The 226,489-nt window shown below is 65.1% G+C and carries 219 protein-coding genes and 3 tRNA genes (1 of these 222 cut by a window edge); 82 read left to right on the top strand and 140 right to left on the bottom strand.

Annotation, left to right across the window (positions count from 1 at the left end):
• Window positions 1-5 precede the first annotated feature (5 nt).
• From gltX to Q0897_RS01680, 3 genes are read left to right on the top strand one after another with little or no spacing between them, the layout of a single operon-like run.
• Complete coding sequence (gltX, locus tag Q0897_RS01690; protein ID WP_299307178.1) at window positions 6-1,511, top strand: glutamate--tRNA ligase; 1,506 nt, start codon at window positions 6-8, stop codon at window positions 1,509-1,511.
• A 19-nt stretch (window positions 1,512-1,530) separates the two neighbouring features.
• Entirely contained in the window at window positions 1,531-2,817 is a 1,287-nt protein-coding gene (locus Q0897_RS01685) for a citrate synthase (protein ID WP_299307176.1), read from the top strand.
• 12 nt (window positions 2,818-2,829) lie between these two features.
• Window positions 2,830-3,033 (top strand): hypothetical protein, encoded by a 204-nt coding sequence (locus Q0897_RS01680; RefSeq protein WP_366519887.1) that lies wholly within the window; start codon window positions 2,830-2,832, stop codon window positions 3,031-3,033.
• Between the two features lie 59 nt (window positions 3,034-3,092).
• Here Q0897_RS01680 and Q0897_RS01675 read toward each other — a convergent pair whose 3' ends face one another.
• Entirely contained in the window at window positions 3,093-4,319 is a 1,227-nt protein-coding gene (locus Q0897_RS01675; RefSeq protein WP_299307175.1) for a hypothetical protein, read from the bottom strand.
• 220 nt (window positions 4,320-4,539) lie between these two features.
• On the opposite strand from Q0897_RS01675, the gene Q0897_RS01670 reads away from it, so the two are divergent.
• Window positions 4,540-7,110 (top strand): hypothetical protein, encoded by a 2,571-nt coding sequence (locus tag Q0897_RS01670; RefSeq protein ID WP_299307174.1) that lies wholly within the window; start codon window positions 4,540-4,542, stop codon window positions 7,108-7,110.
• On the opposite strand, the gene Q0897_RS01665 is transcribed toward Q0897_RS01670, so the two are convergent.
• From Q0897_RS01665 to Q0897_RS01565, 21 genes are all read right to left on the bottom strand, one after another.
• Complete coding sequence (locus Q0897_RS01665) at window positions 7,111-7,410, bottom strand: DUF1467 family protein (RefSeq protein ID WP_299307173.1); 300 nt, start codon at window positions 7,408-7,410, stop codon at window positions 7,111-7,113.
• A gap of 3 nt (window positions 7,411-7,413) precedes the next feature.
• Complete coding sequence (locus Q0897_RS01660; RefSeq protein ID WP_299307172.1) at window positions 7,414-9,054, bottom strand: ribonuclease J; 1,641 nt, start codon at window positions 9,052-9,054, stop codon at window positions 7,414-7,416.
• On the bottom strand, window positions 9,051-9,836 hold the full coding sequence (locus Q0897_RS01655; protein ID WP_299307563.1) for a type III pantothenate kinase: 786 nt from the start codon (window positions 9,834-9,836) through the stop codon (window positions 9,051-9,053). The genes Q0897_RS01660 and Q0897_RS01655 overlap by 4 nt, the downstream gene beginning before the upstream one ends.
• A gap of 4 nt (window positions 9,837-9,840) precedes the next feature.
• Window positions 9,841-10,593 (bottom strand): biotin--[acetyl-CoA-carboxylase] ligase, encoded by a 753-nt coding sequence (locus tag Q0897_RS01650; RefSeq protein WP_299307171.1) that lies wholly within the window; start codon window positions 10,591-10,593, stop codon window positions 9,841-9,843.
• Complete coding sequence (nuoN, locus tag Q0897_RS01645; protein WP_299307170.1) at window positions 10,586-12,052, bottom strand: NADH-quinone oxidoreductase subunit NuoN; 1,467 nt, start codon at window positions 12,050-12,052, stop codon at window positions 10,586-10,588. The genes Q0897_RS01650 and nuoN overlap by 8 nt, the downstream gene beginning before the upstream one ends.
• On the bottom strand, window positions 12,052-13,593 hold the full coding sequence (locus tag Q0897_RS01640) for an NADH-quinone oxidoreductase subunit M (protein WP_299307169.1): 1,542 nt from the start codon (window positions 13,591-13,593) through the stop codon (window positions 12,052-12,054). Before Q0897_RS01640 ends, nuoN begins: the two co-directional genes overlap by 1 nt.
• Before the next feature lie 21 nt (window positions 13,594-13,614).
• Window positions 13,615-15,681 (bottom strand): NADH-quinone oxidoreductase subunit L, encoded by a 2,067-nt coding sequence (gene nuoL / locus Q0897_RS01635; RefSeq protein WP_299307168.1) that lies wholly within the window; start codon window positions 15,679-15,681, stop codon window positions 13,615-13,617.
• Between the two features lie 7 nt (window positions 15,682-15,688).
• Window positions 15,689-15,994 (bottom strand): NADH-quinone oxidoreductase subunit NuoK, encoded by a 306-nt coding sequence (gene nuoK / locus Q0897_RS01630; RefSeq protein ID WP_202083826.1) that lies wholly within the window; start codon window positions 15,992-15,994, stop codon window positions 15,689-15,691.
• On the bottom strand, window positions 15,991-16,608 hold the full coding sequence (locus tag Q0897_RS01625) for an NADH-quinone oxidoreductase subunit J (RefSeq protein ID WP_299307167.1): 618 nt from the start codon (window positions 16,606-16,608) through the stop codon (window positions 15,991-15,993). Before Q0897_RS01625 ends, nuoK begins: the two co-directional genes overlap by 4 nt.
• A 27-nt stretch (window positions 16,609-16,635) precedes the next feature.
• The gene (gene nuoI / locus Q0897_RS01620) at window positions 16,636-17,121 is read right to left on the bottom strand and encodes an NADH-quinone oxidoreductase subunit NuoI (protein WP_299307166.1); all 486 of its coding nucleotides are present in this window, start codon (window positions 17,119-17,121) and stop codon (window positions 16,636-16,638) included.
• Entirely contained in the window at window positions 17,118-18,257 is a 1,140-nt protein-coding gene (gene nuoH / locus Q0897_RS01615; RefSeq protein ID WP_299307165.1) for an NADH-quinone oxidoreductase subunit NuoH, read from the bottom strand. The genes nuoI and nuoH overlap by 4 nt, the downstream gene beginning before the upstream one ends.
• Entirely contained in the window at window positions 18,254-20,260 is a 2,007-nt protein-coding gene (nuoG, locus tag Q0897_RS01610) for an NADH-quinone oxidoreductase subunit NuoG (RefSeq protein WP_299307164.1), read from the bottom strand. The genes nuoH and nuoG overlap by 4 nt, the downstream gene beginning before the upstream one ends.
• Before the next feature lie 108 nt (window positions 20,261-20,368).
• Entirely contained in the window at window positions 20,369-21,652 is a 1,284-nt protein-coding gene (gene nuoF, locus Q0897_RS01605) for an NADH-quinone oxidoreductase subunit NuoF (RefSeq protein ID WP_299307163.1), read from the bottom strand.
• Window positions 21,652-21,789 (bottom strand): hypothetical protein, encoded by a 138-nt coding sequence (locus Q0897_RS01600; protein ID WP_202083813.1) that lies wholly within the window; start codon window positions 21,787-21,789, stop codon window positions 21,652-21,654. The genes nuoF and Q0897_RS01600 overlap by 1 nt, the downstream gene beginning before the upstream one ends.
• Entirely contained in the window at window positions 21,789-21,965 is a 177-nt protein-coding gene (locus tag Q0897_RS01595) for a hypothetical protein (RefSeq protein ID WP_299307162.1), read from the bottom strand. Before Q0897_RS01595 ends, Q0897_RS01600 begins: the two co-directional genes overlap by 1 nt.
• Window positions 21,965-22,633: an NAD(P)H-dependent oxidoreductase subunit E gene (locus Q0897_RS01590; RefSeq protein WP_299307161.1), complete on the bottom strand. Its 669-nt coding sequence runs from the start codon at window positions 22,631-22,633 to the stop codon at window positions 21,965-21,967. Before Q0897_RS01590 ends, Q0897_RS01595 begins: the two co-directional genes overlap by 1 nt.
• A complete protein-coding gene (locus Q0897_RS01585) occupies window positions 22,633-23,844 on the bottom strand; it encodes an NADH-quinone oxidoreductase subunit D (protein WP_299307160.1) in 1,212 nt (403 codons plus the stop codon). The genes Q0897_RS01590 and Q0897_RS01585 overlap by 1 nt, the downstream gene beginning before the upstream one ends.
• A complete protein-coding gene (locus tag Q0897_RS01580) occupies window positions 23,841-24,749 on the bottom strand; it encodes an NADH-quinone oxidoreductase subunit C (protein WP_299307159.1) in 909 nt (302 codons plus the stop codon). The genes Q0897_RS01585 and Q0897_RS01580 overlap by 4 nt, the downstream gene beginning before the upstream one ends.
• Window positions 24,749-25,354 carry an NADH-quinone oxidoreductase subunit B gene (locus tag Q0897_RS01575; protein ID WP_299307158.1) on the bottom strand — a complete coding sequence of 202 codons (606 nt, stop codon included), beginning with the start codon at window positions 25,352-25,354 and terminating at the stop codon, window positions 24,749-24,751. Before Q0897_RS01575 ends, Q0897_RS01580 begins: the two co-directional genes overlap by 1 nt.
• Window positions 25,345-25,719, bottom strand: a complete 375-nt coding sequence (locus Q0897_RS01570; RefSeq protein WP_299307157.1) for an NADH-quinone oxidoreductase subunit A — start codon at window positions 25,717-25,719, stop codon at window positions 25,345-25,347. Before Q0897_RS01570 ends, Q0897_RS01575 begins: the two co-directional genes overlap by 10 nt.
• Window positions 25,720-25,826: 107 nt before the next feature.
• Window positions 25,827-26,294, bottom strand: coding sequence for an SH3 domain-containing protein (locus tag Q0897_RS01565; RefSeq protein WP_299307155.1), 468 nt, complete (start codon window positions 26,292-26,294; stop codon window positions 25,827-25,829).
• 162 nt (window positions 26,295-26,456) lie between these two features.
• Between Q0897_RS01565 and Q0897_RS01560 the strand changes: the two genes are divergently transcribed.
• Window positions 26,457-27,467, top strand: a complete 1,011-nt coding sequence (locus Q0897_RS01560) for a D-glycerate dehydrogenase (protein ID WP_299307154.1) — start codon at window positions 26,457-26,459, stop codon at window positions 27,465-27,467.
• Between the two features lie 10 nt (window positions 27,468-27,477).
• Here Q0897_RS01560 and Q0897_RS01555 read toward each other — a convergent pair whose 3' ends face one another.
• From Q0897_RS01555 to Q0897_RS01535, 5 genes are all read right to left on the bottom strand, one after another.
• On the bottom strand, window positions 27,478-28,884 hold the full coding sequence (locus Q0897_RS01555) for a nitronate monooxygenase (protein ID WP_299307153.1): 1,407 nt from the start codon (window positions 28,882-28,884) through the stop codon (window positions 27,478-27,480).
• On the bottom strand, window positions 28,881-29,699 hold the full coding sequence (locus Q0897_RS01550; protein ID WP_299307152.1) for a class I SAM-dependent methyltransferase: 819 nt from the start codon (window positions 29,697-29,699) through the stop codon (window positions 28,881-28,883). The genes Q0897_RS01555 and Q0897_RS01550 overlap by 4 nt, the downstream gene beginning before the upstream one ends.
• The gene (gene prfB / locus Q0897_RS01545; RefSeq protein ID WP_299307151.1) at window positions 29,699-30,826 is read right to left on the bottom strand and encodes a peptide chain release factor 2; all 1,128 of its coding nucleotides are present in this window, start codon (window positions 30,824-30,826) and stop codon (window positions 29,699-29,701) included. The genes Q0897_RS01550 and prfB overlap by 1 nt, the downstream gene beginning before the upstream one ends.
• A 176-nt stretch (window positions 30,827-31,002) precedes the next feature.
• A complete protein-coding gene (locus tag Q0897_RS01540) occupies window positions 31,003-33,540 on the bottom strand; it encodes a transglycosylase domain-containing protein (protein ID WP_299307150.1) in 2,538 nt (845 codons plus the stop codon).
• Between the two features lie 115 nt (window positions 33,541-33,655).
• On the bottom strand, window positions 33,656-34,522 hold the full coding sequence (locus Q0897_RS01535; protein ID WP_299307149.1) for an N-acetylmuramoyl-L-alanine amidase: 867 nt from the start codon (window positions 34,520-34,522) through the stop codon (window positions 33,656-33,658).
• Window positions 34,523-35,197: 675 nt separating this feature from the next.
• On the opposite strand from Q0897_RS01535, the gene Q0897_RS01530 reads away from it, so the two are divergent.
• Window positions 35,198-37,969 (top strand): ribonuclease E/G, encoded by a 2,772-nt coding sequence (locus tag Q0897_RS01530; protein ID WP_299307148.1) that lies wholly within the window; start codon window positions 35,198-35,200, stop codon window positions 37,967-37,969.
• 84 nt (window positions 37,970-38,053) lie between these two features.
• Here Q0897_RS01530 and Q0897_RS01525 read toward each other — a convergent pair whose 3' ends face one another.
• The gene (locus Q0897_RS01525; protein ID WP_299307147.1) at window positions 38,054-38,818 is read right to left on the bottom strand and encodes an SDR family NAD(P)-dependent oxidoreductase; all 765 of its coding nucleotides are present in this window, start codon (window positions 38,816-38,818) and stop codon (window positions 38,054-38,056) included.
• 10 nt (window positions 38,819-38,828) lie between these two features.
• Complete coding sequence (locus Q0897_RS01520) at window positions 38,829-40,340, bottom strand: hypothetical protein (protein ID WP_299307146.1); 1,512 nt, start codon at window positions 40,338-40,340, stop codon at window positions 38,829-38,831.
• Between the two features lie 60 nt (window positions 40,341-40,400).
• On the opposite strand from Q0897_RS01520, the gene Q0897_RS01515 reads away from it, so the two are divergent.
• The 5 genes from Q0897_RS01515 to zapE all read left to right on the top strand — a co-directional run bounded on the left by Q0897_RS01515 (window position 40,401) and on the right by zapE (window position 44,679).
• The gene (locus Q0897_RS01515) at window positions 40,401-41,417 is read left to right on the top strand and encodes a phosphoribosylglycinamide synthetase (protein ID WP_299307144.1); all 1,017 of its coding nucleotides are present in this window, start codon (window positions 40,401-40,403) and stop codon (window positions 41,415-41,417) included.
• A gap of 3 nt (window positions 41,418-41,420) precedes the next feature.
• Window positions 41,421-42,239 (top strand): NTP transferase domain-containing protein, encoded by an 819-nt coding sequence (locus Q0897_RS01510; protein ID WP_299307143.1) that lies wholly within the window; start codon window positions 41,421-41,423, stop codon window positions 42,237-42,239.
• 63 nt (window positions 42,240-42,302) lie between these two features.
• Window positions 42,303-43,088 carry a succinate dehydrogenase iron-sulfur subunit gene (locus Q0897_RS01505; RefSeq protein ID WP_299307142.1) on the top strand — a complete coding sequence of 262 codons (786 nt, stop codon included), beginning with the start codon at window positions 42,303-42,305 and terminating at the stop codon, window positions 43,086-43,088.
• A gap of 13 nt (window positions 43,089-43,101) precedes the next feature.
• Complete coding sequence (locus Q0897_RS01500) at window positions 43,102-43,557, top strand: PaaI family thioesterase (RefSeq protein ID WP_299307141.1); 456 nt, start codon at window positions 43,102-43,104, stop codon at window positions 43,555-43,557.
• Between the two features lie 3 nt (window positions 43,558-43,560).
• Entirely contained in the window at window positions 43,561-44,679 is a 1,119-nt protein-coding gene (gene zapE, locus Q0897_RS01495) for a cell division protein ZapE (RefSeq protein ID WP_299307140.1), read from the top strand.
• A gap of 70 nt (window positions 44,680-44,749) precedes the next feature.
• On the opposite strand, the gene Q0897_RS01490 is transcribed toward zapE, so the two are convergent.
• From Q0897_RS01490 to Q0897_RS01480, 3 genes are all read right to left on the bottom strand, one after another.
• Window positions 44,750-45,394, bottom strand: coding sequence for a hypothetical protein (locus Q0897_RS01490; RefSeq protein ID WP_299307139.1), 645 nt, complete (start codon window positions 45,392-45,394; stop codon window positions 44,750-44,752).
• A 173-nt stretch (window positions 45,395-45,567) separates the two neighbouring features.
• Window positions 45,568-46,788 (bottom strand): pyridoxal-dependent decarboxylase, exosortase A system-associated, encoded by a 1,221-nt coding sequence (locus tag Q0897_RS01485; protein ID WP_299307138.1) that lies wholly within the window; start codon window positions 46,786-46,788, stop codon window positions 45,568-45,570.
• Entirely contained in the window at window positions 46,785-48,326 is a 1,542-nt protein-coding gene (locus Q0897_RS01480) for an acyl-CoA ligase (AMP-forming), exosortase A system-associated (RefSeq protein ID WP_299307137.1), read from the bottom strand. Before Q0897_RS01480 ends, Q0897_RS01485 begins: the two co-directional genes overlap by 4 nt.
• Window positions 48,327-48,403: 77 nt before the next feature.
• On the opposite strand from Q0897_RS01480, the gene Q0897_RS01475 reads away from it, so the two are divergent.
• Complete coding sequence (locus Q0897_RS01475; protein ID WP_299307136.1) at window positions 48,404-48,688, top strand: phosphopantetheine-binding protein; 285 nt, start codon at window positions 48,404-48,406, stop codon at window positions 48,686-48,688.
• Window positions 48,689-48,715: 27 nt separating this feature from the next.
• On the opposite strand, the gene trxB is transcribed toward Q0897_RS01475, so the two are convergent.
• From trxB to thiE, 4 genes are all read right to left on the bottom strand, one after another.
• Window positions 48,716-49,690, bottom strand: a complete 975-nt coding sequence (trxB, locus tag Q0897_RS01470) for a thioredoxin-disulfide reductase (protein ID WP_299307135.1) — start codon at window positions 49,688-49,690, stop codon at window positions 48,716-48,718.
• A gap of 102 nt (window positions 49,691-49,792) precedes the next feature.
• Window positions 49,793-50,500, bottom strand: coding sequence for a M23 family metallopeptidase (locus tag Q0897_RS01465; protein ID WP_299307134.1), 708 nt, complete (start codon window positions 50,498-50,500; stop codon window positions 49,793-49,795).
• Between the two features lie 9 nt (window positions 50,501-50,509).
• Window positions 50,510-51,757, bottom strand: a complete 1,248-nt coding sequence (locus Q0897_RS01460) for a L,D-transpeptidase family protein (RefSeq protein ID WP_299307133.1) — start codon at window positions 51,755-51,757, stop codon at window positions 50,510-50,512.
• 97 nt (window positions 51,758-51,854) lie between these two features.
• On the bottom strand, window positions 51,855-52,508 hold the full coding sequence (gene thiE / locus Q0897_RS01455; RefSeq protein ID WP_299307132.1) for a thiamine phosphate synthase: 654 nt from the start codon (window positions 52,506-52,508) through the stop codon (window positions 51,855-51,857).
• Between the two features lie 74 nt (window positions 52,509-52,582).
• On the opposite strand from thiE, the gene Q0897_RS01450 reads away from it, so the two are divergent.
• Window positions 52,583-52,954: a hypothetical protein gene (locus Q0897_RS01450; RefSeq protein WP_299307131.1), complete on the top strand. Its 372-nt coding sequence runs from the start codon at window positions 52,583-52,585 to the stop codon at window positions 52,952-52,954.
• 9 nt (window positions 52,955-52,963) lie between these two features.
• Here Q0897_RS01450 and Q0897_RS01445 read toward each other — a convergent pair whose 3' ends face one another.
• From Q0897_RS01445 to tkt, 5 genes are read right to left on the bottom strand one after another with little or no spacing between them, the layout of a single operon-like run.
• On the bottom strand, window positions 52,964-53,863 hold the full coding sequence (locus Q0897_RS01445; RefSeq protein ID WP_299307130.1) for a fructose bisphosphate aldolase: 900 nt from the start codon (window positions 53,861-53,863) through the stop codon (window positions 52,964-52,966).
• A 46-nt stretch (window positions 53,864-53,909) separates the two neighbouring features.
• Window positions 53,910-55,109, bottom strand: coding sequence for a phosphoglycerate kinase (locus tag Q0897_RS01440; RefSeq protein ID WP_299307129.1), 1,200 nt, complete (start codon window positions 55,107-55,109; stop codon window positions 53,910-53,912).
• Window positions 55,106-55,576, bottom strand: coding sequence for an MOSC domain-containing protein (locus Q0897_RS01435; protein WP_299307128.1), 471 nt, complete (start codon window positions 55,574-55,576; stop codon window positions 55,106-55,108). The genes Q0897_RS01440 and Q0897_RS01435 overlap by 4 nt, the downstream gene beginning before the upstream one ends.
• Before the next feature lie 16 nt (window positions 55,577-55,592).
• On the bottom strand, window positions 55,593-56,600 hold the full coding sequence (gene gap, locus Q0897_RS01430) for a type I glyceraldehyde-3-phosphate dehydrogenase (protein ID WP_202083754.1): 1,008 nt from the start codon (window positions 56,598-56,600) through the stop codon (window positions 55,593-55,595).
• 15 nt (window positions 56,601-56,615) lie between these two features.
• Window positions 56,616-58,604, bottom strand: coding sequence for a transketolase (tkt, locus tag Q0897_RS01425; RefSeq protein ID WP_299307127.1), 1,989 nt, complete (start codon window positions 58,602-58,604; stop codon window positions 56,616-56,618).
• Window positions 58,605-58,968: 364 nt separating this feature from the next.
• On the opposite strand from tkt, the gene Q0897_RS01420 reads away from it, so the two are divergent.
• The 4 genes from Q0897_RS01420 (at window position 58,969) to Q0897_RS01405 (ending at window position 60,577) form a co-directional block, all read left to right on the top strand.
• A complete protein-coding gene (locus tag Q0897_RS01420) occupies window positions 58,969-59,217 on the top strand; it encodes a hypothetical protein (RefSeq protein WP_299307126.1) in 249 nt (82 codons plus the stop codon).
• Window positions 59,214-59,552, top strand: coding sequence for a cell division protein ZapA (locus Q0897_RS01415; protein WP_299307125.1), 339 nt, complete (start codon window positions 59,214-59,216; stop codon window positions 59,550-59,552). Before Q0897_RS01420 ends, Q0897_RS01415 begins: the two co-directional genes overlap by 4 nt.
• 204 nt (window positions 59,553-59,756) lie before the next feature.
• A complete protein-coding gene (locus Q0897_RS01410) occupies window positions 59,757-60,359 on the top strand; it encodes a 5-formyltetrahydrofolate cyclo-ligase (RefSeq protein WP_299307124.1) in 603 nt (200 codons plus the stop codon).
• The gene (locus tag Q0897_RS01405) at window positions 60,356-60,577 is read left to right on the top strand and encodes a DUF2842 domain-containing protein (RefSeq protein ID WP_299307123.1); all 222 of its coding nucleotides are present in this window, start codon (window positions 60,356-60,358) and stop codon (window positions 60,575-60,577) included. Before Q0897_RS01410 ends, Q0897_RS01405 begins: the two co-directional genes overlap by 4 nt.
• A gap of 114 nt (window positions 60,578-60,691) precedes the next feature.
• Here Q0897_RS01405 and Q0897_RS01400 read toward each other — a convergent pair.
• A tRNA-Asp gene (locus Q0897_RS01400) sits at window positions 60,692-60,768 on the bottom strand.
• A gap of 93 nt (window positions 60,769-60,861) precedes the next feature.
• A complete protein-coding gene (thyA, locus tag Q0897_RS01395; RefSeq protein WP_299307561.1) occupies window positions 60,862-61,812 on the bottom strand; it encodes a thymidylate synthase in 951 nt (316 codons plus the stop codon).
• Between the two features lie 280 nt (window positions 61,813-62,092).
• On the opposite strand from thyA, the gene Q0897_RS01390 reads away from it, so the two are divergent.
• A tRNA-Pro gene (locus Q0897_RS01390) sits at window positions 62,093-62,169 on the top strand.
• Window positions 62,170-63,166: 997 nt separating this feature from the next.
• Here Q0897_RS01390 and Q0897_RS01385 read toward each other — a convergent pair.
• Window positions 63,167-63,946: an SDR family oxidoreductase gene (locus Q0897_RS01385; RefSeq protein WP_299307122.1), complete on the bottom strand. Its 780-nt coding sequence runs from the start codon at window positions 63,944-63,946 to the stop codon at window positions 63,167-63,169.
• A 516-nt stretch (window positions 63,947-64,462) separates the two neighbouring features.
• On the opposite strand from Q0897_RS01385, the gene Q0897_RS01380 reads away from it, so the two are divergent.
• Together Q0897_RS01380 and Q0897_RS01375 are read left to right on the top strand one after the other, a co-directional pair.
• Window positions 64,463-65,785 carry an Hsp70 family protein gene (locus Q0897_RS01380; RefSeq protein WP_299307121.1) on the top strand — a complete coding sequence of 441 codons (1,323 nt, stop codon included), beginning with the start codon at window positions 64,463-64,465 and terminating at the stop codon, window positions 65,783-65,785.
• A gap of 140 nt (window positions 65,786-65,925) precedes the next feature.
• Entirely contained in the window at window positions 65,926-67,761 is a 1,836-nt protein-coding gene (locus tag Q0897_RS01375; protein WP_299307120.1) for a DUF885 family protein, read from the top strand.
• An 828-nt stretch (window positions 67,762-68,589) separates the two neighbouring features.
• Here Q0897_RS01375 and Q0897_RS01370 read toward each other — a convergent pair.
• The 4 genes from Q0897_RS01370 to Q0897_RS01355 all read right to left on the bottom strand — a co-directional run bounded on the left by Q0897_RS01370 (window position 68,590) and on the right by Q0897_RS01355 (window position 74,666).
• Window positions 68,590-71,859: a CusA/CzcA family heavy metal efflux RND transporter gene (locus Q0897_RS01370; protein WP_299307119.1), complete on the bottom strand. Its 3,270-nt coding sequence runs from the start codon at window positions 71,857-71,859 to the stop codon at window positions 68,590-68,592.
• Window positions 71,849-73,000, bottom strand: a complete 1,152-nt coding sequence (locus tag Q0897_RS01365; RefSeq protein WP_299307118.1) for an efflux RND transporter periplasmic adaptor subunit — start codon at window positions 72,998-73,000, stop codon at window positions 71,849-71,851. The genes Q0897_RS01370 and Q0897_RS01365 overlap by 11 nt, the downstream gene beginning before the upstream one ends.
• Window positions 73,001-73,011: 11 nt before the next feature.
• Complete coding sequence (locus Q0897_RS01360) at window positions 73,012-74,250, bottom strand: TolC family protein (RefSeq protein ID WP_299307117.1); 1,239 nt, start codon at window positions 74,248-74,250, stop codon at window positions 73,012-73,014.
• A 77-nt stretch (window positions 74,251-74,327) separates the two neighbouring features.
• Window positions 74,328-74,666, bottom strand: coding sequence for a hypothetical protein (locus Q0897_RS01355; RefSeq protein ID WP_299307116.1), 339 nt, complete (start codon window positions 74,664-74,666; stop codon window positions 74,328-74,330).
• A 50-nt stretch (window positions 74,667-74,716) separates the two neighbouring features.
• Here Q0897_RS01355 and Q0897_RS01350 point away from each other — a divergent pair, with 50 nt between their 5' ends.
• From Q0897_RS01350 to Q0897_RS01340, 3 genes are all read left to right on the top strand, one after another.
• The gene (locus Q0897_RS01350) at window positions 74,717-74,875 is read left to right on the top strand and encodes a hypothetical protein (RefSeq protein ID WP_299307115.1); all 159 of its coding nucleotides are present in this window, start codon (window positions 74,717-74,719) and stop codon (window positions 74,873-74,875) included.
• Window positions 74,876-75,192: 317 nt separating this feature from the next.
• Window positions 75,193-76,497 (top strand): MFS transporter, encoded by a 1,305-nt coding sequence (locus Q0897_RS01345; RefSeq protein ID WP_299307114.1) that lies wholly within the window; start codon window positions 75,193-75,195, stop codon window positions 76,495-76,497.
• Window positions 76,498-76,633: 136 nt separating this feature from the next.
• Window positions 76,634-77,659, top strand: coding sequence for an aromatic ring-hydroxylating dioxygenase subunit alpha (locus Q0897_RS01340; RefSeq protein WP_299307560.1), 1,026 nt, complete (start codon window positions 76,634-76,636; stop codon window positions 77,657-77,659).
• A 42-nt stretch (window positions 77,660-77,701) separates the two neighbouring features.
• Here Q0897_RS01340 and pcaD read toward each other — a convergent pair whose 3' ends face one another.
• Genes pcaD through pobA form a run of 7 tightly spaced genes read right to left on the bottom strand, consistent with a single transcriptional unit; the run spans window position 77,702 to window position 84,004 of the window.
• Complete coding sequence (gene pcaD / locus Q0897_RS01335; protein ID WP_299307113.1) at window positions 77,702-78,898, bottom strand: 3-oxoadipate enol-lactonase; 1,197 nt, start codon at window positions 78,896-78,898, stop codon at window positions 77,702-77,704.
• Window positions 78,899-78,900: 2 nt separating this feature from the next.
• Entirely contained in the window at window positions 78,901-79,998 is a 1,098-nt protein-coding gene (locus Q0897_RS01330) for a lyase family protein (RefSeq protein WP_299307112.1), read from the bottom strand.
• A gap of 38 nt (window positions 79,999-80,036) precedes the next feature.
• On the bottom strand, window positions 80,037-80,741 hold the full coding sequence (gene pcaG / locus Q0897_RS01325; RefSeq protein ID WP_299307111.1) for a protocatechuate 3,4-dioxygenase subunit alpha: 705 nt from the start codon (window positions 80,739-80,741) through the stop codon (window positions 80,037-80,039).
• Window positions 80,734-81,447, bottom strand: a complete 714-nt coding sequence (gene pcaH / locus Q0897_RS01320; protein WP_299307110.1) for a protocatechuate 3,4-dioxygenase subunit beta — start codon at window positions 81,445-81,447, stop codon at window positions 80,734-80,736. The genes pcaG and pcaH overlap by 8 nt, the downstream gene beginning before the upstream one ends.
• Window positions 81,444-82,115: a 3-oxoacid CoA-transferase subunit B gene (locus tag Q0897_RS01315; RefSeq protein WP_299307109.1), complete on the bottom strand. Its 672-nt coding sequence runs from the start codon at window positions 82,113-82,115 to the stop codon at window positions 81,444-81,446. Before Q0897_RS01315 ends, pcaH begins: the two co-directional genes overlap by 4 nt.
• 2 nt (window positions 82,116-82,117) lie before the next feature.
• Window positions 82,118-82,825 (bottom strand): CoA transferase subunit A, encoded by a 708-nt coding sequence (locus tag Q0897_RS01310; protein WP_299307108.1) that lies wholly within the window; start codon window positions 82,823-82,825, stop codon window positions 82,118-82,120.
• A 3-nt stretch (window positions 82,826-82,828) separates the two neighbouring features.
• Window positions 82,829-84,004: a 4-hydroxybenzoate 3-monooxygenase gene (gene pobA / locus Q0897_RS01305; protein WP_299307107.1), complete on the bottom strand. Its 1,176-nt coding sequence runs from the start codon at window positions 84,002-84,004 to the stop codon at window positions 82,829-82,831.
• 131 nt (window positions 84,005-84,135) lie between these two features.
• On the opposite strand from pobA, the gene Q0897_RS01300 reads away from it, so the two are divergent.
• From Q0897_RS01300 to Q0897_RS01280, 5 genes are all read left to right on the top strand, one after another.
• Complete coding sequence (locus Q0897_RS01300) at window positions 84,136-85,020, top strand: helix-turn-helix domain-containing protein (RefSeq protein ID WP_299307106.1); 885 nt, start codon at window positions 84,136-84,138, stop codon at window positions 85,018-85,020.
• A 784-nt stretch (window positions 85,021-85,804) separates the two neighbouring features.
• Window positions 85,805-86,446, top strand: coding sequence for a TetR/AcrR family transcriptional regulator (locus Q0897_RS01295; protein ID WP_299307105.1), 642 nt, complete (start codon window positions 85,805-85,807; stop codon window positions 86,444-86,446).
• The gene (locus Q0897_RS01290) at window positions 86,443-88,128 is read left to right on the top strand and encodes an MFS transporter (protein ID WP_299307104.1); all 1,686 of its coding nucleotides are present in this window, start codon (window positions 86,443-86,445) and stop codon (window positions 88,126-88,128) included. The genes Q0897_RS01295 and Q0897_RS01290 overlap by 4 nt, the downstream gene beginning before the upstream one ends.
• The gene (locus Q0897_RS01285; RefSeq protein WP_299307103.1) at window positions 88,125-89,246 is read left to right on the top strand and encodes an HlyD family secretion protein; all 1,122 of its coding nucleotides are present in this window, start codon (window positions 88,125-88,127) and stop codon (window positions 89,244-89,246) included. Before Q0897_RS01290 ends, Q0897_RS01285 begins: the two co-directional genes overlap by 4 nt.
• Entirely contained in the window at window positions 89,243-90,610 is a 1,368-nt protein-coding gene (locus Q0897_RS01280) for an efflux transporter outer membrane subunit (RefSeq protein ID WP_299307102.1), read from the top strand. The genes Q0897_RS01285 and Q0897_RS01280 overlap by 4 nt, the downstream gene beginning before the upstream one ends.
• 757 nt (window positions 90,611-91,367) lie before the next feature.
• Here the strand turns inward: Q0897_RS01280 and Q0897_RS01275 are convergent.
• Window positions 91,368-91,441: transfer RNA gene (locus Q0897_RS01275), tRNA-Gly, on the bottom strand.
• A 184-nt stretch (window positions 91,442-91,625) separates the two neighbouring features.
• Between Q0897_RS01275 and Q0897_RS01270 the strand changes: the two genes are divergently transcribed.
• Entirely contained in the window at window positions 91,626-92,417 is a 792-nt protein-coding gene (locus tag Q0897_RS01270; protein ID WP_299307101.1) for an SDR family oxidoreductase, read from the top strand.
• A 16-nt stretch (window positions 92,418-92,433) separates the two neighbouring features.
• On the opposite strand, the gene Q0897_RS01265 is transcribed toward Q0897_RS01270, so the two are convergent.
• Window positions 92,434-94,482: a S46 family peptidase gene (locus Q0897_RS01265; protein ID WP_299307100.1), complete on the bottom strand. Its 2,049-nt coding sequence runs from the start codon at window positions 94,480-94,482 to the stop codon at window positions 92,434-92,436.
• Window positions 94,483-94,761: 279 nt separating this feature from the next.
• On the opposite strand from Q0897_RS01265, the gene Q0897_RS01260 reads away from it, so the two are divergent.
• Window positions 94,762-95,985 carry an argininosuccinate synthase gene (locus tag Q0897_RS01260; protein WP_299307099.1) on the top strand — a complete coding sequence of 408 codons (1,224 nt, stop codon included), beginning with the start codon at window positions 94,762-94,764 and terminating at the stop codon, window positions 95,983-95,985.
• A 101-nt stretch (window positions 95,986-96,086) separates the two neighbouring features.
• Entirely contained in the window at window positions 96,087-96,674 is a 588-nt protein-coding gene (locus Q0897_RS01255; RefSeq protein WP_299307098.1) for a septal ring lytic transglycosylase RlpA family protein, read from the top strand.
• Here Q0897_RS01255 and Q0897_RS01250 read toward each other — a convergent pair.
• The 5 genes from Q0897_RS01250 to uvrA form a co-directional block, all read right to left on the bottom strand.
• Window positions 96,671-97,030, bottom strand: coding sequence for a hypothetical protein (locus Q0897_RS01250; protein WP_299307097.1), 360 nt, complete (start codon window positions 97,028-97,030; stop codon window positions 96,671-96,673). The two genes, Q0897_RS01255 and Q0897_RS01250, sit on opposite strands and share 4 nt — an antisense overlap.
• A gap of 168 nt (window positions 97,031-97,198) precedes the next feature.
• Window positions 97,199-97,849 carry a hypothetical protein gene (locus tag Q0897_RS01245; RefSeq protein ID WP_299307096.1) on the bottom strand — a complete coding sequence of 217 codons (651 nt, stop codon included), beginning with the start codon at window positions 97,847-97,849 and terminating at the stop codon, window positions 97,199-97,201.
• Window positions 97,849-98,058, bottom strand: coding sequence for a hypothetical protein (locus Q0897_RS01240; RefSeq protein ID WP_239807171.1), 210 nt, complete (start codon window positions 98,056-98,058; stop codon window positions 97,849-97,851). Before Q0897_RS01240 ends, Q0897_RS01245 begins: the two co-directional genes overlap by 1 nt.
• A gap of 271 nt (window positions 98,059-98,329) precedes the next feature.
• On the bottom strand, window positions 98,330-99,076 hold the full coding sequence (locus Q0897_RS01235; RefSeq protein WP_299307095.1) for a hypothetical protein: 747 nt from the start codon (window positions 99,074-99,076) through the stop codon (window positions 98,330-98,332).
• Window positions 99,077-101,983 carry an excinuclease ABC subunit UvrA gene (uvrA, locus tag Q0897_RS01230; protein ID WP_299307094.1) on the bottom strand — a complete coding sequence of 969 codons (2,907 nt, stop codon included), beginning with the start codon at window positions 101,981-101,983 and terminating at the stop codon, window positions 99,077-99,079.
• A 193-nt stretch (window positions 101,984-102,176) separates the two neighbouring features.
• Here uvrA and Q0897_RS01225 point away from each other — a divergent pair, with 193 nt between their 5' ends.
• From Q0897_RS01225 to Q0897_RS01205, 5 genes are all read left to right on the top strand, one after another.
• On the top strand, window positions 102,177-102,659 hold the full coding sequence (locus tag Q0897_RS01225) for a hypothetical protein (RefSeq protein ID WP_299307093.1): 483 nt from the start codon (window positions 102,177-102,179) through the stop codon (window positions 102,657-102,659).
• A gap of 60 nt (window positions 102,660-102,719) precedes the next feature.
• Window positions 102,720-104,534 carry a von Willebrand factor type A domain-containing protein gene (locus tag Q0897_RS01220; RefSeq protein ID WP_299307092.1) on the top strand — a complete coding sequence of 605 codons (1,815 nt, stop codon included), beginning with the start codon at window positions 102,720-102,722 and terminating at the stop codon, window positions 104,532-104,534.
• 8 nt (window positions 104,535-104,542) lie between these two features.
• Window positions 104,543-105,076 (top strand): RNA 2',3'-cyclic phosphodiesterase, encoded by a 534-nt coding sequence (thpR, locus tag Q0897_RS01215; RefSeq protein WP_299307091.1) that lies wholly within the window; start codon window positions 104,543-104,545, stop codon window positions 105,074-105,076.
• Window positions 105,073-105,240: a YadA-like family protein gene (locus Q0897_RS01210; protein WP_299307090.1), complete on the top strand. Its 168-nt coding sequence runs from the start codon at window positions 105,073-105,075 to the stop codon at window positions 105,238-105,240. Before thpR ends, Q0897_RS01210 begins: the two co-directional genes overlap by 4 nt.
• Before the next feature lie 198 nt (window positions 105,241-105,438).
• On the top strand, window positions 105,439-107,604 hold the full coding sequence (locus tag Q0897_RS01205) for a M3 family metallopeptidase (protein WP_299307089.1): 2,166 nt from the start codon (window positions 105,439-105,441) through the stop codon (window positions 107,602-107,604).
• 138 nt (window positions 107,605-107,742) lie between these two features.
• Here Q0897_RS01205 and Q0897_RS01200 read toward each other — a convergent pair whose 3' ends face one another.
• Complete coding sequence (locus tag Q0897_RS01200) at window positions 107,743-108,042, bottom strand: GCN5-related N-acetyltransferase (protein WP_299307088.1); 300 nt, start codon at window positions 108,040-108,042, stop codon at window positions 107,743-107,745.
• Window positions 108,043-108,284: 242 nt separating this feature from the next.
• On the opposite strand from Q0897_RS01200, the gene mdh reads away from it, so the two are divergent.
• The 6 genes from mdh (at window position 108,285) to Q0897_RS01170 (ending at window position 116,543) form a co-directional block, all read left to right on the top strand.
• On the top strand, window positions 108,285-109,247 hold the full coding sequence (gene mdh, locus Q0897_RS01195; protein ID WP_299307086.1) for a malate dehydrogenase: 963 nt from the start codon (window positions 108,285-108,287) through the stop codon (window positions 109,245-109,247).
• A 34-nt stretch (window positions 109,248-109,281) separates the two neighbouring features.
• Entirely contained in the window at window positions 109,282-110,172 is an 891-nt protein-coding gene (gene sucD, locus Q0897_RS01190; protein WP_299307085.1) for a succinate--CoA ligase subunit alpha, read from the top strand.
• Window positions 110,173-110,283: 111 nt separating this feature from the next.
• Window positions 110,284-113,130, top strand: coding sequence for a 2-oxoglutarate dehydrogenase E1 component (locus Q0897_RS01185; protein ID WP_299307084.1), 2,847 nt, complete (start codon window positions 110,284-110,286; stop codon window positions 113,128-113,130).
• Between the two features lie 65 nt (window positions 113,131-113,195).
• Complete coding sequence (gene odhB / locus Q0897_RS01180; RefSeq protein ID WP_299307083.1) at window positions 113,196-114,440, top strand: 2-oxoglutarate dehydrogenase complex dihydrolipoyllysine-residue succinyltransferase; 1,245 nt, start codon at window positions 113,196-113,198, stop codon at window positions 114,438-114,440.
• A 71-nt stretch (window positions 114,441-114,511) separates the two neighbouring features.
• On the top strand, window positions 114,512-115,915 hold the full coding sequence (lpdA, locus tag Q0897_RS01175; protein ID WP_299307082.1) for a dihydrolipoyl dehydrogenase: 1,404 nt from the start codon (window positions 114,512-114,514) through the stop codon (window positions 115,913-115,915).
• Between the two features lie 13 nt (window positions 115,916-115,928).
• Window positions 115,929-116,543 (top strand): TRIC cation channel family protein, encoded by a 615-nt coding sequence (locus Q0897_RS01170; protein ID WP_299307081.1) that lies wholly within the window; start codon window positions 115,929-115,931, stop codon window positions 116,541-116,543.
• 48 nt (window positions 116,544-116,591) lie between these two features.
• Here Q0897_RS01170 and Q0897_RS01165 read toward each other — a convergent pair whose 3' ends face one another.
• From Q0897_RS01165 to rpsL, 34 genes are all read right to left on the bottom strand, one after another.
• Window positions 116,592-117,164, bottom strand: coding sequence for a hypothetical protein (locus Q0897_RS01165; protein ID WP_299307080.1), 573 nt, complete (start codon window positions 117,162-117,164; stop codon window positions 116,592-116,594).
• Window positions 117,165-117,307: 143 nt separating this feature from the next.
• Window positions 117,308-119,500: a prolyl oligopeptidase family serine peptidase gene (locus Q0897_RS01160; protein WP_299307079.1), complete on the bottom strand. Its 2,193-nt coding sequence runs from the start codon at window positions 119,498-119,500 to the stop codon at window positions 117,308-117,310.
• Window positions 119,497-119,637, bottom strand: coding sequence for a hypothetical protein (locus tag Q0897_RS01155; RefSeq protein WP_299307078.1), 141 nt, complete (start codon window positions 119,635-119,637; stop codon window positions 119,497-119,499). The genes Q0897_RS01160 and Q0897_RS01155 overlap by 4 nt, the downstream gene beginning before the upstream one ends.
• Before the next feature lie 16 nt (window positions 119,638-119,653).
• Window positions 119,654-120,073, bottom strand: a complete 420-nt coding sequence (gene rplQ / locus Q0897_RS01150; RefSeq protein WP_299307077.1) for a 50S ribosomal protein L17 — start codon at window positions 120,071-120,073, stop codon at window positions 119,654-119,656.
• Window positions 120,074-120,184: 111 nt separating this feature from the next.
• The gene (locus Q0897_RS01145; RefSeq protein ID WP_299307076.1) at window positions 120,185-121,240 is read right to left on the bottom strand and encodes a DNA-directed RNA polymerase subunit alpha; all 1,056 of its coding nucleotides are present in this window, start codon (window positions 121,238-121,240) and stop codon (window positions 120,185-120,187) included.
• Between the two features lie 114 nt (window positions 121,241-121,354).
• Window positions 121,355-121,744, bottom strand: a complete 390-nt coding sequence (gene rpsK, locus Q0897_RS01140; RefSeq protein WP_057884041.1) for a 30S ribosomal protein S11 — start codon at window positions 121,742-121,744, stop codon at window positions 121,355-121,357.
• A 52-nt stretch (window positions 121,745-121,796) separates the two neighbouring features.
• Window positions 121,797-122,165 carry a 30S ribosomal protein S13 gene (rpsM, locus tag Q0897_RS01135; protein WP_202087632.1) on the bottom strand — a complete coding sequence of 123 codons (369 nt, stop codon included), beginning with the start codon at window positions 122,163-122,165 and terminating at the stop codon, window positions 121,797-121,799.
• A 249-nt stretch (window positions 122,166-122,414) separates the two neighbouring features.
• Window positions 122,415-123,059, bottom strand: a complete 645-nt coding sequence (locus Q0897_RS01130; RefSeq protein ID WP_299307075.1) for an adenylate kinase — start codon at window positions 123,057-123,059, stop codon at window positions 122,415-122,417.
• 34 nt (window positions 123,060-123,093) lie between these two features.
• On the bottom strand, window positions 123,094-124,458 hold the full coding sequence (gene secY, locus Q0897_RS01125; protein ID WP_299307074.1) for a preprotein translocase subunit SecY: 1,365 nt from the start codon (window positions 124,456-124,458) through the stop codon (window positions 123,094-123,096).
• A 118-nt stretch (window positions 124,459-124,576) separates the two neighbouring features.
• A complete protein-coding gene (gene rplO / locus Q0897_RS01120) occupies window positions 124,577-125,044 on the bottom strand; it encodes a 50S ribosomal protein L15 (protein ID WP_299307073.1) in 468 nt (155 codons plus the stop codon).
• Between the two features lie 190 nt (window positions 125,045-125,234).
• Window positions 125,235-125,414 carry a 50S ribosomal protein L30 gene (gene rpmD / locus Q0897_RS01115; protein ID WP_299307072.1) on the bottom strand — a complete coding sequence of 60 codons (180 nt, stop codon included), beginning with the start codon at window positions 125,412-125,414 and terminating at the stop codon, window positions 125,235-125,237.
• Between the two features lie 6 nt (window positions 125,415-125,420).
• The gene (gene rpsE / locus Q0897_RS01110; protein WP_299307071.1) at window positions 125,421-126,206 is read right to left on the bottom strand and encodes a 30S ribosomal protein S5; all 786 of its coding nucleotides are present in this window, start codon (window positions 126,204-126,206) and stop codon (window positions 125,421-125,423) included.
• Window positions 126,206-126,550, bottom strand: coding sequence for a 50S ribosomal protein L18 (gene rplR, locus Q0897_RS01105; protein WP_202083665.1), 345 nt, complete (start codon window positions 126,548-126,550; stop codon window positions 126,206-126,208). Before rplR ends, rpsE begins: the two co-directional genes overlap by 1 nt.
• Window position 126,551: 1 nt before the next feature.
• Window positions 126,552-127,085: a 50S ribosomal protein L6 gene (rplF, locus tag Q0897_RS01100; protein ID WP_299307070.1), complete on the bottom strand. Its 534-nt coding sequence runs from the start codon at window positions 127,083-127,085 to the stop codon at window positions 126,552-126,554.
• Window positions 127,085-127,480, bottom strand: a complete 396-nt coding sequence (gene rpsH, locus Q0897_RS01095) for a 30S ribosomal protein S8 (RefSeq protein ID WP_202083661.1) — start codon at window positions 127,478-127,480, stop codon at window positions 127,085-127,087. The genes rplF and rpsH overlap by 1 nt, the downstream gene beginning before the upstream one ends.
• Before the next feature lie 11 nt (window positions 127,481-127,491).
• A complete protein-coding gene (rpsN, locus tag Q0897_RS01090; RefSeq protein WP_202083659.1) occupies window positions 127,492-127,797 on the bottom strand; it encodes a 30S ribosomal protein S14 in 306 nt (101 codons plus the stop codon).
• A gap of 27 nt (window positions 127,798-127,824) precedes the next feature.
• Complete coding sequence (gene rplE, locus Q0897_RS01085; RefSeq protein ID WP_299307069.1) at window positions 127,825-128,403, bottom strand: 50S ribosomal protein L5; 579 nt, start codon at window positions 128,401-128,403, stop codon at window positions 127,825-127,827.
• Window positions 128,396-128,716, bottom strand: coding sequence for a 50S ribosomal protein L24 (gene rplX / locus Q0897_RS01080; RefSeq protein WP_299307068.1), 321 nt, complete (start codon window positions 128,714-128,716; stop codon window positions 128,396-128,398). Before rplX ends, rplE begins: the two co-directional genes overlap by 8 nt.
• Complete coding sequence (gene rplN / locus Q0897_RS01075; protein ID WP_202083652.1) at window positions 128,716-129,084, bottom strand: 50S ribosomal protein L14; 369 nt, start codon at window positions 129,082-129,084, stop codon at window positions 128,716-128,718. The genes rplX and rplN overlap by 1 nt, the downstream gene beginning before the upstream one ends.
• Before the next feature lie 70 nt (window positions 129,085-129,154).
• Window positions 129,155-129,436, bottom strand: a complete 282-nt coding sequence (gene rpsQ, locus Q0897_RS01070; RefSeq protein WP_202083650.1) for a 30S ribosomal protein S17 — start codon at window positions 129,434-129,436, stop codon at window positions 129,155-129,157.
• 10 nt (window positions 129,437-129,446) lie between these two features.
• Window positions 129,447-129,656 (bottom strand): 50S ribosomal protein L29, encoded by a 210-nt coding sequence (gene rpmC / locus Q0897_RS01065; protein ID WP_202083647.1) that lies wholly within the window; start codon window positions 129,654-129,656, stop codon window positions 129,447-129,449.
• Between the two features lie 17 nt (window positions 129,657-129,673).
• Window positions 129,674-130,108, bottom strand: a complete 435-nt coding sequence (gene rplP, locus Q0897_RS01060) for a 50S ribosomal protein L16 (RefSeq protein WP_202083645.1) — start codon at window positions 130,106-130,108, stop codon at window positions 129,674-129,676.
• Between the two features lie 24 nt (window positions 130,109-130,132).
• The gene (gene rpsC, locus Q0897_RS01055; protein WP_202083643.1) at window positions 130,133-130,828 is read right to left on the bottom strand and encodes a 30S ribosomal protein S3; all 696 of its coding nucleotides are present in this window, start codon (window positions 130,826-130,828) and stop codon (window positions 130,133-130,135) included.
• 1 nt (window position 130,829) lies between these two features.
• Complete coding sequence (gene rplV / locus Q0897_RS01050) at window positions 130,830-131,210, bottom strand: 50S ribosomal protein L22 (protein ID WP_202083641.1); 381 nt, start codon at window positions 131,208-131,210, stop codon at window positions 130,830-130,832.
• The gene (gene rpsS, locus Q0897_RS01045) at window positions 131,210-131,485 is read right to left on the bottom strand and encodes a 30S ribosomal protein S19 (RefSeq protein WP_299307067.1); all 276 of its coding nucleotides are present in this window, start codon (window positions 131,483-131,485) and stop codon (window positions 131,210-131,212) included. Before rpsS ends, rplV begins: the two co-directional genes overlap by 1 nt.
• 3 nt (window positions 131,486-131,488) lie before the next feature.
• Window positions 131,489-132,325, bottom strand: a complete 837-nt coding sequence (gene rplB / locus Q0897_RS01040) for a 50S ribosomal protein L2 (RefSeq protein ID WP_202083629.1) — start codon at window positions 132,323-132,325, stop codon at window positions 131,489-131,491.
• Window positions 132,326-132,335: 10 nt separating this feature from the next.
• Complete coding sequence (locus tag Q0897_RS01035; RefSeq protein ID WP_202083627.1) at window positions 132,336-132,644, bottom strand: 50S ribosomal protein L23; 309 nt, start codon at window positions 132,642-132,644, stop codon at window positions 132,336-132,338.
• Window positions 132,637-133,263 (bottom strand): 50S ribosomal protein L4, encoded by a 627-nt coding sequence (gene rplD / locus Q0897_RS01030; protein ID WP_299307066.1) that lies wholly within the window; start codon window positions 133,261-133,263, stop codon window positions 132,637-132,639. The genes Q0897_RS01035 and rplD overlap by 8 nt, the downstream gene beginning before the upstream one ends.
• A 2-nt stretch (window positions 133,264-133,265) precedes the next feature.
• Complete coding sequence (rplC, locus tag Q0897_RS01025; protein ID WP_299307065.1) at window positions 133,266-134,132, bottom strand: 50S ribosomal protein L3; 867 nt, start codon at window positions 134,130-134,132, stop codon at window positions 133,266-133,268.
• 183 nt (window positions 134,133-134,315) lie between these two features.
• On the bottom strand, window positions 134,316-134,627 hold the full coding sequence (rpsJ, locus tag Q0897_RS01020) for a 30S ribosomal protein S10 (protein ID WP_202083623.1): 312 nt from the start codon (window positions 134,625-134,627) through the stop codon (window positions 134,316-134,318).
• A 175-nt stretch (window positions 134,628-134,802) separates the two neighbouring features.
• A complete protein-coding gene (tuf, locus tag Q0897_RS01015) occupies window positions 134,803-135,993 on the bottom strand; it encodes an elongation factor Tu (protein WP_299307064.1) in 1,191 nt (396 codons plus the stop codon).
• Between the two features lie 91 nt (window positions 135,994-136,084).
• Window positions 136,085-138,178, bottom strand: coding sequence for an elongation factor G (gene fusA, locus Q0897_RS01010; protein ID WP_299307063.1), 2,094 nt, complete (start codon window positions 138,176-138,178; stop codon window positions 136,085-136,087).
• A 137-nt stretch (window positions 138,179-138,315) separates the two neighbouring features.
• Window positions 138,316-138,786, bottom strand: a complete 471-nt coding sequence (gene rpsG / locus Q0897_RS01005) for a 30S ribosomal protein S7 (RefSeq protein WP_202083619.1) — start codon at window positions 138,784-138,786, stop codon at window positions 138,316-138,318.
• A gap of 63 nt (window positions 138,787-138,849) precedes the next feature.
• On the bottom strand, window positions 138,850-139,221 hold the full coding sequence (gene rpsL, locus Q0897_RS01000; RefSeq protein WP_127611038.1) for a 30S ribosomal protein S12: 372 nt from the start codon (window positions 139,219-139,221) through the stop codon (window positions 138,850-138,852).
• Between the two features lie 516 nt (window positions 139,222-139,737).
• On the opposite strand from rpsL, the gene Q0897_RS00995 reads away from it, so the two are divergent.
• Window positions 139,738-140,610, top strand: coding sequence for a hypothetical protein (locus Q0897_RS00995; RefSeq protein ID WP_299307062.1), 873 nt, complete (start codon window positions 139,738-139,740; stop codon window positions 140,608-140,610).
• Window positions 140,611-140,699: 89 nt separating this feature from the next.
• Window positions 140,700-141,668 (top strand): hypothetical protein, encoded by a 969-nt coding sequence (locus Q0897_RS00990; RefSeq protein WP_299307061.1) that lies wholly within the window; start codon window positions 140,700-140,702, stop codon window positions 141,666-141,668.
• 12 nt (window positions 141,669-141,680) lie between these two features.
• On the opposite strand, the gene Q0897_RS00985 is transcribed toward Q0897_RS00990, so the two are convergent.
• From Q0897_RS00985 to Q0897_RS00960, 6 genes are all read right to left on the bottom strand, one after another.
• The gene (locus tag Q0897_RS00985; RefSeq protein WP_299307060.1) at window positions 141,681-142,229 is read right to left on the bottom strand and encodes an isoprenylcysteine carboxylmethyltransferase family protein; all 549 of its coding nucleotides are present in this window, start codon (window positions 142,227-142,229) and stop codon (window positions 141,681-141,683) included.
• Window positions 142,229-143,257 (bottom strand): 3-oxoacyl-[acyl-carrier-protein] synthase III C-terminal domain-containing protein, encoded by a 1,029-nt coding sequence (locus tag Q0897_RS00980; protein ID WP_299307059.1) that lies wholly within the window; start codon window positions 143,255-143,257, stop codon window positions 142,229-142,231. Before Q0897_RS00980 ends, Q0897_RS00985 begins: the two co-directional genes overlap by 1 nt.
• 79 nt (window positions 143,258-143,336) lie before the next feature.
• The gene (locus Q0897_RS00975) at window positions 143,337-144,134 is read right to left on the bottom strand and encodes a LysR family transcriptional regulator (RefSeq protein WP_299307058.1); all 798 of its coding nucleotides are present in this window, start codon (window positions 144,132-144,134) and stop codon (window positions 143,337-143,339) included.
• A gap of 100 nt (window positions 144,135-144,234) precedes the next feature.
• Entirely contained in the window at window positions 144,235-144,633 is a 399-nt protein-coding gene (gene apaG, locus Q0897_RS00970; protein WP_299307556.1) for a Co2+/Mg2+ efflux protein ApaG, read from the bottom strand.
• A gap of 106 nt (window positions 144,634-144,739) precedes the next feature.
• A complete protein-coding gene (locus tag Q0897_RS00965) occupies window positions 144,740-146,119 on the bottom strand; it encodes a PAS domain S-box protein (RefSeq protein WP_299307057.1) in 1,380 nt (459 codons plus the stop codon).
• On the bottom strand, window positions 146,116-147,324 hold the full coding sequence (locus Q0897_RS00960; protein ID WP_299307056.1) for an aminotransferase class I/II-fold pyridoxal phosphate-dependent enzyme: 1,209 nt from the start codon (window positions 147,322-147,324) through the stop codon (window positions 146,116-146,118). Before Q0897_RS00960 ends, Q0897_RS00965 begins: the two co-directional genes overlap by 4 nt.
• An 83-nt stretch (window positions 147,325-147,407) precedes the next feature.
• Here Q0897_RS00960 and Q0897_RS00955 point away from each other — a divergent pair, with 83 nt between their 5' ends.
• The gene (locus tag Q0897_RS00955; RefSeq protein WP_299307055.1) at window positions 147,408-148,715 is read left to right on the top strand and encodes a phospholipid carrier-dependent glycosyltransferase; all 1,308 of its coding nucleotides are present in this window, start codon (window positions 147,408-147,410) and stop codon (window positions 148,713-148,715) included.
• Window position 148,716: 1 nt separating this feature from the next.
• On the opposite strand, the gene Q0897_RS00950 is transcribed toward Q0897_RS00955, so the two are convergent.
• The 5 genes from Q0897_RS00950 to Q0897_RS00930 form a co-directional block, all read right to left on the bottom strand.
• On the bottom strand, window positions 148,717-149,790 hold the full coding sequence (locus Q0897_RS00950) for a PAS domain-containing protein (protein WP_299307054.1): 1,074 nt from the start codon (window positions 149,788-149,790) through the stop codon (window positions 148,717-148,719).
• A gap of 78 nt (window positions 149,791-149,868) precedes the next feature.
• Window positions 149,869-150,957, bottom strand: coding sequence for a glycosyltransferase family 2 protein (locus Q0897_RS00945; RefSeq protein WP_299307053.1), 1,089 nt, complete (start codon window positions 150,955-150,957; stop codon window positions 149,869-149,871).
• A 72-nt stretch (window positions 150,958-151,029) separates the two neighbouring features.
• Window positions 151,030-151,467, bottom strand: coding sequence for a hypothetical protein (locus Q0897_RS00940; protein WP_299307052.1), 438 nt, complete (start codon window positions 151,465-151,467; stop codon window positions 151,030-151,032).
• A gap of 173 nt (window positions 151,468-151,640) precedes the next feature.
• Window positions 151,641-152,696 (bottom strand): 3-isopropylmalate dehydrogenase, encoded by a 1,056-nt coding sequence (gene leuB / locus Q0897_RS00935; RefSeq protein WP_299307051.1) that lies wholly within the window; start codon window positions 152,694-152,696, stop codon window positions 151,641-151,643.
• Window positions 152,693-153,301: a recombination protein O N-terminal domain-containing protein gene (locus Q0897_RS00930; RefSeq protein ID WP_299307050.1), complete on the bottom strand. Its 609-nt coding sequence runs from the start codon at window positions 153,299-153,301 to the stop codon at window positions 152,693-152,695. The genes leuB and Q0897_RS00930 overlap by 4 nt, the downstream gene beginning before the upstream one ends.
• A 173-nt stretch (window positions 153,302-153,474) precedes the next feature.
• Here Q0897_RS00930 and Q0897_RS00925 point away from each other — a divergent pair, with 173 nt between their 5' ends.
• Window positions 153,475-155,559, top strand: coding sequence for a catalase (locus Q0897_RS00925; protein ID WP_299307049.1), 2,085 nt, complete (start codon window positions 153,475-153,477; stop codon window positions 155,557-155,559).
• 81 nt (window positions 155,560-155,640) lie between these two features.
• On the opposite strand, the gene Q0897_RS00920 is transcribed toward Q0897_RS00925, so the two are convergent.
• The 4 genes from Q0897_RS00920 to Q0897_RS00905 all read right to left on the bottom strand — a co-directional run bounded on the left by Q0897_RS00920 (window position 155,641) and on the right by Q0897_RS00905 (window position 157,840).
• The gene (locus tag Q0897_RS00920) at window positions 155,641-155,880 is read right to left on the bottom strand and encodes a hypothetical protein (RefSeq protein WP_299307048.1); all 240 of its coding nucleotides are present in this window, start codon (window positions 155,878-155,880) and stop codon (window positions 155,641-155,643) included.
• Between the two features lie 162 nt (window positions 155,881-156,042).
• Entirely contained in the window at window positions 156,043-156,354 is a 312-nt protein-coding gene (locus Q0897_RS00915) for an accessory factor UbiK family protein (protein WP_299307047.1), read from the bottom strand.
• Between the two features lie 26 nt (window positions 156,355-156,380).
• Entirely contained in the window at window positions 156,381-157,055 is a 675-nt protein-coding gene (locus Q0897_RS00910) for a TspO/MBR family protein (RefSeq protein WP_299307046.1), read from the bottom strand.
• A 35-nt stretch (window positions 157,056-157,090) separates the two neighbouring features.
• Window positions 157,091-157,840, bottom strand: a complete 750-nt coding sequence (locus tag Q0897_RS00905; protein ID WP_299307045.1) for a TlyA family RNA methyltransferase — start codon at window positions 157,838-157,840, stop codon at window positions 157,091-157,093.
• 102 nt (window positions 157,841-157,942) lie between these two features.
• On the opposite strand from Q0897_RS00905, the gene Q0897_RS00900 reads away from it, so the two are divergent.
• On the top strand, window positions 157,943-158,539 hold the full coding sequence (locus Q0897_RS00900) for a hypothetical protein (protein ID WP_299307044.1): 597 nt from the start codon (window positions 157,943-157,945) through the stop codon (window positions 158,537-158,539).
• A 508-nt stretch (window positions 158,540-159,047) separates the two neighbouring features.
• Here Q0897_RS00900 and sdhA read toward each other — a convergent pair.
• Genes sdhA through sdhC form a run of 3 tightly spaced genes read right to left on the bottom strand, consistent with a single transcriptional unit; the run spans window position 159,048 to window position 161,679 of the window.
• Window positions 159,048-160,868, bottom strand: a complete 1,821-nt coding sequence (gene sdhA / locus Q0897_RS00895) for a succinate dehydrogenase flavoprotein subunit (RefSeq protein ID WP_299307043.1) — start codon at window positions 160,866-160,868, stop codon at window positions 159,048-159,050.
• A 1-nt stretch (window position 160,869) separates the two neighbouring features.
• Window positions 160,870-161,250 (bottom strand): succinate dehydrogenase, hydrophobic membrane anchor protein, encoded by a 381-nt coding sequence (sdhD, locus tag Q0897_RS00890; RefSeq protein WP_239806269.1) that lies wholly within the window; start codon window positions 161,248-161,250, stop codon window positions 160,870-160,872.
• Between the two features lie 18 nt (window positions 161,251-161,268).
• Window positions 161,269-161,679 (bottom strand): succinate dehydrogenase, cytochrome b556 subunit, encoded by a 411-nt coding sequence (gene sdhC, locus Q0897_RS00885; RefSeq protein WP_202083574.1) that lies wholly within the window; start codon window positions 161,677-161,679, stop codon window positions 161,269-161,271.
• Between the two features lie 211 nt (window positions 161,680-161,890).
• On the opposite strand from sdhC, the gene Q0897_RS00880 reads away from it, so the two are divergent.
• The 3 genes from Q0897_RS00880 to Q0897_RS00870 are packed head-to-tail and all read left to right on the top strand — an operon-like array spanning window position 161,891 to window position 164,267.
• Complete coding sequence (locus tag Q0897_RS00880) at window positions 161,891-162,658, top strand: SDR family oxidoreductase (protein ID WP_299307042.1); 768 nt, start codon at window positions 161,891-161,893, stop codon at window positions 162,656-162,658.
• Window positions 162,655-163,560, top strand: coding sequence for a 50S ribosomal protein L11 methyltransferase (locus Q0897_RS00875; RefSeq protein ID WP_299307041.1), 906 nt, complete (start codon window positions 162,655-162,657; stop codon window positions 163,558-163,560). The genes Q0897_RS00880 and Q0897_RS00875 overlap by 4 nt, the downstream gene beginning before the upstream one ends.
• Window positions 163,533-164,267 carry a DUF2459 domain-containing protein gene (locus Q0897_RS00870; protein ID WP_299307040.1) on the top strand — a complete coding sequence of 245 codons (735 nt, stop codon included), beginning with the start codon at window positions 163,533-163,535 and terminating at the stop codon, window positions 164,265-164,267. Before Q0897_RS00875 ends, Q0897_RS00870 begins: the two co-directional genes overlap by 28 nt.
• Window positions 164,268-164,291: 24 nt before the next feature.
• Here the strand turns inward: Q0897_RS00870 and Q0897_RS00865 are convergent, their stop codons facing one another.
• From Q0897_RS00865 to Q0897_RS00840, 6 genes are all read right to left on the bottom strand, one after another.
• Entirely contained in the window at window positions 164,292-165,500 is a 1,209-nt protein-coding gene (locus Q0897_RS00865; protein WP_299307039.1) for an ion channel, read from the bottom strand.
• A 64-nt stretch (window positions 165,501-165,564) separates the two neighbouring features.
• Complete coding sequence (gene ligA / locus Q0897_RS00860; protein WP_299307038.1) at window positions 165,565-167,655, bottom strand: NAD-dependent DNA ligase LigA; 2,091 nt, start codon at window positions 167,653-167,655, stop codon at window positions 165,565-165,567.
• A gap of 128 nt (window positions 167,656-167,783) precedes the next feature.
• Entirely contained in the window at window positions 167,784-168,545 is a 762-nt protein-coding gene (locus Q0897_RS00855) for an SDR family oxidoreductase (RefSeq protein ID WP_299307037.1), read from the bottom strand.
• A gap of 122 nt (window positions 168,546-168,667) precedes the next feature.
• On the bottom strand, window positions 168,668-170,332 hold the full coding sequence (gene recN / locus Q0897_RS00850) for a DNA repair protein RecN (RefSeq protein ID WP_299307036.1): 1,665 nt from the start codon (window positions 170,330-170,332) through the stop codon (window positions 168,668-168,670).
• A 129-nt stretch (window positions 170,333-170,461) separates the two neighbouring features.
• Window positions 170,462-171,265, bottom strand: a complete 804-nt coding sequence (locus tag Q0897_RS00845) for an outer membrane protein assembly factor BamD (protein ID WP_299307035.1) — start codon at window positions 171,263-171,265, stop codon at window positions 170,462-170,464.
• 74 nt (window positions 171,266-171,339) lie between these two features.
• Window positions 171,340-172,545 (bottom strand): cytochrome P450, encoded by a 1,206-nt coding sequence (locus tag Q0897_RS00840; protein WP_299307034.1) that lies wholly within the window; start codon window positions 172,543-172,545, stop codon window positions 171,340-171,342.
• A 136-nt stretch (window positions 172,546-172,681) separates the two neighbouring features.
• On the opposite strand from Q0897_RS00840, the gene Q0897_RS00835 reads away from it, so the two are divergent.
• The gene (locus Q0897_RS00835; protein ID WP_299307033.1) at window positions 172,682-174,454 is read left to right on the top strand and encodes a DUF885 family protein; all 1,773 of its coding nucleotides are present in this window, start codon (window positions 172,682-172,684) and stop codon (window positions 174,452-174,454) included.
• Between the two features lie 25 nt (window positions 174,455-174,479).
• Here Q0897_RS00835 and lepA read toward each other — a convergent pair whose 3' ends face one another.
• On the bottom strand, window positions 174,480-176,297 hold the full coding sequence (gene lepA / locus Q0897_RS00830; RefSeq protein WP_299307032.1) for a translation elongation factor 4: 1,818 nt from the start codon (window positions 176,295-176,297) through the stop codon (window positions 174,480-174,482).
• Between the two features lie 80 nt (window positions 176,298-176,377).
• On the opposite strand from lepA, the gene Q0897_RS00825 reads away from it, so the two are divergent.
• On the top strand, window positions 176,378-177,241 hold the full coding sequence (locus Q0897_RS00825) for an alpha/beta hydrolase (protein WP_299307031.1): 864 nt from the start codon (window positions 176,378-176,380) through the stop codon (window positions 177,239-177,241).
• Between the two features lie 96 nt (window positions 177,242-177,337).
• Complete coding sequence (locus Q0897_RS00820; RefSeq protein ID WP_299307030.1) at window positions 177,338-178,633, top strand: FAD-dependent oxidoreductase; 1,296 nt, start codon at window positions 177,338-177,340, stop codon at window positions 178,631-178,633.
• Between the two features lie 48 nt (window positions 178,634-178,681).
• Here the strand turns inward: Q0897_RS00820 and Q0897_RS00815 are convergent, their stop codons facing one another.
• Window positions 178,682-180,535 carry a ribonucleoside-diphosphate reductase subunit alpha gene (locus Q0897_RS00815; protein ID WP_299307554.1) on the bottom strand — a complete coding sequence of 618 codons (1,854 nt, stop codon included), beginning with the start codon at window positions 180,533-180,535 and terminating at the stop codon, window positions 178,682-178,684.
• Between the two features lie 577 nt (window positions 180,536-181,112).
• Here Q0897_RS00815 and Q0897_RS00810 point away from each other — a divergent pair.
• Window positions 181,113-181,349: a GlsB/YeaQ/YmgE family stress response membrane protein gene (locus Q0897_RS00810; protein WP_299307029.1), complete on the top strand. Its 237-nt coding sequence runs from the start codon at window positions 181,113-181,115 to the stop codon at window positions 181,347-181,349.
• 15 nt (window positions 181,350-181,364) lie between these two features.
• Here Q0897_RS00810 and nadB read toward each other — a convergent pair whose 3' ends face one another.
• The gene (nadB, locus tag Q0897_RS00805; RefSeq protein WP_299307028.1) at window positions 181,365-182,972 is read right to left on the bottom strand and encodes an L-aspartate oxidase; all 1,608 of its coding nucleotides are present in this window, start codon (window positions 182,970-182,972) and stop codon (window positions 181,365-181,367) included.
• Window positions 182,973-183,202: 230 nt separating this feature from the next.
• Here nadB and bktB point away from each other — a divergent pair, with 230 nt between their 5' ends.
• Complete coding sequence (gene bktB / locus Q0897_RS00800; RefSeq protein WP_299307026.1) at window positions 183,203-184,387, top strand: beta-ketothiolase BktB; 1,185 nt, start codon at window positions 183,203-183,205, stop codon at window positions 184,385-184,387.
• Between the two features lie 86 nt (window positions 184,388-184,473).
• On the opposite strand, the gene Q0897_RS00795 is transcribed toward bktB, so the two are convergent.
• From Q0897_RS00795 to Q0897_RS00780, 4 genes are all read right to left on the bottom strand, one after another.
• Complete coding sequence (locus tag Q0897_RS00795) at window positions 184,474-184,713, bottom strand: hypothetical protein (protein ID WP_299307023.1); 240 nt, start codon at window positions 184,711-184,713, stop codon at window positions 184,474-184,476.
• 87 nt (window positions 184,714-184,800) lie between these two features.
• Window positions 184,801-185,460, bottom strand: a complete 660-nt coding sequence (nth, locus tag Q0897_RS00790) for an endonuclease III (protein WP_299307022.1) — start codon at window positions 185,458-185,460, stop codon at window positions 184,801-184,803.
• Window positions 185,461-185,628: 168 nt separating this feature from the next.
• Entirely contained in the window at window positions 185,629-187,203 is a 1,575-nt protein-coding gene (gene guaA, locus Q0897_RS00785; protein ID WP_299307019.1) for a glutamine-hydrolyzing GMP synthase, read from the bottom strand.
• Window positions 187,204-187,654: 451 nt separating this feature from the next.
• Complete coding sequence (locus Q0897_RS00780; RefSeq protein WP_299307018.1) at window positions 187,655-188,359, bottom strand: zinc transporter; 705 nt, start codon at window positions 188,357-188,359, stop codon at window positions 187,655-187,657.
• Between the two features lie 93 nt (window positions 188,360-188,452).
• Here Q0897_RS00780 and gyrB point away from each other — a divergent pair, with 93 nt between their 5' ends.
• The 7 genes from gyrB (at window position 188,453) to Q0897_RS00745 (ending at window position 195,542) form a co-directional block, all read left to right on the top strand.
• Complete coding sequence (gene gyrB / locus Q0897_RS00775) at window positions 188,453-191,026, top strand: DNA topoisomerase (ATP-hydrolyzing) subunit B (protein WP_299307017.1); 2,574 nt, start codon at window positions 188,453-188,455, stop codon at window positions 191,024-191,026.
• Between the two features lie 98 nt (window positions 191,027-191,124).
• Entirely contained in the window at window positions 191,125-191,550 is a 426-nt protein-coding gene (locus Q0897_RS00770; protein WP_299307015.1) for an OsmC family protein, read from the top strand.
• Window positions 191,547-192,014 carry a low molecular weight protein-tyrosine-phosphatase gene (locus tag Q0897_RS00765; RefSeq protein ID WP_299307013.1) on the top strand — a complete coding sequence of 156 codons (468 nt, stop codon included), beginning with the start codon at window positions 191,547-191,549 and terminating at the stop codon, window positions 192,012-192,014. The genes Q0897_RS00770 and Q0897_RS00765 overlap by 4 nt, the downstream gene beginning before the upstream one ends.
• A complete protein-coding gene (locus Q0897_RS00760) occupies window positions 192,011-192,817 on the top strand; it encodes a fructosamine kinase family protein (protein WP_299307011.1) in 807 nt (268 codons plus the stop codon). Before Q0897_RS00765 ends, Q0897_RS00760 begins: the two co-directional genes overlap by 4 nt.
• Window positions 192,818-192,858: 41 nt before the next feature.
• Window positions 192,859-194,577, top strand: coding sequence for a bifunctional metallophosphatase/5'-nucleotidase (locus tag Q0897_RS00755; RefSeq protein WP_299307009.1), 1,719 nt, complete (start codon window positions 192,859-192,861; stop codon window positions 194,575-194,577).
• 114 nt (window positions 194,578-194,691) lie between these two features.
• Window positions 194,692-195,216 carry a hypothetical protein gene (locus Q0897_RS00750; RefSeq protein ID WP_299307007.1) on the top strand — a complete coding sequence of 175 codons (525 nt, stop codon included), beginning with the start codon at window positions 194,692-194,694 and terminating at the stop codon, window positions 195,214-195,216.
• A gap of 35 nt (window positions 195,217-195,251) precedes the next feature.
• Window positions 195,252-195,542, top strand: coding sequence for a PRC-barrel domain-containing protein (locus Q0897_RS00745; RefSeq protein ID WP_299307006.1), 291 nt, complete (start codon window positions 195,252-195,254; stop codon window positions 195,540-195,542).
• A gap of 93 nt (window positions 195,543-195,635) precedes the next feature.
• Here the strand turns inward: Q0897_RS00745 and Q0897_RS00740 are convergent, their stop codons facing one another.
• Both Q0897_RS00740 and Q0897_RS00735 read right to left on the bottom strand, forming a co-directional pair.
• Window positions 195,636-196,508, bottom strand: coding sequence for a mechanosensitive ion channel (locus tag Q0897_RS00740; protein WP_299307004.1), 873 nt, complete (start codon window positions 196,506-196,508; stop codon window positions 195,636-195,638).
• Window positions 196,509-196,679: 171 nt separating this feature from the next.
• Window positions 196,680-198,185 carry a hypothetical protein gene (locus tag Q0897_RS00735; protein WP_299307001.1) on the bottom strand — a complete coding sequence of 502 codons (1,506 nt, stop codon included), beginning with the start codon at window positions 198,183-198,185 and terminating at the stop codon, window positions 196,680-196,682.
• Here Q0897_RS00735 and Q0897_RS00730 point away from each other — a divergent pair.
• Both Q0897_RS00730 and Q0897_RS00725 read left to right on the top strand, forming a co-directional pair.
• A complete protein-coding gene (locus Q0897_RS00730; RefSeq protein WP_299307000.1) occupies window positions 198,184-198,330 on the top strand; it encodes a hypothetical protein in 147 nt (48 codons plus the stop codon). The two genes, Q0897_RS00735 and Q0897_RS00730, sit on opposite strands and share 2 nt — an antisense overlap.
• A 294-nt stretch (window positions 198,331-198,624) precedes the next feature.
• A complete protein-coding gene (locus Q0897_RS00725; protein ID WP_299306998.1) occupies window positions 198,625-199,164 on the top strand; it encodes a superoxide dismutase family protein in 540 nt (179 codons plus the stop codon).
• Between the two features lie 44 nt (window positions 199,165-199,208).
• Here Q0897_RS00725 and Q0897_RS00720 read toward each other — a convergent pair whose 3' ends face one another.
• Entirely contained in the window at window positions 199,209-200,627 is a 1,419-nt protein-coding gene (locus Q0897_RS00720) for a M28 family peptidase (protein WP_299306996.1), read from the bottom strand.
• 144 nt (window positions 200,628-200,771) lie between these two features.
• Here Q0897_RS00720 and ettA point away from each other — a divergent pair, with 144 nt between their 5' ends.
• The gene (gene ettA, locus Q0897_RS00715; RefSeq protein WP_299306994.1) at window positions 200,772-202,454 is read left to right on the top strand and encodes an energy-dependent translational throttle protein EttA; all 1,683 of its coding nucleotides are present in this window, start codon (window positions 200,772-200,774) and stop codon (window positions 202,452-202,454) included.
• Window positions 202,455-202,546: 92 nt separating this feature from the next.
• Here ettA and Q0897_RS00710 read toward each other — a convergent pair whose 3' ends face one another.
• Both Q0897_RS00710 and Q0897_RS00705 read right to left on the bottom strand, forming a co-directional pair.
• Window positions 202,547-203,860 carry a chloride channel protein gene (locus Q0897_RS00710; RefSeq protein ID WP_299306992.1) on the bottom strand — a complete coding sequence of 438 codons (1,314 nt, stop codon included), beginning with the start codon at window positions 203,858-203,860 and terminating at the stop codon, window positions 202,547-202,549.
• Window positions 203,861-203,940: 80 nt separating this feature from the next.
• Window positions 203,941-204,867: a phosphotransferase family protein gene (locus Q0897_RS00705; RefSeq protein ID WP_299306989.1), complete on the bottom strand. Its 927-nt coding sequence runs from the start codon at window positions 204,865-204,867 to the stop codon at window positions 203,941-203,943.
• A 19-nt stretch (window positions 204,868-204,886) separates the two neighbouring features.
• Between Q0897_RS00705 and Q0897_RS00700 the strand changes: the two genes are divergently transcribed.
• Both Q0897_RS00700 and Q0897_RS00695 read left to right on the top strand, forming a co-directional pair.
• Complete coding sequence (locus tag Q0897_RS00700) at window positions 204,887-205,369, top strand: SDR family oxidoreductase (RefSeq protein WP_299306987.1); 483 nt, start codon at window positions 204,887-204,889, stop codon at window positions 205,367-205,369.
• Between the two features lie 161 nt (window positions 205,370-205,530).
• Window positions 205,531-206,637, top strand: coding sequence for an RcnB family protein (locus tag Q0897_RS00695; protein ID WP_299306986.1), 1,107 nt, complete (start codon window positions 205,531-205,533; stop codon window positions 206,635-206,637).
• Between the two features lie 40 nt (window positions 206,638-206,677).
• Here the strand turns inward: Q0897_RS00695 and Q0897_RS00690 are convergent, their stop codons facing one another.
• Entirely contained in the window at window positions 206,678-207,232 is a 555-nt protein-coding gene (locus Q0897_RS00690) for a cytochrome b (protein WP_299306984.1), read from the bottom strand.
• Window positions 207,233-207,306: 74 nt separating this feature from the next.
• Here Q0897_RS00690 and Q0897_RS00685 point away from each other — a divergent pair, with 74 nt between their 5' ends.
• Complete coding sequence (locus Q0897_RS00685; protein ID WP_299306982.1) at window positions 207,307-207,981, top strand: 2OG-Fe(II) oxygenase; 675 nt, start codon at window positions 207,307-207,309, stop codon at window positions 207,979-207,981.
• A 10-nt stretch (window positions 207,982-207,991) separates the two neighbouring features.
• Here Q0897_RS00685 and Q0897_RS00680 read toward each other — a convergent pair whose 3' ends face one another.
• Window positions 207,992-209,638: a lysine--tRNA ligase gene (locus Q0897_RS00680; RefSeq protein ID WP_299306980.1), complete on the bottom strand. Its 1,647-nt coding sequence runs from the start codon at window positions 209,636-209,638 to the stop codon at window positions 207,992-207,994.
• Window positions 209,639-209,726: 88 nt separating this feature from the next.
• Here Q0897_RS00680 and Q0897_RS00675 point away from each other — a divergent pair, with 88 nt between their 5' ends.
• Window positions 209,727-210,152: a hypothetical protein gene (locus Q0897_RS00675; RefSeq protein ID WP_299306978.1), complete on the top strand. Its 426-nt coding sequence runs from the start codon at window positions 209,727-209,729 to the stop codon at window positions 210,150-210,152.
• A 73-nt stretch (window positions 210,153-210,225) separates the two neighbouring features.
• Here Q0897_RS00675 and Q0897_RS00670 read toward each other — a convergent pair whose 3' ends face one another.
• Together Q0897_RS00670 and Q0897_RS00665 are read right to left on the bottom strand one after the other, a co-directional pair.
• Entirely contained in the window at window positions 210,226-210,825 is a 600-nt protein-coding gene (locus Q0897_RS00670) for a hypothetical protein (RefSeq protein ID WP_299306977.1), read from the bottom strand.
• Between the two features lie 78 nt (window positions 210,826-210,903).
• Window positions 210,904-211,950: a ribonucleotide-diphosphate reductase subunit beta gene (locus Q0897_RS00665; protein WP_299306975.1), complete on the bottom strand. Its 1,047-nt coding sequence runs from the start codon at window positions 211,948-211,950 to the stop codon at window positions 210,904-210,906.
• 557 nt (window positions 211,951-212,507) lie between these two features.
• Between Q0897_RS00665 and Q0897_RS00660 the strand changes: the two genes are divergently transcribed.
• Window positions 212,508-212,738 carry a DUF2171 domain-containing protein gene (locus tag Q0897_RS00660; protein WP_299307553.1) on the top strand — a complete coding sequence of 77 codons (231 nt, stop codon included), beginning with the start codon at window positions 212,508-212,510 and terminating at the stop codon, window positions 212,736-212,738.
• Between the two features lie 195 nt (window positions 212,739-212,933).
• Here Q0897_RS00660 and Q0897_RS00655 read toward each other — a convergent pair whose 3' ends face one another.
• Complete coding sequence (locus Q0897_RS00655) at window positions 212,934-213,302, bottom strand: DUF4440 domain-containing protein (RefSeq protein WP_299306973.1); 369 nt, start codon at window positions 213,300-213,302, stop codon at window positions 212,934-212,936.
• Window positions 213,303-213,523: 221 nt separating this feature from the next.
• Between Q0897_RS00655 and Q0897_RS00650 the strand changes: the two genes are divergently transcribed.
• The 9 genes from Q0897_RS00650 (at window position 213,524) to Q0897_RS00610 (ending at window position 221,452) form a co-directional block, all read left to right on the top strand.
• The gene (locus tag Q0897_RS00650; RefSeq protein ID WP_299306971.1) at window positions 213,524-213,748 is read left to right on the top strand and encodes a DUF2171 domain-containing protein; all 225 of its coding nucleotides are present in this window, start codon (window positions 213,524-213,526) and stop codon (window positions 213,746-213,748) included.
• 186 nt (window positions 213,749-213,934) lie between these two features.
• Complete coding sequence (locus Q0897_RS00645; RefSeq protein WP_299306970.1) at window positions 213,935-214,669, top strand: PepSY-associated TM helix domain-containing protein; 735 nt, start codon at window positions 213,935-213,937, stop codon at window positions 214,667-214,669.
• A 13-nt stretch (window positions 214,670-214,682) separates the two neighbouring features.
• Window positions 214,683-215,225 carry a DUF2271 domain-containing protein gene (locus Q0897_RS00640; RefSeq protein WP_299306968.1) on the top strand — a complete coding sequence of 181 codons (543 nt, stop codon included), beginning with the start codon at window positions 214,683-214,685 and terminating at the stop codon, window positions 215,223-215,225.
• A 20-nt stretch (window positions 215,226-215,245) separates the two neighbouring features.
• Entirely contained in the window at window positions 215,246-216,076 is an 831-nt protein-coding gene (locus Q0897_RS00635; protein ID WP_299306966.1) for a DUF4198 domain-containing protein, read from the top strand.
• On the top strand, window positions 216,073-217,065 hold the full coding sequence (locus Q0897_RS00630) for an FAD:protein FMN transferase (RefSeq protein WP_299306964.1): 993 nt from the start codon (window positions 216,073-216,075) through the stop codon (window positions 217,063-217,065). Before Q0897_RS00635 ends, Q0897_RS00630 begins: the two co-directional genes overlap by 4 nt.
• Window positions 217,066-217,075: 10 nt before the next feature.
• Window positions 217,076-217,759 (top strand): Fe2+-dependent dioxygenase, encoded by a 684-nt coding sequence (locus Q0897_RS00625; protein WP_299306963.1) that lies wholly within the window; start codon window positions 217,076-217,078, stop codon window positions 217,757-217,759.
• Between the two features lie 122 nt (window positions 217,760-217,881).
• Complete coding sequence (locus Q0897_RS00620; RefSeq protein WP_299306961.1) at window positions 217,882-220,092, top strand: TonB-dependent siderophore receptor; 2,211 nt, start codon at window positions 217,882-217,884, stop codon at window positions 220,090-220,092.
• A gap of 56 nt (window positions 220,093-220,148) precedes the next feature.
• Window positions 220,149-220,964: an energy transducer TonB gene (locus Q0897_RS00615; protein ID WP_299306959.1), complete on the top strand. Its 816-nt coding sequence runs from the start codon at window positions 220,149-220,151 to the stop codon at window positions 220,962-220,964.
• Between the two features lie 47 nt (window positions 220,965-221,011).
• A complete protein-coding gene (locus tag Q0897_RS00610) occupies window positions 221,012-221,452 on the top strand; it encodes a cytidine deaminase (protein WP_299306957.1) in 441 nt (146 codons plus the stop codon).
• A 3-nt stretch (window positions 221,453-221,455) separates the two neighbouring features.
• On the opposite strand, the gene Q0897_RS00605 is transcribed toward Q0897_RS00610, so the two are convergent.
• Both Q0897_RS00605 and Q0897_RS00600 read right to left on the bottom strand, forming a co-directional pair.
• Window positions 221,456-222,025 (bottom strand): TIGR00730 family Rossman fold protein, encoded by a 570-nt coding sequence (locus Q0897_RS00605; protein ID WP_299307551.1) that lies wholly within the window; start codon window positions 222,023-222,025, stop codon window positions 221,456-221,458.
• An 8-nt stretch (window positions 222,026-222,033) separates the two neighbouring features.
• On the bottom strand, window positions 222,034-223,020 hold the full coding sequence (locus tag Q0897_RS00600; RefSeq protein WP_299306956.1) for an adenosine kinase: 987 nt from the start codon (window positions 223,018-223,020) through the stop codon (window positions 222,034-222,036).
• A 150-nt stretch (window positions 223,021-223,170) separates the two neighbouring features.
• Between Q0897_RS00600 and Q0897_RS00595 the strand changes: the two genes are divergently transcribed.
• The 3 genes from Q0897_RS00595 to Q0897_RS00585 all read left to right on the top strand — a co-directional run.
• Complete coding sequence (locus Q0897_RS00595; protein ID WP_299306954.1) at window positions 223,171-223,845, top strand: queuosine precursor transporter; 675 nt, start codon at window positions 223,171-223,173, stop codon at window positions 223,843-223,845.
• 59 nt (window positions 223,846-223,904) lie between these two features.
• Complete coding sequence (locus Q0897_RS00590; protein ID WP_299307550.1) at window positions 223,905-225,059, top strand: glycosyltransferase family 1 protein; 1,155 nt, start codon at window positions 223,905-223,907, stop codon at window positions 225,057-225,059.
• Between the two features lie 211 nt (window positions 225,060-225,270).
• Window positions 225,271-226,489 carry the 5' portion of a replication-associated recombination protein A gene (locus tag Q0897_RS00585; protein ID WP_299306953.1) on the top strand. It continues 119 nt past the right edge of the window, so only the first 1,219 of its 1,338 coding nucleotides appear in the window; it begins with the start codon at window positions 225,271-225,273; its stop codon lies beyond the right edge, outside the window.

Here is a 226,489-nt window from a genome sequence, read left to right as displayed (position 1 = left end):
ACCAGATGGCAAGCGGCAGCGTTACAGGGTCCACCGACAGTCCGGCGGACACGCCCGACACCAAGCGCCCGGTGGTCACCCGATTTGCGCCCTCGCCCACCGGTTTCCTGCATATCGGCGGCGCACGGACCGCGCTGTTCAACTGGCTTTTCGCGCGCCATCACGGCGGCCGCGCGCTGCTCCGGATCGAGGATACCGACCGCGCCCGTTCGACCGAGGAGGCGATCGACGCGATTCTGGATGGGCTGGACTGGCTCGGCCTCGATTACGACGACCCGCCCGTGTTTCAGTCGCAGCGGGCCGAACGCCATGTCGCCGTCGCCAACCGGCTGCTCGATGCGGGGCACGCGTATAAATGCTATGCCACGGCCGAAGAGCTCGAACAGATGCGTGCCGAGCAGCGCGCGGCGAAGAAGCCGCTGCGTTACGATGGCCGGTGGCGCGACCGGGATCCCGCCGATGCGCCGGCGGATGCGCCCTATGTCGTGCGGCTGAAAACGCCGGAACAGGGCGAAAGCATCATCGACGACGCGGTGCAGGGCCGCGTGAAGGTCCGCAATTCCGAGATTGACGATTACGTGCTGCTGCGCTCCGATGGCACGCCGACCTACATGCTGGCCGTGGTGGTCGACGACCATGACATGGGCGTCACCCACGTGATCCGCGGCGACGATCATTTGAACAACGCCTTTCGCCAATTGCCGATCATCCACGCGATGAACGCGATCACCGGCGAATGGGCGGAACCGATCTATGCACATATCCCGCTCATCCACGGGGCCGATGGCGCTAAGCTGTCGAAACGGCACGGGGCGATGGGTGTCGATGCCTATCGCGACGAGATGGGCCTTCTTCCCGAAGCGGTGTCGAATTACCTGCTGCGTCTCGGCTGGGGTTATGGCGACCGCGAGATTATCGACCGGGACGAGGCGATCGCCTTGTTCGACCTGTCGGGCGTCGGCAAAAGCGCGTCGCGCTTCGACACGAAGAAGCTCGCCAATCTGAACGGCCATTACATGCGCGAGGCGGATGACGGCAGGCTTGCCGATCTCGCCGCCCCCCGCATCGCCGCGCTGGAGGCGGGTTTCGACGCGGGGCGCGACCGCGACCTGCTCATCCAGGCGATGCCGTCGCTCAAGGCGCGGGCCAAGAACCTCGATGAGCTGGCCCAAGGCGCGCTGTTCCTGTTCCGCAACCGTCCGCTTCCCATGGACGAGAAGGCCGCCAACCTGCTTACCGACGATGCGCGGCAGCTTCTTGTCGACGCGCATGAAAGGCTGCTTGCGGCAGATGTCTGGACAAGTGAAAGCCTTGAAGCCAATCTGAAGCAGATGGCGGAGGAGCGCGAGCTTGGTCTGGGCAAGATCGCGCAACCTTTGCGTGCGGCGTTGACCGGTCAGGCGGTCTCGCCGGGAATTTTCGATGTTCTGGTCCTGCTCGGCCGCGAGGAGAGCCTGGCGCGCATTGCCGCGCAGGCCCCCGCCGCAGGGCAGACCGATACCAACCGTTGATTGATGAAGGAGAACACAAGTGGGCGACACTAACGCGACACTGAACGCCAAGGGCGATACGCACGATTTCGAGATCAAGAGCGGCACGCTCGGTCCCGATGTCGTCGACATCCGCAAGCTTTACGCCAATACCGGCATGTTCACGTACGATCCGGGCTTCACCTCGACGGCGAGCTGCGATTCCGCGCTCACCTATATCGATGGCGAGGAAGGCGTGCTCCTGCACCGCGGCTACCCCATCGGTCAGCTTGCCGAACATTCCAGCTTCATGGAAGTCGCGCACCTGCTGCTCAACGGCGATTTGCCGAGCGCGGAAGAGCTCGACGATTTCACCTATACCATCACGCGCCACACCATGCTGCATGATCAGCTGCGCCAGTTCTATCAGGGGTTCCGCCGCGACGCGCACCCGATGGCGATCATGTGCGGCGCGGTCGGCGCATTGTCCGCGTTCTATCACGACAGCACCGACATCTCGGATCCGGAACATCGCAAGATCAGCTCGCACCGCCTGATCGCGAAGATGCCGACGATCGCGGCGATGGCCTATAAATACGCCATCGGTCAGCCTTTCATGCAGCCCGACAACTCGCTGTCCTACACCGGCAATTTCCTGCGCATGACCTTTGGCGTTCCGGCCGAGGAATACGAGGTGAACCCGGTCGTGGAACGCGCGCTCGACCGTATCTTCATCCTGCACGCCGACCATGAACAGAATGCCTCGACCTCGACCGTGCGTCTGGCCGGGTCGTCGGGCGCGAACCCGTTCGCCTGCATCGCGGCGGGCATCGCGTGTCTGTGGGGTCCGGCACACGGCGGCGCGAACGAAGCCGCGCTCAACATGCTCCACGAGATCGGCACGCCGGACAAGATTCCCGAATATATCGCCCGTGCCAAGAACAAGGACGATCCGTTCCGCCTGATGGGTTTCGGCCACCGCGTGTATAAAAACTACGATCCGCGCGCGACCGTCATGCAGAAGACCGTACGCGAGGTGTTCGAATCGCTGAACGTCTCCGACCCGGTGTTCGAAGTCGCCTTGCAGCTTGAGGAAATGGCATTGAACGACGATTATTTCGTCGAGAAGAAGCTCTTCCCCAATGTCGATTTCTATTCCGGCGTGATCCTGTCGGCGATCGGGTTCCCGACGACCATGTTCACCGCGCTGTTCGCGCTCGCCCGCACGGTGGGCTGGGTCGCGCAATGGAACGAGATGATTTCCGATCCCGCACAGCGTATCGGTCGCCCGCGTCAGCTCTATACCGGCCCGGCGCAGCGCGACTACGTCCCCGTCGACAAGCGTTAAGGAGAACGGGCGGTGTTGCGCATCATCATGCAGGTGTTCGGCACCGCCCTCGTTCTCGTCGGCGGGCTGTGGACGCTTCAGGGGCTCGGCCTCGTGATGTGGCCGGCGGAAAGCTTCATGCTGGGGCAGGAAAGCTGGGCGGCTTATGGCGCGATCGCCATCGCGGTCGGGCTTGTGCTGCTCTGGCTGACGCGCCGGCGCACACCGCGCCGTTGACTGCGATTTGAACGAACCGAAAAGGGTGAAGGCCGCGCCTTCGCCCTTTTTTTGGTTCATCAGCCGCGCCGGGCGTTTCCGCCGCCGCGCGCAACCACCGCCCATACGGCGAGCACCAGCGCCGAAAGCACCATGGCAAACGGCGCCAGCATCCCTGTATAGGCGAACAGGGCAAGCGCCACGCACAGCACGAAACGGTCGGCAAGCCACACCCGCACCCGTTCCGGTTCCGCCTGAAACTCTCCGATCGCGACCGTCGCGACGAGCACGAAGGCAAGGTACCAGCCCCCGAACCGCGCCCAGTCGCCATCGGTCAGGGCCAAGCCGAGCGCGACGACCAGCACGACATCGAACAGCGACGCCGCGCCGCGCCACATGCGGCTTCGCGCGGTCATGCCGATCCGGCCCTGCCGCACCGCCTCTTCGAGAACGAGTGCACCGCGCCCGGCGAGCCATGCGAAGGCAAACAGAAGCAGGCCGCTCCACACAGAGAGAAAAGCCGTCACCCCGCCCGCCACGAGCAGGACGCCCAGCGCCGCATACCAGAGGAAGACCGGCGAGCGGTCGGTTTCGAGGAAACTGGCGCTGAACCGCCGTACCGCCATGGCCGCGAGGCGTGGCCCCGGCGTCCTGCCGCGTGTCTCCTCAAGGCTGCGCGAAAGCTGCGCTGCCTCGACGTCATGCGCGATGCGATTGTTCGCCACGATCGCCCAGCGATGATCGTCAAGGCAGGCCTCGTCGACCGGCTTCGTCGCGACCCCCGCCATCAGCGCGATGCGCAGAAGGGAGGAGGCAACGTCGCAATCGCGCGGCAATTGGCGCAGCCGCTCGCAAAGCGATCCCGGCATCAGCAACAGCCCGGCCCACGCGCGTTCGGCATCCAGCCTCTCGAAACCCAGCGCCAGCCCCGGTTCGATCGGCAGGGTCGCGACCATCGACCCCTTGTCGAGCATCGGGAGCGCCGTCGCCGGATCCGACAGCAGACCATCGGTCAGCAGCAGTATCTCGTCCGCCGTGCTCACCATCGCGCACAGGCCGGGAGAATCCGAAATCCTGCGCGCATCGACCCCCTGATCGCGGGCCGCGCGCAGAACGCCGTCGACCCCCTCCTCCCCCGCATCGGCGAGCAGCAGGATGCGCTGCGCCCCGGCCGCCAGCGCGAGGTCGAGTTGGTGGCGGATCACGGCCTGCCCGCCCACGCGAAGGCGGGCCCGCGGACGCGACATGCCCGGACGCAAGCCATCGCCGTCGAAAGGCTCCAGCATGGAAAGAACAGCGACGCGCAACGAAATTCCCCAATTCGATACGATTGCAAGAGCTGGAATGGCATGAATGCGCCCCGCGCCACGCTTCCTCTCAGCGCCGGGCGTCGTCATTCATGGATCGCACTTCGCCCCGATGCAAGCCGGTGCAGCCCCGCTTTACCCAGAGCCGGTTGCAAAAGCTGCGCAAAAGCGGACCGAGGGAGGGTTCCGCGAGACGCGAACCATGCTATTTGCAACAACTATGAAGGAACAGCGCAATATCGTGTCCATCGGCACGGACGAGCAGACCGATCACGCCGTCACCGCCCCGATTGCGGAGGAGCGGACCGAGGGCGAAACGGACTGGAACACAGAGCCCGAGGTCGCGGCGCCCGGCGCGCGCCGGTGGCTCGCGCCGGGCGTCGTGGCGGTCGCGATTGCCGTGTGGACGGCGTTCTATGTCTATGCGCAACGCGATGCCGCGGCGGGCAGCGATGCGGCGCGATGGGCCGAGATGATCGTCGCATGGTCGATGCCGGTGCTCCTGATCCTCGCCGGCTGGGCGGTTGCCATGCGGTTCAGCAGGGCGGAAGCGAGCCGCTTTGCCGAAAACGCGGCGTTGCTCCGCGATGAGGCCCGTTCGCTCGAGGACCGGCTGGTGCGCGTCAATGGCGAACTCAGCATCGCGCGCGAATTCTTGACCTACCAGGCGCGCGATCTTGAATCGCTGGGCCGCGTGGCGACCGATCGCATCGGGGAAAGCGCGCACCGGCTCGAAACGCTGATCGGGGAAAACGGCGCGCGGGTCGAAACGCTGCACGAAACCGCTCGCAAGGCGCTGACCAACATGGAAAACCTGCGCGGGCAGATTCCGGTCCTCACCAATGCGACGCGCGATCTTACGAATTCCATCGGGCAGGCCGGCTCCACCGCCGACGATCAGGTTGCGCGGCTCACATCCGGGTTCGAACGGCTGGGCGAGGCTGGCGAGGCCAGCGCCATCAGGATCGACGCGATGCACGACCGGGCGGGCGCTGTCCTCACCGAATTCGAACGGCGGCTTGCGCAACTGGGCGAGGAAACGGCGGCCCGGTTCGCCGCGCTCGACCGCGAAAGCACCGCGCTGCGCGAGCGTATTGGGGCACAGCAGGGCGAAGGGATCGACGCCCTTCGCAGCCAGTGTGGCGCGCTGGAGGATACGCTGGACGCCGCGCGCGCACGTATCGAGGAAAGCCGTCAGCGCGGGCTCGATGCCTTGCGCGAACAGCTCGGCGCGATCGATACAGGGGCGCAGGACGTGGGCCGGCAATGGCATGCCCGCCTCGACGAAATCGGCGCCGGCGCCGATGCCCTGTTCGCGAAGATCGACGGGACGGGTCAGGAAGCGCTCGACGCGACGGGCGCGCGGGTTCGCGCCCTGTCCGCGGAAATCAGCCGCCTCCACGACGACCTTGCCCGGCGCGGCGAAACGATGGATGCACAGCTTGCCGAACGCATCGTGCAGGCCGAGGACGCCAGCCACGCCATGACCGAACGGCTGGGCGAACGGCTCGGCGATCTCGATGCGGAGATCGAGACGCGCCGCCAGCGCTACGAAGCGGCCAGCGGCGATCTGGCCCGCCATGCCGAACATATCTCGACGCAGCTGTCCGAATATGGCGAACGGATGGACGACGCCGCCGCGCGCGGTCGCGTCGCGGAAGCGACGATCGCCGCAGGCCTGGCGGCGCTGTCGCAGCAGCTGGGCGACAGCCGCGAGGCGCTGAACGGGACGGATACGGCGGTTGGCGCGCTTCGTGAACAGAGCGCGCGCCTGCTCGAACTGATCGAGGCCAGCGCCCGCCATTCGCGCGATACGTTGCCGCAGGCGCTGACGCAGGCGGAAGAACGGCTTGAAACGATGGACCGCACCGTGACCGCGGTGCGCGACATGGTGAGCGGGGCTGGCGAAGAGGGCCAGCGTCTGAGCCAGGCTGTCGCCGCCACGCGGGAGCAGACGCGCGCCGCGATGGCCGAAATCGATGCCTTGCACGACACGATGCAGGCGCGCGGTGCGGACCACGCGGAACAGCTCATCGAACTGCGCGACATGGTCGAACGCACCCGCGCCGATGCAGAGGCCATGACCGCATCGGCGGAGGCGGCGCTGAACGGTGCGGTGCGCGCACTGGCCGAGGCGAACCGGTCCGCCATTGCCGAGATCGAGGGCAATTCGGCCACGGCGGTCGCGGCGCTGGCCGCAGATGTCGGGACACGGACCGGCGCGGCGGTGCAGGACGCGCTGAACCGGACGGGCGGGAAAACTGTCGCCGCGCTCGATGCGACGCTCGCGCAGGCGACGGAAGCAGCACAGACCGCCGCCCGGCAATTGGAGGAGCGGCTTCGCGGCATTGACGAGCTGACGGCCCATCTCGAACATCGCATTGCGGAGGCACGCGCCCGCGCCGAAGAGGACAGCGACGAGGGCTTCGCTCGCCGCGTCGCGCAGATCACCGATGCGCTCCATTCGACGGCGATCGACATCGACAAGGTACTCTCCGCCGAGGTCAGCGAAACCGCGTGGCAGGCGTATCTGCGCGGCGAGCGCGGCATTTTCACGCGCCGCGCGGTTCGCCTGCTCGACAATGGGGAGGCGCGTTCGGTGCACGACCATTACGAGGCCGACGCCGAATTTCGCGAGAACGTCAATCGCTACATTCGCGACTTCGAAACGATGCTGCGCAACCTGTTGTCGACGCGGGACGGCAATGCGCTGTCGATCACGCTGCTGTCGTCCGACATGGGCAAGCTTTACGTCGCGCTCGCGCAAGCGATCGAGCGGATCCGCAAATAGCTATTCGGACTCGTATTGCCGGGCGGCGATGTCCTCGGGCGGCTGAACGAAATTGAGATCGTCGACTGTGATCCAGCCCGCCCGGTAATTGGCATAGAACAGCGCGAACACCGCCGCCGAGAGCAGCGTTGCGCGCACGATGACCTGAAATGGGCGGAAATTGACGGGCGCGCTGTCTGCCTGGCCCGAAATTCCGCCCTCACCCGTTTCGTTATGCGTGCGAATGCCGAAGGGCATGACGACGAACGCCGCCATGACCCAGAACAGCAGATAGATCGCAAGGCCGGATGTCAGCTGCATCGATCACCCCATGGTCAGCACGACGACCTGCGGGTTCTTGCCCGACCACCGGCGTGCGGCGCGGCGGGCGGCAAGGCGCGCGGCCTCGTGAACGGCGGAGCGATCCTTGGCGCGACCACCCTTCAACCGGCCAAGCGCCTTGCCGATGTCGGCCTGCGCCTCGGCGACGAAATCGTCCATGTCCTCGTCGAGCGGGAGGCCCACCGCGCTGATCGCGGGGGCGGTCTTTGCGCCCTTGCCCGGCAATACCACGGTCACCAGCCCATTGGCCGCGAGCCTGCGCCGCGCGGCTATGGATTCGCCATCCGCCGGCACGATGATGTCCCCGTCGAGCAGCAGGCGCCCGGCCTGCGTTTCGCCGATCTTGTGCGGCTTTCCGGGCGCGAGGCGGACGATGTCGCCGTTGCGCTGATCGATGGCGTGGGGGATCCCCTGCTCCAGCCCGAGCCGCGCCTGCTCCATCATGTGGCGCGTTTCGCCGTGCACGGGAACGAGGATTTCCGGTTTGAGCCAGCCATACAGCTCGATCAGTTCGGGACGGCCGGGATGACCCGACACGTGGATGAGCTCCTGCCGGTCGGTGACCATCTCGATCCCGCGCCGGGCGAGCTGATTCATGATATAGCCGATGGCCAGTTCGTTGCCGGGGATCTGCCGGCTGGAGAACAGCACGACGTCGCCCTTGCTCAGTTCGAGCGGGTGATTTTCCGCCGCGATCCGCCCGAGAGCGGCGCGCGGTTCGCCCTGACCACCGGTGGCCACGATGAGCAGCTCGCCGCGCGGAATGTCCATCGCCTCGTCGAAACTGACCGTGTCGGGGAAATCGAGCAGGTAACCGCTTTTCTGCGCCGCGCCGATGATACGGTCGAGCGAACGACCCGCCACGCATAGCGTCCGCCCGCTTTCCTTCGCCACCCGGCCCAAGGTCTGGAGCCGCGCGACATTGGATGCAAACGTCGTCACCAGGATGCGCTTACCCGCATGGCGCGCGATCTCCGCCTCGAGCGCCTTGCGCACCTCGCCCTCGGACCCGGAGGCCGACGGGTTGAACACATTGGTGGAATCGCACACGAGCGCGAGCACGCCATCGTCCCCGATTTCGCGCAGCTCCTCCGCCGTGGCCGGTTCGCCGACCTGCGGATCGCTGTCGAGCTTCCAGTCGCCGGTATGGAACACGCGGCCATAAGGCGTGTCGATCAGCAGGGCGTTGCCCTCCGCAATCGAATGGGCGAGCGGGACGTAACGGATCCCGAACGGCCCGACCTGAAATTCGTCGAGATGGTCGATGATGCGCAGTTCGACCTCGTCCTGAATGCCCGCTTCCTCCAGCTTCAGCCGGACAAGTTCGGCCGTGAACGGGGTCGCGTAGATCGGCACGCCGAGATCGGCCGCGAAATAGGGCACCGCCCCGATGTGATCCTCGTGGGCATGGGTGACGACGATCGCCTCGAGATCGTCGAGGCGTTCCTCGATAAAATCGAGATCGGCAAAGACGAGGTCGACGCCGGGATAGCCCGGATCGGAAAAGGTCATTCCCAGATCGACCATCAGCCATTTGCCGTCGCAGCCGTAGAGATTGACGTTCATGCCGATCTCCCCCGATCCGCCAAGCGCGAGGAAGAGAAGTTCGTTTTTCGGTTTCATAAGTTCTTTCCGGCCCGTTCTGCCAGTATGGCAAGGCCTGTGAGCGTAAGGTCGACGTCGACGACGTCGAAAATATCGGTGTGCGTATCGAAGAGCAGGGCAAGACCGCCGGTGGCGACCACCTTGACCGGGCGGCCGATTTCCGACCTAAGCCGGGCAACCAGCCCTTCCATCATGGCGACATAGCCCCAGAAAACGCCGATGTGCATTTGCGTTTCGGTATTGCGGCCGATGACGGACGTGCTCTGGCTCGGTCCCTCTATCGCGATGCGCGGGAGTTTTGCCGCCGCATTGACGAGCGCATCGAGCGACAGGTTGATCCCCGGCGCGATGATGCCCCCTTTGTAGGCGCCATTGAAATCGACGACATCAAATGTGGTGGCCGTGCCGAAATCGATCACGATCAGGTCGCCGGGAATGGCATCGTGCGCGGCAATGGCATTGACCGCCCTGTCCGCGCCGAGCGAGCGCGGCTCCTCCACATCGATTTCGATGCCCCAGCCATCCGCGCTTTCCCCGGCGAAGATCGGTACGGTGCCGAAATATTTTTCGCCCAGCACGGTCATGTTATGCCGTGAGCGCGGAACCACCGACGATACGATGATCCGGTCGATATCCGCAAAGCTCAGCCCGCCGATGGCGAACAGTTGCATCAGCCATACCGCATATTCATCCGCCGTGCGCCGCGCATCGGTCGCGATCCGCCAGCGGGCGCGCACGTCGCGCCCCGCGATCACGGCAAAGACAATATTGGTGTTTCCGACATCGACGGCCAGCAACATGGCTTCAGTCATCTCCTTCGCCGGCGATCATCGCCACCTCTCCCGCATAGATGGCGCGTTCCCGCCCATCCGCAAGGCTTAGCCGCAGCGATCCGTCCGGCCCGAGCCCTGCATAACGCCCGGTCACCGCCCCTTCTCCGGGAACGGAGGCGGACAGAAGCGTGCCGCGCGCCGGGCCGCGCGCGATCCAGCGCGACACGATCTCGACCAGCCCGGACCCACGCCAGAGCGCGAGACATACCGCGAACTGGTGCGCAAGCTCCTGTGCGAGCGCGTCGCGTGCGACATGCACGCCCATATCGGCAAGCGATGCCGTTGCCATTCCGTCAATCTGCGGCGCGCGAGCGAGATTGACCCCGATGCCCGCCACGACCGTGTCGCCCTGTCTCTCCAGCAGGATGCCGGCGATTTTCGCCCCCTCCCACAGTACGTCATTCGGCCATTTCAACATCAGCCGCCTTGTATCGGCAAGCGCCGCGGCGATCGTTTCATACACGGCCAGCGCCGCCACGAGCGCCAGCGTATGGGCCGCCGGATCCCCGCCGTTCAAAGCGACAACGGTCGACCCCATGAAATTGCCGGCGCCATCGTACCATTCGCGCCCAAGCCGGCCGCGGCCCGCGGTTTGCCGGTCCGCGACGAGCCAGGAACCCTCGCGAACCGCCTCCCCGCGCCCGCACCGGGCCAGCAATTCGGTATTCGTCGACCCGATCGAGGATACCACCTCGATCGGTGAACGCACGACCCGATCAGACAATCAGGAACAGCGCGAGCGCCGCCTTGTCGGCAAGCGAGCCCAGCCACGGCGTGAGCAGATAACCCAGCGGCGAGATGACGATGCATGCCACGGCAAGGATGACCTTGTGCGATGTTTGCGTTACGGGCGCGACCCGGTCCACCGGCTCGTCGAAAAACGCGATCTTCACGATCTTGATATAATAGAACGCGCCGATGACGCTCGCCGCGATGCCGATCGCGGCCAGCATGATGAGATCGGCACTCACCGCCGCCTGAAACACGACGAACTTGCCCCAGAAACCGAACAGCGGCGGAATGCCCGCAAGGCTGAACATCACGGCGAGCAACGCCCACGCAAGCCCAGGACGCGTCCGCGACAACCCGGCAAAATCCTCGATGGACTCGATCGCCTGTCCATCCGCGTCGCGCATCATCAGCACGATGACGAAACCCGCGACCGACATGAAGACATAGATGAAGAGATAGACGAGCATCGCCGATGCGCCCTGCGGCGTCGCGGCGGCAAGACCGATGAGCAGGAACCCGATATTGTTGATCGACGAATAGGCCAGCAGACGCTTGATATTGGCCTGCCCGATGGCACCCAGCGCGCCGACCACGATCGATGCGAGCGCGACGAAGATCACGATCTGCTGCCAGGCGTCGACCTGCGCGCCGAACGGCCCGAACGCCACCCGCATGGTCAGCGCCAATGCGGCGACCTTGGGCGCGGTGGCGAAGAACGTCGTCACCGGCGTCGGCGCACCTTCGTAAACGTCGGGCGTCCACATGTGGAACGGCACGGCGCTGATCTTGAAGGCGAGGCCTGCGAGCACGAAAATCAGCCCGAACAGTGCACCTGTCGACAACGGCCCGCTCAGCACAAAGCGCACGGCGGCGAAATCGGTGCTGCCGGCAAAGCCATAGACGAGGCTCATCCCGAACAGGATGATCCCGCTCGCCAGCGCGCCGAGGATGAAATATTTCAGGCCCGCCTCGGCCGAACGCTCATCGGTGCGCAGGAACGCCGCCAGCACATAGGCTGCGAGGCTGTTGAGTTCGAGCCCGATATACAGCGTCAGGAAATCGGTCGCCGCCACCATCATGTTCATGCCGAGCACGGCGAACAGGATCAGCACGGGATATTCCGCACGCATCGCCCCATGGCGATCGAAGAACCCCGGCGCCACCATGAGCGCAACCGCCGCCGACAGATAGATGAGCAGCTTCGCGAAGGCAGCAAAGGCATCGGCCGTGTACTGCCCGCCAAACGCGACGGTTTCCGGCCCCATCAGCCCTTCGCCCAACGTCGGCGCGGCGATGAAGGCACAGATCGCGAGCACGGCCACCGCGGCGATCGAAATCGCCTTCGATGACCGGTCGCCGAGCCATGCGGCGGCGAGCAACAGGATGAGCCCGCCAACCGTGAGGACTTCCTCGGCGGCGATCAGTTGCAGGGATTGGGAGAAATCGTTCATCAGTGCGCTCCCCCCTCATGCGCGGCTTCGATGGCGGCGGCACGCGCCTCCGCGCTCGGCAACGCGAGATGCGCGTCCCCTGCGGGCGCAGAAGCGCCAATGCGCTGATCCAGCCATTCGATATCGGCGCGCATCGGGGCCAGAAAACTTTCGGGATAGATGCCCATCCACATGGTCGCGGCGGCCAGCGGAATCAGCATGGCCCATTCGCGCTTGTCGAGGTCGGGCATGGCGGCGGCATCGGCATTGACCTGTTCGCCAAACGCCACGCGGCGGTAGAGATACAGCATGTAGCCGGCGCCGAGGATAATGCCCGTCGTGCACACTAGCGCCAGCCAGCTCGAAATCTCGTACATGCCGGCAAGGCTCAGGAATTCGCCGACGAAACCGCTCGTCCCCGGAAGGCCGATGCTCGCCATGGTGAAAAGCAGGAAGAACAGTGCATAGCGCGGCATGTTGATCGCCAGCCCGCCATAACGCGAGATTTCCCGCGTATGCAGCCGGTCGTAGATGATGCCGACGCACAGGAACAGCGCGCCCGACACGAGCCCGTGGCTCAGCATCAGGATCATCGCCCCCTCGAGCCCCTGCACATTGAAGGCAAACAGCGCGCCGGTCACGATCGCCATATGCGCGACCGAGGAATAGGCGATGAGCTTCTTCATGTCCTGCTGCACCAGCGCAACAAGGCTGGTGTAGACCACCGCCACCATCGAGAGGCCGAAGATCAGCCACGCGAATTGTGCCGAAGCATCGGGGAACATCGGCAGCGAAAACCGGATGAAGCCATAGCCGCCCATCTTGAGCAGCACGCCGGCGAGGATGATGGACCCCGCCGTCGGCGCCTGAACGTGGGCGTCGGGAAGCCAGGTGTGCACCGGCCACATCGGCATCTTCACCGCAAAGCTCGCAAAGAACGCGAGCCAGAGCCACGTCTGCGCACCGGCCGGGAAATCATAGGACATCAGCGTCGGAATATCGGTCGTACCCGCCGCATTCGCCATCCAGAACATCGCAATCAGCATGAGAACGGAGCCGAGCAGCGTGTAGAGGAAGAATTTGTACGACGCATAGATACGGTTGTCGCCGCCCCACACCCCGATGATGAGGTACATCGGGATCAGACCGGCCTCGAAGAAGATGTAGAACAGGAAGAGATCCTGCGCCGCGAAAACGCCGATCATCAGCATTTCCATCAACAGGAACGCCGCCATGTATTCGCCAACGCGGGCTTTCACCGACAGCCAGCTTGCCGCGATGCAGATCGGCATCAGGAACACCGACAACACGATGAGCATCAGCGCGATGCCATCAATGCCGAGCGCATAGCCGAACCCTGCGAAAAGCTCGGCCCGCTCCACGAACTGCCACTGCGCCCCGCCAATGTCGAAGCTCGCCCATAGCGCGATGCCGAGCAGCAGATCGGCCAGCGTCGCGGCGAGCGCAATGGCGCGCGCCGTCCCCGCATTGACGAAGAAACAGGCGATGGCCCCGGCAAGCGGAACCAGAAGCATGAGGGAAAGGATGGGAAAACCGTCCATTATTCGTGTCGCGCCCCGTCCTTAGCGTGCAATGGCCCAGCTGATCGCGGCGACCAGCCCAAGCAACATGATCAGCGCATAGCTGTAGAGATAACCAGACTGCACCTTGGCGGCGAGCCGGGACCCGCCGGCCACGACGCGCGCGGCGCCATTAGGTCCGAACCGGTCGATGAAGCCGACATCGCCCCATTTCCAGAACTTGCGACCAAGCCAGAACGCCGGGCGCACGAACAGGAAATTATAGAGCTCGTCGAAATACCACTTGTTCTTGAGGAAGGTATACACACCCCCGAACTTCTCGACGAAACCGGCAGGCGCCGCCGGATTGCGGATGTAATTGTTCCACGCGATGGCAAGCCCGATCAGCATCACGACGAAAGGTGCGTATTTCACCCACATCGGCGTTTCATGCAGCGCATGGATCAGCCCTTCATTATAGAAGATGCTGCCGTTCCAGAACGCTTCGCTGTCGATGAAGGCGTGATTGAACACGCCCCCCGCGAACACCGCACCAAGCGACAGCACGATCAGCGGGATCAGCATCACGATCGGGCTTTCATGCGGATGATAGCCCGCCGTCCCGTCGGCCGCCGCGTCGTCGGCGACAACCAGAGCGTGCGGATCGTGCCCGGCATCCTCCTGACGCGCGGGATTGTGATCGTCGGGATCATGCTCGCCATGGTGCACGGCATGCTGAATATGCTCCGACTGCGACCAGCGCGGCTTGCCCCAGAACGTCAGGAACATCAGGCGCCAGCTATAGAAGCTCGTCAGCAGAGCCGCGAAGATACCGAGCGCAAAGGCCAGGTAAGACGCCTCGGTGCCACGGGCAAAAGCCGCTTCGAGAATGGCATCCTTGGAATAGAAGCCTGCAAAACCGAGGTGCAGCGCGTAGAGACCGACGCCCGTGATCGCCAGCGTGCCCGCCATCATGGCCCAGAACGTCACCGGGATGCGTTTGCGCAGCGCGCCGTAATACCGCATGTCCTGCTCATGATGCATTGCGTGGATGACCGAACCCGCGCCGAGGAACAGCAGCGCCTTGAAGAAGGCATGGGTGAACAGGTGGAACATCGCCGCACCATAGGCGCCGACGCCCGCGGCAAAGAACATGTAGCCAAGCTGCGAACAGGTCGAATAGGCGATGACGCGCTTGATATCGGTCTGCGTCGTGCCGACCGTCGCGGCAAAGATGCAGGTCAGCGCACCCACCACGGTCACGACGGCGAGCGCGATCGGCGCGGCCTCGAACATCGGCGACAGGCGGCACACCATGAACACGCCCGCGGTGACCATCGTCGCCGCGTGGATGAGCGCGGAGACGGGCGTCGGCCCTTCCATCGCATCAGGCAGCCAGGTGTGCAGGCCGAGCTGCGCCGACTTGCCCATCGCGCCGATGAACAGCAGCAGGCACAGGATCGTCATCGTGTCGAGCCGCATGCCGAGGAACGTGATGCTGGACCCGGCCATGCCCGGCGCGGCCGCGAGAATCTCCGGAATCGAAACCGTGCCGAAGACCAGGAACGTCCCGAAAATCCCGAGCATGAAGCCGAGATCGCCCACGCGGTTGACGACGAACGCCTTGATGGCGGCGGCACTCGCCGACGGTTTGCGGAACCAGAACCCGATCAGGAGGTAGGACGCCAGCCCAACCCCTTCCCAGCCGAAGAACATCTGCACCAGATTGTTCGCCGTCACCAGCATCAGCATGGCAAACGTGAAAAGCGACAGATAGGCGAAGAAGCGCGGCTGATCCGGATCCTCGTCCATGTAGCCCCAGCTGTAGAGGTGCACGAGTGCCGACACGGTCGTGATCACGACCAGCATCACCGCAGTCAGCGTGTCGACGCGCAGCGCCCAGTCGAACACCATGCCGCCGGACCGGACCCAGTTCAGCACCGGTACGACCGTTCCGTCGACGTCACCGCCAAGATAGGTCAGGAGAATCGGCCAGGACAGCGCGCACGACACGAACAACGCGCCGGTCGTCACGATCTTTGCCGCGAAACTGCCGATGGCGCGATTGCCCAGCCCCGCGACGATCGCGGCCAGCAAGGGCAGGAAAACGATGATCGAAATCGACGACACGACCGGCTTACCCCTTCATCCGATTGACGTCGTCCACCGCAATGGTGCCACGGCTGCGGAAATAGATGACCAGAATGGCGAGCCCGATGGCCGCCTCGCCCGCCGCGACGGTCAGCACGAACATCGCGAAGACCTGCCCGACCATGTCGTTGAGGAACACGCTGAACGCGACGAGATTGATGTTCACGGCGAGCAGGATGAGCTCGATCGACATGAGGATGACGATGATGTTCTTCCGGTTGAGGAAGATGCCGAGCACGCCCAGCACGAACAGGATCGAGCTGATCACGATATAATGTTCGATCCCGATCACAGCCGCACTCCCTTCCCCGTTTCCGGGCTCGCGTTGTAAGTCGCATCCTCGGGCCGGCGCGCGATCTGATGCGCGATGTTCTGCCCGCGCACCTCGCTGCGCTGACGCAGGGTCAGCACGATCGCACCGACCATCGCCACGAGCAGAACGACGCCCGCTGCCTCGAACAGGAAGAGGTAACGACCGTAAAGCAGCGCACCCAGCGATTCGATGTTCGATTCGCCGATGATGGGCGCCGCGGTTCCGTCCGCCATGCCGATATCCAGCCCGCCGGCGCGATAGGCACCGAAGCCCAGCACGAGTTCGGCCAGCAGCACGATGGCGAGAATGATGCCGAACGGAAAGTTCTTTACGAAACCGGCCCGCAATTCGGCGAAATCGATGTCGAGCATCATCACCACGAACAGGAACAATACCGCGACCGCCCCGACATAGACGATGACGAGCAGCATCGCGATGAATTCCGCCCCGATGAGGATCATGAGCGCCGCCGCGTTGAAGAAGCAGACGATCAGCCAGAGCACCGAATGCACCGGGTTGCGCGCCATGATGACGAACACCGCCGACAGGATCAGCAGCGCCGCGAACAGGTAGAAGGTTATGGTCTGAATCATGGTTTCATCATGTCCCGCGCCGCGCCCCTAGCGGTAGGGGGCGTCCGCTTCAAGGTTCGCGGCGATGGCGCGTTCCCACTTGTCCCCGTTTGCGAGCAGCTTGGCCTTGTCATAGAGCAGTTCCTCGCGCGTTTCGGTCGAATATTCGAAATTCGGCCCCTCGACCACGGCATCCACCGGACAGGCTTCCTGGCAGAAGCCGCAATAGATGCACTTCGTCATGTCGATGTCGTAGCGCGTCGTGCGGCGGCTGCCGTCCTTGCGCGGTTCCGATTCGATCGTGATCGCCTGTGCCGGGCACACCGCCTCGCACAGCTTGCACGCGATGCAGCGTTCCTCGCCATTGGGGTAGCGGCGCAGCGCGTGTTCGCCGCGGAAACGGGGCGACAGCGGGTTCTTCTCGAAGGGGTAGTTGATCGTCGCTTTCGGCTTGAAGAAATACTTCAGCGTCAGCGCATGCGCCTTCACGAATTCCCAGAGGGTGAAGCTCTTGACGAGCTGTGCGACACTCATTGAACGTCCTCGATCCTGCAAAGCGGGGAAACGGGCGCGCCATCGATGGCGCCGCGCGCAACCATGCAATTCGATTGATAGGCATTGCCGTCATAGCGCGTCAGCATGAGCCAGCCCGAAACCAAAACCACGAACACCAGGCTCAACGGCAGGAACACCTTCCAGCCAAGCCGCATCAGCTGATCGTAGCGGAAACGCGGCACGGTCGCCTTCACCCAGCTGAAGATGAAGAAGAAGAACAGGATCTTCAAAAGCAGCCAGATGATGCCCGGAATGTCGAACCACGGGATGAGATCGATATTGAGCGGCGGCAACCACCCGCCAAAGAACAGGATGGCATTCAACGCACACATCAGCAGCACGTTGGCATATTCGCCGAGCCAGAACAGCGCGAAGCTCATCGACGAATATTCGGTCTGATACCCCGCGACGAGTTCTGATTCCGCCTCGGTCAGGTCGAACGGCGCACGTGCGGTTTCCGCCAGCGAGGAAATCAGGAACATCACCCACATCGGGAACAGCAGAATGTTGAAGACGAACCCGTTCACAAGCCCGAACCCGTGCCCGACCTGCGCCAGGATGATGCCGTTCAGATTGCTCGTGCCGGCATAGAGGATGACGCAGATCAGGATGAACCCGATCGACACCTCATACGAAATCATCTGAGCCGCGGCGCGCATCGCACTGAAAAACGGGTATTTCGAGTTCGACGCCCAGCCCGAAATCACGACCCCGTACACGCCCAGCGAACTGATCGCCAGGACATAGAGCAGGCCGACATTGATATTGGCGAGCACCATTCCCGGCCCGAACGGAATGACCGCCCATGCGAGCAGTGCCACGGTAAAGGTGATGATCGGCGCGATCAGGAACAGGCCCTTGTTCGCCGCCGACGGAATGATCGTTTCCTGAAGAAACACTTTCAACCCGTCGGCAAAGCTTTGCAGCAGGCCGAACGGGCCGACCACGTTGGGCCCGCGCCGCAACGCAATCGCCGCCCAGATTTTCCGGTCGGCGTAGATGATCATCGCCACACCAAGCATCAACGGCAACGCGATCAGCATTACGCCGATAACCGTCGCCAGAAACCACGCCCAGCCATAGGCCATGCCCAGATCTACGAAGAAAGCAGTCATTCCGCGGCCTCCGCCACTTCTTCCCCGTGGAGCAATTCGGCCGAGCAGCGCTGCATCGTCGGGCTGGCGCGGCAGATCGCGTTGCTGAGGTAGTAATCCTTCACCGGGTAGGCGTCGATGACGCCCGAAGCCTCGCCGCCACCTGCGGGCAATGTCGTGCCGAATTCTGCCAGCCCGTCAATCGCGAGCGAGGGCACTTCCCGGTGCATCGCGCTGCGCAATTCGTCGAAGCTGTCGAAGCCGACGCTCACGCCCAGCGCATCGGCGAGCGCGCGTAGAATGGTCCAGTCCTCCCGCGCGTCGCCGGGCGCGAAGACCGATTTTTCCGAACGCTGCACGCGCCCTTCGATATTGACATAGGTGCCGTGCTTTTCGGTGTAGGCCGCGGCCGGCAGAATAATATCCGCCGCATGCGCGCCCTTGTCGCCATGATGGCCGATATAGACCTTCAGGCTCTTCTCGAACGGCGCATAGTCCATCTCGTCGGCCCCCAGCGACAGCAGCACCTTGGGCGCTGCATCCGCGATGGCCTTCATCCCGCCAGCCTGCGCATAGCCGAGCATCAGCCCGCCCATCCGCGCCGCAGGGGCGTGGAGCGCGTTGAACCCGTTCCAGCCATCACGGAGCAGCTTCCACTCGCCCGCCAGCGCCAGCAAGCGGCCCAGCGCGCCGCGCGCCAATGCCGCACCGCCGGCGATGATCGCGGGGCGTTCCGCCGCCGCCATCGCCTCGGCCAGATCGCCGGACAGATCGTTCAGCCCGCCAAGATCATTGCCGAGGAACGTCACAGGGTACGTCGTTTCCCATTCGGGGCCCATGATGAACACCTTCGCCCCGCGCTTCACCGCCTTGCGGATGCGCGTGTTGACGAGCGGTGCCTCGTACCGGATCTGGCTCCCGACGATGAGGATGCAATCGGCCTCCTCGATGCCCGAAAGCCCGGAATTGAAATTGAGCGCCGCCATGCTGGAGGTGTCGTAGACCATGCCGTTCTGGCGCCCCTCGATCAGTGAGGAGCCCATGGCCTTGAGCAAGGCTTTCGCCGCGAACAATGTCTCGCAATCGACGAGATCGCCGTGCACCGCGGCGATGCTGTCGCCCGGTGCGGCATCGCGGATCATGCCGAACGCCTCGTTCCAGTCGGCCGGTTGCAGCTTTCCGTCGCGGCGGATCCACACCCGGTCGAGCCGGCGGCGGGTCAGCCCGTCGAGCGCGTGGCGCCCCTTGTCCGTCAGCCATTCCTCGTTCACGTCGTCGTTGACGCGCGGCAGGATGCGCAACACTTCGCGCCCGCGGCTGTCGATGCGGATATTGCTGCCGACGCCGTCCATCACGTCGATGCCCGGCACCTTCTTCAATTCCCAGGGCCGCGCTTCATAGGCATAGGGCCGGCTGGTCAGCGCGCCGACCGGGCACAGATCGACGACATTCGCCGACAATTCATGCTTCGCCGCATGCTCCAGATAGGTCGTGATCTGCATGTTCTCGCCGCGATAGAGCGCGCCGATCTCGTCCACGCCGGCGATCTCCTCGCTGAACCGGACACAGCGCGTGCAATGGATGCAGCGGGTCATGATCGTCTTGATCAACGGGCCCATGTATTTCTCGGTCACGGCGCGCTTGTTCTCGTGATAGCGCGTCGCACCGCGGCCATAGGCCATCGACTGGTCCTGAAGGTCGCACTCGCCGCCCTGATCGCAGATCGGGCAATCGAGCGGGTGATTGATGAGCAGGAACTCCATCACCCCTTCCCGCGCCTTCTTCACCATTTCGGTATCGGTGCGGATTTCCTGCCCCTCGGTCGCGGGAAGCGCACAGCTCGCCTGCGGCTTGGGCGGCCCGGGCTTCACCTCGACCAGGCACATGCGGCAATTGCCCGCGATGGACAGCCGTTCATGATAGCAGAAACGCGGGATTTCCTTGCCGGCAAGCTCGCATGCCTGCAGCACGGTGGCCCCTGCGGGCACCTCGAGTTCCTGTCCGTCGACGGTAACCTTAGGCATAGTGGGAATACTTCTCTGCTTGGGTCGGCGCCATCGCGCCCGTGTTCGCCATGCGGCGTTGCGCGCGTGCTAGCGACATTGACGCGCCTGTCAAACCGTATGCCGCCATCATTCCGCCGCTTCCGGCAGGTTCGCGCCGATCCGCCGCTCCAGCTCGGGGCGGAAATGACGGATCAGCCCCTGGATCGGCCAAGCCGCCGCATCGCCCAGCGCGCAGATGGTGTGGCCCTCGACCTGCTTCGTCACTTCGAACAGCATGTCGATCTCTTCGGGCGCGGCGTCCCCTTCGCGAAGACGTTCCATCACGCGCCACATCCAGCCGGTGCCCTCGCGGCAGGGGGTGCACTGGCCGCAGCTCTCGTGCTTGTAGAAATAGCTGATCCGCGAAATCGCGCGGACGATGTCGGTGGACTTGTCCATAACGATGACCGCCGCGGTGCCGAGGCCGGAGCCCAGCTCCTTGAGCCCGTCGAAATCCATCGGCGCGTCTTTGATCTGCGCCGCGGGTACGAGGGGAACCGACGATCCGCCCGGAATCACGGCCAGCAGATTGTCCCAGCCGCCGCGAATGCCGCCGCAATGCTTCTCGATCAGCTCGCTGAACGGGATGCTCATCGATTCCTCGACGACGCAGGGCTTTTCGACATGGCCCGAAATCTGGAACAGCTTCGTGCCCTTGTTGTTCTCGCGGCCGAAGCTGTTGAACCAGTTCGCGCCGCGCCGCATGATCGTCGGTGCGACCGCGATGGATTCCACGTTGTTCACCGTCGTCGGGCACCCGTACAGGCCCGCACCGGCCGGGAATGGCGGTTTCAGGCGCGGTTGCCCCTTCTTGCCTTCCAGGCTTTCGATCATCGCGGTTTCTTCGCCGCAGATATACGCGCCCGCACCGCGGTGGACGAACACGTCGAAATCATAGCCCGAACCGCAGGCGTTCTTGCCCACCAGCCCGGCATCATAGGCCTGCTGCACGGCGGCGAAGAGCGTTTCGGCCTCACGGATATATTCGCCGCGGATATAGATATAGGCCGCCCGCGCGCGCATCGCGAAACCGGCGACCAGCGCCCCTTCGATTAGCTTGTGCGGATCGTGGCGGATGATCTCGCGGTCCTTGCACGAACCGGGTTCGGATTCGTCGGCATTGATGACGAGAAAACTCGGCCGGCCATCCTTCGATTCCTTGGGCATGAAGGACCATTTCATGCCAGTGGGAAAGCCCGCCCCGCCCCGGCCGCGCAGACCGCTGGCCTTGATCTCGTCGATGATCGCGTCCTGACCCTTGGCCAGGATCGCCTTCGTATCGTCCCAGTCGCCGCGCGCCTGCGCCGCCTTCAGGCCCCAGTCCTGAAAGCCGTAGACATTGGTGAAGATACGGTCCTTGTCGGCGAGCATCACAGCCCTCCCAGCACGAAAAGCGCGGCGACAAGAAGAATCGCCAGCAATGCCAGCGTCTTGAGCGCGCCTTTGAGAAATTTCCAGGCAATCGCGATCGCAATGACCGCGACGATCAGTGTCGGCACCAGTTCCATCACTCGTGCCCCTCACCGCTCACGCCGCGTCCCTGCACGACGAACACCGCACCCAGCGCGAGGAAAACCGCGCCAAGCGCAACGTTACCGACCGCGAAAAACGCGATCGAGGCGATGAAGAACATGACCGCTGCGACGCGGTAATTGCGAATATCGGACGGGGTCGCGCGGGCCATCACCATTCGCTCCGGTAATCGTGGTTCGCATCGACCATTTCGCACAGGGTCGTCGGCCCGCCGGACGGTTCGCTGGTGTGGCGCCCCGGTTCCTGCGTGCCTTCCTTCGGCGTTTCCCCGGCCGCCAGCGCGTCGAGCACCGCATTCAGCCGGTCGGGCGTCAGATCCTCGTAATTGCCGTCGTTGATCTGCACCATCGGGGCGGTCGCGCAATTGCCCATGCACTCCACCTCGGTCAGCGTCCACAGACCATCCTCGGTCGTGTGCCCCTTGGCCATGCCGCGCGCCTTGCAGGCGGCGATGATATCGTCCGACCCGCGCAGCATGCACGGCGTCGTGCCGCAAACCTGCACGTGGAACCGACCCACCGGCGCCAGGTTGTACATGGTGTAGAACGTCGCGACCTCGACCACGCGAATGATCGGCATGTCGAGATAGGCGGCGACATATTCCATCACCGGAATGGGCAGCCAGCCCTGCGTCTGCGTTTCCGCGCCAACCTGCCTCTGCGCGAGATCGAGCAGCGGCATCACCGCGGATTTCTGACGCCCGTCGGGATAGCGCGCGACGATGTCCTTCGCTTTCGCGGCGTTGTCGTCGGTCCACGCAAACGTGCCCCACCGCGCGCGCAGTTCCGGCGTGTCGGCTTCGAGATAACGGTCGGCCATTAGCGGTCACACTCCCCGAACACCACGTCGATCGCGCCCAGAATGGCGGTCGCGTCGGGCAGCATATGGCCCTTGCACATGAAATCCATCGCCTGAAGATGGGAGAACGCCGTCGGCCTGATCTTGCAGCGATAAGGCTTGTTGCTGCCATCGCTCACCAGATAGACGCCAAATTCGCCCTTGGGGCTTTCGGTCGCGACATAAACCTCGCCCGCAGGCACGTGAAAGCCTTCGGTGTAAAGCTTGAAATGGTGGATGAGCGCTTCCATCGACTGCTTCATCTCGCCGCGCTTGGGCGGTGCCACCTTGCGGTCGAGCGTCGCGATCGGCCCCTCCGGCATTTCGGCGATGCACTGTTTTATGATCTTCGCCGACTGGTACACTTCCTCGACGCGGACCATGAAACGGTCGTAGCAATCGGAATTGGTGCCCACCGGAATCTCGAAATCCATGCGGTCGTACACGTCATAGGGCTGCGACTTGCGCAGGTCCCATTCGATGCCCGCCGCGCGGATCAACGGCCCGGAAAAGCCCCACGCGATCGCGTCTTCCTTGCTGACCTTGGCGATATCGACATTGCGCTGCTTGAAGATGCGATTGTCGATGACGAGGCTCATCGCGTCGCCGAACAGTTCGGGCAGGCGCGTATCGACCCAGTCGCCAATGTCGGTGAGCAGCTTGAGCGGCACGTCCTGATGCACGCCGCCAGGCCGGAAATAGGCGCTGTGCATGCGGGCGCCCGACGCGCGTTCGAAGAAATTGAGGCAATCCTCGCGCAATTCGAACACCCACAGGTTCGGCGTCATCGCGCCGACATCCATGACGTGCGAGCCGATATTGAGAAGATGGTTCGAAATCCGCGTCAGCTCGGCAAACAGCACGCGCAGATATTGCGCCCGCTCCGGCACCTCGACATTGAGCAGCTTCTCGATCGCCAGCACGTAGCTATGCTCCATGCACAGCGGCGAACAATAATCGAGCCGGTCGAAATAGGGCAGCGCCTGAAGATAGGTCTTGTGCTCGATCAGCTTCTCGGTGCCCCGGTGGAGCAGGCCGACATGCGGATCGACGCGCTCGATGATCTCGCCATCAAGCTCCATGACCATGCGGAGCACGCCGTGCGCGGCCGGGTGCTGCGGCCCGAAGTTGATCGTGTAGTTCGTGATCGTCTCATCGCCGGTGGTCGGCGATTGTTCGAGCGTCATGCTCATGACTTGTCTCCGTCCTGCGCATCCTCGTCGGCGCGCGGATCGTCTTCGTTCACCTCTGTCCCGGCCGCGGTGTCGGTCGTCCTGCCCTCGCGCGCGGGCTGCCCCGGCTGATTCTCGGTCGGTTCGGGGGCGGGCGCGTCCTTGCCGCCGTCCTTGCTCGCGCCTTCGCCGGCGGCGACGGGCTTCGCGGCCTTGGCATCGGCTTTTGCGCCGGCACCGGTCTGCTTCGCGCTCTCGGTCGTTTTCGGCTCGTCGGCCTTGGGCGCACCGCGGGTCTGCGCCTCGGTCGGCTCGGCCTTTTCATCGCCGGGAAGGACGTAATCCGCCCCTTCCCACGGGCTCATGAAATCGAACTGCCGCAGATCCTGCGCGAGTTCCACCGGTTCGTAGACGACGCGTTTCTCATCCTCGGAATAGCGCAGCTCGACATGGCCGGTGAGCGGGAAATCCTTGCGGAACGGATGCCCCTCGAACCCATAATCGGTGAGGATACGGCGCAGGTCCGGGTTGCCGGCGAAAAGCACGCCGAACATGTCGAACACCTCCCGCTCCAGCCATCCGGCGACGGGCCACAGATGGGTCACGGTCGGCACCGGCGTCGCCTCGTCCGTGTTGACCTTCACCACGATGCGGTGGTTCTTCGTCAGGGACAGCAGGCAGTAGCACACCTCGAACCGTTCGGGACGCTGCGGATAATCGACGCCGGCGATTTCCATGAGCTGCTGATACTCGTGGGAATCGCGCAGGAGCCGCAGCGCATCGGGCAATTGCTCACGCTTCACGCGAAGCAGGATCTCGCCATGCTCCTCATGTGCGTCGACGAGCATCGCGCCCAGCGCCGCGCTCAGCGTGTCCCTCACCCCTTCGTTCGAGGTGATCCTGGGTGCGGAATGCCGGACAGCCATCAGCGTTCCACCGTTCCGACGCGGCGGATCTTGCGCTGCAGCTGCATCACGCCATAGAGCAGCGCCTCCGCCGTGGGCGGGCAGCCGGGCACGTAGATGTCGACCGGCACGATCCGGTCACAGCCGCGCACCACCGAATAGCTGTAATGGTAATAGCCGCCGCCATTGGCGCAGCTGCCCATGCTGATCACATATTTGGGATCGGACATCTGGTCGTAAACCTTGCGCAGCGCAGGCGCCATCTTGTTGCACAGCGTACCGGCGACGATCATCACGTCCGACTGCCGCGGCGAGGCGCGCGGCGCGACGCCGAACCGTTCCATGTCATAGCGCGGCATGTTGACGTGGATCATCTCCACCGCGCAGCATGCAAGGCCGAAGGTCATCCACCACAGCGAGCCGGTCCGCGCCCACTGGAACAATTCCTCGGTGCTGGTGACGAGGAAGCCCTTGTCGCTAACCTCGGCATTGACCGAGTTGAAGAAATCGGGATCGGGCGCGCGCTCGCCATGAAGGGCGGGATTATGCGCCGCGCCGGACACGGTGGTGCCCGGCGGGTTCGGTGTTTTGGGGCTGGCGGCCAGAGGCGTGTCGTTCACTCCCATTCCAGCGCTCCTTTCTTCCATGCGTAGGCAAAGCCGATGATCAGCTCGCCCAGAAATATCATCATCGTGATCCAGCCCGGCCATCCGGTCAGGTCAAGGCTGACGGCCCAGGGAAACAGGAACGCAGCCTCCAGATCGAAGATGATGAACAGGATCGCGACGAGATAGAATCGCACGTCGAACTGGCTGCGCGGATCCTCGAACGCGGGGAAACCGCATTCATATTCCGAGTTTTTCTCGGCATCGGGATTATGCGCACCCGTGAGGCGCGACACGCCCATGGGCAGGAACACGAAGAGGGCCGATAGCCCCAGCGCGATCCCCAGGAATATCAGGATCGGCAGATATTGCGAAAGGTCGACCAAAATCAGACTCGCCGGCTAAGAGACTCGTGCCATGCCAGATACATCGCACTTGCGAAAACGCCCTAGGCAATGCCCCGCCACAGCGCAAGGGGGCGCCGCTCTCACGCTCAGGGTTCGCCCTCGCCCCAGATGCGGTTCGCCGCGACATAGCCTGCCCTGTCGCCTATGGACATGGCGCACCATCCGCCCTCGCATTCGCCGAGATTGCCGACCACGCCCGGCTCCAGCCGCCAGAGCAGCGGCGCCGTCTCGCTGCCCTTGGCGCGCATCGGGGCGAGCGCCTCGCCCGTGACGATGAACGTGCGTTCGAGCGAGAGAAAACGCGACACGATCCATCCGCGCGCGCCGTCCGGATCCTCCACCAGCCGCCAACCGCTCAACCGCCGGACGACTTTCACCGGCAATCCGTCGCGCTGATAAATCCATTCGATCGCGTAATTCTCGCCTGGCCCCGTCCGCATGTTGGCACGCGATACCTGGATCGAGGCCCAGTACGGCACGTCCTCCTCGGCATGCGCGGGTGCGCCCGATGCGATAACGACGACGACAAGGGCGGACAGAAACCTGGCGAGCATGACGAATCGCAATAGCCCCGCCGATGCATCCGGGGCAATATCGCAATCCATCCCCATGACTATCCCCGACGCGGCCCGGAACGCCATCGCGGTGCGCGCTCCGCCATCATGCGGCGGGCCGCCCCCTTGACCCGCGCGGCAAAGGGGTCGTAGCGCCGCAATATGGCCGACGAATTTCCCCAGCGCCGCATCGACGGCAAGCCCCGCATCGCCGTCACGCGCAAGCTCCTCCCCGCGACCGAGGCGCGCATGCGCGAATTGTTCGATACGCGGCTGAACGAGGATGACGGCGCGCTATCGCAGGACGCGCTCGTGGCGGCGGCACGGGCATGCGACGTGCTGGTGCCCACCGTGACCGACCGGATCGACGCGGACCTGATCGAACAGGCGGGCGACCGTTTAAAGCTCATCGCGAATTTCGGCGCCGGCACCGACCATATCGACCTGTCCGCCGCGCGCGCACGGCGGATCATCGTGACCAATACGCCGGGCGTCTTTACCGACGATACTGCCGACATGACGATGGCGCTGCTCATCGGGGTGATGCGCCGGATGCGCGAAGGCACCATGCTGGTCCGGCGCGGCCAATGGGGCGGCTGGGCACCGTCGGCGATGCTGGGGCGCAGGCTCGGCGACAAGGTGCTGGGCATCGTGGGCATGGGCCGCATCGGGCAGGCGGTCGCCCATCGCGCCCGCGCCTTCGGCATGAAGATCGTCTATCACAATCGCCACCGCCTGCCGCAAGCGGTGGAGCGCATGTTCGCCGCCGATTATTGCGACACGCTCGACGATCTTCTCGCCATGTCCGACATCGTCACCCTGCATTGCCCGGCGAGCGCATCCACGCATCAGCTCATCGATGCCGGCCGCATCGCCGCGATGAAGGAGGGCGCCGCGCTCATCAACACGGCGCGCGGCGACATCGTCGATCAGGAGGCCTTGATCGCCGCGCTGGAAAGCGGGCATCTGTGGGGTGCGGGGCTCGACGTGTATCCCGACGAACCGCATGTCGATGCGCGCCTGCTCGCCCATCGCAACACGGTGACGCAGCCCCACATCGGCAGCGCGACCGAGGAAGGCCGCGCCGCATCGGGCGACCGCGTCATCGCCAACATCCGCGTATGGGCCGACGGACACCGCCCGCCGGACCAGGTTCTCGAAGGCTGGCTCTGACGCGGGGCGGTTATTCGCCGGTCAGGATACGCTCGACCAGTTCTTTCACCGTCGGCGTGAAACCGTTGGAATAGAACGGATCCTGCTTGAAGCGATAGGCCGCGTGCCCTGCAAACATCAGGTTGTTCTCCACCGGGTCGCCATGGGCGATGTCCTGCAGGGTTTTCTGAATACAGAAGCTGCGCGGGTCGGCCAGCCGGCCCGTGGTGTAATCGTCATGATCCTTCCATGACGAGAACGAACAATGCGACAGGCACCCCATGCAGGCGGCCTGATCCTCGCGGATGGTGGCGCGTTCTTCCGGCTCGACGAAGACGACGGTATCGTCGGGCGTTTTCAGCGCCTCGGTAAAACCGGCGGCGTGCCAGGCGCGGGCGCGTTCGCGATCCTTCGGCGCGACCCAGAAATTCTTGCCCTTCACCCCGACATCGAGCTGCACCGTGTGCTCGCCCGCCTCGACGCGGGAATAGGGGATCTGGCGCTGCGAGCGCGCCTCCAGCGATTTGAGGAAACGCGTCCGCACCGCCGAGGAGTAGAATCCCGTCGGCGAAAACTTGTGCAGCAGGACGTCGCCCGGCTCCAGATCGCGCAATGCGTCCTTCCACCCCTGCGGGATGGGGCTTTCCTCGGTCAGCAGCGGGCGCGTGCCGAACTGAAACGCGATGGTGCCAAGCTCGGGATTGTCGATCCAGTCGTTCCAGTCCTTGAGCGCCCAGACACCGCCGGCCATCACGATCGGCACGGTGTCGGCAATGCCTTCCTTGCGCATCATCTCGCGCAGCGTCTTCACGCGCGGGTAGGGATCCTCGGGCTTCAGCGGATCCTCGGCGTTGGAGAGGCCATTGTGCCCGCCCGCGAGCCAGGGATCTTCGTACACCACCGCTGCCATCAGGTCCGGCACCTTGGAATAGGAGCGTTTCCACAAGGCGCGGAACGCCCGGCCCGAGCTTACGATGGGGAGGTAGTGGACGTTGTGCTTCTGCGCGATGTCGGCGAGCTTGTACGGCATGCCCGCGCCGCAGGTCACGCCGGTCACGAGATCGCTGGTTTCGGACAGGATACCCTCGAGCACCTCCTGCGCGCCGCCCATTTCCCACAGCACGTTGATATTGATCGCGCCCTTGCCACCGGCGATTTCATGCGCGCGGCGCACCTGTTCGATGCCGCCGTCGATGGCATAGCTTACGAGCTGCTCGTGCCGCTCCTTGCGCGTCATCTGCTCGTAAATCTGCGGGACGATCTTGCCTTCCGCATCATAGCTGTCGGCGTTTACCGCGCTGACCGTGCCGATGCCGCCGGCTGCCGCCCACGCGCCGGAGCTCGCATGGTTGGTGGCGGAGACGCCCTTGCCGCCCTCGATCACCGGCCAGACTTCGCGTCCGCCATAAACGATAGGGGTCAACCCTTTGAAACTCATGATAATGCGTCCCTGTTCGCATGACCGCGCCGGGCGGTTTCCTGCATTTCGGTGGCCGGCATTCCGGGCGCCGCGCGGGCGACGTCCTGCTGGCACGGTTCAATGTCCGAAGGGTCCGGCCTTGGACCCTTGCTCTCAAAACGGGCGTAATAGCCGGCCAGTTCTGGCCTGCGGATGAATTCGGCGAGCGAATAGCCCACCGCCTCGAATTCGCAGAACAGAAGCTTCGGCGGAATCCCGTGGGCGTCGGTCGCACGGTCGAGATCGACGACGATCACCTGCCCGCCTGGTTTCAACGCCGACCGCAGCCGCCACAGGAACGGGTAGGGTTCGGTCACCTCGTGATACATGTGCACGAGGAAGATGCGGTCGAAACTGTCCGCAGGAAGCCGCGGATCGTCCTCGCTGCCGAGCTTGATCGACACGTTGTTAAGCCGCTCGCGCTCCACCCGCTGTCCCAGCCGGTCGAGTGCGCCCCGGTCGATATCCTGCGCCAGCACGCGGCCGCCCTCGCCCACCCGCTCGGCAAGGCGCGTGGTGTAATACCCCTCGCCCGCGCCGATGTCGGCGACCGTCATGCCCGGCGCGATGTCGGCAAGGTCCATGACCGTGGCCGCCTCGCGCCGGTCGTCGCGGTCCTGCTCATTCGAAAACTGGTTGCTGGTGACGCGTGACACGGGACGGTCGGGCTTGGGAAAGCTGCGCGCGGTCTCGGGGCGGCCGTCGTCGCCCTGGCTGCCGCCGCACGCCGCCAGCGCGAGCAGAACGCCCGCACCCGCCGCGCGCCAGCATGTCGGGAGGGCGGCCCCGCTCATCAATCGTCGTCCTCGACCTCGACCTGTTCGCCCGTCACCTTCTGTGCGAGCGCGGCGGAGATGAACGCATCCAGCCCGCCATCGAGCACGTCGGTCGGATTGGTCGACACATGCCCGGTGCGAAGATCCTTCACCTGCTGATACGGCTGCAGGACATAGGACCGGATCTGGTGCCCCCAGCCGATTTCGGTCTTCGCCTGATACTCGCCGCTCGCCGCCGCCTCGCGCTCGGCGAGTTCCTTTTCATAGAGCCGTGCCTTCAGCATGTTCATCGCGGTCGCGCGGTTCTTGTGCTGCGAACGGTCGTTCTGGCTGGCGACGACGATGCCGGTGGGCGTGTGGGTGATGCGCACGGCGGAATCGGTGGTGTTGACGTGCTGCCCGCCCGCGCCCGACGCGCGATAGGTGTCGATTTTCAGATCGGCGGGATTGATGTCGATTTCGATATCGTCGTCGATCACCGGGTATACCCACACGCTGGAAAAGCTGGTGTGGCGCCGCGCCGACGAATCATACGGGCTGATGCGGACGAGCCGGTGCACGCCGCTCTCGGTCTTGGCGTAGCCATAGGCGTTCTCGCCCTTGACCAGCAGCGTCGCGGACTTGATGCCCGCCTGTTCGCCCGCGTGGTAGTCGACGATCTCGACCTTGAAACCGCGACGCTCGGCCCAGCGGGCATACATGCGTTGCAACATTTCGGCCCAGTCCTGGCTCTCGGTCCCGCCGGCGCCGGCGTGCACCTCGATATAGGTGTCGGAACCGTCCGCCTCGCCGGATAGCAGCGCCTGAACCTTGTCGGTGTCGGCCCGTTCGGCCAGCCGCGCGAGACTGGCCAGACCTTCATCGACCACGGAATCGTCGCCCTCGGCCTCGCCCAGTTCGACGAACTCGACTGCGTCCGCCATTTCCGCGGAGATGGTCTTTACCGCGCCGATCGACGACTCCAGCCGTCCGCGTTCGCGCATCACCTCTTCCGCGCCCTTGGGATCGTCCCAGAGCGTCGGATCCTCGACCCGCGCGTTCAGCTCGTCCAGTCGCCGCAGCGCCCGATCCCAGTCCAGCGAACGGCGGATGAGCGCGAGCGCGGCATCGATACGGTCAATATGGGCCTGCCCTTCGGCACGCATGGCAATCTTCTCCTGAGCGGGGCATCGCGGTGGATCGCCCGCCTTTCCGCCGGCAATATGGCGGCGCCTGTTTCGAAACGCCGGTCACCCCGGCCTGTCGTCTGCCGCTCTAGGGATGGCGCGGCGCGGTGGCAATAGGCGCCCGCCCCGCGCGTTCCCGCCGCGAAGAGCGTGGATCAGTAGATGCCGCCCTGATCCTCCAGGAAGGTATCGTCGATCTGCTGCTGCTCACCCGGATTGCGGCGGGCCGGACCGGCGGCGCCGACGGTGGTGCGTTCCTGCATCGCGGCGCGCAGGGCCGAGATCGCCGCCATGCGCCGTTCCTCCAGCGTCTGCCGATTGGCCGAACGTTTCGGCTCGGTATCGGGCTTGAACGCTTCCCAGATGATGGCCGGCTTCGGATCGTCCGTCGGCCAGCCTTCGAAGACACGCTTGCCCGAACGGCGGTCGATGCGGACCATGCGAATGCCGTCCGGTGCGCGCACCGGCGTATCGGGCCAGCGGTCCTTCGCTTCCAGAATGAGATCCTTCACGATCGGCGCGGCGAGCGAGCCGCCCTGCGCATAGCCACCCATCGAGCGCGGCTGGTCGAAGCCGAGATAGACGCCCGCGACCAGATCGGCCGAACCGCCCATGAACCACACATTCGTCGGCCCGTTGGTCGTGCCCGTCTTGCCAAACAGCGGCAGGTCGAGATCGCGCAGACGCGTCGCGGTGCCGCGCTGCACCACGCCTTCGAGCATGTGGACGACCTGATAGGCGGTGGCCGGGTCCATCACCTGCTTGCCCGCACGGGGCAGGCGCGGCATCGGGCCGCCGTCATATTCGGCCATGTTGCACCCTTCGCAGCGGCGCTCGTCCGACCGCCAGATGACCTTCCCGTTGCGGTCCTGCACGTAATCGATGAGCGTCGCGTCATATTGCCGGCCGAGATTGGCCAACATGGCATAGGCATTGACCATGCGCGTCACGGTCGTTTCGCCCGCACCCAATGCAAAGGAGAGATAGGGTTCGTAATCGCCGATGCCGACGCGGCGGAACGTGTCGGTGACATTGTCCATGCCGGTGTCGTTCGCGATCTGGATCGTCATGAGGTTGCGCGACTGTTCGAGGCCCCATCGCATCGTCTGCATCCCGGCGCCGCGCTGATTGGCGAAATTGCGGAAACATTTTTCGCCCAGATCCGCGCCCTGCCATACGCAGAACGGCGCGTCGTTGACCTGCGTCGCCGGGGTCATGCCGGCGTCCAGCCCGCTGGCATAGACGAACGGCTTGATCGTGGAGCCGGGCTGGCGTTTCGCCTGCACCGCGCGGTTGAAGGAACCGAGGCGCGAATCGAAGCCGCCCTGCATCGCCATGATCCGCCCGGTATGCGGGTCCTCCACCACCAGCCCGCCCGAAATTTCCGGCACGGTCTGCGTGCGCCATCCATTGCCCTGCGGCGAGGCGACGATGACATCACCGGCCTTCAGCGCGTCGGGCAGGACGGAAAGCGGATAGGTCTCCCCATCCGAAAAGCCGATGCGGGCGGTTTCGCCATTGCGTTCGGTGACGACGCCGACGCGCCAATCCTTGTAATCGATGGCGAGGTTCGAAACGATAAGCTGCGTCTGCCAGCTTTCGTCCATGTTGATCGTCGCGATCGGCCCGTGCCAGCCGCGGCTGCCGCCATAGCGCATGATCCCCTTGCGCAGCGCGGTGCGTGCCGCGCGCTGCAACTCGGTATCCATCGAGGTGCGCACCCACAGCCCGCCAGCATAGACGGAGTTCGGCCCGTCCTCGGCATTCTCGCCATATTTGTCGATCAGCCGGCGGCGCACTTCCTCCACGAAATAGCCCGACGCCGTGTCGTAATCGGTGCTGCGCCGGGGTTTCAGGCCAAGCGGCTGCGCCCGCGCGCGATCCACCTCGGCCTGCGTCGCCCAGCCATTGTCGGCCATCTGCTGCAGCACGTAATTGCGGCGGGCCAGCGCCAGATCGGCGTATTTCGCGCGGCTATACCGTTCGGGCGCCTTGGGCAGGATCGCGAGGAACGCCGCCTCGTGCAGGTCGAGATCGCCGACATCCTTGTCGAAATACGCGCGCGATGCCGCCTGCACGCCGAAACTCTGCCGGCCCAGCGGAATCTCGTTGAGATAGAGCTCGAGGATCTCCTCCTTCGTCAGCACGCCCTCGATCCGGCGGGCGAGGATCATTTCCTTCAGCTTGCGCGTGACCGAATATTCGTCCCCGACGAGGATGTTCTTGGCCACCTGCTGCGTGATGGTGGAGCCGCCCTTGGCGCGCTGCCCCGATCCCATCTTGCTGACATAATCGACGACCGCGCCGGCAAGCCCGGTGTAATCGACGCCGCCATGGCTCCAGAACGTCTTGTCCTCCGCCGAGAGGAACGCGTTGATGAGCGGCTCGGGAAAATCGACGAAGCGCAGCTGCACCCGCCGCTCGCGCGCGTAACTGTTGATGATTTCGCCGTCCGCGCCGCGCACCATCGTGGGCAGCGGCGGCTGATACGTCAGCAGGCGATCCGCCGACGGCAACCCCGCGCCGAGCAGGGCATAGGCGCCGATTGCCACCGCGACCCCCAGGACGAACAGGATCGACAGCCAGCGAAACAGCCGGCTGCCCCGCCAGCGTTCGCCGATCCGGGTGCCCAGAACGGAAAGATCGCCGCGCGCACGGGCGAGAAAGTTTTCGGATTTCGTAGATGCAGTCATTTCGCCGGGGGGATTAGCACGGGATTTCGCGAAGGTGAAAGCCGATTTGCACTGACCCTGACCTGAACGCTGCCGATCGTGCCGGTCGACGGCGACCGCGCGGTGGATCAAGCGCCTATTCGCCCCAACGCTCCCGTTCGGCGAAGAAGCCGAGCGCCGCGCGGGCCAGCACGTCGGCAATTTCGCCGCGGCCCTCGGGCGAAAGCAGGCGGTCCGCGTCCTCCGCATTGCCGAGATAGCCGGCCTCGAACAGGATGGCGGGAAATTCGGGCGAGGACAGCACCGCAAACCGTGCCGACCGCGCAAACGGCGTGCGCAGCGCGAGCCGGCCGCGTGCCTCCTCCTCGACCGCCTGCGCGAGCATCGCGGATTCGAACGCGGTCTGACGCCACGCCAGATCATCGAGGATCATCGCGATTTCCGTGCCTGCGGCGACCTGCCCCTGCGCGCCGCGGTTCTGTCCGCTGCGCCTTTTCGCCGAGGGGCCGAACCCTCGCCGCGACGGGGACAGGGTGTAGACGGTGGCACCCCGCGCGCCGGACGCGGGGCCGGGCGCGCTGTCGACATGGATGGAGATCAGCGCCGCCGCGCCGAGCTGCTCCGCCATGCGCGGGCGATACTCCACAGGCAGGAAGCTGTCATCCTCGCGGATAAGCGCCACCCGCACCCCGCCAAGCGCAACGAGCCGGTCGCGAAGTGCGATCGCGAGCGACAGCGCGACGTTCTTTTCCATCACCATCGCGCCATTCGCGCCATGCGTCGCGGTTGCGCCGTAATCGAACGCCCCATGCCCCGGGTCGATCACCAGCAGGGGCTGCCCCGCCGCCGCGTCGCCCGCCATCGCGACGGAGGGCGTCGCCACGGGCACCGCGGCGGGCAAATCGCGCCGGTAGACCGCCATCGCGCGCCCCGGCGGAAACATGGTGAGCAACACCGCCGCCACACCCCCGCCGCAAAGCGCAAGCGCGGCGATCCACGCCATCACAACAGGAAAAGAAGCGGCCCTTCGCATCATCGGTGCCCGATATTGCCGGGAAACATGCCGCCCGCAACACTCTTGCGCGACAGGCCGCGATGACGCGCGAAACGGACATCGCATCGCGCCATCGTTGCGAGACGTGTTGCCGTAAGCGATCCGCGATGCTAGCGTCGATCCCGACCGGTGGCAGATGCGCCTCTCGTCACGCGAAACGCCCGCCCGATACGGCGCGGGCCGCCGCCCTTTTCGGGACGGCGCGGCACACCCCGAAGGGGGCCGGGCGCGGGGCGAAGATCCTTTCTGCACGCAGACCGGCGGCCACTTTCCCATTTCCGGGCGCATGGAAGATCATGCGCATGGCAAGGGCGGGGCAATTCAAGGTGATGGTATCTATGGTTCTGGCAATGACGACAGTAGCGCAGCCCTTGCGGGTTTTCGCCGTCGCCAATGCCGCCAGGCGGGCCGCGCGCCCGCACGTCGGACCGCATATGCCATCGGTTACAGTTTCGCCGCCGGGGGCACGGGGCAACCCGCGCCGGTCCGGCAATTCATACCAAGACGCCACGGCCTTCGGACATGCGTTCCGCATCCGGCCGGGCGTTTCCCCAAACGAACGCACCTATGCCGGGCAGCCGCCACGCGGCCTGCTCCCCATATCGTGCGCACGGAGAATAATTGATGACAACGCGCATGCTGATCGATGCGCGCCACCAGGAAGAAACCCGGGTGGCGGTGCTGAAGGGCAACAGGATTGAAGAGTTCGATTTCGAATCGAGCGACCACAAGCAGATAAAAGGCAATATCTACCTCGCGAAGGTAACGCGGGTCGAACCCTCTCTTCAGGCGGCCTTCGTCGATTTCGGCGGCAATCGCCACGGGTTCCTCGCCTTTAGCGAAATCCACCCCGATTATTACCAGATTCCGAAGCAGGACCGCGATGCCCTGCTCGCCGAGGAGCAGGAACACGCCGAGGAAGAGGCGCGCCTGCGTTCCGACGATGACGACGATTCGGGCGACGACGGCCACGATCACGACGATCGCGACGACGACGAAAGCAGTGACGCGCTTGCCGACGAAATGGCCGGCGACGGGCTGACCGAGGTCGACACCAGCGAAAAGGACGACGTCGCCACGATCGAGGACGGCGCCGTCGAGGGCGGTTCCGACGACGATGGCGATGACGAGGGCGACAATCGCCGCCCCCGCCGTGCCCGCGGCAAGGGCCGCCGCCAGGGTGGCGGCAAGGCACGCGCCGCCGACGAAGCCCGCGCGAAACGGCTCGCCCTGCGCCGCCGTTACAAGATCCAGGACGTCATTCAGCGGCGCCAGGTCCTGCTTGTGCAGGTCGTGAAGGAAGAGCGCGGCAACAAGGGTGCGGCGCTCACCACCTATCTCTCGCTCGCCGGGCGTTACTGCGTGCTCATGCCCAACAGCAGCCACGGCGGCGGCATCTCCCGCAAGATCAGCAGCGCCGCCGATCGCAAGCGGCTGAAGCAGATCGTGTCGGAAATGAACCTGCCGCGGTCGATGGGATGCATCGTGCGCACCGCCGGCCTGTCGCGCACCAAGACCGAGATCAAGCGCGATTTCGACTATCTCGCCCGCCTCTGGGACGAGATCCGCGAACGCACCATGCAGGCCAGCGCCCCTGCGCCGATCCATTCGGACAGCGACCTTGTGAAGCGCGCGATCCGCGACATCTACAATCGCGAGATCGAGGAAGTCGTCGTCGAAGGGCCCGAAGGCTACAAGGCGGCGAAGCAGTTCATGAAGCTGCTCATGCCCAGCCATGCGCGCCGGGTGAAGCAATATGCGGACCCCGTCCCCCTGTTTCAGCGCTATGGCGCGGAGGATCAGCTGACCGCGATGTACGATCCGGTCGTACAGCTGAAATCGGGCGGCTATCTCGTGATCAACCCGACCGAGGCGCTGGTGTCGATCGACATCAACTCGGGCCGCTCGACCAAGGAGCACGGGATTGAGCAGACCGCGCTCGCCACCAATCTGGAGGCGGCGAAGGAAATCGCGCGGCAATTGCGCCTGCGTGACATGGCCGGGCTGGTCGTGATCGACTTCATCGACATGGAAAACAACTCCTCGATCCGCAAGGTCGAGAAGTGCATGAAGGATTCGCTGAAAAACGACCGCGCGCGCATCCAGGTCGGCCGCATTTCCGGCTTTGGCCTGATGGAGATGAGCCGTCAGCGCCTGCGCACCGGCGTGCTGGAGGCGACGACCCGCGAATGCCCGCATTGCGACGGCACCGGCCTCGTGCGCACGGCGTCGAGTGCGGGCCTCTCCGCCCTGCGCATGATCGAGGACGAGGCGGCCAAGGGCAAGGGCAGCACCATCAGCCTCTATGCCAGCACGGAAGCGGCGGTCTATCTCCTCAATTCCAAGCGCGCCGACCTCGCCGAGATCGAGGAGCGTTACGGCGTCATGGTCGAGGTCCTTCCCGAAGGCGAGAACGAGGGCGCGAAGATGCGCGCCAGCTCCTCGGGTCCGAAGCCGACCTTTGCGCCGAAGTTCGAACCGATTCAGGACGATATTCTCGACGCCGACGATGTCGAGGATGACGAGGACGAAGAAGAGGAAGAAACCGGCGCCGAGACGGAAACGCAGCGCGACGACGACCGCAGCGACGATGACAAGGGCGACGACGAAAGGGGCGAGGACGACAACGGCAGTCGCCGCAAGCGCCGCCGCCGCCGCCGTGGCGGTCGCCGCAACCGGGGCAACCGGAACGGCGACGAATCGCGTGATGCGCAGGACGATGGCGACAGCGACGACGCATCCGATCGCGATGGCGATACCGACGGCGATACGGATCATGGCGCCGCAACGCAGCACGGCGGAGCGGATGAGGACAAGCCGCGCAAGCGCCGTCGCCGTCGCCGCAAATCGGACGATCAGTCCGAGGGCGGCAACGCGGAGGCAGCGGATGCGGTGAACGGGCAGGACGAAACGCGTGCACCCCGGACGCCCGCGCCCGAAGCGCCTGCATCCGAAACGTCAACCGATGACGCGCCGGCATCCGATGGCCTTGCCGAGGACAGCACGCCCGATGCCGAGCAGGAGAAGCCGAAAGCGAAGTCGCGGCGCTCCCCCCGTCGCAAGAAGACCGAGGTGAGCGCAAGCGGGACCGCAGACGAGTCCGCGGCCGAAACAGCCGCGGACGATGCGCCCAAGCCCAAGAAGCCGCGCCGCCCTCGCAAGAAGAAGGCCGACGCCGCGCCCGACGCTGGCGAGCCCGATCAGGCGTCGTCTTCGACAGCCGACGATGCGGCAACCAAGGCGCAGCCTGCAGAGCGCGAAGAAGCCCCTGCACCCGCACCCGCGGCGAGCGAGGCCGCCCCCGCGGAGCCGAAGGCCGAGGAAGGCAAGGACGAAACCGAGTCCACGTCGCAGGAGCCGCCCCGGCGCGGCTGGTGGCAGCGCACGTTCGGATAAGAGTGTCCGGCGGGGTCGATCCGACCTCGCCGCCATTCACGAAAGGCCCGCTCCTCTATCGGGGGGCGGGCCTTTTGCCGTCCGCTACCACGCGATGCGCGAACCGTCCCAGGCGAAAAACCCGCCATTGTCCGCCGCGGTCAGCCCGTCGATCACCGACAGCAGGCAGCGCGCGGAATGCTCCGGCGTGAAAAGCTGCCGATCGGGCACGTTGCCGCGAAACGGTTCGGACAGCGCGGTTTCCACCGTGCCGGGGTGAAGCGCGACCACGATCCCCTCGCGGTTGCGGCGGTGAAGCTCGATCCCGAAATTGCGCAGCACCATGTTCAGCGCCGCTTTGGACGCGCGATAGCTGTGCCAACCGCCCAGCCCGTTGTCCGCGATCGATCCCACCCGGGCCGAAAGCGCGGCAAACACCGGCCGCTCCGCATGGCGAAGGAGGGGGAGGAAATGCTTCCCGATGATCGCCGGGCCGATCGTGTTGACCGCAAACATCTCCGCCATCGCCGCAGGGTCGATCGTGCGCCAGCTGCGTTCGGGGCGGATGTCCGGCTCCCGCTGCAACAGGCCGGTCGCGACGATCACCATTTCGGGCGCGGATTCGCGTGCGACGCGCTCCGCGATGGCGGCAATGCCCGCCTCTTCGGTCAAATCGAATACAAAGGGGGTGATCGACGCTTTGCCGGGGGCGGACACGGAACTATCGGGCACCGTGCCGCTTCGCGCTCCTGCATAGATGCGGGCGAATGGCCCGCTCGCGGCGAGCTGGCGGCACATCGCATCGCCGACGCCGCCCGACGCGCCGAAAATGACGCAGCTGCGTTCGCGCGCTGGCTCTGCGTTCGTCATCCGTCCCCTGCTATTCCGGCGTCATCGCATGGCTGCGAATGGCGTCTGCGATACGCTCCATATCGGCGCGCAGCATGCGGCCGGCCTCGTCCTGTTCGCACTGCGCAAGCCGGGTGATCTGCGGCATGGACAGCCCGATCCGCAACGTCCCGCCCCAGCCGCCATCGGCCATGCGCACCGATTTCACCGGCTGACCCAGCCTGATCCCGGCGTCGGCCATGCGGCGATGCAGCGTTTGCGCATCCGCGAAACTCCGGATGGCGGGCAGGCTGCTGATGTCGAGAGTGACCAGCGTGCGCATCGCGACCGGATGGTTTTCCGCTGTTTCCGCGTGCCCCGGCGGATAGGCGACGACCTTCGACAGCCCAAGCGGCGTGACGATCCGTTCGGTCACGGCATCGCGAAAGGCGGCGATGACCCCCTCGATTCGCGCCATGGGCGTCGCCTGCCATCGTTCCAGTTCGAAGATCGACACTTCGAGCCGGAGCCAAAGCCCGAAATTGTCCTCCCGCATCAGTACGTCCCGGCCCGCCCATTCGCGCGGCCATTCGTCCCGGCGGAATATGTCGGCAAAGCCTGTCGGGACCGACGCCGCGTTTTGGGCGACGCCGGCCGGCAGGATGGCAAATCCGCTGAACGGGGGGCCGCCCATGAATTTCGACCCGGTCAGGAATATCATCGCATCGAGCGCGAGATAGGCCGCAATGGAGGACGACGTGATCCGGGCCTGGCAGGCGTCGATGACGAAGCTGACATCCGTCCCGAACCGTGCCTTCAACGCGCGGATCTCGGACATTTCGGGCAGGATCAGCCCGGTCTTCGACCCATGCACCACATGCACCAGCACATGCCGCCCGGCTGCGATGGCCGGCTCCGCCTCCGCCGCGATCGCATCGGCGATCTCGGCGCTCGACCGGGCCAGCCCGTCGCCGCATCGCACCGCCACATCGGCGAGCGCGACGGGACCGATGCCGTCGACCTCGTCCCCCGGAACGACGGCGATGCCGCGCGCCGTTTCGCGCGCGAAATAGCGGCCATGCGCGGAATGGATGCACCCGCTGCCCACCTCATCCGCGCCGAGCAGGATGTTGTGAATACCCCCCGGCCCGCGCCCGCGCACGGCGGCCAGCGCCACATATTCAAGGTCCGTGCCCGACGGAGCAAAGGCGATCGCATGGTCCGCCGCGACGCCATATGCCGCGCGAATCCGGTCGCGCAGCGTATCGAGCCGCGCGGCGTAGGAACCGGCATCCGCGCGCAGCGCCGCCAGCGCTTGCGCAAAACCCGCGGGCGAAACGTCATTCGCCGTGGAGGACGCATAGGCGAGACAGTCGCGCGGATAGGGCGCGGACATATAGGCATTAAGCCCCGTCACCGGGTCGAGCACGATCCGCGCGTCGCCGCCCGATGCCATCAGCCTTATGGCCTCCATCGCGTCGTCGCGGTCTGCATCGCCGCCGGGCAGCGCCTGCCACGCCATGGACGGAAGGGAGGGGCGGCCAAGGTCATTTTTCGAAATCATCTTGGAAGCGGGCTATAGCCTATTTAAGAGGCCAGGCCAGACGTAAAGAAAGGACTCCACTTGCCAGCGATCGAACCGTTGAAAATCGACGATATCACGAAGGAGCGCGTGCGCATCCTGTTCATCGCGAAGCATGCCCTGTGGGGTGGCGGCCTGCATCCCGAGGATGGCAACCACGCCGTCTATCACCACGAGGTGCGCTCGATCCTCGAAGGGCTGGGCCTCAATCTCAAGCTGGCGGACCGGTTCGAAGTGCTGTTCGACGATCCGGAGGTGGATTTCGTGTTCCCGCTGCTCAACCGCGCGGGGTTCTTCAATTCCGAGATGCTGGGCCCGCTGCTGTGCGCCCGGCTTGGCATTCCGCATCTTGGGGCGAGCCCGATCCTGCGCGGATTGTCCGACGACAAGCATCTGGCGAAGCGCGCCGCGCTCGTCGCCGGCGTGCCGACCGCGCCCTGGGCGATCTACCGCCGGGGTGCGCCGGTTGTCGAAGACGGCTGCCCCGAGGCGGAACGCTACGTGATCAAGCCGAATGCGTCGTCTGCGTCGTGGGGCGTGCGCGATGCGTTCGACTGGAACGGCATTCGCAATGCGATCGCGGCCATCCACGACGAAGGGCACGACGCGCTCGTCGAACCTTTCCTCGACGGGAGCGATGTCGAGGTGCCGGTGATGACGCGCCGCGATCCGCATATCCTGCCGATGCAGATCTTCCGGCAGCAGGACCCCTCGCACCTGCGCACCTATTATGAAAAGCGCGACCTCGTCGACCGCAGCGGCAAATATTCGCTCGACCCGTTCGAGAACGAGGAGATGGCCGGGCGCATCGCCGACATGACCCGGCGGCTGTGGGCGGAATATCGCCCGTTCGATTATGGCCGCTTCGAATTCCGGGTGAACGAGAGCACGGGCGAAATCACGTTCCTCGAGGTGAATCTCAACTGCAACCTGTGGTCGGAAAAGGTGTTCGGCCGCGCCGCCACCCTCGCCGGTTTCAGCCAGGCGGAGCTTATCGAGACCATTCTTGCCGACAGCCTCATCCGCAATGGCGTCATGGCTGCGCCCGAGGGTTACTGAACCATGAGCCGGATGCCCGTCACCGTCTTGATGCTCGCCGCGCAGCGGACGGGCGTGGTGAACCCGCTCGCCCGCGAATTCGGCGTTTCGCACAAATGCCTGGTGCCGATCTGCGGCGCGCCGCTCATCACCCACGTCCTCGACACGCTGGCGAACATTCCGGACATTGCCGAGGTGCGCATTTCCGTCGAGGCGGACGCCCATGACGCGGTCGGCGCCGTCGTCGCGCCCTATGACCGGCCCGACCGTCCGGTCCGGCTCGTCCCGTCGCAGCCGGGGATCGTCGATTCGGTCATCGCAGCGTCGGAAGGCGACGACGGCCCGTTCATCATCACCACCGCCGACAATGTCCTGCTCACCCCCGAAGGGTTCGATGCCATGCGCGATGCGATGCACGATGCGGATGCCGCGGCGGGGCTCGCCACGCGCGAACGCGTGCTCGCCGCCCATCCGCAAGGGCAGCGGCGGTTTTACGAGCTGAAGGACGCAGGCTACGCCAATTGCAACATCTACGCGCTCGCCAATCGCAAGGCATTCGCCGCGGCGGAGGTGTTTCGCGAAGGGGGGCAGTTCATGAACAACCCGTCGCGCATGGTGCGGGCGTTCGGGCTGGTGAACATCCTGCTCATGCGGGCAAAGCTCATCACCATGGACGCCGCGATGAAACGGCTCGGCCGCAAGTTCGGCATCCGCATGAAGGGGGTCAGCTTTACCGACGGGGCGCTCGCCATCGATGTCGACAACCGCCGGACCTATGACATTGCACAGCCTATCCTTACCCAAAGGCTGAATCGCGCCGGCGAAACGCAGCCCCACCCTTGACTAACGCGCGCATGTGCTGTTGGTGAAACAACGCATTTGCAGCACGGATCACGGATCGAACCCATGGCAACCTTTACCCTCCCCGCAAACAGCAAGATCACCGGCAAGGGCCAGACCCACGCCGCCGAAACCGCGGGCCGGGTGAAGAAATTCAAGGTCTATCGCTACGACCCCGACAGCGGGGAAAATCCGCGCTACGACAAGTTCGAGATCGACCTCGACGCGTGCGGGCCGATGGTGCTCGACGCGCTGATCAAGATGAAGAGCGAGCAGGACCCCTCGCTGACCTTCCGCCGCTCCTGCCGCGAGGGGATCTGCGGGTCGTGTTCGATGAACATTAACGGGCGCAACACGCTCGCCTGCACCACCGCGATCGAGGATTGCGGCGCGGGCGAGGTGCGGATCACCCCCCTTCCCCACATGGACGTGGTGAAGGATCTGGTGCCCGATTTCACGCATTTCTACGCGCAATATGCCTCGATCCGCCCGTGGCTGCAGACGGTCACGCCGACCCCTGCGGGCAAGGAGCGGCTGCAATCGCCGGAACAGCGTAACAAGCTCGACGGGCTCTACGAATGCATCCTGTGCGCGTGCTGCTCCACCGCGTGCCCGAGCTACTGGTGGAATTCGGACAAGTTCCTTGGCCCGGCGATCCTGCTGCAGGCCTATCGCTGGCTCGCCGACAGCCGCGACGAAATGACCGGGGAGCGGCTGGACGAGCTGGAGGACCCCTTCCGCCTGTATCGCTGCCACACCATCATGAACTGCGCGAATGTGTGCCCCAAGGGGCTCAACCCCGCCAAGGCGATCGCCGAGATCAAGAAGATGGAAGCCGAGCGGCTCGTCTGAGGTGAGCAGCGGCATGGCTGATCCTGTTCCTGCCCCCGCCGGCGGGCGCGACGCCGTTCGCGATGCGGATGGCTGGAAAGAATGGCTGGTCGGGCAGCCGGACGAATTCAATCAGGCCGTGCTGGGCCCGATGCATGCCCGCCGCGAAGGGGAGCGCGCGCGGGTCCGGCTCCATCCGCAAACCCGGCATCTCAATGTCAATCGCGTCATTCATGGCGGGATCATCCTCGGTTTCGCGGACGTGGCGATATTCGCGGGCGCATCGACCGTGCTGGACAAAAACTTCATCGGCGGCGCGACGGTGGAACTCAATACGCAGTTCGTCGGACCGGGTGACGGTAACGAGCCGCTCGATGCCGTGGTCGAGGTCGTGCGCGAAACCGGGCGGATGGTTTTCGCCCGCGGGCTGATGGTGCAGGATGACGCCACCATCGCCAGCTTTTCCGGTATTTTCCGGAAGCCGAGCTAATCCGTGACAGGCATGATCGAACGATACGAGGCGCTGGTCGCCGCGGGCGAACTCCGACCCGATGCCGAGCAGCAGCAAGCCGCCGTCACGCTCGACGCGTTGCAGCAGGAGATCGAGAAAGCCGCCCCGTCGCAGGGCGGCGTGCTGCAAAAGCTGTTCGGCAAGGCGCCGCCGCCCGCGCCCGGCGGAATCTACATGTGGGGCGGCGTGGGGCGCGGCAAATCCATGCTGATGGATCTGTTCCACGACACGCTTGCCATCCCGGCGAAGCGGCGCATTCACTTTCACGAATTCATGCTCGACGTGCACGACCGGCTTCGGGCCGAGCGGGCGAAGGAGACGGGCGACCCCATCCTGCCCGTGGCGACGGCGATCGCGGGCGAGGTTCGCTGCCTCGCGTTCGACGAGATGGTCGTCAACAACAGCGCCGATGCCATGATCATGAGCCGGCTGTTCACCGCGATGATGGAACAGGATGTCACCATCATCACCACGTCGAACCGCCCGCCCTCCGACCTGTACAAGGACGGCCTCAACCGCGAGCATTTCCTGCCGTTCATCGCGCTGATCGAGCGGCGCTTGCAGGTCGTCCCGCTTAACGGGCCCAACGATTATCGCATGGAACGGCTGTCGGGTATCGAAACCTGGCACACGCCTTTGGGTGAGGCGGCGACCGACAAGGTGCGCGAGGCGTTTTTTCGCCTGACCGATTATCCGCCCGAGGATGCCGACCATGTGAGCGGAACCGATCTCCCGGTAAGCGGCGGACGGAGCATCTGGGTGCCGAAGAGCCTCAAGGGGGTCGCGGTCTTTTCATTCAAGCGGCTGTGCGGCGAACCGCGCGGCGCCGCCGATTATCTCGCCATTGCGCGCAATTACCATTCGGTCATCATCGTCGGTATCCCCCGCCTCACGCCGAGCGAGCGAAACGAGGCGGCGCGTTTCGTCACGCTGATCGACGCGCTCTATGAAAACGGCGTCAAGCTGATCGCGAGCGCGGATGCGGAACCGGCCGATCTCTACGAGGCGGGCGACGGGCGCTTCGAATTTGAAAGAACGGTGAGCCGGCTGATGGAAATGCAATCGGCCGATTACCTCGCCCGCGGGCACGGCGAACAATAAGCGACCCTGCCGTTGCGGCCGCCGGGCCTTCCGTCAGGAAACTGGCGCCCTCATTTTCATTCGCGCTGCATCAGATCAGCGAGTTGGTGCCATCGCTACCGCACCCTTCGAAAATGGCGAGCATGCGCTTTTGCGTGGCGAGCTTTGCTTCTGTTCTGGCGATTTCGCGGCGCAGCCGGTCCGCGCTGCCGATCTGGGTGCGCATCTCCGGCTCGCTTCCGTCGAGCGTGAGTGCCAGTTTCGTCGCGGACCACAACTGGCTGCTGCTCGGCTCGAACATCCGGGAAATCAGCAATTCTCCTCCCGCCAGCACGATTTGAAGGGGGCAACCGCCGGGCAGGTTTTCCATGTCGCCAAGCGCCCGCAGTGTGGTGGCATCCATCATCTCGGCATTGTCGATTATCACGAGATAGCGCGATGTCTCGGTGCGGGCATCGTCGCATTCGAGATCGAGCCGGTCGAGAATATGACCACACTCCAACGCGGCATCGAAGCGCAGCACACGCCGATATTTCGGCCCGACCAGCCGGCCGATTTCGGTGAGGATCGTCCGGCGTTCGGTTCGCAGCGCACTGGTCAGCACGATATTGCGGTCACCGCGTTGAACCGCGGCGACGCATTGGCGCATCGCCTGTGCCGGGCCGACGCGCACCTGCCGAAAAAGCACCTGCGTCCGGTCTTCGAAAGTCGCATTGTCGTTTTGAAACATGAGCATGCCCTCTGCGCTGGGGTACGAGGGAATTATGCCCAATAAGGTTTGGACGCATAAGCGTAGCTGCATCCATATCCAACTAAATCAAATGTTAACTAAAAATCTGCCGGGGAATCCGCGAAAAATTACCTCCGTAATGGTGCTAACGGCCCGATTGCACGCATCAATTGCACGCATCAAAAGATAATTTCGGTGGCCTTTCCATGGCCGAGAAACTCCGCGGGACTCGCGCTTGCCCCATACGCACCGGCGCAGAAGACGGCTACCGTATCGCCCGTTTCGATGCGCGGAAGGGCGGCATTTTCCGCAATGCGGTCGATCGGCGTACACAGCCGTCCGACGATGGTCTGTCCACGTTCCATCGCCGGCGTGTCCATCCGGTTGGCGATGGCAACGGGATAGTTGCGCCGGACCACGGTGCCGAAGTTTCCGGATGCCGCAAGCTGGTGATGCAGGCCCCCGTCGATCACCGCGAAGATTTCTCCGTGGCTCTCCTTCACATCGAGCACGCGGGAGAGATAGACCCCGGCCTCCCCGACGAGCCACCGGCCAAGTTCGATTGCGAACGCCGTATCGCGCAGGATGGCGGGGCGCTTCGACAATTGCCCGTCCAACGCCCGACCGACCGCGCCGATGTCGAGCGGCGTGTCCCCCGCAAAATAAGGGATGCCGAAACCGCCGCCCAGGTTGCAATGCGGCACCGGCACGCCGCTTTCCTCACCAAGCCGGGCGGCCAAGGCGATCGTGGCGGCCTGCGTTTCGATGACCGCCGCCGCGTCGAGCGCCTGGCTCCCGGCGTAGATGTGGAAGCCGCGCCATTCCGCCCCGCTCGCCACGATTTCGCGGACGAGCGCGGGAACGCGGATCGCATCGATGCCGAACTGGCGCGGTCCGCCGCCCATCTTCATTCCCGAACCGCGCAGATCGAAATCGGGATTGACCCGGATGGCGAGCCGCGGCGCGATGCCGAGCCGCTCGCCAATCGCGAAAGCCCGCCGCGCCTCCCCTTCGGATTCGAGGTTCAGCGTGATGCCGGCCATGATCGCATCGGAAAGCTCGCCATCGTCCTTGCCCGGCCCGGCGAAGCTGATGCGGGCGGGCTCCACGCCCGCCTCTCGCGCGAGGCGCAATTCACCCCCCGAGGCGACGTCGAACCCATCGATAAGCCCGGCCATGTGCGACAGCAAGGGCGGAAACGGGTTCGCTTTCATCGCGTAATGGATGGCGAGTTCGTCCGGCATCGCCGACCACAACATCGCGGCCCGGCGTTCGAGCATGGCGGCGGAATAGACGAAGGCAGGCGTCTGCCCCGCCCAATGCGATACGGGCGTGCCGTCGATGACAAGCTCGCCATCGGTCGTGGTGAATCCGTCCGGAATGGGGCCAAGCTTCTTCATGATGCAGCACTCTCGATTGCGCGGATGAGGCCGGTGCGGTCCAGCTTTCCGGTTGCGCCGCGCGGCAATTCGTCGCGCCAGTGAATATGAGCCGGTTGCATGAAGGACGGCAATGCACGGGCCATCGCCCTCGGCAATTCGGCCTGCGCACGATCGGAACCGACCGCCGGCGCCGCGCGCGCAACCATGTGGATCGCCTGCCCCGCCCGCGCATCGGGCAGGCCGAATGCAACCGCCTCCGCGACAAGGCCGGTGCCCAGCGCCGCATCCTCGATCTCCTGCGGGCTGATCCTCTGACCGAAGGATTTGATCAGCGCGTCACGCCGCCCCACGAAATAGAGGAGGCCGTCCGCGCCCATGCGCACCCTGTCGCCGGACCAGACCGCCGTCCCGCCATATTGCGAGCCCTCCGGCGCAGGCCGGAAACGCTCGGCGGTGCGCGCCGGATCGTGCCAGTAGCCCTGCGCGACGAGCGGGCCTGCATGGACCAGCTCCCCCTCGTCCCCCGGCCCGCCCGGCGTTCCGTCGTCGCGCATCACGATGATCTCGGCATGGGGAATGGCGCGCCCGATGCTCGTCGGTTTCGTATCCACCTCGTCGGGGTCGAGAAAGGTGGAGCGAAACGCCTCGGTCAGGCCGTACATCGGGTAGAGGCGCGCATCGGGAAAGCGCGCCCGCAACGCCCGGACCAGCGGTTCGCCCAGCGCGCCGCCGCTATTGGTGAGCAGCCGCAGCGTCGCGATGGCCTCCGCCGTCCATTCCTGTTCCAGCAATTGCACCCAGAGCGGCGGAACCCCGGCAAGCGTCGTGATGCGCCGGTCGGCGACGGCCTTCACCACGGCGCGGGGGAGAAGATAGTCGATCGGCACCGCCGCACCGCCTGCGAACCATGTCGAGAGCAGCTGATTCTGGCCGTAATCGAACGCCAGCGGGAGGACGCACAAGGTTCGGTCGTCGCCTCCCAATCGGAGATAGGACGCGACCGCCTCCGCGCCGAGCCAGAGATTCGCATGGCTGAGCATGACGCCCTTGGGCCGCCCGGTCGAACCGCTGGTATAAAGGATCGCGGCCAGATCGTTGGGCACGGCACCGGACGGCGCCATCGCATCGCCGGCCATCGCCGCATGTTCGCACGCCGTCTCCTCGACCGCAGCGCAGCCGGCAGGCATGTCCGCATCGTTCAGCGTGTCGAGCCGGCCGGAATTTCCGACGATGAGCCGCGCCCCGCTATCGCCGAGGATATGCGCCACCTGCGCAGGCTTCAGCACCGGGTTCACCGGCACGTGCACCATCCCCGCCCGCGGCGCGGCGAGCGGCATGATGCAGGTAAGCCAGCCCTTCCCCGCCCAGCTCGCCACCCGTGCACCGGCGTCCCATCCCTCCTGCGCTCCGCGATGCGCGAGCCATGCAGCGAGATGCCCCACCGCATCCTCCAGCTCTCCAAAGGACAGCGTCCGATCCTTCAGCACGAGGGCATCGGCGCCCCGCTCGCCGCAGAGGGCGAGATGATCGACAGGGCGGGATGGCGGCGGTGTCATGATCCTATCCATAGCATTGCCGGCGCGCGCCGCCATGCTTGCGTCCGCGCCCTGTAAAAGCTAAGCCGCCGGGCGCCATGAACGAAGCCATTCCCCCCGTCATCCAGTCGCCCGACACGAAATTGCGGGCCGTGCTTGCCGACATACTGGCGCTTTCGGAACAAAGGGTCGCCGGTTTCGACCAAGATACCGAGCTTTTCGGCGCGCTGCCCGAACTGGATTCGCAGGCGGTCGCCGGGCTTCTCACCGAGATCGAGGACAGTTTCGATATCGTGATCGAAGATGACGAGGTCGATGGCGACATGCTCGAAACCTATGGCGCGCTGCTGCGCTTCGTCATGGACAAACGCGCCGGGCGCTAAGGCCCGGCACGATCGGTCCACGGGGGCTCAGGCGTCCGCGCCGGCCATTTCGTCGCGCGCAACCTCCAGCGTGCCGAGAAACCGTTCCGCATCGAGTGCGGCCATGCACCCGGTGCCTGCCGCCGTGACCGCCTGGCGATAGGTGTGGTCCATCACGTCGCCGCATGCGAACACGCCCGGAATCTCGGTCTTGGGCGTGCCGGGCGCCACCTCGATATAGCCTGAGGGGTCGAGCGGGAGCTGTCCTGCGAACAATTCGGTCGCGGGGGCATGGCCGATCGCGACGAACGCGCCCTCTGTGTCAAAGCGGCTTTCCTCGCCCGTTTCGGTATCCTTTAACCGGAGATGGGTGAGCCCCTTGCCATCCTCGCCGCAGAATTCCTCCACCGTCTTGTTCCACAGCACGCTGATCTTGTCGCTCTTGTGGAGACGGTCCTGAAGGATCTTTTCCGCGCGCAGGCTGTCGCGCCGATGGATCAGCGTCACATCGTCGGAATGGTTGGTCAGGTAGAGCGCCTCCTCGACCGCGGTATTGCCGCCGCCGATGACCACGACCTTCTTGCCGCGATAGAAGAACCCGTCGCAGGTCGCGCAGGCCGACACGCCCTTGCCGGAAAAGGCCTGCTCGCCCTCCACGCCCAGCCATTTCGCCTGCGCCCCGGTCGCGATGCACAGCGTATCGCCGTGATATTCATCGCCGCTGTCGCCCTTCGCAACGAACGGCGGCCCGCTCTTCAGGTCGACAGAGGTGATCGTGTCCCACATCATGCGCGTGCCGACATGCTCGGCCTGCGCCTGCATCTCCTGCATCAGCCAGGGGCCCTGGATCACGTCGCGAAAGCCGGGGTAATTCTCGACATCGGTGGTGATGGTGAGCTGCCCGCCCGGCTGAAGCCCCTGCACCACGATTGGCTCCATCCCTGCGCGCGCGGCGTAGATCGCGGCGGAAAGCCCGGCGGGGCCGGAACCGATGATGAGCATGCGGGTCTTGTGAATGGTCATGATGCGTATGTCCATCTGGCGTCTTCGAATGGGCTTGCCTGCCAGATAGGGATCTATCGGGCGAAAGCCAATCCACCCGTGCGCATACGGCGTATCCGCGGTTCAGCGCCGCCCGGTGAGCAGTGGATACGGATTGATGGCGGACCCTTCGAACCATTCCTCGCCCGGCTCCATCCGCATCACCGCGAAATGAAGATGCGGCGCGGACGGATCGGCGTTTCCGGTGCTGCCGACCGTGCCGAGCCTGTCGCCGCGGCGGATCCGCGCCCCCTCGCGCAATTGCGGAGCATAGCGGCGAAGATGGGCGTAATAGTGGATTTCGCCCCCGTCCGGCGTGCGGATATAGATGGTTTCGCCGCCCTCGTCCGAACGGAACAGCTTTTCCACCACGCCAGCTTCTGCCGCGAGCACCGGCGTGCCGGCAGGCGCCATGATGTCGATGGCATCGTGAACCCGTTTGCCGCCCGCCCGCGCATCGCGAAACGTGTCGGTCAGCATATCGGCCCGAACCCCGGCGACCGGAATCGCAAGCCGGACGCGTGCCGGCGAATTGCCCCGGGCATCGGCAGCGCGCGGGACCGCCTGTTCGCCGCCACCGGCACGATCCTGCACTCTCGCCGCATCGCTGGCGTCTCCGAATGTCGGCAAAGGCGCATCGCCGACGCTCGGGTCATAGTTCGGTTCGGGCGGACGATAGGGGTCTAGCAGGGCGTAGGCTAGCAGCCAGGCGATCGAGGTCAGCGCGATGCTGATCACCGCGATCTTCACGTCGCGGGCGAAACGCCCGGCATTATCGCGCACCGTGTTCATCCGCCGTGCCTATTTCTTGAACACCACCTTGGTCGATCCCGATACCATTTCGGCCAGCCGCGCCGCGTCCCAGTTGGTCAGGCGAACGCAGCCATGGCTTTGCGCGCGACCGATGGTTTCGGGGGCCGACGTGCCGTGAATGCCGTAATGCTCCTTCGACAGGTCGATCCAGACCACGCCGACCGGGCCGTTCGGACCGGGGGGCAATTGCCGGTCCTGCTCGCTGTCGGGCACATCCCAGAACAGGTCGGGATCGTAGGCGAAGGGCGGATTATGCGCGACGCCATTGATCTTCCAGTCGCCGATCGGGAGCGGATCGTTGCTCGACCCCGAGGTGACGGTGAACATCGCGATCACCTCGTCGCTGTCGTCGTAGGCGACGAGCGTCTTTTCCGATTCGTCCACCACGATGCGGGCGGCATCGGGCTGCTCCGTCCCGACGCCCAGCATGCGCAGCGTGGAGCGCCAGTCGTCATCGAGCTCGGCACGGCGGTCCATGAAATCGGCGCCGATATTCGGGACGCGGATTTTCTGCCCGGCGGCGAAGGTGGGCGTGTCCGAATTTTCGGCGTCGCCTTCCTCACGCGGCGACGCGGAGGGTGAAGGTGTCGGCCGCGGGGCCGCGCCGCTCTGCGCGTCATCGCCATCGTCGAACCGCTGCGTCGCGCTCGCGCCCAGCATGTCCGCGCCGGCGGGCCGCCCACCGGGGTTGAGCATGCGGAGCGTCTCGACCGTGGTGTGGAACCGCTCGGCCAGCTTTTCTTCCAGCGATTCGTAGCCCAGACGCTGCATCTCAGCCTGCTCGGCCGGGTCGTCGGGGATCGGCTCGAACCGGCCGACGGCGAATTCCTCGGGAATGGTGACGACGCGCGTTGCGGCGATATTGTCATATTCGACGAGCGCGGCGCGGGTCTCGTCATTCATCTCGCCAGTCGGTTCCAGGTCGTTGGCCATCTGAAACCCCTCGATCGCGTTGCGCGTCGAGAGGCCCATCTTGCCGTCGATCACCCCCGGCGAAAAGGCGAGCCGATCCAGCACGACCTGCAATTGCATCGTGGGCCGTTCCTCGCTGTCGGGGTATTGCTCGGGGCGGGTTTCCCCCGGCGCGGGATCGTTGCTGGCCATGGCGTCGGCGTCGTTGTCGTCGTTCGCCGCTTCGCTCTGCGTCGGCTGCGGCTCCGGCGTTTCGGCATCGCTCCCGCACGCGACCAGCGCCAGCGCGAGGGGAAACGCCAGGGTTGCATGGAAAAGCCGCATAATCGTCATATCCTCGTCATGTCCGGCCCACGATCGGTGCGGACCAGTTCATTCGTTTCCGCATCAAACGTCGCAGATACGAAATCGTGCCGGGATCCTAGCGTCGAAATTCGCCCTCTGGCCGGGGCGGCGCATTGGCGATGGCGCGGGCGAATGCGCGGACGGACGCGGCCTCGTCCCCGTTCCATATGGCGCCCGATACCGCGAGGAAATCCGCACCCGCGGTCACCAGCGGGGCGCAATTGTCCGGCGTGATGCCGCCGATCGCCACACAGGGAATCTCGAAAAGATGCTGCCAGAATTCGAGCAGTTCGAGCTCGGCCCGATGCTCGGTTTGCTTGGTCGTGCTGGGAAAGAACGCGCCGAACGCGACATAGTCGGCGCCGGCCTCGCCCGCATCCATCGCGAGATGGCGGCTCCCATGGCACGTCACGCCGATCTGCGCATCCTTGCCAAGCTTTTCGCGGGCATCGGCGACCGTGCCGTCACCCTGCCCCAGGTGCACGCCATCGGCGTCGAGCCGGTTGGCGAGGCTGATGGAATCGTTGACGATAAAGCCGACGCCGCGATCGGCGCAAAGCGTGCGGAGCGGCTGGGCAAGGCGTGCGGCCTCATGCTGATCCATGTCCTTCACGCGAAACTGAAAGGCGGTGACGAGGCCGTCGCCGGCATCGATGGCGCGGGCAAGCCGGTCGGGAAAATCGCCGGTCACGTCGAGCGGCGAAATGAGATAGAGATCGGTGCGGTTCATGCGAGATGCCCTAACCGCGTCGCGAAGGAGTGTGAAGTCTTATGCTTGGTCGAACGATATTGCCGGGCTGCCTCATGGCCGTCGCCGCGTTGTCGGGCTGTACGGCAATCGGCCCGGATGGCGCCGAACGCGCGGTGCCCCTGCCTTCGACGCGGCCGCCCGTCGCGATTGGCGAAACGGTTCCTGCGGGCGAATGGGCGCTCACCACGCAGGCCGTGGTCGAGGACAGCCGCTGCCCGGTTGGCACGCAATGCGTATGGGCAGGCCGGGTCGTCGTCGACGTACGGATCGAGGGCGACGGACAGGCCGAGACGCGCACGCTTACCGCCGGGGAGGAAGCGACGGTGCGCGGCACACGCGTTCTTCTGATGCAGGTGACACCCGAAAAAGGCGAAGCGGCAATCCCGACGGGGGAGTACCGCTTCGTTTACGCGATCACGCCATAGGCGCGTGTCTCAGGCGGCGTTCTTTTCCGCCGATGCGCAGTAGATTTCGTCGATCGCGGTGGAAAGCGCGTCGTCGAACTGCTTGTCATCCATTTGGTGGCGCAGCTCTTCGAGCAAGGCGCGGCTGAAGCTTGCGATCATGCCCTTGTTCTTCGCCAGCTCGGCGCAGGCGTCGGTGCGCGAATACCCACCCGAAAGCGCGACGACGCGCGCCACCGCCGGATGGTCGACCAGCGCATCATAGGTGCCGGGCACCGCCGGGATCGACAGCTTCAGCATGACCTGACGCCCGCCGGACAGCTCGTCGAGCGCCTTGAGGATCTCGTCACGCAGGATCTCCTCACCCTCGGCGCGGTCCTCGGCGCTGATGGTGTATTCCGGCTCCAGGATCGGCATGAGCCCGGCATCGACGATCTGGTTGCCGACATCGAACTGCTGCTTCACGATGGCGGCGATACCCTGCGCATCGGCGGAATTGATGACCGAACGCATCTTCGTGCCGAACACGCCCTTGTCCTTCGCGCGCTTCAACAGCTCGGTGAGGCCGGGCATCGGCTTCATCAGTTGCACGCCCTTGTCCTCGTCCTCCAGCCCCTTGTCGACCTTGAGGAACGGGACCACGCCGCGCTCCTGCAACACGGTGGGGACCGGCTTGCCGTCGGCGTCGCCGTCCATGGTCTTCTCGAACAGGATCGCGCCGAGCACCCTGTCCCCGTTGAAGCACGGCGAGGTCACGATACGGCTGCGCATGGTGTGGATCATGGCGAACATTTCCTCGTCGCCCGACCATGCATCATCCTCGACACCATATCCGCGCAGCGCCTTAGGCGTCGATCCGCCGCTCTGGTCCAAAGCCGCGATAAAGCCATCGCCATTGCGGATCTGTTCAAGCATCTCGTCGTAAGTCATCGTCGCAATCCCCTGTTCAATCGTGTGTTCGAGAAAGGTTCGGCACTCAGCGTGTCAACGCCGCGACCCCCGGCAATTCGCGCCCTTCCATCCATTCGAGAAAGGCCCCGCCCGCGGTCGAGACATAGGTGAAATCGTCCCCGGCGCCCGCGTGATTGAGCGCGGCAACCGTGTCGCCCCCGCCTGCCACGGACACGAGCGAGCCTTCGCGGGTGAGCGCGGCCGCGGTCTTTGCAAGGGATACGGTGGCCGCATCGAACGGCTCGGTCTCGAACGCGCCGAGCGGCCCGTTCCACACCAGCGTGCGGCAGGTCTTGAGCACATCGGCCAGCGCCTCGGTCGCCTGCGGCCCAATGTCGAGGATCATCTCCTCTGCCGCGACCTCGTGCACGTTGCAGGTGCGCAGCGATGCGGGATGGGCGGCGAATTCGGTCGCCACCACCACATCATAGGGCAGATGCACGGTGCAGCCCGAACGATCGGCGGCCTCCATGATCTTTTCCACCGTGGGCTTCAACTCGTGCTCGCACAAGGATTTGCCGACATCGACCCCGCGCGCGGCGAGGAAGGTGTTGGCCATGCCGCCACCGATGATGAGGTGATCGACGATCCCGACAAGATGCTCCAGCACGGCGAGCTTGCTCGACACCTTGGCCCCGCCCACGACGGCCGCGACCGGCTTTTCCGGATTGCCGAGCGCCTTGTCGAGCGCTTCGAGTTCCTTCTGCATCGCGCGCCCGGCATAGCTTGGCAGGCAATGGGTGACCGCCTCGGTGCTGGCATGGGCGCGGTGGGCGGCGGAAAACGCATCATTGACGTAGAAATCGCCATTGGCGGCGATGGCGGCGGCGAATTCGGCGTCGTTTGCCTCCTCGCCCGGCCAGAAGCGCGTGTTTTCGAGGATGGCGACGTCGCCATTGCGCAAAATGCCGACCGATTGCGCGACGACATCGCCGGCGACTTCGGGCACGAACATGATTTCGCGGCCAAGGACGTCCTGCACCGCATCGACCACCATGCTGAGCGACTGGGTCGAGCTGCGCTCGCCCTTCGGCCTGCCGAAATGCGCGAGGAGCAGCACCTTTGCCCCCGCATCGGCAAGTTCGAGAATGGTCGGCGCCGAGGCGTTGATCCGCGTGCGGTCCGTGACCTGCCCGCCGTTCATCGGGAGGTTCAGATCGACGCGGACGAGCGCCACCCTGCCTGCAACCTGTTCAATATCGTCGAGAGTGCGAAAGCTGCTCATGCATCGATCCTTATGATGTCGCCTGTGGCGATGTGCCCGCCGTTCAGCACCCGGCCCAGCACGCCGCCGCGCCAATCGGGCGTCAGCGCCGCCTTCAATCCGGCGTGAATGTCTTCCATCCGGCTGCAGGGGTCGCATTCCTGCACCGCCTCGATGACGAGGGTTTCGCCGATATGGATTCGCGCACCCGCCTCGCGCGGCAATGCAATACCGTCGACGAGCAGGTTGGCACGCCGCTCGGACCAGGCGATGGCGTCGGGCGCGAGGTCGAGATCGGCCATCGCGGCGGCCCATCCCGATGCGGTGATGAGCGAAACCTGGCGCTTGCGCGGGCCGTCCGGCTTCATCGCACCGCGATAATCGCCGGCAAGGCCCGCCTCCACCGTCACCTCAACGGCGTCTATTTCCTCGATCGGACCGCGCGGGCGGTCATGCCGCGCAATGCCGACCAACCGCCCCACGCTCATCGTCCGTCCCTCCGGCTCAGATCAGGCCCGCGATCACGCCGGCGGTGTCGATCATCCGGTTGGAGAAGCCCCATTCGTTGTCATACCACGACACGACGCGGGCAAGCTTGTTTTCCAGCACTGCGGTTTCGAGGCTGTCGACGGTCGAGCTGGCCGGATAATGGTTGAAGTCGGAGGACACCAGCGGCTCCTCCGTATAATCGAGCACACCCTTCAAGGCACCATTGGCGGCGGATTTGAGCGCCTCGTTCAGTTCCTCAGCGCTGGTGTCGCGCGACGGGGTGAACACGAGGTCGATCAGGCTGACGTTCGGCGTCGGTACGCGGACCGAGCTGCCATCGAGCTTGCCATTAAGTTCGGGCAGGACGAGGCCGACCGCGCGGGCCGCGCCCGTCGTCGTCGGGATCATGTTCTGCGCGCCGGCGCGGGCACGACGCATGTCCGAATGCATCTGGTCGAGCATGCGCTGATCATTGGTGTAGCTGTGGATCGTGGTCATGAAACCGCGCTCGATCCCGACCGCCTCGTGCAGCACCTTTGCGACGGGCGCGAGGCAGTTGGTGGTGCAGCTTGCGTTCGACACGACGATGTCGTCGGCGGTCAGCGTGTCCTGGTTGACGCCGAACACGATGGTCTTGTCGACGTTCTTGGCCGGCGCGGAGATGAGCACGCGCTTGGCCCCGGCGTCGAGATGCGGGCTGGCCGCTTCCTTCGACTGGAAGAAACCGGTGCATTCGAGCACGATGTCGACGCCCATCGCCTTGTGCGGAAGCTTGCCGGGATCGCGCTCCTTGGTGACGGCGATCTTCTTGCCGTTGACGGTGATGCTGTCGGCGTCGGACGTTACCTCGCCCGGGAAACGCCCATGCGTGGAATCGTAGGAGAACAGGAGCGCATTGTCCTTCGCATCGGCGAGATCGTTGATCGCCACGAGTTCCAGATCGTGATCGTCGCGTTCGAGCAGAGCGCGCGCCACCAGCCGTCCGATACGACCGAAACCATTAATCGCAACCTTCGTCGCCATATGCTGAAACTCCTCTTAGATGCCTAGACGTGCTTTGATTTGGGGAACGATGGCATCGGTCGTGAAACCGAATTTCTCGAACAGATCGTCCGCGGGTGCAGACGCGCCGAACCGGTCGATCCCGATTTGGAGACCGTCCAGCATGGTGTAGCGTTCCCACCCGTACGAGCTGCCCGCCTCGATCGAGACGCGCAGGATATCGCTCGGCTTGACGTGCGGCAGGATATCGTCGCGGTAGATCTTGTCCTGCTCGTCGAAAAGCTGCGTGCAGACCATGGATACGACATCCGCGCCCACGCCTTCGGCCTCCAGCACCTCCGCGACGTCGAGCGCGAGCTGCACTTCGGAACCGCTGGCGATGAGGACGACCTTGCGCGGGGCATCGGCGGCACGGACGCGATAGGCGCCGCGCGCGCTCCGGTTCTGATCCGCGTCGGTGCGCAGCGCGGGCAGGTTCTGCCGGCTGAGCGCGAGAAGCGACGGACCCGTCGTATGACGCAGCGCCAGTTCCCAGCATTCCGCCGTTTCGAGCGCATCGGCCGGGCGGAACACGCGCAGGTTCGGGATCATGCGCAGCGATTGAAGGTGTTCGACCGGCTGATGCGTCGGGCCATCTTCGCCAAGCCCGATGGAATCGTGCGTCATGACGTAGATCGCCTGCGCCTCCTGCAATGCGGAGAGGCGGATCGCCGGACGGCAATAGTCCGAAAACACCATGAAGGTGCCGCCATAGGGGATGATCCCGCCATGGAGCGCCATGCCGTTCATCGCCGCGGCCATGCCGAATTCGCGAATGCCGTAATAGACGTAGCGGCCCGCGTAATCCTCCGCCGTGAAGGGCGTGGTCGCGGGGGTCTTGGTATTGTTAGACCCGGTAAGATCGGCGGACCCGCCAACCAACGCCGGAACCGACGCGGTGAGGACGCCCAATGCAGCCTCGCTCGCCTTGCGCGTGGCCATTTTCGGCATGTCGCGCGTAAGCTGTTCCTTGTATTCCTGCCAGTCGGCAAGCTTGGGCAGTTCGCCCGACATACGGGCGCGGAACGCCTCCCCATCGGGGGATTTGGCGAGGCGGTCGGTCCATTCCTGCCGCGCCTTGCGGCCGCGCACGGCGGTGCCCTGCCAGTCGGACGCGACGTCCGAAGGAATCTCGAACGGAGCGGCGCTCCAGCCCAGCGTTTCGCGGACGGCGGCGATTTCCGCGTCGCCAAGCGCCGCGCCGTGCGTGGCGGAGGTGCCCTGCTTGTTCGGGGCACCCTTGCCGATCACGGTCTTGCACGCGACGAGCGACGGGCGCGGATCGGCGACCGCCTCGTCGAGCGCGCGGCGGATGTCGTCGAAATCATGCCCGTCACAGCTGGTCACGTGCCAGCCGGTCGCGGCATAGCGCGCCTTGATGTCCTCGCTCGTGGAAAGCGAGGTCGCCCCGTCGATGGTGATGTCGTTATCGTCCCAAAGCACGTTCAGCCGGCCAAGCTTCAGATGCCCGGCAAGGCCGATCGCCTCGTGATTGACGCCTTCCATGAGACAGCCGTCGCCCGCGATCGTCCACGTGCGGTGGTCGACAAGATCGTCGCCGAACTGCGCATTGAGATGCCGTTCCGCCATCGCCATGCCGACCGCCATGGCCAGCCCCTGGCCCAGCGGGCCGGTCGTGCATTCGACGCCGGGGATGAGGAAATTTTCCGGATGCCCGGCGCACACGCTGCCCAGCTGGCGGAAATTGCGAATGTCCTCCATCGTCGGCCGGTCGTAGCCCGACAGATGCAGCAATGCGTAGATCAGCATCGAGCCGTGCCCGGCGGACAGGACGAAACGGTCGCGGTCGTGCCAATCGGGCGCCTTGGGATCGAATTTCAGATAATCGGACCACAGCACGGTCGCGACATCGGCCATGCCCATCGGCATGCCGGGGTGCCCGGAATTGGCGGCCTGCACCGCGTCCATCGACAGGGCGCGAATGGCGTTGGCCATGGGGGTGAGCTGGCTGCGATCCAATGTCATTCTCTTGTATTCCGGCCTTTCGGGGCGGCGTTGCGAGGCCCCTTGTTCGATTGCACAATTCGATTCGTCGGCGGGCGTGCTTTGCGGGTGCGGTGCCGCCTCGTCAAGTTTGCACCCCGGCTGTCCCGCCACGGGGCAACGGCAGCCTCGACGCGATAGGGTGTAAAACCGTTTTTGACCATTGCTTTACCAATCGCCCCTGTGCGCTTAGACAAACCGCGTTCGCGAACTGCTCCTGCCGACAGGCGGGCGCGGTTGCGGTCGTTCGGGCGGTTCGGCGCCTTGTAGAAGAGCGGCTGCGGGCTCGTATGACGATCCCGTTCGGCGAATCGAAAATTTCGCGAGGGGCGAGGAACGACTTGAGATGACCGGCCAAGACACTCCATCCGGCGTAGACACGCCCGAAGCCGCGCTCGCGCGCTTGCAGATCGCCCTCGCCCGGCTGGAGCAGGCCGCGACCCGCCCGCAGGCGCACACCGCCGAAATCGACGATCTGCGCCGGCAGCGCGACGCGATACAGGACAGGATCGGGGCGGCGGTCCGCGAAATCGACACGCTCATTGCCGGGCTGGACCCCGCGATGCAGGACGAATCGCGCGGGGCTTCGGCATGAGCAACATCAAGCTTCCGATCGGCGGACGCAGTTTCGCGGTAAGCTGTGCGCCGGGCGAGGAAGAGCATATTCGCGCGCTGGGCGAGCGGATCGACGAATCGATTCGCAAGGCTGGCGCGATGGGGCAAAGCGAGCCGCGCATGCTGCTGTTCGCCGCGCTGATGCTCGCCGACGAGCTGCACGAATCGCAGAGCGCGGCCGCCGCGCCGCCCCAATCCGCCCCGCCCGCACGCGATCCCGAAGCCGACGCGCAGCTGTCCCGGACGATCGACGCCATCACGCAGCGCATCGAAAATATCGCCCGCCACCTTGAGGGTGGCGACCATCATCCCTAGATTGCATGGCGACGGGTTCTGCGTGGCACGAGCCGACAGAACATCCCTGAGGCTATAAGCAATCCTAGGGGGCTGTCCCTGTCCCGGGCCGTGGCCTGGGATATATGGCTCCCACCTGACGTTACAGGCGTCAGAGGATTTCACACGGCAAACGACCAAATGGTGGGCCCGTCACCCTTTCCCGGCTTTCAAAAGGCATCCCGGATGAACGAAACGCAGGCCGCGCGCAAAAAAGCCCTGCGCGCCGAATTGCGCCAGATGCGCCGCGACCATGTCGCCGCCCTGCCCGATGCGACCCGCGCGCTCATCATGCGGCGCCCGCCGGCCCCGATGCTGACGATGATCGGCGATGATGCGGTGATCGGCCTGTATCACGCGGCACAGCACGAAGCGCCGACCCGGCATTACGCCCGCTTTTTTCAGGAAGCCGGCCACCGGATCGCCCTCCCCGCCTTTACCGGCCGGGATGCGCCGATGGATTTCCGCGAATGGACCGACCCGTGGGACGATGGCGACCTCGGCGACGGTCCTTTCGGCATGGCGCAACCGATGGCAGATGCCGCGCCGCTGGTGCCAGATGTGCTGATCGTGCCGCTTGTCGGATTTACCGCGACGGGCGACCGGCTGGGACAGGGCGGCGGCCATTACGATCGCTGGCTCGCCGCGCATCGCGATACATTGGCCATCGGCATGGCCTGGGACGTGCAGGAAGTCGAAATCTTGCCCACCGAACCGCATGACCGGCCGCTGGACGCGGTGATCACGCCGACGCGATTCTTCGGCCCGTTTGCAAAGGTGCGGCCATGAGCGATCCCGACTGGAAACCGACATGGCGCAAGCCTGTGGGCGTGCTGGCGTTGCTCATCGGGATGCTGATCTATTCGGGGATCGTCGTCACGCTGGTGGAGCCGATTTCGCGTTGGCCGGTGCTGGCGCAGGTGCCGGTCTATCTCGTGCTTGGCATCGTCTGGCTTTTGCCGCTGCGCCGTTTTCTCATCTGGATGGAGACGGGGCGCTGGGGCTGATTCCCGCGTTGCGCTGCGCGGCTGTGAATGCCTGAATCGAGAGCCAAACGCAGCGCGGCGGCATCCTTTCGGATACCGCCGCCATGCTGTTCGATCTGGATCGAAATCCCCAAGTGGCGCGAGTGACGGGACTTGAACCCGCGACCTCCGGCGTGACAGGCCGGCGCTCTAACCAACTGAGCTACACCCGCTCTCCCCTTGGGGTGACGGGCAATTAGGCGAGCTGTTCCACGCTGTCAACGATGATCGAAACACAGACGTAATATTTTTTCAAACCCCGGCAATCAGACCGCGACAGGCGCGGAAATATGCGCTTGTGGCGTGTAGCCGGACACGGTGAAATCCTCGATCCCGTAATCGAAAATGCTCCCCACCCCGTCGCGGATCGACAGAATCGGATGACCCGACGGCGTGCGGGCCAATTGCTGCGTCACCAGCGGTTCGTGATTGAGATAGAGATGCGTGTCCCCGCCCATCCAGGTGAAATGTCCCGGCAGCAGCCCCGCCTGCGCCGCGAGCATGCGTTGCAGGAGCGCCGCCGACCACAAGTTGAACGGCAAACCCAGCGCCACGTCGCAGCTGCGTTGGTAGAGCAGGCCGTTCAGCCGCCCGTCGGCCACGTGATACTGATAGGTCTTGTGACACGGCGGGAGCGCCATCGCATCCAGCTCCGCGACGTTCCACCCCTCGAGGATATGGCGCCGGCTGCCCGGATTGTCGCGCAGGCTTTCAATCAGCTGCGCCACCTGATTCACCCCCTCCCCCTTCCGGTAGAGGCCATCGCCTGCCGGCACATAGGTCGGCCAGTCCACCCATTGCTTGCCATAGACCGGGCCGAGATCGCCCCAGCGCGCGGCAAAATCCGCATCCTCCGCAATGCGCGCGGAAAAGGTTTCGGCATCGATCCGCTCGCCCGTCTCGCGCCGATAGCGCGCCAGCGGCCAGTCGGTCCAGATCCCCACACGCTGCTGCACCAGCGGCCTGATATTGGTCTCGCCGGTAAGAAACCACAGCAGTTCGCGCGTCGCCGTCTTCCAGAAGACGCGCTTCGTCGTCACCAGCGGCATCGCGCCGTCCGAGAGGTCGAACCGCATCGTCACGCCGAACACGGACCGCGTGCCGACGCCGGTGCGGTCCCGCCGTTCGTCGCCCTCCGTCCAGATGCGGCGCATCAGGTCGAGATATTGCCATTCGTAATGATCGGCATCCGGGCGCGCCGGAATGGTGCCGGGCATGTCGGATTCGTCGGCGGCTTTGGCTGTGTCGGGATTCGTTCTCATGGCGGTCAGCTTAGACGTCGCCCGGCCGCGGTGTGCAAGAAGAGTATGGCAGGGGGCAGAAGCCGGGGTAAAAGCACGTCAAAGCCTGTGCAGAGCCTGTGGGTACGGGGTGGACAGCCCTGTGGACAAAAGAAAGACGCCCGAATGTGCGAACTATGCTTGCCACGCCGCCGTGTCCTGCCTATAGGCGCCCTCCTGCCTCGCCGTTCGGTTCATACCGGCGGCAGACATCGGTCGGGGAGTAGCTCAGCCTGGTAGAGCACTGTCTTCGGGAGGCAGGGGCCGGAGGTTCGAATCCTCTCTCCCCGACCATTTTAGCGCGCCAAGCCGCATATTTTCGCTAGATCAGCCGATTACAAAGGAAGGGCAGCGCAAGCGAACCCGCATCGAAATCGGCGTGAATTTGCCCCGGCAATCCGAATAGCGAAACACGCTCGTGACTACAGGCTGATAACAAAGCCACCCTCGTTGTCACCTACAGGCAGGGGCAGCAGCGCGTCGCGGGGAATGCCTGACGACAACTCTGCCCGGCCTGACCTGCCCGCTTCGGAATGGCTAGTTCCTGCGGCCCTGCCCCTGTCCATCTGACCGTTCACGGCGTTCGTACCCGGTGTTCGCGGGGCCACGGGGCCGGACCATGCAGCGCGTGATTTTCGCAAGGCAAGCCCGCCCACCGGCCTTCGATCGCGGAAGGACCCCATCTGTATCGCTCTATTCGGGATGAGCGATGCATCCGGCTGGCCCAAACACATCGAAAGTTTTCGGCAAGCTGCGCTGCCGCGGTGGGTCCTGCGCCCGCCGGTTTGTGACGTGCTTCGGGGACTGAATGCGCAGCGCAGGTGGGCTAAAAACTCCATGTCACCCCAGAAATCGGATTTTCGCCAAAAAGAAGCGTCGGCGCAAATGCCGGCTCCCTTTTCGATTCCGGCAATTCCCGAACCCGCGACAGCCACGTCGGCGGCGTCAGGGCATAGCAAAGCGGTCGTTATCGCGTGGCCTTGCCGCGCCGGTCCTCGCTCCACACCGAAACGCTCGCGATGCGCTTCGGCGCCTGCCGCCTGGCTGCTCCGGCGCGTAAACCGCCGATTGAACATCATAATCCCCATCGGCAAGCCACCATCACGCCATCGACAGATCGGCAAACACCGCCGCTGCGCAGGCGCAATGGCCGGCCTTCCCCGCCGCAAGGAAGCAGTCCGACCGGAGATCACGATGTCCCTAGCTTTCGGTCCATCCGATCAGGCGGCCCCTTCTTCCTCCCCACGGCCGTAAGCCGGAGGAGGCCGATATTCCTGCCCCCGGAATACCATCAACCCGGCGACGCGGCAGACCCTGCCAGCAAGCCTCCGTCGATATTCACCTCAGTGCCGGTGACATAGGTCGCCTCATCCGAGGCCAGCGTCACGGCAATGGCCGCCACTTCATCGGGCATGCCGAACCGCCGGAGCGGCGTGTCCGCGACAAGTGCCGTCATCCGCGCTTCCCGATCGGGCCCCTCGCCCAGCATCGGCTCCCATATCGGCGTCAGAATGGCTGCCGGATGGATCGAATTGCAACGTATCTGCCAACCTTGTTGCGCACAGTAGAGCGCGACGGTCTTGCTATGGTTGCGGATGGCCGCCTTGGACGAGGCATAGGCCGCTGCGCCCGGTATGCCGACCAGCCCCGAACGCGACGATATGTTGATGATCGAGCCTGCGCCCGATGTTTTCATCGCGCAGATCGCGTAGCGGCAGCCAAGAAACGTGCCGTCGAGATTGACCCGATGCACCTCGCGCCAATCGGCAAGGCTGGCGTGCTCCGGATCATGGGCGGCCATGCCGGTCTCGAACCCCGTCACGCCGGCATTGTTCACGACGACGTCGGCCACGGGAACAACCTCGGCCAATCGCGACCAGTCACCTTCCTCGCGCACGTCGAGTGGTTCGAACCGGCACCCGATCTTCGCGGCAGTGTCCGCGCCATTGGCCTCGTCGATATCGGTGACGACGACCAACGCGCCTTCGTCGTGGAAGCGGGCCGCGATGGCACGGCCAATGCCGCGCGCCGCACCCGTGATGACGCATGTCTTATCTTTCAATCTTTGCATGATATTCCCGAAAGCGGAGCCAGGCCCGCGGATAACACCGCAAGCATGGGATGTGCCAGTCCAGCGGTGACGCGCAACGCACGGCGCGGCCACTGCGAAAGCAGGCGGCTTGGCACGCCATTTCGAAGAGGCGCTCTGGCCAATGTCGGACGCCTCCTCCTCGATAGAGACGCTGATACGGCCGCGTCATGGCACGAACCGAACCCCTGCCGCCATAGCCGCATCGCGCACGTCCGTCCCCGATTCCCCGCGGCGAAGACAGGTGGCGGGCCTCTCGCATAACGAACGGGACACGGGAGCTTGTCAACGTCGCGGGCCAGATCGCCGGGCGGTGACGACGAGGAGCGGGACCGTTCCTCGCACGGCGCCTCTGGCATGTGCCACGCATTTTGCTATGCGGCACGGCATCATCGACATCATGGCGGCACCTCACCGTCCCTCCCGGGGGTCGCCGTTCCGGATGCCGGCATCGGCCATGGTGTTTCAAGACTTTTGGATACGAACGGAAAATCCCCCATGCTGAAAGATGCATCATGCCCGCGCGCGATCGGAATCGATTTCGGCACCACCAATTCGGTCGTCGCCGGAATCGCGCAGGACGGCGCGCCATCGCTGGTCGATTTCGCCGCGCCCGGCGGTTCGGCGTCCGTTTTCCGCACCGCCCTGTGCTTCTGGCAGGACGAGGTCGTGCCAGGGGCGGTCGCGCATGAGGCCGGTCCCTGGGCGATCTCGGAATTTCTCGATTTTCCGCAGGGCAGCCGCTTTCTCCAATCGTTCAAATCGCTCGCCGCGAGCAGGCTGTTCGATTTCACCAATATCTTCGGCAAACGGCTTGAGTTCGAGGATCTGGGCCATGTGTTTCTCGACCATTTGCTGCATCATGGCGGCGATGCCCTGGCCGCGCTGCCCGATCGTATCGTCATCGGCCGCCCCGTCCGCTATGCCGGCGCGCGGCCGGACCCGGAACTGGCGCGGGCACGGTATGACGCCATGTTCGCGCGGCTCGGCCGGGCGGTCCATTACGTTTACGAACCGCTGGGCGCCGCCTATGGCTTTGCATCCCGGTTGAATGCGCCCGCCAATGTCATGGTCGCCGATTTCGGCGGCGGCACGAGCGATTTTTCCATCGTCCGCCTGCAACCGGCCGGTTCGCGGCAGCCAAGCGTCCCGCTCGGCTCGGCAGGCATCGGGATTGCCGGCGACCGCTTCGACTATCGCATCATGAACCATCTCGTGCTTCCCCTGCTCGGGAAAGGGGGGACCTATCGTTCCTTCGACAAGACGGTCGATATTCCCGCGACCTATTTTCATGATTTCAGCGACTGGTCACGCCTTTCGCTGATGCGCAATCGCCGCACGCTGGACGAACTGAACAAATTGCAGCGCGGCGCGACGGACCCGGCCGCAATCGACCGCATGATCGCCGTCGTCGAAAACGAACTGGGATACGGGCTGTACGAGACGGTGGGCAGTGTGAAGCGCATGCTGTCGACGCAGACGCATGGCCGGTTCCAGTTCGAGGGGCCGGGCCTGTCGATCGACGCCGACATCGCACGCAGCGATTTCGAGAACTGGATCGCGCCCGATCTCGCCGAGATCGAGGCCACGGTCGACCGCGCCCTGGCCAAGACGAAGCTCTCTGCACGCGACATTGATCAGCTGTTCCTGACCGGCGGATCGTCGCTGATCCCGGCGGTTCGCTGCCTGTTCGAACGGCGCTTTGGCGAAGAGCGCATCGCTGCGGGTAACGAGCTGACGTCGATCGCCCATGGTCTTGCGCTGATCGCGCAGGCGGACGATCTCGACCAGTGGACGGTGAAGGATGACGACGAGGGATAGGCATTGGGGGACGCGTCCCCGCGCTTGATACGATCCGGGTTTCCTCTTGCGCTGCTCCGTCCTACACCTGCTCATCCTGCGCTCGCGCGGCCTGCAGATGCTCGGCCTGTGCGCCGCATTTTGAAAAGGACTTCCCCCGCATGATCCATCGCCTGCTTCCCGCCCTTCTCCTCGCCGGTTGCAGCGCGCAGATGGGGCAAGTGCCTGCGGCTCCCCCCGCTCCTCCGGCAAATCCGGCGATGTCCTCCACCGCGCAGGAGGATGCGCGCCTGCTCGCCTTTCTCGACGCGGCCTTCGATGCGCAGGCGGCGCTGAGCCCCGAAACATTGACGAGCCTGGGTTCGCGGGAGGGTTACGACCGGCTGGACGACTATACGCTGGAGGGGAGACGGGCCGAACTCGCGCTCGCCGAGCGGCAGCTTGCCCGGATGCGGGCGGAGTTCGACCCGGCGCGCCTGGGTCCCTCGGCGCGGATCAGCTATGCCCTGTTCGAACGCGATGTGGAACGCAGCCTGCAGAGCGCCCGCTTTATCGCCTATGGCTTCCCGGTTTCGACCAATGGCACGCCCGCCGGCGATATTCCGGTCTTCCTCATCAATCAGCACAAGATCGAAAACATTGCCGACGCCGAGGCCTATATCGCGCGGCTGCGCGACAGCGCGCGTGTCATGCGCGAAACCGTCGCGGTGATGAAGGAGCAGGCGGCGATGGGCATCGTCCCGCCCGAAATGGTCTTTGCCCCTGCCACCGCCGACGCGCGCAGCATCATGAAAGGCGCACCGTTTACGGACGGGGAGGACAATCCGATCTGGGCCGATTTCCGGGAAAAGGTCGACGCGCTGAATATCGCCCCTTCGGAAAAGGACAGGCTCATGACCGCGGCGCGTTCGGCGCTGACCGGGCCGTTCCGCGATGGGATCGAAACCTTGATTGCGGGCATCGCCGCCATCGAACCGCGCGCCGATGGCAATAATGGCGCGTGGAGCCTGCCCCAGGGCGATGCCTATTATGCCGACCGGCTGAAGATCTCGACGACCACCGATCTCACGGCCGACGAAATCCATGCCATCGGCCTGCGACAGGTGGCCGCCATACGCGCGGAGATGGAGGCGGTGAAGAACGAGATCGGCTTTACCGGCACGCTTGAGGAATTCTTTACCGCGCTGCGCACCGATCCCGCCTTTAAATATCCGAACAGCGAACGGGGCCGGGAACTCTATCTGGACGAAGCGCGCACATTGATCGCCAATGTCATGGCGAAGGCGCCGCAATATTTCGAACGTTTGCCGGAAGCTTCGCTCGAGGTGCGCGCGGTCGAACCCTTTCGCGAAGATACGGCGGCGGTCGCGTTCTACAACAGCCCCGCGCCCGATGGGTCGCGGCCCGGCATATTCTACGTGAACCTTGCCGACATGAACCAGGTGAACCGCGTGCAGACCGACGGGATCGCCGCGCACGAAGGCGCGCCCGGCCATCATTTTCAGATCGCCCGCGCGCAGGAGCTCGAAAGCTTGCCGAAATTCCGGCGGTTCGGCGGCTATGGCGCCTATACCGAGGGATGGGCCCTCTATTCCGAACGACTGGCCGACGAGATGGGCGTCTACACCACGCCGGAGCAGCGGTTCGGCATGCTGTCATTGCAGATGTGGCGCGCGATCCGGCTCGTCCTCGACACCGGAATCCATTCCAGACGCTGGTCGCGGGAACGGGCGATCGACTATTTCCGCGCCAACTCGCCCAATTCGGAGCGCGATATCGCGAAGGAAGTCGACCGCTACATCAACAATCCCGGTCAGGCGACCAGCTACATGATCGGGCAGCGCAAGATCACCGAATTGCGCGCGCGCGCCGAACGCGAACTGGGGCAGGATTTCGATATTCGCGCATTCCACGAAGCCATTCTGGGGCAGGGTTCGCTGCCGCTAGACGTACTGGAACAGCAGGTCGAACGCTATATTGACAACGCGAAACGCTGACTTGGCGGCGCGCGACGCGGCACCGGGAATGATGGCCCGGTGCCGCGCTGGGTCGGCGGCTGGCAGGATGCGCCCTTCCCCGAACCTTCCTCGACATTGCCGGCGAACCGCGGACTTTTTCGGGACCGGCGATATTGTTGCGAAGGGCGGAGGCATCCCTGTGCCTGCTCAGATGCGCGGCGGCGGATCATTCTGCATGTGTCATTTCATCCATGCCCTGATCGGCGGATCGCACGCCGGTCGGGCTGTTCCTTGGCGTCTTAAAATCAGCCAGCATGGCAACACTTGTGTTATGGCCGTCGTTCGTTGGCAAAGGCTGCGTTTTTCGGTGCCTATACCGCCCGCTTTGCGATTTTTTCGGTCGGCTTGTTCGGCCCGATGGGATGGTGGAATCGACACGGGCGGTGCGTGCATCAGTTTTGGTTCACGGCTTCGCGGCCATTTGGTGGGGCTGGCTGCAGTCCTCGATGACCGATTTGCATTTGATGACTGAAGCGACAAAGATCAGGTTTCGCGAATTCGGTCTGCCAAATGTTTCCGGCAGGGTGCTGGCTCCGAAAAGATTGAACTTTCTGCGTGGCGGAGGGTGCTCTCCCTGCTGATGGCAGTTTCCACACCGCTTCGATCATTCCTGCCCGCGCCCCCCTTCGGCAACACGCGATGATCGCGCTCGTGCGGTCCTTCCCCGGAAGGGGGTCGCGCGAAGCTCTCGTGCGCCGGGGGGCTTCCGGCTGAGGGGCTTGCGAACATAGCGCGCCCCGGTCATCAGGCATGGTCCGGCATCTCCTGCTACGCCTCGCCGGTCGTGTTGCGGCGCAGGCGGTTCCGTCATGTCGTCCGGTCGCCAGCGCTGTCCCCGGCGGGGTTGAGCACGAGCCGCGCAATCGCGGGCAGGACGAACAGCGTGAGCGCGGTCGCGCTGATCAGGCCGGCGATCACCACCGTTGCCAGCGGACGCTGAACCTCCGCGCCGGTGCCGCTCGCTATGGCCATCGGCACGAAACCGAGCGACGCGACCAGCGCCGTCATCAGCACCGGCCGCAGCCGCGCCAGCGCACCGTCCGCGATGGCCTCGTCAAGGAGCATGCCGCTGTCCAGACGCTGACGGATCGCGGTCATCATCACCAGTCCGTTCAGAACCGCCACGCCGGACAGCGCGATGAAGCCCACCGCCGCCGAAACCGAAAACGGCATTCCCCGCAGCGCAAGAGCGAACACACCGCCCGCCAGCGCCATCGGGATCGCACTGAACACGGCGAGCGCCGGAACCCAGCCGCCAAGCGCCACGAACAGCAACAGCAGCACGAGCGCGAAACAGATCGGCACGACGAGCGCGAGCCTCGCCTGCGCAGCACGGAGATTCTGATATTGTCCGCCCCATTCGATGAAGGATGCAGGCGGCAGATCCACCGCTTGCGCCACGCCTGCGCGCGCCTCCTCGACAAAGGAGCCGAGGTCGCGTTCGCGCACATTGGCCGACACGATGACCAGTCGCCGTCCCTGCTCTCGCCGCACCTCGGCAAGGCCGTCCACTACCCGGAATTCGGCCAGCGTGCGCAGCGGAACGGTCGCACCATTGGCGAGCACGATGGGCAGCGCGCCGAGCTGGTCGAAATCGTCGCGGGCCGCATCCTCCAGCCGGACGACCACGTCAAACCGGCGGTCCCCTTCGAAGACCAGTCCGGCCGGGCGGCCGCCCAGCGCGACGGCCACCGATTGTGCGACATCCTCCATCGTAAGGCCATAGCGCGCGATCGTCGGACGATCGAAAGCGATGTCGAGCGTGGGAAATCCCGTGACCTGCTGAACCTTGACGTCCGCCGCGCCCTCGACCCCGCGAAGCACCTCTGCGACCTCGCCGGCGGAGCGGGTCAGCGCGGTCAGGTCGTCACCGTACAGTTTCACCGCCACATCGCCGCGGACACCCGCGATCAGTTCGTTGAAGCGCAACTGGATCGGCTGGCTGAACTCGTAAAGATTGCCGACGAGCCCGCCCAGCGCATCCTCCATCTGTTCGACCAGCGCGTCCTTGGACAGGTCGGGATCGGGCCATTCCTCCCGCGGTTTCAACATGACATAGGCGTCGGACGCATTGGGCGGCATCGGATCGCTCGCGACCTCCGCCGTGCCCGTGCGCGAAAAGACCAGAGCGACCTGCGGAAACGCTTCGAGCACATCCTCCACCCCTCTTTGCATGGCGAGCGATCGTTCGAGCGAGGTTGACGGTATCCGGAGCGACTGTACCGCAAGGTCCCGCTCGTCCAGCTGCGGCGTGAACTCGCTTCCCAGAAACGTGAACACGACAGCGGCGAGTGCAAAGACCCCCGCCCCCGCCCCGATCACGGGCCAGGGCCGCGCAATGGCCCGGCGCACGGTTACGCCATAGCGTTCCTTCACCATCCGGACCGGCTTCACCTCCGTCTCGGTCAGCCTACGATTGAGGAACACCGCGACCATCGCCGGCACGAAGGTCAGCGACAGCACGAAGGCCGAGGCCAGCGCGAGCATGACCGTGATCGCCATGGGCGAGAACGTCTTGCCCTCGACCCCTGTAAAGGTGAGCAGCGGGGCATAGACAAGCAGGATGATCGCCTGCCCATAGACCGTGGGCTTGATCATCTCCTGCGCGGCGAGCCGGGTCTCGGTCAGCCGCTCGCCGAGGTTCAGCAGCCTGCCCTCGCGATGCTGCCGTGCGGCGAGCCGGGCGACGCTGTTTTCGACGATGATGACCGCGCCATCGACGATCAACCCGAAATCGAGCGCGCCGAGGCTCATCAGATTACCCGACACACCCAGCCTGTTCATCCCTACCGCCGCCATCAGCATGGACAGCGGAATGACCAGCGCGGCAATGATCGCCGCCCGCATGTTGCCCAGCATCAGGAACAGCACGGCAATGACCAGCAGTGCGCCTTCGACGAGGTTTTTCTCCACTGTCGCGATGGTCGCATCGACGAGCGAGGATCGGTTGTAGACGATCTCGGCAACTACGCCAGCGGGCAGCGACGCCCGGACCGCGTCCAGCCGTTCCGCCGAAGCGGCGGCAACGGTGCGGCTGTTTTCGCCGCTGCGCATGAGGACGGTGCCGACGACGGCCTCCTCGCCATTGAGCGAGGCGGCGCCGGTCCGCAGATCGCCTCCGATCCGAACCGTCGCCACGTCGGCGATCCGGATCGGGACGCCTTCACGCGTCGCGACGACCGCCTGCTCGATGTCCTGCGTTCCGCCGAGGCGCGCATCGACGCGGACAAGCAGAGCCTCGCCCGCGCGGTCGACGAAATTGGCACCCTCGGCAAGGTTCGCCGCCTCCAGCGCCGTGATCAGCGCGTCGAAAGACAGGCCGTAGCCGGTGAGCCGGGCGGGATTGGGCTGTACGAGGAACTGCTTTTCATAACCCCCGATGGAATCCACCCCGGCGACCCCGTCGATGGAGCGCATCAAGGGCGCAACGACCCAGTCCTGCACCGTGCGCAGATAGGCGGCCTTCGCAATGGCGGTGTCGAGGCGCTCGCCGCGCTCGGTGACGAAGCTTCCGTCGCTCTGCCAGCCGGTCCGGCGGTTCAGCGGCGCGCCGCGACCGGCGGGATGCTCGTATTCGATGGTATACATCAGCACTTCGCCAAGGCCCGTCGAAATCGGCCCCATCGTCGGTTCCGCGCCTTGGGGCAGCGCGGCGCCGATGGGCGCAAGCCGTTCGTTCACCTGCTGCCGGGCGAAGTAGATGTCGGTGCCTTCCTCGAAAATCGCGGTGACCTGGCTGAACCCGTTGCGCGAGATCGAGCGGGTCGTTTCCAGCCCTTCGATCCCGGCGAGGCCCGTTTCGATGGGAAAGGTCACCTGCGTCTCGACCTGCGCGGGCGAGAGCGCCGGGGCGCTCGTGTTGATCTGCACCTGCGTGTTGGTGATGTCCGGAACCGCGTCGATCGGCAGGCGCAGCAAATTCATCGCACCGTAGATCGCGGCAAACGCGGTCAGGACGATCACCGCCCAGCGGAACCGGACGGCGAAATCGAGGATCGAACCGATCGGACCGGGGCGATCACGCACCGTGGCGTAATCGGTATCCCCGGCCGGGGCCTGCGCGTGTTCAGTGCCCATGGGTCGCGCCCTCCTTTCCAAGTTCCGCCTTGAGGAGGAAGGCGTTGCCGGCGGCGATGCGCCACCCCTCCTTGAGCCCCGACAGGATCGTCACCATGCCTGCGGATCGGCTGCCGATGGCGACATCGCGCGCCTGAAAGCCGCTTTTCGTCCGGACGAACACGACGTCTCGGCCTTCGATCACCTGCACCGCGTCCTCGGGTATCGCGATACGGGTGCGGTCCACCTCGCCCGAAGGCCGGATGCGGGCCTGGAGAAATGCGCCGGGCTGGAGACCCGGAACACCGCGCGGGAGGGAGAGAACAGCCGTGGCGCTCCTGCTCTCCGGATCGAGCGACGGCGTCACGGACTTCACCCTTGCGCCGATTTCGCGGTCGTCCCCGGTGATGAGCGTGGCCTCGTCGCCGGGTTGAACGCGGGAGGCTTCCGCCGACGGTAGCGCCACCTCGATCTGAAGGGCGCGCGGATCGATCACGCTATAGAGTTCTTCGCCCGCAGCGACGAAGGCACCGAGCATGATCGGCGCGGCGGCGATCCTGCCGGAAAGGGGAGAGGTAACCGCGAGCGAACGCCCGTCGCCGCTGACGCCGGCGGCCGCAAGCGCGGCTTGCGCGCGGTTGAGGTCCGAACGCGCGACGCTGAGATTGGCCTGCGCCGCTTCCAGATCCTGCCGCGCGGTCACGTTCTCTTCGAACAGGCGCCTTTCGCGGTCGTAAATGGCGGACAGTTCGGTCATGCGGGCGCGGGCGGCGCTGGCCTGCGATGCGAGGGCGGACGCATCCGCACTTTCGATCCGGGCGACGGTTTCGCCGCGCGACACATATTCGCCCAGCGTCTTGCCCACCGAACGCACGACGCCCGATGCACGGGCATCGATGCGGGCCGAGGCCGCCGGGCTCGCCGCGACGGTGGCGGGAAAGACCAGCTCGACCGCGGCTCCTGACCGCACCGCGGCGATTTCTATCCCGGCGTGCCGGATCTGCTCATCGCTGAGGATGAGCGTTCCTTCGGGCGCTTCGCCTTCGGCTTCCTCGTGACCGTGGGCATGATCGTCGGGTTCGGCATGCGGCCGGAATATCAGCGTCAGAGCGCCGATCGCGAACACGATAGCGGCGATGATCGCCAGCTTGCTGCGGGTCATTGCTATATCCTTCATTGTGCGGCCAGGGCGATGAGTTCGGCGGCGGCGAGGCCCCGTTGTTCGCGCGCGGCGATGAGCGTCTCGCGGATCGTGTCGCGTGCCTGCGCGGCGGAGAGAACCTCGATCAGGGCAAAGCGCCCGTTGCGATATCCGATGCGGACGAGGCGTAGCGCCTCCTCGGCCTGCGGGAGCGAGGACTGCGAGAGCGTTTCGACGCGCGCATCGGCGCCGCGATATCGCGCGCGGGCCGCGGCGACGGATTGTTCGTAATCGGCCTGCGCGACGGCCTGGCGGGCGGTCGCGGCGCGCAGGCGGGCCCCGGCCGCCGCGATATTGCCTTGGTTCCGGTCCCGGAAGGGCAGCGGAACCGACACGCCAACGACGAACGCGTTGTCGCTTGTCTGTTCGAGACGCCGCACACCTGCGGAAACGGTCGGGTCCGGGATCCGCAGGCTTCGCTGTCGCGCGATCTCGGCGGCGGCGGCCGTGCTTTCGGCCCGCGCGACGCGATAGCGCAGGCTTTGCGGCACCTCGGACATCAGCGAGGCGGGCGGCACGAGCTCAGGGAATTGCGCCGGAACGAGCGGCGCTTCGGGCCCGGCCCAGAGCGATGCCAGCGCGGTGCGCGCCGACAGGCTTTCGGCCTCGGCTTCCAGAAGACGCGCGCGCGCCTCGGCGAGGGCCGCGTCCGCACGCAGCGCACGCAGAGGCGGCTCCCGCCCGACCTCGACAAGGACGCGCGCTATACGGGCCAGCTCCTCGTTGCGCGCGGTCACGTCCCGGGCAAGGTCGTACCGCGCTGCGGCGGCGGCCGCCGCGATGTAGCGCTCACGAACCAGCTGCCCCAGTTCCACCGTGGTCAACTGCGCCTTTAGCGACATCAGCGCTGCCTGCGCCTCGGCGGCATCAATCCGGGCGGAACGCTTGCCGCCAAGCTCGACACGCTGGCCGAGCAAGAGGGTGTATTCCGTCGACTGAAGTCCGGAAAACGCGCCGCTTCCGGCGATGTTCTCGACTTCGAAGGACATCTCGGGGTTGGGCCTGAGGCGCGCTTGATCGACAAGTGCCGCCGCCGCGTCCGTCTCGGCGCGGGGGCCGACCAGACGCGGGTTGGTGACAGGGGCATCGCCCTGTTCGGCCACCCCGCTCAGCGCAAGAGCATCGTCGAGCGTGACGACACGCGAATCCTGCGCATTGGCAGGCCCCGTGGACAGGCGAGCATCAGCCCCCAGAAGGGAGCCGCTCGCCATGATATGGCGGACATGAAGGGAATTCCTCTGCTGACGTTCGGTTCGGCGTCGGAGACAGGTCCGACGCGCGGCAAACGTCAGGCGCGAGGAGGGGGTAGGGTCAGTTCAACCAGGATGGACGCGAAGCGGGGCTGCTCCCCCGCATGGAGCGAGGCCGCAGCCGAATCCGGCGCGAACGATCCGGCAGGACTGCGAACCGCATGCGATGCATGATGACAGTGGCCATGCGCACAGGTACCGTGCTTTTCCGGCCCCGCGTCATCGCTGCCCGGTTCGCCGTGCTGCTCCAGTTGCGAGGCCACCGGAGCCTCGCCTGCGCATTCGGACGCCTCGGCCACCGGCGCCCAGAGGACACCGAGTGCAGTGCACAGCGCGACAAGCTGCAGCATGAAGGAGCGGGCGAAAAGCCGGGACATCGGCGTGGCCCTAGCATCAAATTCGACGCGGGGAAAGCTTCCTTCCCGACATGAACGAACAGGCGCGGTTCCCACGGCGTACCGATCGTTGCCAGTTTTGCGATACGCAGGACAGGATCGTGCTAAAACGCGGCGAACAAGCGCGGATCGTTGGCAGGCCATTGCGGATGCTGTTTGCGGGCATTCCGGCAAGGCGCCTGAAGCGATGATCTTTGCCGCGCGGCCACGGGCGAACCTTGCAAAATGCCCGTGCAATCCGGCCCAATAAGGGCACCTCCAACATTGCCATCGTGATAATGGATGCGGTGCCTGCCCGAATATCCGACATCGCGGCGACGCATACGCAGCAGGATCCTGCGCGAATTTACAACGGAGAATTTCGGTCGGAATCGCCCCTTCACCTGCTATCGCTCGCCCGTTTCACAACTATGGTGCGTGAAAAATACCGTGGGCGGACGGCTCCGGAACAGAGGCGACGCCGCAATCGGCGGACAGATAGGCCGCGGTTCGAGAAGGATACACAAGAATGACCGAAACGGACCCGAGGCAGACCATCGAAACGGACAATATGTCGCGTTTCCAATGGTCGGTCGTTGCGATCATGGTCGGACTGCTGGCGCTCGACGGGTTCGACGTGCTCTCGATCAGCTTCGCCTCGCCCGGCATCGCCGCGGACTGGGGCATCGACCGGGCCGCGCTTGGCATCGTCCTGTCCATGGAGCTTGTCGGGATGTCGTTCGGGGCGATCATCTTCGGCCGGTTGGCGGATGGGCTGGGCCGGCGCGCCGTAATCCTGGCGTGCCTTTGCATCGTGTCGTTCGGCATGTTCGGCGCCTCGTCCGCGAACGGCATATACCCGCTTTGCGCGTGGCGGGTGCTCACCGGACTGGGGCTCGGCGGGGTGCTGGCCGCGACGAATGCCGCGACGGCGGAGGTTGCCAACGGACGGTTTCGCGCGCTGTGCATCGTGCTGATGGCCGCAGGCTATCCGCTCGGAAACGTGATCGGCGGGAGCGTCGCTGCGCAATTGCTCGCGATTTATGACTGGCGCGCGATCTTTCAGTTTGGCGCGGTGGTGTCGCTGCTCTTCATCCCGGTCGTGTGGTTCGGCGCACCGGAATCGATCAATTTCCTCATGCACAAACGCCCCGCCGATGCGCTGGTGAAGATCAACGCCATCCTTGCGCGGATGAAGAAGCCGGCCATCGGCGCACTGCCCCCGCCCGACGCGGAGCGCGAACGGCCCGGTTTCAAATCGCTCGTCAGCGGGAGCCATCTGCTTCCCACCGCGGCGCTGACCTTTGTCTATTTCGCGCATATCATGACGTTCTATTTCATTCTGAAATGGATACCGAAGATCGTTGCCGACATGGGCTTCGCGCCCTCGTCCGCGGCCACGGTGCTCGTCTGGGCGAGCGTCGGCGGTCTGTTGGGGAGTGTGACACTGGGGCTTCTTACGCTTCGGGTAAGGGTGTTCTGGCTCACCGTGCTGGCCATGCTGCTGTCATCGGCGGCGGTCGTCTGGTTTGGCCAGGCCCGGTCCGACCTAGCGGACCTTTCCATGGCGGCAGCAATTGCCGGTTTCGTGACCAATGCCGGCGTCGTCGGGATTTACGCGGTCGTCGCAAATGCGTTTCCCACCGAATTCCGGGCGTCGGGAACCGGCGTGGTCATCGGGTTTGGGCGGGGTGGCTCCGCGCTGGCCCCGGCGCTCGCGGGATTTCTCTTTTCCGCCGGATACGGGCTTGGCTCCGTCGCCTTGCTGATGGCGCTGGGCTCATTGATGGGGGCGGCTGTTCTCACGCTTGTGGTGAGAAGGATCGCTATGTAACGCGCCTTCCAGCAAACAGAAATCGGCGTTTTATTATGGCTTCGGCGATCGGGCAGGAGCATGAATAGCGCAAACACGCGCCGCCCGGTTCGCCCAGGCAGCCAGCGGTGAAGACGATGTTCGAAGAGAGGTGATGATGAGTTGGTTGAACAACGCCTGGTATGTCGCGGGCTGGGATTACGAAATCGGGTCGGAACCGCTTGCCCGCACGATCTGCAATGTTCCCGTCATGCTGTATCGCAAGCTCGATCGCAGCGTCGTGGCCATGCGCGATGCCTGTCCGCATCGCATGCTTCCGCTTTCCATGGGTCTGCGCGAAGGGGATTCCATTCGCTGTCGCTATCACGGGCTAAAGCTTGGCCCGGACGGCGTTGCCGAGGAAATGCCGCTGCGCTCCGAACCGGTCAATACCCGCGTTTGCACCGAGACGTTCATCGTCCATGAGAAATATCGCTTCGTCTGGATCTGGATTGGCGAGAAGGAGAAGGCCGACCCAAGCCTCATCCCCGAACTCTGGCCGTGCGAAGCCGATGGATGGACCCACGATGGCGGGTATTACCACGTCGCGTGCGATTACCGCCTGATGATCGACAATCTCATGGACCTCACGCATGAAACCTACGTGCATTCCGGCTCGATCGGGCAGCAGGAATTGATGGAAAGCCCGATGGAAAGCCGCACCGAAGGTCAGACCGCCTATCTCAGCCGGTGGATACCCGATATTGACGCGCCGCCGTTCTGGCGCGGCGCGCTCAAGAAAGACGGGAATGTCGATCGTTGGCAGATCTGCCGCTTCGACCTGCCCGCATCGGTCATGATCGACGTCGGTGTCGCACCTGTCGGATCGGGCGCGACGCTGGAATCCCATGATCAGGGCGTGCGCGGCATGGTGATCGATTTCATGACGCCGGAGACGGAAACGACCCATCATTATTTCTGGGGCATGGCGCGCAATTTCGACATCGACGATGCCGGTTTCACCGCGCGTTTTCGCGAACAGCAGGCCGCCGTCTTTGCCGAGGACCGCGAAATCCTCGAGGCGCAGCAGCGGGCGGTCGAGACGAACCCGGACATGAAGCTCAACGCCTATTCCATCGATCAGGGGGGTGTGCGCGCCCGCCGCATCATTGCAAAGGCGATCGCGGCCGAAACGTCCGGCTGATCATCGGATCCGCGGGACCGGCGCCGGATGGCGCCGGCCCGCTCATTCCGGCGCGGCCGCATCCCTCGCGTCGAGCGCGTCGATGATCTTGACCGCTTCGGAAAAGCCGGTGTTCGCCGCAGGGACGCCGGCGTAGATCGCGGTCTGCATCAACACCTCCTTCAATTCGTCGCGGGTAAAGCCGCCCTGCTCCAGCCCGGAACGGACATGAAGCGCGAATTCCTCCCATCGCGACAGGCTGGCGGTAATGGCGAGCACGAGCAGGCGGCGCGTGCGATCGTCGAGACCGGGGCGGCCCCAGATTTCCTGCCACGCGATGCGGGTGATCATCGCCTGAAAATCGGCGGTGAACGGCGTGCGTCCGGCAAGGCTGCGATCGACCCACGCATCGCCCAGGACGCGGCGGCGATTGCGCAGACCGGCCTCGAACAATGTCTCTCCAGCCGCATCGACCTGGTCGTCGCGAAGGAAGAACCTTCGCAGCGCGCCGGCCAGTGCACGCGGTGCCTCCACCGGCGCCAGATGCGCGCATTTGAGTTCGGCCCCGGTCGCATCCGGAATATCGGCAAGCAATCTCTCGCCATGCGGATCGCGCGGGGTGGAAAGGTCCTGCATGCCGGTCACGACAAGCGTAGGCACGGCGATCTCGTTCAGCCTGCCCGCAAGTTCCATATCGCGGATCGCGCATCCCGCGCCGGCATAGCCCGCCGGATCCATGGTGAGCAGGCCGCCGCGAATACTCTCGGCAATTTCCGGATGGCTGGCGACAAACGCCGGGTCGAGAAAGCGCCCCATGGCGAGGTCGGCAATCGCCTCCATGCCCTCGCTTCGCACCGTATCCACACGGGTCTGCCAGGCATCGCGATCCATCGTGGCGGAGGTGCAGATGAGCGAGAGGCCCGTCACGCGGTCCGGATGATCGAGCGCCAGTTGCATCGCGATCATACCGCCCAGCGACACCCCCGCGATGCGCGCCTGTGCGATACCGGCGGCGTCCATCACCGCCACGACATCGCGTGCCAATGTCGACAGCGTATAGTCGCCGGCCGGCGCATCGGACGCGCCATGACCGCGCGTGTCGATCCGCAGCACGCGAAAATCGGGCAGCAGAAGCGGCAGGCATGCTTCCCACAGGCCCATATCGGTGCCGATCGAATGGAGCAGGACGAGCGGGGCGCGATCCGCCGCCCCCTCGATCTTCCAGTAAATGCGGGCATCGTCATTACGCGCGAACGGCATCGTCAGTCTTCCTTGCCTGGTGTGAGCAGCGCCTCGATCAGCTTTGCGCATTCGCCGAGGTCCTTCGGACCTTCGGGCACGAAGCCGGCGAGCGCCGAACAATCGATTTCGAGTCCCTCCGCCACGTCCGCCATCGCGGAAAGCGCCCCCGCGGCGAGCAGGAACAGCTCTGCAATGACCGGTGCCTCGGCCTGCCATCCGCCAAGCCCGCGTTCCAGTTCCGCGCTCAGCCCGCCCAGCATGGTCGCGGCCAGCCCCGGTGCCCGTCCGGCCGCCGAAAGCGCGGTCTGGCACCCGGTAGGGTTGCGTTTGTGCGCCATCGCAGAGGAACCGCCGCGCCCTTCGACCGCGGGTTCGCGGGCCTCGCCGATGGCGTTCTGCGACATCAGCGCGACGTCGCGCGCCATCTTGCCGACCGCCCCGATCAGCATGGCAAGAGACACGGCGATCGATGCGGGGCCATTGCGCCGCGCATGCCACGGCGGCGCCGCACGCAATCCCAGACGTGCCGCCATGTCCTCTGCAATGGCCGCGCCATTTCCGCCCTGCCCCGCACGGGTTCCGACCGGTCCGCCCAATTGAAGCGCGGCATGGGTTTCGACCGCATCCGCGAACATGTCGCGCGCCTGCGCGATTCCCGCATGCCACTGCGCAATGCGAAGGCCGAGCGCAATCGGCAGCGCATCCTGCAACAAGGTGCGCCCCATCGCCGGCGTGGCGGCGTGTTCACGCGCTTTCGACGCCAGCGCGGTCAGCACGCGCGATGCGTCGCGGGTGATGAGCTGGGCCCCTTCGCGAACCTGCATCATCATCACGCTGTCGGCGACGTCCTGGCTCGTCGCGCCGCGATGCACCGAAGGCTTCGCCGCGTCAGGAACGGCGTTCCTGATGGAGCGAACGAGCGGGATCGCGAGCGTTCCGGCGAGCGCGGCTTCGTCCGCCCATGCGGCGGGATCGATGCGCAATGTTGCGCAGCAATCGGTTATGCTGCGGGCGATTTCGCGATCGATCACGCCGTGCTTTGCCTGCGCTTCGGCAAGGGCGCTTTCGAACGCCAGCGCGTGGGCGACGATCCGGTCATCGCTCCACGTGTCGAGCATGGCTGCCGTCGTTGCCGGCCTGCGGAGGAGCCGGTCGCTCACAGGTCGAAGAAGACCGTTTCGTCCGGCCCGCCGAGCGCGATGTCGAGCGTCCAGACGCCCTCCTTCTCCGATCGTGCGAGGAGCGTGCCGCGCCGTTCCTCCGGCACCTGCGCAAGGACCGCATCTGTATCCAGCCCCTCGCTCCCTGCAAAATACACCCGCGTCGCCAGCCGGTTCAGCACGCCGCGCGCGAAAACGGAAACCGCGATATGCGGCGCCTGAAGCGTGCCGTCCGGACCCGGTACACGGCCCGGCATGATGGTCCGAAACCGATAGGCGCCCTCATCCGAAGTGGAGGAGCGGCCGAAGCCGACGAAATGCGGGTCGATCGCGGCATCGTCGCGGGCATCGTCCTCGCTTCGATAGCGGCCCTCGGCGTTCGCCTGCCAGATTTCGATCATTGCATCGGCCACCGGCGCACCCTCGGCATCGCGGACGGTTCCGACGAGTTCGATCGCCTCACCGCGCGGCGTCCCGGTCGGCGCGGAGAGATTGAGCACGTAGTGCGCCTCCCCGAACAGCTCCGGTCGCGCACCGAGGTCGGATTTCCCGACCAGATCGGCCCCGCCCTTCCACGGCAGCCCATAGTGGAAGAACGGCCCGACGGTCTGCGACGGGGTCTGCCCGAACAGATCGGGGTCCTGATTGTCCTGCCGCGGCGCTGCGTTGCGGCCTTCCAGCGTTGCGGTCACGTCAGTCATGGCCATCCTCTTCAAACGGGGTCTGCTCTCGGCCTTTGAGGACCACGTCGAACAAATAGCCCAGCGCCCGGTTCGGCTGCGTCGTTGCGATGTCGAACCGGCTCACCATGCGCTGCCTGTAGGGCATCGGTATCGCATTGGCGATGGGGTCGATCTCGATCAGCGGATCGTCCGGAAAATACATCTGTGTCACCAGCCGCGTCGCGAATGCGGGGCCGAGCAGCGAGAGATGGATATGCGCGGGCCGCCATGCGTTCTTGTGATTGCCCCAAGGATAGGCACCGGGCCGGATCGTCGTGAAACGATAACGCCCGTCTGCATCGGTGACGATCCGCCCTGCCCCGGTGAAATTGGGGTCGAGCGGCGCATCCCAGCTATCCTTGGCGTGGATATACCGCCCGGCGGCGTTCGCCTGCCAGATTTCCATGACCGTATCGGGCACGGGGCGACCGTCTTCATCCAGAACGCGCCCCGACACCACGATCCGCTGCCCGATGGGTTCGCCGCGATGCTGCGCCGTGAGATCCGCAGCCGCCTTGCCCATGAGCCGGTCCCAGCATCCCGAAGGCCCGGTCGTTTCGGTGAGGGTGTGCGGAATTTCGATGCGTGGCTGTTGTGGCGCGCGCAGCACGGTCGAGCGATATTCCGGGACCAGATCCCGCGGCATTCCCGCGTCGCCCCGGCGATAGGACACAGGCGCGCTCATGCCGCGGTCCCGCCAAGCTCGGCAGGAATGGCGAGCGGCGCATCGGTTGCCGCGCGCACCTCGTCGACCGTCACCCCGGGCGCCAGCTCGACAAGCCGCAGCCCCGGCTTGTCACACGCGATCACGGCGAGATTGGTCACGATGAGATCCACGCACCCTTTCCCGGTCAGCGGCAGGGCACATTCCGACAACAGCTTGGGTTCGCCGTGCTTGCTCACATGGTCCATCACGACCACGACGCGCTTCACCCCCGCGACGAGATCCATCGCGCCGCCCATGCCCTTCACCATCTTGCCCGGAATGGTCCAGTTGGCGATGTCGCCCTGCGCCGACACTTCCATCGCGCCCAGAATGGTGAGGTCGATGTGGCCGCCGCGGATCATCGCGAAACTCTCGGCAGACGAAAAGAAACTCGACGTGGGCAGAGCGGTGATCGTCTGCTTGCCCGCGTTGATGAGGTCGGGATCGGCCTCACCCTCATAAGGGAACGGCCCCATGCCCAGCATCCCGTTTTCGGACTGCAGCGTGACATCGATCCCGTCCGGAATGTAATTGGCCACCAGCGTCGGAATGCCGATCCCGAGATTGACGTAATACCCGTCCTCGAGCTCGCGTGCGGCGCGCGCCGCCATCTGCTCCCGCGTCCAGCCTTTCGTGTCTTCGGCCATCGTCATGCCTCCCGCGCCCGTGTTGTCAGCTTCTCGATCCGCTTTTCATTGATGGTCGATTGCACGATGCGATCGACATAGATGCCGGGCGTATGGATGCAATCGGGATCGAAGGTTCCTTCGGGCACGATCTCCTCGACCTCGACCACAGTGACCTTGCCCGCCGCCGCCATGTTCGGATTGAAATTGCGCGCCGTGCGACGGAACATCAGATTGCCGGCGGGGTCCGCGCGCCAGGCCTTCACGATCGAAAGGTCCGATTTCAACCAGGTTTCGCGCACATACATCTCGCCATCGAATTCCTCGACCGGCTTTCCTTCGGCCACCACGGTCCCGTAACCGGTCTTTGTAAAGAAGGCGGGAATACCGGCGCCACCGGCGCGGATCCGCTCGGCAAGCGTGCCCTGCGGATTGAGTTCGAGTTCCAGTTCGCCCGACAGATATTGCTGCTCGAACAGCTTGTTCTCGCCGACATAGCTGGAGATCATCTTCGCGATCTGCCGGCTTTCGAGCAGCATCCACAGCCCGAACCCGTCCGCCCCCGCATTATTGGAAATCACGGTCAGATCCCGGACCCCCGCCGCGCGAATTTCCGGGATGAGGCTTTCCGGATTGCCGGACAGTCCGAACCCGCCGGACATGATCGTCATGCCATCGAAGAGCAACCCGTCCAGCGCGGCTGCCGGGCTATCGTATATTTTTTGCGCCATGTTCTACTCCAGGGGCAGGCCGACATAGTTTTCCGCGAGCGTGCGCTGCGCGGGGATCGAACCGCGAATGTAGTCGAGTTCCGCCATCTGTATACGGCGGTCAAACCCGTCCATATCGGGATAGCGATGCGTGACGGAAGTGAACCACCACGAAAACCGGACCGCTTTCCACACCCGCGACAAGGCGCGCGCGGAATAGCCGTCGATCCCCGCGGCCGATTTCTCGCCGTAATATTCCACCAGCGCATCGGCGAGGATTTTCACGTCGCTGATGGCGAGGTTCATGCCCTTGGCGCCGGTGGGGGGCACGATATGCGCGGCGTCCCCGGCCAGGAACAGCCGGTTCCAGCGCATCGGCTCTGCGACATAGGACCGCAGCGGCGCGATGGATTTTTCAAAGCTTGGCCCGCGCGTGACCCGCCCGCCGACATCCGGGCCGAGCCGCAGGCACAATTCGTCCCAGAAACGATCGTCGCCCCAATCCTCGATCCGCTCGTCGATCTCGCATTGAATATAGTAGCGGCTGCGCGTGGGAGACCGCATCGAGGCCAGCGCGAAACCACGTTCGTGATTGGCGTAGATCAGTTCGTCCTCGACCGGCGGAACCTCGGCGAGGATGCCGAGCCAGCCGAAGGGATAGACCCGCTCGAACTCCTTGAGCACGCCGGTGGGGATGGTCTTGCGGCTGACGCCGTGCTGACCGTCGCAGCCGACGACGAAATCGCATTGCAGTTCGTGCACCTCGCTATCCTTGCGCCAGCGCAGCATCGGCTTGTCCGTGGCGGCGTCCTCGATCGCGACATCCTCCGCGTTCCAGACAATCTTGACCCCGCGCGCATCGGCGGCGGAGAACAGGTCGCTCATCACCTCCTGCTGCCCATAGACCGTGACGGTGCGCCCGCCCGTAAGACCGGCCATGTCGATATGAATGAGCTCGCCATCGAGGCTGAGATTGGTGCCGCCATGGACCAGCCCCTCGGCGTCGAGCCGCTCCGCCAGACCGAGCGAATGCATGACATCGACCGTCACCTGTTCGAGCACGCCGGCCCGGACGCGCCCTTCGACATATTCGCGGTCGCGGCGTTCGAGGACGACAGCATCGATACCCTGCCGCGCCAGAATATGCGCGAGGACCATCCCCGCCGGCCCGGCGCCGATAATGCCGATCTGGGTACGCATGCGATTTCCTCTCCTTGACGTTGCGCCACTTTCGCGGCGAGCCCGCAATCTGCCACGCGGGGCTCCGCCGTGACCATGCTTGCGCCGCGCGAACACTTGGACAATCCGCCAGACCGGTGGTAGGCCGAGATATGGCAAGCGGCGCGGTCCCGAGTTTCTATCTTTATGGCGAACCGCCACGAAAGGCGGATGCGAACTTCGTTCATATCGAAGCGCTCGTCGATCGGTCACGGCCGAGCGAATGGACGATCCAACCGCATTCGCACCGCGACCTGCACCAGATCTTCATCCTCGAAACCGGGTTCAGCGCCATTTCGATCGAGGATGAAACCCATCGCATCGCCGCCCCTGCCCTGCTCCTCGTTCCCGCAACCGTCGTGCATGGTTTCGCGTGGGAGGAGGATTCGCGCGGATGGGTCGCCAGCGTCGCGCGCTCCTATTTCGACCGGCTGGTGCAGCCCCATGGCGAGCTCCGGGCCCTTTTCGCGCGCAGCAGGATCGTGCCTCTCGACAGTGAGCTTCGCGCGGTGGTCATCGCACTGGCGGGCGAACTGCGCCGCGAACTGGGCTGGTCTGCCATCGGGGACCGCGCGGCGACAGAGGCGCTCACCCTGCAACTGCTGGTGCAATGCACGCGCAGCGTCGCGGCGGATCGCACCGGGATCAGCGTCGCGCCATCGCGGGCGGCCGAGCTGGTCGCACGATATCGGGAGCTTGTCGAAAGGCGGTTTGCCTTTCGTGAACCGGTCGCCGCCCATGCCGCGGCGCTTCATGTCAGCGAAAGCGCGTTGCGGGACGCCTGCGCACGGGTGGCCGGCAAATCGCCCGCACGCATTCAGGACGATCGCAGCCTGCTCGAGGCGAAGCGTCTGCTGATCTACTCCCACCTCTCCATCGCCGAGGTGGGCTACGCGCTGGGGTTCGCGGACCCTGCCTATTTCTCGCGCTTTTTCCGCCGGAACGAAGGGGATACGCCATCCGGATTTCGCACGCGATCGCACGAACGGCAGGCTTGAGGTCGAGGGCTGGCACGACGAGCTCGTCTGATTGCGAGTAACCCCCTGCAATCGGTCTGATAGCAGGGCGGATCACCTGATCAATTTCGGGATTTTCGCGAGGGCGGGAAACGGGAGCACGGCCCATCTGTCCCGGGCGCCCTCACCGCCGCGGACTATCGCGAGATCCGGATGATCGGCAGGCAGGTGCCTTCGCATGTCGCCACAGGGGGCGGCGCCGAACAGGGCAACCAAAATGGATACGGTCGTTCCCGAGCCGAAGTCGTGACAATGATCCGTACGATCGTTGGTGGTTTTCCTCGAATTTTCCGACGCAAGAAACGACGATGCCGACCGCATCCTGGCGCGTCTTCGACATACGGCCTTCGGCAAGCATCCAACCTTTCGGTCCAAGGCAACCCGTTTTTCGCGCGACATGCCCACCATCGCTCACATGACAGGCCGGATGGGGACGAGCGAGAGGGGCCTTTGCGCTGCTCTCTGCTTGTCCGCCTGTCGGATCCGGCATGAACATCACGCTCCCCGCGATACCGGGGGACGAAAGGGGGGCATCATCGCGCGGGCAGGTTGTGCCGATGAGCGACACCGATACGCCGATGGTGCACCCGCGCGGGGCGGCTGTTTCGCGGCGAATTTTTGTTTATTGAGAGAGGTGGGAGGCGGGTGAATATCCCGGAATGGCGGGTCGCAATGGTCGGCATCGCATGTGCCGGAGCCAATTTATTCAACGGTCATTGAATATTTATTCGCCGTGCCTTATGTCGCACTGCACAAGGAGTGGCCAATGACTGAACGACGCGGGCGTGGACGTCCGACGGGACCAGATGCGGATACCGGTGCGGCAATTTCGATGGCCGCGCTGCATCGCTTTGCCGCGCAGGGTTTCGAGGCGACGTCCCTGCGCGAGATCGCGAAGGATGCCGGCGTCGATGTCGCGCTGATTTCCTATCGCTTCGGCGGGAAGACCGGTCTGTGGAAGGAGATCGTCTCACAGGCATCGGGTGACCTTCGCGAGGCGCTCGACCATGCTCTCGGCGAGATGGACAGTGCGGATGCGCAGGCTCGGCTGGATCATTCGGCACGTGTCTTTCTCGCCTATCTGCTCGATCGCCCGGAGGTGCCCCGGCTTTTGCTGCGTGACATCACCGTCGACACCGACCGGTCGCTATGGCTGCTCGAAACGCTTTCGCTACCGCTGCACCGCCATTTCATCGCCCTCGCGCAAGCCGCGGCGGACGAACGGCCCGCGAAGACGGAGCATCTGCAGTTCCGGGTCGCCAATTTCATCTATTCCGCCGCCAGCACGGTCGCGCGGCGCGAACGGCTGAGCAGGCTCATCGCCGACATGGGGGCGGACATGGAGGATGACGCGCAATTCGCTGCGGCGCTGGAAGCGACATTGGTGAAAGGAGTGCTGGCGCTGTGACCGACCACGACACGCTCATCGACCATGTCGGCGGCTATCGCTTCAAACCGCACGAAATGCCGATCCTTCCCGGATCCCCGGCCAATCCCGACAACCCACCGGGGCGCCGTGCGGCCTATCTGCTGATCGGCATGTTCATGGGACTGCTCGCCGGCGCGCAGAACGGTTTCCTCCTCGCCAATTCGCCGGCGTTGCAGGCCGAATTCGCGTTGACGCCCGTCGAAACGGGCTGGTTCACGGTCGCGTTCTATTCGACCTATGCGACGATGAGCATGCTCCTGTTCAGGGTGCGGCAGGAATTCGGCATTCAGCCTTTCGTACGCTGGGCGATGGCAGGGCTGGTCACGGCCAATTTCGTGCAGATGATCGAGCCTGGATACTACCCCGAACTCGCCGCGCGCGCGGTTGCGGGCATCACGGCAAGCGGGCTGTCGGCGCTTGCCATTTATTATCTGATGCAGGGGTTGCCCGCCGCGATGCGCGTGGGCGGACTGGTGATTTCGCTGGGCATGACGCAGGTTGCATTCCCGCTTACCCGGGCGCTGTCTCCGGCCTTGCTCGTGGATGGCGACATCACCCATGTCTTCCAGTTTCAGTTCGCGCTGTCGCTCTTGGGTTTCGGTATGGTCTACCTGCTCCGCCTGCCACCGGGCATTCGCAAGAAGACCTTCGAAACACTCGACATTCCCAGCATCGCGCTATTCATCATCGGCGTTGCGGCGCTGTGTGCGTTTATCATTCAGGGCCGTATACAGTGGTGGGACACGCCTTGGCTGGGCTATGCCATGGTCGTCGCGATCATCGGGCTGGGCGGGTGTTTTCTGATCGAGGCGAACCGCAGAAGCCCGATGCTCGACCTGAGCTGGCTGTCGAGCCGCGCCATCCTGGCGCTTGCGCTGACCGGTGCGACGGTGCGCATCCTTGTCGCGGAACAGGGCTTCGGAGCGAGCGGTCTGTTTGCCACGTTGGGGTATGGCAACGAACAATTGACGACCTATTTCTGGATCCTGACCGGGGCGACATTCGGCGGCATGGCGCTGTCGATGGCGCGGCTCGACCCCAAGGATCTTACCCGGCCCGTGCTTTTCGCGATCCTCGTCATCGGCGTGGCCGCCTTCGTCGATACGCGCACGGGCATCATGACGCGTCCGCAGGATCTCTACCTCACGCAGGCCGCAATTGCGTTCGGGGCGGTGTTCGCCATGGGGCCGATCATGATGGAGGGCCTCTTGCGCGCGCTGGCCGCGGGGCAGAGCTATGTCATCGGTTTCATTGCGATCTTCTCGCTTTCGCAATCGGTCGGCGGGCTTGCCGGGAGCGCACTTCTCTCCGCATTCCACACGGTGCGGTTGAAGATGCACCTGATCGATGCCGGTGGCACGCTCACGCTTGCGAACCCGCAATTGGGACAGGCGATAGGCAATGCCGCGAGGAATGCCGCACCGCTTCAGGGCGATCCCGCGCTGCAACAGATGGCGGCGGCATCCAGCGTGTCGCAGGAGGTAGGGCGGGAAGCCGCGGTGCTCGCCTTCAACGACGTATTTTTCCTTATCGGCACGCTTTCGGCGGTGACTTTCGTCGTCGTCTTCGTGCCCTGGCTCATCAACCGGAAACGCGGGCGTAACCCGCTCGCCAACGAATTGGCCTTTCTGGAGGCCATGCTCGCAGGGACCAAACAATGACGAATTCGACCCCGTCTGACATCGAAGAAGAGACCAACACTGTCGAAACGCCCGCGCCGGAGCAGGAGACGGGATGGTCGCCCAACCCCTCGCGACGCCGCATCGTGGTTGCGGTCGCGGTCATCCTCGTCGGCGTGTTCGCCGCGCTTTTCGCCTGGGGCCTTCCGCCCTTCGACGGCGGCGACGAAACGACCAACAATGCCTATGTCCGCGGAAGGACCACGGTGTCCAGCCCGCAGGTCGCGGGCTACCTCGTCGAGGTGCCGGTCGTGGATTTTCAGCGCGTGCAGGAGGGCGATCTGCTCGCCCGGATCGACGATGCCCCGTTCCAGGAAAAGGTCCTGCAAGGCGCTGCCAACACGGCGGCGCAACAGGCCACCCTCGCCAATAGCGCGCAGAGCCTGCGTTCGGCACAAGCGCAGCTCGAACTCCAGGATGCAGCGGTGGCGTCCGCGCGTGCGGGTTTGCAGAAGGCGCAGGCCGACATGAACCGCGTTGCCGAACTGGTCGACGAAGGATCGGTCTCCCTGCGCGAACGCGATCAGGCGCGCGCGGCCCTGCAACAGGCGCAGGCCGGAGTGAGGCAGGCGCAGGCGCAGCGCGCCATCGCGGCGGAGAGCGTACGGTCGGTCACCGTCGGTCGAGGCGCGCTCGAAGCGCAGGTTGCCGGGGCAAAAGCCTCGAAAGGGCTGGCCGAATTCGAACTCTCGCGCACGGAGATCCGCGCGCCCCGTGCCGGTCGGTTGAGCGAGGTTACCGCGCGCGTCGGCCAGCTTGTGAGCGCCGGCACGCAGCTCATGTATATCGTGCCCGATGATCTTTGGGTGGTGGCCAATTTCAAGGAAACACAAACCGCGAACATGGCAGTGGGCCAGCGTGCAACACTCGAGATCGACGCCCTCGGCGGTGTCGCACTTACCGGCCGCGTGCAGAGTATCGCGCCTGCCGCCAGCAGCGAATTCAGCCTGGTGAAGCCGGACACGGGCGCAGGCAATTTCGTGAAGGTGCCCCAGCGCATCGCCGTACGCATCGTGCTCGACAAGGGGCAGGAAGCCGCCCGGCGGCTCGGGCCGGGCATGTCGGTCATCGCCACCGTCCATACGGAGGACAGGTCGTGACGCTCCGACCGCTCATCCTGCTGGCCGCATCGGCCGTCGCCCTCGGCGCCTGCGCTCCCACTTTGCAGGATGCCCCGCCCGGCGCGGCGGTTGCGCCGCCGGCGGCGTGGCGCACGAGCCTGCGGGTCACCGCCCCGGTCGAGCAGGACTGGTGGAACGCGTTCGGCGATCCGGCGCTGTCGCGTCTCGTCGAGCAGGCGCGGCGTAACAATCCCGACGTGCGGATCGCCGCCGCCCGTGTCGAGGAAGCGCGCGCGACCGAGCTGGGTTCGCGTAGCTACCTCCTCCCCTCGCTTGGCGCAGGGGTCGAGGGCGGGGTCCGGCGGGAGGTTTCCCCCTTCGGTCAGGGTCAGACGATCGTCGCCGCGCAGCCCGCCTTTCGTGCGTCCTACGAACTCGACCTGTTCGGCAAGAATGCTGCGCGCGTGGACGCCGCCGAGGCTGGTGTCGCCGCGAGCGCCGCGAGCGAAGAGGCCGCGCGACTTTCGGTGAGCGCGGCGACGGCCACTGGCTACATCACGCTCCTGGCGCTCGACAAGCGGCTGGCGGTCCTGGAGGAAACGCTGGCGGCGCGGCAGGAGGCGGTGAAATTCGCCCGCGACCGGGCCGAAGTCGGCTATACCTCGCAGCTGCCGCTCCGACAGGCCGAGGCCGAGTATCAGGCGACCGCACAACTCGTCCCGCAACTCAAGGCCCAGATCGTTCGGCAAGAAAATGCCTTGTCGGTACTGACAGGGGAAGTGCCGGGCGCGATCGACCGTGGCGGTACGCTGAGGGATTTGCGCCAGCCCGCTCCACCCGCGACCCTGCCGTCCGAACTGCTGCGCCGCCGTCCCGATGTCGCGGCCGCGGAATATCGCATCGCGGCGGCCGACGCCAGAATGCGCATGGCCCGAGCCGATTTCATGCCCTCGATCGATCTGGGCGCGGCGGCCGGTGTGGTGCTCTCCGACCTGCTTGCCGATCCCATCGGCGTATGGTCGCTCGGCGGCAGTATCCTCGCGCCGATCTTTCAGGGCGGGAGATTGCAGGCACAGCTTGACGGCGCGACGGCGCAGCGCGATCAGGCCGCCTTTGCCTATCGCTCGACCGTTTTGAACGCCTTTCGCGAGGTCGAGGACCGCATGGCCCTCCTTGCGAATCTGAAAGACCAGGAAAGCGCGCTCACGGCACAGCAGACGGCCGTGGCCGATGCGCTGCGCCACGCGCGCAATCGCTACCGCGCGGGTTACACGCCCTATATCGAGCAGGTCGATGCACAGCGCGCCCTGCTCGGGGTCGAGCTGTCGCTGGTGCAGGTGAAGGCCGATGAACTCACCGCGCTGGTGGGGCTTTACGAGGCCGTGGGCGGGGCCCCGGAATAAGACGACGTTTCGCGGCGCCGGCCGATCCTTGCCATTCACTGGTCTGACGGATGCGTTGTCCGTGATAGCCAGGCAAGCTTCGACCTCACGTGTGAATGGGCCGTTCGACGGGTGCCCTCGCTCTCGATCCGGCGAAGGGAGGCCAGCGTATCGGCTGCTCGATGTCGGCGGTCGACAGAATGCCGGTGAGGCTAAAGATCGGGGATAGAAGGTGCTTCGCCTTCGCCGCTGCCCTAGCCCTTGCGCCATCATTCCTGCGCTTCTCACAGAACGCGGCAGCCAAGGATGTAAAGGTGTTTTCGGTGCACGCGCCTTCTCACGCTGTTTATGGCGTAGAGGGTTTTTCGCTCTCGCGCAGCGTCAAGCCTTCTGCGAGCATCGGAGCCTAATTTTTGGGTAGCGCCCGCTTGCAAGTTCCATCTCTCGCCCTTCGACCGCGCACTTCATTCGTCACAATTTTACACCGGTACGCTCCAGCAGCCCAAAAAAGCCGATTCGCTCATTCTCCAAGCTTTCGTCCCAGCCTTAGCCCTGCGAATTCCAGAGTGTGCTAGCGCCATAGTTTCAATCTTACGCAGAAGAGGCTCCAGATTGGGGGCCTTTCGAATAGGCAGAGACCTGAATGCCCTAAACGCAGCGCCCCAAAATAAGCGGATTTGGCCGAAAATTCCTCTAAAAGAAGGAAAATGAAACGCCAGAAACCCTCGGATGTCCAAGAGCCTTATAGCGTTTCCGAGATGTTTTGGGAAAGCGGCGCTGGAGCGGGTGAAGGGAATCGAACCCTCGTCGTCAGCTTGGGAAGCTGCTGCTCTACCATTGAGCTACACCCGCAGCTGTAAGGCGCTGCCGTGATGCGGAGCACGTTTGAGCGCGATCCGAGCCTACGCCCGCTCCCATGCACCCGATGGATTGCCCGGTCAATACAGCTTCGACACGAAGACCGCCGCGCCGCATAAGATCGCGGCAATTCCACACCATGGCTTGGCATCGTGACCAGCTGGTATAGATAGGGCGAATGTCTCGCGAGGAGCAGAAGCAGAACGGCTGTCCCACGGTCCTGGTCACCGGCGGAGCCCGGCGATTGGGTGCCACGATCGTGCGCCATTTTTCGAAGGCGGGGTTCCACGTCCTGATTCACTGCAACCGATCGACCGAGGCGGCGCATGCGCTGGCGAGCTCGTTGCCGAGCGCCGACGTCGTGTCAGCAGATCTTTCCAGGCTCGAAACGATCGACCGTTTTGTCGCCGATCTTGCCGTACGCGCCCCGGGCTGGAACGTCCTCGTCAATAGTGCGGCAATTTTTGAGCCCGATCTTGCGGACGCACTCGATCCCGACATTTTCTGGCGAAGCAATGCCATCAATGCGGCGTCGCCTTCCCTCCTGTCTCAGGCTTTTCTGCGCCATACGACCACGGGATCGCAAAGGTGCGTCATCAACCTCATCGATCAGAAGATCGCCAATACAAATCCCGACTTCTTTTCCTATACCATGTCGAAACACGCGCTTTTTGCCGCAACGCGCATGATGGCGATGCATTTTGCACGCAGTTCCGACCGTATCTACGGCCTTTGTCCGGGCGCGATGTTGCCGAGCCACGATCAGCACGACGCCGAACACGAACGAAGCGGCCGGATGAACTTGCTCCAACGGCTGACCTCGCTCGACGAACTCGCGCAGGCGGCGGTTTTCCTGGCCAAGGGTCACGCTGCCAGCGGCACGACATTGTTTGTCGACTCCGGGCAGCATCTGCTTACTCAGGATCGCGACGTGCTGTATCTCGCCCGCGAGGGTGGCGGAGGGCGCTGAACGCCCCCCGCCCTCGTCATTTTTGGTTCAGTTCGCGAACAAGACGCGGCGACGGATAGATGGTTTCCAAGGCTTCCTGCACCGCGGCGGCGGACACCGACACGGTTCGGTTCAACTCGGGATCGTAGCCGTAATTGCCGCCGATGGAATGGATATTGCCATCGAATGCCGCGCCGATGACCGATCCATCCCGCGCGATCGTGGGTGAGCCGGAGTTGCCGCCGATGATGTCATTGGTCGACACGAAGTCATAGGCCGTCGCCTTGTCGATCTGCGCTTCCTTAGCCAGATATTGCGACGCGAGATTATAGGGCACATTCCCGGTCGCACGCTCGAACGCACCGCCGAGCGTCGTCACCGGGTCGATTTCACGACCACGTTCGGTCCAGCCCTTCACCTGTCCGTAGCTGATGCGAAGCGTGAATGTCGCATCGGGATAGATCGTGTCGCCATAGGCTGCAAAGCGGGCATCGGACAGATCGGCCTGCGCGACCGAGATGGGCCCGGTCACACGCTCGTTCACAGCCTGCCGCAATTCACGTTCCCGTTCGTCGAGACGCAGCGCGTATTGGATCATCGGATCGTCCGAAGCCTCGATCGCAGCCATGCCATTGTCCCAGAGATAACGACGATATTCCGGCTCATCCACGCGCGTTCCCGTCACCAGCCGGCTGGCCAGCCCTTCGGGGGATTCGTTTCCGAGCAGAAGCTTCGTGTCCGGATCGTCGGCACCCAGATATTCGCGCGCCTTCGACAGGCTCCAGCCCAGCGTTTCTTCCTCGAGCCAGGGATAGATCGGGCGTTCGTCGAAGAGATTCTTGCTCAGCAGCGGGAGCGCGCTTTCAGTGAAGCCGGGCAGACGTTCCGAATTCGGTTTTTGCCGTTCCTGCGCCGCGCGCACGAGCGTCTGCGCGAAGCTGAAAAGCGAGCTCTGCGGATCGATGAAACGGTAGGAAAGATAGAGATCGCGATAATCGCCCATCGCACTGTCGATCGCGGTCCACGGATCGCCGATCTCCGCATTGCCGGCGCTGCGTTCGCGCAGGTCGGCTTCCCTGCTTTCCAGCGTTTCGACGAATTCGGCATCGTTCAACGCACGCTGCCGCGCGAGATAGACCTTGAGCGAGTTCTCGATGCCGAACAGGGTATCCTTCGCCTGCCGCGCCTTTTCCGGATCGCTTTCGCCGATGGCAATCAGCCGTCCGCGCAGTTCCGACATCGTCGCGATGGTGACCGGAATACGCAGGTCGCGATCAAAGTCGACCTGCGCCTGGGTGTAGAGGCGCGAGGTCGAGCCGGGATTGCCGACCACGAATGTGATTTCGCCCGGCTCAGGCCGGCGCGGGTTCCAGCGCAGGTGATTGGCCGGGGCGACCGGCTTGCCATCTTCATAGGCGCGCAAAAACGCGGCATCGAGCGCATAGCGCGGATAGTTGAAATTGTCGGGATCGCCGCCGAAGAAAGCGGCCTGAAATTCCGGTGCCCATGCGATGCGCACGTCGGAATATTTGCGATAGCGATAAAGCTTGTACTGACCCCCGCCGAACAGGCTCACGACCTGGCAACGGATCGTGTCGTCCTCGCAGCCTTCGGATTCCAGTTCGGCGATCCGGGCGTTACGCGCATTGACGAGCGCCTCGCCGGTCAGCCCCGCGATTCTGCCCTGAATATCATCGGTCACGTCGGTAATCTGCGTCACGACCTCGGCCTGCTGTCCGGGGCACATCCGCTCTTCGGCGAGGCTGCCGGGATTAAAGCCGTTTTCGATGAGGTCGTTGTCGGCGGTGGAGAGATCCTGAAGGCAGCTGACCACGCAATGGTGGTTGGTCAGGATGAGCCCCGCATCCGACACGAAGCTGGCCGAGCATCCGCCGGTAAGGCGCACGGCCGCCGCGCGGGTACGATCCAGCCATTGTTGATCCGGCGCCCAACCATATTCCCCTTCCATCCGTTCGGTCGGGAAATTGTCGAAGGTCCACATCCCCTCCTCCGCCGCGGCGGGCGCGGAAAGAACAGCGGGCGCAGCGAGCATGGCGCTCGACAGGATCAGGCTACGGATACGCATGGATGGCATACTCTTGGCTGGTAAGGCCTCTTTTGAAAACGGGGCCTCTTGATAGACGGACGTTTGCCGCGCCGGAAACGGTATGAAACGTTTCCTTCGCAACAATCTCGATGGTTGATTGCACGGACCAAGGCGTTTGAAAAGCCCGCAGGTGAAGCATCGCTTGTTGGCCGCATGTAAAAAGCACGGAGGCGCACCGACGTTGCATATTGCCGCCCCGGTTCGTGGCTGATAGGCGCAGCGCAAATCCGCCGTAGCCGTAATCGAAAGAAGTGCCGCATGTCGCATTCCGATATCAACAAGGTCGTCCTCGCCTATTCGGGCGGCTTGGACACCAGCGTCATCCTCAAATGGCTGCAGGTGACCTACGATTGCGAGGTGGTGACCTTCACCGCCGATCTCGGTCAGGGCGAAGAACTCGAACCGGCGCGCAAGAAGGCGCAGATGATGGGCGTGCCCGACAAGCATATCTTCATCGACGATCTGCGTGAGGAATTCGTCCGCGATTTCGTCTTTCCCATGATGCGCGCCAATGCACGGTACGAAGGCGACTATCTGCTCGGCACCTCGATCGCGCGCCCGCTCATTTCCAAGCGCCTGATCGAGATCGCCCGCGAAACCGGCGCCGATGCCATCGCCCATGGCGCGACCGGCAAGGGCAACGATCAGGTTCGCTTCGAACTTTCCGCCTACGCGCTGGCGCCCGATATCAAGGTCATTGCCCCCTGGCGCGAATGGGATCTCAACAGCCGGACCGCGCTCATCGCCTGGGCCGAGCAGCACCAGATCCCCGTGCCGAAGGACAAGCGCGGCGAAAGCCCGTTTTCGACCGACGCCAACCTTCTTCACACCTCGTCCGAGGGCAAGGTGCTCGAAGATCCGTGGGAGGAGACGCCGGATTACGTCTATTCCCGCACGGTCAATCCCGAGGATGCGCCCGATACGCCCGAGTATATCACCATCGACTTCGAAAAGGGCGATGGCGTGGCGCTCAACGGGACTTCGATGAGCCCGGCCGAATTGCTGGCCGCATTGAACGAGCTGGGTCGCACGCATGGGATCGGGCGGCTGGATCTCGTCGAAAACCGGTTCGTGGGCATGAAATCGCGGGGCATGTACGAAACGCCCGGCGGGGAAATCTATGCCCGTGCGCATCGCGGGATGGAGCAGATCACGCTGGACCGCGGTGCCGCGCATCTCAAGGACGAGCTGATGCCGCGCTATGCCGAGCTTATCTATAACGGTTTCTGGTTCTCCCCCGAACGTGAAATGTTGCAGGCGGCCATCGATCACAGCCAGGCGAATGTCAGCGGCACCGTGCGGCTGAAGCTTTACAAGGGCAATGCCGATGTGGTTGGCCGCAAGAGCCCGGTGAGCCTCTATTCCGAACGCCACGTGACGTTCGAAGACGACGCCGGTGCCTATGATCAGGCCGATGCGGCGGGCTTTATCAAGCTCAATGCGCTGCGCCTGCGACTCCTTGCCGGGCAGGGGAAGCGTTAAGCGGCATTAACCATGTTGCACCTGCGAAAGCAGGGTAAGCTGTTCACGAGGTCGGACGGACCGACCCCAAATGGCCATCTCACCATGCTATATTGCGAAGCATGGATGACACACAAACGCTTCCAACCCGCCGCAAACGGCTTGCCACGCTGATCCGCCTTCGCAGGCAGCGCGCCATGCTCGTGTTCGGCGTCGCCGCCATCGTTCCCGCCTCCGCCGCGCTCGCCGTGTCGGAGAACGAGGCTCCGCAAACCGTTGCCATCGGCAATGGCGTGGCCGGGGTAGATTCCGAACTCCCCGCCGCATCCCCGGTTCCCGCCGAAGAGGCGGCGCCTGCAAAAAACCGTCTTGCCGCCCTCGCCCATCAGGTTGAGGCCGATGTGTCCGACATCCGCCGCGAGCTTGGCACGGGCGAGGCCAGCTATTACGGGCCGGGCCTTTCCGGGCGCCCCACGGCGAGCGGCGAGCGTTTCGACCCCACCGAGCTGACCGCCGCGCACCGCACGCTTCCCTTTGGCAGCAAGGTCCGCGTGACCAGCGAACGCACCGGCAAATCGGTCACCGTGCGGATCAACGACCGCGGCCCGTTCCACGGCAATCGCGTCATCGACCTGTCCGAAGCCGCCGCCCGCACCATCGGGCTTGCCGCGCGCGGACGGGGTCAGGTGCGGATGGCGTTGCTCAACTAACTCCATTTGCGATTTTCGCGCGAAACGGGCGTTGCCGCACCGGCGGTGACGCCCGTTTGCGTTGCGCACCATTGGCGCACCCCCTGCACCCGGTCGGCCCGGACCGGGTCCGCCGGGTTCAACCGTTCGGCCCGCAGCCGCGCCACCGTGCAATGGCACAGGCGGCTGGCGCGGGCCGTGGCGAGGCCGCGCGCTGTGTAGCGGGTGGTGCAGCGTTCCACCGCGGCGGCGTGGGCGGGCGTCATCACCCCGTTCCCCGTTTCGCTGCCACAGGCGGCAAGCGCATAGAGCGCAAGCGGCGCGGCCAGCGCGGGGCGGATCATTGCCGGGATCGTCATGCAGGTCAGGCGGGCCATGCGCGATGCTTTGCACATCGTGGTTAAGGCCGGGTTAGCGCACGCGACGAAGCGGACATAAGTGACACGTCCAACATGTGCCGTCCGCGTGTTCACCCCGCCGCCGCGCACGGCAATCTGCGGCTTTGCGGGGGCGAGGGTTACGGATCGGCGCATGGAGCGAAAAAATTACCGGCGGTGGCCGCGGGGCGGATAGCCCGGCGCGGTGGCTGGCGGTCCCGCCTGCGCCGGGTCGGCGTACCAGCTGCGCAGGAGGAATTGCGTTTCCGCGCGCTCGGCGGTTTCGGGTTCGACCGGATCGCGGCCCGGCACGGGTTCGCCATCCTCCCATTCCAGCGGGCCGTGTTCGATGCGGTCGAGCAGACGGTCCCAGCCTTCCGCGCTATATTCACGGGCGATCTGATGCCGGCCGATGCGCCAGGGATTTTCGGCGATCCAGATGGCGAGCCGTTCGTCATAGACGCGGTGCGAGCCGATGCGTTGCCCGTGATAGTAATGCGGCACCTCGACGCCGTTGATCGCGCGGTCGAGCATGGCATGGGCGAGCTGCGACAGCCCGGCCTCCAGCGCGGTTTCCCAGCCAAGATCGAAGGGCGTGTTCTTCAACCGGGCACGCAGGCGATAGGCGGATTGCCGGCTTTTGCCCACGCTGCGCGCGGCCTGCGCCACGGATTGCGAGGCGGTGAGTTCGCGCAGGAATGCCGCCATCAAGGATTTCGTCCACGCATCGCGGCGCGCAGGTCGCATGACGCGGCGCGGGGCTTCGTCCTCCGCGTGCGGGTCGGCGGGCGGCGTATCGTGCGTGTAGGATGCGGCCATCACCAGCGCCCCCGGATCGCGGAATCGTCACGCGTGCGGACGGTGCGCGCGGTGCCGAGCAGCACCTCCTCATTGCGCATGTGCTGAATGAGCAAGGCCGGCGTGGTGCGCGGCCCCTCCCCTATCCGCCCGTGCGCGACATGATCGGCCCAGCGGCGGGCATGGTCGAGATGGTCGATGTCGCCGGGCGGCGGGATGTAGAGGGGCATGGCTCACCTGTGATTTTGTGGCAGGGAACCGGGGGATTTAGGGGTGTGCGGGGTTGTAGGAAAATAAAATTTAAAACTCAGCCTTCTTCGCAAGATTGCTTTTCGGTGCCCTATCAGATTCACAAAAAGCGGCTAAAATGAGGTCATACTCATCTCGCAATGCTTCATCTGAAGCCACCACTCGATCGGCAACAAAAATCGTAATTTCTGTATAATTAGACCTTTTCTTAATTTCTAAATTTTCAACTGTAGGATGTGAACGGAGAGTATTCTAAAATTTGGCTTGATTGATAGAACTTATTCCCTCCAAACGCATTTCCAATTTTCGCGCTTGTTGATAATTTTCTTTAAATGGAGAATGTTGTAAAGAAAGACGTTTCATGCCCATTTTTATAAATTGCAGTTCTTCAAGTATAAGCTCCTGACTTGGCACTTGGCGTTCATCAAGCTTCGCGACCTTAAACTCTCCAAAATTTTTCAAAAAGGTGGTGTAAGAAGTGTCCTTTTGGCTTGCCTCGAAAGTTTTCCTAACTTTTCCTGAAAGGGCCTTTTTGAACTCCACAATTTTCGAAAAACGCAGATCTCGTGGATATTCAAGATGTTCGATTAGAGATGTGTCGAACGAATAGTCAGTCCGATCATCTTTGACGATAATAGTAGGCTTATCAAAAGCTAAACGCATGCCCAATTCAAACATTACGTTTGGATTTTTCCCGCTAACATCGCAAACTATAATTGGGTTATCATAGAGATTTTGAATAATTCGTTTTTGAATAATTCCGACTTCATCAGCGTCACTGACAAGATTAGGCAGAAATCCAGCGTCTTCGACGGCTTCCCTAAGAATTTTCATTACCTCCAGCCAATGCGATTCAGAGCAACCGTCTATCCCCGAAATCGGCATTACCAAACCGCACGTTTTAAGGTCATCGACCTCTCGTTCTGGTCCAACCGCCTTTGCCATAGCCATTCCCATAAATCCTATATCTAAGAAGCGATAATCAAGAGCGGAACTCAATCAAACCATCCCCCGCAAATAGTGCCCCGTAAAGCTGCGCTCTTCCTTCACGACATCCTCCGGCGTGCCTTCGGCGACGATTTCGCCGCCGCGCACGCCGCCGTCGGGGCCGAGGTCGATCAGCCAGTCGGCGGTCTTGATCACGTCCAGATTGTGTTCGATCACCACCACCGAATTGCCCTGATCGACAAGGCGGTGCAGCACCTCCAGCAATTTGCGCACATCCTCGAAATGAAGCCCGGTCGTCGGCTCGTCGAGAATATAGAGCGTCTGCCCGGTTGAGCGGCGCGCCAGTTCCTTGGCCAGTTTCACGCGCTGCGCCTCGCCGCCGGACAGGGTCGTCGCCTGCTGCCCGACCTTGACATAGCCCAGCCCCACCTCGTTCAGCATGCGCATCTTGTCCCGGATGGGCGGCACGTTTTCAAAGAAGGTTTCCGCATCCTCGATCGTCATGTCGAGCACGTCGGCGATCGAGTGCCCCTTGTGCCGCACCTCCAGCGTTTCGCGGTTGTAGCGCTTGCCGCCGCATTCCTCGCACGTGACATAGACGTCGGGGAGGAAGTGCATCTCGATCTTGATCAGCCCGTCGCCCTGGCATGCCTCGCACCGGCCGCCCTTTACGTTGAAGCTGAAGCGACCGGGTTTGTAGCCGCGCGCCTTCGCCTCCGGCAGGCCGGCGAACCAGTCGCGGATATTGGTGAAGGCGCCGGTGTATGTCGCCGGGTTCGAACGCGGTGTGCGGCCGATGGGGGACTGGTCAATCTGAATGACCTTGTCGCAGTTTTCGAGGCCGGTGATCTTGTCATGGGCGCCCGCGATGATGCGCGCGCCGTTCAATGCCCGCGCCGCGCCGGCGTGCAGCGTGTCGATGGTGAAGCTGGACTTGCCTGAACCCGACACGCCGGTGATGCAGGTGAACGTGCCGAGCGGGATCGACGCGGTGACGTTGCGCAGATTGTTGGCGCGGGCGCCGTGGACGGTGATCTTCTTCTTGTTGCCCTTGCGCCGCTCTGTCGGTACGGCGATTTCGCGCGTGCCGTTGAGATATTGGGCGGTGAGCGATTTTTTGGATTTCAGGACCTGTTTCAACGTGCCTTCGGCGACGATCTCGCCCCCGTGGACGCCCGCACCGGGGCCGAGGTCGACGACGTAATCGGCGGCGCGGATCGCATCCTCGTCATGTTCGACGACGATCACCGTATTGCCGAGATCGCGCAGGCGTTTGAGCGTTTCGAGCAGGCGGTCATTGTCGCGTTGGTGCAGGCCGATGCTGGGTTCGTCGAGGACGTAGAGCACGCCGGACAGCCCGCTGCCGATCTGGCTGGCGAGGCGGATGCGCTGGCTCTCGCCGCCCGACAGCGTGCCGCTGGTGCGGTCGAGGTTGAGGTAGTCGAGGCCGACATTGTCGAGGAAGCCGACGCGTTCGTCGATTTCCTTGAGGATGGCGGCGGCGATCTGGTTCTGCTGATCCGTCAATTTGGAGGGCAGGTCCTTGAACCAGGCGAGCGCGTCGGAAACGGACAGGCGCACGGGGCCGGAGATGCTCTCGCCCGCGACCTTCACGGAAAGCGCCTCGGGTTTGAGGCGGGCGCCGCCGCAGGTCTCGCACGGTTGCGCGGTCTGATAGCGGGCAAGTTCCTCGCGCATCCAGGCGCTTTCGGTTTGGAGCATGCGGCGGTTGAGATTGCCGATGACGCCCTCGAACGGCTTCTTCACCGTGTAGCTTTTCCGCCCGTCCTTGAAGGTGAGCGGGACGGCCTTGCCCTTCGTGCCGAACAGAATGGTGTCGTGCACGGTTTCGGGCAATTCGGCCCACGGGGTGGCGAGGTCGAAATCATAGGCGGCGGCGAGGCTCGACAACACCTGCATGTAGTAGGGGGACGGCGGGTTGGACTTCGCCCAAGGCACGACCGCGCCTTTCTTGAGCGAAAGATGTTCATTGGGCACGACCAGCTGCGGATCGAACAACAGCTTTTCGCCCAGCCCGTCGCAGGCCGGGCACGCCCCTTGCGGCGCGTTGAAGGAGAACAGGCGCGGTTCGACCGCCTCGATCGTGAAACCGCTGACCGGGCAGGCGAAACGTTCGGAAAAGACGATGCGATTGGCAGGCAGACCCGCACCCTTGAGCTGGCCGCCGGTGGCGTTGGTGCCGCCCTCGCCCTCTTCCTCGCGCCCCGGCACGACGCCATCGGCAAGGTCGACATAAGCCAGCCCGTCGGCGAGTTTCAGCGCGGTTTCGAAGCTGTCGGCCAGCCGCGTCTCGATCCCCTCGCGCACGGCGAGGCGGTCGATCACGACCTCGATGTCATGCTTGAACTTCTTGTCGAGCTTGGGCGCGTCGGCAATTTCGTGGATCTCGCCGTCGATCCGCACGCGGGTAAAGCCCGCCTTCTGCCATTCGAGCATTTCGCGGCGATATTCGCCCTTTCGCCCACGCGCCACGGGGGCCAGCAGATAGAGCCGCGTCCCTTCGGGCAGCTCCATCACCCGGTCGACCATGTTGGAGACCGTCTGCGCCTCGATCGGGAGGCCCGTCGCGGGGCTGTAGGGGACGCCGACCCGCGCCCAGAGCAGGCGCATGTAATCGTAGATTTCCGTCACCGTCGCCACGGTCGAGCGCGGGTTGCGGCTCGTCGTCTTCTGCTCGATCGAGATGGCGGGCGACAGGCCGTCGATATGTTCGACGTCCGGCTTCTGCATCATCTCGAGGAATTGCCGCGCATAGGCGGACAGGCTTTCGACATAGCGGCGCTGCCCCTCGGCATAGATGGTGTCGAAGGCGAGGCTCGATTTGCCCGACCCCGACAGGCCGGTGATGACGATGAGGCTGTCGCGCGGCAGGTCGATGTCCACGCCTTTGAGGTTGTGCTCGCGCGCGCCGCGCACGGAAATCTTGGTAAGGGCCATGAAAGGTCGTGTTCCGCAAATGTTCGCGCCAGTCAAGCATGCGTCGGGGGCAATCGCCGCGCCGTGGCGTGTCGGTGAAAATGATGTGCCATCCATGTGGGCGCGGGCCACGCGATTGCAACCGAGCGGGCACGGGTTGCGTCGCGCCGTCACCGCGCCGGAACCCGGATCCGCCAGCCATCGTTATGCGCCCATGAAAATCGCACCCCTTCTGTGCGCCGCGCTCGTCTGCGCCTGCGCACCCGCCGCGGATGATACGGATCCGCCCACGCAAACCGCCGCGCAGGACAGCGCAACCGCCACGCTGGACGCACCGGACGCCGCGCCCTCCCCCGGCCAGCCCGCACCGATGACAGAGGTGCCGGAGCGGTTTCGCGGCCAATATGCGCAAAAGGCCGAAAATTGCGGCCCCCGCTTTGCCGCCATTCCGACGCAGGAACCCGTCACCCTGCGCCGCCAGGACGTGAGTTTTTTCGAAACGGGCGGCCCCGTCACCCACGTCGAGGTGGACGGCGATGCCATTGCGGTCACGCTCCGCGAAACGGTCGGCCCGGACGAGCATGTGCGCGTGATCTATCTTGCCCTCAACGGTGACGGGACGGTGCGCTATCGCCCCGGCGAAGGCGAGGATGTGCGCCGCTATATCCGGTGCGGGGAACAGGACGCCGCGCAATAATCGCGCTTGCGCTGCGCAACGCCGGTGTTCAGCATGGGTGCGCGGAATGGGAGATACGCGATGATGGCAGGAAAACACGCGCTCTGGCTTGGCGCAATGGCGATGACGCTGGGCGGGTGCGCGACGACGCCCGCGCCCGCAACGCCCGTGGCGCCGCCATCGCCGCAGGTTCCGTTCGCCGCAGCGCCCGGCGGTGATGCGGCCCCGTTGCGCGCGGCATCGGCGGACACGGAGGCCGCGCGCATCTGTGCGCCGTTCCTCGATCCGGGCGAGGACATGGAAGAGATCGTGCTCACGGGCGCGCCATCGGGGACGCCTGCACCGGGCGCGCCGCCTGTAAACCGGACCGCCGGGTCGCCGCCGCCTCCCCCTCCCCCGCCGCCCCCTCCTCCTCCGCCGCTGGCCGCCGCCGCGCCGATGGTCCAGCCGCAGATCGGCTACGCCCCCGCGGCGCAGAACCGCGAACGCTATGCGGGCGAGGAGGTCGCCGATGTGCAGCGCGTTGCCGAGGCGCCGGTGTCCACCTTTGCGGTGGATGTCGACACCGGCAGCTACGCCAATGTGCGGCGCATGATCGGGGATGGCGACCTCCCGCCGCAGGCCGCGGTGCGGACCGAGGAGATGCTCAACTATTTCCGCTACGCCTATCCCGCGCCGGACGCGGACGGCCCGCCCTTCACCATTTCCGCCGACATGGCGCGCACGCCGTGGAACGCGGAGACGCGCGTGCTGCGCATCGGATTGTCGAGCGTGGCGCCGGACCGGGAGACGCGCGGGCCGGTCAATCTCGTTTTCCTCGTCGATGTGTCGGGTTCGATGGCGACGCGGAACAAGCTGCCGCTGGTGCAATGTTCGCTGGCCCTCACGGCGGAGCGTTTGCGCCCCGACGACCGGGTGAGCATCGTGACCTATTCGGGCCAAACGCGCGTCGCTCTCAGACCCACGAACTACAAGCCTGCGGTGATGAACGCGATTGCCGGGCTGTCGGCGGCCGGGTCGACGGCGGGGGGCGCGGCGCTCGAACTCGCCTATGATCTGGCGCGGCAGAACTATCGCGCGGGCGAGGTCAATCGCATCATGCTGGCCACCGATGGCGATTTCAATGTCGGACTGACCGATACGGATGCGCTGATCGACATGGTGGAGCGCGAGCGGGAGGGCGGCATTTCGCTCACCACGCTGGGCTATGGCACGGGCAATTACAACGAGGCGATGATGGAACAGATCGCCGACCACGGGAACGGCAATTATTTCTATATCGACCGCGCGGAGGAAGCGGCCAAGGTGCTGGACGAGGAGCTGGCCGCGACGCTCGTCACCATTGCGAAGGATGTGAAGATACAGGTCGAGTTCAATCCGGCCCATGTCGCGGAATATCGCTTCATCGGCTATGAAAACCGGGCGCTCGCCGAACAGGATTTCGCCAATGACCGGGTGGATGCGGGCGAGATCGGCGCGGGCCACCAGGTGACCGCGCTTTACGAAATCGTCCCGGCGGGTGCGAAGGGGTGGTTTCCCGAACGCCGGTACGAGGCCAATGCGCGCCCCGCCGCGCGCGGCGACCGGTCGGGCGAGATGGCGGTGGTCCGCCTGCGGTATAAATTGCCGGAGGGTGCGCGGTCCATGTTGATCGAACGGGCGCTCCCCGCGGGCATGATCGCCGCGGCGGAACCGGCGCGCGGGGACATGGCCTTCGCGCTCGCGGTGGCGGGATATGGGCAGGCCCTGCGCGGGGATGACAGGTTGGGGGCGTGGACATTGGACGACAGCGCCGCGCTGGCCCGGGCGCAGGGGGGCGCCGGCCCGCTTCGCGCGGAATTTGCCGCCCTCGCCGCGCGGGCCGCCGCATTGATGCGCGGCGATTCCGCGCCGTAGCGGCCGCCGTGCACAGGCTTTTCGTCGGCATCCCCCTGCCCGAAGCGATTGGCGATGCGCTGATCGACACGATGGACGGGATCGAGAATGCGCGCTGGCAATCGGATGCGCAATTGCATCTCACGCTGCGCTTTATCGGCGAGGTGGACCGCCCGCTCGCCAATGATGTCGCCGATGCGCTGTCCCGCGTGGTGCAGGACGCCTTTCCGCTGCGTTTCGAGGGGATCGGCCATTTCGCGCGCAAGGGGCGGGCGACGGCGGTTTGGGCGGGGGTGCCGCGTTGCGACCCGCTGCTCACGTTACAGCGCAAGGTCGAGCAGGCGTGCCGCGCGGCGGGGTGCGAGCCGGAAACCCGGCGCTTCGTGCCGCATGTGACGCTGGCCCGGCTGAATTTGGCGAGCGGTTCGATCGGCGATTTCCTGCGCGCGCATGCCACGCTTCGCACGCCGCAGTTCGAGGTGGGTCGCTTCGTCCTTTATGAAAGCCATCTGAGCCGCGGCGGATCGCATTACGAGCCGGCGGTGTCCTACCCGATGCGGTGACACGCGTGGCGCGCATGCGGATCGGGCATTTCAGGGGGCAGATCGCCTTTGCCATCGGCGCATCGCTCGCCGCGAACGAGGGGCGAACCGTCTTCAAGCTCAACGGCTCGATCGATACGAAGGGATATGCAGGGGTTTCGACCGGCGCGGGATTTGCGTTCTGAACCATTGCCGGCCGCTTCGGCCATGACACGGCCGCCCCCTTTTCATGAAAGGGTGGCGGTCGTTTCATTTGCTATCAATGTCCGGTTCAACCATGAGGCGTTATCACGTCGTAAATGTTTGACAGGAGGAACGATTTGACGCGGACAGGATTACTGGCGAGCGCAGCTTTTGCGCTGACCCTTGGGGGATGCGCGACGATGGACAATGATACGATGACCCCGGCGACCGGCGCCGCGGCGCTTCCGGGAACCGGCGGCATGCCGGACATGAGCGCGGTCCCGCAGGCGACCGGCGTGTTCGCCACCCCGTCCGATCTTCCCTTTCACGCGCCCGATTTCACGAAGATCGAGGACAGCGATTACCTGCCCGCGATGCGTCAGGGCATGGCGATTCAAAAAGCCGAGGTCGCGGCCATCGCCAATAATCCGGCGGCGCCGACCTTTGCCAACACGATCGCGGCACTCGACGCATCGGGCGAATTGCTGGGCCGTGCGGCGCGGGCATTCTATGCCGTGACGGGGGCCAATACGAACGACACGCTGGACGCCGTCGAAACCGAGATCAGCCCCGAGATGGCGGCGCACTCCGACGCGATCTACCTCAACGCGCCGCTGTTCGCGCGGGTGAAGGCGGTTTACGACAATCGCGCCGCGATGAGCATGACGGTCGACGATGCCGCCCTGCTGGAGGAAACGTACAAGCAGTTCGTCCATGCCGGCGCCAACCTGTCCGATGCGGACAAGGCCCGCCTGCGCGATCTCAACACGCGCATGTCGACGCTCACCACGCAGTTCGGGCAGAAGGTTACCGCGGGCACGAACGATGCCGCGCTGATCGTGGCGGACCGGGCGATGCTCGCCGGGTTGAGCGACGCGCAGATCGAGGCCGCGGCCGATGCGGCGGCATCGCGGGGCAAGGCCGGGCAATATGCGCTGGTGCTGCAGAACACGACGCAGCAGCCGCTGCTCTCCAGCCTCGACAATCGGGAAACGCGCCGCCGCCTGTTCGAGGCCAGCCTGACGCGCAATTCGCAGGGCGGCGAGGACGACACCAACGCAATCGTTCTGGAACTGGTCAAGCTGCGCGCCGAGAAAGCGGCGCTGTTCGGCGAGGACAATTTCGCCGAGTGGCAGATGTACGACCGCATGATCGAGAGCCCCGATGCGGCGATCGAATTCATGCGCGGCCTCGCCCCCGCCACGGCGCAGGCGCAGACGCGCGAAGCCGCCAAGCTGAACGCGATGATCCGCGCCGAGGGCGGCAATTTCACGGTGCAGCCGTGGGACTGGAGCTATTATGCGGAGAAGGTGCGCAAGGCGGAATACGATCTCGACGAGGATGAGATCAAACCCTATTTCGAGATGAACAACGTGCTCGAAAACGGGGTGTTCTATGCCGCGAACCAGCTTTACGGCCTGACCTTTGCGAAACGCGACGACATTCCCGTCTATCACCCCGATGTCACCACCTATACGGTGTTCGACCGCGACGGGTCCGAACTGGGCCTGTTCTATTTCGATCCGTATCAGCGCGAGAGCAAGCGCGGCGGGGCGTGGATGTCGAACTTCGTCGATCAGTCGCATCGCGACGGCACGAAGCCGGTCATCTACAACGTGCTCAACATCCCGAAGCCCGGCGCGGGCGAGCCGACGCTGCTGACCTTCGACGAAACGACGACGATGTTCCACGAATTCGGCCATGCGCTGCACGGCTTCTTCGCGGATCAGGAATATGCCTCGATGTCGGGCACGGCGGTCGCGCGCGATTTCGTCGAATTCCCGTCGCAGATGAACGAGAAATGGGCGAGCGAGCCGCGCGTGCTGGCCAATTATGCCAAGCATTACCGCACCGGCGAGCAGATCCCGCAGCAGTTGATGGACAAGATCGACGCGGCGGCGAAGTTCAACCAGGGCTTCGCCCTTGGCGAGACGCTCGCCGCGGCGATGATGGACATGTCGTGGCACACGCTGACCCCGGCGCAGGTGCCGACCGGCGTGGCCCCGTTCCAGGCCCGCGCGCTGGCCGACACCAGGCTGAATACCGGGATGGTGCCGCCGCGTTACAGCTCGCCCTATTTCCGGCACGTGTTCGGGGGCAGCTCCTACTCGGCGGGCTATCACGCCTATCTGTGGACCGAGATGCTGTATCACGATGTCGGCACCTGGTTCGATGCCAATGGCGGCATGACCCGCGCGAATGGCGATCGGTATCGCGACGTGGTGCTGTCGCGCGGCGGGACGCTCGATTACGGGAAGGCGTTTCGCACGCTGACCGGGCATGACCCGCGGGTGGAGCCGATGCTGGAGGCGCGCGGTTTCATTCCGGGCGATTCCGAACCGACGAATGCCGACGAAACCGGCTGATTCTCGAATCTGGTGACGTAAGATCGGACCGGCCGGGGCGACCCGCGCCGGTCCGGTTTGCGTTGTGGCCGGCGATATGCGCGATGGAGCGATTGCGGCGGGGCGGGCGTGTCGGGAAACGCGGGAAACGGTGTTCGACTAACCGCCGCCCTTCCCGCGCCAGCGAAGCGAACGCGCGTTCAACGCCGGCAGCAGGGCCGGGTCGGCAAGGCAGCGTTCTCCCAATGCGATTGCGCGGTTCAACATGTCCGGCGGCGCGTGGCGATAGGCCGGGCGCCCCGCGACATGATCGTACCACCGCCCGCCGCATGCATTGTCGAGCAGGATGCGGGCAAAGCAATGATCATGGCGCACCGGCCAGCCGTGCGATGCGGCCACGCGGGGCAGATTCTCGCGCGTGAGCCGCAGCCATTCGCTTTCAAGTTCGTCTCGCCGCATATGCGATCCGGTTTAGCGCGGGGCGGAAAAGCGGACCAGCCCCCGCGCGACCTTGCATGCGGATGCACTTCTTGATATTGCGAAGTGTTATCAAAGATTGTTGGCACCCTATCGTTTTGGCGGTTGCAATCGGGTGATGTGGCGCCTACCCACCCTATCAGAAGGCCGTGCCGCGATTGTTCGCGGGCTGTCGCTGCGCGCACTGGTCCGGACCCGCGAATGCGAAGAGGAATACTGACCTGATGGCACGCAAGAAAATTGCCCTGATCGGCTCGGGCATGATCGGCGGAACGCTCGCCCACCTGGCTGCGAAGAAGGAAATGGGCGACGTCGTCCTGTTCGACATTGCCGAGGGCATGCCCCAGGGCAAGGCGCTCGACCTGTCGCAATGCGGCCCGGTCGAGGGTTTCGACGCGAAGATCACCGGCACGAACGACTATGCCGACATTGCCGGCGCCGACGTCGTCATCGTCACCGCTGGCGTCCCCCGCAAGCCGGGGATGAGCCGCGACGATCTGCTCGGCATCAATCTCAAGGTCATGAAATCGGTAGGCGAGGGCATCAAGAACAACTGCCCAGACGCCTTCGTCATCTGCATCACCAACCCGCTCGACGCGATGGTATGGGCCTTGCGCGAATTTTCCGGCCTGCCGCATGAAAAGGTCGTCGGCATGGCGGGCGTGCTCGATTCGGCACGTTTCGCGACGTTCCTCGCGTGGGAATTCGACGTGTCGGTGAAGGATGTGAACGCCTTCGTCCTGGGTGGTCATGGCGACACGATGGTGCCTGTGCTGTCCTACTCCACCATCAGCGGCATTCCCGTTGCCGACATGGCGAAGATCAAGGGCGTCGACACCGCGCGTCTCGATGAAATCGTCGACCGGACGCGCAAGGGCGGCGGCGAGATCGTCGGCCTGCTCGGCAATGGATCGGCCTATTACGCCCCGGCAACGAGCGCGATCGCCATGGCCGAAGCCTATCTCGGCGATCAGAAGCGCATCCTGCCCTGTGCCGCGCATCTGACCGGCAAATATGGCGTCGACGGGCTCTATGTCGGCGTTCCCGCGGTCATCGGCAAGGACGGCATCGAGGATGTCGTCGAGATCGAATTGAACGACGAGGAAAAGAACAATCTGCAGGTCAGCGTCGATGCGGTGAAGGAACTGCTCGAGGCGTGCAAGGGGCTCGACGGCTCGCTCGCCTGAGCCCTGGCCGCCTGTCAATCAAGAGGAGATCGAGATGAGCATTCTCGTAGACAAGAATACCAAGGTCATCACGCAGGGCATGACCGGTTCGACCGGCACGTTCCACACGCAGCAGGCGCTGGATTACGGCACGCAGATGGTCGCGGGCGTGACGCCGGGCAAGGGCGGCACGACGCATATCGGCCTGCCCAATTTCAACACCGTCGCCGAGGCGAAGGCCGAAACCGGCGCGACCGCATCGTGCATCTACGTGCCGCCGCCGTTCGCCGCCGACTCCATTCTCGAGGCAATCGACGCGGAGATGGAGTTGATCGTGGCGATTACCGAAGGCATCCCGGTGCTCGACATGGTGCGCGTGAAGCGTGCACTGGAAGGCAGCAAGTCGCGCCTCATCGGGCCGAACTGCCCCGGCGTCCTGACCCCCGGCGAGTGCAAGATCGGCATCATGCCCGGCTCCATCTTCAAGAAGGGCAGCGTCGGCGTCGTGTCCCGTTCGGGCACGCTCACCTATGAAGCGGTGCATCAGACGACGGCGGTCGGCCTTGGCCAGACGACGGCGGTCGGCATTGGCGGCGACCCCGTAAACGGCACGAATTTCATCGACGTGCTCGACCTGTTCCTGTCCGACGACGAGACCAAGTCGATCATCATGATCGGCGAGATCGGCGGCAGCGCCGAGGAAGAAGCCGCGCAGTTTATCAAGGACCAGGCCGCCAAGGGCCGCAAGAAGCCGATGGTCGGCTTCATCGCGGGCCGCACCGCGCCTCCGGGCCGGCGCATGGGCCATGCGGGCGCCATCGTTTCGGGCGGCCAGGGCGGCGCCGACGACAAGATCGCGGCGATGGAGGATGCGGGCATCCGCGTCTCGCCCTCCCCGTCCAAGCTCGGCGAGACGCTCGACGCTCTGCTGAAGGAAATGGCCTGAGGCCGCGGGTGGGCCGGATCGCGGCATGCGGCACAGGGTGCTGCGTGATCCGGCCCGCCACGATTTTCATATTTTCGCCGGAACCCCCGGCAGGCTGCGAGATTGAGCGCCATGGCTAACGACAATTCGTCCCCCCTCCCCGACCTCGATTACGACGGACCGCAGCAAGGTCCGAGCTGGGCGCGCAAGGCCTGGCCGATGACGGGCGACGGAGCGTTCGACGATCTGACGCAGGCGCTCGATCCCACGCGCATGAAGGCCGAGGTCAAGGACGCGGCCAAGAAAAAGGGCGCCCCGGTCGATGAGAAGGCGGTCGAGGCCGCCGCCGATGCATCGGTCCGTGCGATGCTGCTTCTGCGCACCTATCGCGTGCGCGGGCACCTTGCGGCCGATCTCGATCCGCTGGGCCTTTCCCATCGCGAGCTTCCCGCCGATCTCGAGCCGGAATATCACGGCTTCAAGGGCGACGACCTCGACAAGCCGGTCTATATCGGCGGGAATCTGGGCCTGGAATGGACCACGGTTCGCGAGATGGTCGATATTCTGCGCGCCAATTATTGCGGCAGCGTCGGTCTCGAATACATGCACATCTCGGACGTGGAGGAACGCCGCTTCCTTCAGGAGCGGATGGAAGGCGCGGACAAGTCCATCGACTTCACGCTGATGGGCAAGAAGGCGATCCTGTCCGCCGTGATCCGCGGCGAGCAATACGAGAAATTCCTCGGCAAGAAATATGTCGGGACGAAGCGTTTCGGCCTCGACGGCGGCGAGGCGATGATCCCCGCGCTGGAATCGGTCATCAAATATGGCGGCGCGCTGGGCGTTCGCGAGGTCGTTTACGGCATGGCGCATCGCGGCCGGCTGAACGTGCTCGCCAATGTCATGGGCAAGCCTTACAAGGTGATCTTCCACGAGTTTTCGGGCGGCAGCGCCAACCCCGAGGATGTCGGCGGGTCGGGCGACGTGAAATATCACCTCGGCACGAGCACCGACCGCGAATTCGACGGCATCAAGGTCCATATGAGCCTCGTGCCCAACCCCTCCCACCTTGAGGCGGTCGATCCCGTCGTGCTGGGCAAGGTCCGCGCGCAGCAGACGTTCCACGACGACATCGGCACCGACGAGGAAGGCCGCGGCAAGCACAAGCAGGTGCTCCCCGTGCTGATCCACGGCGACGCGGCGTTTGCGGGACAGGGCATCGTGTGGGAGTGCCTCGGCTTTTCGGGCATTCGCGGATACAACACCGGCGGCTGCATCCATTTCGTCATCAACAACCAGATCGGCTTTACCACCAGCCCGCAATTCGCGCGGTCGAGCCCCTATCCCTCCGACGTGGCGAAGGGGGTCATGGCGCCCATCCTGCACGTCAATGGCGACGATCCCGAAGCGGTCACGTTCTGCTGCAAACTGGCCATCGAGTATCGTCAGAAATTCGGGCGCGACATCGTCATCGACATGTGGTGCTATCGCCGCTTCGGCCATAACGAGGGCGACGAGCCGAGCTTTACGCAGCCATTGATGTACAAGCAGATCAAGAACCATCCCGGCGTCGCCGCGCTCTATAGCGAGCGGCTGCGCGAGGAAGGCGTGATCGACGCCGAGTGGGAGAAGGAGCAGGAAAAGAGCTTCACCGACCATCTCGAGGAAGAGTTCGCCGCGGCGAAAAGCTACAAGCCGAACCAGGCTGACTGGTTCGCAGGCCGGTGGTCCGGCCTCAACAAGCCGGCCGACCCGGAAACCGCCCGGCGCAGCGTCGACACCGGCATCGAGGGCAAGCTGTTCGACAGCCTTGGCCGCACGCTGACGACCGTGCCGGACGATCTCAAGATCCACCGCACGCTGGGCCGCGTGCTCGACGCGAAGCGCGAGATGTTCGACGGGAAGTCCGGCTTCGACTGGGCCACGGCGGAGGCGCTGGCCTTTGGTTCGCTGGTATCCGAAGGGTTCGCGGTGCGGCTGTCGGGTCAGGATTCGGGCCGCGGCACGTTCTCGCAGCGGCACGCCGCCTGGGTCGATCAGGAGGACGAGCGCAAATATATCCCGCTCTGCCAAGTCCCCCATGGACGGTTCGAGGTCTATGACAGCCCGCTGTCCGAATATGGCGTGCTGGGCTTCGAATATGGCTATGCGCTTGCCGATCCTAAATCGCTCGTGCTGTGGGAGGCGCAGTTCGGCGATTTCGCCAATGGCGCGCAGATCATGATTGATCAGTTCATCGCCGCCGGCGAAGCGAAATGGCTCCGGGCCAATGGTCTCGTGATGCTGCTCCCGCACGGGTACGAGGGGCAAGGACCGGAGCACAGCTCCGCCCGGCTCGAACGGTTTCTGCAGCTGTGCGCGGGCGACAACATCCAGGTGTGCAACATCACCTCGCCCGCGAATTATTTCCATGTCCTGCGGCGGCAGATGCTGCGCCCGTTCCGCAAGCCGCTCATCATCATGACGCCCAAATCGTTGCTGCGGCATCCGATGGCGCGGTCGGCACGGGACGAATTCCTGGGCGATCGTCATTTCCGCCGCATCCTGTCCGACACGAAGGACATCGCGGACGAGAAGGTGAAGCGGCTCGTGCTGTGTTCGGGCAAGGTCGCCTACGACCTGATCGAGGCGCGCGACGCCGCGGAGCAGGATGATACGAGCATCGTTCGCATCGAGCAGCTCTACCCCTTCCCCGGCGAACCGCTGGCGACCCGCATCGCCCGGATGAAGAACGTGGAGGAAGTGGTCTGGTGTCAGGAAGAGCCGCGCAACAATGGCGCATGGTTCTTTGTCGAAAGCCAGATCGAGCAGGCGCTCGCCGAAGCCGAAGCGCCGGTGCGCCGCCCCCGCTATGCCGGGCGGCAGCCGACGGCCTCGCCCGCGACCGGCCTGGCCTCGCGCCATGCGGAGCAGCAGGCAGCCCTTGTTTCCGATGCCCTCGGCCTGTCGGTCGAAGACGAAATCCGGCGGCGCAAGTGAGGGGCGCAAGCCCCCTCCCCGCCATCAGCATGACCGGCATGACGCCGCGAAAGGACGCGTAAGCGATGAGCACCGAAGTCAAGGTTCCCACCCTGGGTGAAAGCATCAACGAAGCCACCGTCGGCGAATGGCTGAAACAGCCGGGCGACCGGGTGGAGGCCGACGAGCCGATCTGCAGCCTGGAGACGGACAAGGTCGCGATCGACGTGAACGCGCCTGCCGCCGGCGTCATGGGCGAATTGATGGCCGAGGTCGGCGACAATGTCGAAGTCGGCGCACTCATCGCCACGATCGAGGAAGGCAGCGGCGGCGGCGCCAAGCCGGCCGCCAAGCCCGCCGAGGCGAATGACGAGCAGAAGCCCGCCCCCGCGAAGCAGGATGGCGGCGATGCGGCGCAGGGTGGCGACGGTGCCGATGCCGCGGTGCTGTCGCCGGCGGTGCGCCGCGCCGTGCTCGAACACGGGATCGACCCCGCCGGGATCAAGGGATCGGGCAAGGACGGACGCCTGACCAAGGAAGACGTGCTGGCCGCGGCGAAGGCCCGCGATGCAGGCGGCGCGAGCACCAGCGCCCCTGCCCCCGCCCCCAGCGCGCCCGCGGACGCCGGCGGCCGCAATGTCGAGCGCGTGAAGATGACGCGCCTGCGCCAGACCATCGCGAAGCGGTTGAAGAGCGCGCAGGACAACGCGGCCCTGCTCACCACCTTCAACGATGTCGACATGACCGCCGTCATCGAGGCGCGCACCCGGTACAAGGATCTCTTCGCCAAGAAGCACGACATCCGGTTGGGCTTCATGGGCTTTTTCGCAAAGGCGGCGTGCCTTGCGTTGAAAGACGTGCCGTCGGTCAATGCGCAGATCGAAGGGGACGAGATCCTCTATCACGACTATGTCGATATTTCGGTGGCCGTGTCGGCGCCGAACGGGCTGGTCGTGCCGGTCGTGCGCGATGCCGACAAGAAGGGCTTTGCCCGGATCGAGCAGGACATCGCCGATTTCGGCAAGAAGGCGAAGGACGGCACGCTCACCATGGACGAGATGAAGGGCGGCACCTTCACCATTTCCAACGGCGGCGTGTTCGGATCGCTGATGTCGACGCCGATCATTAACCCGCCGCAGAGCGCGGTGCTCGGCCTGCACCGGATCGAGGACCGTCCGGTGGCCATCGACGGCAAGGTCGAGATCCGCCCGATGATGTATATCGCGCTGTCCTACGACCACCGGCTGATCGACGGGCGCGAGGCGGTGACCGCGCTCAAGATCATCAAGGACGCGATCGAGGATCCGACGCGCCTTCTGATCGATCTTTGATTGTTCGCGCCCGGCGGCGGGCGCACCCGATACCGGCCAGTACTGGCCCGACAAGATGAACGAGATGGAACATGGCTGAATTCGACTTTGACGTTATCGTGATCGGCTCCGGCCCCGGCGGATATGTCGCCGCGATCCGCGCGGCGCAGCTCGGGCTGAAAACGGCCTGTGTCGAGAGCCGGGAAACGCTGGGCGGCACCTGCCTCAACGTCGGGTGCATTCCGTCCAAGGCGCTGCTGCACGGCTCCGAGCTGTTCGAGGAAGCGCACGGCGGCACCATGGCCAAGTTCGGCGTGATGGCGGACAATGTCACGCTCGACCTGCCGGCGATGCAGGGCGAAAAGGAAACGGCGGTCAAGGAGCTGACCGGCGGGATCGCGTTCCTGTTCAAGAAGAACAAGGTGACCTGGCTCAAGGGCCGCGGCAGCTTCGTCGACAAGCACACCGTGCAGGTCGGCGAGGAGCAGCATTCGGCCAAGAACATCATCATCGCAACCGGCTCGTCCGTGACCCCGCTGCCCGGCGTGGAAATCGACAACGAGGGCGGCATCATCGTTGACAGCACGGGCGGCCTCGCGCTCGACCGGGTGCCGGAGAACATGGTCGTCATCGGCGGCGGCGTCATCGGCCTGGAACTGGGCAGCGTGTGGCGCAGGCTTGGTGCGAAGGTCACGGTCATCGAATATCTCGACACGCTGCTGCCCGGCATGGACGCGGATATCCGCAAGGAAGCGGGCAAGATCTTCAAGAAGCAGGGCATGGAGCTGAAGCTCAAGACCAAGGTCACCGGCGTCGAGGTCAAGGGCAAGACCGCCACGCTCACCATGGAACCGGCCAGCGGCGGCGATGCCGAGACGCTCGAGGCGGATTGCGTGCTCGTCGCGATCGGGCGGCGGCCGAACACGGACGGCCTCAATCTCGAGGCCATCGGCCTCGAGCCGAACGAGCGCGGTCAGATCGTGCCCGACCATGATTTCCGCACCAAGGTCGACAGCGTGTGGGCAATCGGGGACGTGATCCCCGGCCCGATGCTCGCCCACAAGGCCGAGGACGAGGGCATCGCCGTGGCCGAGAACATCGCGGGCGAGCAGGGCATCGTCAATCACGCGATCATTCCCAACGTGGTCTACACCATGCCCGAAATCGCGGGCGTCGGCATGACCGAGGCCGAGGCGAAGGCCGACGGCCACGAGGTGAAGGTCGGCAATTTCCCGATGATGGCCAACAGCCGCGCGAAGACCAACCGCGAACCCGATGGTTTCGTGAAGATCATCGCCGATGCAAAGAATGATCGCGTGCTGGGTGCATGGTGCATCGCATCGCTCGCCGGCACGATGATCGCACAGATCGCGCAGGCGATGGAGTTCGGCGCGACGAGCGAGGACATCGCCTATACCTGCCACGCGCATCCGACCCATTCGGAGGCGATCAAGGAAGCGGCCATGGCCGTGCGCGGCAAGCCCATCCACATCTGATCCGGCCGGCCCCATGGACGGCCCCGCCCTGCCGCCGTTGCTCGACCTTGCGGGCACGGCGGTTTTTGCGCTCACCGGGGCGCTGCTCGCCGCGCGACTGCGGCAAAGTTTCGTGACGGTGTGTTTCTTTGCGCTGGTCACCGGAGTTGGCGGCGGGACGGTGCGCGATCTCCTCATCGATGTGCCGGCATTCTGGATCCGGTCGGAGCAGGTGGCGCCGGTGGTGTTCGCCGTCGCGCTGATCGCGTGGTTCACGCCGTCCCGGTGGTGGGAGGGCCGCTTGCTGGAATGGGCCGATGCCGCGGGGCTGGCCGCGTTTGCAGTGCTGGGCACGGCGAAGGCGATGGCCTATGACGTCGCGCTGTTGCCGGCGATCGTCCTGGGCGTGGTGTCGGGATGCGTCGGCGGCATCATCCGTGATGTCCTGGCGGGCGTGCCGTCGATCCTGATGCGGCCCGAGCTATATGTGACGGCGGCGGCGCTTGCCGCGTCCGGCTGTGCCATATTGACGATGATGGGTCTGCCGCAGGGGCTTGTCTGGAGCGTGTCCGCGCTGGCCGGTTTCGCATTGCGGGGGGCGGCGCTTGTCTGGCGCATCGAGCTTCCGGCCTATTCGCGCGACGATTGAGGCAGGAAACGCGCCCGGGCGGGATCGACCCGCCGGGCGCGCCATGGCTTAACGCAGGCCGCGAATATTGTCGAAATCGAGGTAATTGACGCGGCCACGGTCGGTCCGGCATTCGAAGCGGCCCGAGTCCCAGCCCCGCATATCGTTGCGATAGCCGCGATAATCGCCGCCCCAGCCATTGCCGTAACGCCCGCCGCGATAGCCGGTATCGACGACGATGCGCCCCTTCACCCGGTAACCGTCGCGGCGGCGGTCGACATCGCGGATGTCGGTCACGTCCACCCGGCGGAACCCGCGGCGATAGGCTTCGCGCTCGGCCGTGCGGATGCAACGTTCGACGGCATCGCGCGCCGAACCGCCACGGTAGTAGGAATTGCGATTGTCGTAACGGCGATCATAACGCCGGTCATAACGATCGTCGTAACGGTCGCGATAGCGGTCGTTGCGCCCGCCCGAGGTCGCGATTGCCGCGATCCCCCCGAGGATCAGCGCCCCTGCGATAATGTCGCCCGTATCGATGCCACGGTCGCGCCGGTCGGCATAGGCAGGCGATATACCGGTCGCCAGCATCGTGCCGGCGGCGGCAGTGCCGACGATGGCCTTCATTACGGGCGATTTCATTACAGGGGTCATGGGCGGTTCCTTCCTTTGGCAGGGGTCGGGGCGGGATTGCCCGTCAGGAACCGGTATACCCGGGTGTCAATGTGCGCCTACTGAACCCCGCGGATAGGTTTCGTTCATATTCGCGGGGTTCATCCTTAATCCTACTGATCGTCGCTCGGCGTGAAGCCGGTCCAGTGGGCGAGGAAGCCCATGATGTCCGAAAACTCCTCAATGATCTTCGCAACGGGTTTGCCGCTGCCGTGTCCGGCATTGGTTTCGATGCGAATGATGCGGGGCCGTTCGCCGAGTTCCGCATCCTGAAGCGCGGCGGCATATTTGAAGCTGTGCCCCGGAACCACGCGGTCGTCGGTATCGGCCGTGGTGGTCAGGATGGCGGGATAATCGGTGCCGGACCGGATATTGTGATACGGCGAATAGCTGCGCAGGATACGCCAGTCGTCCTCGCGATCGGGGTAGCCGTAATCGTCGACCCAGTACCGCCCGGCGGTCCAGCGATCGAAGCGCAGCATGTCCATCACGCCCACGGCGGCATGCACCGCGTCGAAGAGGTCGGGCCGTTGATTCGTGACGGCGCCCATCAGGAGCCCGCCATTCGACCGCCCCTCGATCGCGAGCTGGTTTTCGCCCGTGACATCGTTCGCCTTCAGCCATTCGCCCGCGGCGATGAAATCGTCGAAGACGTTCTGCTTGTTTGCGCCGCGGCCGGCATCGTGCCACGCATCGCCATATTCGCCGCCACCCCGAAGGTTGGCCATCGCATAGACGCCGCCCCCCTGCAGCCAGGCCATGCGCGTCGCGCTATAGGACGGGGTCAGCGAGATGTTGAACCCGCCATAGCCGTAGAGCATCGTCGGCGCGGGGCCGGTCACGTCCTTGCGCTTGACGATGAACATCGGGATCTCGGTCCCGTCCTTCGAGGGGTAGAATATCTGCTCCACGCTGTAATCATCGGGATCGAAGGTCAGGTCGACCGTCGCGAAATCGCGCGTAGCGCCGGTATCGGGATCGAGCTTCATGATCGTGCCGGGCGTGGTGAAGGACGAGAAACCGAACCAGGCATCGTCGTCACCGGGCTCGCCGCTGATCCCGCCGACGGACCCGATGCCGGCGAGGTCCACGGTTCCCACCGCCTCCCCGTCGAGCGTATAGCGGCGCAGCTGTGAGGCCGCGTCGACGAGGTAGCTTGCCACGATGCGGTCACCGACAATTGCCGCGCCTTCGAGGTTCTGCTCAGCCTCGGCGACCACGTCGGTGAATTGCGGCGTGTCGCCCGACAGGTCGACCATGGTGATCTTCTTGAGCGGCGCGTCCTTGCTCGACACGAACCAGAGCCGGTCAACGATCCCCTCGATCAGGTCCCACTGCGCCTCGGGCTCCGCGATGAGCGTGATCGGCGTCCAGTCGCCCCGCCCCACCGGGATCACATGCACGCGCGAGGTGGGGTCGGTGCCCTCGGTGCTGTTAATAACGACCCAGCGGCCATCGCTCGTCGTGCTGGCCACATGGCCCAGCTTCGGCATGTCGGGGGTCGCATAGACCGGGCGGTCTTCGGACTGCGGCGTGCCGATCTTGTGATAATACACCGCCTGGTTGTAATTCAGCGCCTGAAAATCCTGTCCCGCTTCGGGTTCGGGAAAGCGGGAATAGAGGATGGCGTCGTCTCCGAGCCAGGTCAGGCCGGTGAATTTCGCCCATTCGATGCTGTCGTCGAGCGGTTCCCCCGTGGCGGTGTCGACGAAACGGATCGTGCGCCAGTCGCTGCCCCCCTCCTGCACCAGATAGGCGAGGAGCCGTCCGCTCTTCGACGCCTTCCACCCGGCAAGGGCGGTCGTGCCATCATCCGACCACGCGTTGGGATCGAGCAGGACCCGCGCGCTCCCGTCGATCGTCTCGGCATCGGCATCCGCGATCATCAGGACGTTCTGATTCTGAAGCCCGGTGTTGTGTTCGTAGAGAAGCGCATCGCCCGCCTTCACCGGCGTGCCGAAACGTTCGTAGTCGAGCAATTGCGAAAGCTTCTTTTCGAAGAAGGCACGCTCGGGCAATTGCTTCAGATAATCATCGGCGTAGGCGCTCTGCCGCGCAACCCAGTCGGCCACCTCGGCATCGTTGCGCACGTCCGCCTCGAGCCAGCGATAGGGGTCGGCGACCTGTTCGCCGAAGACTGTCTCGACGACATCGCCGCGCTTCGTTTCGGGATAGTCGGGGCGGGTCGGTTCGTCGGTCTTCACGGCGGAGGGCGCTCCCTGAGCCGACACCTGCGACGGCAGAACCGCGATCGCGGCGAGCGATACGGCACCCAGCAGGCCGGCCATGCGTTTGGCTGAAATCATGCAATCATTCCCTCTTCGATCTGTTCTGCGCACCAGATGCGCAATCCGCGCCGCGAATACAAGATTTCAGATGAAACGAGGATGAAGCCCATTAAAAAGGCGCCGCGGAACCATTGTCCCGCGACGCCCTTCGTCATTCATTTCGTGACGCGATCAGGCGTCTTCGAATTCGTCCTCGGTCTGCACCGGGCCGGAATCCTGACCCTTGGCATCAACGTCGCGATCGACGAGTTCGATGATCGCGATCGGCGCGGCGTCGGATGCGCGGAAACCGGCCTTCACGATGCGCGTATAGCCACCTTCGCGATCCGCATAGCGCGTGGCCAGCGTATCGAACAGCTTGACCAGCTGCGTATCGTCCATGAGGCGCGCCTGTGCGAGCCGGCGGTTCGACAGGCCGCCCTTTTTCGCGAGCGTGATCAGCTTTTCGATATAGGGGCGCAGTTCGCGCGCCTTCGGCGTGGTGGTCTTGATCTGCTCGTGCTTGATCAGGGCGGCGGCCATGTTGCGCAGGAGGGCCTTGCGGTGGCCCGTCTTGCGCTGCAGCTTGCGGCCGGACATTTTATGACGCATTTCATTCTTCCTGGTTCGTAAGGGGGCCGTGCAAGGTACCCCGGTACAGGCTGTGATACGGGCAGCCTTCTAACCCGTGTTGCCCCGGACCATGCCGGGGCGCGAGCGTGATCAGCCGAGCAGTTCCTGCTCCAGCTTCTTCGCCATTTCCTCGATATTCTCGGGCGGCCAGCCCGGAATATCCATCCCGAGACGCAGGCCCATGCTGGACAGCACTTCCTTGATCTCGTTCAGCGACTTGCGGCCGAAGTTCGGGGTGCGGAGCATTTCCGCCTCCGTCTTCTGCACCAGATCGCCGATGTAGATGATGTTGTCGTTCTTGAGGCAGTTGGCCGAACGCACCGACAGTTCCAGCTCGTCCACCTTCTTGAGCAGGTAGCGGTTGAGCTGATTGGCGTCCGATTCCTCGGGCTGAGCGGCGACGCCGGCGGTCTGCTGCGCCCCCTGCGGAATGCCATCCTCGAAGTGCACGAACAGCGTGAGCTGATCCTGCAGAATGCGCGCGGCATAGGCGACGGCATCCTCGGGCGTGACCGTTCCGTCGGTCTCGACCGTCAGGTTGAGCTTGTCATAGTCGAGCTCCTGCCCGACGCGGGCATTCTCGACCTTGTAGGACACCTGACGCACCGGCGAATAGAGCGCGTCGACCGGTATGAGGCCGATCGGAGCATCGGCCGGACGGTTTTGCGCCGCGGGAACATAGCCCTTCCCGCTCTCGGCGGTCAGTTCCATGTTCAGCGTCGCACCCTCGTCGAGGTGGCAGATGATGAGATCCTTGTTCATCACCTCGATATCGCCGGTCACGGCAATATCGCCCGCCTTCACCTCGGCAGGGCCGGTGACGGACAGGTTCAGACGCTTCGCGCCCTCGCCTTCCATCTTGAGTGCGACCTGCTTGATGTTGAGCACGATGTCGGTGATGTCCTCGCGCACGCCGGCGAGGGACGAGAATTCGTGAAGGACGTTGTCGATCTTGATCGACGTGATCGCTGCGCCCTGCAGCGACGACAAAAGCACACGGCGCAGCGCATTGCCGAGCGTCAGGCCGAAGCCGCGTTCCAGCGGTTCGGCGACGAAGGTCGCGCGACGCTTGGCATCGCCACCGCTCTTGATCTCGAGGCTGTTGGGCTTTTTCAGTTCCTGCCAGTTCTTGTTATTGACGGACATGGACTTCCCCTAGGGTTTTAACATGAATTGCGGCGCCATCCGGATGACGGCCGCCAGGCAGATGATCCGAAGGACGGGCCGGGGATCCTTCCGGCCCGTCCTCGCGCGTTCGGATCAGACGCGGCGGCGCTTGGACGGACGCACGCCATTGTGCGGGATGGGGGTCACGTCGCGGATCGAGGTGATGGTGAAACCCACCGCCTGGAGAGCGCGTAGCGCGCTTTCACGGCCAGAACCGGGGCCCTTGACCTCGACCTCGAGCGTGCGGACACCATGCTCCGCCGCCTTCTTGCCGGCATCGTCGGCGGCAACCTGCGCGGCATAGGGCGTCGACTTGCGGCTGCCCTTGAAGCCCATCATGCCGGCCGAAGACCAGCTGATCGCATTGCCCTGCGCATCGGTGATGGTGATCATGGTGTTGTTGAAGCTGGCGTTCACATGCGCGACGCCGCTGGAGATATTCTTGCGCTCGCGCCGCTTAATGCGCTGGGGTTCGCGTGCCATAATGGAAATTCCTGTCGTAGAACTGGGAAGGGAAAGCTGGGCCTAGGCCCGCTTACTTCTTCTTGCCGGCAATCGGCTTTGCCTTGCCCTTGCGGGTGCGCGCATTGGTGTGCGTGCGCTGGCCGCGAACGGGAAGGCCCCTACGATGGCGAAGACCGCGATAGCAGGCCAGATCCATCAGGCGCTTGATGTTCATTGCGGTTTCACGGCGAAGGTCGCCCTCGACCGTGTAGTCACTGTCGATCGTTTCGCGAATCTGCACGACTTCCTGGTCGGTCAGATCCTGCACCCGGCGGGTGTGATCGATGGCGAGCTTGTCGGCGATGTCCTTGGCGGACTGCGGGCCGATACCGTGAATATAGGTCAGCGCGATAATCAGGCGCTTGTTGGTGGGGATATTTACCCCGGCAATACGAGCCACTTTTTTCTCCTGCTCCACAGGGCCGTTGCCGATGCTTCGGTGATGACCGAAGGCAGTCCGGCGACTCCCCATCTCATAGCGTTGATGCCCGCACGAATGGCGGATGGGCCGGAAACCCCGTCGATACGGGAAACCGGACAAAATCCGAATTCATGGCGAGCGAAGGGCGCGCTTACGCAGATTCGCGAGCGCTGTCAACGCCCTGCGGAACGGCACCACGACTGCCCCCGGCGCGACACCGCAAGCCGTTCAGGAGAGGATGGCCTCGATCCGATCGGTCACGGCCTCGATATCGGCCATGCCGTCCACGCGCGACACGATGCCCTGCGCATCATAGATGGGAAGGATCGGTGCAGTCTTGGCGCGATATTCCGCCATGCGCGTGCGCACGGTTTCCTCATTGTCGTCGGGCCGGCGCTTGAACTCCGTCGCGCCGCAGACGTCGCAGACGCCTTCCACCTTCGGGCGTTCGAAGATATCGTGATAACCCTTGCCGCAATTGGCGCAGGAAAACCGGCCGACGATCCGCTCGACGAGCGCATCTTCGTTGACCTCGAGTTCGATGACGTGATCGAGGCTACGACCGTGTTTGGCTAGGATCTCGTCCAACGCGGCGGCCTGCACCGCCGTCCGGGGATAGCCGTCGAAGATCGCGCCCGTATCTTCATCCATCGCTTCGAGTTCGGCGGAAATCAGCGCCGACACGATCTCGTCCGAGACGAGCTCGCCCGCATCCATCACCGCTTTCGCGCGCTGCCCGATCGGCGTCTGCGCCTTCACCGCGGCACGAAGCATGTCGCCGGTCGAAAGCTGGCGCATGCCGCGCCGGTCGACGAGCCGCTGGGACTGAGTGCCTTTGCCTGCACCGGGCGGGCCGAGAAGGATGATGTTCATGCGAGGTTTCCCCAAAACCGTCCGGCTGTGCCGGTTATCGCAGGCGGCCTTTCAGCTTCGCCTTCTTTATGAGATCGCCGTATTGATGCGCAAGCAGATGGCTTTGAATCTGTGCGATCGTATCGACGGTGACGTTGACCACGATCAACAGGCTGGTGCCGCCGAGAAAGAAAGGCAAGCCCGTTTGCGCAATCACATACTCCGGAAGGACGCAGACGAGCGTCAGATAGGCCGCGCCGATGACCGTGATACGGGTCAGCACGTAGTCCAGATAGTTCGCCGTGTTCCGCCCCGGTCGGATGCCCGGAATGAAGCCGCCATTCTTCTTCAGGTTCTCCGCCGTTTCCTCGGGATTGAACACAACCGCGGTGTAGAAAAAGGTGAAGAAGATGATCCCCGCCGCATAGAGCAGCATGTAGAGCGGCGCGCCGTGCTGCAGATATTGGTTCAACGTGACCAGGACCCCGCCCATCGTGCTGTCGGGTGTCACCGAACTGCCGGCGAACTGCGTGATCGTGAGCGGCAGCAGCAGCAGCGAGCTTGCAAAAATCGGGGGAATGACGCCGGCGGTGTTCAGCTTGAGCGGCAGATGGCTGCGATCCGCCTGCATCATGCCGCGCTGGCCCGCGCGCTTGGGATATTGAATGAGCAGACGCCGGTTCGCACGCTCCATGAAACAGATGAACAGCACGAGCCCGACGATGACGATGATGAGCGCCACGATCAGGAACGGCGAGATGGAGCCGGAACGCCCGCCCTCGAAAAGCTGGGCGGTGATCGTCGGGAACTGCGTGATGATGCCCGCCATGATGATCAGCGAAACGCCGTTGCCGATGCCGCGGGAGGTGATCTGCTCACCCAGCCAGAGCAGGAACATCGTCCCGCCGACGAGGCTGATGACCGCGCCGATGCGGAACATCAGGCCAGGATCGACCACAGCCTGCAAACCGCTCGCCGCGGCGTAGCTTTCAAGGCCGACCGCGAGGAAATACCCCTGCACCGCGGTCAGTCCGACCGTGCCGTAGCGCGTATACTGATTGAGCTTCTTCCGCCCGCTCTCGCCCTCTTTCTTGAGCGCGGCGAGCGCGGGGTGAAGCGAGGCGGCAAGCTGCACGACGATCGAGGCGGTGATGTAGGGCATGACGCCGAGCGCGATGAGGCTCATGCGCTCGAGGCTACCGCCCGAAAACGTATTGAAGAGATCGAGCACGCCGCCGCGCGTCTGCGCATAGAGATCCTGAAGGATCAACGGATTGACGCCGGGAAGCGGAACGAAGCTCAGGAAACGGAACACGATCAGCGCGCCGATCGTGAACCAGATCCGGTTTTTCAGCTCCGTCGCCTTCGAAAAATTGGCGAGGCTCAGATTGCTTGCAAGATTGTCGGCTCGTGATGCCATGATCGCTCAAATGCCTAGTTGGGGCGAAAGAATGCTCCTGCGTCGCGGCGCCCAGAGTTCGGCCGACATAGACGCATGAACGAACCGGCCCGGAAGCGCCCGGACCGGTTGCAGGACCTTACTTGGCCGCTTCGGGCGTCTCGACCGAGCCGCCCAGCTTTTCGACCGCTTCACGCGCGCCCTTCGACGCACCTGCGACCTTGAACTGCGCCTTTGCGGTCAGTTCGCCCTTGGCGAGGAGGCGGACGCCGTCCTTGCCGCCGCGTGCGAGACCGGCGGCCTTCAGCGCAGCATGATCGATCACGCTGCCTGCATCGAGCTTGCCGGCGTCGATGAACTTCTGGATCATGCCCAGGTTCACTTCGGCATAATCCTTGCCGAACGGATTGTTGAACCCGCGCTTCGGCAGACGCATGTGGAGCGGCATCTGACCGCCTTCGAAGCCCTTGACGGCGACGCCCGAACGGCTCTTCTGGCCCTTCTGGCCACGGCCGCTGGTCTTGCCCTTGCCGGAGCCGATACCGCGGCCCACGCGCATGCGGGACTTGCGGGCACCGTCGTTGTCACGAATTTCATTCAATTTCATAATCTGCACTCGCTTTCGCTTTGATTCGCGCTGTCGGCCCCCGAAGGAACCGTCGGAAGTGGGCGCCTTAGCCATAGCGCGGGGAAATGTCACCCCCCGCGCCAAAGGATTGTCGCCACGGAATTGTTGCCTTCACGAAAAAGGCCGGGCAACGCGTGCCCGGCCTTTCAATCGTCATCTCTGGCGTCGATCAATCGACGATCTTCACCAGATGCGGGATCTTCGCGATCGCGCCGCGAACCTCGGGCGTGTCCTGACGCTCGACAATGCGATGCATCTTGCCCAGCCCCAGACCGACAAGGATCTTCTGCTGCGATTCGGGACGGCGGATCGGCGAACCGGTCTGCTTGATCTTGATGGTATTGGCCATGCTCGCTTACTCCACGACTGCCGCGGCTTCGGCTTCCGCCTCGGCCTCGGTCGATCCGCCACGGCCCAGCAGGTCGGCGACCTTCTTGCCGCGACGCTGCGCCACCGATTTCGGCGACGACTGGTTCGTCAGCGCCGAGAATGTCGCGCGGATCATGTTGTAGGGATTGGACGTACCGACCGACTTGGTCACGACGTCGGCAACGCCCAGGCTTTCGAACACGGCGCGCATCGGACCGCCCGCGATGATGCCCGTACCGGCCGGGGCCGTGCGGACATTGACCTTGCCCGCACCGAAACGGCCCTTGCCGTCATGGTGAAGCGTGCGGCCTTCCTTGAGCGGAACGCGAACCATCGTCTTCTTCGCGGCGGCGGTCGCCTTGTTGATCGCCTCGGGTACTTCGCGGGCCTTGCCCTTGCCGAACCCGACCCGGCCCTTGCCGTCGCCGACCACGACCAATGCCGCGAAACCGAAGCGCTTGCCGCCCTTCACCGTCTTGGACACGCGGTTGATGTGGACGAGCTTTTCGATCAGCTCCTCACCATCGTCGTTGTTGCCACGACCGCCACGACGGTCGTCACGCCCGCCGCGACCACGACCGCGGCCACCGCCACGCTCGTTGCCGCCGCGATCGTTGCGTCCGCCGCGACCACGCTGTTCGCGCGGCTGCGAGGGATCGCCGGCTGCGGGCGACTGATTGTCGGCCGCCTCGGTGCTTACCGTCGTCGGCGTGGGCGTGCTGCCCGCGTTGTCGACCTTGGTCGCTTCGTTGTTGTTTTCGTCAGCCATCATCAGAACTCCAGCCCGCCTTCGCGTGCGGCGTCGGCCAGCGCCTTGACGCGGCCATGGAAAAGGAAACCGCCACGGTCGAACACCACGGACGTCACGCCCGCCTTCTTGGCGGCGGCGGCAATATCCTTGCCCACCTGAGCGGCGGCATCGGCCGTTGCGCCGGTCGACTTGCCATTGAGCGTCGATGCCGCGGCCAGGGTCCGGCCCTGCGCATCATCGATGACCTGGGCATAGATGTGGCGCCCGGTGCGGTGCACCGAGAGACGCGGGCGGCCATTGCCACGCTCGCGCAGCGCGGTGCGGACCCGGCGGCGGCGACGTTCGAAAAGGGAAAGCTTTGCCATCTTACTTCTTCTTCCCTTCCTTGCGGAAGACATACTCGCCGCGATATTTGATGCCCTTGCCCTTGTAGGGTTCGGGCTTGCGCCAGCGGCGGATCTCGGCGGCGAACTGGCCGACGGCCTGCTTGTCGATGCCGCTGATCTCGATCGTGGTCTGATCGGGGGTCTTCACCTCGACACCCTCGGGCACGTCGAGATCGACGTCGTGGCTGAAACCGAGCTGCAGCTTGAGCTTGCGCCCCGAAGCCTGTGCACGATAGCCGACGCCATTGATCTCGAGAACCTTGGTGTAACCCTCGGTGACGCCCTCGACGAGGTTGGAAACCAGCGTCCGCTGCATGCCCCAGAAAGCCCGTGCTTCCTTGGAATCGTTCGCAGGCTGCACGGAGATTTCGCCCTCACGCACTTCGTAGGAAATGTTGTCGGCCAGTCCGAGGGTCAGCGTGCCCTTGGGCCCCTTCACCGTCAGCACGTCATCGGCGATCTTCGCCTCGACATTGCTGGGCATGGGGACGGCGCGTTTACCGATGCGGCTCATCAGAACACCTCCGCAAGCACTTCGCCGCCGACGTTCTCGTTGCGCGCTTCGGCATCCGAAAGCACGCCACGCGGCGTCGAGACGATGGTGATACCAAGACCGCCACGCACGCTCGGAAGCTCCTTGCTGCCCGAGTAGATGCGGCGGCCCGGCTTGGACACGCGGGCGACATGCTTGATCGCAGGTTCGCCTTCGAAATATTTCAGTTCGATCCGCAGCGCCTTGTGCTTGCCGGTTTCGTCTTCGCTATAACCACGGATGTAGCCTTCGCGTTCGAGAACCGAGAGAACATTCGCGCGCAGCTTGGACGCGGGCGAAAGGACGGAATCCTTCTTCGCCTGCTGGCCGTTGCGGATACGGGTGAGCATATCACCCAGGGGATCGGTCATTGCCATCGTTCAGATCCTCACCAGCTCGACTTGGTTACGCCCGGGATCATGCCCTTGTTGGCAAGATCGCGCAGTTCGATACGGTTTAGACCGAACTTGCGGTAATAACCACGCGGGCGACCGGTGGTCGTGCAGCGGTTGCGGATGCGCGTCGGGTTACCGTTGCGCGGGATTTCGGCCATCTGAAGCCGCGCGATCCAACGCTCCGATTCCTCGAGCGATTCGTCGTCCGCGATAGCTTTCAGCTTCGCGTATTTCGCAGCATATTTCAGAGCGAGCTTCTTGCGACGCTCGTTCTTGTTGATGGAACTCAGTTTCGCCATGGACTTAAGCTCTCTTTCCGGGGCGGCTCACGCCGCCTCCTTCTTGTCCTGCTCTTCGGCAGGGAACGGGAAACCGAACAGGCGCAGCAGCTCGTGCGCTTCCTCGTCGGTCTTGGCAGTGGTGGTGACGATGATGTCCATCCCACGCACCGTTTCGATCTGGTCGTAGCTGATCTCGGGGAAGATGATCTGCTCCTTGATGCCCATCGCGTAATTGCCGCGCCCGTCGAAGCTCTTCGGGTTCAGGCCGCGGAAGTCGCGGATGCGCGGCATCGCGATGGTGACCAGACGGTCGAGAAATTCGTACATGCGTTCGCGGCGCAAGGTGACCTTGCAACCGATCGGCATGTCTTCGCGCAGCTTGAACTGTGCGATCGACTTCTTCGCCTTGGTGATGACGGGCTTCTGCCCGGCAATGAGCTCCATCTCGGCAGCGGCGGTCTGGACCTTCTTCTTGTCCTGGCTCGCCTCGCCGACGCCCATGTTGAGCGTGATCTTCTCGATCCGGGGAACCTCGAAGCCGTTCTTGTAGCCGAACTTCTCGGTCATCGCCTTGACGATCTCGTCGTCGTACTTGGCGCGGAAACGGGGGGTATAATCAGCCATCGATCTTCTCTCCGGACTTGACGGCGACACGCACCTTCTTGCCGTCCTGCTCTCCAAAGCGGACGCGGGTGGGCTTGCCATCCTTCGGGTCGGCGACGGCAACCTTGGAGATCGCCATCGGCGCGGGGTTGCGGTCGATGCCGCCCTGCGGGTTCGCCTGCGTCGGCTTGCGGTGGCGGGTGGCGACATTCACGCCGTCCACGAGCACCTTGCCGTCCTTCGGCATGACCTGCAGCACGGTGCCGGTCTGGCCCTTGTCCTTGCCGGACAGGACGACGACGCTGTCACCCTTCTTGATCTTTGCAGAAGCCATTACAGCACCTCCGGAGCCAGGCTGACGATCTTCATGAAACCGCGTCCGCGCAGTTCGCGCACGACGGGGCCAAAGATACGCGTGCCGATCGGCTCTTCGTTCTTGTTCACCAGCACGGCGGCATTGCCGTCGAAACGAATGACGCTGCCGTCGGGACGGCGCACATCCTTGCGGGTGCGGACGATCACGGCACGGTGCACGTCGCCCTTCTTCACCTTGGCCCGCGGCTGCGCTTCCTTCACGGAGACGACGATGACGTCGCCAACGCTCGCGGTGCGCCGCTTCGAGCCGCCCAGCACCTTGATGCACTGGACGCGCTTGGCGCCGCTGTTGTCAGCGACATCCAAGTTGGATTGCATCTGGATCATGGATCCGGTTCCTTCTCAATTGGCTTGCCGGAACGATGTGTCCGGCAGTTCCACAAACTTGTCTAACGCCTCAGGCGCTTTCGGAGAGATCCGCCTCGACGGCCTCACCCTTGCCGGCGACGATGCGGTCGATGACGCGCCATGTCTTCAGCTTGGACATGGGCTTGGTCTCTTCGATCCGCACGACTTCGCCGGGCTTGTAGGCGTTCTCTTCGTCGTGTGCATGATATTTCTTCGAACGACGGATGATCTTCCCGTAAAGGGGATGCTTCACCTTGCGCTCGACATTGACCACGACGGTCTTGTCGGTCTTGTCGGACACCACGGTGCCGGTCAGGATACGTTTGGGCATCGGTGTTTCCTCAAGCCTGCGCTTCGGCCGAACGCGTGCGTTCGGTCTGAAGCGTCTTGATGCGGGCGATATCGCGGCGAACTTCCTTGATCCGCGCCGGACGCTCGATCTGGTTGGTCGCAGCCTGGAAACGGAGGTTGAACGCCTCGCGCTTCAGCTCAGCGAGATCGGACGAAAGCTGGTCGTCGGTCTTCCCGCGAAGATCTTCAATCTTTGCCATATTCTCGACTTCCCTACTTATTCGCCGCCAAGGTGCGAGCTGTCGCCGAGGCGGGCAACGACCTTGGTCTTGATCGGCAGCTTCATTGCGGCGCGTTCGAACGCTTCGGCCGCGAGCGGACCGGCAACGCCGTCCAGCTCGAACAGGATGCGGCCCGGCTTCACGCGAGCGGCCCAGTATTCGACCGAACCCTTGCCCTTGCCCTGACGGACTTCGGCAGGCTTCTTCGACACCGGAACGTCCGGGAACACGCGGATCCACAGACGACCCTGGCGCTTGATGTGGCGCGTGATCGCGCGGCGGGCCGCCTCGATCTGGCGCGCGGTGATCCGCTCGGGTTCCATCGCCTTCAGGCCATAGGACCCGAAGTTCAGCGTCGTGCCGCCCTTGGCCGTGCCATGGATCTTGCCCTTGAACGCCTTGCGGAACTTGGTCTTTTTCGGTTGCAGCATGTTATCTACTCAGCTCCCAAGCTCTCAGCGTGCCGGACGGACGCCGGAAGTCTGGGCTTCCATCATCAGGCGGTCCTGCGCCATCGGATCGTGGCCGAGGATCTCGCCTTTGAAGATCCAGCACTTGATACCGATGATGCCATAGGCGGTCAGCGCCTCGGCATCGGCGTAATCAACGTTCGCGCGCAGCGTGTGCAGCGGAACCCGACCTTCGCGATACCATTCGACGCGGGCGATCTCGGCACCGCCAAGACGGCCGCCGCAGGTGATCTTGATGCCCTCGGCGCCGAGACGCAGCGCGGACTGCACCGCGCGCTTCATCGCCCGGCGGAACGCAACGCGGCGAACCAGCTGATCGGCGATGCCCTGCGCGACGAGCTTGGCGTCGATTTCCGGCTTGCGGATCTCGACGATGTTCAGCTTGACCTCGCTCGACGTCATCTTCGACAGCTTCGAGCGCAGCTTCTCGATGTCAGCGCCCTTCTTGCCGATGATGACACCGGGGCGGGCGGCGTAGATCGAGATGCGGCACAGCTTGGCCGGACGCTCGATCACGACCTTCGAAATGGCCGCCTGCGGAAGCGTATCGACGATATACTTGCGGATCTCGATGTCTTCCTTGAGCAGCTGACGGTAATCGCCGCCTTCGGCGTACCACCGGCTGTCCCAGGTGCGGTTGATCTGCAGGCGCAGGCCGATCGGATTGCTTTTCTGACCCATCTTACGCCTCTTCTTCCTGCTCGCGAACCACGATGCGCAGCCGGCTGAACGGCTTCAGGATGCGGGTGCTCTTGCCCCGACCGCGCGTGTGGAAACGCTTCATGGTGATCGACTTGCCGACGCTCGCCTCGGCGACGACGAGAGCGTCGACGTCGAGATTGTGGTTGTTCTCGGCATTGGCGATGGCCGATGCGAGAACCTTCTGCGCGTCGCGCGCCATCGCCTTGTTCGAAAAGGAGAGGATGTTCAACGCATCCTCGGCCTTCTTGCCGCGGATCAGGCCGGCAACGAGGTTCAGCTTCTGCGCGGAACCACGAATGGTGGTGCCCACGGCCAGAGCCTCGTTGTCGCCTACGCGGCGGGGAGCGGATTGCTTGCCCATCAGCGCTTGCCCTTCTTGTCAGCGGCGTGGCCCGGGAAGCTGCGCGTGGGCGCGAATTCACCGAGCTTGTGCCCAACCATGTCCTCACTGACGGACACGGGAATAAACTTGTGGCCGTTATAGACGCTGAACGTCAGGCCGACGAACTGCGGCAGGATCGTCGAACGACGCGACCAGGTCTTGATCGCACCCCGGGTTGCGCCGTCCCGCGCAGCCTCGGCCTTCTTGAGAAGGTGAAGATCGACGAAGGGGCCTTTCCAGACGGAACGTGCCATGGCTTACCTCTTCTTCTTCGCGTGGCGAGAACGGATAATCATCTTGTCCGTCTGCTTGTTCTTGCGGGTACGAGCACCCTTGGTCGGCTTGCCCCACGGGGTCACCGGATGACGACCACCGGAGGTCCGGCCTTCACCACCGCCGTGCGGGTGGTCGACCGGGTTCTTGGCCACACCACGCGTCAGCGGGCGACGACCCATCCAGCGCTTGCGACCGGCCTTCGCCAGGGTCTGGTTCGAATTGTCGGGGTTCGAAACCGCCCCGACCGTGCCCATGCAATCGCCGCGCAGGTAACGCTGCTCGCCCGAGTTCAGGCGGACGATCACGAGACCGCGGTCACGACCGACGACCTGTGCGTAGGTGCCTGCCGAACGGGCGATCTGCCCGCCCTTGCCCGGCTTCATCTCCAGGTTGTGGCAGATGGTGCCGACCGGCATGGTGGACAAGAGCATGGCATTGCCGGGCTTTGTGTCCGCCTTCTCCGATGCGACAACCGTGTCGCCAACGGCGAGACGCTGCGGCGCGAGGATATAGGCCTGCTCGCCGTCCTCGTACTTCACCAGCGCGATGAACGCCGTGCGGTTCGGATCGTATTCGAGGCGTTCGACCGTGGCAGGCATGTCCCACTTGCGACGCTTGAAGTCGATATAGCGGTACTTCTGCTTGTGACCGCCGGCGATCCCGCGCGAGGTCACATGCCCCTTGTTATTACGGCCGCCGGTCTTGCGCTTGCCTTCGGTCAGACCCTTGACCGGGCGACCTTTCCAGAGCGCCGACTTGTCGACGAGGACGAGGCCGCGGCGTGCCGGGCTCGTCGGTTTATAGTTCTTGAGTGCCATGTTCCGCGCCTCAGATCCCGCTGGTGACGTCGATGGACTGGCCTTCGGCCAGCGTCACGATCGCCTTCTTCATGTCGGTGCGCTTGTAGGGCTTGCCCTTCCAGCGCTTCGTCTTGCCCTTCTGGACGACGGTGTTCACATTCGTGACCTTCACGTCGAACAAAGCCTCGACGGCCGCCTTGATCTCGGGCTTCGTCGAGCTGTCCGCGACCTTGAAGACCACGGCGTTATGCTCCGACAACAGCGTCGATTTCTCGGTAATGTGCGGCGCGACGATCACGTCGTAATGCCGCACGTCGATGTCCTGCTGCTTAGCCATTGAACCGCGCCTCCAGCTTTTCGACAGCGGACTTCGTCAGCACCAGCGTGTCGTGGTTCAGAATGTCATAGACATTGGCGCCGATCGCGGGGAGCACGTCCACCCCGATCAGGTTGCCCGATGCCTTGCGGAAGCCTTCATCGACGCTTTCGCCATCGATGACGAGCACCTTGCGGCCAAAGCCCAGCTTCTCGAAATTCGACAGCAGAACCTTCGTCTTGGCGTCCTTCATCTCGAGGCTGTCGAGAACGACGATATTGTCGTTCTGCGCCTTGGACGAAAGCGCCATCTTCAGGCCGAGCGCACGGATCTTCTTGGGAAGCGAGATATCGAAATCCCGCTTGCGAGCGCCGTGCGCCTTGCCGCCGCCGGTGAAGATCGGCGCCTTGCGATCGCCGTGACGCGCGGTACCGCCGCCCTTCTGATTGCCGTACTTCTTGCCGGTGCGCGCAACGTCCGAACGCTCACGCGTGGGACGGGCGGTGCCGCGACGGTTTTCAAGCTGCCAGGTGACGACACGGTGCAGGATGTCTGCGCGCGGCTCAACACCGAACACGGCATCCGACAGCTCGACGTCGCCATTGGCCTTGCCCTCGAGGGTCTTAACATTGACCTTCACGATCAGGACTCCTTGGCTGCACCGTCGGACGTGCCGGCGGTGGTGTCATTGCTCAGCGTATCGGCGCCGGCTTCCTGCTCGTTCAGCAGCTTTGCCTGCTGCTCGGCATCGACCTCGGGAACGACAGCGTGCTCGGCGGCCGTCTCGACCATGCCGGCATCGGCTTCCTGGTGATCGGGATGCGTGGCCTTCTTCTCCAGAAGCGCGCCGGGGAACGGAGCGCCTTCGGGAAGCGGAAGCTTCACCGCGTCCTGCACGATCAGCCAGCCATTCTTCGCGCCAGGGACCGAGCCCTTGACGAAAAGCAGCCCGCGGTCGGCGTCGGTACGCACGATTTCGAGATTTTGCTGCGTGCGCTGACGGTCGCCCATGTGGCCGGCCATCTTCTTGTTCTTGAAGACGCGGCCCGGATCCTGGCGGTTACCCGTCGAACCGTGCGAACGGTGCGAGACGGAAACGCCGTGCGTCGCGCGCAGACCTCCGAAGCCCCAGCGCTTCATCGCGCCGGCAAAGCCCTTGCCCTGCGTGTGGCCGGTGATGTCGACCTTCTGCCCGGCAATGAAATGCTCGGCAGAAATCGATGCGCCAACGGGCAGCAGGCCGTCTTCGCCGTCGAGACGGAACTCGGCGAGCTTCATCTTGAGGCCGACCTCGGCCTTCGCGAAATGCTCGCGCTGCGGCTTGGCAACGTTCTTCTGCTTCGCTTCGCCGGCACCGAGCTGCACCGCGACATAGCCGTCGCGGTCGAGGGTGCGGTGCGAAACAACCTGACAATCTTCCAACGCCAGGACCGTCACCGGAACATGCCGGCCGTCCTCTTGGAAAAGGCGGGTCATCCCCACCTTTTTGGCGATCACGCCAGTGCGCATGATCAAATCTCCTTACAGAGGCCTGCCGGACCATCCGGCAGGCTTGATCGGCCCAATCTGTCATGCGTCGCCCCGTCCGGGCCGATGTGCTTCACGAATGAAGCGAGACGGGGGACGCAGCCCGAGCGATTGCCCGGCGGTATCCCGAAGTCTTCGCCCCCGGTTATCCCGGAGACCGGAAAATCAAGCGAGCTTGATTTCCACGTTCACGCCAGCGGCCAGGTCGAGCTTCATCAAAGCATCGACGGTCGAGGCGTTCGGCTGCACGATGTCGAGCAGACGCTTGTAGGTGCGAACCTCGAACTGCTCCCGCGACTTCTTGTCGATGTGCGGACCGCGGTTCACGGTGAACTTCTCAATACGCGTCGGCAGCGGAATGGGGCCACGAATGAGGGCGCCGGTGCGACGCGCGGTTTCTGCGATTTCGCCAGTTGCCTGGTCGAGAACGCGGTGATCGAACGCCTTGAGGCGAATACGAATATTCTGAGCTTCCATTTCCAACTACCGATGCGAAAGAGCCGGGAATGACAAATGCCATTCCATAACAAAGAAAGAACCGCCCCACCTCTCCATCGCCATACCCCGAAGGTTTCTGACGTGGGAAGGGGCGGCCCTTCCGAAAATTCCGGTCGACCGAATCTGTTAAGACCCGGTCGATGGAGTGCCTATATTACTTCGTGATCGTGCTGACAACCCCCGAACCGACGGTCCGGCCACCTTCGCGGATTGCGAAGCGGAGACCCTCGTCCATGGCGATCGGTGCGATCAGCTTGACTGAGATCGTCACGTTGTCGCCCGGCATCACCATTTCGGTGCCCTCGGGAAGGATCACTTCGCCGGTGACGTCGGTGGTGCGGAAGTAGAACTGCGGACGATAGTTCGCGAAGAACGGGGTGTGACGGCCGCCCTCGTCCTTCGACAGGACGTAGACTTCGGCGCTGAACTCGGTGTGCGGCGTGATCGAGCCGGGCTTGCAGAGAACCTGCCCACGCTCCACGTCGTCACGGGCAACACCGCGAACCAGAGCACCGATGTTGTCGCCAGCTTCACCCTGGTCGAGCAGCTTGCGGAACATTTCGACGCCGGTAACGGTCGTCTTCGCGGTGTCCTTGAGGCCGACGATCTCGACTTCCTCACCAACCTTCACGATGCCGGTTTCGACGCGGCCGGTCACAACCGTACCACGACCCGAGATGGAGAACACGTCCTCGACCGGCATCAGGAATGCCTGGTCGACCGGGCGCGCCGGCTGCGGGATGTAGTCGTCGACAGCCTTCATCAGCTCAAGGATCTTTTCCTTGCCGATGTTGTCGTCACGACCTTCGAGCGCGGCAAGAGCCGAGCCGGCAACGATCGGAATATCGTCGCCCGGGAAGTCGTAGCTGGACAGCAGCTCACGGATTTCGAGTTCGACGAGCTCGAGCAGCTCTTCGTCGTCTACCTGGTCAACCTTGTTCATGAACACGACCAGAGCCGGCACGCCGACCTGACGTGCGAGCAGGATGTGCTCGCGGGTCTGCGGCATCGGGCCGTCGGCAGCGTTCACCACGAGGATCGCGCCGTCCATCTGCGCCGCACCGGTGATCATGTTCTTCACATAGTCGGCGTGGCCGGGGCAATCGACGTGCGCGTAGTGGCGTGCGTCGGTTTCATATTCGACGTGTGCGGTCGAAATGGTGATGCCGCGCTCACGCTCTTCGGGAGCCTTGTCGATGTTCGCGAAATCGACGGCGGTGCCGCCCGACGTTTCGGCGAGCACCTTGGTGATCGCAGCGGTCAGCGTGGTCTTGCCGTGGTCGACGTGACCGATGGTGCCGATGTTGCAGTGCGGCTTGTTCCGCTCAAATTTAGCTTTCGCCATGATGTAAAACCTCTGTTCGTCTGATTTAAATTGACTGCGGGAAAGACGGCACCCGCTGAATCAGGCGCCGCCCCTAGACCGAACCTGCCGCTTAGGCAAGCTTCTCCTTCACCTCGGCCGCGACATTTGCCGGAACTTCGTCGTAGTGCGAGAACTGCATCGAGTACTGCGCACGCCCCTGCGTGAAGGAACGAAGCTCGTTGACGTAGCCGAACATGTTCGCCAGCGGCACGAAGGCATCGACCGCCTGTGCGATACCGCGGGTGTCGGTACCCTGAATCTGGCCGCGACGCGAATTGAGATCGCCGATCACGTCACCAAGGTAATCCTCGGGCGTGATGACCTCGACCTTCATGATGGGCTCCAGCAGCTTGATGCCTGCCTTCTGCGCCACGTCGCGCATTGCGCCGCGACCCGCGATTTCGAACGCCACGGTGGACGAGTCGACATCGTGATACGCGCCGTCGACCAGCTTGATCGTGAAGTCGATGATCGGGAAGCCGACGAGATAGCCGCTTTCGGCCTGCTCGCGGAAACCCTTTTCAACGGACGGGATATATTCGCGCGGAATATTGCCGCCCTTGATCTCGTCGCTGAAGACGACGCCCTGGCCGCGTTCACCGGGGGTGACGACGACCTTGACGCGGCCGAACTGACCGGAGCCGCCCGACTGCTTCTTGTGGGTGTAGTCGACTTCGACTTCCTTGGCGAGCGACTCGCGATACGCCACCTGCGGCGCACCGACGTTCGCCTCGACCTTGAACTCGCGCTTCATGCGATCGACGAGGATGTCGAGGTGAAGCTCACCCATGCCCTTGATGATCGTCTGACCCGATTCGTGGTCGGTCGTCACGCGGAACGAGGGATCCTCGGCAGCCAGACGATTGAGCGCGACGCCCATCTTTTCCTGGTCGGCCTTGGTCTTGGGTTCCACCGACAGCTCGATGACGGGCTCGGGGAATTCCATACGCTCGAGGATGATCGGCGAGGACGATGCGCACAGCGTGTCGCCCGTCGTCGTTTCCTTCAGACCCGCAATCGCGACGATATCGCCGGCAAACGCCTCATCGATGTCTTCGCGGTTGTTGGAATGCATCAGCAGCATGCGGCCGATCTTTTCCTTCTTGTCCTTCACCGAGTTCAGCACCGAACCCTTGGCGAGCTGTCCGGAATAGATGCGCGTGAAGGTCAGCGTGCCGACGAACGGATCGTTCATGATCTTGAACGCGAGCGCCGAGAACGGTGCATCGTCGCTCGACGGACGGGTTTCTTCCTTGTCGCTGTCGGGGAGCACGCCGCGAATGGCGGGCACGTCGACCGGCGAGGGCATGTAATCGACGACGGCGTCGAGCAGGGGCTGCACGCCCTTGTTCTTGAACGCCGAGCCGCAGATCACGGGCACGAATGCCTGCGCCAGCGTACCCTTGCGGATCAGGCGCTTGAGCGTCGCCGCATCGGGCTCCTGCCCTTCGAGATAGGCTTCCATCACGTCATCGTCCTGCTCCACGGCAGTCTCGATGAGCTTCTCGCGATATTCGGCAGCCTTATCGGCGAGGTCGGCCGGGATGTCGACATAGTTGAACGTCGCGCCCAGACCGTCGTTTTCCCAGACGATGCCGCGATTGTTCACGAGATCGACAACACCCTGCAAGTCCGCCTCTGCTCCGATCGGGAGATACAGAACAAGCGGGGTCGCGCCGAGACGTTCGACGATAGAATTGACACAGTAATAGAAGTCGGCGCCGGTGCGGTCCAACTTATTGATGAAGCACATCCGCGGAACTTTGTACTTGTCCGCCTGGCGCCACACGGTTTCCGACTGCGGCTCAACGCCGGCAACGCCGTCGAATACTGCGACAGCGCCGTCGAGCACGCGGAGCGAACGCTCGACTTCAATCGTGAAGTCGACGTGGCCGGGCGTGTCGATGATGTTGATGCGGTGCTTGGGGCCTTCGCCGTCTTCGGCCGACCAGAAGGTCGTCGTCGCGGCGGAGGTGATCGTGATGCCGCGCTCCTGCTCCTGCTCCATCCAGTCCATCGTCGCGGCGCCGTCGTGGACTTCGCCGATCTTGTAGGACTTGCCGGTGTAGTAGAGGATGCGTTCGGTCGTCGTGGTCTTGCCGGCGTCAATATGCGCCATGATGCCGATATTGCGATAGCGTTCCAGCGGATATTCGCGGGCCATGAGAGTTTCCTCGGGTGCAATGGGTGGGCGGCCTGCGGTGGCCGGACCTGCCCCATATAGTTATGAATGTGACCGGCGGAAGACACGGCGGAGACCATCCGCCATGCCTATCCACCGTTTCGCCTTATCGGCGCGTGTTACCAGCGGTAATGGCTGAACGCGCGGTTGGCGTCGGCCATGCGGTGCGTGTCTTCGCGCTTCTTCACCGCATTGCCGCGATTGTTCGACGCGTCCATCAGCTCACCCGAAAGGCGGGCGGCCATGGTCGTTTCGGGGCGGTTGCGCGCCGCGGTGATGAGCCAGCGAATGGCCAGCGCCTGCGCACGCTCGGGACGAACCTCGACCGGGACCTGGTAGGTGGCACCGCCGACGCGGCGGCTGCGGACCTCGATCTGCGGCATGATGTTGTTCAGCGCATCGTGGAACAGCTGCACCGGGTCGGTCTTGGCGCGGGTCTCGACGGTTTCGAGCGCACCATAGACGATCGATTCGGCGGTCGACTTCTTGCCGTCGTACATGAGGTTGTTCATGAACTTCGACAGGATCTGGTCACCGAACTTGGGATCGGGCAGGATGACGCGCTTTTCGGGGCGACGACGACGTGACATGTTTCAATAACTCCTGAAAAGAGCAGCCGGGGGCACGGGCACGCGGCCCGTACCCCGCGCGGCTTACTTCGGACGCTTGGCGCCGTATTTCGAACGGGACTGCTTGCGATCCTTCACGCCCTGCGTGTCGAGAACGCCGCGCAGCACGTGGTAGCGCACGCCGGGAAGGTCGCGGACACGGCCGCCGCGGATCAGCACGACGGAGTGTTCCTGAAGGTTGTGGCCTTCGCCCGGGATGTAGGTGATGACTTCGCGGCCATTGGTCAGGCGCACCTTGGCCACCTTGCGAAGCGCGGAGTTCGGCTTCTTCGGGGTGGTGGTGTAGACACGGGTGCAAACGCCGCGCTTCTGCGGGTTTGCTTCCATGGCCGGAACCTTGGACTTCGCCTTTTGCGGCACGCGGCCCTTGCGGACCAGCTGGTTGATCGTCGGCATAATCTCTTCCTCGTTTCCGACGGGAGGTTTCCCGCCGGTTTACGCCCTCCCCCGCGCGTTTCGGCGGATGGGAAAGGGCAATTTCCTTCCTGTTGCGCGCCGCCCGCCAAGGGGGACGATGCGCCGCAATCCTTCGCCTGCATGGCAAGGCATGCGCGGTATGCGGAGATGTTGGTTTCGGTGGTTCACGTCACGCGCCAAAACGGCGGTGTATAAAATACGCCGCCCGACGCCGTTCGGTGAGCCGAAAAACACTCCACCCCGGCACAAGGCCCGCAGGGTTACTTTGACGGATATTCGCGCAGGCGCGCGCCTCACCGGCAATGTTCAGCTCTATGTGGGTTGGACGAATCCAACGCTTCGTGCGCCGCGCCTAGGGGAGAATTCGGGCGGGGTCAAGGGGTTGGCCTGTGCGACGCGGCGGCGTTTTTGTCGGATGGTCGCGCGAATGCCGCTTGCCGAACGGTGTGCTTTGGATCAATGGGCGAATCCGAAACGGGTCGAGGATGTCCATACATGCGTTCAATTGTTGCATTGGTGTCGATTGCATTGAGCGCGGCGCCTGCGATGGCCGACGAACCGATCGTGCTGACCTCCTCCACCGCCTGGCAACTCGAATATGCCGAGAACAAATGCCGGCTTAGCCGCGTTTTCGGTGAGGATGGCAACAGGTCGGTCTTTATCATCGACAAGGATTCGCCCGGCAAGCTGTTGTCATGGATAGTGGCGAGCCCTTCGCTTGTGCGTTTTCGGCAGGACCGGGAAAGCGCAAGCCAATTCGGCCCCACGTTCGAGCCTGTCGTTAAAAATGCGACGCCATTGCTTTTCAAAGGGTATGGCCAAGCCTTCATGAGCGAGGGGTACAGGCCCATGAAGGATCATGCGGATGTGACGTCGTCCGGCCTTGCGAAGACGGAAGCCCCCGAAACGCTTGGCGAGGTCGGGAAGCACATCGAATGGTTCCAGATTTCGCAGGGGAAACGAACGGTCCGGTTCGATCTCGGCGGCATGGGCGCCCCCTTTGCGGCCCTTGCCAACTGCGCCGATGATTTGATGATCAGCTGGGGGCTCGACCCCAGGGAACTGGAAGCCGTTCATACGCCGGCCGGGATGGTGAACATGGAAGAGTTCGCCCAGAAGGTTCAGCGTCGTTATCCGGCGACGGCGGGTGAGCGCGGACTGGGTGCGATTTTCAATATGAAAATCGTGGTCGACGAACAAGGCAAGATTGTGTGGTGCAAGATGTTCGCGCAAACCAAGGCCGAAGGCTTCGACGACGCCGCCTGTGCGATCGCGATGGAAGATTTGATCCTCGAACCGGCACGAGACAAGGATGGCAAGCCGGTGAAATCGCTCTTGAATAGTAAGATAACCTATTTCTCGAAGTGAGATTCCGGTCCGCCGCCCGCAGCTTTTATTTTCCTACACCCCCTCCCCCCGCCTAACCCCGCTCCCCCTCATCAACGGCGGAGCGTGTCATGGTCGATCTTTCCTTTACCCCGGCGGTGCAGAAGAAGCGGCGCAAGCTCGATGCGGAGACGCAGCGGCAATTCATCGCGGCGCTGGCCCGGTGCGGGTTCGTCGGCGATGCGGCGGCCGAGATCGGCGTGAGCGTGGCGGCGCTGCACAAGCTGCGATACCGCGACGGGGCAGAGGAATTTCGCGCGGCGTGGGACCGGGCGCGGCTGTGCGATACGGCGCGTGATGCACGGCTGGCGCGGCGGCGGGGGATCGTTCGCGTGCATGATGGCGGGGACGGCGATGGCGGGGCGGCGGGCTATCGCGTGATCGGCGGCGCGGAGAGGGACGAACCGCTGCATTGCCGGTCGGCGCGGCCTTCGCGGCGGACGAGCCATGTCGCCTTTACCACCGAGGAGCCGGAGCCGGGCGATCCGCTGCTCGATTTCGCGCCGTTCGTGCATCCCCGTCCCCGTCGCAACTCGATCACCCCGGACCGCCAGCGCCGCTTTATCGCCGTGCTTGCCGCCACGGGCAGCGTCACGCAGGCCGCGCGGCGCATCGGGGCGAGTGTCGAGGCGCTTTATACGTTACGCGCACGCAAAGGCGCGGAAGGGTTTGCCGCCGCGTGGGAGCGCGCCGTCGATTGCGGGATTGCGAGGCTGGAGGACACGGCGCTCACCCGCGCGATCGAGGGGGAGGCCCGGCCCATCGTGTCGGGCGGCGCGATCATCGGCGAGTGGCGGCGGCATAACGAGGCGCTGGTCATGTTCATGCTGCGCCATCGCCGCGCGCATCGCTATGGCGAGGCCGCGATGCCGCGGCCCGGCGACCCGGTTTACGAAACGCTCAAACAGCAATGGCGCGCGGAGGCGTTCGGCGACGAGGACGCGGTGCGCGCGCGGATCAATGCGAAGCTCGACCTCATGCGCGAGAGGATGGAGGCGGGACGGCATCTGCTGTCCCCTCCCCCGGCGCAGGGACGGTAAGGCGCACCGCGTCTATCCCGCGCGGAGGGCGAGCGCCTTTTCCTCCAGCCGGATGCGGTGGGCGAGCAGCATCGCGTTCAGCACCGACCACACCAGCGCCACCCATGGCGCGCCGAGCAGCAGCGGCAGCAGCGCGATCTCCGCCACCACCACCGCATAGTTGGGATGCGGGAAAAAGCGGTAGGGACCACGCCGCACCCGCGGGAAATGGGGCGCGGAAATAATGCGCGTCGTCCACCAGCGCCCGATGGAATGCAGGACCCAGTAGCGCGCCGCCTGGCTGAATGCGAAGAGCGAGGCGAGCGCGTAGGACGGTTCGGGTCCGGGCCGCGCGAACAGCAGGATGGCAAGCAGCCACGAGCCGTGCAGCACGATGAACAGCGGGTAGTGACCGGGGTAATGCTCGGTCCCGCCCTCGGCCAGCAAACGCTGCGTATTGCGGCGGGCATAGACGAGTTCGCCAAGGCGCGAGGCGACGACATAGGCGAGCACGGCCCCCGCCCATGCCGGCCAGTCCCACGCCGGCCAACCCCATGCCGGCGAGGCCGCCCATTGCGCCATCACGGATGCACCAGCGCGGCGGTGCCGGTAAAGCCGGGGCCGAGCGCCGTGACGAGCACCGGCTCTCCCTCCCGCGCGCGGCGGGACAGCAGGCGGTCGAGGATGAAGAGCACGGTCGGGCTGCTCATATTGCCATAATCGCGCAGCACGGCGGCGGTGGCAGGCAGGTCGCGCCCGAACATCGCGGCGAGCGCCTCCACCACGCGGCCCCCTCCGGGGTGGCAGGCCGGTTCGGCAAGGTCTTTGCGGGAAAGCGATTGCGACGCCAGAAATGCGTCGCAGAACGGGGCGAAATCCTTTTCGACAAAGCGCGGAATGTCGCGGGACAGCACGAGGTCGAAGCCGGTGTCGCCGATCTCCCACCCCATCATCGGTATCGTGTCGGGCCAGCAATGTTGCGCGAACGGGCCGAGCCGGTTGGGACCGTCGCCGGGCGCGATGACGGCGGCGGCGCATCCGTCGGAAAACAGGGCGAGCGCAACGAGATCCTTCTTCTCCATCGAGGAATGATCGTAGGCGAGGCTGCACAATTCGACGCAGACGAGGAGCAGCGCGCCCTCCCCCCGCCCCGCATCGGCCAGCGTCGCGGCGAGCGACAGGCCCAGCCCGCCGCCCGCGCAGCCCCAGCCGAACACCGGCACCGTGCGCGTGGTCGGCGCAAAGCCCATGCGTTGCAGCGCGCGGCTCGGGATGGAGGGGGTGAGCGTGCCGGTCGTGCACACGGTGACGATGGTGCCGATGTCCGCCGGCGTCAGGCCCGCACGGTCGAGCGCGTTCTGCGCGGCCTGCTCCCACAATGCGGTGGCGACCCGTTCGAAGGTCGCGGCCCGTTCGCTCGCGCGCCGGGGGCGGAAGTAATAGCCGATGTCCTCTGCGATGTGCCGCTGCGCAATGCCGGTATTGGTGAGGATGGAGGCGAGGCGCGGCGGCGGTGCGTGGCCCAGAGCATCGGTCAGTATGGGGACGACGTCGCTCTGCGGCAGGATCTGCGGCGGCACGGCGGTGCCGATCGAAAGGATATGGGCCATGGTTCTCCCGACCCGGCCGGAAGGGCGGGCATGGTGACAACGCCGCTTGCCCCTCCCGCGTTCCGGGCGCGGGGTGCCCCTACGCCGGCGCGGCGGTGAGGTAGTCGACGAGCGCCTTCATCTTGCGCTGCCGCCATTGCGGGCGCGGCGCGACGAGCCAGTAGGTCGCACGCGTCTCCTCCGGTTCGCCGACGGCGACGAGGCTGCCATCGCCAAGCGCGCTTTCGACAAGCTGCATCGGGAGCAGCGCCCGCCCCATTCCGCCCAGCGCGGCGGACAGCGCCTGTCCCGTGGCGCCGACCTGCAAGCCCGGCTCCACCCCGTCGGGCGCGGGATGGCCGGGCCAAGCGATCCACGCATCGTCGGCGCCGGGCGCGGCAACCGCGATGCGGCGCCCCGGAGAGAGCGGCACCCCTTCGAGCTCGCCCGGCCCTTCGACGAGGCGCACCGCGAAATCGAGGTTGGCCTCGGTAAAATCGGTGTTCTGCCCACCCGCCATGAGGAAGCGCGTTTCAGGATTCTCGGCGCGATAGGCGGCGAGCCGGCCGGCCAGCCACGCGCCGAAGAAATCGCGCGGCGCGGCGAAGGTGAAGAAATGGCTCGACTGACCCGATTGCATCGCCTGCACCGATTCCTCGAACCGGAGGAACCCTTCGCGCAGGGGGTCGAGCCCGGCGCGCGCCTCGTCCGTGAGTTCGAGCCCCTTGGGCGTGCGGCGGAACAGGACGACGCCGAGCAGGTCTTCCAATGCGCGAATCTGCTGTCCCACCGCGGCCGGCGTCACGGCGAGCTCGTCCGCCGCGCGGGTAAAGGACAGGTGCCGCGCCGCCGCATCCAGCACGCGCAAGCCGTTCAATGGCAGGTGGGTCCGTTTCAATATGCCCTCGTCTCGCGGCGCGTTCGTCTGCGCCGTCCTTAGGCGGCGGCGGGCCCGCGGCGCAAGGGGCGCCTGTATCCGGCCTCCCGCACCATGATCGTCAGCGGATCACCGTCGGCGCGTCGAGCGGGAAGAACGGGATCGCCGCCTCGAACAGCGTGCCGTCGTCGCGGCGGAAGGTATAATGCCCCTCCATCGTGCCATGCGGCGTTTCGAGCGGGCATCCCGACACGTAATCATGCGTCTGTCCGGGGTCGAGAAACGGCTGTTCCCCGACGACGCCATCGCCATCGACGCGCGAGACCCGCCCGTTCGCGTCGGTGATACGCCAGTGCCGGGTCAGCAATTGCGCCGGTTCGTCGCCGTGGTTTTCGATGCGCACGTGATAGGACCAGAACCAGCGGCCCGCCGTCACCCGCGATTGTTCGGCCAGGAAATTGGCCGCGACCCGCACCGTGATGCCATGCGAATGGGCGACATGATTGAAGAACCGATCCATCATATGGGTGCATGAATAGCCGAATTGTCGCCGCGACACAACGCCGGGGCACGATGCCGGGACACAACGGCGCCGCACGCCAAGGCGCGCCGCGACCCCGCCGGTGTCAGTGTGCCGCCACCGCCTCGAGCGGACAGGTCAGGCGCCAGCACGCGCCCTCCGGCGTGTAGTCGAGCACCGCTTCGCCCCCGAATGTCGCGGCGGGCACATCGCGGATCACGGCGGAACCGAAGCCGAGGAAATCCGGGGTCGTGACCGGCGGGCCGCCCGCCTCGTTCCAGCGCATGGTGAAATGGCCGTCCTTCACCTCCCACGCGACGCGCACCTCGCCCCCCGGTTCGGAGAACGCCCCGTGTTTCAGCGCGTTCGTGGCCAGTTCGTGCAAGGCAAGGCCCAGCGTTTCGGCACTGCGCGCGGTCAGCAGCACGTCCGGCCCGTCGCAGCGCAGGCGATCGCCGACCCGGCGGCGAACAAAGCCGAGCTGTGCCGCGACGAGATCGCCGACCGGAACCTCGCCCCAATGCCGGTCGATCAGCAGATCCTGATTGATGGTCAGCGCCTCGATCCGGCGGACGAAACGCTTGGCGAAATCGTCGTTGCCGGGGGCGGACCGGCGGGCAAGCACCTGGATCGTGGCCAGCGTGTTCTTGACCCTGTGGTTCACCTCGGTCAGCAGGTTTTCGATCGCGGCGCCCTGGTCCCGCTGCTTCGTGATGTCGGTATTGGTCCCGAACCAGCTCATCAGCCGGCCTTTCGCGTCATAGACCGGCTTCGCGCGCGACAGGAACCAGCGATATTCCCCGTCCGCACCGCGCAGGGGGAACGTGTCCTCCCAATAGGTGCCGGCGCCGATGCAGGCGCGAAATTCCCGCACGACCCGCTCGACATGATCGGGATGGTGCACCGCTCGCCAGCCCCAGCCGACCATCTCCTCCTCGCTCGTGCCGGTATATTCGTACCAGCGCCGGTTGTACCAGTGGATCGCGCCGTCCGGCTCCGCGATCCAGGCCAGCTGCGCGATATTGTCGGCGAGCATGTGAAAGCGCCGCTCGCTGCGCGCGAGCGCGTCCTGCGCCGCCTGCCAGGACCCGGAATCGCGGATGATCTTGCTCGCCCCGATGATCGTGCCGTTCGCATCGCGGACGGGGGAGGTAGTGAGCGACACGCACAGGGGCGCGCCATCCTTCCTCAGCCGGATCGTCTGCAGCGAGGTCAGCGTTTCGCCCGCGGCGAGGCGCGCGATGATGTCTGCCTCCTCGTCCATGCGGTCTGTGGGGATGAGCACGTCGATCGACCGCCCGATCATCTCCTCCGCGCTATAGCCGAACAGCCGTTCCGCCGCCCGGTTCCACGACAGCACCTGCCCGTCGAGCCGACGCGAGATGATCGCATCCTCCGCCCCTTCGACGATGGCGGACAGGAGCGAACCGGCGGGAAGCCCGCCATCCGCATCCCATCGTTCGCCGTCGGGGAGCGATGCGGTCACAGACCGGCCCGGTCGAACGCCCGGTCGAGATCGGCGATAAGGTCGTCTGCGTCCTCGAGCCCGACATTGAAGCGGATCATGCCCTCGTCCACGCCCATTTCGGCGCGGGTTTCCGGCGAAAGGCTGGCATGGGTGGTGGAGGCCGGGTGACACATCAGCGAGCGCGAATCGCCGATATTGTTGGAAATGTCGATCAGCTCCAGCCCGTCGAGCACGGCATGCGCCTGCTCCCGCCCGCCGTCGAGCACGAAGGAGAAGATGCAGCCGGTCATGTCCATCTGCTCCATCGCGAGCGCGTGGCGCGGATGGCTCGCAAGGCCGGGGTGCAGGATGCGGGGCACGCGGGTCTCCACGAATTCCCCGACGCGCAGGGCATTGGCGCATTGCTGCCGCGCGCGCAGTTCGAGCGTTTCGAGCCCCTTCATCACCACCCAGGCGTTGAACGGCGACAGGTTCGGGCCGGTGTTGCGCTGAAACGGGAGGAGCGTTTCGTTGATGAATTCCTCGGTCCCGCAGACCGCGCCTGCGAGGACGCGGCCCTGCCCCTCCATCAGCTTCGTCGCGCTATAGGCGACGACGTCCGCGCCCCATTCGATGGGCCGCTGCATGACGGGCGTGCAGAACGCATTGTCGACGACGGTGGTGATGCCATGCGCCTTCGCAATGGCGCACACCGCGCGCAGGTCCACGATGTCGAGCGTGGGATTGGCCGGGGTTTCGAAGAAGAACACCTTCGTATTGGGGCGGATCGCACGTTCCCATGCGTCATTGTCGGTGGAATCGATGGTCGTGCTCTCGATCCCGAAACGCGGGCACAGCGAATCGACGAGCCAGCGGCACGAGCCGAACGCCGCGCGGGCCGCGACGATGTGATCGCCCGCCGACAATTGCGAGAGCAGCGCCGCGGTCATCGCCGCCATGCCCGATGCCTGCGTGCGGCAGGCCTCGGCCCCCTCCATCACCGCGATGCGTTCCTCCAGCATGGCGACCGTCGGGTTCTGCAACCGCGAATAGGTCATGCCTGCCGCCTCGCCCGCGAAACGGGCCGCAGGGGTCGCCGCATCGTCGTAGCTGTAGCCGGAGGTCAGGTAGAGCGCCTCCGACGTTTCGCCGTGTTCGGAGCGCGATGTACCCGCGCGCACGGCACGCGTTGCGGGTTTCCAGCTTTGCGTGATCGAGCGATCGGTGCCAGTGTGACGTTTCATAAGTTCGGGCCGGTAGCGGGCAGAGAGAGGCGATGCAACAAGCGCATTGCCGCGCGCCACATGCCCCTCTACCCATTCGGGCGATGAATCGTTCCCGCCCACGGGGTGAAAATCGCGACCCCATCGGCGCGGCCATCGCGATCACCGCCGTGTTCGGCGCGCTGGCCGCGTGGCAGGTCGCGCATATCGCGGCGCCCATATTCGACGAGATCCATTACCTTCCCGCCGCGCGCGACTGGATCGCGGGCGACACGCTGCGCAATGCGGAGCATCCGCTTTTGGGCAAGCAATTGCTCGCGCTTTTCATGGCTGCGTTCGGCGACGATGCGTTCGGGTGGCGGATCGGGTCGGTGCTGTTCGGGATGATCACGCTGTTTTCCGCGATGCGCGCGGTGTGGCACGTGTCGCATCGTGCCTTCGCGACGCTGGCGACGGGCGTGCTCATCGCGACCGATTTCACCCTGCTGGTGCAGGCGCGGATCGCGATGCTCGACATCTACATGCTCGGGCTGGGCGCGGCGGGGGTGTGGGCGTGCGCGGCGGCGCTCGATGCCGGGCGCGTGGGCGCGGCGCGCGTGCGGCTCGCGGCGGGCGGGGTGTTGATGGGGCTGGCCGTGGCGGCGAAATGGAACGCGGCGCCGCTGCCTGCCTTTGCCGGGCTGGCCTTTGCATGGGCGCGGTGGCGGGCCTTGCCGCGGGACAGGCGCGGGGCTCTGCGCGTTCTGACCGCGCGCGATGCAGGGCCGGTGCGCGGCGTGTCGTTGACCGAGGCGGGCTGGTGGCTCGGCGTGGTGCCGGTGGCGGTTTACCTGCTGCATTTCATGACGATTGCGCTGCTGTCCGATCCGCCGCCGCAATGGCACGACCCGGTATCGTGGCAGGCGCATATGCTATCGCTGCAACAGGGGGTGACGACGCCGCACACCTATATGTCGCGGTGGTGGCAATGGGCGGCGAACACGCGGGCGATCTGGTATTTTTATGAGGTCTATGCAGGGGCGCAGCGCGGGATCCTGCTCGTCGGCAATCCGCTGACCATGCTCGCCGCGCTGCCGGCGCTCGCCTATGGGCTGTATTGCGGGGCGCGGCATGGGCGGCGCGACATGGCGCTGGCGAGCTGGGGATGGATCGCGGCGATGGCGATGTGGATCGCGGCGCCAAAGCCGGTGCAGTTCTATTACCATTACCTGCTGCCGTCGCTGTTCGCGATGGCGGCGCTTGCGTTCATGATCGACCGGGCGGTGTGGGAGACGCGGTTTCGCGTATGGGCGATCCCGTTCCTCGCCGCGTCGCTGTCGCTGTTCATCTGGTTCCTGCCGGTGCTGACCGGACAGGCGCTCGCCGGGCGGGACAGCTTTCTCGACTATGCCTGGATCGAGGGGTGGCGATAGCTCATTCGACCGGAATCGCGATGCGCACGACCAGCCCGTCCGCCTCCCAATCCTGTTTCATGGTGGCGTTGATATTGCTCAGCACGCCCAGCATGATGCGCGAACCCGAGCCCGACTGCCCCGGCTCGCCATCGTCGAGCGCCGGACCGCCGGTTTCGCGCCAGATCAGCACGAGCTTGCCATCCTCCTGCGTCCAGTCGACCGCGACCGCCCCGTCCGCCGTCGACAACGCCCCGTATTTCAGCGCATTGGTCGCCAGCTCGTGCAGCACGAGGCCGAGCGGCGTCACCTGTTTCTTGTCCAGCGTGACCGTGTCGCCGATCACCGCGATACGGTCACGCGCGCCATCTTCGTAGGGCAGCAGGATCGCGTCGATCAGTTCGCGCAGGTCCGCCTCGTGCACATGGCCGCCGGTGCGCGACGATACCGCGTGCGCGCGCGACAGGGCGACCACACGTTCCGATAGCTTGTCCGCGAGATCGTACTTGTCCTGCGCCGATTTGACGGAGAGGCGGATCATCGCACTGATCACGCCGAACAGGTTGCGGCTGCGATGCTCCATCTCCTGATTGAGGCGGGTCGCGATCGCCATGCGGTCGCGCTCCTCCAGCAATTCGGTCACGTCCCATTGCGAGCCGTAGAAATGGGTCAGCTCCCCGTCCCTGTCGAAGATCGGCCCGATATGGAGCGAGTTCCAGAACGGCGTTCCATCCTTGCGGTAATTGCGCAGGATGGTGACGCGCACACGTTCGTCGTCGAGCCCGTCGCGCACGCGGGCGACGGTTTCGGGATCGGTATCCGGCCCCTGGAGAAAGCGGCAGTTCCGGCCGAGGACATCCTCCCGCTCATATCCGGTGAGGTGCAGGAACGCCTGATTCGCGAAAACGATGGGCATGTCGGGCGCGCGGGCGTCCGAAATGCAGATCGCCATGCGCGTCTGTTCGGCGGCCTGCTGAAACATGCGGGCGAGATCGTTCGACATGGCATCGAAATCGGCGGCGCTGCTTCGTGCAGTCGCAGGCTCGAATTCCTGTCCGGCCTGACTGCCCCCGTCCTGGTGTCGAATGTCCGCCAAATTCCGCCGCCAGCTTCGTTAATCCATGTTGCCAAAGGCTTAATACACGAAGGCGGAATTGTTTCCAGCAGGAACAAATCAAAAACGTCCCCAGACGAAGCGACTCGACAGCGCAAAGTTCCAGACCGAGCCGACGACGATCCCCGCCAGCGCCGCGGTGAGCCAGTGGAACCCCCGCCCGGCCATCGCCTCCGCGACGGCGACATTGGCGCCGGCCCCGATCGCGCATGTCCCGGCAAAACGCGCCCACCCCGCGAGCATCGCCCGCACGCCCGAAAGCCGTTGATCCGCGTAGGTCAGCGCGTTGTTGAGCACGAAATTGAAGGTCAGCGCCCCTGTGACGGCCGCGATCTGTCCGGTGAGGAAATCCGTGCCCGCGCCTTTGTGGAACAGCCATAATATCGCCAGATGCACGGCCACCCCCACAGCGCCAATGGTCCCGAACAGGGCAAAGCGCGTCGGCAGCACCCGCCCGATCGTGCGATCGTACACGCCGATGAGGAAATCGAACGCGATGGCCCGGTCGAGCTTCGATTCGCCGGCGGTCCGCGCGGTGAAATCCATCGGGAATTCGCGCAGGCGCAACGGCGCGGGCGCGGTGGCGAGGATGTCGAGCAGGATCTTGAACCCGATGCCCGACAGGCGCGGGGCGAGCGTGCGCAGCAGGTCGGCGCGGATCATGAAGAACCCGCTCATCGGGTCGGTCGCGGCGATGCCGGTCATGGCGCGCGCGATGCGGTTGGCGATGTGGGAGCGTGCCTCCCGTTCGGGCGCGGCCCAGCCTTGCGTGCTCGCCCCCGGGGCGAACCGGCTGGCGATGCACAGGTCGAGATCGCCGCCTTCCATCGCGCGCAGCATGGGGAGGAGCAGCGCGGGGTCGTGCTGATGATCGGCATCCATCACCGCCACATACGGCGCGGCGGTCGCCAGCATCCCCTCGATCGCGGCGCTGGCGAGACCGCGGCGGCCGATCCGCTGTATTACCCGCACGCGCGTGTCCGCCCGCGCGATCCTGCGCGCGGCATCGGCGGTGCCGTCGCCGCTGTCGTCGTCGACCACGATCACCTCCCATCCCGCGGGGCCGAGCGTGTCGGCCAGCCGCGCGATGAACGAGGCGATATTCGCAGCCTCGTTCAGCGTGGGAAGGATGATCGCGAGGTCGAGCATGTTACCGGCCGGCGCCCCGCACCGCCGCCCTGCCGCCTAGCCAGCGGCACGGGGCGGCGCCATCCCGCGCCGCTACCGGAACCGGTCGAAACGGCTCTTCATCCGGTCGAAGAATGGCAGATTGCCCGATTTGCACCATGGCGAGACGGGTGGGGTCATCAACAAGCCCATGGTTACGACGGCGTAGACGATCACGACGAACGCGCGCAGCAGGACATCGGGCGCACGAATGGCCAGGTCCAACTGGAAGGCCAGCGAGCACAGGATCGCGATACAGCTGAAGCCATATAATGCGATCAGGACGAGCCGCGCGATGTTGAGCCGCAGCCGCGTCACCGCCAGAATGCCGATGCAATTCATCAGCGAATAGACCGCGATGAAGGGATAGGTCGGCGGAACGGAGACCAGCATGCAGACCAGCATGAATAGCAAAGCCCCGATTTCGAGCGCCGCGAACGCCACCGGCCGGCGGCGGTCGTACAGTCGTGGCATGCGGCGGGGCGCGGTCATCCAAGGGTCCTCTCATCGCGGCCTTTCGATTCCGTTCATCATGAATAAGCGGAACCACCCGGTCAGACACCGCATCGGCGACCAGGCCCCCTTTCAACGCAGGACGCCTTAAAAACGTTGCCATTTGTTAAATCCGCATGCGGACCCGTCGCCCCCTGCGCCCGCTTGCGCGGTCAAAGCCGCGCGATCACCGCATCGCCGATTTCCGCCGTGGTGGCCGTCCCGCCGAGATCGCGGCCCAGCACGCCATCGGACAATGTCGCGGCGACGGCGCTTTCGACCCGCTCCGCCTGCGCCGCCTGACCCAGCGAATGGCGCAGCAGATCCGCCGCCGACAGGATCGTGGCCAGCGGATTGGCGATGCCCTGCCCGGCGATGTCGGGCGCGCTGCCGTGGATGGGTTCGTAAAGGCCGAAGGTGCCATGCTGCGTCCGCCGCTCACCCAGAGAGGCGGAGGCGAGAAGCCCGATGGAGCCGACGCACATCGACGCCTGATCCGACAAGATGTCGCCGAACAGATTGCCGGTCACGATCACGTCGAACTGTCCCGGATTGCGCACCAACTGCATCGCGGCATTGTCGACATACATGTGGGTGAGTTCGACATCGGCGTAATCCTTTGCCACCTCGATCACCACGTCGCGCCACAGCTGGCTGGTTTCCAGCACGTTCGCCTTGTCCACGCTGCACAATTTGCCGCGACGCTTGCGGGCGGCCTCGAACCCAGCGCGGGCGATGCGGCGCACCTCGCCTTCGTCGTAGGACATGATGTCATACCCTTCGCGAAGGCCCGCGTCGGTCGTGCGCATGCCCTTCTCGCCAAAATACACATCGCCGTTCAATTCGCGCACGATGAGCAGGTCGATGGCCGAGGCGATCTCGGGTTTCAGCCCGCTGGCATCCTCCATGCCGGGAAACATCTTTGCCGGGCGCAGATTGGCGAACAGGCCGAGTTCGCGGCGCAGGCCCAGCACCGCCTGCTCCGGCCGCAGATGCCGGTCGAGCGTGTCGCAGGAGGGGTCGCCCACCGCGCCGAACAGCACGGCATCCGCCTCCCGCGCGGCGACGAGCGTTTCGTCCGGCAAGGGGTGGCCGTGCAGGCGGTAGGCCGCGCCGCCGACGTCGCCGGTGATGAGCGAGAGCGGCAGCGGCAGTTCCTTGAGCACGCGCACCGCCTGCTCCGTCACCTCCGGCCCGATGCCGTCGCCTGCGAAAACCGCTATCTTCATGATTCCCCCGTGATCCGTGTAAGCCGCGCCATCAACAGCGTGCGCGCCGCCATAACATCGCCGCGCCGCGCCGCAAGCAGGCGCGTGGCAATCGTGCTGCCCTGCGCCTCCAGCGCGGCGAGCGTCGCGTCCCAATCCAGCGCATCCGTGTCCCCCGCCCCGCCATAACCCATTTCGCGCAGGAGCAGCGTTTCGTAGCGCAGCAACGCCACCGCCCAGCCGCGCGCCGAGGGCGCATGGCAGATCGCGTCGAGCAGCGGGCCGAGCGCATCGTGCACCGCCGGGTAGGGATGGCGTTCGGGCAGGCAGCTCGCGGTGAGCGCCGTCGCCCATTGAATCGCGGCCGCCGGCAGCGGCTCCGTCATCCACGGCGCCCGGCTTTGCAGCAGTTCCAGCTTTATGAAAGGCAGCTGGCTCGCCGCGCGGGCCGCGATGTCGGCCGCGACCGCATTGCCGGGGATGAGCACGGGACGCAGCACCCGCCCCCGCCCCCCCGCGACATAGCCGGCGACGAGGCCATGGTCGCGCGTCAGCACGCGCGCGATGGCCGCGGTTTCGCCGTGAGGGCGCGAGGCGCAGAGGATGGCGGCGGCGCGAAGATGCATGGCCGGGGGGGATGGAACGGATCGGCGCGCGCGGCAAGTGCGGCGCGGCAAACCAACACATGTTTATATCGTCAAAGGCGATTGAACACGGGCGGAATTACCGCGCAACCTTTACCCTTGCCGACAGTTGGGTGCAGGTAAGGTTAACGCAAGCGAGAAGGCTGCACCCCATCATGAAAGATTTCGAACTGTCCGAAGGTGGCGCCAACCATCAGAAGCCCAAGGGCAAGGACGACGTCATGACGACGGCGCAGGGCGCGCCCATCGCCGATGATCAGAACTGGCTCACCGCCGGGCCGCGCGGTCCGCAATTGCTGGAGGATCAGATCGCGCGCGAGAAGATCTTTCACTTCGACCACGAACGCATTCCCGAACGCGTGGTCCATGCGCGCGGCTATGGCGTGCATGGCGAGTTCGAACTGACCGATCCGATCCCTGAATTCACCCGCGCCGGCGTGCTGTCGGGTGAAAAGGGGAAGAAGACGCCCGTATTCACGCGGTTCTCGACCGTGGCGGGGAACAAGGGTTCGCCCGATCTCGCCCGCGACGTGCGTGGTTTCGCGGTGAAATTCTACACCGACGAAGGCAACTGGGATCTGGTCGGCAACAATATCCCGGTGTTCTTCATCCAGGACGCGATCAAGTTTCCCGACCTCATCCATTCGGTGAAGCCCGCGCCCGACCGCGGCTTTCCCCAGGCGCAGAGCGCGCATGACAATTTCTGGGACTTTGCATCGCTGTCGCCCGAATCCATGCACATGGTCATGTGGCAGATGTCGGACCGCACCATCCCGCGCTCGCTCCGTTTCATGGAAGGGTTCGGCGTGCACACCTTCCGCCTCGTCAATGCGGAGGGTAAATCACACTTCGTGAAGTTCCACTGGAAGCCGAAACAGGGGATGCAGTCGGTCATCTGGAACGAGGCGCTCAAGATCAACGGCATGGATCCCGACTTTCACCGCCGCGACATGTGGAACGCGATCGACGCGGGCGATTATCCGCAATGGGATCTCGGCGTGCAGATTTTCGACGAGGAATTCGCCGAGAATTTCGAGTTCGACGTGCTGGACGCGACGAAGCTCATCCCCGAGGAGCAGGTGCCGGTCCGCATCATCGGCACGATGACGCTGAACAACAATGTCGACAATTTCTTTGCCGAAACCGAGCAGGTCGCCTTCTGCACGCAGAACATCGTGTCGGGCATCGACCATTCGGACGATCCGCTGCTCCAGGGCCGCAATTTCAGCTATCTCGACACGCAGCTGAAGCGGCTTGGCGGGCCGAACTTCACCCATATCCCGATCAACGCGCCGAAATGCCCCGTCCGCCATTTTCAACAGGACGGCCACATGGCGATGCACAACCCCAAGGGCCGCGCCAATTACGAGCCCAACAGCTGGGGCGACGGCACGGGCGAGGAACGCGGCCCGCGCGCCGATCCGACCATCGGCTTCACCAGCTACGAAGCGCCGGTGACCGGCCCCAAGGTGCGCGTGCGCAGCGAAACCTTTGCCGACCATTACAGCCAGGCGCGGCAATTCTACATCTCGCAGACGGAGATCGAGCAGGGGCACATCGCCAATGCGTTGACCTTCGAATTGTCGAAGGTGGAGCGCATGGACATTCGCAAGCGGATGATCGGGCACCTGCGCCATATCGACGCCGACCTCGCGCAGGCGGTGTGCGACGGCATCGGCCTTCCCGAATTGCCGGAGAAGGTGCCATTGGCGCGCGAGCCGATTACCGATCTTCCCGCATCCGACGCGCTCTCCATCCTCAAGAACGGGCCGAAGAGCTTCAAGGGGCGCAAGCTCGGCATCTATGTCGCCAAGGGCGGCGATGCAGCCATTGTCGAGGCGCTCAAGACCGCGGCGATGGACGCCGGCGCCATGGTCGAGATCATCGCCCCGCATATCGCCGGGGCCGAACTGTCCGACGGCCAGATGATCGAGGCGTCGGAGAAGATCGATGGCGGGCCGTCGGTCGTCTATGACGCGGTGGCTTTGGTCATGGGCGAGGACGCGGCCAAGAATTACGCCGATGACAAGCCCAGCATCGATTTCGTGAACGACGCTTTCGCCCACGCGAAATTCATCGCCTATGTTCCCGAAACCATGGCCTTGCTCAAGGGGGCAGGCGTCGCCGAAAAGATTGACGACGGTTTCGTCAAGATCACCGGCGCCGGCGATGCGAAGGGGTTTGTCGAGACATGCGGCAAGCTGCGCTACTGGGACCGGATGGCGGTCAAGCAGGACTGATCCTCATACACCGAAAACGCGAAACGGCGGACGGGAGCGATCCCGTCCGCCGTTTTCGTTTCGGACCGATTGTGCCGCGCGTCAGGCCATCACGGGCGCGGCCTTCTCCTCCGCGACCAGCGCGTTTTCCGCCCGCCCCATGGTCCAGTTGCGATCCATGCGGACCGAGGGATTGGGAGCGCACCAGATTTCGCCGGTCGCGTCGATCGCCGTGACCCAGATCAGGTTATGTTCCTGTCCATAGTCGATCATGCCGATGGCATAACCATGCCCCTTGCCGAGCACGTGGACCGGAATGGTCGGGTTAAGTTGCGTAAACATCGGGATTTTTTCCTCGCCATGGGGGCAAGGATCAACCGCCGGACGCGTGGCCCGGTTCCCGTGTCGGTCCGATGATGGATGCGATTGCGAGGGGCGTGGAGAGGCAGGCCCGTGTGCCGGATCAGCGCGCCCGATCAGCGCGCCCGAACCGGCATGCCGGCGTCAGAGCCCGGTATAATCGTCGGGCTGTTTGGGGGTGGCGTCGCTTTCCGCGGTATCGTCGCTTTGCCCGGCGTGTTTCGCCTCCAGCCTGGCGATGCGGGCGGCGAGCGCATCATTCTGCGTGCGGGCGGCGGCGGCCATCTGCTTCACCGCCTCGAACTCCTCGCGGCTGACGAAGTCGAGACCGCCCATCGCCTCTTTCAAACGTTCGCGCGCGGCCTCCGACGCTTCGCGCCCCATGCCGGCAAAGGTGCCGGCCGCGGCGGTGATCATGCGGGTGAGGTCGGAGATCCGGGGATTGTCGCTTTGCATGAAACGAATGTGGTCCTTTTCCGCGTTCAGTTCAACTGCCAGATTTGCAGGTTCAGGATTGCCGCGAACGACACCCAGGCGAGATAGGGCACGAGCAGCGCGGCGGCGAGCCGGCTGACCTTCGCGAAAATCGCCATCGTCGTGATGATCAGCACCAGCATGAGCAGGATCCAGAAGAACGCCAGCCCGATGAGATGCGCGCCGAAAAAGATCGGCGACCAGGCCAGATTCACCGCAAGCTGAATGAGGAACACCGCGACCGCGGAGCCTTTGTACGCACGCCGGTCGCTCGCCACCACCAGCGCAAGGGCAAACCCCATCAGCGCATAGAGGATCGTCCACACCACCCCGAACAGCCAGCCGGGCGGATAGATGTCCGGCTTTACCAGCGAGGCGAACCAGGGATCGCTCTCCCCCGACCCCGAAAGCTGCCCGACCACCAGCCCTGCGGCGACCACCGCCGGCACGAGCAGCAGCGCCCACCACAGAAGCGATTTCTGCCGATGGGCGGGGACATGGTCGGGTTTCGCCTCCGCCGCATCCGTCGTGGCGGGGGTCGCCGTTTCCGCGCCCTCCCCGCCATGATGAACCCCGTCGCCATCGCGCCCGTCATGGTCCCCGACGCGCGCCGATACCGGCCTCGTTGGGGCGATTTCGCGGGGGGCGTGGGGATCGTCGGGGCGTTCGTTCGGGTCTGTCATGCCATCAAAACGCAGGGGCCGCCCGCTCCGTTCCCTCAGCGCTCTGCCCAGATCAGGAATTCGACATTGCCCTCCGGCCCGGTGATCGGGCTTTGCGTCAGGCCGCGCACGCTCCAGCCGATGGCGGTGAGCCATTCGCGCACCTCCCCTGTGACGCGGTCGTGCAGGGTGGGGTCGCGCACCACTCCGCCCTTGCCGACCTCGGCGCGGCCCACCTCGAACTGCGGCTTGATCAGGGCGACGAGCGTCGCGTGCGGTGCGGCGAGCGCGAGCGGCACCTCCAGCACCTTGGCCAGTCCGATGAAGCTCGCATCGCACACGACCCAGTTGCAGCCTTGCGTGATATGGTCGGCGGTCAGGATGCGCGCGCTGGTCTGTTCCAGTACGGTGACGCGGTCGTCCTGCCGCAATTTCCACGCCAGCTGATTCGTGCCCGAATCCACCGCGAACACATGCGCCGCGCCATTCTGAAGCAGCACGTCGGTGAACCCGCCGGTGGAGCTGCCGATGTCCATGGCGACGGCGCCTGTGGGATCGAGCGCGAAGGTTTCGAGCGCGTGGGCAAGCTTGATCCCGCCGCGCGACACCCAGGGATGGTCCCGCCCGCGCACGTCGAGCGCGGCATCGGCGCGGATCTGCTGCCCCGGCTTCGCGATCTTCGTCTCGCCCGCAAACACCAGCCCCGCCATCACGAGCGCCTGCGCCCGCGTGCGGCTTTCGGCGAGGCCGCGATCGACCAGCAATTGATCGACGCGGGTTTTGGCGGGCTTTGCAGGTGCGGGCATGATGCGTGGCTATCCGAAATGTTCGACGCGCGAAATCGCGGGGGCGGACCGGTTCGACGTTTGCCGCTTGTGCCGGGCGCGTCCTCTTCGCATAAGCGCGCCATGACGCCAAGCCATGACGATACGCCCGAAATGCACACCCGCCGGAAACAGGCCGCGCGTGCCATGCGCCGATGCTGGACCATGACGGGGGCGGCGGTGCTGCTCACCGGGCTGGGGCTGGCCGCGTGCGCGCCGACGGTGCGCGAACCCGCCCCAACGGCGCCGGCGCCCGCGCCATCGCCGGTTCCCGCCCCGCTGCCGCCGGTCGCGGTGCCGGACGACTGGCGCGATGCGCCGATCTCGGCAGGCGAGTGGACCTATCGCGCCGATGCCAATGCGACCCGCGCGCTGTTCGGGTCCGACGTGGCGGATTTCGTAATGGCGTGTGAGCCGGGCAACCGGCAGATCAAGCTATGGCGCATGACACCCGATGCGCGGGCGACGACCATGACGATCACCACCACCTCGCAGACGAAGATGCTCACCGCGCAGCCTGCGGCGAATGGACAGGTGGTGGCGACGCTGGCGCCGCACGATCCGATCATCGACGCGATGATTTTTTCGCGCGGGCGTTTTGCGGTCGCGGCGCCGGGGACGCGCACGCTCTATATGCCGACATGGGCCGAAATCGCCCGCGTCGCCGAGGATTGCCGGTAAAGCGAGCGATTCGTCGGGGATAAGCATCCGGCGCGTGTCGCGGCCCGGTGGCGTTTGATGGGCGGCATGGGTCGGGGAGGCGCAAATTCGGGCCTCGCATGGTACATCGCCGCACGCGAAGGCGCCGATCATGACAGCGAAATTTTCGATTTCAAGTCTTGCCTGAATGCCGCGGCGGACGCAGATTGCGGCGCAGGAAAGGGGCGTTGCGCACCGCGCGCCCCGGACCGGCCGTCCGCAAGGCAACGCGGGACCTTGCGCCGTACGGCAACCCTGAATCCCGTCGCGAAAGGAGGTGATCCGATGTCTCATGGTCCAGCACAGAGGTCGGAAAATGTCCGGGGAGCATTATCGCCGAACGTCTGAGGCGATAAAGGCACCCAAGGGCGGCACTTCCGGCCGCTGACCATGCGAAAGCCCGAAGCGGGGATACCTGCTTCGGGCTTTCTCTGTATCCGGCACCACGAAAAAGGCCGGGATCGTAAGACCCCGGCCCCCGTGTGGCGTATCAGTAAACGCGCTTTTTCGGTTCGATATATTTGATGTCGTCGGTGAGCGTGAAATCATGCACCGGGCGGTAGTCGATCTTGACCCCGCCGCCCTTGCCGCCCCAACCGTCGAACCATGCTGCGGTGTGCTTCATCCAGTTGGCGTCGTCGCGATCGGGATAATCCTCGTGCGCGTGGGCGCCGCGGCTTTCCTTGCGATTGGCGGCGGAATGCATCGTGACGGCGGCCTGCCCGATGAGATTGTCGAGTTCCAGCGTCTCGATCAGGTCGCTGTTCCAGATGAGCGAACGGTCGGTGACGTGGATGTCCTCCATCCGGCGATAGACCTGCTCCAGCTTGGCCTTGCCTTCCTGCATGAGCTCGTCCGTGCGGAACACGGCGGCGTGGCCCGACATGGTGCGCTGCATCTCGCCGCGGATCTGCGCGGTGGGCGAGCCGCCCTTCGCATGGCGGAAATGGTCGAGCCGCGAGAGCGCGAAATCCGCGCTGTCCGACGGCAGGCCGTCGTGCGACGTGCCGGGCTTCACCAGCTCCTTCAACCGGTGGCCGGTCGCGCGGCCGAACACCACGAGATCGATCAGCGAGTTGGAGCCGAGCCGGTTCGCCCCGTGGACCGAAACGCAGGCCGCCTCGCCCACGGCGAACAGGCCGGGGACCACGGTTTCGGGGTCGCCGTCCGGCCCGATGGTCATCACCTCGCCGTGATAGTTCGTGGGAATGCCGCCCATGTTGTAATGGACGGTCGGCACCACCGGCAAAGGCTGCCGCGTGAGGTCGACGCCGGCAAAGATCTTGCCGCTCTCGGTAATGCCGGGAAGCCGTTCGGCCAGCACCTTGGGATCGATGTGATCGAGGTGCAGGAAGATATGGTCGCTTTCCGCGCCGACGCCGCGCCCTTCGCGGATTTCGAGCGCCATGGAGCGCGACACCACGTCGCGGCTGGCCAGATCCTTGGCGGACGGGGCGTAGCGTTCCATGAACCGCTCACCCTCGGAATTGGTGAGATAGCCGCCCTCGCCGCGCGCACCCTCGGTGATGAGCACGCCCGCGCCGTAGATGCCGGTCGGGTGGAACTGCACGAATTCCATGTCCTGCAGCGGGAGGCCGGCGCGCAGCACCATGGCATTGCCGTCGCCGGTGCAGGTGTGCGCCGACGTGGCGGTGAAGTAGGACCGGCCATAGCCGCCCGTCGCCAGCACGACCGCGTGGCCGCGGAACCGGTGGATCGAGCCATCGTCCATGCACATGGCGATGACGCCCTTGCACTCGCCATTGACCATGATGAGGTCGATCGCGAAATATTCGATGAAGAAGTCCGCGTCATATTTCAGCGATTGCTGATAAAGGGCGTGGAGCATCGCGTGGCCGGTGCGGTCGGCGGCGGCGCAGGTGCGCTGCACCGGGGGGCCTTCGCCCATGTTCTGCATGTGGCCGCCGAAGGGACGCTGATAGATCGTGCCTTCGGGATTGCGAGAGAACGGCACGCCGGCGTGTTCGAGTTCGTACACCGCCTGCGGTGCCTCGCGCACGAGATATTCGATCGCGTCCTGGTCGCCGAGCCAGTCGGACCCCTTCACCGTGTCGTACATGTGCCACGACCAGTGATCGGGCGTGTTGTTGCCGAGCGAGGCGGCGATGCCGCCCTGTGCCGCGACGGTGTGCGAACGGGTCGGAAACACCTTGGTGATGCAGGCGGTCTTCAGGCCCGCTTCCGCGCTGCCCATGGTGGCGCGCAGGCCGGAACCGCCCGCACCCACGACGATCGTGTCGTAGGTGTGGTCGATGATCTGATAGGCGGGCTGAGTCGAAGCGTCGGCCATCTTATGCGCCTCCCAGCGCGATGCGGATCACGGACACGATGCCGAACACACCGCCCGCGACAAAGAACAGGTTCATGGCCACGATGGCGGCGAAACGGTTCGCGCCATGCACGTAATCCTCGATCATGACCTGCATGCCGAGCCGCGCGTGCCAGAAGGTGGAAATGATGAGCAGGACCATCGCCGTCGCCGCCAGCGGGCTGGACAGCCACGAGGCCATCGTCAGATAGCCGTAATCCGGCAGCGTCAGCAGGCTGAACACCAGCCAGAGCACGAGCACGAGATTGCCGACGGCGGTGAAACGTTGCAGCAGCCAGTGGTGCGCGCCTTCGTGCGCGGAGCCGAGCCCGCGAACGCGGCCGATCCTGGTTCCGTTACCCATGGTTCGTGTTCCCTTTCGTCAGGCCAGCAGCACCACCGCCCAGAAGGCGACGGTGAGAAGAATGCCGATCAGGATGGAAATCGTGGACCAGCGATTGTTGCGATCGACTTCGTAGCCCGCACCCACGTCGAGGACGAGGTGGCGGATGCCCGAAGCCATGTGGTTGAAGAACGACCAGGAAATTCCGATGAGCACGATGATCCCGATCCAGCTTCCCATGACGGCGGCGAAATCGGCATAGGCGTCCGGCCCGGCGGCAATCGCGCCGACCATCCACAACAGGATGAGCAGGCCGACCGTCGCCATCGCATTGCCCGACACGCGGTGCAGGATGGACACGGCCATCGCCGGTCCCCATTTCCAGATCGAGAGATGCGGCGAAAGCGGACGCGGTTTCGCCAGGCGGTTTCCGCCCCTTGCATCGGCCATAGGTTCTTCCCCTGCGCTTGCCATGACCGCGCGAGGCACGCGCGGCCATATTTGGTGTTGCGACCGCGAATGGCACCATGGCGCGAAGAGGGCAAGGGCGAATTGGCATGAACTCGCCCTTTGGCGGGGGGATGGCGGGCGCGGGCCTTCTCCCCCGCCGTGCTTGCGCTGTCCCCTTGTCGTGCGCGGCATGCGCCCCTAACCAGAGGCGATGGACGATCAAGAGACGAACCCCGCCGCCCCGACCGCGCTCGTCACCGGGAGCACGCGCGGCATCGGCAAGGCCATTGCCGATAGGTTGCGGCAGCGCGGCGTGCATGTGCTCACCCACGGGAGCGGTGACGGACCCGCTGGGCGCGCGCAGCTTTCCGCCGATCTCGACGATCCTGCCGCACCGGCACAGCTGTGGTCCGATGCGCTGGCCGCCGTGCGCGCGGCGGGCGGCAAGCGCATCGACATCCTCGTGAACAATGCCGGATTGTTCGACGCCGCACCCATCGACCTGTCCGACATCGCATGGCTCGACGCATGGGACCGCACGCTGCGCATCAACCTGTCGAGCGCGGCGCAATTGTCGAGGCTCGCCGTGCGGCACTGGCAGGAGGGCGGCGCGGGCGGAAGGCTCGTCAATATCGCCAGCCGCGCGGCCTATCGCGGCGATTCGCCCGATCACTGGCACTATGCCGCGGCGAAATCCGGGCTGGTCGCCATGGGCAAGACCATTGCGCGCCATTATGCGGGCGACGGCATCCTCGCCTATACTGTGTGCCCCGGCTTCGTCGATACGGCGATGGTCGGCGATGGTGCCAACGCCAGACCCGACATCGGCGCCGCCGCCGATCTGGCCCGCGACATTCCGCTCGGCCGGGTGGCGGAGCCGGAGGAGATTGCCCGCATCGCCGCGTTCTGCGCGCTGGATGCGCCCGAAAGCATGACCGGCGCGGTGATCGACGCCAATGGCGCGAGCTTCGTGCGATGACGAGCTGGATCATCACGGCCTTTGCCCCGCGCGACGTGGTGCATGACGCGCTGCTCAGGCAGGAGGACATCGCCGACTGGGACGAGGAGATCGTCGTCACGGGGTGCGAGATCGAAGAGCAGAAACCGCTCGAATGGCGGCTCGATGCATATCTGCCGCGCCGCCCGACCAAGGCGGACCGCGCCGCCATCGCCGCCCTGTTCGACACGCCGCCGCCGCTCACGGTCGAGAAGCTGCCCGAGGAGGACTGGGTCACGTTGAGCCAGCAGGGGGTCGAGCCGATCACCGCGGGCCGTTTCCACGTCCACACCCCCGACCATCCGGCCCGCGATGCGCCCGGCATCAGGAGCTTCGTCATTCCGGCGAGCCAGGCCTTCGGCACCGGGCAGCATCGCACGACGGCGGGGTGCCTCGAAATGCTGGACGCGATGCGGGCGCAGGGCGCCGTCGTGCGCAATATCGCCGACATCGGGACGGGCACGGGGCTGCTCGCCTTTGCCGCGATGCATCTTTGGCCGCGTGCGCTCGCCACGGCGAGCGACATCGACGCGGTGTGCCACGATGTCGTGATCGACAATGCGGCCGCGAACGGCATTCCCGTCGGCAGCGGACCGGGGCAATTGGCGATGACCATCGCGGCGGGGATGGATTCGCCGATCCTGCAATCGCGCGGGCCTTACGATCTGCTGATCGCAAATATCCTCGCCGGGCCGCTGGTCGAACTGGCGCCCGATTTCGGGCGGGCGGTGGTGCCGGGCGGGCATCTGCTGCTCGCCGGATTGCTGGAGACGCAGGAGCGCGACGTGCGCCGCGCGGCCTTTCGCGCCGGGTTCCGGCTCGCGCGGCGGGCGGTGCGGGGCGACTGGTCGATCCTGTGGCTGCGCAAGCGCGCCGGGCGATAGGGCTGCGGAGCCTGGCGCGCAAAGGGGCGCGCGGGTTCGCGGTCGCGGTGGCGGCGCTGCTTGCCCTGCTCGCGCTCTATGCGGTGGCGGGGTGGATCGGCTCCTCGCTTCCCGCCCATCGCGGGTGGGAAGAGGCGCGCGGGCCGGACGCGGTCGAGATCATGATCGGCAGCAATGGCGTCCACACCGAAATCGTGATGCCGCGCGTCAATTCCGACATGGACTGGACCCGGCTGTTCCCGGCGGGCGATCTCGCCGTCAATCCGGGCGGGCGGATCGCGGCGCCCTACACCCACGTGGCCATCGGCTGGGGCGAGCGGGAGGTGTTTCTCGGCACGCCGACATGGGCGGATCTTTCCCCCGTCACCGTGGCGCGGATCGTGGCGACGGGCGGGGAGGGTCTGCTGCACGTGTCGCACTATGTCCGGCCCGCCCCGTCGACCGATTATCGCCCGCTGCGCATCAGCCGGGCGGAATATCGCGCGCTGGTGACGGAGATCTTGCAAAGCGTGCGGACAGGCGGCGGGCGCCGGGCGGTCTATCCGGGCTACCTCCCGCAGGACGTCTTCTACGACGCGGAGGGCACCTATACGGTGTTCACCACGTGCAACGAATGGACGGGCGGCGTGCTGCGCCGGGCGGGCATTGCGACGGGGGCGTGGACGCCGTTTGCCGGCGGGGTCATGAAATGGGTGCCGAAGCCGTAAAGGGCCGCGCCGTGATGGGGCGCCTCAGCGGTTCGAGAACTCCTGCTCGATCCGGGACTGCCAGTCCGGGGACAGGATGATGCGGTCGAGTGCGACGCGGAAATCGCCCTGCCCCGTGACGCGGAAGACCGGCATCACGACCGAACCGCTCGTGCGCTGCACCTCCCGGTCGCCGGCCATTTCGCGGGCCTGCTGGTACGGGGCGGCGACCGCGTCGATCTCCTCCTCGTCATAGGCGGCGAGCGCGGCGTCCATCGTGGGAAATTCGCGCAAGGCATCGGCGCCGCGCAGATCGTCGCCCGCGATCGTGCCATCGGTGACATAGCCCACCGCAAGGCCGGACACCGCCTCGGTCAGGTCGGTCCTGCCGCCCCGCGCCCCGGTCAGCGAGATGATATAGGCGGTCAGGATCGCGGTGAGCGCCATGGAAAACAGCATCCAGATCATCGCGACCACCCGGCCCCAGGTCGTTTTCGGCACCAGATCGCCATAGCCGATGGTGGTCGCCGTCACCCCGGCCCACCAGAAGCCGTGCCCGATGCCGTGCATGCGCCCGTCGTCGGCATGAAGCCCCTCGTTCGTCTTGCGCTCCACGAAATAGAAGATCGCCCCCACCACCAACAGCACCGCCGACACGATGAGCACCACGCGCAGGAAGCTGGTATTGAAAAGCCCGGCAAGCCCGTCGAGGAACCCGCCCCCCGCCGATCGCCCGATCAGCCCGACCGAATCGACATGGAACGGCAGGCTGCGGTCCGCCTCCTGCGCCAGGGACGCCGTCGCGAATACGGGGAAGGCGACGGCGGCATCGCTGTTGTCGATGGCGTCGGGCGATGTCGGGACCAGCGTGTAGTCGAGCCCGCTCTCCTCCGCCGCGGCGCGGAAGAGGTCGAGCGCCGGACCGGTCCAGCGGCCATCCGCGTTCCGGATGGCATAGGGCGGAACCTCCGCCACGGCGACCGCGACGCTGCCCGAACCGCGCGTCGTCGGCATGTATTCGGGCGAGGCCGGGCGCGGCGGCAAAGGCTGCTCGCTTGCCGCCTCATCCATGGCGGCATCGGGCGGAGAGGGGCGGGCCGCGGGCGTTTCGGGCGTGCGCTGCGAAGCCGTCGCGGCGGCGGCGGCTCCGGTGTCGTCCTGCGCATGGGCGTCCTGCGCATGGGCGGGCGGCGCGGCCGATAGCCAACAGGCGGTGGCAAATGCGGCGAGCAAGCTTTTGAAATCACGAAACATGACGCACACGTAGCGGCCACCACCGCCCTGACAACCCGGCAGGCGGGGTGCAGCCCCGGAAAATTCAGTCCGCTTGTGCGACCATTTGCGCCCACGCCGCCTCGTCGATCACCTCGATACCGAGGTCCGCCGCCTTCTTCAGCTTGGACCCCGCGCCCGGGCCGGCCACGATCAGGTCGGTCTTGGCCGATACGCTGCCCGATGCTTTCGCGCCGAGCCGCTCGGCCTGCGCCTTGGCCTCGTCCCGGCTCATCGTTTCCAGCTTGCCGGTGAACACGATCGTCTTGCCGGAAACGGGGCTGTCGCGCGTTTCGACGATATATTCGGGGGGCGAGAGTTCGGACAGGAGATCCTCGAACACCGCGCGATTGTGATCCTCGTGAAAGAAATCGCCGAGCGCCTCCACCACGACGGGACCGACGCCGTCGATGCTGGCGATTTCGGCGGCGGCGTCCGCATCACCCGCCCGTGCCCGCTCCGCCGCATCGCGAAGCGCGGGCAACGTGCCGAAATGCTTCATCAGATCGCGCGCCGTCACCGTGCCGACATGCCGGATGCCGAGTCCGAAAAGCAGGCGCGCGCCATCGGGCGCGCGCCGGTTTTCCACCGCGGCCAACAAATTGTCCACAGACTTGTCCTGCCACCCGTCCAATGCGGCGATCTCCGCCCGGCGGTCCCGCAGGCGGAAAATATCGGCCGGGCTTTCCAGCCAGCCGCGTGCGAAGAAATCGGCAATGGTGCGCGTGCCAAGGCCATCGATGTCGAGCGCGCCCCGGCTCACGAAATGTTCGAGCCGCTGCGTCCGCTGCGCCGGGCAGATCAGCCCGCCGGTGCAGCGCACGTCGACCTCGCCCTCCTCGGCGACGGCCTCGCTGCCGCAACGCGGGCAATGGTCGGGAAAGACATAGGGATCGCGCGCCGCGTCCGGCGTCAGGTTCGCGACCACCTGCGGAATGACGTCGCCGGCGCGCTGTATCTGTACCCGGTCGCCGGGCCGCACGCCGAGCCGCGCGATCTCGTCCCGGTTGTGCAGCGTGACATTGGTCACCGTCACCCCGCCGACCAGCACGGGCGCCAACCGCCCCACCGGCGTCAGCTTGCCGGTCCGGCCCACCTGTATGTCGATGGATTCGAGCGTGGTTTCCGCCTGCTCCGCCGGGAATTTATGCGCCATCGCCCAGCGCGGCGCCTTCGCCACGAAGCCCAGCCGTTGTTGCCAGTCGAGCCGGTCCACCTTGTAGACGACGCCGTCGATCTCGTAATCCATCGCGGCCCGGCCCGCGCCGATCTTCGCATAATGGGCGAGCATCGCGGGCACGTCGTCGATCCGGGTGAGCAACGGCGAGACGGGCACGCCCCATTCCTCTATCCGCTTCATCATCGCAAATTGCGTGTCGCACGGCACGTCCGATGCCGCGCCCCAGCCATGGGCATAGAATCGCAGCGGCCGCCGCGCGGTCACGCCCGCGTCCTTCTGCCGCAGGGAGCCCGCCGCCGCGTTGCGCGGATTGGCGAAAAGCTTGGCCCCCGCCTCCTCCTGCGAAGCGTTCAGCGCGGTAAAATCCGCCTTTCCCATGAACACCTCGCCGCGAATTTCGAACAATTCCGGCACGTCGCCGGTGAGGGTCTGCGGAATGTCGGCGATATGGGCCACATTAGGAGTCACATCCTCGCCCACCTGCCCGTCGCCGCGGGTGGCCGCGCGCACCAGCGTGCCGTGTTCGTAGCGCAGCGAACAGGACAGGCCGTCAATCTTGTCCTCCGCCGTGACGCACACCGGCGCGTCGGGGTCCAGCGACAGGAACCGGCGCACGCGGGCGAGAAACTCGGCAACTTCCTCGTCGGAAAACGCGTTGTCGAGGCTCATCATCCGCACGTCGTGCCGCACCTTGGCCAGCGGGGACGCGGCGATGTCGTGGCCGACCGATTGCGACGGGCTGTCGGCGCGGACGAGATGGGGGAACGCGGCCTCAAGCTCCGTATTGCGACGGATGAGCGCGTCATATTCGGCGTCGGTGATCTCCGGCGCGTCCTCGGCGTGGTAGAGCCGGTTGGCGCGCGCGATCTTTCGCGACAGCCGCATCAGCTCGTTCGCGGCCTCCACCTCGTCCGCCGCACTTGCCCCGCTCTTGCCTGCATCGCCGTCATCCGCCACGCGCCATTCCCTCGCCAATCGTCATGAGCCGCAGATAGCGCCGCCCGGCCCGGCGAGAAAGAGGGCGCGCACGAAAAGGGCGGCCCGTCCCCGGACCGCCCTATTCCCGTCGCGCGGCGCGCAAGGCGTCAGTATTGCACGCGCTTGGTATAGCCGCCGTCGACCACGATATTGGCGCCGGTCATCGCCCGGCACGCAGGCGACGCGGTGAACGCGATGGTATTGGCCAGCTCCTCGCCGGTGGTGAGGCGGCCGATCGGGATCTGCGCGAGCGTCGCGTCGTAGAAATCCTTCATATTGTCGCGAATATGCGCCCAGGGGCCATCGTCGGTCATCACCGGGCCGGGGGTGATGGTGTTCACGCGAATGCCGTCGGCGGCGAAATTCTGCGCCATGGCGCTGGCATAGTTGATGACCGCGGCCTTCAGCGCATTATACGGCTGCACGCCCATGAATTCCTCGGTCGCGCCGGTGCTCGACAGGCAGACGATGGCCGCGGCATCCGATTTTTCGAGATAGGGTTTCGCCGCCTCGACCCCGCGGCGAATCGACAGCACCTCGGTTTCGAGAATGGTTTCCCACGCCGCGTCCGTATCCTCGCCCGGATTGGCGGAGGTGAAGCTGATGAAGATGTCGCACCCGCCGAGTGCGCCCGCCGCCTCTTCGACGAAGGCCGGGACCGCGCCCTTGTCCGTCACGTCGAGCGTGTCGGCAAAGACGGTGACGCCGGTGCCGTCCAGCTCGCCCTTGATCTTGTCGACCTTGCCCTGGCTCCGGCCGCAGACCGCGACGTTGCATCCCTCGGCGGCGAGGACATGCGCGACCTTGCGCCCGATGCCGCCATTCGCGCCGATCAATATCGCCTTGCGGCCCTTCAATCCCAGATCCATGCGTCGATCTCCCGATATGTGTGTGCTTGGGTTACGGGCGCGATCTTAACGGGTGCGCGAGCCAAGGTCACTGTCACAAGGGATGGGTTGGCAGGGGGATGGAAGGGGCGGCTCCCGCGGGGTCAGCTATCCTCGAGCAGGCGTTCGGCCTGGGCGCGGGCCTCGGGCGTGACCTCCGCGCCGGATAGCATGCGGGCGATCTCCTCCTGCCGTTCCGCATCGGACAGGCTGACGACGCTGGTGCGGGTGACGGTGCCCTCGCTGCTTTTCGCGATCATGTAATGGGTGTTGCCGCGCGCCGCGACCTGCGGGCTGTGCGTGACGGCGAGCAATTGCCCCCCGCTCGCCAGCCGGGCGAGCCGGTCGCCGATCGCGCTCGCCACCGCGCCGCCGACGCCGCGGTCGATCTCGTCAAAGATGATGACCGCCGCCCCGCCCTGTTCGGCGAGCGCGACCTTCAGGGCGAGGATGAAGCGCGACAATTCGCCGCCGCTGGCGATCTTGGCGAGCGGTGCGAACGGCGCGCCGGGGTTCGTCGCGATCAGGAATTCGACCGCGTCCATCCCGTGCGGACCCCAGCGATCCTCCTCCAGCCGGGTGATGCCGGTGCGGAATTTCGCCGCGTCGAGTTTCAGCGGCGCCAGTTCGGCGGCGACCGCGGCGTCGAGCCTTTGCGCCGCCTCGATGCGGGACGCGCTCAGGCTTTCGGCGGCGGCACGATAGGCCGCGCCGGTTGCGGACGCGGTTTCGGCGAGCGCCTTGATCCGTGCCTCCCCGCCTTCGATCGCGTCGAGCCGGTCGCGCAATTCGGTCATCTTGGCGGGGAGTTCGTCGACCGTGCAATCCTGTTTGCGGGCGGCGGCGCGCAGGTCGAAAAGCCGCTTTTCCGTGGCGTCGAGCCGTTCGGGATCGTGGGACAGCGCCTCTGCCGCGCGGGCGATATGCTCCTCCGCCTCGGTCCCCTCCACGATGCAGCGGTCGAGCGCGGCGAGCGCCGAGGCCAGCAATTCATGTTCCGGCGCGATCCGGTCGAGCCGCCGCGCCGCGCTCCGCAATTGGGCCAGCGCGCTGTCCGAACCGGCCCACAAATGGCGCAATTCCTCAAGATCGCCGGAAAGCCGCTCGCCCTTCTGCATGTCGGCGCGGGCGAGCGCGAGTTCCTCCTCCTCCCCCTCCACCGGGGCGAGCGCGTTCAGCTCTTCGAGATGGGCGAGGATGAGATCCTGCTCCGCCGCGGCATTGTCCGCCTGTTCGCGCGCGGCGGCCAGCGCATCCTCCGCCCGGCGCCAGTCGCGCCACGCGGCGGCGACCGCGCCTTCGTCCGCGTCGGCATAGCGGGTGAGCAGCGCCCGGTGCCCCCGCGCGTTGACGAGACCGCGATCGTCATGCTGCCCATGCAGTTCGACGAGCGAAGGGGCCAGCGCGCGCAGCGCCGCGACGCCGACCGGCTGCCCGTTGACGAAGGCCTTGCTGCCCCCGTCGGCCTTCAATTGCCGGCGCAGGATGAGCGGTTCGCCCGGCTCCATCTCCACCCCCGCATCGTCGAGCGCGTCGGCCAGCGCAGGCGGCAGCGGTTCGAATTCGAACGTGGCGGTGACGCTGGCCTTGTCCTCGCCGGCGCGGACAAGGCCGCTATCGGCGCGATTGCCGAGCACGAGGCCCAGCGCGTCGAGCAGGATCGACTTGCCCGCGCCGGTTTCACCCGTCAGCACGCCCAGACCCCGCGCAAAAGCGAGGTCGAGCGCGTCGATCAGCACGATATTGCGGATGGCAAGAGAGGTCAGCATCGCAGCCCCACTTGTCGCGCAGCAACTCCGCTTGCGCCAGCACGCGCCGCCCGCCACGGCATCATCGGCGCGGCTTTTCCACAGCTTTGTCCGCAGGGCGCGGCGGACAGCGAGCCTCGGCAGGCGCGATCAGACGTAATCGGGCGCCTTGTCCTGCATCAGCTCGAACGCCTTTTCATACCAGTCGGAACCGGGATAGTTCGCGCCGAGCACGGCGGCGGCCTTCTTCGCCTCCTCCGGAATGCCGAGCGCGAGATAGCTTTCGGTCAGGCGATAGAGCGCCTCGGGCGTGTGGCTCGTGGTCTGGTAATCGTCGACGACTTCGCGAAAACGCAGGGTCGAGGCCAGCCATTTGCCGGTCCGCTGATAGAAGCGGCCAATGGTCATCTGCTTGCCCGCGAGGTGATCGTTGACGAGATCGAGTTTCAGCCGCGCATCATTGGCATAGGCGGTGTCGGGATAGCGGCGCACGACCTCGGTCAATGCCTGCCGCGCCTGTCCGGTGATCTGCTGATCGCGGGTGACGTCGCTGATCTGCTCGTAATAGGACAGCGCGATGAGATAGAACGCGTAAGGCGCGTCCTTGTTGCCGGGGTGAATGGCGAGGAACCGCTGCGCCGATTGAATCGCGGTGCTGTAATCGCGCGCCGCGTAATAGGAAAACGCGCTCATCAACTGCGCCCGGCGCGCCCACGGCGAATAGGGATGCTGGCGCTCCACCTCGTCGAAAAGGGCGGCGGCCTGCTTGATCTGTCCCCGGTCGAGCCTGTCCTTCGCCGCGAAATAGAGCGATTCGACATCGCGCGCGACATAGGCGGTGTCGGTCTTCGTGCCCGCGCCCGCCCCGCATGCGGAGGTCAGCGCCATGGCGGCGGTGGCCATCACGATGGATGCTGTGCGAAAACGGCGGCGGGGTGCGGCAGGTGCGGTCATGAAATCGCCTATAGCCAGCGGCCCGCTGAACGCCAAGTGAAGCTTTTGCCGATCCGTCGCCGCGCACCCGGCATTCACCACACGAGATGCAGCTCGGTCAGTGCGCCGACATTGCCCGCGCGCATTTTCGTTGGACGGTCGGGGTCGATCCGGAACGGCGGAATGCCGGCCAGCCATTCCTCGATAAAGACCATCGCCTCCATCCGGGCGAGCCCCGCCCCGACGCAGCGATGCGCCCCCACCCCCATCGTCGTGTGGCGCACGGGCGAAAGGCCGCGATCGAAATCCACCTGTTCCGGCGTGTCGAAACAGGCCGGATCGAGATTGTGCAGCACGCTGGGGAGATAGAGCAGGTCGCCCGCCTTCATCGTAACCCCGTCCATCACGATGTCGCGCACGAGATTGCGCGTGACCGAAACGGTGGGATAACGGCGCATGAGCTCGTCCGTGGCGGCGGGAATGCGGGCGGCATCCTTGCGCAGCGTGTCCTGATCCCCGGCAAAGCGGCCGAGATGCGCCGCGATATTGCCGAACATCGCCACCACGGTATCCAGCCCGCCGAACAGCAGGTTGCGGCACATGCGCTGCGCCTCCCCGAACGTCCAGGCGCGGCCTTCGATGGGCACGGAAAGAATGCGGCTGAACAGATCGTCGCCGGGATGTTTCAGCCGTTCCTCGACATAGGGGCGCAGGTAATCGTCCGCCGCGTCGCGCAGTTCGACCACGCTCATGCTGCCATCGGGGCGCGTGAGCTGTTGTCCGAGCGGGCGCAATTGTGCCCGGTCCTCCACCGGCACCCCGATGAGCGAGAGGAAGATATGCAGCGGCACCACCTCGGCAAAGGCGGTCATGAACTCGCACCCGCCGCGTGGGCGCAGATCGGCGATGAGGTCGCGCGACACGTCCCGCACCATCGGCGTCATCGCGACGACGTGATTATTGGCGAAGCCGCGCATGACCGCATTGCGGAACGGTTTGTGTTCGGGCGGATCGAGTTGCAGCGGGATGAAGTCCATCACCTCGCCAAGGCCGGGCGTCACGGCGAGCGCGGCGTTCGACAATCGCTCGCTATCGCCCCATAATTCGCGGATCAGATCCCCCTGCGTCGCGATCCAGTGCCCGTGATTGCGCCCCGTCCACACCAGCCCCGGCCCGCCCTGCAACGTTTTCCAGGCGGCGAAATAATCACGCTCCCCGCCCGGCGGCGCGAAAATGTCGAAGTCGACGACGCGGGCTTCGGGAACATGATCGGGGCGAACCGCCGGGGCAATGCTGGCCATGATGATCGGGCATCCTCTTTTTTGTTTTCGGGCGTCAGCCTATCCCCCGCACTTTGCCGGCGCACCTAGCCAAACGGCGCGGGCCGCGCCAGAACCGCGCCATTCAACCTGGCCCTGCATCGAAGGATTGCCGCTCATGACCATTCGCCGTTTCCGCGCCGCGTTCTCGCTCCTGTCCGGGGCGGCGCTCGCCTCGCTCGCCGTTCCTGCCGCTGCCGCCCCGGCGGACGATCTCACCGCCTTGATGGACGACATCTATGCCGCGCGGCTGGAGGCCAGCCCGGTCAGCGCATCGGCCGCAGGGGTGGAGGATTACGATAGCGAGCTTGGCGATTATTCGATTGCGGCGATGGACCGCTGGGCCGCGAAGGATGCGGCGTTTCTCGCCCGGCTGAACGCCATCGACGCGTCCGCCCTGCCCCCGCTACGGCAGGCGGATTATGCGATCACGCGCCGCCTGCTGGCCGAATCGATCGACGGCAACCGCTTCGGGCAAAGGCTCATCGCGTTTTCGAGCTATTCCTCGCCGTGGCAAAGCTGGGCCGGGATCGGCGATTCGATGCAATTCGCGTCGGGGCAGGATTACAGGGAATATCTCGACCGGCTGCACGCCATTCCCGCCGCCAGCGCGCAGGTCATCGCCAATACGCGCGCCGGGATCGCGGGGGGCTACGTCCTGCCTTGCGTCACATTGGGCGGATTGGAAGGATCGGTGCGCGGCGCGGTTGCGGCGGCGCCCGAAGAAACCCGGTTCTACACCCCGTTCACCCGCGCCCGCCCCGCCGATGTGAGCGAGGCGGAATGGACGGCGTTGAAGGAAAGCGCCCGCGCCATCATCGCCGATGTCGTCGCGAAGACCTATCGCGAGGCGGCTGACATGCTGCGCGACGAATATGTCCCGGCCTGCACGAAGACGGTCGGCATTTCGGCGCAGACGGACGGGCCCGCATTCTACCAGTATCGCGTCGGCGCCAGCACCACGTCCGATTACACGGCGCAGCAGATCCACGACATCGGCATGGCGGAGGTCGCGCGGATTTCGGCGGAAATGGACCGCGTGGCCGCCGACGCAGGCTACGCGAACCGCGCCGCCTTTGTCGAGAAGCTGCGCACCGATCCCGCCTATTACGCGGCCACGCCGGACGAGCTGATGGCCGCCGCCGCCGCGCAGGCGAAGGCGATCGACGGGATGATGCCCGATTATTTCCACCTGTTGCCGCGCCTTCCCTACGGCATCCGGGCGATCCCCGCCGAAACCGCGGAAGGCACGACGACCGCCTATTACCAGCCGGGCAGCCCGGCGAACGGCACGGCGGGATTTTACTACGTGAACACGTCGAAGCTGGATCAGCGCCCGCTTTGGGAATTGCCCGCACTCACCGCGCATGAGGCGGTGCCCGGCCATCATCATCAGATCGCCCTGCAACAGGAGCTGGACCTGCACCCGCTACGCCGCGAGTTCGGCTATTTCACCGCCTTTACCGAAGGGTGGGGCCTTTATGCCGAACGGCTCGGCATCGACATGGGGCTCTATGACACGCCGGAGAAGGATTACGGGCGACTGTCGTATGAGATGTGGCGGGCGTGCCGGCTGGTGGTGGATACCGGCATTCATGCGCTGGGCTGGACGAAGGGCCAGGCCGTCGATTTCATGACCGAGCATACCGCGCTTTCGGCGGCGAATATCGATGCGGAGGTCAATCGCTACATCAGCTGGCCGGGGCAGGCGCTCGGCTACAAGATGGGCGAGCTGAAGATTCGCGAATTGCGCGCGCGGGCCGAGGAACGGCTGGGCGCGAAGTTCCATCTTGCCGCGTTCAACGATGCGGTGATCGCGCAGGGGCCGGTGCCGCTGGACGTGCTCGACGCGCAGATCGAACGCTGGATGGCCGAAGTCGAAGCCGGGTAAGCCGATGCGGGAGGGGGAGCGGGCGCTACTCCTCCCCCATCTTCAACGCGGCGATGAACGCTTCCTGCGGGATCTGCACATTGCCGTATTCGCGCATCTTCGCCTTGCCCTTCTTCTGTTTCTCGAGGAGCTTCTTCTTGCGGCTGATGTCGCCGCCGTAACATTTGGCGGTGACGTCCTTGCGCATGGCGGAAATGGTTTCGCGGGCGATGACCTTGCCGCCGATCGCGGCCTGGATCGGGATCTTGAACAGGTGCCGGGGGATGAGATCCTTCAGCCGTTCGCACATGTGGCGGCCGCGTTCCTCGGCAACGCCGCGATGCACGATCATCGACAATGCATCGACCGGATCGCCGTTCACCATGATGCTCATCTTGACCAGGTCGCCTTCGCGCAGGCCGATCTGTTCATAGTCGAAGCTGGCGTAGCCGCGGCTGATCGATTTCAACCGATCGTAGAAATCGAACACCACCTCGTTCAACGGCAGCTCGTAGCTTACCTGCGCGCGCCCGCCGACATAGGTCAGGTCGCGTTGAATCCCCCGGCGATCCTGACACAGCTTCAGGATGGAGCCGAGATATTCGTCGGGGGTGTAGATCACCGCCTTAATCCACGGCTCCTCGATCGTCTCGATGCGCGAGGGATCGGGATAATCGGCGGGATTGTGGAGGTAGATTTCCTCCGCATCGTCGGTCCGCGACTTGCCGAGCTGAATGCGATAGACGACCGACGGCGCGGTGGTGATGAGGTCGAGATCATATTCGCGGGTCAGCCGCTCCTGAATGATCTCCAGATGGAGCAGGCCCAGGAAACCGGCACGAAAGCCGAAGCCCAGCGCCGCGCTCGATTCCATCTCGAAGGTAAAGCTCGCATCGTTCAGGCGCAGTTTCCCGATCGATTCGCGCAGCTTGTCGAAATCGGCGGCATCGACCGGGAACAGGCCGCAGAACACGACCGGCTGCACTTCCTTGTATCCCGGAAGCGCCTTGTCCGCGCCGTTTTTCACCGTGGTGATGGTGTCGCCGACCTTGGCCTGTTCGACTTCCTTGATCTGCGCCGTGATGAAACCGATTTCGCCGGGGCCGAGTTCGGGCAATTGCTCGATCTTGGGGCGCATGCAGCCCACGCGATCGACCAGATGCTCGGTCTCGCCCTGCATGAACTTGATATTCAGCCCTTTTTTGAGCACGCCCTGCATCACGCGCACGAGGATCACGACGCCGAGATAGGGATCGTACCAGCTATCGACGAGCATCGCCTTCAACGGCGCGTCGCGGTCGCCTGTGGGCGGCGGAATGCGGCGCACGACGGCCTCCAGCACTTCCTCGATGCCGAGGCCGGATTTCGCGCTGGTCAGCACGGCGTCCGATGCGTCGATGCCGATGATGTCCTCGATCTCGGCCTTGACCTTGTCCGGTTCGGCGGCGGGCAGGTCGATCTTGTTGATGACGGGCACGATCTCGTGGTCGTGTTCGATCGACTGGTACACGTTGGCGAGCGTCTGCGCCTCGACCCCCTGCGCCGCGTCGACGACGAGCAGCGCACCTTCGCACGCGGCGAGGCTGCGGCTGACTTCATAGGCGAAATCGACGTGGCCGGGCGTGTCCATCAGGTTGAGCTGATAGGTCTTGCCATCGCTGGCGGTGTAATCGAGGCGCACGGTCTGCGCCTTGATCGTGATGCCGCGCTCCCGCTCGATATCCATGTTGTCCAGCACCTGCTGGCTCATTTCGCGTTCGGTCAGCCCGCCGGTCAGCTGAATCAGACGGTCGGCCAGCGTCGATTTGCCGTGGTCGATATGGGCGATGATGCTGAAATTGCGGATAAGCGATAGATCGGTCATGCGCGCCCCTTAGCCCGCCTGTACGGCGCTGTCAGCAACTAGTGCTGTGCCTGTGCGCGATCGGATGATAAGGCGCGGACATGAAATTTAACAATTCCCGTATCAAGGCGGGCCGCCGCACCCTCAATGTCGCGACGAATCCGGACGGTTCGTCTGCGATGCCGCCGCTGCTGCTGCTCAATGGAATCGGGTTCAACACCGCCCTGCTCGAAGGGCTGGCGTCCGGTTTTGCCGGGCGGCGCATCGTCATCCCCGACATGCCGGGATGCGGCGGATCGCCCGATCCGGCCATGCCCTATGCCATGGCGTGCATCGCCCGCGACATCACCGCGATGATGGACACGCTTTATCCGGGCGAGGCGTTCGATTGCCTCGGCTTTTCGTGGGGCGGCGCGCTGGCGCAGCAGGTCGCGGTGCAGGCGCAGAATCACGTGCGGCGGCTCGTGCTGGTGTCGACGACGTCGGGCATGCCGCTCCCGCTCGGCGATGCGGAGATGATCGCGCGGCTGATGGATCCGCGCGAATATGCCGATCCGCGCCGGATGAGCCGGAACCTGTCCGCCATGCTGAAGGAAGGCGGCGCGGGCGCAGGGCTTCTCACCCGCCTCGCCGCGCCGACGCCCGCCGGGGTGACGGGACAGCTGTTCGCGCTCGCGGGGTGGAGCGTGCTGCCGCTGTTGCCGTTCGTGCGGGTGCCGGTGCTCATCGTGGGGACGGACGACGATATGGTCGTGCCGGTCGCGCATAATCAGTTCCTGCGCTGCGCCCTGCCCTCGGCCGAAACGTTCGAATTGAAGAGCGGCGGCCATCTGGCGCCGCCCGCCTCGCCCGAACGGGTGTTGCCGCGGCTGAAACGGTTTTTCGCCGCGGAGGGGGATGAGCGCGCGGCCCCGCGCGCGTCGGATGCCGGCTCCGCCGCGGGCGCCGGGCGGCAGGCGGCCTGAACCGCTTTTCTTTTCGCGGGGCTTCGATACCATCGCGCCGGAAAACCATCGGCCTCGCCCGCGAAGGCGCGCGGCCATGACGGGAAGGAAAGCGCCATGCGTCACATCGCCATCATCGGGTCGGGCCCGGCCGGCTACTACACCGCCGAAGCCGCGCTGAAGCAATGGGGCGACGATGTGCGCGTCGACGTGTTCGACCGGCTTCCCGTGCCCTATGGCCTTATCCGCACCGGCGTCGCGCCCGATCACCAGACGATCAAGAAGGTCGCGATGCGCTATGAAAAGACCGCGCTGACCGAGAACGTGCGCTTTGTCGGCAATATTTCCATCGGCACCGATATCGAGATCGCGCAGCTGCAATCGCTTTACGATGCGGTGGTGCTGGCGACCGGCGCGCCGCGGGACCGCGCGCTCGGCATCGCGGGCGAGGAGCTGACGGGCGTGCATGGCAGCGCCGAGTTTGTGGGCTGGTACAACGGGCATCCGCAATTCGCCGGGCTGGCGCCGGACCTTGCCGCCGAAACCGCGGTCGTCATCGGCAATGGCAATGTGGCGCTCGACATCGCGCGGATCCTCGCCAAGACCGCCCGCGAATTTGCAGGGTCGGACATCGTCGCCCATGCGCTCGACGGGTTGAACGCGTCGCGGCTGCGCCGGATCGTGGTGCTGGGGCGGCGCGGGCCGCATCAGATCGCGATGACGCCCAAGGAGCTGGGCGAGCTGGGCGAGCTGGAACGGGCGGTGCCCATTGTGGCGCCGGACGATCTTCCGCCCGAGAGCGAGGATGAGGCGCTGGACCCCGGACAGCGCAAGTCGGTCGCCCTGCTGCGCCAGTTCGCGCAGAACCGCGCCGGCGACAAGCCGCTCGCCATCGAATTCGACTTCTTCGCCTCGCCCGTGCGCATCGTGGGTGAGGATCGCGTCGCCGCCGTCACGGTGGAGCGGACGCGGCTGGACGATGGCCGCCCGGTCGGCACGGGGGAGACGTACGACATTCCCTGTGGTCTCGTGGTCAGCGCGATCGGCTATCGCAGCGTGCCGATCCCCGGCGTGCCTTTTGATGAAAAACAGGGCCGCATCGCCAATGACGACGGGCGCGTAGGTGACGGGCTGTATTGCGTGGGCTGGGCACGGCGCGGGCCGACCGGCACCATCGGCACGAACAAGCCCGACGGCTTTGCCATCATCGACAAGATCGCCGCCGACATGGCCGACCCCGCGGGCAAGCAGGGCCGCGAAGGTTTCGACGCATTGGCGGCAGAGCGCGGGCTCGACATCGTGACCTTCCGCGACTGGAAACGGATCGAGGAGGCGGAAACCGGCGCCGCGCGCGACGGCGCCCCGCGGGAGAAGTTCACCGATATCGAGGCGATGATCCGCGCGAGCGGCTGACGCCTGGACCGCAGACGGGCGCGGGCTTCGAAACCCGCGCCCCGTCGCTTACTGACAGGCGAGGCACTCGTCGTAATCGGTCGTCGGCAGCTCGTATTTCGCAGGATCGATGGTGTTGTCCGCCTCCACCCCGCCGGCGAAGCCAGCGCGCTGCACCGATTTGGAGCGCAGGTAGTAGAGCGACTTGATCCCCATCTCCCACGCCCGGAAATGCAGCATGGCGAGATCCCACTTGTCGACATCGGCCGGGATGAAGAGGTTCAGCGACTGCGCCTGGTCGATATAGGGCGTCCGGTCGCCCGCGAATTCGAGCAGCCAGCGCTGATCGATTTCGAAGCTCGTCTTGAACACCGCCTTTTCCTCGGGCGAGAGGAAGTCGAGATGCTGCACCGATCCGCCGCGTTCGAGGATCGAGTTCCACACATTGGCCGAATCCTTCGACTTCTCGCGCAGGATCTTTTCCAGATACGGGTTCTTCACGATGAAGCTGCCCGACAATGTCTTGTGCGTGTAGATATTGGCCGGGATCGGCTCGATGCACGCGCTCGTCCCGCCGCAGATGATCGAGATCGACGCGGTCGGCGCGATCGCCATCTTGCAGCTGAAGCGTTCCATCGCGCCCTGATCGGCGGCGTCGGGGCACGGGCCGCGCTCCTTGGCCAGCATCATCGACGCTTCGTTCGCGCGGGCATTGATATGCTGGAACATTTTCAGGTTCCAGGCCTTTGCCATGGCGGTTTCGAAACCGATGTTCTTCTTCTGCAGGAACGAGTGGAAGCCCATGACCCCCATGCCGACGCTGCGCTCACGCTCCGCCGAATATTTCGCGCGGGCCATTTCATCGGGCGCACGGTCGATATAATCCTGCAGCACGTTGTCGAGGAAACGCATCACGTCCTCGATGAACATCTCGTCCTTGTGCCATTCGTCCCAGGTTTCGAGATTGAGCGAGGAGAGACAGCACACCGCCGTGCGATCGTTGCCGAGATGGTCGCGACCCGTGGGCAGTGTGATCTCGCTGCACAGGTTCGACGTGCTGACCTTGAGGCCCAAATCGCGGTGATGTTTCGGCATCATGCGGTTCACCGTGTCGGAGAACACGATATAGGGCTCGCCCGTCTGCAGCCGGGTTTCGACGAGCTTCTGAAACAGGGAGCGCGCATCGACGGTCGCGCGGGCGCTGCCGTCGCGGGGGGAGCGCAGCTGAAACTCGTCGCCGTTGCGGACCGCTTCCATGAATTCGTCGGTCAGCAGGACGCCGTGATGCAGGTTCAGCGCCTTGCGGTTGAAATCGCCCGAGGGTTTACGGATTTCGAGGAATTCCTCGATCTCCGGGTGCGACACGTCGAGATAGCACGCCGCCGATCCGCGGCGCAGCGAACCCTGCGAAATGGCGAGGGTCAGGCTGTCCATCACGCGGACGAAGGGGATGATGCCGCTGGTCTTGCCGTTCAAACCCACCGGCTCGCCAATGCCGCGCACGCTGCCCCAATATGTGCCGATCCCGCCGCCGCGGCTCGCCAGCCAGACATTCTCGTTCCAGGTGTTGACGATCCCCTCGAGGCTGTCCTCCACCGAATTGAGATAGCACGAAATCGGCAGGCCGCGCCCGGTGCCGCCATTGGACAGCACCGGCGTCGCGGGCATGAACCACAGCCGCGAGATATAGTCGTAGAGCCGCTGCGCATGCGCCTCGTCATCGGCATAGGCGTCGGCGACGCGCGCGAACAGATCCTGATAGCTTTCGTTCGGCAGCAGGTACCGGTCGTTCAGCGTTTCCTTGCCGAAATCGGTGAGCAGCGCATCGCGGCTGTCATCGGTGGTGATGGCAAAGCGGCGCTCGGCAATGTCATGCGAGGACAGCGGTTTTGCAGCGGCGGCCTTGGCGACCTCGCTCACCATGTTGGCCATGGCCGACGCGGTGGCGGTCTCCACCGTTTCGGTTTCTGCGGCGGGCGTTTTTGCAGGCGCGGCGGTGCGGGCCTTCTTCGCCGGCTTTTCCTTCTGCTCCACCGTGTCGGCGAACATGTCGATATCCCCAGCTGTCGAAGTCACCTGCGCGTCGTCTCCGTCCTTGAAATCCATGGATTTGCCCACCTGCCGAACCTGCGGTCGCAGCACCGCAGCGCCCGGAAACATAGCCCCGGAACGATTGCAGCGATAACGACCAAAAAAAGCCAGAACACCGATATGTAGCGTTTTGCCGCCCAGATCGTGTCGATGGGTGGTATGTCTCTATAAAAGCAGGCCCGCTGTCAATACGCATGCCGCCACCCGTTGCGATGCCCGGACCGCCCGAACGGGCCGCGACGCGCGGGCAAAGCTGGCCCCCGCGCGATGCAAGCGAAATCTTGCGATTTTTTTTCCACGGCCGAAATTCGCATGCCGCACCTCCCCGCCGGGAGGGTTTGCATCCTGCGTTTTGCGAACCTATCCCACCCTTCGTGTTCAAGGCGTTTGCCGGAAAGGATCCTACCCCATGCTCAACATCATCGGCGCCATCGTATCGGGCGCGGTCATCGGCGTCCTGGCGCGTTTCTTCTTTCCCGGCGAGGTGGACATGGGGTTCTTCGCCACCATCGCGCTCGGCATTGGCGGTTCGCTGCTCGCCGGGCTGGTGACGAGCCGGGGGCGCTCCGATTTCCACCGGGCGGGCTGCCTCGCCTCCATCCTCGGCGGAATGGCGCTCATCCTGATCGGGCGGCTGTTCTTCTAGGCGCCGCCGCGCGCGTCACGGTACGATCACCGTGTCGCGCGCCACCTCGTCGGTCAGCGGATAGTCGGCGTTGAAATGCAGCCCGCGGCTTTCCTTGCGGCGCCGCGCGCTGCGCACGATGAGATCGGCGGTCTGCAACAGGTTGCGCAATTCGATCAGGTCCTGCGTGACGCGGAAATTGCCGTAATATTCCTTCACCTCGTCATTGAGCAGGCGAATGCGATTGGCCGCGCGCTCCATGCGTTTATCCGTGCGCACGATGCCGACGTAGTTCCACATGAAGCGGCGGATCTCGGTCCAGTTCTGCTTGATCACCACCTCCTCGTCGGCGGCGCTGACCCGGCTTTCGTCCCATGGGCGGACCGGCGGCGGCGGCGGCAGATCGTCCATCCGCGCCAGGATGTCGCGCGCCGAGGCATCGCCGAACACGAAACATTCGAGCAGCGAATTCGACGCGAGGCGATTCGCCCCGTGCAGGCCGGTGTCCGAACATTCGCCGATCGCGTATAGGCCGGGCAGGTCCGCGCGCCCCGCCATGTCGACCCGCACCCCGCCGCAGGTGTAATGCTGTGCCGGGACGACGGGGATCGGCTGCACCGTCATGTCGATGCCGAGTTTCAGCAGCCGTTCGTGGATCGTCGGGAAATGTTCGCGCACGAATTCCGGTTCGCGGTGGCTGATGTCGAGATGCACGTAATCGAGGCCGAGCCGCTTGATTTCATGGTCGATGGCGCGGGCCACTATGTCGCGCGGGGCGAGTTCGAGCCGCTGGTCGAAATCGGGCATGAAGCGGCGCCCGGCCTCGGTCCCGGCCTCGGGCGGGAGCTTCAATATGCCGCCCTCACCGCGCACGGCCTCGGTGATGAGGAAATTCTTCACGTCGAGATTGTAGAGGCAGGTCGGGTGGAACTGCATGAATTCCATGTTCGACACGCGGCACCCGGCGCGCCACGCCATCGCGATGCCGTCGCCGGTCGCCCCGCGCGGCGCCGTGCTGAACAGGTAGGTGCGCCCCGCCCCGCCGGTGGCGAGGATGGTGGCCCGCGCGGTCAATGCCTCGACCCGGCCTTTCTGCCCGGCCTCCTTCGCCGCATCGAGCGCGTAGACGCCCCAGATCTTCTGCCCGCCTTCCGGTTCCGTGCGGTGGCGGTCGCCGATGAGGTCGATCGCGACCATGTTGGGCCGCATGGTGATGTTGGGGTGCGCATCGGCGGCACGCAGCAACGCATCCTGCACCGCCCAGCCGGTCGCGTCGTCGACATGCACGATCCGGCGATGCGAATGCCCCCCTTCGCGCGTGAGGTGGAGCGATTGCCCGTCGGTATTGAACGGCACGCCGAGGTCGATCAGCCGCTGAATCGCCTTGGGCGCCTGTTCGATGACATATTCGACCGCCTCACGCCGGTTGAGCCCCGCGCCCGCCACCATCGTGTCGCGGATGTGATCCTCGAACGTATCGCCCGCATCCAGCACGGCGGCGATGCCCCCCTGCGCCCACGCGGTGGAACCGGCATCGAGTGCGCCCTTGGCCAGCACGAGGACGCGCGCCCGCTCGGCCAGCACCAGCGCCGCCGACAATCCCGCCGCCCCCGACCCGACGATGATGACGTCATAATCGCTCATCCGGGGAAACCGGGGCTGCACGGGGCGATGGTGGTCATGCGGTGGTGTCCTCGTTTACGGTCGTCGTGACGCGGCCATGCCATTCGATTCGCACCCATGGCAAGCGCGCGTTTTCGCGGGCGCTGTCCGCCCCCTGCCCTCTTCAATCGGGCAGGTCGGCGCCTACCACTGGCATTCGGGGCGAAATTTGCCTAACCCCCATGTCAAATTCACCATTGGAGAACCCGACCATGAAGGACATCTACGTTGTTTCCGCCGCACGCACCGCCATCGGCACGTTCGGCGGCGCCTTCAAGGAAGCGAAGCCCGGCAATCTTGGCGGGAAGGTCATTGCCGCCGCTCTCGAACGCGCGGGGCTTTCCCCCGAGGTGGTCGGCCACGTGGTGATGGGCAATGTCGTCCCGTGCGAGCCGAGCGACGCCTATGTCAGCCGCATCGCCGCGGTCGAGGCCGGCATCCCGCACGAGGCGCCCGCCATGACCGTCAACCGGCTGTGCGGGTCGGGACTTCAGGCGATCGTGTCGGCGGCGCAGATGATCGCGCTCGGCGATTGCGAGATCGCGGTCGGCGGCGGGTGCGAGGTGATGAGCCGGGCACCCTATTTCATGACCGGCGCGCGCTGGGGCCTGAAAATGGGTGACGCCACGGTGAAGGACGGCATGCTGGGCGCTTTGCACGATCCCTTCCACGAATATCACATGGGCATGACGGCGGAGAATGTCGCCGACAAATACGGCATCACCCGCGAGATGCAGGACGAGCTCGCCGCCGAAAGCCAGCGCCGCGCCGCCCACGCGATCGAGAAGGGCTGGTTCAAGGACGAGATCGTGCCCGTCGAGGTGCGCCAGGGCCGCAATGTCGCGACCTTCGACACCGACGAACATGTGAAGGCGGGCACGAGCGCGGACAAGCTTGCCGGCCTGCGCACCGTGTTCAAGAAGGAAGGCGGCACCGTGACCGCGGGCAATGCATCGGGCATCAACGACGGTGCATCGGCCGTGATCCTCGCCAGCGAGGCCGCGGTGAAGGAGCATAACCTCACCCCGATGATGCGGCTCGTCGCCTATGGCCACGCCGGCGTCGACCCGCAATACATGGGCATCGGCCCGGTCCCGGCGACGAAGGCCGCGCTGAAACGTGCGGGCATCGACAAGGACGCGCTCGACGTGATCGAATCGAACGAGGCTTTCGCCGCGCAGGCCTGCGCCGTTGTCAACGAGATGGCGTTCGACAATGCGAAGGTGAACCCCAACGGCAGCGGCATCTCGCTCGGCCATCCGATCGGCGCGACGGGCGCGATCCTGACGACGAAGCTCGCCTATGAAATGCGCCGTCAGAAGGCGAAGATGGGCCTCACCACCATGTGCATCGGCGGCGGTCAGGGCATCGCCGCGATCTGGGAAAACGTGAGCTAACGCCTGCGTTCACCGCGCAAGCGAAAGGGCGGCACCTGTCACCGGGTGCCGCCCTTTTTCATGCGCTTCTTTATGACGCGCCGCGATCAGGCGAAGATGTCGCTATCGGCGGATTTCTGAATCGGGTTGGGCACGGGGAGCTGGCTGTCCTTGCAGGCGCGGTCGATCTCCGGCTCCGCATCGGGGCGGTATTCGCCGCTGCCCATCATGCGCGCCATCATGGTGATCGGCCACATCCACATCTCCATCCACGCTGCCAGCATCGGCATGCCCATGTCGGTCGGCATGTGTGGAAAAGGGGTCTGCGTATCGCGTTTGTCGGCCATGTCTCGCTCCCACGGCCCCGGTTGCGTGGATCGGGTCTGGATCGATGGGGCCATCTTGGCAAAGCGTGAACGGCAAAACGGTTCCGGTCAATGCGCGCGGTTCGCCTCGTACCACAGGCAATGGTTGACGACCGGGCATCGCTCGCAAAGCGGGCTGCGCGCGCGGCAGATGCGCTTCCCGAACTGGATGAGCCAGAAATGCCCGTCCTGCATCGCCCAGTCGGGCGCGCGCTCCTCCAGCTGGGCCGCGGTGCGGTCGGCGGTCTTCGCATCGGTCAGGCCGATCCGGTTGCAGACGCGGTGCACATGGGTGTCGACCGCGATCACGGCGCGCCCGAAGGTGAAGGACAGCACGATATCGGCGCATTTCCGCCCGATGCCGGGCAATGCCATCAGCCCCGCGCGCGTGTCGGGCACCGTGCCGCCATGCCGGTCGAGCAGGGCCGCGCAAAAGGCGCGGATATTGCGCGTCTTCATGTTGTAGAGGCCGCACGGGCGGATCGCATCGGCGATGGCCGCGTCGTCGAGCCTGAGCATCGCCTCCGGCGTTTCAGCCAGCGCGAACAGCGCGCGCGCCGCAGCCGCCGTATTCCGGTCGAGCGATTGCGCCGACAACATGCAGGAGATGCAGGAGCGGAACGCGTCGGGCTGTCCCTTCGGTCCCTTCGCATCGGGGGTGCGGCCCGGCATCGCATCGGACAGCCGGCGAAATACGGTTTCGACCTCTGCTTCGGGGATCAGTGCCATCGCCGCATCAATCGACCAGCGTCGGCCCGGTTCCGCGCTTCGCTATCGCTCGCGAGTGACGCTGCCGCCATGACGCCCCGCGTCATGGCGTGTCTGGCGTTTTGCGCTTCGCTATCGCTCGCGAGTGACGCTGCCGCCATGACGCCCCGCGTCATGGCGTGTCTGGCGTCACTCCCATTCGATCGTGCCGGGGGGCTTGGAGGTATAGTCGTAGACCACCCGGTTGATGCCCTGCACCTCGTTCACGATGCGCGTGGCGGTCGCGGACAGGAACGCGCTGTCGAAGGGGTACACATCCGCCGTCATGCCGTCGGTGCTGGTCACCGCGCGAAGGGCGCACACGCTGTCATAGGTGCGGCTGTCGCCCATCACGCCGACGGTCCGCACGGGGAGCAGCACGGCGAATGCCTGCCAGATCGCATCGTACAGCCCGGCATTGCGGATTTCCTCGAGGTAGATCGTGTCCGCCTTGCGCAGGATGTCGCAACGTTCGCGCGTGACCTCGCCCGGAATGCGGATGGCGAGGCCCGGTCCAGGGAACGGATGGCGCCCGACGAACACATCGGGCAGACCGAGTTCGCGGCCAAGGTCGCGCACTTCGTCCTTGAACAATTCGCGCAAGGGTTCGACCAGTTGCATGTTCATGCGTTCGGGCAGGCCGCCGACATTGTGGTGGCTCTTGATCGTGACGCTCGGCCCGCCGGTAAACGACACGCTTTCGATGACATCGGGATAGAGCGTGCCCTGCGCGAGGAAATCGGCGCCGCCGATCTTCTTCGCCTCGTCCTCGAACACGTCGATGAAGGTCTTGCCGATGAACTTGCGCTTGGCCTCCGGGTCGGTGACGCCCTTCAACCCGTTCAGGAACAGGGCCGACACGTCGCGGTGCACCAGCGGAATGTTATACGCCCCGCGGAAGAGCGAGACGACCTGCTCCGCCTCCCCCATGCGCATCAGGCCATGGTCGACGAACACGCAGGTCAGCTGATCGCCGATCGCCTCGTGGATGAGCACGGCGGCGACGGCCGAATCGACCCCGCCCGACAAGCCGCAGATCACCTTGCCGTCGCCGACCTGTTCGCGGATTTCGGCGATCTTCGTGCGGCGGAATTCCGCCATGGTCCAGTCGCCCGCACAGCCGCAGACATGGCGCACGAAATTGGCGATCAGCCGGCCGCCATCGGGCGTGTGAATGACCTCGGGATGGAACTGCGTGCCGTAGAAACGCCGGCTTTCATCCGCGATCACGGCGAAGGGGGCGCCATCGCTGGTCGCGACGATCTCGAAACCGGGGGCGAACTCGGTCACCTTGTCGCCGTGGCTCATCCAGACCTGATGCCGTTCGCCGACCTGCCACAGGCCGTCGAACAAAGCGCATTTTTCCGTCACGGTGAGGAACGCGCGCCCGAATTCGCCGCCCTCGCCGGTTTCGTGGCCGGGCCGCACCTCGCCGCCCAGCTGCTTCGTCATGACCTGCTGCCCGTAACAGATGCCGAGGATGGGGATGCCCGCCTCGAACAGTGCCTGCGGCGCGCGGGGGCTGCCTTCGCCCGGCACGCTGGCGGGGCTGCCGGAGAGGATGATGCCCTTCGGCTTCATCCGGGCGAACGCCTCCGCAGCCTGCGTGAACGGCGCGATTTCGGAATAGACGCCCGCCTCGCGGACGCGGCGCGCGATGAGCTGCGTCACCTGGCTTCCGAAATCGACGATCAGGATGGTGTCGTCGGTGGTCGAATCTGTCAAAGTATCGGGCATGGGCGCGCGATAGAAAGCCGTCCCGCATCTGTCCAGCGCGCGGTGCGTCCGGCGATCGGGACGCAGAACGATTGCGAAAGTTGCAAGCAATAATGTTACTTTCGCATTTGCGATTGTAACCTCGCCGCAATAAATGCCTCCTTGTCGGGCGGCGGCGCCCTGTTCTCCCCAGTCCCCCACGGGGCACGCACCGGGAAGACCCCCAAGTTCCCGGTCCCGCCGCCCTTCACCTTTTTGGGAAACGGATGCGCTGAAGGCTTTCATGCCAACAGGAGACATTCCATGCGAAACATCGCACTCAACCTTGCCGGTCCGCTTTGCGGCGTGATCGTCGCGGCTTCGGCCAGCGGGCTGTTCTTTACCGCCACGCTGATCTGACCGTTTCAAAAACCTGCCGCCTCGCCCCCGGATCGCCGGGACGCAGGCGGCGGGTTTTTGCCTATCCCCCCATATTGCCCAGCACCAGCGCGAGGATAAGCCCGAGCGCGGTCGCGACCCCTGCCAGATGCTTGTCATCCTGATAGGCCTGCGGGAACACCTCGGTCGCAAGGCTGGCGACTACCGCGCCCGCCGCGAAACAGCGGATGAAGGCCAGCACCTCCTCCCCCACCGTGTCGAGCAGCAGATTGCCCGCAAGCGCGGCCAGCGACAAGATCCCCGCCGTCGCCGCCCATATGCCCAGAATGCGCAGTTTGGAGCGCCCGCCATGCGCCGCCATGTCGCGCGCGCTCCCCGCGGCCTCCGGCAGGTTGGACAGGAAGATCGACCCGGCGAGCGCCGCGACCTCTCCCGCGCCCGCACCGATCAGCGCCACGCCCAGCGCCAGGTTTTCGGGTATCCCGTCGAGCGTGATCGCGGCTAGCAGACCGCCGCCCGAATCCGGCCCCCAATGTTCGTCGATGAGGTAATCGACCGCGGCAAACACCACCGCGCCCGCGGCCACGCCGATCATCGCCATGGCAAGCGAGCTTCGCTCCACCGACGGCTCGATAAGCTCCGTCACCAGCGACAGCACCAGCGCCCCGCCCGCCAGCGCCACCAGAAACGCGCGCGTGGTATCGCCCATGCGGCCGTAAATGCCCCATGCCGCGCCCGCGATGAGCGCGGCCGATACCGCCACCACCACAAGAAGCGTCATCATCATCGCGTCTCTCCTGCGCCCGCCTGCCCTGCGAATGTCGTGCCCGGCTGTGGAAAACAAGGGGTTTTGCTTGGGGAATCGGGCGCGCGGGGCTATATGATGACGATGGCAGAAAACACCAATGAAGACACCGGCGCGCCCATCGGCGAAACGCCGGAAACCGCGCCCGAAAATTCCGGATCGGCAATTGCCGCCGACGCCGCCACCCCGCGGCAGGTGCAGCGCGGCGAATATGGCGCGGAATCGATCAAAGTGCTCAAGGGGCTCGACGCGGTGCGCAAGCGTCCGGGCATGTATATCGGCGACACCGACGATGGTTCGGGCCTCCACCACATGGTGTTCGAGGTGTCGGACAACGCCATTGACGAGGCGCTCGCCGGGCATTGCGACCGCGTGCTGATCGAGCTGCACCCCGATGGCAGCGTGTCGGTCGACGACAATGGCCGCGGGATCCCCACCGACATCCACCGCGAGGAAGGCGTGTCGGCGGCCGAGGTCATCATGACCCAGCTCCACGCCGGCGGCAAGTTCGAGAACACGACCGACGACAATGCCTACAAGGTGTCGGGCGGTCTGCACGGTGTCGGCGTCTCGGTGGTGAACGCGCTGTCCGAATGGCTGGAGCTGACCATCTGGCGCGACGGCAAGGAACACTGGATGCGGTTCGAGCATGGCAACACGGTCGAACCGTTGAAGATCGTGGGCGATGCGCCGCTCAACGACGCCGGCGAGCCGCGCAAGGGCACGCGCGTCACCTTCAAGGCCAGCGACGAGACGTTCAAGAACGTGCTCGAATATGATTTCGACCGGCTGGAGCATCGCTATCGCGAGCTGGCGTTCCTCAATTCCGGCGTGCGCATCATCCTGCGCGACCGGCGGCACGAGGACGTGGCCGAGCACGATCTGTATTACGATGGCGGCATCGGCGCCTTCGTCAAATATCTCGACCGGAACAAGGCCGCGCTCATCCCCGAACCCATCGCGATTTCCGCGGATCGCGACGGCATCGGGATCGAGGTCGCGCTCGAATGGAACGATTCCTATTACGAGAACGTGCTGTGCTTCACGAACAACATTCCGCAGCGTGACGGCGGCACCCATCTCGCCGCGTTCCGTGCCGCGCTGACCCGCACGCTGAACGGCTATGCCGACCGGTCGGGGCTGATGAAGAAGGAAAAGGTCTCCCTCACCGGCGAGGACATGCGCGAGGGGCTGACCGCGATCGTGTCGGTGAAGCTGCCCGACCCGAAATTCGGCTCGCAGACGAAGGACAAGCTCGTCTCCTCCGAGGTGCGTCAGCCGCTGGAAAGCCTGATGGCGGACAAGATGAGCGACTGGCTGGAGGAAAACCCCGCCAACGCCAAGACCATCGTGCAGAAGATCGTCGATGCCGCCGCGGCGCGCGAGGCCGCGAAAAAGGCGCGCGAGCTCACCCGCCGCAAGGGCGCGATGGACATTGCCAGCCTGCCCGGCAAGCTCGCCGATTGTCAGGAACGCGACCCCACGAAATGCGAGCTTTTCCTGGTCGAGGGCGATTCCGCAGGCGGTTCGGCGAAACAGGGCCGCGACCGCAAGATACAGGCGATCCTGCCGTTGAAGGGCAAGATCCTCAACGTGGAACGCGCGCGGTTCGACCGGATCATCTCGTCAAAGGAGGTCGGCACGCTGATCCAGGCGATGGGCACCGGCCTGCGCGACGAGTTCAACCTTGAAAAGCTGCGCTATCACAAGATCGTCATCATGACCGACGCCGATGTCGACGGCGCGCATATCCGCACGCTCCTGCTCACCTTCTTTCAGCGGCAGATGCCCGAGATCGTCAAGGAAGGCCATCTCTACATCGCGCAGCCGCCGCTGTATAAAGTCGCGAAAGGCAAGTCGGAGGTCTATCTCAAGGACAATGACGCGCTCGATCGCTATCTGATCGAGGCGGCGCTCAATGGCCGCGTGCTGGAAACGCGGGGCGGTGCGCGCAGCGGCGCCGACCTCGCCACCATCGTGGAGCAGGCGCGCCGGTTCAAGAGCACGCTGGCCTTCGCGCCCAACCGCTATGACCCGACCATCGTGGAGGCGCTCGCGCTTTCGGGTGCGTTGACGCCGGGGCTGGACCCGGCGGCGCGCGGGGCGGCGCTCGACGCGACGGCGGCCTGGATGCAGAGCCTCGATCCCGAGGCGAAATGGTCCGCCTACCAGACGGACGAAGGCTATGCCGTGGACCGCATATGGCGCGGCGTCACCGATCACCACCCGATCGACGGCAAGTTCCTCGACAGTGCGGAGGCGCGCAAGCTGGCCTCGCTCGCCACGCTTCAGAAAGAGATCTACGAGGCGGGTGCGCAATTGGTGAAGGCCGGGACCGACGGCGAGGATGACGACAGCGCCGCATCGAAGGGCGCGCATATCAACCGCCCGACGCAGCTGCTCGAACAGATCTTCGCCATCGGGCGCAAGGGCCTGTCGATCCAGCGGTACAAGGGGCTGGGCGAAATGAACGCGGATCAGCTTTGGGAAACCACGCTCGATCCCGACAATCGCGCCCTGTTGCAGGTCAAGGTGGAGGACGCCGACGTCACCGACGAGATCTTCACCCGGTTGATGGGCGACATCGTCGAACCGCGCCGCGAATTCATCCAGGACAATGCGCTGAACGTCGCGAATCTCGATATCTGATCGGTCTGCCCGTTCCGCCGCCCGCCTCGTGGCGAATGGCGGAACGGGCGGCGGTTTCCTCGGTTGTGTGGGTAAACCCCAATCGAAGGAAAACGAGTATGACGACCAACACGGCAACCGCACAGTACAAGGGCCTCGGCAAGGACGGGCTCGGCCATGTCGCCACGAAGAGCGGATCGGTCGATGCGCCCTATGGCTTCAACACGCGGTTCGAGGACAAGCCCGGCACCAACCCCGAGGAAATGATCGCCGCCGCCCATGCGTCGTGCTTTACCATGGCCACCAGCTTCGCCCTCGCGAAGGCGGGGTACGAGGATGGTCAGCTCGACACCGAATGCACCGTCACGCTGGAAAAGGATGGCGACGGGTTCAAGGTGTCGAAATCCGCGCTGTCGCTGACGGCGAAGGTCGAGGGGCTTGCGCAGGACAAGTTCGAGGAAATCACCGACGGCACCAAGGCGGGCTGCCCCATTTCCAAGCTGCTCAATTGCGAGATCACGCTGGAGCGGACGCTTCAATCTTGAGCCAGCGTCCCAAGGTTCTTTTCGTCTGCCTCGGCAACATATGTCGCTCTCCGCTCGCGGAGGCGGCATTCCGCGCCGAGGCGGAACGCGCCGGGCTCGACGCGGAGGCGGATTCGGCGGGCACCGGCAACTGGCACGTCGGCGACCCGCCCGATCCCCGCTCGATCGAGCAGGCCAAAACGCACGATATCGACATCAGCGCGTACAAGGGACGACAGGTGACGGAGGATGATTTCCGCACGTTCACCCATGTCTTCGCCCTCGACGAAGCCAATCTCGAAGTGCTGGAATCCATTCGCCCCGCCGATGGCACCGCGAAACTCGGCATGTTGATGGACGTGGTGCCGGACAAGCGCGGACAGCCGGTGGCCGATCCCTATTTCGGAGGACCCGACGGGTTCGTAACGACATGGGACGATGTGCACGAAGCGGCCCGTGCGCTGGTCGCGCAATTGCAGGGATGAGCATGCCCGAACGGGCGGTGGCGCGCCTGCTGGGTCAGACGCCTGCGGAGATGCGCCCGCTTTCGGGCGGCGATCTGTCGGCGGTATTCTGCGTGACGATGCCGGATGGCGCGTCTTTCGTGGCGAAACAGGCCGGAAATGTCGCGGCAGAAGCGGACATGCTGCGCCGCATGGGCAGGACCGGCGTGCGCGTGCCCGATGTGGTCGCGTGCGAGGGGGAATGGATGATCCTCTCGCACGAGGATGGAACGGGCCGGCTCGACGGCGGGGCGTGGGACGACCTTGCCGCGCAATTGTCGCTGCTGCACCGGCCGGTGGATGAGCGCTATGGCTGGGACCGGGACCATGCCTTTGGCGCGGTCGGTATCGCCAATGCGCGCTGCGACGACTGGCCGCAATTCTGGGCGGAGCGGCGGCTTCGGCCGCATCTCTCCCACGTGGACACCGCGCTTGGCGACAGGATCGCGGCGCTATGCGCGCGCATCGGCGACGTCCTGCCCGCGCGCCCCGATGCGGCTTTGCTGCACGGCGATCTTTGGGGCGGCAATGTCATGGTGGGCGGCGACGGGGCGTGCACGCTGATCGATCCGGCTTGCCATATCGGCCACCGCGAGGTCGACTGGGCCATGCTCACGCTGTTCAATGCGCCGCCGGACCGGTTTTTCGACGCGATGGAACCTGAGCCGGGCTGGCGCGCGCGGCTCGGCTGTTACCGGCTCTGGCCGCTGCTTGTCCATCTGCGTCTGTTCGGGGCGTCCTATCGCGTCGGGGTGGAACGGGAATTGTCCGACCTGGGCGCGTGATCGTCATTGCACGGTCAGATTGCCGCGCTAAACCCGGCGGCATGACACGCATTCTCCTCGCCACGACCGCCGCGCTTGCCCTGTCCGCCTGTGCGACGGTGCCGCAATCCTCGCCCGCCACGTCCGCCGCCGCCACGTCCGCCGCGCCGGTGACGGTGCGCATCGTCGGGCTCAACGATTTTCACGGCAATCTGGAGCCGCAGCCCCGCCCGCTCGTCGTGACGACGCCCGACGGCCAGGAACGCAGCCTGCCCGCAGGGGGCGCCGCCTATCTCGCCAGCGCGGTCAATGCTTTGCGCGCGCAAGACGAATACAGCCTCGTCATTTCGGCCGGCGACCTCATCAGCGCGAGCCCGCTTGCCTCCTCGCTCTTCCTCGACGAACCGACGATCGGCGCGATGAACCGGATCGGGCTCGACTTCAACGCGGTCGGCAATCACGAATTCGACCGGGGCGCCGACGAATTGCGCCGCATAGCGGATGGCGGATGCGCGGTGCACACGCTGCGCACGCCCTGCGCGGTGGAGCCCGATTTCGCAGGCGCCGATTTCGGTTTCCTCGCCGCGAATGTCGCGACGGCGGACGGGGGCACTCTGTTCCCGGCCTATGCCATCCGCCGGTTCGGCAGCGGCGCGGATGAAATCGCCATTGCGGTCATCGGTCTCACGCTCGAGGGGACGCCCTCGCTCGTCAGTCCGGGCGGGGTTGCGGGCCTTACCTTTCGCGACGAGGCGGAGACGATCAACGCACTCATCCCGGCCATCGAGGCCGAGGGCGCCGATGCGATCATCGTGTCCATCCACCAGGGGCTGGTCAATTCCGAAGGGTTCGACGACGGCAATTGCGGCGCCTTGTCGGGCGATCTTCGCGGCATATTGGACAGGCTCGACCCGCGCGTCGACCTCGTTCTGTCGGGGCATACGCACAATGCCTATGTCTGCGATTATGCGAAGGTCGATCCCGCGCGTCCGTTCTGGGTCACGAGCGCGGGTTCGCGCGGGACGATGCTCACCGATATTGCGCTGTCCATCGACGCGGCGAACGGCACCGCCCATGTGACCGATGCGCATAATATCGTGGTGCAGAATGCCGATGGCGACGGGCGGGATGCCGCCCTTCCCGCCTTTGCCGCCGATGCGGGGATCGCGGCCTATGTCGCGCGCTATGTCGATGCGGCGCGGTCTGCTTCGGAACGGGTGGTGGGGCGGCTTTCGGGTGCGCTCGACACGCGGATGCTGGGCCTCGTCATCGCCGATGCGCAGCTTGCAGCGACGCGCGATAGCGGGGCGGAGATCGCCTTCATGAATGCGGGCGGCGTACGCGCGCCGATCACGCCGGGGGCGGACGGCGCGGTGACCTTCGGCGATATCTACACGAGCCAGCCGTTCGGCAACACGCTCGTCACGAAGACGTTCACCGGGGCGCAATTGCTCGCCATTCTGGAGCAGCAGTTCCGCGGCGACCGGGCCGAACTGCTGTCGGTATCGCAAGGGTTCACCTATGGCTTCGACCGCGCGGCACCCGAAGGACGGCGCGTGGTCGATCCCATGCTGAACGGGCGGGCGATCGACCCCGATGCCGCCTATCGCGTGACGATGAACAGCTTCCTCGCAGGGGGCGGCGATGGATTTACCACGTTCGAGGCAGGCCGCGACACGGTGATCGGCCCGGTCGACGTCGATGCGCTGGAACGCTGGATCGGTGCGGCGGACGCGGCCATGCCCGTGCGCGAAAGAGTGCGCGACCTCACCCGGCGATAGGCGTCACGGGCCCCCTCCGCCGGACGCATTTTACGAAAATCGGAACGATAAACCTTTCTGTTCGCTTAACCTTCATGCGCAGACAGTTCTGCGCGGCAAACAGGAGGACACACCATGGCGGAAATTCCCGTCGAGAAAAAATCATCGAAATCGTGGCTTTGGATATTGCTGGCCCTGATTCTGGGTGCCCTTATCCTGTGGTGGATTCTGGCGGATGACGATGACGACGTCGAGATGCTGACGACCGATACCGAGGTTTCGGAGACGGTCGACACCGCGACGCCCACGATGGCGTCGGAGATGACCATCGCCGCCATCGCCGCCAATCCGCAAGCCTATATCGGGCAGGAATTCACCGGCGAAGTCGACGTCGGCGGTCCGCTGACCGATCGCGGTTTCTGGGTCGAGAACGATGGCGCGCGTATCTTTGCGCTCATCATCGACGAACCGCGCGAAGTCCCGCTCGACATCAATCCGGGTCAGCGTCTCAGCGTTTCGGGTGGCACCATCCGCGAAGCCGGCGAAATGACCGATGTGGAGGGCGTTCCCCTCGACGAAGACACGCGCAACGTGCTGGCCGATCAAGACGTGTTCATGATCGTCGACGAGGCGAACATCGACATCATCGATGAAGCCTGAACGCCGCATACACGCGCAATCAAAGGATAAGCACCATGCATGACAACGACCGTTTCGGAGAGCTGGAGGAATTGAGTTCCTGGCAGCTCGTCCATGACAAGCAGGACATTCGCGGCCACAATGTCGTCGACCCCGCCGGCGCAAGCTATGGCAAGATCGAGGACATGCTGGTCGACAAAACCCATGAACATGTCGCCGCCGTCCGGCTCGAGGATGGGCGCATCGTGTCCGTCGACGACCTTGAAATCACCGACAATGCGGTGATCTACCACGATGGCGGCGCGGCATCGCGCACCGATTACGCGAAGGTGCGCCGTCCGGCCTGAACCCGGACGGGCCATCGCCCATCATGAAAAAGGGCCGGGACCGCAGCCCATGCGGTCCCGGCCCTTTTTGCGTGGCGGCGGTGCGGGGCGCGGTCAGGCCGCCGTGTCGTTGTCCGCGCGGTGGAGCGAGAGCGGCTCCTTGAACGTGTTGGTGACGTAGGGGAACGGGATCTCGATCCCGGCGTCGTCCAGCGCGCGCTTGATCGCCATGACGACGTGATGCTTCACCTCGCGCATGTCGCGCGGCTTGGACTCGCTCCACCACTGCACCTGAAAATCGATGGAGCTGGAGTTGAATTCGCGCGCGAAGATCAGGATCGGCTTGTCGGCAACGACACCCTCGATCCCCTCGAACGCCTTGCGGATGACGGCCTCCGACTGTTCCAGGTCGCTGTCATAGGACACGCCCACGATGAGTTCGTCCCGGCGCATGTCCGCATCGGTCAGGATTTTCACCGCGTTCTTGAAGATCATCGAATTGGGCATGATCGTAAGCTCGTTGCTGAGCTGGCGGATATGGGTTTCGCGCAAGGTGATGTGCTCCACCCGGCCGAGCACGCCCTCGACCTCGATGATGTCGCCCATGCGCATCTTCTCGCGCAGCATGATGAGCACGCCGGCGAGGAAATTCTCGAAAATATCCTGAAACGCGAAACCCACGGCGAGCGCACCCACGCCCAGCCCCGCGACCAGCCCCGCCGGATCCAGCCCGGGCAGCATGATGGTCATCGCGATCATGAACCCGACGAGCCAGATCGCCAGCCGCACCAGCGTCTCGACCAGGTTCTGAAGACTGGGCCGCAAATGGGTCCGCCCCGTCAACCTGTCGGCGATGCGCACGGCGAACCGCGCCACGATCCACGTGATCACCAGCACGATCAGCGCCACGGCGATATTCGGCAGCGCGGCCACCACGCCGCGCACCATGCCGTTCACCTGTTCCTGCAAGGTTTGCACATAATTCATCGGCGCGCCGTCCTGTCCTGTTCACGAAATATGCGTGTCTGTTAGCCGTAGCGGTCAAACGATGGCAACCCATCAGCATCGCGGCCAGCGCCGTGGAGGACACGGCACACACGAAAGAGGGCCGGGACGCAAAGCCCCGGCCCTCCATCACTGTCCAATCGGACGCAGGGTTTACCAGGCCATCTGGAACCCGGCGCGCCCGCCGACTTCGCCGCTGTCGAAGCCGACGCCGACACCCGCCGAAACGGCCGTGTTGGAACCGACCCGCGCCGCAAACGCGGCCGAACCGGCGACGCGTTCCTGGAAATAGCCGAGGCCGCCCGACACGCCGAAATTGGTGCCCGGCATCAGGATCGGCGATTCCATGGCCAGCGCCATGGCGACACCTTCGTTCGCCTTGCGAATGTCGCGGCGGTTGACCTCGTTCAGGTCGAACAATTGCGAGGTCTGTCCCTGCAACTGCGTGATCGAGGCGGTGTTCGCGCCGATCGCCGCGGTGTTGGAGCCGATCGCCGCCATGTTCGCCTGTACGTCGGAGAAGCTGGCGAGATTGCTCATCCCCGCCGGCGAAACGCTTGTCCCCAGCGTGCCATTGGCGTCGGCGGTCACGAAGGCCAGCGGTCCGACCTGCGACGCGGTGCTATTGCCGAGCGAGGCGACGACGACCTGGCCGGCGTTGGTCGCGCTCGCGCCATTGCCGATCGCGACCGAGTTTTCGCCCGATGCGACTGCCTCATTGCCCATGGCGATGGCCCCGGCGCCGCTCGCCGTAGCGGCCTCGCCGACCGCGACGGAGCGCACGCCGCTCGCTTCGGCGAGATGGCCCAGCGCGGTGGCCCGTTCGGCACCCGCCGACGACTGCCAGCCATAGGCGGTCGCGCCCGGCCCCGTGGCCACGCTTTCCCCGCCCACCGCGGTGGTGGAGTTCCCGTTCGCCGCGGCGGTGTCGCCGATGGCCAGGGCATCCGTGCCGTTCGCGATCGCCTCGTTCCCGATCGCGGTGGCGAAGTCGGTCTGTGCATCGGCGTTTTCACCGACCGCCGTCGAACGAACGCCCTGCGCAGTGGCGAGATGGCCCAGCGCGGTGGCGCGTTCGGCGGTCGCCTCGGCGCGCCAGCCATAGGCGGTCGCGCCCGGACCTGCTGCGGTCGCCTGCCCGCCGACCGCCGTCGTGGACGGACCGGTCGCGGTCGTCGCCATGCCCGCATCGCCATCACGATTGCCGCCGATGGCAATGGCATCGCCCCCGTCGGCCACGGCCGTATTGCCGATGGCGATGCTGTTGGTGCCCGATGCGACGGCATCCTCCGCGGCGGCAAAGCTTTGCGCGCCGGATGCGGTCGTCTGATGCCCGACGGCTGTCGCCATCATGCCGGTCGCCTGCGACTGCCAGCCCAGCGCGGTTGCCCCCGGCGTCGTCGCATCGCTTTCGCCGCCGATGGCGACGGTGCTCGGCCCGGTGGCGGTGGCGGGGTTCGTGCCGGCGTCGTCGCTGCCGATGGCGACGGCATCCGCGCCGGTCGCGATGGCGCCATTGCCCACCGCAGTGGCGCCCTGTGCCGTGCCGGTGGTGGCCTGCGTTCCGCATTCGGTGCTTTGCGACCCGGCCTCGTTACACGCCGGAGTAGCATCGGCATACGCCATGGCGGAAAGCCCCATCGTGGCGCTTCCGGCCATGAATGCGACGGTCAATTTGCGGGAGACGGAAGATTTCATGATGATTCCTCAATTCGCGGCGGTTCGCCTCGCGGGCGAACACGAAGTGCATGACCTGAAGAAACCGAATATTGTCGATCCCACCACAAATACCGTCGCGTTTTGACAAACGGTCGCGGCGGCATCGAAACGCCATTCGATTTTACTTCATTTTACGCGGATCTTTTCGACCTGCTAAAGGAGTTACGATTTAATCGATGAAAAGATGATCAGGATTGAGAAATATTGTTATATCATTTGATGTTTACTGATCATAAAAAATTACAATAGCATCGGAGGGCTTGGTAAATCGTCTGGTCGGCGATTTCGGATCGGGGGAACAGTTTGCCAATCCCGCGCATTGAATTGGCGAGTCATACCTTTGACGCTCATGCAAACAGGGACACAGCCGATGAAATCAATGACACTCGCTCTTCTTGCCGGAACCGCCTTCGCCATGGGAGGCTGCGCGACATTGAACGAGGCCGCGGACGATATCGGCCTGTCCGACGAAACCGCGACCGCGACGTTGCGCACCGCCGATGGCACCGATGTCGGCACGGTCACGACCATGCCGATGGGCGGCGGCATCCATGTTATGGTGAACGCATACAACATGCCGACCGGCACCCATGGCGCGCATATTCACACCACGGGACGCTGCGACGCGCCCGATTTTTCGAGCGCGGGCGGCCATTGGAACCCCACCAACGTTCCCCACGGCACGATGAACGATGACGGCGTCGCCCATGCCGGCGACCTGCCCAATCTGGTGATCGGCGCCAATGGCAGCGGTTCGATCAACGCGATGGCGCCGGCCGGCACGTTCGATGAGATGCTCGCCGGCGACGGTTCGGCGTTTGTGATCCACGCCAATGCCGACGACGGCGTCAGCCAGCCGAGCGGTGATGCCGGGTCGCGCATCGCGTGCGGCGTGCTGCGCCGGACCGACGCGATCTGATCCGTGCGCCGGGGCGTTTGACGCACCCCATGGCCCGCTTCGCGCTATTCGGCGCGGAGCGGGCCTTTTGCATTGGCGAGCACCGATGTCGCCGCGACCCACGCGGCGACGTTCTGCCGCAGCTGTGCGGGATCGATCTTGTCCAGCGTATCGTCGGCGGTGTGGTGCAATTCGAAATAGCGCGTGCCGTCCTGCTGCAGGTCGATGACCGCCATGTCGGTCGCGGCGATGATCGCGCCGATGTCGGCACCGCCGCCCGCCTCGCCCGAACCGCGCGCCACGCCCAGCGGCGCGACCAGCCCGGCGATCCGATCGGCGAGCGCAGGATTCAGCCGCGCCGTGTCCATGCGCCAGATGCGGTCCGCGCCAAAATCGCTTTCATAGGCGACGCCGTGCGCCTCGTCGCCGTGCGCCGCGGCATAGGCCTTGCCGCCCCACACGCCGACTTCCTCCGCGCCAGCGAACAATACGCGAATGGTGCGCAGCGGCTGCCCCTGCGCGGCGACGCCCTTCGCGGCGGCGGCTGCAATGCCGCAGCCCGACGCATCGTCGATGGCCCCGGTGCCGAGGTCCCAGCTATCGAGATGACAGGCGAGCAGCACCATCGGCAAGGACGGATCACGGCCAGGAATTTCCGCGATCACATTGCCCGAACGCGTTTCGCCCAGCTGCTGCGGCGTCAATGTCATGCGCAGCACGAGGGGCGTTCCGGCGGCATCGGCGCGGCGGGCCATGCGTTCCAGGTTTTCGGCGTCGGGCACGGATAGCGCGGCAGCAGGGATCGGGTCCTGCCCTTCGGCAAAGCCGGTGTTGCCGGTGTGCGGCATGCGGTGCGTGTCGGTGCCGACCGATTTGATCACCGCTGCAATCGCCCCCTTGCGCGCGGCGAGCGCCGGCCCGGTCCAGCGTGCCGGCCCTGCGAAACCATAGCTCGACCCGTCCTGCGCAGGCCGCATCTCATGCCCGATATAGGCGATCTTGCCGGCAAGGCTGCCGTCGGGCGCGGCGGCGAGCGCGGCGTAATTCTCGAACGCGACGATCTCCGCCTCGAGTCCGTCCGCCCCGGTCGACCCACTGTTGCCAAGCGCGGTCAGGCGCAGCGGCTGTGCAAAGGGGGACACGATTTCGGCCGTTTCCGACCCGCGCACCCATGTCGGCATCATGTAGGGTTCGTCGCGCACGTTGGAAAACCCGTTCGCGCGCAGCCAGCGGACCGCCCATTCGCGCCCGCGCGCCTCCGCCGGCGTGCCGGCCTGGCGGGGGCCCACCTCGGTCGTGATGCCTTCGACGAAATCCATCGCGATGCCGTCGCCCTCCATGGCGGCGTCGCGCGCGGCGGCAATCGCCGCATCGGCGCCGTCGGGCGCGGCGGCGGGCACGAAGACCTGTGCATTGGCGGGGGCGATGCCGGCGAGGGCAAGCGGGGCGATGGCGGCGAAAGCGGCGAGCGTTGTCCTGTTCATGGTTGCAAGCGATACCGCCGCCGCCGCCGCTTGCCAAGCGGCTTGGCGCGCCATGATGCGGGCCTTGCCCTTCCCCGTGCATGGGCTTATCTGCGGCCCAGCACAATTTCCTATAAGACCGCTATTTTCTCCAAAGGACGACTGATGGCCGCCCAATACGCATTCGTCATGAAGAGCATGACCAAGACCTTTCCCGGCGCGCAGAAGCCTGTGCTGTCGGATATCAACCTGCAATTCTACCAGGGTGCGAAGATCGGCATCGTCGGCCCCAACGGCGTCGGCAAGTCGACCCTGATGAAGATCATGGCCGGCATCGACACCGATTACACGGGCGAGGCATGGCCGGGCGAGAATATCACCGTCGGCTACCTGCCGCAGGAACCGCATCTCGACGAAAGCAAGACCGTCCTTGAAAACGTGAAGGATGGCGCGCGCGAAACCGCCGACATGGTGGACCGCTTCAACGCCATTTCGGCCGAAATGGGCGACCCCACCGACGACACCGATTTCGATGCCCTGATGGAAGAGATGGGCACGTTGCAGGAAAAGATCGACGCGGTCGATGGCTGGACCCTCGACAATCAGCTCGAGATCGCGATGGAAGCGTTGCGCTGCCCGCCGGGCGACTGGTCGGTGGAAAGCCTTTCGGGCGGTGAAAAGCGCCGCGTGGCATTGACCCGCCTGCTTATTCAGAAGCCGTCGATCCTGCTGCTCGACGAGCCGACCAACCACCTCGATGCCGAAAGCGTCGAATGGCTCGAAAACCACCTCAAGGAATATGAGGGCGCCGTGCTGATGATCACGCACGATCGCTACTTCCTCGACAATGTGGTGGAATGGATCCTCGAACTCGATCGGGGCAAATATTTCCCGTACGAAGGCAATTACTCGACCTATCTGGAGAAAAAGGCCAAGCGTCTCGGTCAGGAAGAGCGCGAGGAAAGCGGGCGGCAGAAGGCCCTCTCCCGCGAACTCGAATGGATCCGGCAGACGCCCGCCGCGCGCCAGACCAAGTCCAAGGCACGTATCCGCAAGTTCGAACAGCTTCAGGAATCGCAGGGCGACCGCAAGCCCGGCAAGGCGCAGATCGTCATCCAGGTGCCCGAACGCCTCGGCTCCAAGGTGATCGAGGCGAATAACATCACCAAGGCCTATGGCGACAAGCTGCTCTTCGAAAACCTGTCCTTCACCCTGCCGCCGGGCGGGATCGTCGGCGTGATCGGCCCCAACGGTGCGGGTAAATCGACGCTGTTCAAGATCCTCACCGGCAAGGAAACCCCCGACGAAGGCACGGTCGAGATCGGCGACACGGTGCATCTGGGCTATGTCGATCAGAGCCGCGACCATCTCGACCCAAAGAAGAACGTGTGGGAGGAGATTTCCGACGGGCTCGACTACATGCAGGTCAACGGGCATGACACCTCCACCCGCGCCTATGTCGGGGCGTTCAATTTCAAGGGCGCGGATCAGCAGAAGAACGTCGGCAAGCTGTCGGGTGGTGAGCGCAATCGCGTCCACATGGCCAAGATGCTGAAGCAGGGCGGCAACGTGCTCCTGCTTGACGAGCCGACCAACGATCTCGACGTGGAAACGCTGGGTGCATTGGAAGAGGCGATCGAGAATTTCGCCGGTTGCGCCGTGGTCATCTCGCACGACCGTTTCTTCCTCGATCGGCTGGCGACGCATATCCTCGCGTTCGAGGGTGACAGCCATGTCGAATGGTTCGAGGGCAATTTCGAAAGCTACGAGGAGGACAAGCGCCGCCGTTTGGGCGATGCGGCGGACCGTCCGACCCGGCTGGCGTACAAGAAGCTCAGCCGCGACTGACGCCATTGCAGGCGATGTGAAAACGCCGCGCTTCCCATGCCCGGGGCGCGGCGTTTTTCATGCCGGGCTACTTTTATGGGGGTCTGCGCGGATCAGCCCGCCGGTTTCGCCGCGCCGTCTTTCTCCACCGGCGGCATGAAATCCTCCGCCAGCGCATGATAGAGCCGCTTGCGACACACGAGCGACCCGGCCCAGTCGGCGAACAACGCCGCAGCGAACAGCGGCAGGATCAGCCCGATATTCCCCGTCGTCTCGGTCAGGATGATCACCGCGGTCAGAGGCGCGCGCACGACGCCGGTGAAATAGGACACCATGCCCAGCATCACGATCGCGCCGATCGCGCTGTCGGGGAACAGCAGCGACAGCCATTGCCCGAAGCCCGCCCCCACCGCGAGCGAGGGCGCAAAGATGCCGCCGGGAATGCCGCTCAGGCTAGTGAACAGGGTCGCGGCGAATTTCGCAGGGCCGAGCCAGGGGCTGGCCTCCGTCCCCATGAGCAGCAGGCGCGCCGGTTCATACCCTGTGCCCCATGTCGCCCCGCCCGTCGCAATGCCGAGCGCGGCGACCACGATCCCGCAGCCAAGCGCGAAGAGGACCGGCCGCCGTCCCAGCGCACCCGCCCGCACCCGCGCCCGCAAGGATAGCAACAGCCGGGAAAACCCCCCGCCCAGCGCCCCGCCGATCAACCCCGCCAGCGGCGCCGCGATCAGCACCGTATGCAGCGGCAGCGACGCATCGAGCTCCCCGAAATAGACGTAATTACCGGCCAGCCCCTGCGCCGTGATGCCCGCGATGATGACCGCCCCCATGACGAGCGCGGCCATGCGCTGTTCATAGGCGACGGCGAGTTCCTCGATCGCGAAGGCAATCCCGGCGAGCGGCGTGTTGAACGCCGCCGACACGCCCGCCGCGCCCCCGGAAATCAGCACGCCGCGCCGCATCGCCGCCCCCGTCAGCCGGTGGGTGCCGGTCATGATCGCGGCGCCAAGCTGCACCGTCGGCCCCTCCCGCCCGACCGACGCACCGCCGAACAGGGCGAGCACGGTGAGGCCGATCTTGGCCAGCGCGGTCTTGATCGAGAACAGCTGATCGGCGCGGGCATCGTCGCGGCGGATCGCGGCCAGCACCTGCGGGATGCCCGACCCGCCCGTTTCCGGCGCGAACCGCCATGTCAGCCACGCGCACAAAGCAAAGATCGCCGGGGTCAGCGCCATCGGCGCCCAGGGCCAGCGCGCGGCCAGCGTTTCGAACCGGTGCAGCGCGAGATCGCCCGCAAATGCAAAGCCCAGCGCGACGAGACCGATCGCCACCGCGCCGGCCAGGGTGGCGATCCTGCGCCGCCAGTCGCCCGTCTCGACCGCCGAGACGCGGCGGGCAAGCGCAAGAGGGATCAGCCGGGGCAGCATCGCATCCGCCTAGCGGGCGACAGGCGCGAGGTCCAGCCGGCTTCGCGCCCCTGTTGCGCCGACCGGGGCGCGGCCCGCGATCACGCGGTCCGGCAGGCCTCCATCGCCTCGGCGGCGAGCGCGGCGAGACGGGGGAAATCCTTCGCGCGTTCCTGTGCCTGCGCGCTGGCCGCGGTGCCGCGGATGACGCGCCCCTTGATCCCGTGAAAGATCGCGGCGAGGCGAAAGAAATTGAACGCGATGTAGAAATCCCAGTTCGGTATCCGCTCGCGCCCGACCCGCTTGCAATAGGCCGCGACATAGTCCGCCTCGCTCGGGATGTTGAGCGCGGCGAGATCGGCACCTTTCAACCCCGCGACAATGTCGGGCGGCATCCGGTACATCATCGCATTATAGGCAAAATCGGCGAGCGGATGGCCCAGCGTCGACAATTCCCAGTCGAGCACGGCCAGCACGCGCGGTTCGCTGGGATGAAAGATCATGTTGTCGCAGCGCAGGTCGCCATGGACGATGGCGGTTTCGCCGCCGGGCGGGATATTGTCGGGCAGCCATTCGACCAGCCGGTCCATGTTGGCGTCCCGGCCCGCCTTTTCATCCGCCAGATATTGTTTCGACCAGCGCGCGATCTGCCGCTCGAAATAATTGCCGGGCCGGCCATAATCGCCAAGGCCCACGGCGGCGTAGTCCACCTTGTGCAGATCGGCGAGGACGCCGTTCATCGCATCGAAATAGGCGGGCCGTTCATCCTGCCCGACATCGGGGAACGTCGCGTCCCAGAATATGCGCCCCTCGACCATCCCCATGACGAAGAACGCGGTGCCCAGCACGGCATCGTCCTCGCACAGGCCATAGATATGCGGCACCGGAAAACCCGCCTTGCCGAGGCCGGTCATCACCGCGGCCTCCCGCTCCACCGCGTGCGCACCCTTGAGCAGCTTGCCCGGCGGCTTGCGGCGCAGGACGTAATCGCGCGACGGCGTGGACAGGCGGTAGGTCGGGTTCGACATCCTCGTCAACAATGCCGGCATGACGGAGGCGGCTCCCATCCTCGACCAGGATGCCGCGACATTCGACCGGGTGCTCTCGGTCAATCTCAACGGGGCGTTTGCGATGGCCCATGCCGCGGCGCGGGCGATGCGCGATCGCGGCACAGGAGGCAGCATCGTCAACACCGCCTCGATCCTGGGGCTGCGGCAGGGGCACCACCTTACCGCCTATGCCGTGTCGAAGGCCGGCGTGGTGCAGATGACGAAGAATCTCGCGCTGGAACTCGCCCCGTACGGCATCCGGGTCAACGCACTCGCGCCCGGCTATTTCGAGACCGACATCAATGCCGATTTCCTGAACAGCGAGGACGGCCGGCGTTTCGTGAAGACCATACCGCAGCGCCGGACCGGCGCGCTCCACGAGCTGAGCGGGCCATTGCTGCTGCTATGTTCGGATGCGGGAAGCTACATGACAGGGGCCGTCATCCCGGTCGATGGCGGTCATCTGGTGACGTCGCTGTAACGCGGGCGACCCTTTGGCCGCGCTCATGTTCAGCCAGACCATAATGCCAATGAACAATTGCCGATAGGGCGGTTCACAAATGCGACAGTCCGCCGTGCTATGATGGGAACGTCATCGACACCGACGCGGCGAGGGGCGCGTTTCAGCCAAGGAAGCAATTGATGAAAAAGGTCGACCGATTGAAAGCCATGGCGGCCACCGCGCTCGCCTCCGGCATGATCGCCGCCGCGCCCACCGCCTCGGCCGCGCCCGCGTTTTCGGCCGCGGACGGCGCTCCTGCCCCCGTATTCGCCCCCGCCGACAATGCCGATGCGCGAATGGCGCCGGACCGCACGATGCGCCCGGATCGCACGATCGGCCGCAATAATCAGCCGCGGGAGAGGACCGGCGCCCCCGATCGCCGCCGGGCAGATCGCGTCGGCACCACCGACAACCGTGCCGAGCGCCGCGCCGAACGTCCGCAAGCCACCCCGACACAGCGCGCCGGCGATGCCGCGGTACAGCAACGCCGCGCCATGCGCGACGCCGCCGCCGCGCAGGCCGCGCGGACGCAGCGACCCACCATCCCGCAAGCCGACGATACCAACCGTCGGGACCGCGGCCAGCGATGGGAAGGGGACGCGCGGGAGCGGATCGGCGAGCGAGGCGACGACCGCAACCGTTCCGACTGGCGCAACCGTTCCGACTGGCGCGAGCGTGACGGCCGCCGTGGCGAGCGGGACGATGATCGCGACCGCCCCGACTGGCGCGAGCGGCGCTGGGATCGCGACGGCGACAGCAACCGCTATGACGAGTGGGACCGGGACTGGCGCGGGAACGAACGCTGGCGCGACCGGGACGGCGGGCGCGATTGGCAGGACCGCCGCGACAGTCGCGACTGGCGGAACCGGGACCGCAACCGGGACGACCGCGACTGGCGCAGCAGGGACTGGCGCGACGGGCAACAGGCGCGGCACGACCGCTGGGACCGGCGCTGGCGCGAGAGCGATCGCTATGACTGGCAACGCTATCGCATGGCGAATCGCCGGCTCTACCGGATGACCCGTTACCTGCCGCCCTATCGCGATTATCGTTACAGCCGGTTCAACATCGGCATCTCGCTCGGCTCGCCATTCTATAGCCAGCGTTACTGGATCAACGATCCGTGGCGCTATCGCCTGCCGGCGGTCTATGGCGATTATCGCTGGGTCCGGTATTACGACGATGTCCTGCTCGTCGATACGTATAACGGCCGCGTCGTCGACGTGATCCACGACTTCTTCTGGTAAGCGAAACCCCCGTGCCCCGGACCGGGCGCGGGGCCGGTCCTTATCGGCGCAGGAAGGGCACCATGCGGGCCAGCGTCCCGTCGGAATCGACGAAATGATGTTTCAACGCGCCCGCCACGTGCAACACGACCAGCCCGGCCATGAAAAACGCCAGGATCTCGTGCATTTCGTGGGCGACTTCCCCGGCGGATTTGTCCGCGATGGGCAGCGTCGGCACGCCAATGCCGAGGATATTCGCCGCGATCCCGTCATTTCCGGCCGAAACCATGATCCACCCGGCCAGCGGGATCGCCACGATCAGGATGTAGAAAAGCGTGTAGGTCGTTTTCGCCAGCGCCCGCTCCCACGGGCGCAGCGTGGGCTCCAGCGGGGGGCGCGGATGCACGATGCGCCATGCGATGCGCACCACGGCGAGGAGCAGCACGGTGATGCCGATGGCCTTGTGCCACCCCATGGCGGATCGGTGAACGTCCTCTGCCGTCGCTTCGGTCAGGATGGGGATGAACCAGTTGCCGATGATCAACACGGCCATGATCCAGTGGAGGGCGATGGCAACGCTTGAATAGCGGTGCTGCGGGGTGTTGATCCTGTCCATGGTTTCATGCTTATCACCTCGGCACAGAGGAACAATGCACAATTGTCGGGCGCCATCCACCAACGAAGGATCTCATGGCCAGAGTCTCCCAGATCGATGCAGAGAACCAGCGCGAGATTGCCGCGCTGAACCGTCATGTCCTTGCCCGGCTGGAGGCGGACACCTCGGTCGAAAAGCTCGTCGATGAAAACCTGCAACTGTTCGGCGTGGCCGATTTCTTCTCCGCGGAGGAATGCGACCGGCTTTGCGGCCTGATCGACCGGGTCGCGCGCCCCTCGCCGGTGTTCGACGTGGATTACGGACGGTCTTCCCGCACCAGCTATTCCGGCGACATGGATCCGTCGGACCCGTTCATCCGCATGCTGCACCGGCGCATGGACGACCTGCTCGGCGTAGAGGAGAATTTCGGCGAAACGCTCCAGGGGCAGCGGTACGAGGTGGGGCAGCAGTTCAAGGCGCATCACGACTGGTTCGACACCGATGCGCCCTACTGGACCGAAAAGGTCGCCACGGGTGGTCAGCGGGCATGGACGCTGATGGTCTATCTCAACGATGTGGAGGAAGGCGGCACGACCGATTTTCCCCGCGTCAACGTGTCGATCCCGCCGCAGCGCGGCACGTTGATCGCGTGGAACAACGCGCTCGACGACGGGACGCCGAATGTCGATACGCTGCACGCCGGGACGCCGGTGCTCGCCGGGGTCAAATATGTCGTGACCCGCTGGTATCGCAGCCGGCGCTGGTACTGAACCCGGCGCCCTACGGTTTGCGGGCGATGGCCTCCGCGATCAGTGTCCGGCTGTTGCCGACGCCGTAGAGCGCGATGAAGCTGCCCATGCGCGGCCCCTGCGCACTGCCGAGCAGCGTTTCGTAAAGCGCCCGGAACCAGTCGCGCAGTTTCTCGAACCCGAATTCCTCGCGCTTGCCGATTTCGTAGACGAGGTTCTGCAATTCCTCGGCCGGGGTGTCCTCGGCCCGCGTGGCGAGTTCGGCATCGAGCGCGGCGAGCGCGGCGGCTTCGTTCGGCTCCGGCGCGCGGCGCTGCATCGTGGGGGCCACGAAATCGCGGTTGTAGGCCAGCGCCCGGTCCACCAGCACGGCAAGATCGGGATGCGCGTCGGGCGAGGCATCGGCGATGTAATTGCCGAGATAGGACCACACCTGTTCGGAATCGGCCTGCGCGCCGAGCACGCTGACGAGATTGAGCAACAGGCCATAGGTCACCGGCAGGCTGTCGCCCTCGCCCGGCGCGTCGGCCCCCGCCCCGCCCGTATTCGCGCGCAGCGTGTGCCAGGCAGGGTTGCCCAGCCTTTGCTCGATCGGCTGTTCGGGGAGCTTTTCGCGGAACTGCCAATATTCATCGACGGCCTTGGGAATGACGCCGATGTGGAGCTGCTTCGCGCTCTTCGGCTCGCGATAGATGTAGAAGCCGAGGCTTTCCTCGCTGCCGTAGCGCAGCCATTCGTCGATGGTGAGGCCATTGCCCTTCGACTTCGAAATCTTCTCGCCCTTCGCGTCGAGGAACAGCTCGTAGATCAGCCCCTCCGGCTTGCGCCCGCCGAGGATCTTCGCGATCTTGCCCGACTGCACGCCGCTGTCGGTGAGATCCTTGCCATACATCTCGTAATCGACGCCGAGCGCGACCCAACGCATCGCCCAGTCGACCTTCCATTGCAGCTTGGCCCGGCCGCCCAGCACGCAATGCTCGATCGTCTCGCCCTCGTCCTCGAACCGGACGAGACCTGACTCCGCATCGACGACCTCGATCGGCACCTGCAATACGCGGCCGCTCGTCGGGCTGATCGGGAGGATGGGCGAATAGGTCGCCGCCCGTTCGGCGCGCAGGGTCGGCAGCATGACGGCCATGATCTTGTCATACTGGCGCAGCACATTGCGCAGCGCATCGTCGAACGCCCCCGAATTATAGCGATCGGACGCGGCGATGAATTCATAGTCGAAACCGAACCGGTCGAGAAACGCGCGCAGCATCGCATTATTGTGCGCGGCAAAGCTGTCATGTTCGCCGAACGGATCGGTGATGCGGGACAATGGCTTGCCAAGCTGATCGCTGAGCGCGGCGCCATTGGGCACGTTGTCGGGCACCTTGCGCAGGCCGTCCATGTCGTCGCTGAATGCCACGAGCCGGGTCGGATGGCCGCCGGTCAGCGCCTCGTAAGCGCGGCGGACGAGCGTGGTGCGAAGAACTTCCTGAAACGTGCCGATATGCGGCAGCCCGCTCGGCCCGTATCCCGTTTCGAACAATACGGGCACCAGATTGCCATCCGCGTCGCGCTTGCCGTCGGGATAGCGTTTGACGATCCGGCGCGCCTCTTCGAAAGGCCAGGCCTTGGACGCGGCGGCGGCATCGCGCAGCGTGCCATTCATGTCGTTCGTGCTATCGCTCATGGCCGATGCCTTGCATCCCCGCGCCGCGAATCGCAAGTGTACGTTGGCCGGGGAAACAGGCGCGCATGGAATCAGAGGAACGGAAGAGATGAAGAATACGGGACGCATCGCGGCGGTACTGGCCGCCGGGACCATGGTGACGGGATGCACGACGATGATGGCCGGCAATGACGAGGAGCAGGTGATGGCCGTGCCGGTCTGCCCGACCGAAACGCGCAACTGGACCGCATTCGTCAATGCGATGCCGGGACCGGGCGCGCGCCCCACCCTGATCGTGCAGGGCGAGGCGCTTCTTCCCGAACGGGCGAGCGTGACATTGACGAAAGGCCCGACGAACCGGATGCAGCCGCCCGGACAGATCATGCGCCTTTCGGTGGAACCGTCGGAGGAGGCGGCCGGCTGGCATCCCGTGCGCGGCGAGGTGGAGCCGGGCCTCCCCTCCTACGCCTATGTCGACGTGGTGTGCGGCGATGCCGTCATCCAGCGGATCGAGGACATCACGGTCGCGCAGTAACGCCCGACACCGCACAAAGAAAGGGCGGCCTCCCGCGTGGGGGCCGCCCTTTTTGCGTGGTTTTGCGTGTGGCTTACGGCTGACGATCGATGGTCACTTCGCGCGGCCAGCGCACGTCGGTCGCCCAGATATAGACGCCGCGCCCGGCCGAAAGATCGTTGCGCACGCTCGGCGGAAGATCGGTATCGTCGGAGAGGCTGCGCACCTCGCCGCGCATCGAAACGGTCGCGCCGGGATTGACGTCGACGCCGCCTTCCATCGCGGTGTTCGGCGTGCGTGCCTCGTCAAAGCGGACCAGCGTTTCCGACGATCCGGTGCCGATGGTGAACGCCTCGTCCCCGATCACGCGATTGACCAGCAGGTTGCTGTACGCGATCGTGTCGCCGACCATGTCGGGCAGGGTGGCGAGCGTGGCGGGATCGGTTTCGGCGCCGGTCACGTCGATGTCGCCCGTGGCCGCACCGGCGGTCGTGTCCATGTCGCCGGTGACCGCGGGCTCGTACACCTCGGTCCCCGCATCCTCGACCCCGACCGCTTCGCCAAGATCCGGCTCGGCATCCGTGTCGCCGCCGAACGCCCCGAAAATCCAGAGCAGCGCAAGCAAGGCCAGAAGCGCCAGTATGACGATCCAGAGCCAGTTCGGACGTTTGCGGGGTGCGGGTGCGTCGGCCATGTTCTCTCCTGTTAAAGTCGTGACTGTCGACCTTTCCGGAAGATGAACGACCTTAGCGGGAGGCGGTTCCCACAGCGGTTATTCCGCCGCCTGCACCTCGCCGAAAAGACCCGGGCCATCGTCCGCCGCCTCTTCGGTATCGTTGGCCTTCGCCTTGCGATTGTCGAAGCTGGCCCAGACGTCGTTCCAGTTGCCCTTCGTCGCGGCCTTCGAATATTCGGTGGCGCGCGTTTCGAAGAAATTGGCATGCTCCACGCCATTGAGCAGCGGGGTCAGCCACGGCAGCGGGTGTTCCTCGATCATGTAGATCGCCGGCAGCCCAAGCTGCCCCAACCGCCAGTCGGCGATGTAGCGGATGTACTTCTTGATGTCCTTGGCGGTCATACCGGTGACCGGGCCCTGCTCGAACGCGAGGTCGATGAACGCATCTTCGAGCCGCACCGATTTCTGGCACGCATCCATGATGTCTTCCTTCACCGCGCGGGTCAGGCAGCCCCGCTCGGCGCAGAAGGCGTGGAACAGCTGAATGATCCCTTCGCAGTGGAGCGATTCGTCGCGCACCGACCAGGACACGATCTGCCCCATGCCCTTCATCTTGTTGAAGCGCGGGAAGTTCATCAGCATGGCAAAGCTGGCGAACAGCTGCAGCCCTTCGGTAAAGCCGCCGAACATCGCGAGCGTACGGGCGATATCCTCGTCCGTGTCGACGCCGAACTGCTGCAGATAATCGTGCTTGTCCTTCATCTCGGCATATTCCATGAACATGCCATATTCGCTTTCGGGCATGCCAATGGTGTCGAGAAGGTGGGAATAGGCCGCGATATGCACCGTTTCCATGTTCGAGAAAGCGGTCAGCATCATCTTCACTTCGGTCGGCTTGAACACCCGGCCATATTTGTCGTGGTAGCAATCCTGCACCTCGACATCGGCCTGGGTGAAGAAGCGGAAGATCTGCGTGAGCAAATTGCGTTCGTGCGCGGTCAGCTTCTGTGCCCAGTCGCGGCAATCCTCGCCCAGCGGCACTTCCTCCGGCAGCCAGTGCAATTGCTGCTGACGCTTCCAGAAATCATAGGCCCACGGATATTCGAACGGCTTGTAGGTCTTGCGGGCTTCGGTCAGCGACATGGGCAAGGCTTCTTTCGTAACGGTCAAAATGGCAGGGATGCCCGGCATACGCGCGGGCACACCATACAGCGGGTCGGATCGGCTCCGCTGCGCTTGATCTTGTGTTTAACAACAGATTTGCCGTTGCGCATCCCCTTTGCGGCGGATGGCAGTGGATTACCGGTGAAAGCCGCAATTTTTCCTCCGGTCGCACATGCATGTCGGCTCGTCGGCAAAAGGCGGGAATGCGGCGCAATCAAGGCGAAACGGCCGGAACCGAAGCCATCTCCGTGCGCTTTTTACAGCAAGTCGTCTGGCTGCGCTCCCCCCTTCGCGCGCCGGGCGACGACCAGGATAGAACAACGAGCATAGCGGAGTGCGTGACGATGGGCGAATACGAACCGACCGATTCCCGCAAGGTCACCGGCACCGCCACGAATAGCGGCGGCCGCTGGGCGCAGGAAAACGGTATCGAACCCGAACGCACCGGCGTGAAGGAAGGCGAATCGCGTGATGGCGAAAACGCCCCCACCGCGCCGGTCAGCGCGCCCGCCGACACGGGCCGCATCCGCGAGCACATGCAGGTCGTCGGCGCCGACGGGGCGCATGTCGGCACCGTGGACCGGATCGAGGGCGACCGCATCAAGCTGACCAAGGATAGCGCCAGCGCCGGTTTCGACCAGCAGAGCCATGCCGGCCACCATCATTACATCGCGATCGGCCTCGTCGCGGATGTGGAGGGCGACATCGTCCGCCTGTCCGCCACCGGCGCGAACGCGGTGCAATTCGAGGAAGAACCGGGGCGCTGACGCCGCGCGGACGACGTTTTACGAATACCGTTGGCCCTTCTGGCGGTTCGGGGCCACGGGAATGCCTCTTCCTCTTTACGAGGGAGGGGCATTTGCCATTTCCGGGGCGGAAAGTCGTCCATCAAAAAGGCCGGCATGAAAAAGGCCGGGCGGTCGATCCGCCCGGCCTTTTCGTCGTCGTGTGATCGCGAAGTATCAGTCCGGCGATGCGACATTGGTGTCGAACGGCGTCTGCTGATGCTGCACGACTTTCCATTCCTCGTGCTCGATCCGAGTCAGAGTGCTCGTGCATACGGCGTGATAGGTTTCCTCACCCCGCGACGCGCGCGCGCGATAGGCAATGACGATCAACCCTTCCTGCGGGCGTTCGACGCTCTTGTCCTCGAAGCTGACGTTTTCCCAGCTCGGCGTGTCCTCGACCGCGTTCTTCGCGGCGCGGCCATCGAACACGAACGGCATCGTCGGCAACGCCATCAGGCATTCGCTGCCCACCTTGCGTTCGTAGGCGTCCTTGCCGCCGGTCCACAGCTCTTCCTCGAATGTCCAGATACGGTCGTCGTCCATGTTCGCTCCTTTTCCTGCCACGCGGACAGTAATGCCGCGCGGCTTTTCAACCTTGGTACGTGTTCAGGGAACGGGCCGCGGGCGGATCCTATCCGGCCATCGCGGGGCCACGCCACGAAGCGAGCGTTTCACGCGGCGAAGCGTGGACCGATGCGGCGTTCCGTCCGTTTCATATACAAGCGCCGCAACGAAGCGGCACACAAGAAAGAAAGTAGGTTTTTATGTTCGAGAAGATCCGCATCAAGGAACACATGGAAGTTGCCGACATCAATGGCCAGCATGTCGGGACCGTGGACGAAGTCGAGGACAACCGCATCAAGCTGACGAAGTCCGACGCCGGTGACAACATGCACCATTTCATCTCGCTCGACGAGGTGGAGAAGATCGACGACAACCGCGTCTATTTGAAAGCAAGCGCGGTCATCCCCCAGGGCGTCAAAGGCTGATCGCCTGACCTGAACGGCTAAACAGTTTCTACGCCCCGCGAGGGACGTAGCAAAAGGACCCCGGATCTCGTTTTGGCGAGATCCGGGGTCCAGTCGTTTGTGAAGCCGGCGGCACGGCGCATCTGGAGGCGCCCTTCCTAAACTCGCTATTGCATATCTTTCTCAATAGCAGCTAACACGTCGTCGATGACTTCGACGAATCAATCCGTTCGATCGCCGCGCGTGTTCTCTGCGGCACGCGGCGCAAGCGGCGGGGCCGCGACCCGTGCGCCGTCGCCTGCCCCGCCGCGGCGGGCGGCGGCACGGGGGCGCCGCGTCTCGCCGTTCTGGTCGAAGCAACTTCACCTCTGGCACTGGGTCAGCAGCGCGATCTGTCTCGTCGGATTGCTGCTTTTCGCCTTTACCGGCATCACCTTGAACCACGCCGCCGACATTTCCGCCGATCCTGTCGTCGTCACGGTCGAGGATACGTTGCAACCCTCCCTGCTCCGCGCCTTGCAGGCGGCGCAGCGCGGCGACGATCCGCAAATGCCGGCCTCGGTCGCGCAATGGTCGCACGACACGCTGGACACCGGGCTTGCCGGACGGCCCGCCGAATGGTCGGAGCAGGAAGTCTATGTCCCCCTCCCCCGCCCCGGCGGCGACGGATGGGTGGCGTTCGATCTGCAAAGCGGCGACGTCATCATGGAGCGCACCGACCGGGGCTGGATCTCCTATCTCAACGACCTGCACAAGGCGCGCGATACCGGCACGGCATGGGGCTGGTTCATCGACATATTCTCCATCGCCTGCTTCGTCTTTGCGTTGAGCGGGCTGTTCCTGCTCTGGCTCCATGCAAAGAAACGGCGTTCCACCTGGCCGCTGGTCGGGGCGGGGCTTGTCGTGCCGGCGCTGCTCATCATCATTTTCATCCAACATTGAGGTCGACACGGCGATGCATTCTCCCACCCCCGCACCCCATGCGCGCATCGCGGCGCGCGTCACCGTCGGCCTGCTCGGCTCCACATTCGCCGTCGCGCCCGCCGCCGCACAGGACATGACCGTCGGCGTGGAAATCCCCCGCCTCTCGGTGGCGGAATATCACCGCCCCTATCTCGCCGCATGGATCGAGGACGGTTCGGGCAAGGCCGTCGCCGATGTCGCCGTATGGTACGATACCGACCTGCGCGGCGGCGAAGGGCGCAAATGGTTGAGCGACATCCGCACCTGGTGGCGAAAGTCGGGCCGCTCGCTGAACTTGCCGGTGAGCGGGCTTTCCGGGCCGACCCGCGCGCCCGGCCGCCACGCGATCAAGGTGCCCGCACGTGCCACCCGCGCGCTGTCCGCCGGAAACTACGTCCTCCGCGTCGAGGCCGCGCGCGAGGTCGGCGGGCGCGAACTGGTGTCGATCCCGTTCCGCTGGGGCGGCGGGCGCGTCGCCCGATCGGCGGAGGGGTCGAAGGAACTCGGCACCGTCACACTCACCATCAATCCATGACCCTCACAAGGAACCGCAGCATGACCACGACATCGCAAAGGACGACACCTGCACGGCGCCTGCGCCGGACACTGACCACCATGGCCCTCGCCGGGGTGATCGGCATGACGCTCGCCACCCCGGCGCAGGCGCATCGCCGCTGGTTGCTGCCGTCGGCCACCGTCCTTTCGGGGCAGAGTGAGACGGTGACGGTCGACGCCGCGATTTCCAACGCGCTGTTCAATTTCGACCACCATGCCGCCGGGCTGGACGATCTGGTCGTGACCGGTCCCGACGGCAATGTGGTCGCCCCCGCCATCATCGGCACCGGCAAATATCGCAGCGTGTTCGACGTGCCGCTCGATACCGAAGGCACCTATCGCATCGCGCTGGCGAGCGAGGGGATGTTCGGACGCTACATGCTGAACGGCGAGGCGAAACGGTGGCGCGGCACCGCGGCGGAGGCGGACACCGCCATTCCCGCAGGCGCCACCGAGGTCCAGCTCACCCCGGTATCGAGCCGGGTCGAAACCTTCGTGACGCTCGGCGCGCCCAACGAAACGGCGTTGCAGCCCACCGGCAAAGGCATCGAGATGATGCCCGTCACCCACCCCAACGACCTCATCGCGGGCGAGCCGGCCCAATTCCGCTTCCTCCTCGATGGAGAGCCTGCGGCGATGGACATCGAATTCGTGAAGGGCGACACGCGCTATCGCGACGAGGCGGGGATCGAGACGATGTCCACCGACGCGGACGGGCTGGTCACGCTCACCGCACCGGTGCCCGGCATGTATTTCATCGAGACATCCGCCAATGCGGACGGCGGACGCCGCGCGAGCTACTCCGCCGTGCTGGAATTCAATCCGGCGTGACGGCGCTGGCCGAAGCCGCCATCGATGTGGCCGTCCCGCCCATGGTGGGGCGGCCGCAATCGTTCGTGCCCTTCGCCGACGGCGTGGATTTCGCGGTGGAGGGCGAGGCGATCGGCACGCGGTGGCGCATCGTCGGCGTGGCGGATGGCGATGGCGCGTCCCATGCGCGACGCTGCATGGCACGCGCGATCGCCCTCGTCACCGCGCAGATGAGCCAGTGGAACCCCGATTCGCTGCTCAGCCGCTTCAACCGTGCCGATCCGGGCACGCGATTTGCGATGCCGCCGCAATTCGCGCTGGTGCTGGACTGCGCGCTCAATATCGCGCGGGCCACGGGCGGGGCGTTCGACCCTGCGCTCGGTCGGGTGAGCGAGGCATGGGGTTTCGGCGCCGCGCCGCCGCCCGTGACCATGCCCGCGGCCGCCGGCGATGCGTCCCGCTGGCGCGCCATCCTGTTCGACGCGCAAAGCGACACCATCGTGCAGCCCGGCGGAGTCGCGCTCGATTTCAGCGCCATTGCCAAGGGCTATGCCGTCGATCTCGCGTCCATCCTGCTATGCCGCGCAGGGGTGACGCATCACCTCGTCGAGATCGGCGGGGAATTGCGCGGCTGCGGGGTCCGCCGCGATGGGCAGCCGTGGTGGGCCGGGATCGAGGATGCCCCCGGCATTGACGCCCCACCCGCCCGCGTCGCGTTGAGCAACTGGTCGCTCGCCACCTCCGGCGACTGGCACCGGCGGCGTTCCGCAGGCGGCGGGGATTGGTCCCACACCATCGCGCCCACGACCGGGGCGCCGATGCGCGGCGGATCGCGCGCCGCCTCGGTCCTCCACCGCGATTGCATGCAGGCCGACGCGCTCGCCACCGCGATAATGGCGATGCCGCCCGATGCCGCGGTGGCGTTCGCCGACGCCCGCAACCTGCCCGCCCGCGTCACCGACGCCGGCGGCACCATCCGATACAGCGCCGCCTGGCGCGCCATGCTTTGAGACCGCGATCATGATGCTGACCATTCCCGAACTGTTGTCCCGCGAAGAGGTCCGCGATCTGCGCTCGCTGATCGACCCAGGCCCGTGGGTCGACGGGAACGAGACGTCGGGCCATCAATCCCGCCTCGCCAAGAAGAACCGGCAATTGCAGGAAGGCTCCGACACGGCCCGCAAGGCGAGCGCCATCGTCGCAGGGGCGCTCAACCGTTCGCCCTTGTTCATTTCCGCCGCGCTCCCGCTCAAGGTGTTTCCGCCCTTGTTCAACCGGTATGAAGGCGGCGAGACGTTCGGCGCCCACGTGGACAACGCGATCCGCCGGCTGGGCGGAACCGATTTCGTTATCCGCAGCGACCTGTCCTGCACCGTGTTTCTGGAGGAGCCGGACGAATATGACGGCGGCGCGCTCGTGGTGGAGGATCTGTTCGGCGAGCACAGAGTGAAGCTGCCGGCGGGCCATGCCGTGCTTTATCCCGCGTCGAGCGTGCACCGGGTCGAGCCGGTGACGCGCGGCGCGCGCATCGCCTCGTTCTTCTGGTTGCAGAGCATGGTGCGCAGCGATGCGGAGCGCGAGGAGCTGTTCCGGCTCGACCGCGCGGTACAGGATCTCACCGCCCGCCACGGCGGCGGGGATGCGACGGTGATCGCGCTCACCGCATTATATCACAACCTGCTGCGGCGGTGGGCCGATAGCTGAGACCGCACAAGCCTAAATGCTATTACGAATCTTTTGCAATAAGCTTGACGTAGTGAAAATGGTTCGCAATAGCGCCTTCATCGCGACGCCCGGCAGACCGGGCTCACCATGAAGGGGAACTCATGAACACCGACCGCTCAACCGCATTTCGCAATCGTTCGCTCGTCCTCGGTTGCATCGGCACCGCCGCGGCCTTCGCCTCGCCCGCGCTGGCGCAGGGGACCACCGCAACGGGCAATGTCGAACAGGCCGAAACCCGGCTTGAAGGGATGACCATCACCGACGACGCGGTCAGCGACGGCTATCGCGCGGAGGCGCAGCGTTCGCCCAAGGCCACCGCCCCGCTCCTCGACACGCCGCGCATCGTCAATGTCGTGACCGAGGACGTCATCGAGCACACCGCCTCCTTCACGCTGGAGGACGCCTTGCGCACGGTGCCGGGCATCACGCTGGGCGCGGGCGAAGGGGGCACCGCGGCGGCGGACATCCCGCTCATCCGCGGGGTCGATGCGACCGGCGACGTGTTCGTCGACGGGCTGCGCGACATCGGCTCGCAAACGCGCGAAACCTTCGCACTGGAGGCGATCGAGGTTGCCAAGGGACCCAGTTCCACCTTCGGCGGGCGCGGCACGGCGGCGGGCGCGATCAACCTCGTCTCCAAAATTGCGAAGGCAGGCGATGCCATCGAAGCACAGGGCACCGTCGGCACCGACGAATTCTACCGCGCGACCGCCGATGTGAATGCGCAAGTCGCCGATAAGCTCGCCTTTCGCGTCGTCGGCATGTGGCAGGATTCCGACGTTGCCGGCCGCGACGCGGTGTTCAACGACCGTTGGGGCGTGATGCCGTCCGTGACCTGGGGCGCGGGCACGCCGATCACGGCCAGCCTCGCCTATTATCATTACGAAACCGACAGCATGCCCGATTACGGCATCCCGACGACGTCGCGCGGGCAGCTTCCCGACGAGCGGCGCGAACCGGCGGATGTGGATTTCGACAATTTCTACGGCCTGCTCGCCCGCGATTTTCAGGAGACCAGCGTCGATTCGGGCAGTTTTCTGTTCAACGGCTATCTCGGCGGCGGGGTGACGCTGTCGCATGGAACGCGGTTCAGCCGGGCGCGCAACGACTATATCGTCACCAACCCGGACGACAGCGCCGGCAACGTCGCGAACGGCCAGGTGTGGCGCGCCACCAAGAGCCGCAATTCCCTCAGCGACAGCATCGCCAGCAACACCAATCTCGCCGCGGTGTTCGACACCGGCGGCATCGGCCACAGCCTCTCCGCCGGGTTCGAATACAGCTACGCCGATAGCGCGAACCGCAATTACAGCGTCGATACCGGCGACCGGAACTGTCCCGAAATATCGTTCGAAACGTATAATTGCACCGACCTTGCCAATCCCGACCCGTCGGACCCGTGGACCGGCACCATCACGCGCAGCAGCACGCCGGCCAATGCCACGGCGGAGGATTACAGCGTCTACCTGTTCGACACCGTCACGCTCCTGCCCTCGCTGCTTGTGAATGGCGGCGTGCGGTGGACCGATTTTTCGGCGACGTCGAAGGGCTGCGGCCGGGGCGGTTGTTACGATGCGGCGACCGGTGGCGATTTCTTCAGCTATCAGGCCGGCGTCATCGTCAAGCCGACTTCGAACACCAGCCTCTATGCCTCCTACGCCGATTCCAAGACGCCGCCGGGCGCCACCGTGGGCGAAGGGGCCGAAAACCTGAACGGCAATAATCAGTCCTATCGCCCGCAAGGTTTCGAAAACTGGGAAGTGGGCGCCAAAGCCGAGCTGTTCGGCGGGGACATGCTGCTATCGGGTGCGCTGTACCGGGTGAAGCGTAACAATATCGTGCAGCTCGACGATCTCGATAATGTCGTCGAAACCTTCGGCTCCGCGCGGCTTCAAGGCGTGGAACTGAGCGCGTCGGGACGGATCGGGGCGTTGACCCTGCTGGCGGGATATACGCTCGTGGACAGCGAATTGCGCGATGAGGCGGACGCCAATTTCGGCAATGCGCTGCCCAACACGCCGCGGCATAATTTCGCGCTTACCGCCAATTACCAGGTCACGCCGCGCCTTGCCGTGGGCGGCGGTGCCTATGGCGCGTCGAAGCGTTACGCGGATGGCGCCAATCTCATCAGCGCGGATGGCTATGTGCGCCTCGACGCGGATGCCGAGTTCCTGTTCACCGACCATCTGGGCCTGCGCCTCAACGTGCAGAACCTCACGGATGAACGCTATGCGGTGAAATTGCGCAACCCGCATTTCGCCATCCCCGCCGCGGGACGGCAGGCGCTCGCCACGCTCAGCGTCCGCTATTGATTTTCGGACCGCCGGAGTGCAAATAATTCGCAATATCGCTGATTAAGGGGAATCGCGTGTATCTGCACTCCGGCAATTCGAGCCTTGCCATCCAATCGGGCACAGCGATGGTGCCGGAGGACCGCCCCGCTCGTTCGGCGCCGGCGACTCCGGCATCCATGCGTGGGGATGTCCGTTCCGAAGCACCCGTTGCACCATCCGGCTATCGCGCCGCCACATTCGACTGGCGCAGCGTGGCGGCGGTGGGGGCGATCCATGCGGTCGCGTTCGCGGGCCTGCTGACCCTCGGCGTGGTGGCGGACCGCGCCGAGCCCGTGCCGATCGTGCAAAGCTTCGACATCCCGCTCGCCGCCAATGCGCCCGCTCCGACCGAACCGGTTGCCACCCCCGAACCCGATACGCCGCCGGATTCGCGGGCGCCCGCCACTCCGGCCGGCGAAACGGTCGCGCCCGTGCCGCGCATCGCCCTTGCCCGCACGGCCACGCCGGTCGCGAACGTGCCGGTCATGCCCATCGCGCTGCCCCCGATGCCCGCCGCCGCGCCCGGCCCCGCCGCGCCGACGACCGCCGAAACTGCGCCCGCCCCGATCACCCCGCCCGACGTCGCCGCGGCACAGCGCGACAATCCGGCGCCCGAATATCCGTTCATCGCCCGCCGCGCGCGGGAGGAAGGCACGGTGCTGCTGCGCGTGCTGGTCGATCCGTCGGGCCGGGTCGACACGCTGAAGATTGCAGAGGGAAGCCGCTCCTCCCGGCTTGACGAGGCGGCCCTGCGCGCGGTGCGCAAATGGAAGTTCAAGCCGGCGACGCAGACGGGCCGCGCCGTGGCTGCATGGGTCGTGGTGCCGATCACCTTTTCGCTGAACCGATAGCGCGCCGCACCCTTGCGCCCGGTCGCCGCGCCGATATGAAGGCGGCCATGACCATCGACGACCTCATCGCCGCCGCGCGCGACGCCGCGGCCCGCGCGCACGCTCCCTATTCGAACTTTCGCGTCGGGTGCGCCGTGCTCTCCGCCGACGGAACGGTGGCCACCGGCGCGAACATGGAAAACGCATGCTACCGCCTCGGCCTGTGTGCCGAGCAATCGGCGCTGAGCGCGGCGCAGCACCGCTTTGGGCTGGCGCAGATTACCCATGTGGTGGTGGCGGGCGGCGCCGCGGCGGGCGACGGTATCGCGGGGCACGACGTGGTGACCCCGTGCGGCGGTTGCCGGCAGGCGATTTACGAGGCGGCATGCCTTTCGGGCCGCGACATTGCCGTGACCTGCGTCGGGGCTACGGGCGATGCCCGGCTAGACACGACGATTGGCGCATTGCTGCCGCACGGCTTCGGGCCGGACGCGCTCACCCGCAGCTGATCCTTACCAGACCGGCCCGCCCGGTTTCGCACTCGCCGCGGCTTCCAGCACGGTTAGCGCATCGCCGATCGTTTCGGCGCACAAAAGCTGGCCGCGGCGCTGCTCGCTCATGAAGCCTTCGTTGCGCATGTGGTCGCAAAAGCCGAGAAACCGGTCCCAGTATCCGCCGGTGTTGAGCAGGCAGAACGGCTTCGCATGATAGCCGAGCGCGTTCCAGGTCCAGGCCTCGAACAATTCGTCCATCGTGCCGATCCCGCCCGGCAGGCACAGGAAACCGTCGGCAAGTTCCGTCATCTTCGCCTTGCGCTGATGCATGTCGGCGACGGTGTGCAATTCGGTCAGGCCGGTATGCGCGACCTCGTGCCGGACGAGCGCGTCGGGGATCACGCCGAAAGCCTTGCCGCCAGCGTCGAGCACCGCATCGGCCACCGCGCCCATCAGGCCGAGCCTGCCCCCGCCATAGACGAGATCGATGCCCTCCTCCGCCATCGCGCGGCCCAGCCGGCGGGCCGTTTCCATGTGTTCGGGGTCGCGACCTTGTGCCGATCCGCAATAGATTGCGAGCGCGCGTATTGCGGGCATCATCCGTTTCCTTTTTCAGTCATCAACGGGCGCGCGCCGACATGGGCGATGACCGCCGCCGCCGCTTCCGCTCCGCCATGGAGGCATTGCGCGATGTCCCCGCCCCGCGCATGCGCGGCGAGGAAGCCGGCGGCGAACTGATCACCCGCGCCGGTCGTGTCGATCACCGTGTCCACAGGCGCGGCGGCAATCTCGACACGCTCCCCCCCTGCGATGGCCAGCGCGCCCTCGGCCCCCTTCGTCACGACGAGCGTCGGCACCTGCGCGGCAAGCGCGGCGATCGCAGTTTCGGCGTCGGGCACACCCGCCATCAGGCATGCCTCGTATTCATTCGCGAACAGAATATCGACGCCCCCGTCCGCCACCAGCCGGGCGAGGCTGTCCCGGCGCCCCGGAATGACGATGGAATCGGACAGGGTGAACGCGACCGTGCGCGTCTCCCGCCGGGCAATCTCGATCGCGCGGACCATGGCGCCGCGCGGCGTGTCCGGCCCCCACAGATACCCTTCGAGGAACAGGATGCGCGCCGAACGGATCGCATCCTCGTCCAGCGCGTCGCGGGTCAGGAGATGGCTTGCCCCGGGCGCCGTCTGCATGGTGCGTTGCGCATCCGGGCTGATGAGGATGAAGCAGCGGCCCGTCGGCGCCTCGGCGACAGGCGGCGTGTCGAAATCGATTCGCAGCGCATCCATGTGCTGCGCAAACACCGTGCCCAGCCGGTCGGCGCCCGTCTGCCCGATGAAGCGCGCCCGCGCCCCCTGCGCCGCCACGCCGGCGAGCGTGTTGGCCGCGCTTCCGCCGGGAATTTCGTCGACCGTGCCGCTGTCCTGCATCGCGCGGGCAAGGGCGGCGGCATCGGCATCGGCGAGCAGGCGCATCGTGCCCTTCTCCACCCCGCACGCGGCAAGAAATGCATCGTCCCGGCGGGCCAGCACATCGACAATGGCATCGCCCAGCGCGACAATGTCATAAGGTTCGGCGGACAATCGGCTCTCCGGGCAAAACGCGAATTCAAACGGGGCAGGAAACCCGCGCGGAACTAGCCAGCGGCGGGCCGCCGGTCAATCGCCCGGATCGCGGCACGAGCATGCGGTATGGTCTTGCGGTATGGGCCAAACCGGCTATCGCCTGCAGGGATGAACGCACATTCCGCTCTTCCCGCCGATCGGCCGGTCATCGCCCCTGCCCTATTCGTGTTCGCCCTGCTTTATGGCGGGATGACGTGCATTGCGGGCGTGCTGGGGAACAAGCAGGTCGCGCTCGGCCCGTTCGCGGTGGAATCGGGGATGTTCGCGTTTCTCATCCTCGTGATCCTCGGCGGCGCGGTGACGGAGCTTTACGGGCGGCGGGTGGCGAACCGGCTGGTGCTGTGGGGCTTTGTTCCGCTGGTGGCCGCGATCTTGCTGTCGATCTTCGTGTCGGCGCTCCCCCCCTCCCCCGACATGGAGCCCGAACGGCTCACCGCGATACAGACCGTATTGTCGGGGACGTTCCGGATCTGGCTCGCCGGGCCGATCGCCTATGGCGTGTCGCAATTGCTCAACGTGACGATCATCTCCTTCGTGCGCGAACGCATGGGCGGGCCGGTGTGGGTGCGCGCCGGGATCGCCGGTGCCATTTCTCAGGCGGTCGATACGGTCATCTTCATCACGGTCGCATTTCTGGGCGTGTTCCCGATCCTGCCGCTGCTCATCGGGCAATTGCTGGCGAAGGTCACGCTTTCGCTCCTTGTCGTGCCGTGGCTGGTGTCGGCGGCGGTCGCGATTGGCACGCGGCTCGACCGGCCGGGACCGCGCCGCACCCCGGCATGACGGGCCACGACGACGCAGCCCCCTCGCCAAAGCGGGCGGCGGGCGGTATGGGCGGCGACATGTCACCCAATGGTCTGCGTGTCGCGCTCTTCAGCGGCAATTACAATTACGTGCGCGATGGCGCGAACCAGGCGCTCAACCGGCTGGTCGAATATCTGCTGCGGCAGGGGTTCGACGTGCGCACCTATTCGCCGGTGGTGGACGAACCCGCCTTTCCCGCGACGGGCCCGCTGGTCGGCGTGCCAGCCGTGCCGATTCCGGGGCGCAGCGAATATCGCCTCCCCATCGCGCTATCGGCGGCGGCGCGCCGCGACCTTGCCCGGTTCGCGCCCCATGTGGTCCACGTGGCGAGTCCCGACATCCTCGGCCACCGTGCCGTCACCTGGGCGCGGGAGCGGGATATTCCGGTGCTGGCCTCGGTGCACACGCGGTTCGAAACCTATCCGCGCTATTATCACGCGGCGTTTCTCGAACCGTTGATGGTGAAGGGGTTGCGCCGGTTCTACAATCGCTGCGACGCGCTTGTCGCGCCCTCTCCCTCAATGGTGGAGCTGTTGAAGACGCAGGGCATGAACGACGACGTGTCGCTGTGGACCCGCGGGGTCGACCGGGACATCTTCACGCCCGCGCGGCGCGACATGGGCTGGCGCCGATCGCTCGGCATCGGGGACGATGAAAAGGTGGTGGGGTTCCTCGGCCGGCTCGTCATGGAAAAAGGGCTCGACGTGTTCACCGCCGCCGTGCGCCAGCTGCGCGATGGGGGCGTTGCGCATCGCGTGCTGGTCATCGGCGAAGGGCCCGCGCGCAGCTGGTTCGAGGACAATCTCCCCCACGGCGTGTTCGTCGGCCATCAGACCGGCGAAGATCTGGGCCGCGCGGTGGCGTCGATGGATGTTTTCTTCAACCCCTCGGTGACCGAAACGTTCGGCAATGTCACGCTGGAGGCGATGGCCTGCGCCGTGCCGGTGGTCGCCGCCGCCGCCACGGGGAGCAGCAGCCTCGTCGCCGATGGCGAATCGGGCATGCTGGTCGAACCGGGCGATATTGACGCATTTGCGCGGGCGCTCACCGCCTATGTCACGGACGAAACGCTCGCCCGGCGCCATGGCGCGGCGGGGGAGGCACGGGCCGCCGATTACGCCTGGGACACGATCAACAGCGCGGTCGCCGATACCTATGTCCGCCTGCTGCGCCGGGGCCGCGCGCCGGAATAGGCAAGGCTGATCCGTTTCCGCGGTAGCGGGACGCAACATGCGCGCGCCGCGAACAGGCGCATCCGCCCGGCAGTCGCCATTCCCCGCCCACCGGAGCCCACGCTCGAACGGCATCCTTGCTGCATCCTATCGGCACGCAGGCCCGCGTTATCCGTGCGGTCCGGCAGGCGCGCATCTGGCATTCCGCGTGCCGCATCCTAGATTGTGAACAATGGCCGACCTTTTTCAATCCGACCCGCCCCCCTCGCCGTCGCCGTCCCCCGCCGCAGCGGATGCCCCGCTCGCCGACAGGTTGCGCCCGGCGACGCTGGCCGATGTTGTCGGTCAGGATCACCTGACCGGCGCGGATGGCACGATCGGGCGCATGGTGGCGGCGGGGCGGCTGACCTCGATGATCCTGTGGGGGCCTCCGGGCACGGGCAAGACCAGCATCGCGCGCCTCCTCGCCGATGCGGTGGGCATGCGGTTCATTTCGGTCAGCGCGGTCTTTTCCGGCGTCGCCGACCTCAAGAAAGCCTTTGCCGAGGCCGAGCGCGCGCGCGAAGCGGGGCAACGGACCCTGCTCTTCGTGGACGAGATCCACCGTTTCAACCGGGCGCAACAGGATGGCTTCCTCCCCTTCGTCGAACGCGGCACGGTCACGCTGGTCGGCGCGACGACCGAAAATCCGAGCTTTGCACTCAACGCCGCGCTGCTGTCGCGGGCGCAGGTGCTGATCCTCGAACGGTTGGGGTCGGACGCGCTGTCCGCGCTTTTGTCGAAGGCGGAGGATCTGATGGAGCAGCCGCTTCCGCTCGATCCCGATGCGCGCGCCGCGCTTGTCGCATCGGCGGACGGGGACGGGCGGTTCCTGCTCAATCAGGCCGAAACGCTCTATGCCGCGGGGATCGACGCACCCCTCGATCCCGCGGCGCTCGGCCGGTTCCTGCAACGGCGCGTCGCGGTCTATGACAAGGATCGCGACGGGCATTACAATTTGATTTCCGCGTTGCATAAATCGCTGCGCGGGTCGGATGCGCAGGCCGCGCTCTACTATCTCGCCCGGATGCTGACCGCGGGGGAGGAGCCGCTCTACGTATTGCGCCGGCTGGTCCGGTTCGCGTCGGAGGATATCGGCCTCGCCGATCCCAACGCGCTGGTGCAATGTCTCGCGGCGAAGGATTCCTACGAATTTCTCGGGTCGCCGGAGGGTGAGCTCGCCATCGTGCAGGCGTGCCTGTATTGCGCGACCGCGCCAAAATCGAACGCGGCGTACAAGGCCATGAAGGCCGCGTGGAAAAGCGCGAAGGAAACTGGCAGCCTGATGCCGCCGCAAAACATCCTGAACGCGCCGACAAAGCTGATGAAGGACATCGGCTACGGCAAGAATTACGCCTATGACCACGATGCGGATGACGGGTTTTCAGGCGCGGATTACTGGCCCGAGGACA

The organism is uncultured Croceicoccus sp., from assembly GCF_947496385.1.
Taxonomy (GTDB): domain Bacteria; phylum Pseudomonadota; class Alphaproteobacteria; order Sphingomonadales; family Sphingomonadaceae; genus Croceicoccus.
The sequence above is the reverse complement of the archived record's forward strand: the minus strand, read 5'-3'. Positions and strand labels throughout refer to the sequence as shown.

What these genes read in the sequence shown, in the direction of transcription:
- gltX (WP_299307178.1), top strand. Translation starts at nt 6, where the DNA reads ATGGCAAGCGGCAGCGTTACAGGGTCCACCGACAGTCCGGCGGACACG.
- Q0897_RS01670 (WP_299307174.1), top strand. Translation starts at nt 4,540, where the DNA reads ATGAAGGAACAGCGCAATATCGTGTCCATCGGCACGGACGAGCAGACC.
- Q0897_RS01665 (WP_299307173.1), bottom strand. Translation starts at nt 7,410, where the DNA reads ATGCAGCTGACATCCGGCCTTGCGATCTATCTGCTGTTCTGGGTCATG.
- Q0897_RS01660 (WP_299307172.1), bottom strand. Translation starts at nt 9,054, where the DNA reads ATGAAACCGAAAAACGAACTTCTCTTCCTCGCGCTTGGCGGATCGGGG.
- Q0897_RS01655 (WP_299307563.1), bottom strand. Translation starts at nt 9,836, where the DNA reads ATGTTGCTGGCCGTCGATGTCGGAAACACCAATATTGTCTTTGCCGTG.
- nuoN (WP_299307170.1), bottom strand. Translation starts at nt 12,052, where the DNA reads ATGAACGATTTCTCCCAATCCCTGCAACTGATCGCCGCCGAGGAAGTC.
- Q0897_RS01640 (WP_299307169.1), bottom strand. Translation starts at nt 13,593, where the DNA reads ATGGACGGTTTTCCCATCCTTTCCCTCATGCTTCTGGTTCCGCTTGCC.
- Q0897_RS01625 (WP_299307167.1), bottom strand. Translation starts at nt 16,608, where the DNA reads ATGATTCAGACCATAACCTTCTACCTGTTCGCGGCGCTGCTGATCCTG.
- nuoI (WP_299307166.1), bottom strand. Translation starts at nt 17,121, where the DNA reads ATGAGTGTCGCACAGCTCGTCAAGAGCTTCACCCTCTGGGAATTCGTG.
- nuoH (WP_299307165.1), bottom strand. Translation starts at nt 18,257, where the DNA reads ATGACTGCTTTCTTCGTAGATCTGGGCATGGCCTATGGCTGGGCGTGG.
- nuoG (WP_299307164.1), bottom strand. Translation starts at nt 20,260, where the DNA reads ATGCCTAAGGTTACCGTCGACGGACAGGAACTCGAGGTGCCCGCAGGG.
- nuoF (WP_299307163.1), bottom strand. Translation starts at nt 21,652, where the DNA reads ATGCTCGCCGACAAGGACCGTATCTTCACCAATGTCTACGGCTTTCAG.
- Q0897_RS01600 (WP_202083813.1), bottom strand. Translation starts at nt 21,789, where the DNA reads ATGGAACTGGTGCCGACACTGATCGTCGCGGTCATTGCGATCGCGATT.
- Q0897_RS01595 (WP_299307162.1), bottom strand. Translation starts at nt 21,965, where the DNA reads ATGGCCCGCGCGACCCCGTCCGATATTCGCAATTACCGCGTCGCAGCG.
- Q0897_RS01590 (WP_299307161.1), bottom strand. Translation starts at nt 22,633, where the DNA reads ATGGCCGACCGTTATCTCGAAGCCGACACGCCGGAACTGCGCGCGCGG.
- Q0897_RS01585 (WP_299307160.1), bottom strand. Translation starts at nt 23,844, where the DNA reads ATGAGCATGACGCTCGAACAATCGCCGACCACCGGCGATGAGACGATC.
- Q0897_RS01580 (WP_299307159.1), bottom strand. Translation starts at nt 24,749, where the DNA reads ATGGCTGTCCGGCATTCCGCACCCAGGATCACCTCGAACGAAGGGGTG.
- Q0897_RS01575 (WP_299307158.1), bottom strand. Translation starts at nt 25,354, where the DNA reads ATGGGAGTGAACGACACGCCTCTGGCCGCCAGCCCCAAAACACCGAAC.
- Q0897_RS01565 (WP_299307155.1), bottom strand. Translation starts at nt 26,294, where the DNA reads ATGCTCGCCAGGTTTCTGTCCGCCCTTGTCGTCGTCGTTATCGCATCG.
- Q0897_RS01560 (WP_299307154.1), top strand. Translation starts at nt 26,457, where the DNA reads ATGGCCGACGAATTTCCCCAGCGCCGCATCGACGGCAAGCCCCGCATC.
- Q0897_RS01555 (WP_299307153.1), bottom strand. Translation starts at nt 28,884, where the DNA reads ATGAGTTTCAAAGGGTTGACCCCTATCGTTTATGGCGGACGCGAAGTC.
- Q0897_RS01550 (WP_299307152.1), bottom strand. Translation starts at nt 29,699, where the DNA reads ATGAGCGGGGCCGCCCTCCCGACATGCTGGCGCGCGGCGGGTGCGGGC.
- prfB (WP_299307151.1), bottom strand. Translation starts at nt 30,826, where the DNA reads ATGCGTGCCGAAGGGCAGGCCCATATTGACCGTATCGATGCCGCGCTC.
- Q0897_RS01540 (WP_299307150.1), bottom strand. Translation starts at nt 33,540, where the DNA reads ATGACTGCATCTACGAAATCCGAAAACTTTCTCGCCCGTGCGCGCGGC.
- Q0897_RS01535 (WP_299307149.1), bottom strand. Translation starts at nt 34,522, where the DNA reads ATGGCGTGGATCGCCGCGCTTGCGCTTTGCGGCGGGGGTGTGGCGGCG.
- Q0897_RS01530 (WP_299307148.1), top strand. Translation starts at nt 35,198, where the DNA reads ATGACAACGCGCATGCTGATCGATGCGCGCCACCAGGAAGAAACCCGG.
- Q0897_RS01525 (WP_299307147.1), bottom strand. Translation starts at nt 38,818, where the DNA reads ATGACGAACGCAGAGCCAGCGCGCGAACGCAGCTGCGTCATTTTCGGC.
- Q0897_RS01520 (WP_299307146.1), bottom strand. Translation starts at nt 40,340, where the DNA reads ATGATTTCGAAAAATGACCTTGGCCGCCCCTCCCTTCCGTCCATGGCG.
- Q0897_RS01510 (WP_299307143.1), top strand. Translation starts at nt 41,421, where the DNA reads ATGAGCCGGATGCCCGTCACCGTCTTGATGCTCGCCGCGCAGCGGACG.
- Q0897_RS01505 (WP_299307142.1), top strand. Translation starts at nt 42,303, where the DNA reads ATGGCAACCTTTACCCTCCCCGCAAACAGCAAGATCACCGGCAAGGGC.
- Q0897_RS01500 (WP_299307141.1), top strand. Translation starts at nt 43,102, where the DNA reads ATGGCTGATCCTGTTCCTGCCCCCGCCGGCGGGCGCGACGCCGTTCGC.
- Q0897_RS01490 (WP_299307139.1), bottom strand. Translation starts at nt 45,394, where the DNA reads ATGCTCATGTTTCAAAACGACAATGCGACTTTCGAAGACCGGACGCAG.
- Q0897_RS01485 (WP_299307138.1), bottom strand. Translation starts at nt 46,788, where the DNA reads ATGAAGAAGCTTGGCCCCATTCCGGACGGATTCACCACGACCGATGGC.
- Q0897_RS01480 (WP_299307137.1), bottom strand. Translation starts at nt 48,326, where the DNA reads ATGACACCGCCGCCATCCCGCCCTGTCGATCATCTCGCCCTCTGCGGC.
- Q0897_RS01475 (WP_299307136.1), top strand. Translation starts at nt 48,404, where the DNA reads ATGAACGAAGCCATTCCCCCCGTCATCCAGTCGCCCGACACGAAATTG.
- trxB (WP_299307135.1), bottom strand. Translation starts at nt 49,690, where the DNA reads ATGACCATTCACAAGACCCGCATGCTCATCATCGGTTCCGGCCCCGCC.
- Q0897_RS01465 (WP_299307134.1), bottom strand. Translation starts at nt 50,500, where the DNA reads ATGAACACGGTGCGCGATAATGCCGGGCGTTTCGCCCGCGACGTGAAG.
- Q0897_RS01460 (WP_299307133.1), bottom strand. Translation starts at nt 51,757, where the DNA reads ATGCGGCTTTTCCATGCAACCCTGGCGTTTCCCCTCGCGCTGGCGCTG.
- thiE (WP_299307132.1), bottom strand. Translation starts at nt 52,508, where the DNA reads ATGAACCGCACCGATCTCTATCTCATTTCGCCGCTCGACGTGACCGGC.
- Q0897_RS01450 (WP_299307131.1), top strand. Translation starts at nt 52,583, where the DNA reads ATGGCCGTCGCCGCGTTGTCGGGCTGTACGGCAATCGGCCCGGATGGC.
- Q0897_RS01445 (WP_299307130.1), bottom strand. Translation starts at nt 53,863, where the DNA reads ATGACTTACGACGAGATGCTTGAACAGATCCGCAATGGCGATGGCTTT.
- Q0897_RS01440 (WP_299307129.1), bottom strand. Translation starts at nt 55,109, where the DNA reads ATGAGCAGCTTTCGCACTCTCGACGATATTGAACAGGTTGCAGGCAGG.
- Q0897_RS01435 (WP_299307128.1), bottom strand. Translation starts at nt 55,576, where the DNA reads ATGAGCGTGGGGCGGTTGGTCGGCATTGCGCGGCATGACCGCCCGCGC.
- gap (WP_202083754.1), bottom strand. Translation starts at nt 56,600, where the DNA reads ATGGCGACGAAGGTTGCGATTAATGGTTTCGGTCGTATCGGACGGCTG.
- tkt (WP_299307127.1), bottom strand. Translation starts at nt 58,604, where the DNA reads ATGACATTGGATCGCAGCCAGCTCACCCCCATGGCCAACGCCATTCGC.
- Q0897_RS01420 (WP_299307126.1), top strand. Translation starts at nt 58,969, where the DNA reads ATGACCGGCCAAGACACTCCATCCGGCGTAGACACGCCCGAAGCCGCG.
- Q0897_RS01415 (WP_299307125.1), top strand. Translation starts at nt 59,214, where the DNA reads ATGAGCAACATCAAGCTTCCGATCGGCGGACGCAGTTTCGCGGTAAGC.
- Q0897_RS01410 (WP_299307124.1), top strand. Translation starts at nt 59,757, where the DNA reads ATGAACGAAACGCAGGCCGCGCGCAAAAAAGCCCTGCGCGCCGAATTG.
- Q0897_RS01405 (WP_299307123.1), top strand. Translation starts at nt 60,356, where the DNA reads ATGAGCGATCCCGACTGGAAACCGACATGGCGCAAGCCTGTGGGCGTG.
- thyA (WP_299307561.1), bottom strand. Translation starts at nt 61,812, where the DNA reads ATGCCCGGCACCATTCCGGCGCGCCCGGATGCCGATCATTACGAATGG.
- Q0897_RS01385 (WP_299307122.1), bottom strand. Translation starts at nt 63,946, where the DNA reads ATGCAAAGATTGAAAGATAAGACATGCGTCATCACGGGTGCGGCGCGC.
- Q0897_RS01380 (WP_299307121.1), top strand. Translation starts at nt 64,463, where the DNA reads ATGCTGAAAGATGCATCATGCCCGCGCGCGATCGGAATCGATTTCGGC.
- Q0897_RS01375 (WP_299307120.1), top strand. Translation starts at nt 65,926, where the DNA reads ATGATCCATCGCCTGCTTCCCGCCCTTCTCCTCGCCGGTTGCAGCGCG.
- Q0897_RS01370 (WP_299307119.1), bottom strand. Translation starts at nt 71,859, where the DNA reads ATGGGCACTGAACACGCGCAGGCCCCGGCCGGGGATACCGATTACGCC.
- Q0897_RS01365 (WP_299307118.1), bottom strand. Translation starts at nt 73,000, where the DNA reads ATGACCCGCAGCAAGCTGGCGATCATCGCCGCTATCGTGTTCGCGATC.
- Q0897_RS01360 (WP_299307117.1), bottom strand. Translation starts at nt 74,250, where the DNA reads ATGGCGAGCGGCTCCCTTCTGGGGGCTGATGCTCGCCTGTCCACGGGG.
- Q0897_RS01355 (WP_299307116.1), bottom strand. Translation starts at nt 74,666, where the DNA reads ATGTCCCGGCTTTTCGCCCGCTCCTTCATGCTGCAGCTTGTCGCGCTG.
- Q0897_RS01350 (WP_299307115.1), top strand. Translation starts at nt 74,717, where the DNA reads ATGAACGAACAGGCGCGGTTCCCACGGCGTACCGATCGTTGCCAGTTT.
- Q0897_RS01345 (WP_299307114.1), top strand. Translation starts at nt 75,193, where the DNA reads ATGACCGAAACGGACCCGAGGCAGACCATCGAAACGGACAATATGTCG.
- Q0897_RS01340 (WP_299307560.1), top strand. Translation starts at nt 76,634, where the DNA reads ATGAGTTGGTTGAACAACGCCTGGTATGTCGCGGGCTGGGATTACGAA.
- pcaD (WP_299307113.1), bottom strand. Translation starts at nt 78,898, where the DNA reads ATGCCGTTCGCGCGTAATGACGATGCCCGCATTTACTGGAAGATCGAG.
- Q0897_RS01330 (WP_299307112.1), bottom strand. Translation starts at nt 79,998, where the DNA reads ATGCTCGACACGTGGAGCGATGACCGGATCGTCGCCCACGCGCTGGCG.
- pcaG (WP_299307111.1), bottom strand. Translation starts at nt 80,741, where the DNA reads ATGACTGACGTGACCGCAACGCTGGAAGGCCGCAACGCAGCGCCGCGG.
- pcaH (WP_299307110.1), bottom strand. Translation starts at nt 81,447, where the DNA reads ATGAGCGCGCCTGTGTCCTATCGCCGGGGCGACGCGGGAATGCCGCGG.
- Q0897_RS01315 (WP_299307109.1), bottom strand. Translation starts at nt 82,115, where the DNA reads ATGGCCGAAGACACGAAAGGCTGGACGCGGGAGCAGATGGCGGCGCGC.
- Q0897_RS01310 (WP_299307108.1), bottom strand. Translation starts at nt 82,825, where the DNA reads ATGGCGCAAAAAATATACGATAGCCCGGCAGCCGCGCTGGACGGGTTG.
- pobA (WP_299307107.1), bottom strand. Translation starts at nt 84,004, where the DNA reads ATGCGTACCCAGATCGGCATTATCGGCGCCGGGCCGGCGGGGATGGTC.
- Q0897_RS01300 (WP_299307106.1), top strand. Translation starts at nt 84,136, where the DNA reads ATGGCAAGCGGCGCGGTCCCGAGTTTCTATCTTTATGGCGAACCGCCA.
- Q0897_RS01295 (WP_299307105.1), top strand. Translation starts at nt 85,805, where the DNA reads ATGACTGAACGACGCGGGCGTGGACGTCCGACGGGACCAGATGCGGAT.
- Q0897_RS01285 (WP_299307103.1), top strand. Translation starts at nt 88,125, where the DNA reads ATGACGAATTCGACCCCGTCTGACATCGAAGAAGAGACCAACACTGTC.
- Q0897_RS01270 (WP_299307101.1), top strand. Translation starts at nt 91,626, where the DNA reads ATGTCTCGCGAGGAGCAGAAGCAGAACGGCTGTCCCACGGTCCTGGTC.
- Q0897_RS01265 (WP_299307100.1), bottom strand. Translation starts at nt 94,482, where the DNA reads ATGCGTATCCGTAGCCTGATCCTGTCGAGCGCCATGCTCGCTGCGCCC.
- Q0897_RS01260 (WP_299307099.1), top strand. Translation starts at nt 94,762, where the DNA reads ATGTCGCATTCCGATATCAACAAGGTCGTCCTCGCCTATTCGGGCGGC.
- Q0897_RS01255 (WP_299307098.1), top strand. Translation starts at nt 96,087, where the DNA reads ATGGATGACACACAAACGCTTCCAACCCGCCGCAAACGGCTTGCCACG.
- Q0897_RS01250 (WP_299307097.1), bottom strand. Translation starts at nt 97,030, where the DNA reads ATGGCCCGCCTGACCTGCATGACGATCCCGGCAATGATCCGCCCCGCG.
- Q0897_RS01245 (WP_299307096.1), bottom strand. Translation starts at nt 97,849, where the DNA reads ATGGCCGCATCCTACACGCACGATACGCCGCCCGCCGACCCGCACGCG.
- Q0897_RS01240 (WP_239807171.1), bottom strand. Translation starts at nt 98,058, where the DNA reads ATGCCCCTCTACATCCCGCCGCCCGGCGACATCGACCATCTCGACCAT.
- uvrA (WP_299307094.1), bottom strand. Translation starts at nt 101,983, where the DNA reads ATGGCCCTTACCAAGATTTCCGTGCGCGGCGCGCGCGAGCACAACCTC.
- Q0897_RS01225 (WP_299307093.1), top strand. Translation starts at nt 102,177, where the DNA reads ATGAAAATCGCACCCCTTCTGTGCGCCGCGCTCGTCTGCGCCTGCGCA.
- Q0897_RS01220 (WP_299307092.1), top strand. Translation starts at nt 102,720, where the DNA reads ATGATGGCAGGAAAACACGCGCTCTGGCTTGGCGCAATGGCGATGACG.
- Q0897_RS01205 (WP_299307089.1), top strand. Translation starts at nt 105,439, where the DNA reads ATGGACAATGATACGATGACCCCGGCGACCGGCGCCGCGGCGCTTCCG.
- Q0897_RS01200 (WP_299307088.1), bottom strand. Translation starts at nt 108,042, where the DNA reads ATGCGGCGAGACGAACTTGAAAGCGAATGGCTGCGGCTCACGCGCGAG.
- mdh (WP_299307086.1), top strand. Translation starts at nt 108,285, where the DNA reads ATGGCACGCAAGAAAATTGCCCTGATCGGCTCGGGCATGATCGGCGGA.
- sucD (WP_299307085.1), top strand. Translation starts at nt 109,282, where the DNA reads ATGAGCATTCTCGTAGACAAGAATACCAAGGTCATCACGCAGGGCATG.
- Q0897_RS01185 (WP_299307084.1), top strand. Translation starts at nt 110,284, where the DNA reads ATGGCTAACGACAATTCGTCCCCCCTCCCCGACCTCGATTACGACGGA.
- odhB (WP_299307083.1), top strand. Translation starts at nt 113,196, where the DNA reads ATGAGCACCGAAGTCAAGGTTCCCACCCTGGGTGAAAGCATCAACGAA.
- lpdA (WP_299307082.1), top strand. Translation starts at nt 114,512, where the DNA reads ATGGCTGAATTCGACTTTGACGTTATCGTGATCGGCTCCGGCCCCGGC.
- Q0897_RS01170 (WP_299307081.1), top strand. Translation starts at nt 115,929, where the DNA reads ATGGACGGCCCCGCCCTGCCGCCGTTGCTCGACCTTGCGGGCACGGCG.
- Q0897_RS01165 (WP_299307080.1), bottom strand. Translation starts at nt 117,164, where the DNA reads ATGAAATCGCCCGTAATGAAGGCCATCGTCGGCACTGCCGCCGCCGGC.
- Q0897_RS01160 (WP_299307079.1), bottom strand. Translation starts at nt 119,500, where the DNA reads ATGATTTCAGCCAAACGCATGGCCGGCCTGCTGGGTGCCGTATCGCTC.
- Q0897_RS01155 (WP_299307078.1), bottom strand. Translation starts at nt 119,637, where the DNA reads ATGACGAAGGGCGTCGCGGGACAATGGTTCCGCGGCGCCTTTTTAATG.
- rplQ (WP_299307077.1), bottom strand. Translation starts at nt 120,073, where the DNA reads ATGCGTCATAAAATGTCCGGCCGCAAGCTGCAGCGCAAGACGGGCCAC.
- Q0897_RS01145 (WP_299307076.1), bottom strand. Translation starts at nt 121,240, where the DNA reads ATGTCCGTCAATAACAAGAACTGGCAGGAACTGAAAAAGCCCAACAGC.
- rpsK (WP_057884041.1), bottom strand. Translation starts at nt 121,744, where the DNA reads ATGGCACGCGAACCCCAGCGCATTAAGCGGCGCGAGCGCAAGAATATC.
- Q0897_RS01130 (WP_299307075.1), bottom strand. Translation starts at nt 123,059, where the DNA reads ATGAACATCATCCTTCTCGGCCCGCCCGGTGCAGGCAAAGGCACTCAG.
- secY (WP_299307074.1), bottom strand. Translation starts at nt 124,458, where the DNA reads ATGGCATCACGAGCCGACAATCTTGCAAGCAATCTGAGCCTCGCCAAT.
- rplO (WP_299307073.1), bottom strand. Translation starts at nt 125,044, where the DNA reads ATGAAATTGAATGAAATTCGTGACAACGACGGTGCCCGCAAGTCCCGC.
- rpmD (WP_299307072.1), bottom strand. Translation starts at nt 125,414, where the DNA reads ATGGCCAATACCATCAAGATCAAGCAGACCGGTTCGCCGATCCGCCGT.
- rpsE (WP_299307071.1), bottom strand. Translation starts at nt 126,206, where the DNA reads ATGATGGCTGACGAAAACAACAACGAAGCGACCAAGGTCGACAACGCG.
- rplR (WP_202083665.1), bottom strand. Translation starts at nt 126,550, where the DNA reads ATGGCAAAGCTTTCCCTTTTCGAACGTCGCCGCCGCCGGGTCCGCACC.
- rplF (WP_299307070.1), bottom strand. Translation starts at nt 127,085, where the DNA reads ATGAGCCGCATCGGTAAACGCGCCGTCCCCATGCCCAGCAATGTCGAG.
- rpsH (WP_202083661.1), bottom strand. Translation starts at nt 127,480, where the DNA reads ATGGCAATGACCGATCCCCTGGGTGATATGCTCACCCGTATCCGCAAC.
- rpsN (WP_202083659.1), bottom strand. Translation starts at nt 127,797, where the DNA reads ATGGCGAAACTGAGTTCCATCAACAAGAACGAGCGTCGCAAGAAGCTC.
- rplE (WP_299307069.1), bottom strand. Translation starts at nt 128,403, where the DNA reads ATGGCTGATTATACCCCCCGTTTCCGCGCCAAGTACGACGACGAGATC.
- rplX (WP_299307068.1), bottom strand. Translation starts at nt 128,716, where the DNA reads ATGGCTTCTGCAAAGATCAAGAAGGGTGACAGCGTCGTCGTCCTGTCC.
- rplN (WP_202083652.1), bottom strand. Translation starts at nt 129,084, where the DNA reads ATGATCCAGATGCAATCCAACTTGGATGTCGCTGACAACAGCGGCGCC.
- rpsQ (WP_202083650.1), bottom strand. Translation starts at nt 129,436, where the DNA reads ATGCCCAAACGTATCCTGACCGGCACCGTGGTGTCCGACAAGACCGAC.
- rpmC (WP_202083647.1), bottom strand. Translation starts at nt 129,656, where the DNA reads ATGGCAAAGATTGAAGATCTTCGCGGGAAGACCGACGACCAGCTTTCG.
- rplP (WP_202083645.1), bottom strand. Translation starts at nt 130,108, where the DNA reads ATGCTGCAACCGAAAAAGACCAAGTTCCGCAAGGCGTTCAAGGGCAAG.
- rpsC (WP_202083643.1), bottom strand. Translation starts at nt 130,828, where the DNA reads ATGGGTCAGAAAAGCAATCCGATCGGCCTGCGCCTGCAGATCAACCGC.
- rplV (WP_202083641.1), bottom strand. Translation starts at nt 131,210, where the DNA reads ATGGGCAAGCAATCCGCTCCCCGCCGCGTAGGCGACAACGAGGCTCTG.
- rpsS (WP_299307067.1), bottom strand. Translation starts at nt 131,485, where the DNA reads ATGGCACGTTCCGTCTGGAAAGGCCCCTTCGTCGATCTTCACCTTCTC.
- rplB (WP_202083629.1), bottom strand. Translation starts at nt 132,325, where the DNA reads ATGGCACTCAAGAACTATAAACCGACGAGCCCGGCACGCCGCGGCCTC.
- Q0897_RS01035 (WP_202083627.1), bottom strand. Translation starts at nt 132,644, where the DNA reads ATGGCTAAGCAGCAGGACATCGACGTGCGGCATTACGACGTGATCGTC.
- rplC (WP_299307065.1), bottom strand. Translation starts at nt 134,132, where the DNA reads ATGCGCACTGGCGTGATCGCCAAAAAGGTGGGGATGACCCGCCTTTTC.
- rpsJ (WP_202083623.1), bottom strand. Translation starts at nt 134,627, where the DNA reads ATGGAAGCTCAGAATATTCGTATTCGCCTCAAGGCGTTCGATCACCGC.
- tuf (WP_299307064.1), bottom strand. Translation starts at nt 135,993, where the DNA reads ATGGCGAAAGCTAAATTTGAGCGGAACAAGCCGCACTGCAACATCGGC.
- fusA (WP_299307063.1), bottom strand. Translation starts at nt 138,178, where the DNA reads ATGGCCCGCGAATATCCGCTGGAACGCTATCGCAATATCGGCATCATG.
- rpsG (WP_202083619.1), bottom strand. Translation starts at nt 138,786, where the DNA reads ATGTCACGTCGTCGTCGCCCCGAAAAGCGCGTCATCCTGCCCGATCCC.
- rpsL (WP_127611038.1), bottom strand. Translation starts at nt 139,221, where the DNA reads ATGCCGACGATCAACCAGCTGGTCCGCAAGGGCCGCGTGCCGCAAAAG.
- Q0897_RS00995 (WP_299307062.1), top strand. Translation starts at nt 139,738, where the DNA reads ATGCGTTCAATTGTTGCATTGGTGTCGATTGCATTGAGCGCGGCGCCT.
- Q0897_RS00990 (WP_299307061.1), top strand. Translation starts at nt 140,700, where the DNA reads ATGGTCGATCTTTCCTTTACCCCGGCGGTGCAGAAGAAGCGGCGCAAG.
- Q0897_RS00985 (WP_299307060.1), bottom strand. Translation starts at nt 142,229, where the DNA reads ATGGCGCAATGGGCGGCCTCGCCGGCATGGGGTTGGCCGGCGTGGGAC.
- Q0897_RS00980 (WP_299307059.1), bottom strand. Translation starts at nt 143,257, where the DNA reads ATGGCCCATATCCTTTCGATCGGCACCGCCGTGCCGCCGCAGATCCTG.
- apaG (WP_299307556.1), bottom strand. Translation starts at nt 144,633, where the DNA reads ATGGATCGGTTCTTCAATCATGTCGCCCATTCGCATGGCATCACGGTG.
- Q0897_RS00960 (WP_299307056.1), bottom strand. Translation starts at nt 147,324, where the DNA reads ATGAAACGTCACACTGGCACCGATCGCTCGATCACGCAAAGCTGGAAA.
- Q0897_RS00955 (WP_299307055.1), top strand. Translation starts at nt 147,408, where the DNA reads ATGAATCGTTCCCGCCCACGGGGTGAAAATCGCGACCCCATCGGCGCG.
- Q0897_RS00945 (WP_299307053.1), bottom strand. Translation starts at nt 150,957, where the DNA reads ATGCTCGACCTCGCGATCATCCTTCCCACGCTGAACGAGGCTGCGAAT.
- Q0897_RS00940 (WP_299307052.1), bottom strand. Translation starts at nt 151,467, where the DNA reads ATGACCGCGCCCCGCCGCATGCCACGACTGTACGACCGCCGCCGGCCG.
- leuB (WP_299307051.1), bottom strand. Translation starts at nt 152,696, where the DNA reads ATGAAGATAGCGGTTTTCGCAGGCGACGGCATCGGGCCGGAGGTGACG.
- Q0897_RS00930 (WP_299307050.1), bottom strand. Translation starts at nt 153,301, where the DNA reads ATGCATCTTCGCGCCGCCGCCATCCTCTGCGCCTCGCGCCCTCACGGC.
- Q0897_RS00925 (WP_299307049.1), top strand. Translation starts at nt 153,475, where the DNA reads ATGAAAGATTTCGAACTGTCCGAAGGTGGCGCCAACCATCAGAAGCCC.
- Q0897_RS00920 (WP_299307048.1), bottom strand. Translation starts at nt 155,880, where the DNA reads ATGTTTACGCAACTTAACCCGACCATTCCGGTCCACGTGCTCGGCAAG.
- Q0897_RS00915 (WP_299307047.1), bottom strand. Translation starts at nt 156,354, where the DNA reads ATGCAAAGCGACAATCCCCGGATCTCCGACCTCACCCGCATGATCACC.
- Q0897_RS00910 (WP_299307046.1), bottom strand. Translation starts at nt 157,055, where the DNA reads ATGACAGACCCGAACGAACGCCCCGACGATCCCCACGCCCCCCGCGAA.
- Q0897_RS00905 (WP_299307045.1), bottom strand. Translation starts at nt 157,840, where the DNA reads ATGCCCGCACCTGCAAAGCCCGCCAAAACCCGCGTCGATCAATTGCTG.
- Q0897_RS00900 (WP_299307044.1), top strand. Translation starts at nt 157,943, where the DNA reads ATGACGCCAAGCCATGACGATACGCCCGAAATGCACACCCGCCGGAAA.
- sdhA (WP_299307043.1), bottom strand. Translation starts at nt 160,868, where the DNA reads ATGGCCGACGCTTCGACTCAGCCCGCCTATCAGATCATCGACCACACC.
- sdhD (WP_239806269.1), bottom strand. Translation starts at nt 161,250, where the DNA reads ATGGGTAACGGAACCAGGATCGGCCGCGTTCGCGGGCTCGGCTCCGCG.
- sdhC (WP_202083574.1), bottom strand. Translation starts at nt 161,679, where the DNA reads ATGGCCGATGCAAGGGGCGGAAACCGCCTGGCGAAACCGCGTCCGCTT.
- Q0897_RS00880 (WP_299307042.1), top strand. Translation starts at nt 161,891, where the DNA reads ATGGACGATCAAGAGACGAACCCCGCCGCCCCGACCGCGCTCGTCACC.
- Q0897_RS00875 (WP_299307041.1), top strand. Translation starts at nt 162,655, where the DNA reads ATGACGAGCTGGATCATCACGGCCTTTGCCCCGCGCGACGTGGTGCAT.
- Q0897_RS00865 (WP_299307039.1), bottom strand. Translation starts at nt 165,500, where the DNA reads ATGTTTCGTGATTTCAAAAGCTTGCTCGCCGCATTTGCCACCGCCTGT.
- Q0897_RS00855 (WP_299307037.1), bottom strand. Translation starts at nt 168,545, where the DNA reads ATGGATCTGGGATTGAAGGGCCGCAAGGCGATATTGATCGGCGCGAAT.
- recN (WP_299307036.1), bottom strand. Translation starts at nt 170,332, where the DNA reads ATGCTGACCTCTCTTGCCATCCGCAATATCGTGCTGATCGACGCGCTC.
- Q0897_RS00845 (WP_299307035.1), bottom strand. Translation starts at nt 171,265, where the DNA reads ATGACCGCACCTGCCGCACCCCGCCGCCGTTTTCGCACAGCATCCATC.
- Q0897_RS00840 (WP_299307034.1), bottom strand. Translation starts at nt 172,545, where the DNA reads ATGGCCAGCATTGCCCCGGCGGTTCGCCCCGATCATGTTCCCGAAGCC.
- Q0897_RS00835 (WP_299307033.1), top strand. Translation starts at nt 172,682, where the DNA reads ATGACCATTCGCCGTTTCCGCGCCGCGTTCTCGCTCCTGTCCGGGGCG.
- lepA (WP_299307032.1), bottom strand. Translation starts at nt 176,297, where the DNA reads ATGACCGATCTATCGCTTATCCGCAATTTCAGCATCATCGCCCATATC.
- Q0897_RS00825 (WP_299307031.1), top strand. Translation starts at nt 176,378, where the DNA reads ATGAAATTTAACAATTCCCGTATCAAGGCGGGCCGCCGCACCCTCAAT.
- Q0897_RS00820 (WP_299307030.1), top strand. Translation starts at nt 177,338, where the DNA reads ATGCGTCACATCGCCATCATCGGGTCGGGCCCGGCCGGCTACTACACC.
- Q0897_RS00815 (WP_299307554.1), bottom strand. Translation starts at nt 180,535, where the DNA reads ATGGTGAGCGAGGTCGCCAAGGCCGCCGCTGCAAAACCGCTGTCCTCG.
- Q0897_RS00810 (WP_299307029.1), top strand. Translation starts at nt 181,113, where the DNA reads ATGCTCAACATCATCGGCGCCATCGTATCGGGCGCGGTCATCGGCGTC.
- nadB (WP_299307028.1), bottom strand. Translation starts at nt 182,972, where the DNA reads ATGAGCGATTATGACGTCATCATCGTCGGGTCGGGGGCGGCGGGATTG.
- bktB (WP_299307026.1), top strand. Translation starts at nt 183,203, where the DNA reads ATGAAGGACATCTACGTTGTTTCCGCCGCACGCACCGCCATCGGCACG.
- Q0897_RS00795 (WP_299307023.1), bottom strand. Translation starts at nt 184,713, where the DNA reads ATGGCCGACAAACGCGATACGCAGACCCCTTTTCCACACATGCCGACC.
- nth (WP_299307022.1), bottom strand. Translation starts at nt 185,460, where the DNA reads ATGGCACTGATCCCCGAAGCAGAGGTCGAAACCGTATTTCGCCGGCTG.
- Q0897_RS00780 (WP_299307018.1), bottom strand. Translation starts at nt 188,359, where the DNA reads ATGATGATGACGCTTCTTGTGGTGGTGGCGGTATCGGCCGCGCTCATC.
- gyrB (WP_299307017.1), top strand. Translation starts at nt 188,453, where the DNA reads ATGATGACGATGGCAGAAAACACCAATGAAGACACCGGCGCGCCCATC.
- Q0897_RS00770 (WP_299307015.1), top strand. Translation starts at nt 191,125, where the DNA reads ATGACGACCAACACGGCAACCGCACAGTACAAGGGCCTCGGCAAGGAC.
- Q0897_RS00760 (WP_299307011.1), top strand. Translation starts at nt 192,011, where the DNA reads ATGAGCATGCCCGAACGGGCGGTGGCGCGCCTGCTGGGTCAGACGCCT.
- Q0897_RS00755 (WP_299307009.1), top strand. Translation starts at nt 192,859, where the DNA reads ATGACACGCATTCTCCTCGCCACGACCGCCGCGCTTGCCCTGTCCGCC.
- Q0897_RS00750 (WP_299307007.1), top strand. Translation starts at nt 194,692, where the DNA reads ATGGCGGAAATTCCCGTCGAGAAAAAATCATCGAAATCGTGGCTTTGG.
- Q0897_RS00745 (WP_299307006.1), top strand. Translation starts at nt 195,252, where the DNA reads ATGCATGACAACGACCGTTTCGGAGAGCTGGAGGAATTGAGTTCCTGG.
- Q0897_RS00740 (WP_299307004.1), bottom strand. Translation starts at nt 196,508, where the DNA reads ATGAATTATGTGCAAACCTTGCAGGAACAGGTGAACGGCATGGTGCGC.
- Q0897_RS00730 (WP_299307000.1), top strand. Translation starts at nt 198,184, where the DNA reads ATGAATGCGACGGTCAATTTGCGGGAGACGGAAGATTTCATGATGATT.
- Q0897_RS00735 (WP_299307001.1), bottom strand. Translation starts at nt 198,185, where the DNA reads ATGGCCGGAAGCGCCACGATGGGGCTTTCCGCCATGGCGTATGCCGAT.
- Q0897_RS00725 (WP_299306998.1), top strand. Translation starts at nt 198,625, where the DNA reads ATGACACTCGCTCTTCTTGCCGGAACCGCCTTCGCCATGGGAGGCTGC.
- Q0897_RS00720 (WP_299306996.1), bottom strand. Translation starts at nt 200,627, where the DNA reads ATGAACAGGACAACGCTCGCCGCTTTCGCCGCCATCGCCCCGCTTGCC.
- ettA (WP_299306994.1), top strand. Translation starts at nt 200,772, where the DNA reads ATGGCCGCCCAATACGCATTCGTCATGAAGAGCATGACCAAGACCTTT.
- Q0897_RS00710 (WP_299306992.1), bottom strand. Translation starts at nt 203,860, where the DNA reads ATGCTGCCCCGGCTGATCCCTCTTGCGCTTGCCCGCCGCGTCTCGGCG.
- Q0897_RS00705 (WP_299306989.1), bottom strand. Translation starts at nt 204,867, where the DNA reads ATGTCGAACCCGACCTACCGCCTGTCCACGCCGTCGCGCGATTACGTC.
- Q0897_RS00700 (WP_299306987.1), top strand. Translation starts at nt 204,887, where the DNA reads ATGACGGAGGCGGCTCCCATCCTCGACCAGGATGCCGCGACATTCGAC.
- Q0897_RS00695 (WP_299306986.1), top strand. Translation starts at nt 205,531, where the DNA reads ATGAAAAAGGTCGACCGATTGAAAGCCATGGCGGCCACCGCGCTCGCC.
- Q0897_RS00690 (WP_299306984.1), bottom strand. Translation starts at nt 207,232, where the DNA reads ATGGACAGGATCAACACCCCGCAGCACCGCTATTCAAGCGTTGCCATC.
- Q0897_RS00685 (WP_299306982.1), top strand. Translation starts at nt 207,307, where the DNA reads ATGGCCAGAGTCTCCCAGATCGATGCAGAGAACCAGCGCGAGATTGCC.
- Q0897_RS00680 (WP_299306980.1), bottom strand. Translation starts at nt 209,638, where the DNA reads ATGAGCGATAGCACGAACGACATGAATGGCACGCTGCGCGATGCCGCC.
- Q0897_RS00675 (WP_299306978.1), top strand. Translation starts at nt 209,727, where the DNA reads ATGAAGAATACGGGACGCATCGCGGCGGTACTGGCCGCCGGGACCATG.
- Q0897_RS00670 (WP_299306977.1), bottom strand. Translation starts at nt 210,825, where the DNA reads ATGGCCGACGCACCCGCACCCCGCAAACGTCCGAACTGGCTCTGGATC.
- Q0897_RS00665 (WP_299306975.1), bottom strand. Translation starts at nt 211,950, where the DNA reads ATGTCGCTGACCGAAGCCCGCAAGACCTACAAGCCGTTCGAATATCCG.
- Q0897_RS00660 (WP_299307553.1), top strand. Translation starts at nt 212,508, where the DNA reads ATGCAGGTCGTCGGCGCCGACGGGGCGCATGTCGGCACCGTGGACCGG.
- Q0897_RS00655 (WP_299306973.1), bottom strand. Translation starts at nt 213,302, where the DNA reads ATGGACGACGACCGTATCTGGACATTCGAGGAAGAGCTGTGGACCGGC.
- Q0897_RS00650 (WP_299306971.1), top strand. Translation starts at nt 213,524, where the DNA reads ATGTTCGAGAAGATCCGCATCAAGGAACACATGGAAGTTGCCGACATC.
- Q0897_RS00645 (WP_299306970.1), top strand. Translation starts at nt 213,935, where the DNA reads ATGACTTCGACGAATCAATCCGTTCGATCGCCGCGCGTGTTCTCTGCG.
- Q0897_RS00640 (WP_299306968.1), top strand. Translation starts at nt 214,683, where the DNA reads ATGCATTCTCCCACCCCCGCACCCCATGCGCGCATCGCGGCGCGCGTC.
- Q0897_RS00635 (WP_299306966.1), top strand. Translation starts at nt 215,246, where the DNA reads ATGACCACGACATCGCAAAGGACGACACCTGCACGGCGCCTGCGCCGG.
- Q0897_RS00625 (WP_299306963.1), top strand. Translation starts at nt 217,076, where the DNA reads ATGATGCTGACCATTCCCGAACTGTTGTCCCGCGAAGAGGTCCGCGAT.
- Q0897_RS00620 (WP_299306961.1), top strand. Translation starts at nt 217,882, where the DNA reads ATGAACACCGACCGCTCAACCGCATTTCGCAATCGTTCGCTCGTCCTC.
- Q0897_RS00610 (WP_299306957.1), top strand. Translation starts at nt 221,012, where the DNA reads ATGACCATCGACGACCTCATCGCCGCCGCGCGCGACGCCGCGGCCCGC.
- Q0897_RS00595 (WP_299306954.1), top strand. Translation starts at nt 223,171, where the DNA reads ATGAACGCACATTCCGCTCTTCCCGCCGATCGGCCGGTCATCGCCCCT.
- Q0897_RS00590 (WP_299307550.1), top strand. Translation starts at nt 223,905, where the DNA reads ATGTCACCCAATGGTCTGCGTGTCGCGCTCTTCAGCGGCAATTACAAT.